Raw genomic sequence first — 230,686 nt, forward strand, 5'->3', positions numbered from 1 at the left:
TGTTATGACAGAATTCCTATCAATCAGCTGCTCTCTTGTTGTGTGAAAGTAATCGGCACGTTTAAATGATTGAAAGAAAGCATGTCCAAGTGCCGTTGCTGTTTCGGCAAAGCCGATAATGACAGGGTTATAGTCTTCATGAATAAAAGGGCTGCTGTTTATGATGCCTAAGCCATTTTTAAAAGCAGATAGAAGCTCAGCGGTCTTTCCTGGTTCCACCTTCTTTTCCTTTTCCATATAACGGCTGGCAAGCAGTTCCCCTGTCAGGAGTCCGATTTGCGGATTAATCGGAATATGTTTTCCGAGTACTTTGCTGACAAATAAAAAGGATCTTTTTTTATTTATTCTTGCGGCCATGACAAACAAATCTTCAGGCGCCAGCTCATAAGGGTTATCGGTTATCTGAATATCAACGGTTAACGAGTTGAGTATCTGAATTGAATGTTTCGTTTTTGAGTAGGTCAATGTATGTGATCTCATCCTGCAGCACCCCGTATACTTCTGATTTTAATAATATTTTTTTAGCCCAATATAAATGGGGTTTAATTTCATTCATTTTGTTTTGGTAATCGCTTTTCATAACCCCTATTTTTCCGCCGGCCTGACCGGCAATGCTCTGTGCATCCAAATACTCTTCAAGGGTTACAGTATTCAATGCCTGTACAGGTTTGATATGTGTGGGATGGATAATGGTTTTTCCAGTTAAGCCATTTGAAATATCCATCGCGATTTCTCTTATTAATCCGTCCATATGCCGATCAATCAAGTCCGTCCTCATTTTGAGCCCATCCTGCCCAAGACGTTCCCTGAATGGCGTCTGCCTGATTTGAGGCTTCAGAAGACGCTCCTTTGAGGAGAAGTATTCCCATACCGGGCCTGAGATGACGTATGGCTGGTCCGCACGCAGGAAAATATTAATGATATCTGATATACAATCTCTTATTACAGCAATGTCGTAAACTGTTGTATCTGAATTTCTCCGTATCCCATACAAGCCGCTAAAATCCGTTGCTCCAATTCTCACATTCAGAATCAGATCAGAATATTGGTCCAGCACCTTCTTAATGCCGATTAATTCATCAAGCCTTGTTTCTTTTTGAATGATTTCTTTAGTTTCCAGAATCGGCATGGCATATAAACAATAACCATAAGAATTAAGCCTTTCAATTTCAGTTAGAATTTTGCATCCTTCAGCCGGAGAGAACTTTGGCAGGACAAAACCAGTAAGAAGATGCATGCCATTGGGAATTCTGCTTTTGAGTCTAATAAGCTGATCATAGCTTCTGATCCGGACGAAAAGCAAAGGGAGATCTTCTTCTTCACAAAGCCCCTTCGCAAGGTCCGAGCTCAAATTTTCCAATTCCAAAGACAGCAGGTCTTCTGCCTGTTCCACTTCATCATCACCAATTGCATCTTCAAGGCATATGACCATGGATGTAAGGCCTGCATGCTTTTTTGAGAGCAGATTCTGATGAATACGAGGCCTTGTAGCCGGCATATATAAAGTTGCTCCAAGTGCATATGCTAAAAGCTCCCTGCCAGACCTCTTGTTAAAATGGCCCGGCTTTTTGTAAAACACCTGATTTATTTTTTCATCCGGAAGATCGGAAAATAGTCTCATTTTTGCAGCTCCATTCCTTCACTTAAATACTACTTTCTTCCTTTTTCATCCAAAAAAGATAAAAATAAAAGGGAGCGGACATTTGTCTGTTCCCTTCTTAACTCAATGCAGTTATATTATTTAAATTCAGCCCTGATCTGCAGCTTCCTTTTTGGCATTCCTTGCATGGATGACAAAAGTAACGGCAAACACGATAATCAATACAATAAAGAAGTAAATATGGTCTATATGAATTCCAGCGGCGCTGGCAATCATCTTAGCAGAAATAAGAAGGATCAAAATATATGAGCTTGTTTCCAGTTCAGGAACCCTGTCAATCAGCTTTAAGAATACTCCCGCTACACCACGCATCATGATTATTCCAAGCATGCCTCCTATTAACAGTACCCAGATCTCTTGACTCACTCCTAGCGCAGCCAATATACTGTCTATTGAAAAAGCAATATCCATTAATTCAACTGCAATGACTGTTCCCCAGAAAGTACCAAAAAGGCGAATTAATAAGCCTTTCTGATTAATCCCTTCTATTGCCTCTTCATCACCATCTTGCTCGGCTTTCCGCTTATCAATAAAATACTTGATTGCAAGCCAGGCTAAATAGGCTGCACCCAATACCTTAATATACCAGAATTCAATTAAGAATACACCGATTCCAATGGCAATAAACCTGAAGAAATAAGCACCTAACAGACCATAAAAAAGTGCTTTCTTGCGCTGTTTTTCCGGCAGATGTTTTACCATTACAGCAAGTACGAGTGCATTATCAGCAGACAATAAGCCTTCTAAAATGACAAGTGTCCCTATCAGTGCCCAGCTTTCCGGCTTTGATAAAGCTTCAACCCACATTTCCCAGTTAAAAAACTGGGAATATGTATGCATTATAGATTCTAAGATTTCCATTTTAAATTTATTCCCCCCGGATGATGACTATTTTATTCATATAAAAGACCCGGCATTGCCGAGCCTTATTTAAAAAATATACCTCTTATTTATCCAACCTGTAAACCAAAATCTTTTGCCAGTGCAGCCAATCCGCCCTGATATCCGCTTCCGATTGCACTGAACTTCCATTCTCCGTTATGTCTGTATAGTTCTCCGACTACAAGTGCAGTTTCAATAGAGAAATCTTCACCTAAGTCATAGCGGATCAATTCTTCGCCTGTATCTTCATTCAGGATCCTCACATAAGAATTCGATACCTGTCCAAAGTTCTGACTGCGTGCTTCTCCGTCATGAATCGTGATTGTGAACGTTATACGCTGAATGCTTGCAGGTACATTAGCCAGGTCAATTTTCACCTGCTCGTCATCGCCATCCCCTTCACCAGTACGGTTATCTCCAGTGTGTACAACGGAACCATTAGCACCTGTTGTATTGTTATAGAAAACAAAGTCGCTTTCAGAAGTTACCTTCCCAGTGTCTCCAAGAAGGAATACGGAAGAATCCAAATCGAAGTCATTTCCGCCATCGTATTTATTTGTGTCCCATCCAAGTCCAACTATTACCTTGGTCATACCTGGGTTTGTTTTTGTTAAGTCAACTTTTTGTCCTTTTGATAAGCTTACTGCCATTTCAACTCAAACCTCCATTATGTAGAATAAATGTATTTACGCTATAAATCATGAAAAGTTTCATAATCCATAAAAATATTTTTTCATATTCCAGGATTTATTTCAATCTTTAACTCATCCATTTCGGCGGAGTGTTTTTATCCCAGTAAATTGATCCAAGTTCATGGTGGGCCTGAAAATTATCATGATGTGTGTGATAATGAAAATTAAACCAGTATCCCTGCTGTGGAGGATGGTCCCTTCTTACATGGAAGCGAATGACGTCTTCATTCGCCTTGCTATTGGTGATATGGAAGATTTTTTCCGACAATCCGCCCCCCGGAGTTTCTGTAACCTTTAATTGAGCAAGGCTTTCTTCGGGAAATTGCACCGCCACCTCCTGGATGGCTTTCTCAATATTTGGAAGTATTACATCGTTAAACTCATCTTCAATAACAGGGCCAATCTTTGCACCAAACTTCTCATACGATTGTACCTCAGCTTCTATAAGCATTTGCCTAATGAAGTCATCTTTATCAAAATTAGTGTCTTCCTCTTCAGCAAGTTCTGCACTGTTTTCCGAATTTTCCACATCGGAAGCTCTAGAGGCTTTTAACTGGCTGGTATTTTCATATAGAAATGCCTGAGAAGGTGTGACGAGGCCAAAGGTTAAAATGGTAACCAGTACGACAAAGGATTTTCTCAGCCAATTCGGCATGTTTTTTCGCCTTCCTTTCTGCTAAGCAAGGATTTTCTTCAATATACCGCTTTTTTCAATATTTGCGGCAGCTTGCCTTAATACATCTTCGGGCTGAACAAGTGCAATCCGAACATATCCCTCACCCCATTGGCCAAAAGCACTTCCAGGGGTTACGACTACGCCGGCGCGGTTAATCAAGTCAACCGCAAAATCCCTGGATGTGCTGTATCCACATGGAACCTCTGCCCACAAGAACATTGACCCCGCTGGCTTGCTGATATCCCAACCGATATTTTTCAGCTCTTTTAATAATACATCTCTTCTTTTTTTATATGTTTCTCTCAAGTCCTGCAAAAAAGAGGATTGATCATTCAATGCTTTCACTGCAGCTGACTGCACCGGCAAGAATACCCCATAATCCAAATTGGATTTGAAGTTGGACAGCAGCGCAATAAGCTGCTGATTACCGGCAGCATATGCCACCCTGCATCCTGCCATATTAAAGCTTTTCGATAGTGAATTCATTTCAATCCCTACATCCATGGCCCCTGTAACAGACAAAAAGCTTATAGGCTTCTTCTCATAATAAAGTTCTGAATAAGCAAAATCATGCAATACAGCAAAGCTGTACTTCTTTGCCAGATGGATCACCTGAAGAAAAAACTCTTCTGTCGCCATTGCAGGAACGGGATTGCCGGGGAAATTCAGGATCATTAATTTCGTGTTTATGAGTATTTCTTCAGGGATTTCATCCAAATCCGGAAGGAAGCTATTCTCCTTTTTTAAGGGCAAGCCGTACATCTGGGCCCCGGCCAATGCTGCACCTGCAGCATAAGCAGTATATCCTGGGTCCGGGACAAGGATATACTCTCCAGGGTCACATAGAACCATTGGCAAATGAACCAGCCCGTCCTGGGAGCCCATTAAAAGCTGCACCTCTGAAGATTCAAGATCCACTTCAAAATTTCGTTTATAATAGCTGCATACTGCGGAATGAAATTCATTTGTACCTGTTAACGAGTACCCATATAATTCTGGTTCCCGGGTTCCTCTTGCTAACTCCTCCATAACAAAAGCGGGAGGGGGCAAATCAGGGCTGCCAATGCTCAAATCAATCACCGGAAATCCGTCTGAAAGTTTCGAATTCTTGATTTGGGACAATTCAGCAAACACACTTTCCGGAAAAGAAGCCATTCTTTTTGAAATAGGAAATTCCATAGTATCCTTCCTCGCTATGTATCTCAATTCTATTTTTCTATTATACTTCTTTTCGAACCAAATTTAAATTGATTTCATGTATCGTTAAAAAGAACAATAGATATATAGTGAATAATATATTTGCCGGATTATAAAGCAGCAAAGCGGGAATAATAAGAACAAATCCTTTCTTCAAGCCGAGGAGAATAAAAAGGGGGAAATTCAGATGGATTGGTCTGTATTCTTTGTTATTGCCAGCCTTTTGCTGATGGCTTACTTTGTTTATCTGGCCATCGCAGATTAAAGAAGAAGGTGCCTGGTATTCAGGCACCTTTTCTTATTTTTCAATTACCCCAAAATGAAATTTCGATGACTTTCTTTCAATTACTTTGAAGCCATATCGGTCAAACCTGGAACTTTTAAAGTGATCCTTCAGAACCACTCTCTTTCTGGCTGCTCTTTTTGCATGAAAAATAACTTCCTCTGACAGGTCCTCATAAACAGCAAAGTTCCTTAGTGCTTTAATCCCCTCTGACTCAAGGATTTTTTCTTCAAACATGGGATCAAAATAGACAACGTCATAACTGTCCGGGGGCAATTTTTTCAAATAAGGAAGGGCCATTGACGATTCCACCATTATTCTTTTCATTGCCTGATTCATACTATCAAGCCCGGAGTCCCATTGTCTAAGGCCATTCGCCACCAGGAAGGAAAGATATTTATTTCCTTCCAGTCCTGTAACTTTGCCTTTACTCCCTGCAGCATAACTGGCTGTTATGCTGTCCGAGGCAAGTCCAAGGGTACAATCGAGAATACTGCTGCCTTCTTTTAGCACCGCAGCCTGAAGAAAAGGATCCCCCTCTCCTTTTAGGAGACGTTTTACTCTGAACATCGCTGAACTGGGATGAAAGAAGAATGGCTTGCTTTCACCTATCGGAAAAAGCTCCAAACGTTCTTTTCCAACTACTATGCAGTCTTCAGGAACTTGTTTTTGGATCATTCCTACAGACCTTTTATTCCTGCTGATATATTCTGCTCCCAATTGTTCGGCAATTTTTTTTGCTTTTTCTTTCATTGCTTCATTGGTTCGTCCGGCAGTTGTAATAATCATTGTGTTCACCTGAATTTCTTAATTTTGCTATAAGAAAAGGGTGCCAGCAGACACCCCGTTTTGTTTAATCCTTATATTCTCAGCAATTCGCCTCAAAAGCAGCAAGAAGATTTTCCATGATCGCTTCCATGGAATGGTCTTCAATATCATGGCGGTGAATGAAGTGTACAACTTCCTTCCCTTTTAAGAGCGCCATAGAAGGAGATGAAGGCTCATATCCATCAAAGTACTCGCGCATTTTAGCTGTTGCCTCTTTATCCTGTCCTGCAAACACCGTCACTAAATGCTCAGGTTTCTTTTCACTGCGCAAAACGGCCTGTGTTGCTGCCGGCCGAGCCAGTCCAGCAGCACATCCGCAAACTGAATTGACAACAACAAGTGCTGTTCCTTCAAGACCTTCCATAAATCGCTCTACCTCTTCTGAAGCTGTCAGCTCTTTAAAACCGGCCTGTACAAGCTCCTCACGCATCGGCTTTACCATTTGTTTCATATATTCCTCATATGCCATAGACATAAGATTTGCCTCCTCCTTAAGCTGCAGTTTGTAAAGTAAGCATACTATACCGTATGATCTTTATGCAATTTTTCTATGCCGGGAATTTCTCTGCAGTCCTTTTTATCGTCCAATTATGATATGCTATTGCCCTAAATCAAATATATATCGGCCAAAGTCTCTTATAAGCAAGAAAGCCAGTCATAAATGACCGGCTTTCTTAACCTTATTAAATTTTCATAACGCCGCCTGTGCTGGCATTGGTTACAAGCTTCGAATAACGGGCAAGATACCCTTTTTTGACCTTTGGCTCGAAGCCTTGCCAATTGGCTTTGCGTTTTTCAAAATCTTCATCTGAGATTTCCAGGTTGATTGTACGGTTATTCAAATCCAATTCAATGATATCCCCATTTTCCACGAATGCAATAGGCCCGCCTTCAGCAGCCTCTGGAGAGATGTGCCCAATGCTGATTCCCCGGGAAGCCCCTGAGAAACGGCCATCTGTAATCAGGCCGACTTTTGCCCCAAGTCCACGGCCGACAATCTGGGAAGTAGGTGCAAGCATCTCCGGCATTCCAGGTCCTCCTTTAGGACCTTCATATCGAATGACTACAACATGGCCTTCCTGCACTTTGCCGGTAATGATTCCGGATAATGCCTCTTCCTGCGAATCAAAGCAGATGGCTGGTCCTCTATGGTATCCGCCTACTGACTCATCAACAGCACCGACTTTTATAATTGAGCCTTCAGGAGCAAGATTTCCAAATAGAACTGCCAGCCCTCCGCGTTCAGAATGCGGATTCTCGAGGTTTCGGATTACATTTCCATCCAGAATTTCACTGCCTGCTACATTCTCTCTTAGCGGCTTTCCGGTAACTGTGAGACAATCTCCATTCAGGGCATCCGGCTTTTTAAGCAATTCATTGATGATAGCACTGACTCCACCCGCATTATGCACATCTTCAATATGATAATCTGAAGCAGGAGCAATTTTTGCTAAATGCGGTACCCGGTTGGCAATCTCATTAATTCGTTCAATCGGATATTCAATTTCGGCTTCGTGCGCAAGTGCCAATGTGTGAAGAACTGTATTGGTTGACCCGCCCATTGCCATATCCAGGGCAAATGCATTGTCAATTGCATCAATTGTAACGATATCGCGCGGCTTGATGTCTTTTTTTATTAATTCCATCAGCTGCTTGGCTGAACGTTTAACAAATTCTTTTCTCTCTTCTGATACTGCCAGAATTGTGCCATTGCCAGGAAGTGCAAGACCCAGTCCTTCTGCCAGACAGTTCATGGAATTTGCAGTGAACATTCCGGAACATGATCCGCAAGTCGGACATGCAACCTGTTCGATTTCCTGAAGCTTTTGTTCATCAATTTGTCCTGATTCAAAGGCACCTACACCCTCAAAGACAGAGCTTAAAGATAAAGGTTTTCCACTTGAATCAACACCAGCTTTCATGGGGCCTCCACTGACAAAAACAGTTGGAATATTAACCCTTAAGGCCCCCATCATCATTCCAGGCGTAATTTTATCGCAGTTCGGGATACAGACCATTCCGTCAAACCAGTGTGCAGAAACAACTGTTTCAAGTGAGTCTGCAATGATTTCGCGGCTTGGCAGAGAATAGCGCATGCCAATATGGCCCATGGCAATACCATCATCTACTCCGATGGTATTAAATTCAAATGGAACTCCTCCTGCTTCACGGATTGCTTCTTTAACAATTTTACCGAATTCCTGCAAATGCACATGGCCTGGTACGATATCAATATAGGAATTGCACACAGCAATAAATGGTTTTCCGAAATCCTCTTCCTTTACCCCGGCAGCACGCAGCAAACTGCGGTGCGGAGCCCGGTCTGTTCCTTTTTTGATCATATCACTTCTCATCTGTGAGCCAGTCATAGTATGTAATACCTCCGTTTACCCTAGATTCATAATCTCTTATTCTATGGGGAATAATTTGTTAAGCCTCCTGCCCCCAAATATTTTCTTTCCAATATAGACCCTTTTTCGGATAATTTCAATAATTTTTACAAATTTATTATAATTTTTCGCTTTAAATGGGTGAAACAGCAGTGTGTGCAAGTTGTGAAATTCAATAATTGGGGACATTCTATAAAAATCCGGGCGCATAATTTTACTTCAGTCGTTACCTTACTGCTGCCATCTTTCCTAAGTCGCCGGGAACGATTCCTTATATGTCCAACAAAAAAACCGCTCCAGATTTTTATTCTGTGAGCGGTTTTTTCCCAGAAACTTATTCCTTGCCCTGTTTCCGGGATTCAGTCATCTGTTTCCAAACTGACCCTTTTGCTTCTTCCCCATGTTCAATTCTTTCAATAGCCAATTTGATTTGCATGCTGACTTCGAATTCCGGATCGTCTTCTGCTGCTTTTAAAGCAGGAAGCACACTTTCATCACCCACTTCATATAGGAACATGGCCGCACGCCAGCGCACAAGTTTACTGTCGTCCTGCAGCGCTTCCTTCATGGCGTCCATTGCTTCTTCAAATCCCAGGTCAGACAAACAGTCCCCTGCTGTACGTCTTACAGTGACCGTTTTATCCTTCAATGCTCTGTACAGGAGAGGAAGGACACTCTTATCCTCAATCATCCCAAGATAAACTGTCGCAAGTCTTCTGATTGACGCCTTCTCATCATTAAGCGCTTTTTCAAGAACAGACAGGTCCTCCAGTTCAGGATCATTCATCTGTTCGAGTTTTTGATAGCGCTCACGCCAATCCGGGGAATCCAGATCTTCTACAGACAGTTTAAGAAGGGAACGTGTGTGTTTTCCGTCCGTTTTATCCGGGCTTTTTGCCGTTTTAACAAGTATCTGGAGTCTTCCTTCTGGATAGGCAGCCATTAGTTCTTCTACAATATCATGGCCAACCTGGTCAAAGTCTCCATATCGGACACCAAATTCTTTCCACTTGCGGACCATGACAACATTATCAGCAGGATCCTGCGCCTCTGAAACAGCTTTAATAAAGTTTTCAGGAAGTCCAAAGCGCTTTTCCTCCGTGCCGTCAGTCAGTTTAACCTGCATGGGAATTCCTTTATACATTTGGACTAACACTTGGACTTCACCATAATGTTCATCGATGCCATTGTCTTCTGTGCCCTCATTTTCCACATCCTCGCCAAATGCGGATCTTACTTGCGGGAGAAGCTCTTTCCAGTCATATTTCGCATTTCTTTCGACAGCAAGGAAATCGGCAACATGGTAAACCCCTTTGATTCCATCAATTTCAAGTATATCCAGAATAATCTTTGGAGCTCCTTCTTTTTTATCCTTTTTATAATTATTGGCCTTCCCCATCGGAAGCTCTTCATCAAGAATAACCTTCATAGTGTTTGGACTTGGTGTTGGTTCGATTGCTTTGATTCTCAAAAGTATCACCCTTTTTTATATATTCACGATGGTAACTGGTATTATTTTAACATAAGGAGATTTTCGAGGCATTTTAGTTGTTTCTGAATATGCAAAGAAACCCGGGAGAAATTCCCCGGGTATGAATTATTCATTTTCAGCTGCTTCTGAAAGGTAGCTCCATCTCTCAATCAAGTATTCAAGCTCTTCATTCAGCTTTGTTTCTTCTTCTACTAAGGCCTGACCCTTTTCAAAGTCACTGCCGATACTGGCCATTTCTGAGGAAATCGCTTCAAGACGGGTTTCAGCCGCTTCAATTTTTCCCTCGATTTCTTCCCATTCCTTTTTTTCTTTGTAGCTCATTCTCTTCTTTTTTGGCTTAGTTTCCCTCGCTTTTTTTGGGGCAGCATCAACTTCCTGAACAGGCTTGGCATTCTCGCTTTCAAGAAATTCACTGTAACTTCCATAGTAGGATTCGATTTTGCCCTCGCCTTTTAATACAAGAAGCTGCTCAGCCACTTTATCCAGGAAGTAGCGGTCATGTGAAACTGTAATGACTACACCGGGAAAATCTTCAAGATAATCTTCGAGAACCGTCAGGGTTTGGGTATCAAGGTTATTGGTCGGCTCATCAAGCAGAAGAACATTAGGCTCTGACATTAAGATTTTCAATAAATACAGTCTGCGTTTTTCCCCGCCGGAAAGCTTGCGGATAGGAGTGCCGTGAGAATACGCCGGAAATAGGAAGCGCTCCAGCATTTGAGCTGCAGAAATCGTTTTGCCATCGGAAGTTTCAACTACTTCTGCTGTTTCTTTGAGGTATTCGATCATGCGCTTGTTCTCATCCATATCTTCGCTTTCCTGTGTATAGTAAGCGATTTTTACCGTCTGCCCAATAATTCGCTTACCCGAGTCAAGCGGAATCCTGCCTGCCAGTATGTTAAGCAGAGTAGATTTCCCCGTTCCATTTCTTCCGATAATCCCTATTCTATCCCCTGGTTTTACAAGAAGATCAAAATGATCCAGAACCGTTTGAGTGCCATACTTTTTTGAAGCAGCTTCGAGTTCAAATACCTGTTTTCCGAGGCGGCTGCCACTTAGGGACATATCCAATTTTTCCGAGGATTTAACTGAAGCAAGCTGGCTATCAAGGGTTTCGAACCGCTGAATTCTGGCTTTTTGCTTGGTGGTACGGGCTTTTGCACCTCGTCTGATCCATTCCAGTTCCCTTCTGAACAGATTTTTCTGCTTATCAATGGCAGCTGCCTCATTTTCCTCTCTTACCGCCTTTGCTTCAAGGAATGCAGCATAATTCCCTTTATAGCTGTATAGATTTCCGCCTTCAAGTTCAAACATTCTATTTGTAATCCGGTCAAGGAAATAACGATCATGTGTTACAAGGAGCAGCGCCCCCCTGTATCTGCCCAGATATTCTTCCAGCCATTTCACCGATTCAAAATCAAGATGATTTGTCGGCTCGTCAAGAATCAGCAAGTCAGGTGACTGGATCAGTACTTGCGCCAGGGCAACCCGTTTTTTCTGCCCGCCAGAAAGCTCTCCAATCTTTTTGCTGAACTCCTCGATACCCAGCTTAGTGAGTATCGTTTTGGCATCTGTGTTCACTTCCCAGGCATCAAGGGTATCCATTCTTTTTTGAAGTTCGAAAAGATTTTGCTGAATGTCTGAATCTTCAGGGTGCATGCTAAGCTCCAGCAGGGCTTGTTCATATTCTCTCTGCAGTACAAGAACTGGTGCATCTCCTGCAAAAACCTGCTCGAGAACTGTTAATTCATAGTTGAGTTCAGGCTGCTGTGCTGAATATGAAATGGTGTAATCTCTAGGAGTGACTATTTCTCCAGAGTCTGGCAGGTCAACACCGGCAATCACTTTAAGCAGGGAAGATTTCCCCGTACCGTTTACTCCGATCAGTCCTGCTCTTTCTTTTTCAGCGATTGTAAAAGATATATCATTAAAAAGTTCTTTCTCTCCATATGATTTTGTAACATTCTCCAAAGAAATCATCTTCATGCTTGACCATTCCATTCTATAAAAAATTGATGCAGATATTGCTCCATAATTTCATGCCGCGCTTCTGCCATTTCCCTGGCAGTGTCAGTATTTAGCAGATCTCTCAGCTTCAATAGCTTTTCGTAGAAATGATTGATGGATGATGACTTTCCATTCCGGTATTCATCTTCAGTCATTACTTTTCTGATTTCAAGGCCGGGATCATAAATAGGCTGCCCTTTTTTGCCGCCATAGGCAAATGCTCGTGCAATCCCCATAGCACCAATTGCATCCAATCGGTCCGCATCCTGGACTATTTTAGCTTCCACGCTTAACACCTTTTTGTTATTGCCGCCTTTAAAAGAAACTGACTCAATTATTGTCTTAATGCTGCTGGAAGCTTCTTCTGCAATCTCAATTTCCTGCAGAAAATCAGATAGCTTCCTTTCTCCCGCTTCCTTTGAAGTGTTCAGCTTAGCATCGGGTATATCATGAAGCAGCGCTGCCATTTCAATTAAAAAAGGATCTCCTGCTTGTTCCTTTTTGGCTATGTAAAGGGCATTTTTTCTCACCCGCTCAATATGATGCCAGTCATGCCCGGTTGAATCTTCTCCGAGTGTATTCCGGACGAATTTTTCTGTTAAATGTATATTTTTTTCCTTCATTATTTCACCCGCTTTCAAACTCCACACTCCATTTTAACATTAGTCTCAAAAAGAAACGATGGCAAGGTAATGCCATATCTATAGAACTATTAAATGGATTCATTATTACAGACGGCACTGATAAAAAAATGGTGCAGAAAACCAGTATTTGATTTCCTGCACCAGGTCCCTAAGCTATTTTATTCAAGGCCATTCAGCCAGCTGATGCCAAGTGTATTTTCTCCTGCATGGACTCCAATCGTAGCCCCCAAAGAATAGCATCCAAATTTAACTCCATTAAATTCTTCCTGGAGTTCCCTCTTCCATTCCTCCGCTTCTTCCGGATGCAAACCGTATAGGATGAATACTTCCTTCAGCAGTTTTCTCTCATGTGCACCCCTTAGCAGATTCACAATTTTGTCTTTTGCCTTTCTTTCGCTTCTGGCTTTCTCTTTTACGCTTAATTCCCCATCACGAACTGAAATGATCGGCTTTACATTTAGCATGCTGCCCAGAAAAAACTGAACTCCGGACATCCTGCCGCTTCTATGAAGCTGTTCAAGACTCCCAATGAGGACATATGTTTCACCCGTATCACGAAGTGCCTCAAGCCTCCGGATAATTTCTTTTATATCCAGTCCGGCTTCTGCCAATTCCATCCCCTTAAGGACTAACCTGGTTAAAGGGTATGATAATATCTTGGAGTCTATGCTGTATACTGGTATATCAACCAGCTGGGCGGCCTGTTCACTGGAAGAAACGGTCCCGCTGAGTTTTGCCGATACCAGCACTGCGATGATACAGTCATAGTCCTTCTGCAGATTTTCATATAACTCCCGAAAAGCGCCAATGGATGGCTGGGAAGTTTTTGGAGGAGTATCCAGGGTTTTTAAGCTCGCATAAAGTTCTTCCGGTGTTAAATCAACCCCATCAGTATATTCTTTGCCATCCATAATGATGGTCATCGGAATCTGGTATATGTGAGGATGGTTTCTTAACTCGTTATTTAAAAAAGCAGTGCTGTCTGTTACCCATGCAATTTTATCCACTGTAGCCGCCCCCTTTTAAGATATTTATACGTGTATGTATGTAAATAAGACTATTTGAAAGGCTGGAAGTGAAAGATTTCTCTCCCAGCCGCAGGTTCTATGGCAGAAAAGGCTTGATTTTAGGAAAAACCTTTATCGCGGTATTGTAAAATACATCTTCATGATGCTCTTCAGGTATGAGTTCTTTTATAAATTCAATATAAGGACCCACTGGAGCAAGAGGCCAATCGGTTCCAAACAGCAATTTATCGTAAGAATCCGCAAACACTAAAGCATGCCTCAGATGATCCAAAAATCTTCCTTTGCTGCGTTTCTTCAATTCTTTTTCTGTACCTACAATCAAGCCTGAAAGATCGGCATAAACATTAGGATTCTTATATATTATTTCAGCTCCTGTCAATGTCCATGGGTCTCCAAAATGAGCAATCACGAAATTGACATTCCGGTGTTTAACAGCCACCTCATCAATAGCCAGGGGGTGAGAATACTTAAGCAATCCCCTTTCTGAATAGGTATCCCCTGTATGAAATACAACAGGAACTCCGTATTTTGCAGCGAGTTCATACACAGGTTCATAAACATCATCATAGGCATAGAAAGGATAATACCCCAGGTAAATCTTGATCCCTGCCACGTTTGGTTTTTGCAGATCATCCTCCAGCCTTTGAAGAGCTCTATCATTGAGATCATATGGATTGATGCCAGCACAGTAAACAACATCAGCCGGTATCTTATCATCCAGGTCAAGCCCCATAGGCGTTCTTGCTTCATAATCCGGAAAGCCCATATTTTCGGTTTCTGTAAGCCCCATTGCAATGCTCAAGACTACATTAGCTTTTTGGAACTCCTGCTGATGCCCAGGATATGAATAATCTACAAAGGAGAGTTCATTGGCAGTACGATGAAATGATTTAATATCTGAAAAATGAATATGTGCATCTATGACTTTCATAATTTCTCCTTTAGCGGAATTCCAGGTTGTGGAGTCTATTAAGCAGTCTGCCCTCGATGCTTCTTTCATCAAATGCAATAAAGCCCGGTTTGGCCAATAGGCCTGCATTTCTTTCCGAAATAACTTCGAATGCTTCTTTATTCATATATGCTCCAAGGAATTCATTATCTTTGCTTCTCACTACATACATATTTTCAGGAGACCGGCAGCTGGAAATACGGGATCCATCAATAAGTACAAATGACTGCTCCTCAACTCCGGCCTGATATGCTGATTCTGCTCCTTTGTCACTTACTGTAAGAGTAAGATCCTTTAATGAGCCTCCGGATATAAATATATCTGTAATCCATTTTTCATTTAACAGATATTTCCCGCCTGCATTTTCCGCTTTTACCCAATGAGCAAGGAGCGGGACCCCCGGCAATAACGCGAAATACTGTGTATATTCAAGGCCTTTCCATATGGAGTGATGGACAACTTTCGTATGGATGGCCAATGCAGACCATTCGTTTCCATACGAATCTTTAACACTGGTAAATTCAGCAGAAGATGTCTCCTTTAATAGCGAGAACACACTCATTTGCGATGGCACAGTTTTCATGCCGCCAGTCCATGGATTCCACCATCCTTTGGCCACCGGCTCGGGAAAGGATGAATCAAGCCACTCCCTCTTTTTATAGGTTAATGAGAATAAGCCAGGATAAAAATCCGGTGCTCCTTTTAAGCTAATAATGCCATTATCCATGATATAAACAGTCTTGCCGCCATGCTCTTCCGTAAACATACGGACATTACCCCTTTGCACAAGCAGAAGTTCTCTTACTTGCTTCTTTTCACTGTCAAGGGTAATTTCAGCATTTATAATAGATAAAGGCTCCGTATCCTTAATAGGAAAACTGGATTTAAATACTCTTAATTCCTGTTCTTGACTAAAATTTGAGGTTTGATTTTTATCTGTATTTAAATAAAAATCAATAGTGCCATTAAGATAACTTGAACGATATGTTTTAATAGTGAATTCTGCTGTATCCTGTTCTTTTGCAACTGGATTTCCCCTATTGATAATTAGTGCTTTTTCATGTTGAACATTTTTTTCATACCCTGACTCCACACCTGCAAAATGCCGCATTTCTTCCCATGTCCGGAAAGCTCCTATTGATAAATAGCCAGGTGCCAATATTATCTGATCTCCCGATTCAAAGAAGCCAGTTTCCTGCTGATAGTAAAATTGCCACCCATCCGGATTGGACTTCGCATTTTTCGGCCAGCAGAATCCAACCGGCTCGCCATTATGATCGGCGAAGAACCAATTTTCGGTTATACCTGATAACTCCATGAACCCCAATTCTTTTATGTCAGAAAACTCGATTACTTCATTATCCAGCGGAAAATATGGCTGCTGCATGTCATAATATAACGGCTGGCTGAAAAACAGATTCTCATATCTTTCAGCCCCTTCGTTTATCAATTCAGCCCATACTTTTACTAAGCCTTCACCATATAGGGACGTATACAATGATACAAGAATTCCTGTAAATGCTTCAGATTTGAATACCAATTTGAAGGTGATCGCAGTGTCATCTGCGAACCACTCTGCTGCCGCCGGCTTTGCCTTTGAAAATTCAGTTGAAAAGGGTTTCCCAAGTTTAGGAGCAAAAAACGCGAAAGGCTGGTTAACACTTTCGTTTCTGCCAGCCGTTATTTTATAATCCAATTTCCGGATATTCACCTGGCAGATTCCATTGCAGATATGCCAATAATCCTTTGACTCTCCTCCAAACTTTTGACCGAAGCTTTTAAGTGGGATGCCCATCGAGCTGCATGTAAAAGCGAGTTGGTCTCCATTTTCCTTTGTAGCCAATACCGCCATTTCCGGCTGATAGAAGCCATATTTTTTAACAATGAAAGGCACCTTCAGCAGCTTACGCCCTTTTTTGTGAAGATTTATTCGAAACTCCCGCTCTTCTAATTCAACAAGATCACTTACGGGAAAAGAAAGGTGAAATACTGCGTCTTCTTCCAGGTTGTTCTCTACCTCAATTTCCAATTCATTTTCCTGATTTATAAATCTGAGATTCCCCTTTGAACCGCCTGTAATCCTGGCTGGCTGCTTAGGCAGCAGACCAAGGCGCAATTCACACTCCTCACCATTAACCCATACCTTAACGCCTAATGAAGGATGCGTTTTCCAAATACTAGGCTCTTCCCCTTCATGCACTATGAATTGTCCGGTTATTGCCTCGTCACTCTCGGCCATCAGGTCATGCTCGAAAACAGCTTCGACTCTTCCCTGGTTATTTCCTTCAGCCTTAAAAGAAACAGGACTTCCCGTCTTATTTATGAGTTTGAGCTGGAAATTTTGGATTTCATTTTCGATTACTTCATGATGATCCATGGATAGTTCCAGAAGGTAATCATTCGTTTCTATTAAACTGATTCCTCTGCCGGATCTTTCAAATCTGACTCTTGCAGACACTTCCCCGCTTTCCCAAATATACTCGTAAAATGTAAAGCCGTTTTCTTTGATTCCATCTGGCTTTACGTCAATTTCTCTCATGCTGCTGCTATACCAATCAAGCTTTTCAAAGGCAGGTTTCAAGAGCTGTGTATGGTGAACAGCCGGAATAAAATTCATTAAGTGTGTTGTATCATCTCTGTCTTCCCAGAAGAATCCGCATTTTTTGTAAAGCGGGACAGCTTTCACATTTCCTGGCCATGTATACAAGTCAAGGCGCGGCCAGCCCAATTCAATTGTTTTTTGAAGCGCTCTCATAACAAGCATCTTTCCTATTTTCCGTCCATGGTAATCCGGCCTTACATTTAGAAGAGGAATATATAGGGAACCCGTATCTTCTTTATATTCCGATAACCCGCAATAGCCTACGACCTCTTCACCATCCAGCGCTAAGTATAAAGTAATATTGCCATTATTCGCTTCCTTCGTTTTTACTTGTTCCTCAGTCATTACACTGGTATCTCCGCCCCAGCTGTCTCTGCTCAAGTTCCACATTTTTGCTATTCCTGCCGCAAAGCTCTCATGATACTCTGCAATGACTATTTTGTCTGTACTTTGAATCATACCTTTGTCCTCCTGACTAGGTTACGTCTTGTCTACCCTTCTCAATTCCTTTTCCTTCAATAATCATAACCATTTGCCTCTCCTCCTTTTGGATTTGTCCGGAATGTTTTTCCATTCCTTCTTAATCGTATTATCAGAGTAAGTGATTGTAAATATAATTTTGAATCTTCCGTATAAATTTCATACAAAAAAAGCGCCTTGCTATTTCGGCAAGACGCATTCATATTAAAAATGGATTTTTCTTAAAGCTTTCATCGAAGAGGTCATATAAATGATCATTTCATTCAGATCATCTATCTGTTCTTCATGAATAAGCCGGTTAAAAGAAATGACGGTTTCTGTTTCGGCCATGGCCTTCATATTTTCAGGATTGTATTTCACAGTCTGTTCGACCTTCCGTCCGCTGCCCCAGATATGACGCAGAACTTTACAGATTTGCAGAGATGCATTGGAAGCTTTTAAATGCTTAATTGTAAATTTCACATAAATCCGGCAGCCTGCCAGCTTCTCAGATTTCCCTTGAGGCAATAGCTCAGCTGCAAGATTATCAAGTCCCGCTTCCATTGTAAAGGTACAGAAAATCTCCGCCAAGCCTTCTGCATTGTCTGTAAAAGTAATGTCATACCTTCGGCTCATTTTAGCTGAGTTTAAAATATCATTTCGATCAACAATTCTTATTTCACCGTCAAGATCCCGGTCATAAAATCCGCCTTCCATAACAACCTTCATATTTTCAAAGGCCGTTGGATCAAACATGTGCTAATCCCCCTTAAAATAGGCCGACTGCATTTCCATCATCATCTACATCCATGTTCATGGCTGCAGGTGCTTTAGGCAAACCAGGCATAGTCATCACATCTCCGGTAAGTGCTACAATGAACCCTGCACCAATGGATGGCTTCAGCTCACGTATAGTAATGGTAAAATCTGATGGCCTTCCAAGTTTTGCAGGATCATCAGATAATGAATATTGTGTTTTAGCCATACAAACCGGCAGTACGCCCCAGCCAAAGCTTTCAAAGTCTCTTATCTGCTTTTTGGCTTTGGTTGAGTATTCCACTTTACTTGCGCCATAAACCGTCTGGGCTACTGTTAGAATTTTCTCCTCAAGAGGCAAAGATAAATCATATAGGTGGCTGAACTTCGCTGCTCTTTCATCCAAAATTCCCAGGAGCTTCTCAGCCAGCTCAATTCCTCCCTGCCCGCCTTTTTCCCAAACCTCTGTCAGCGCCACTGGCATGCCGGCCTCACTGCAAAGTTCTGTAAGGACCTCTATCTCATTCTCGCTATCGGAAATAAACCGGTTAATGGCCACTACATACGGAAGTCCAAAGCTTTCAATTGTTTCAATATGCTTTTTTAAATTAGCAAAGCCTTTAGTGAGTGCTTCTGTATCTTCCTTGCCCAATTCAGCTTTTGACAAGCCGCCATGCATTTTCAGAGCACGGATTGTAGCTACAATCACCACTGCTTCAGGGTCAATGCCTTCGGTTCTGGCTTTAATATTTAAAAACTTTTCAGCACCAAGATCCGCGCCAAAACCGGCTTCTGTCACTACATAGTCAGCCAGCTTGGAGGCTGCGGCAGTTGCAATCACACTGTTGCAGCCATGAGCAATATTGGCAAACGGGCCGCCATGGACCAATGCCGGTGTATGTTCAATTGTCTGCACCAGATTAGGTTTGACTGCTTCTTTAAGAAGCAAGGTGAGAGCTCCTTCCACTCCAAGATCAGCCACTGTTACTGGCTGTTTATCATAATTGTATGCAATCACCATTTTCCCCAGTCTTTCCTTCAAGTTCTGAAGGTCGGATGCAAGGCATAGAACGGCCATAATTTCTGAAGCCACAGTGATATCAAATCCATCTTCTCTCGGAACACCTTGTACAGGCCCTCCAAGGCCAATAACGATTTTTCTTAATGCACGGTCGTTCAAATCCAGGGCACGCTTCCATACAATCCTTCTCTGGTCAATATTTAACAGGTTCCCCTGCTGGAGGTGATTATCAATCAGGGCAGCCAATGCATTATTGGCTGTAGTGATTGCGTGAAGATCACCGGTAAAATGCAGATTGATGTCTTCCATCGGCAGGACCTGCGAATAACCTCCGCCGGTTGCTCCGCCCTTGATTCCCATTGTTGGCCCGAGCGAAGGTTCCCTCATCGCGACCATAGCTTTTTTGCCAAGTCTGTTAAAAGCATCGGCCAGGCCAACTGTTACTGTGGATTTTCCTTCTCCTGCAGGTGTCGGATTAATGGAAGTGACAAGAATTATTTTCCCGCTTACTTTCGTACTTAATCTCTTTAAGGTTTCTGCGGATAATTTTGCTTTATACTTGCCGAAAAGCTCCAGATCATCCTCTGAGAGCCCGATTTTTTCAGCTATTTCCGCAATGGGCTTCATTGCAGATGCCTGGGCAATTTCAATGTCTGATTTCACAATCGGTTTCACATTCATTTTTATCCCCCTAGAATCCAATATGTATAGGTTCCTTACAGCTTTATTGTACCATCCCTGAATCGAAATATTGTCATTTACTTTTGATATTTTCGCATTTTCACACAGTAAAGCATTGATACAATTTCGAATCGTCTTTATAATAAGTTTAATTGAATTTTTGCACAGGGAGATGATCACTTGCCAATAAAAATTCCTAAGCTGCTTCCTGCAAGGGAGATCTTAGAGGAAGAAAATATTTTTATCATGGATGAGGACCGTGCCAAACAGCAGGATATTCGCCCACTAAATATCCTCATCCTGAATTTGATGCCTGAAAAAGAAAAAACCGAAGCACACCTTTTAAGACTCCTTGGAAATACACCTTTACAGGTGAATATCTCGTTTTTAAAAACGGCCACACATCAATCAAAAAATACCAGTCCTATGCATCTCGAACAATTCTATACTACATTTGAGCAAGTTCGAAACCGTAAATTTGACGGGATGATCATAACTGGAGCACCTGTAGAGCTTCTCGACTTTAAGGAAGTGGACTATTGGGAGGAACTAACCGTAATCATGGAGTGGACGAAAACCAATGTTACTTCCACCCTGCATATATGCTGGGGGGCACAGGCAGCGTTATTTTATCACTTTGGGATCGGAAAATATGAGCTGCCTGAAAAATGCTCTGGTGTTTATCTTCATGAAGTCCATGACCGAAGCGAAAAATTATTGAGAGGATTCGATGACATCTACTTTGCTCCGCATTCGCGCAATACGGATGTTTATAAAGATCAATTGATTGAACACCCGGAAGTCAAGCTCCTGTCATCATCTGAGGAAGCGGGTCCTTTCATTATGAGTGCGAACCGCGGAAGACAAATCATGGTAACAGGACACCTGGAATATGAAGCAGGCACACTTGCGGAAGAATACTCTAGAGACAGAAACAGAGGCCTGCAGGTTCCCGTGCCAAAACACTATTTCCCGAATGATGATCCCGACAGAAACCCGCATAATAAATGGCGGTCACATGCCCATTTAATGTTTTCCAACTGGCTGAACTACTATGTTTACCAGGAAACACCTTATGATTGGGATTAATAGTGCAGTGAACGGATAACTTAATTTGCAGCAAAAAGCATGAAAAAAGCCCGGTCTTTGAGAGGAGTTCCCCACTCAAAAACCGGCTTATCCTTAAAATAAGAAAGTATAAAATTTTGAACTTCGATTACTGTCTAACTTCGGCCCCTACCCCCTCGAGGTCAGGGGTGGGCAAGGCGCTTCCGCTTTTCCTTATGATTGCTGAGCATAATACACTTCTTCAAATGGCTGAACTACTACAAAACCGTTACCTGAAAACTTCATTTGGATTGACTCTCCGCTTCCTCTTCCAAGGAACGTTTTAAATGAGATATCTGTCACAAATTCGGGCTGCAGTGTACCTGACCATGCAACTGTCGCATTCGGATCGGTATATACCGGATTATCAGGAGTAACCAAGAGTGTCAGCGGCTCATAGTGAGAAGTGATAGCCACCATTCCTGTTCCTTCTAAACGGACGTTGAACAAACCTCCTGCGAGCATGCCCGCCATCCTCTTCATTAACTTAATGTCCCAGCTGATGGAAGGCTCAAATGCAAGCAGATCATTCCCATTTACAAAGATGGCATCTCCATCTAGATTCAGGATTGAAATTTTCTTTCCCTGGTCTGCAAGGTACAGCTTTCCGTTGCCCGTAGCTTTCATTAAAGCTGCCCCTTCTCCAGTAAGTGCCTTTTTGAACATTTTTCCTAAGCCATGCTCGAGTATCCCTTCGCGTTCAAACTTAATTTGGCCGCGGTAGGAGACCATCCCGCCAGCTTTAGCCCAAACCTGGCTGGTTAAATTAATTTCGAGCATCCTTGGTGTTTCAAGTTCAAATAACCCTTCTCCTTTATCCTGCTGTTTTGTCTGATTTACAAACTCTTCAATTGAATATCTGCTCATTCTTTTCCCATCCCTTCATTTTTCTTGTTTTCAAGCATAAAGATCCACATAAAAGATAATGATTGCTTTAGCTCATCCGTGAGCGAGCCTTTTGAAAGCTGGTCTGATGCTTTTTTATAAACGCCAAGTTCATCAATCTTTAACCATCCGTTTTCTTTTGCAAGCCGTTCAAATTCCCACGGCATCATGGTATTACATATAACTTTTTCCTTATATAGTCTGCGGTAGCTGTTAGCCCGGGGTGCAGCTGTTGGACCAAGAATGCCTATACACGCCCTTCCGCCCGGTTTAACAGTTCTCCGAATTTCTTTTAAAACATCCAGCGGGCTCTCTGTCCATTCCAGTGAATTGATGGCAAGGACCGCATCAAGTGCATTCTCTTCAAGGGTAAGATCTGATATGTCTTCTTTCTTAAATACCACACCTGTTTTTTCGTTCAATTTTTCTGCTTTATGTATCATTTCTTCAGAGACATCAATCCCGATAACCCTATATCCAGCCAAAGCAAGTTTGTATGAACCATACCCATCTCCGCATCCAAGGTCACATACGGCAGATCCCTTTTTGACATGCTTTTCGAAGAAGGAGATGATATCCTTCCGGCTCCCTTCCTCCCACATTGCTGCGCTCTTTGCATTCCATGATTCCGAATTTTCATCCCAAAGCTTCTCTGCTTCTGCAGACCAGTTAAAAGTGCTCATCATATCCCCCCTGTTATGCATACGATTGTTCATTAAAAAAAGTTCCCAATATTTTAAATTCGCTAAGATTATCATAAATACCTCTGATTATAAAATGTTAAAAAAGTCAACAATATTGATAGAAAATGAATAAGGAGAGTTTATATGAACGGCGAACAGCTGACAGCAGTCTACCGAAACAACAATGATGAGATTATTTCATTCCAGACTTCCGGTGGAAGAATCATTTCTTATCGGAAAGCACTATTGGAGGCTGAAGAGGGCTTGATTGAGGGTATTCAAATTTATGAAAACGAAGATGGTTCTATGTATCTGAATCCTTCCTTTGCGCCATCTTTTGATGATTTTCCCAGCTTCTATTAAAATAGTGCCAGTACATGAAAAAAACCTGACGCAAAGCGGTCAGGTTTTTACTGTTCTTCTTCATTTTTACGCTGGATTTCCCTCAGCACTCCAATGCGGCTTTCATCTTCTTCAAAAAACTGAACCAAGTCGCCAACCCTGTCAATGGCATCCCAGCTCAGGTGATGTTCAATGCCTTCCACGTCTTCATAAATATTTTCTTCTTTAACTCCAATAATACGCAGGAGCTGTTCTAAAAGTTCATGCCGATATACAAGCCTCTTGCCGATTTTTTTCCCTTTTGGCGTTAAAATAAGCCCTCGATACTTTTCATAAACCAGATACTCATCCTTATCAAGCTTCTGAACCATTTTTGTCACTGAAGAGGGATGAACAGAGAGAGCCTCGGCAATATCAGAAACTCTGGCATATCCCTTGTCTTCAATTAACATATATATTTGTTCAATGTAATCTTCCATACTTGGTGTTGGCATTACGCAACCTCCTGCCAATTATAAAAGCGCAGAGCGCCATGTCCACTTTATATCATTTATAAATAATTATAAGACTTTAACGATTTTACTACAGTTGGAAAATGGAGACAAGGAAATACGCTGCAGCAAGCAAATTCAGGTCTTTTGCGGGAAGAGAAATTTGACTCTATTCTCCTGTCGGTCCCAGGTTAATTTAGCTGAAAATGTTTTATCCTTTCCTTTGCTTGTAAAACCTTCAACTAATTCTGTTTCCCCATCCTTTAATAGCTGTTTGATCAGTTTCTGAGTCATCGTCCTGCCCATAATGCTTTTGGAAATAGTAAAGGTGCATTTTGTTTTATTATAATTGGAGCAGCCATAAAAGCTCCCCTTATCAACAACTTTACCATCACACAGCATGCATTTGCCCAGATTGGCTGCTCTTTTTTGCTTGAATTTCCCCGGCGTGAATCCCTCTTTATCTTCTTCAGAAAATGTCCACTTTCCCGCATGTTCAATGGAGGCGGAAATCAAATGGCCAACCATTTTATTGGTTTGCTCCATGAATTGTTTGGGGGATGCCTGACCATCCGAAATATCCTTCAGCCGCTGTTCCCATTTGGCCGTCATTTCTGGAGAAGCCAGTATTTCTGTGCCTATTGCCTCTATCAGGATTTTTGCTTTTGAGTTTGCATATACAAGATTCTTCTTTATATCAATGTATTTGCGCTCCTTCAGCATTGTGATGATTCCCGCCCTTGTGGCTTCCGTTCCAAGGCCTTCCGTCTTCATCAGGACCTTCTCAAGTTCCTTATCTTCGATTTGCTTCCCGGCCGTTTTCATCAGTGTAATCAGCTGGCCTTCAGTATACCTTTTGGGCGGCTGGGTTTTGCTTTCTTTTACATCCGCCTTTATCACTGTACCTTGATCACCCGCCTGCAATAAAGGCAGAATCGGTTCTTTTTCCTTCTCCTGCTGCGGAATCACTTTTCTCCAGCCTTCTTCAAGCTGTACTTTTCCCTTGGATAAAAACAAAGCTCTTCCATCTGCAAGGGTCTTAATAGTTGTATATTCTGTTACAGCTTTTCCATAATGTGCAGCTATTAAGCTCCTTACGATCAGGTCATAGAGAATTTTTTCATCCGAAGATAATCTTACCAGGTCGGGCACCTGTTCGGTCGGAATAATGGCATAGTGATCAGTTACCTTTTTATCATTCACATACCGTTTATTCTTCAAAATCGAGCTTGAAGGCAGAGGGAAAAATTCCTTATACTCATCTTTTGTTTCTATTTTTCTGAGAATCTCCGGAAACATTTCCGCTTCTCCTTCTGTTACATGCCTGGAATCTGAACGAGGATATGATACGATTCCTTTTTGATAAAGCTTCTGCATTACATCAAGTGTTTTTTTTGGCGGAAATTTGAATCTGCGGTTGGCTTCTGCCTGCAGTGCAGAAAGGTTATAAAGCATGGGCGGCAGGAATTCTTTTTTTTCGGCCTGCACTTCTTCTAGATGTGCATCTTTGTCCCTGCAGAATGCCGCAATCTTTTCGGCAAGCTCTTTCGTCTTAATTCTTGATTCCCCATCTTTTTCCCACTTGCCGGTATATTTTTTCCCGTTTACTTTAAACTGTGCAGTTACCTCCCAGAAAGGTTCGGAAACAAAATTCTGGATCTCCTGTTCTCTTTTTACGATTAAAGCTAAAGTGGGAGTCTGAACCCTTCCTACTGAAAAAACATCCGAGAAGCCTTTCTGCTGCAGAAGAAGACTGTACAATCGGGAAGCATTCATGCCAACGATCCAGTCGGCACATGCTCTCGTATAGGCTTCATAATATAAGTTCCTTGTGTCACTTTCATCCAGCAGGGCAAGAAACCCTTCCTTTATAGCTTTAGGAGTCAAGGAAGAGATCCAGAGCCTTTTCATGGGCACTACTGTACCGGTAAGCCTCAGAATATTCCGGATGATAAGCTCGCCTTCTCTCCCTGCATCACCAGCATGGATAATTTCTGTTAATTTTGGATTAGAAGCAAGCTGTTTGATTATATTAAATTGTTTTGCTTTATCCTTTGTCACTTCATATTGAAATTGCTCGGGAATTATGGGCAATGTATCCAATGACCATTTTTTCCAATCCTTATTGTATTGTTCAGGGGCAGACAGCTGGCATAGGTGGCCTATAGCCCAAGTAACATGAGCCCCTTGGGGAAATATATCGTTCGGAAGGATCTCAATATATCCCTGGTGTTTCTTCATTTTAAAAATAGAAGCCAGCGTCATACCCTGATCGGGTTTTTCCGCGATTATCAGTTTCATACTTTAGCTCCCTTTGCATTTAGAACAAATTGTAGACATCTATTTTAATATTAACCTAAAAATTTAGCAAAGGGAGTTAAAATACCTATATAGTTATGAAATTTTTAAAACAATCGTGTTCCGCAAGCAAAACAAAAGAAGAACCCCCTGACAGGATTCTCCTCCGTTACTTATCTTTTAAGAATAAAGCTTGTTTGGGCGGGTACTTCAATTGTTTTTGACTGATATATCTTTAGGGTTCTTATCCCTGCCTGTTTTCCGTCTGCAAGCAAATGCCAAGGTCCCCTGGCTGGAAGGGTTATTTTTGCTGATTCTGTATTTGCATTATGGATTACAACAATCTCTTTCGCTCTATCTTTTAGGCCTTTTGCATCCAGTCTATAAGCCACCGTATTATCTGGGGCATTCATAAATTCAAGCTTTGATTGAATATCCTCAGCTGTTGTCATTCTAAACGATTTATAATGCTTTCTGAGCTTAATCAGACCTTTAAAATAGTCTACTTCCCCGCTGAATTCAGTTCGGCGGTTCCAGTCTAACTGATTTACACTGTCAGGGGATTTATAGCTGTTGTGATCCCCGTATTTTGTCCGCATGAATTCCTGGCCTGCGTGAACAAAACTGATTCCTTGGGATGTGAGTATAAGGGAAGAAGCCAATTTATGCATTTTTTTTCTTGCTTCCTCCGTTGCATCTGGATTGGTCAGTTCAAGCTTATCCCAAAGAGTGTGGTTATCATGTGCCTCGGCATATGTAACCGCCTGTTCAGGATCTTTGTATGTGGCCATTGTGCCCGGATAATCCAATCCTGCTGCAATTCCTTGCTGAACAAAGTTTTCCATGCCTTGTTTGCCATTTACAAAACCTTTATCCAGTTCATCAAACACACTGCCTTTTAAACCATCCCGGATGCCATCGTTGAAATGGCCAATGCCAGGCATATCTTCTGCATTTTTCTGATTGGCCTTTCTTTCAGCTGCCAGTGGTGTGTTTAAATCCCATCCCTCCCCAATGATAATGATAGCAGGATCAATTTTATCTAATGCCTTTCTTACTTTATTCATTGTTTCAGTGTCATGAATGCCCATCAGATCAAAGCGGAATCCATCAAGATTATATTCCTCAGCCCAATATGCAACAGAGTCGACAATAAATTTCTGCATCATTTTTCTTTCCGAAGCTGTATCATTGCCGACTCCTGTGCCATTGGCAAGTGTTCCATCTTCGTTATAGCGGAAATAGTAGCCTGGAACAAGCTTATGGAAACTGGATTCATTTACTGCAAACACATGATTATACACAACATCCATTACAACCCGCAGCTGCTCATTATGGTATTCCTGAATCATTGTCTTCAATTCTGTAATTCTTGCAGCTGGATCATAAGGATCAGTAGAATACGAGCCTTCCGGCACATTATAGTTTTTAGGATCATAGCCCCAGTTATATTGTGGTTCGTCCAGTTTTGTTTCGTCAACTGTCCGGTAGTCATAAATCGGAAGGAACTGAACATGTGTGACTCCAAGATCTTTTATATGGTTTAAACCTGTTTTTTCACCTTTTGAATTTAAAGTGCTTTTCTCAGCAGCCCCAATGAACTTCCCCTTATGCTTAATGCCGCTGTCCTCATGAATCGAAAGGTCCCGTATATGAACTTCATAAATGATGGAGTCCTCTGGATTCTTTAACTTCGGCTTCTGTTTATTCCACTTTTCAGGGTCGGTTGAATCCAGATCCATCACAACGCCCCTGTCGCCATTCACTGTTACAGCCCGTACATAGGGATCAGTCGCTTCTGTCCATTTCCCTCCGATTTTAACTTTATAATTGTAAATCAGCCCATTTTGATTACCTTTTAGAACAGTTGTCCAGGTTCCTTTTTCACCTCTTTTAAGCGGAAGTTCTTCAGCGGTCTGATCATCCCAGCTGTCATAAAGCACTATCGATGCTTCACTTGCTGTAGGGGCCCAGAGTCTGAAGGAGGTTTGATTTTTCGTATACTGGTTTCCCAGCCTCCCATCATAATAGAAAGCATCATCAAATTCCTTTGATCTGATAATATTCCCAATCTTCACCTCTGCCTCTCCGAATGAAACTGCAGAGATTTTATATGATTGCCTGAAATCCAGTTTATCTTCAGTTATCACTCTTACTTTATTTATAAAATCCTTTTCCTCGTCCCCGTCATAAGGAACAACTTCTTTAATATCTGCATTGTCAATTTCAATTATGGATTCCCAATCCCTCCACTGGAAAGGAAAATTGGTTTCGAGCGTAATCTGATTAAAAGTATCCATAGAAGCATTCACTATTTTTGGATCTTTTTCAATATAGGCTGGATTGTAATAAATTCTTTCTGTTCCCTGAACAATCCATACTTCTGCATTCCCATTTTCATCGAACCTTGTAATAAAGCGATCACCAAATTCCTTGCCGGCCCAATCATTTCCTTCCGTGCTCTTCCTGACTATGAAACCGGCCTTTTTCATACTTTCCGGATTTTCAAGCTCAAATTCAGCAACTTTCCCAAAATCATCTTCTGCTGTAAAATCAACTCTTTTTCCATCCTTGCCTTCTGGCCAAGTCCATAAATTCCAGCCTTCATAATTACCGTCATATCGAAAGTAGTGGAGTTTTACCTTCACCCTTTCAAATGCCGGAAAGTCCCTGTACTCACCATCAGGCGGTGATGTATATGTATGTTCATCGCCAGCTTTCACCCATACTTCATCATTGCCGCTCTGTACATTGATGAATCGGTCTCCCCCATCCTTCTCCCAGCTGTCAGTGCGGACAATGAAGCCAACTTCATCATGGATTCCCGGGAGTACAACCTCTGCAGTAAGTCCAAATTCATCTTCACCAGTGAATTCAAAAGCCTGCCCTTCGCCATCTTTAGGCCATACCCATAAATTCCAATCCTTCGTATTGCCCTCTGCAGGCTGATAATGGATAGTGACCGCTGTAGTCTGATCGATCCTTGTTGTCATTTTTTCGGCCGATGCAATCGTTTGCATAAATGGGGATAAAAAATTGGATGCCGCCAATATTATGGCAGCGGCCAGAAAAATATACTGTTTATACTGTTTATACCGTTTCAACCTAAGTCCTCCTTCGTAAATTATTTAAAGATTCCTGCAATTATATATTAATCCATAAAGGAAAGCGTTTGCATAAGGCGGAAGACCCTGTGAATTTTTACCTATCATACCTGCTTGCAATAAGAAAAGCGCAAGGGCCTTGCCCTCAAAGGAAGCAGACTAATATGCCACGTCCTCCCAAAAGCTGCCGCTTTCGGTCGTGCGATGTTAATGCTGATCAAGCCTTCCTTGTCCTGTGGGCCTCAAGCATAAGACGGTCGCACAGAAAGGTGTTCTTTGCCTTTTTGGCAGGGTTGCCCCCAATGTGGAGGCGACTTCACAGGGACGACAAGTATAAGACGAGCCCTGCAATATGGTGTACACTTTCCTTCTTGCAGGGATTGGCTAGTATTTCTTCCCTAGGAGCCGCAGCTAGACAGGCTTGTGACCTCGAGGTGGCAGGCCATATAAGCTAACGCTATTAAGTCGTGCGATGATAAAGCTGTCGTGGCATTCCTTGTGGAGCTTGACAGTTATCAATGTTCATAATTTTATACTTTTTTATCCTTCAAAAAAAAAATCGGCTTTTGCCGATCATTCTTTAAGATAGCGCTTTATTGTAAGGTTTTTTTGGATGTACCATTTATTTTCTGTGACAATGTTAGAGACCGTTAAAATCATGGATGGAATTTTCTCAACATTAAATACAATGATGCCTAATTGGTCATTCATAATAAGAAATGACTCTCCATGTGAGTATAGAGGGAGGTCCTTGCCAAGCTGCAGGATCGAGCTGATGATGGCCTGCTTCTCTTCTGCTTCTATTTGGATGTTGGGTGAAAACCTCAAGATCCAATCTTGATTCTCAATGGAAAACCGATACATTTTCCTCACCCTTTGGCAACAAGATAATTAATAATTAATATGAGAAAATCTATAATTTATGTTATCAATTCACTCGAAAACATTGTATTACGCCTTCAAATAAACAAAAGTTAAAATATTTAAAATATTTTATTGTTTTTTGTAAAAAAGCGTTTCAATTCCTTGACGGAAAGTGCCCATTCGTGTATATTATAATCATCATTTAACAGAATATATTTCCGTTATTAGATAAAAATATCTGCTCTATGTTTTGTTAGGTGGTAATATTCATCTAAGGCACAAGATGTGTCTTGACAGGCTTAGGAGGAAAAGTAAACATGCAAAACGGTAAAGTAAAATGGTTCAACAATGAAAAAGGTTTCGGTTTCATCGAAGTTGAAGGCGGAGACGATGTATTCGTTCACTTCACTGCTATCCAAGGTGAAGGTTTCAAATCTTTAGAAGAAGGCCAGGAAGTTTCTTTTGAAATCGTTGAAGGAAACCGCGGACCTCAAGCTGCAAACGTTGTAAAACTATAATTCAAATATAACGATAAAAAGGCTGGCACCTGCCAGCCTTTTATTTTTGTCCTGAATTTATGAAAGCTTGCTGCCGATTGATTTAATTTTCTCCCCTACAGTGCACTCTGTAATGCAAAATCGATGGGCATATCTGCGCCCTCTTTCCTCTTTATGATGCTTATGAAGGAAGCAGTCTTTGCAGTAACTGATCATCAGCTCCTCCACTTCATTAATAATTTCCTTTCTGCTCAAACGATTCACGCCTCCTTATATCCGATTATATGATCTGCATTTTGCTGTTAATAAACTTCCCCTGCAGTGCCTGGCCGGCCAATTTATCTGCTTCTTTATTTTCATTGCGCGGAATGGGTTTATATCTTGGAAGAATGCCAAGCTTTTTAATTTTTTCTTCAATTCGGTCAAGCCAGCGGTTTAAATTTTCTTCATAACATGGCCATTCACCTTCAAGCTGTTTCAATACTACCTGGGAATCACCTTTGAATTCACAGGTCATATGATGAACGCCCATTTCTTCGAGCAGGTTGAGAGTGTAATAAATGGCCGCATATTCTGCCTCATTATTATTATCCATCTCATCAAAGAGCTCATTTGCCCGAACACGATACTTTTTTTTGCCCTGTTTAAAATATATTACCGCTCCGAGCCCTGCCTGACTGGTTTCTTTATTAAATCCCCCATCAAAAAATACGGTAATATCGTGGGGATCCTCTTCAACTTCCATTAGAAGTTTTCTCATTTCCTTTGTGCTCCATGAAGTGCCAGCTTCATCATAGTAAATTACTTCTTTGCCCTTCCCTGATTTTTCAATATCTTCACCAGCCTGCATGGCCGATTCACCGTCAATCCAGTCTGAAGAAAATAATATATCCTCATTACCTTTAAGTTTATATTTCCATTCCAATTTATATTTCATCAAGGTCAGCCTTTCTGTACTTTATTAGCTGGTCATCATTATTAGAACTGTTTGCAATAGTTGAACTTATTATACTTTACTTAGTTTATTACTAACTGAGTATATTTCAAGGTATAATGGTCAATGACAATTTTATATCTCCTGCGGTTCGCAAACTCCCGCATTAACAAAACTAGGAGGAATATGATGTTTAATGAATGGTTTGGATTGCTCTTTGCAATTATTAATTTCACATTAGTATTGGCTATGTACCGCATGTTCGGAAAGACTGGTTTATTCGTGTGGATTGGCTTCTCCACTGTCATGGCCAATCTTCAAGTCGTAAAAACCATTGAAATGTTCGGCCTGACGGCTACTTTAGGAAACGCTATGTACGGTACCGCTTTTCTCGTTACGGATATCCTAAATGAAAAGTACGGAAAAGAAGAAGCAAAAAAAGCTGTATGGCTTGGTTTCTTTACTCTTCTATCCATGACTCTCATCATGCAGATGGTCCTATTATTTAAACCGCATGAAACAGATTTTGCACAGGAGCCCCTCAGCACTCTTTTTTCGATTCTTCCGCGGATTGCTGCCGGAAGCCTTGCTGCCTATTTAGTCAGCCAATTTACCGATGTTTATATCTTTACCTATTTAAAAAAGAAATTCCCAAAAGATGGCCATTTTTGGATCAGAAATAATGGCAGCACCATGATCAGCCAGCTATTGGATACCCTTGTTTTTACAAGCATTGCTTTCCTCGGTGTATTTCCAATGGAAGAATGGATTCAGATATTCATCACGACTTATTTGCTGAAATTTATAGTAGCTATACTTGATACCCCGTTTGGCTATATCGCTAAACGTTTTCCAGTAAAAGATTAGGATGCCGTTTTGGTATCCTTTTCTGCTTTATCACAGTCTAACGGGCAGTAAGTCCTCCCAATTCAAGACTCAGAGGTATCAATGGAGGATAAGTGGGGATCCAACTGCCCGAAAAGGCCCGATTGGTTCAACTAACAATTAGTGGGGGAAAGCGCCCCCACTGATTGAAGTTTCACTTTATCGAATATTTTTATGATAAACTACACTTAGTTTACCCTATTATGCGGTTAAAAACAGGAGGCAGTTTAATTGATTGAAGTATATATCGATGGAGCAAGTGCCGGAAACCCGGGTCCCAGCGGTGCAGGCATATTCATTAAAAATAATGGCCAAGTTGAACGCTATTCCATTCCTTTAGGGAATATGGAAAATCACGAAGCCGAATACCGTGCATTTATTCATGCTCTGGAAATATGTATAGAAAAGGGATACAAAACAGTTTCCTTTCGAACGGATTCACAGCTGGTTAACCGGGCCGTTGAAAAGGAATTCGTTAAAAATAAAAAGTTTGCTCCCTTGCTTGAAAATGCTTTGGAGCTTACAAGTCAATTTGATTTGTTTTTTATGAAATGGGTGCCCAGCTCGGAAAACAAAGGCGCTGATGAATTAGCCAGAGCTGCCATTCGCAAAAATAGAACGAAAGGTCAATGAGATAATGAATAGATCGGTTATATTTGCAGATGTAAGCCTTTTGCTGGTAGCCTTTGTATGGGGAACCACCTTTGTGCTTGTCCAAAACGCCATCGCTTTTCTTGAGCCATTTTCTTTTAATGGCGTACGCTTTTTCATGGCCGCTTTCTTACTGGGAGGCTGGCTTGTTATTTTTGAAAGAGAACAGTTAAAGAAAATTAACAAAAAGCTTTTGATTTCTGGAGTCATTTTGGGCCTGTTTCTATTTTTAGGATATGCTCTCCAGACAATCGGACTGCTTTATACAACTTCTTCAAAAGCTGGCTTTATTACGGGGTTAAGTGTAGTAATGGTCCCGGTCCTATCTTTTATGCTTTTAAAAATTAAGCCGGGATTCAATGCTATTATAGGTGTATCAATTGCAACAGCGGGATTGTACTTTCTTACAATGACCGATAAAGTCTCGCTGAATATCGGTGATGCATATGTATTAATCTGTGCAGTCGGTTTTGCCCTTCATATTATTTTCACAGGGAAATACAGCAGCAAATATCCGGCCCTGCTATTAACGATTATTCAAGTAGGTACCGTGGCATTACTATCAGGCATTTTTGCGTTTTTTACAGAAAATTGGCAGCAGGCATTTGAAACTGGAGTATTATTTAAGACCAATGTGGTGACTGCTCTTATTGTAACTTCACTATTTGCGACCGCGCTCGCATTTTTTGCACAGACGGCTTTTCAAAAATACACAACACCAACAAGAGTGGCCCTCATATTTGCCATGGAACCTGTGTTTGCAGCTGCTGCAGGATTTATGTGGGCGAATGAGAGACTTTCCTTTAGTGCTCTGACTGGCTGTCTGCTTATTTTTGCAGGTATGATCTTTGCAGAAATACCTGCTAAGAAAACATTGTCGATCTTTAGGAAAAAAACAGCTTAATAATTAGAAAAAGGCGTGTTCTCTAAAAAGACACGCCTTTTAAATGAGTTCTTTTTCTTTTACAAATTTTATTGCTTCCCGCCTGCTGGTAATATTCTTTGAAACCAATGTTTCAAGCAATGATACGTAAAAACTGCCGTCAAATGATTTCTGAGCTTTTAATGTGAGTTCTATTGCTGCATTGGCAAGCTCGTCAGAAGCATTGGTATAATTTTTGCCAAAGTAAATGAAGCCAATCGCGTCTTCCCGAAATTGAAAACCTTTACTTTGCAAAAAGTGCAAATACTCTTCAACTGTCTTCATTTCACTTACCCTCTTCCCCTGCTCCCTCCTGCGTTCTCCTAAATCTTACCTGATTTTTCGACAATTATCTACCTTTTTCTGCATGAAACAGGGGAGTTGTAAGCTCAATTACATCAATTATTTCTTCTTAGTTAGAAGGTAGCCAATTGTTCCGGTTAATACACCGAGGATAGCTCCGCCCAGTACTTCAGCAGGCTGGTGGCCGAGCATTTCCTTCAGCTTCTTTGGGCCTTCCTCCTCAAACTTTACTGTCTCATCTTTGTGAATTTTATCTACCAGCTCCCCAAGGCTGTTTACCTTTAAGGTAAGCTCACCGGTCTGGCGCCTAATTCCCTGAGCATCATACATAACAATCAGGCCATAGACCAGCGATAGTGCAAAGTCGACCGTCGGAACTCCGCGCTTTAAAGCTATAAAAGTAGTTAAAGACGAAACACCTGCCGAATGAGAACTCGGCATACCCCCTGTCTGGAAAAACAAATCCGGACGAAGTTCTCCCTTTTTCACATAATGGATGGGGATTTTCAGGCCCTGTGCCAGCCCTATACTTAAAAGAGCGATATAAACTCCCTTATTCATAACAACTCACCTCTTCTTTATTGTGAAGTATGCAGACTCTTATTATTCCTCCTTCAAATGCCAATTAGGCTTGTCTAAATGGAGTAATTAAACCCAAAACAGAAGAAAAATTCACCGCATCAGTTGCTAAATTGTACCCTCGATGGACATGATTAAAACCCAAAGACTTTAACAATAATAAGGTTATCAACGGAGAAATTGCTGACTGGGGAGGTGAATCACATGGGCAAAAATGGACATACAAGCAGAGGAAAAAAAGCACCTGGCGTAAACCCTCAAGGATACGGGCAGGATGCTGAATTTTCAGAAGAGCCTAAAAGCAAACTGGAGAATGCAGCGAAGAAGACGAATACTAAATAAATTGGATGCCGCCTATAGGGCGGCTTTAATGATTTGTTTAGGGGAAAGCTCGGGATGCTTCATTTCACTTCGTTTATGCGTGCATAAACCTTCTGGGCTTGGGTTTTTCTTATTTGCGCTTGCATACTTTCCTTTTCTGTGCGGTATGACGAGGATATGCGCGGGGTTTTCTTGCTCGTGCGCGCAGTCTTTCCTTTTCAGCGGGGGATTGGCGAAGATATGCGCGGGGTTTCTTCGGTTTTGCGTGAGTGTTCTTTGTGTGCGCGGGTTTCTCTTGTTCGTGCGCGCAGTCTTTCCTTTTCTGCGCGGGATTTGCGAGGATGTGCGTGGGTTTTCTTCGGTTTTGCGTGAGTGTTCTTTGTGTGCGCGGGTTTCTCTTGTTCGTGCGCGCAGTCTTTCCTTTTCTGCGCGGGATTGGCGAGGATGTGCGCGGGTTTTCTTCGGTTTTGCGCGCGTGTTCTTTGTGTGCGCGGGTTTCTCTTGTTCGTGCGCGCAGTCTTTCCTTTTCTGCGCGGGATGGCGAGGATGTGCGCGGGTTTTCTTCGGTTTTGCGCGCGTGTTCCGTGTGTGTGCGATTTGATTTCTCTTGTTTGTGTGCTCATTCTTTCTGCGCGGGATTGACGAGGATGTGCGCGCTTGTTCCTTGTGCGCGCGGGTTTCTCTCTCTTATGCACGCAGGGATTGTATATGGTCGCACCAAAACTTTTTTCGTGCGGCTTTCTCGTTTTATGCGCTCAGTCTTTTTTTCACCCGCGGGTCAGACGGGGTTGTTTAATCATGAAAACAATAAAAAAACCCCAGGCAGCCGCCTGGAGCTTCTATTATGCATATTCCTTTTTAAAATCAAGAAATCTGTGAAGGCCGCGGAATTCAATTTCAGTGAATTTCTCCATGACCTTTTCACGGTTCATTGTGAATTGCGCCAGGTCTAGAGGGCATTCAACAGGTACATCGCATTTTATTTCAGCGAGCTGTCTGCTCAAGTGCAGCATTTCAAGATCCTGTTCGATTTTAGTACGCTGTCCTTTTGTGAGCTGTTCCAGGTTTTTTAATACACCTTCAATATGCTCAAATTGCTGCAGGAGCTTAAGAGCTGTTTTTTCGCCAATCCCTTTTACTCCAGGATAATTATCACTTGTATCCCCCATGAAGGCTTTCAAATCAATCATCTGCTTTGGTGTTATTCCCTTTTCTTCATAAAAGGTTTCTGTCGTATGCACAAGATAATTGCCGTAGCCTTTTTGTAGCAAAATGACAGAAATATTGTCATCCAGAAGCTGCAGAATATCCTGATCGCCAGTAAGGATCAGGACTTCCGCTTCCTGGCTTGCTTTTCTTGCAATGGTGCCAATGCAGTCATCAGCTTCATATCCTTCAAGGCCAATATTTGGAACATCAAAGGCTTCAACGACTTCTTTTACCAGATCGAATTGAGGCACAAGTTCAATCGGAGCTTCAGGACGATTTGCTTTATAAGCATCAAACATTTCCGTACGGAAGGTTTTGCTTCCCATATCCCAGCATACGGCAACATGTGTCGGGTTAAAGGAAGAAACAGCCGTTAAGAAGTGTTTTACAAATCCGTAAACTCCATTTGTAGGTATTCCTTTTGAATTTATCATAAATTGACCGGACATGGCTGTTGCAAAATACGCCCTGAACAGCAGAGCCATTCCGTCAACCAGCAGCAGTGAGGGTTTATTCTCGTTCATTTTTTCGCCTCCTGATTATAATCATAACTACTATTATAACATGGGAAACTCTCCGTTTCTCTTGAAAAGATTTACAGCCTTATTCTGTTTCCCTTATTAATTCAACTCCATGTTCTTCCAGTTCATAGTAAGTAGCGATTCGCGCATTACGGATATTAGTATTTAATGGATACGCATATGTACTTCCATCTTTAAAGGTGAAGATTAATTCACCATCAGACATAACACCCATTTTGTTTATGACTGTTTGCCTGGCTTGTTTGATTTCCGGCCAATCATAATGCTTCTCCTTCAAACTGAATAATGTATTAAAATGGACTCCATTCTTATCAATATAGTGGTAATAATCAAAACTGAGAATCACTGCAGCTAGTGAAAAAAAGAAACATGCTCCTGTAATAAACTTCGCAATCCTTCCGAATTTTTCAGCACTGTGCAGCCAAACTCCAGCTAAGATAAAAATCCCCATCGATGCCAGCGCTATGCTAAATGTAACATAAGCATCTTTAGGAGCTTCAAAAACCCAGGTCCCTTCAGGTCTGTAAAATTGTGCCTGAAATGGCGAAAGTAAAAATATAGGAATAAAAATTGCTGACAATATTAGAATGATTGCAGTCGTTACCAATATTTGTTTTGTATCAGTTCTTTGTTTTTTTGTTATCGTGTAGCCCGAAGTATTCATTTAACCCCTCCATTTTCAAAATCTATCAAACCTTTTAAATTATATAATAATTTAAACAGTAAAAAAATCCCTTTTTTGAAAAGGGATTTCTCTATTTTTCGACAGTTTCTATTTTATTCCCGTCATAAGAGATCCAATCACTGAAGCTTCCAGCATATAATTTAACATTAGGGAAGCCAGCTTCCTTTAATGCCAGGAAATTAGGTGCTGCTGTTACCCCAGATCCGCAGTAAACAATTACAGGTTTATTCTTATCGATGTCTGCAAACCGTTTTTCCTGTTCCTCTGCTTCTTTAAATCTGCCGTTTTTATACGCCTCAAGCCAAACTCTATTGATTGCTCCCGGGATATGGCCGGCTTTTTTATCAATTGGCTCCTCCAGTCCCAGGTATCTCTTTGCCTCTCTCGAATCAATTATTACAGCAGTATCCTGATGATCTGTAAATTCTTTAACTTCTTCGTATGAAGCAAGGATGTCAGGCTGCAGTTCGATTTTAAATTCAGCTGGCCCGAAGCTTTGAACCTTATTATTCAAAGGATAGCCGCTTTCAGCCCATTCTTTATATCCGCCGTTCAATACATAAACTTTTTCATGTCCCAAATACCTGAGCAGCCACCAGAACCTTGCAGCAAAAGCCCCTTCTCCTCCATCATAGGCAATTACTGTGGTATCTCTGCTGATACCAGCTTTCTTAAGTACTTCACTAAATTGAGAGGGATCTGGAAGCGGGTGCCTGCCCCCATGTTCTCTCACAGGGCCTGACAGATCCTTCTCTAAATCAAAATACACGGCATTGGGAATATGGCTGAGATTAAATAAGCTGCGCCCTTCTTCCGGTGACCCAAGTTTAAAACGGCAGTCGGCAATTCGGATATTGGGATCATCCAGTTTGGTTAATACCCATTCCTTTTCTACTTGATACTTCATTTAAGGTTCTCCCCTTTTCTCTTTTCCATCAGGCGTTTTATATGTTCCTTTGGTGTCCAGCAGTTAAATTGATAGTCAGGTTTTGTTTCATAGCCCAGTCTGCTGCAAAAATAAACCATTCCTTCTTTACGCCTTTCAGGCTGGAAGTTTACGCAGGTTGCACATGCATGAAAAGAATTTTTTCCCATAGCTCTCCCTTTTCTTCTCAGAATGATTTTAAACTTTCAGCAGTTCCCAAAGCCATTCATTCAGTCCGGATACTTTACCTTTTCCTTTAGGCATTGATTCACCGGCTTTATAAAGGACTTCCCTTTCTGACTCCAGTGTCTCAGCTATTTGATTTGCTGAATGCTCCTGAATAAGATCCCCGCTTTGTTTTGCATGAGCCAGGGTCTGATAAAAGCGGGCAATTTCATCCTCTTCCTTCAAGCAAAAGAGACCTGTATACAAAAAGTCTCCGTTTATACTGCTTTGCTGAAGCAGCTGCCTTGAAATGAGGCAGGCTCTTAACGCTTGAATTAGCAGCTTCTGTTTCTTAATTGTAATTCCCTCTTTTTTAGCCGCTTCCCCAAGATTGCGGGAAAATAGCTGGGTGTAATGCTGGAATAACTTATATCGTGAGAACTCTTTTTCTGCGATACTCCTTAGCCTATTTGAAAAGCCATCCTTATCCTTGTAGATAATGGGTGAATATGCCCATTCGAAAATACTTGGATTGGATTTTTGCATAAGGTCAAATGCTTTAAAAATATCCCAGCCGTGAACATCATAAGGGGTATCTGCATCAATAACCTCTTTTGCACGTTCAAGGGAAAGATATGCTTTCAGATCCTTATGTTTAAAGATAAAGCGGATATCATAATCTGATTCCGCATCATCTGTCCCCCAGGCCCTGCTTCCTGCTTCACATGCAAAAAGGATGTCAATATTGTATTTTTCTTCAGCAGCGGAAAGCCATTTTTCCATAAGAAAAGCAGCAACCTTTCAATACCTATTATTCGTACTGTGCAATGTTCCTCTCAATCTCTTTCAGCTCTTCAATTGGGAAATCATCTTTTAAAGCAGCCGTAATTCCTTCATAATATTCATTGTTCTGTTCATTCAATGAATTGAGCAGCCGCTCAAATTCAGCCTTCAGCAGGCTGCTGTAATGGAATTTTAGCCTGGTGCTTTCGGCTTGCAGGTAACGGTCTGCAGGCTCCTGCAGGTTCCTCTCCAGTTCATCCGCTAAATGCTTGCGTTCATTCTTTTCAAAAAACGTTTTTGGATTTTTGAAGTAGGATAGAGCTTTTTTAAATTGATTCGGGTCTGCATTGGAAAAGGCTGAATCAAATTCAATACTTTCCATTTTTAGCGGCTCATATGAGCTAAAAGACAAATCACTATTCACATTGGCAGCTCTTTTCGAAATAGCCTCCTGCTGCTGACCGATCAGCTTGGATATATAGGATTCAAGCCTTAGCGTTGTTGCACGAAGCTCCTGGGCAAAATCAAATCCAAAGCTGGCAAGGAATTCTTCAATAGCAATTTTAAGCATTTTCTTTAAATTCCGGCCATCATCCTTCAGGACTGAAGGGTTGAAAGCCTCCTTGACAAAGTCAAAGAAACGCAGAAATACTCTTTGCTTGATGTAAAAGACAAGCTCATCCGTTTCCTGTTCAAGCCTTTGGGACAGCAGTTCGGATTTTTGTCCACGGATAATCTCAGCAACCATTTGATGCTCTTCCTCAAGCTGTTTCAGCTTTTCAAACCTGACCTCTTTATTTTCCTGTGAGGAAGAAATGTAAGACCTCAGCTGGGCTAATAGGCGCCTCCACTCTGTTTCTGCTGACGAAATGGAAATATTTAGCAATTCTTGATTTATAAAGGAGTAAAAGCTTTTTTCAAATGAGCTGATATTGGAAACTTCCTCTTTGCTGTTATCCAGCTTCTCAGCCAGAGCCTGAAGGCTTGAAATGCCAGACAGATGCGGCCGGCGGATTCCGTATTGCACGAGCTGCTCTTCAACGTACTCTAATACCGAATCCTTTTCTTCTTCATTGTTGGCAAGGTCAATGGCATTGACGATAAAGAACATTTTATCAAGGGAGAAGGTATCCTTGACCCTTCCAAGCTGAATAAGAAACTCTCTATCGGCTTTCGAAAAGGCGTGATTATAATAAGTGACAAAAAGGATTGCATCCGAATTTTTTATATATTCAAATGCGACCCCGGTATGCCTTGCATTAATCGAATCTGCCCCAGGTGTGTCAACCAGGGTAATTCCCTGCCTTGTCAGTTCACAATCAAAGTAAACCTCTATCGTCTCAACGAAGCATGATTTTTCCTCATTGGCAACATAATCCCGAAACTCTTCCAAATCAGCTTTTATGACTTTCCCAAGCTGATCTGTGAAGAAATCAAAACCTCTCATAAATGCTTTAAGAAATGCAAAGTGTGTCTTCTCATTCGCATCGAAATCCTGGTTTTCCCCAGTGATCTTCTTAATCGCTGCAGCAGCATCGCTGAAGTTTCCTGCAGAATAATCAAAGACCTTCAATGAATGATTGATATCATTTAAGAGAGTCTGTGAATCCTTTACTTTTACAAGAACGGTTCCATGCACATTTTCTGCCGTAACAGGTTTAATTTTGTTGATTGCAGCTGTCGTCGGATTTGGTGAAACCGGAAGCAGTTTATTCCCGATTAAAGCATTGGCAAAAGAGGACTTCCCTGCACTGAATGCACCAAAAAGGGCAACTGTGAATTCTTTGCTCTCAAGCCTTGAAGCTTTATCTGCCAAATCAGCTGCAAGCTTTCTGAAACCTGGGATATCTTTTACTGCATTAGCGGTGAATTGAAGCTTTTCAATAACAGGCTGAACGGAAACCGCAGGAACAGTTTCCCCTGTCTGCTCTTCCTCAGCAGATTTTTCAGATTTCTTGATCACCTTTTCCTTCTCAATTTTATCTTCATGCAGGAAAACAACTTCAGCTTCATCGGCATCTTCCGCTGCAAGCATTTTGGCTTGCTCCTGAAACTCATCATAAGCAAAGTTACCTGTCAGATAGACTTTCATCTCGGCAGATGCCTTAATTAATTTTTCACTGAGAGCTTTAATTGCATTAAGGGCTTCAGCATAGGCAGTAAGCTTGCGAATTTCATTTTCCAATACCGTTTGATCCTGGCTGTTAGTTTCTTCAAGCGCTTCCAGAAGTGCATCTTTCAGGAAAGCTGCGTTCTTTTTGGCAATTCTCTTTACAGCCTCTGCGGTATCGTTCGTATACTGAAGTACATAATCTCCTGAAAACATGGCGCCGGGCTTTACTGTTTCGGCTAAAACGGCTGGTTCAAAGGAAAGCTTGAAGCTCTGAACTTGTGCCAGAATTTCTGAGTCATGGATATTATGCTGCTTGAACTGCTGTAAAAACAGCTCTTTTATATGCCATTCCAGCTGAGACTTAACCTTTTCGGAAAAATCCTGATAAAAGCGGTCAAGCCGCACGGACCTTTCCTGCTCCGTTTTCTGCTTGCTGAAAAATAGGCCAATTTTAAACGAAGGCTGGCACGACTCAAGATAAGATTCAGCCAGTTCCCTCGTCTGGAAAGGCATTAAATAAGCGTTTTTTAAAATCTCATCAATCTTTCCGGTTAACTCAATATCTGCTTCATGTATGGAAGACTTTAGCTTATTCAACTGCTTCTCTAACTCTTGCAGCCTGTTTCCGAGCTGATCCCGTTCATCCTGATCTAAATCAGCCAGTTTTTCTTCCCATTTATCTTTTTCAGCTGCATGTGCGTCTCCTAAAAAGGCCAGATGATCCTCTGTTAATTTCTTTAAAGAGTTAAAAACAGATTGTGGCAGAAGCTCTTCACGGTTATCAATGCTGCTGTTTATAAAATCCTGAAGTGCCTTAAAATCGTTTGCCTGGTGATTTTCGTCTTTTAAGGTGGTGTAAAAAATCCGCGCAGGCTTTACTCCCCAGGATGCAAATGATTCCTTTACGCTTTCTTTAAATTGTTCAAAGCTGAGCTCTTCATCCCGATGTTTATCAATTTGATTGATAACAAGATAAACTTCTTTTCCTGCAGCCGCCAGTTCTTTTGTAAAAAGAAAATTTAATTCCGACTGGACATGATTATAATCCATAACATAAAAAATGAGGTCAGCCAAATGAAGAGCAGACTCCGTAGCAATTCTATGCGCATCATCTGTAGAATCGATTCCAGGTGTATCCATAATTACTGCCTTCCTGGGCAAACTGGTGGCGGAATGGCTTATTTCAATGGAATGAATTGAATCGCCATCCTTGCAATAGGATTTTACCTGTCCGTAATCATAAGGAGCAGGATAAAGCCTTGGCTTTCCTTCCTTAAAAATTACTTTTGCATAATCTTCCTCACCTGATTTGACTTTTACCAGGTTGGCACTTGTTGGAATCGGCGAGGATGGGAGAAGGTCCTCTCCTGCAAGCTTGTTAATCATGCTCGATTTCCCAGCAGAAAAATGTCCGCAAAAAGCAATGGCAAATTCCTGGTCTCTTAGCTTAATTAAGAGATCTTTAGCTCTTTTAGCTGTCTGGCTATCCCCATTTCTCTGGGCGAATGTATATATAGCAGTTATTCTGTTCATTAATTCAGTTTGCTGCAATCCTGGTTGCAAAATCGTGTCAGCCATTTCCAATAATCCCCTTGTAACTTTAATTTACTTCCTATTTTAAATGATTTTCGTTTATTTTCCTATATAAGATGGTTTATTCTTTGATTTTTCTAATATTTCTCAAAGGAAATTAATCTATTTAGGTTTTAGCTTACTAATATTTTAGGATTAATTGATTTGTTCTCACCTCAATTTTTTTAATTCATAATATTTCCCGCAGTTACAATCAGCTCAGTGCATAAATTTTTTTAGCCTCTAAGAAACAATCCTTCTTTAAAAAGTCGTTAATAAAACAAAAACCAGGCATCCCGCGCCTGGTTTCAAAAATGACTATTATCTTGTATGTGGTTTAGCTACGTTATTTAATACATGTTTCATAACAAGCGAGTAGGCAGCAATTGTACCTGCAACAAATAGAATTGTCATATGTAGCAACACCTTCCTGTTGGAATGATATTGAGAATAATTTTCAAATTCAATTAGAAGTTTATCACGAACGATAATCATTTTCAATAGGGATATAAATATTGTCAAACTTTTTTAATATCTCTATTCAGACCAGGTCTTATTCGTAAAAAAGCTTCTTCGTATTCTGTCAATTCTTTCAGTGCTTTTTCTTCGGCTGGTATCCTGACCGAAAGTACCATTATGTTTAGCAGGGTATATACAGCGGCTGTGATGTAAGCCTGAAACATTAAAGGTATCACGAGAAATTCAGCAGCTACAATTACATAATTAGGATGCTTTATAAAGCGGTATGGCCCCCTTCTGACGACCTTGGCCCCCGGCAAGACGATAATTTTGGTATTCCAGTATTTCCCTAAAGAGAACAGTGCCCATACTCTTCCTGTCTGGGTAAGAATGAAAAGAATCAGAAGAATGGGCCAAATAGGGGACGGGCCTTTTTCAAAGATGGATACTTCAAGCAGATAGCAAATAAAAAAGGAAGCGTGAACTGCAACGATCCAGGGATAGTGCCGCTGGCCAAATTCCAGTGCGCCCCGGCCTTTCATCCACTTTTCATTATTTCGAGCTATAGCAAGCTCTGCTGCCCTCTGCAAAATAATGATGGAAATAAATAGTTTGAACAGCATATTTTCACTCCCATTCCAGCAGCAGTAATTCGGAGCTAAATCCAGGGCCGAGGGCTGTTGCAAGCCCGGTATCTCCCTTTCTGCCGATCTCCATAAACCTTTTCAGCACGTAAAGAATGGTTGCTGATGACATATTCCCGAACTCCTTTAATACATCAAGTGAAATTTTTGTCATATCAGGATCGAATTGCAATGCTTTCTGATAAGCATCAATGACTTTTTTCCCGCCAGGATGGGCAACAAAATGGCTTATTTTTTCCATTTCCATGCCCTTTCCCCTTAGAAATTCCGTTACATTCGGCTTCAGCCAGCCCTCTATTATGGATGGTATATCCTTTGAGAAAACCACATATAAACCCTCATTCTTCACTTCCCATCCCATTACATCCAATGAATTGCGCATCGTTGTTGATTGGGTTCCCAAAATTCTTGGAATGGATGACACCTTTTGAAAATCCCTTTGGACTTCATCACCCGTTATCAGCGCACATGCTGCACCGTCAGCAAAAAGTGAGGTCCCGATAAGATTGCTCTTTGACCTGTCATTGCGCTGAAAGGTCAAACTGCATAATTCTATGGTTAAAACCAGTACTTTAGCTTCTGGGAAAGCCAGGCAATATTCATAGGCTCTTGAAAGGCCTGATGCGCCGCCTGCACAACCCAGTCCCCACATCGGTATTCGCTTCGTATGTTCTGAAAATGGAAGATTATTCATGATTCTTGCTTCAAGGCTCGGTGTGGCGATTCCTGAGCTTGAGATAGTAAAGATGGCATCGATTTCTTCGCATTGGAGATTCTTGCTCAGGAAAATGTCATTCTCCAGACAGCATTTTATTGCCTTTGTTCCCAGTTCAATAGCCTGTTCAATGTAAGCATTGTTTCGATCTTCAAATGATTTATCTGTTTTAAACCATTCAAGTCCCTTTGCGAAGTGGCGCTTCTCAATTTGGCCGTTGTGGAAAGCTTTCAATAGGCGTTCAATATCCTTAAAGGATTCTGAGAATAAATCTCTGGCAAAATCCATTACCTGATCCTGTGTCAGAACATGTTCAGGTATTGCTTCTGCAACTGATACAATTGCTGGCATACATGACTCTCCTCCGCTTGCTTTCTTTTATTTTTTCCAAATAAAAGCAATTTATGTTTCAAAATTGGATAATCAGGCAAAAAAAAGCTTCCCCCATTAGGAGGAAGCAATGTGTTTTGAAGGAGTTGTTGTGCCTCTTTATTATAAAGGAATAGCTAAATGAATAGCATTACTAAATCTTTTCCAATTAGCTCTAGGGCCCTTTTAAAAAAAGGGCTGGCCCATGGCATAGTTATTCTGATGCATCCAATCCAATATTGGTTTTGTGATGCTTTTGTACTTCTATATATATTTTTTTCGTAACCAGGATACCGCAAGCAGTACAAACCTCTTCTTCATTATATAAAAGCCGGCAGTTATCACAATAATATTTCTCCATCACATTCCACTCTCTTTCTTGCGAGAAACAATCGCTTCGGAAATGTAAAATACCGATAGAATATTATATTGATTGCCTGAATTATTGTGATTGCCGCAAGAAGAATTATGAAGCCTTCTGCTCCGCAAAAGATGCAGGATGTACTGCTTTTTTTCCTTTAGCAACATTAAATACGATATTTAAAAGAATTGCCGTCACACTGCCAGCCACTATACCGTTATCAGTCAGGATGCGTACACTGGAAGGCATTTGCGCGAATAGTTCAGGAACCGCTGTTACTCCCAATCCCATCCCGACAGAGCAGGCAATGATTAATAAATTTTCCTGAGATGAGAACTCTACTTTGCTGAGCATTTTTATTCCATAGGCGACTACCATACCGAACATGGCTACCATTGCGCCTCCTAAAACGGGAGTTGGAATAATGGTTGTCAATGCACCGATTTTCGGAACCAGCCCAAGCAGTACAAGAAAAGCTCCTGCTGTATATATGACATTTTTTGTTTTAACACCTGACATCTGAAGAAGTCCGACGTTTTGCGAATATGTTGTATATGGAAAAGCATTAAAAACAGCACCAAGGATGATTGCAATTCCTTCGGCACGATAACCATTTGACAGATCTTTTTCTTCCAATTTTTCTTCACAGATGTCACCAAGGGCAAAATAGACGCCTGTAGATTCAACTAAACTGACCATTGCTACGAGAATCATAGTAAGGATCGCTGTCACCTCAAATGTCGGCATGCCAAAATAGAAAGGGGATGGCATATGAAACCAGGAAGCTTCCCCAACAGCAGAGAAATCTACCATGCCCATGAAAAACGCCGTAATGGTGCCGGCAGCCAGCCCCAGCAAAATGGCAATCGCTCGAACAAAGCCTTTAAAGAATCGGAATAGTACTATGATGAACAGCAAAGTTCCAAAAGCCAATGCTATGTTCGTCAGGGAACCAAAGTCAGGGCTTCCCTCACCTCCAGCCATATTATTCATTGCAACAGGAATTAACGTAATCCCTATAATGGTAACTACAGATCCTGTTACAACAGGCGGAAAAAATTTAACTAGTTTTCCAAAATACTTTGAAACAGCTACAACGAAAATACCAGAAACCAGAATAGACCCATAGATAGCAGGTATTCCATACTGACCTCCGATCGCAATCATCGGTCCAACGGCCGTAAATGTGCAGCCCAGAACAACAGGAAGGCCAATCCCAAAAAATTTGCTGCGCCATACTTGAAGAAGTGTTGCAATTCCGCACATGAATATATCTATGGAGACTAGATAAGTAAGCTGTTCACCTGTTAAGCCAAGTGCACCTCCTACAATCAACGGTACAATTACCGCACCTGCATACATGGCAAGGACATGCTGAATTCCCAAAGATGCAATTTTAAGCGGATTCTGATTCATCGTATCAATTCCTCCATATTCTTTGCTGTTTTATCAAAGCTGATGGTGCCTTTTTCAAGTGAGTCAATAATAGCTAAGGACTCGACCCGGAATCCCCTTTCCCTTAACAGCTGACCGCCATTTTGAAAGCCTTTTTCGATAACGATTCCAATCCCTGCAATTCCTGATCCCGCTTTTTTTGCTATATCTGCAAGACCTATTGCAGCCTGTCCATTCGCGAGAAAATCATCGATTATAAGAACATTATCTTTTTCTGATAGATATTTCTTTGAAACAGAGATTTCACTTGTTTCTTCCTTAGTAAAAGAATAGACAGAGGCTGTAATCAGATCATTTACCAGAGTGAGAGATTTTCTTTTTCTCGCAAACACAACTGGAACATTCAGATGGAGCCCCGCCATTACAGCTGGCGCAATCCCCGAAGATTCCAGAGTCAATATTTTTGTAATTCCGCTGCTGGAGAATCTATCTGCAAATTCTTTGCCGACTTCATGCATTAGCTGAGGATCTATTTGGTGGTTCAAAAAAGAATCCACTTTTAAAACTGTCGGCGATAAAACAACCCCTTCGCTCTTTATTTTTTCTATAAGCATATCCATTTTGCATCCTCCTCTATGATAGATAGCCTTCAATTACTCATTCCAGCCATATAAAAAGCCTGAAGCCCATCGCATTCACAACATAAAAATGAGTGAAGCAATGGCCTTCAGGCTAATGATCTAAGCTGCAGGCAAACAAGGATGACTAAAATCGTCCTGTACATTGCTCACTCATAGTCGGATCATTTACGGTAACCCGGTAGAAACTTGCGAGCCATATCCTCGCGATTATATGAGTGAATGTTATTAATTTATTAACATTATAACATCATTTACTAATACTTCAATCAAAACTTTAACTAAATACGAACTAAACAATATATTATCAGAAAATTGTTCGCTAATCTGATAATTCACCCTCTTCCGTATGTTTCATGCAAATAATTAGCCTTTCTTCTGAGGCTCAATTAAACCTTCACAGTTTTTTCACAATTTACAGGAGTTTTTTGTGACATAAATCACTTAAATATCAATTTTTCACTATTATCATAGTGTTTAAGTTACGAATGAACAATTTGTGAATTCACTGAAAGCATCTAGAATCTTCCTAAATGTTTTGTATTATGAAAGTGTAATCATTTACTTTTTCCAAATATTCGAAAGGAGTGAAGGACAATGGCGAAAACGGAACTCAGCCGAAAAACAAAAACTGAAATAGAGGATAGCTCTTCCTTAAAGGGAACGCTAGCTTCCGTTTTCTTATTAGGATTCTTCCTGATCATTACATGGGTAGGTGTTTATTCATTATTTATCAGCCGCTTTTAGAGTTAGAAAGGGGAAATAGCCATGCATATGCATAAATTTGAAAAGGCCTGGCTCACTTTTGGAATCGGATCGCTGCTTGTTTTTTTAACAGTCTTGGGAGTCAGCGCATTTTACCTGGGCAATCAGCCCCCAAGCTGTTTGGCAACAATCGACCCTGAAAAGGTCGATACTACCGCTCCATTTAATGAGCCGGGACTGAAAAAAGTAGAAGGGAAAGATTGGGATTACGAATTGGTATACGTAGCATCTGCGTTTTCCTATAGCCCAGCTGAAGTGGAGGTTCCATATGGTGCTAAAGTGAAAATTATCGCAACAACCAAAGACGTTGTCCACGGTTTCGAAGTTGCAGGATCAAATATTAACATGATGCTTGAACCCGGATATATCAGTGAACATGTTACAACATTTGATAAAACAGGCGAATACTTAATTGTATGTAATGAATATTGCGGTGTTGGTCACCACATGATGTCGTCTAAAATTAAGGTGGTGGAATAATGTTTAATCCTTCAGCAAAATTAAAAGTTGACCGCCGTGACGGAAAATTGGCAATGGCTCACTTTTTCGTAGCATTTACAGCTTTAGCAATAGGCGGCCTTGCTGGTTTATTGCAGACTTTGGTCCGCTCCGGTAAATTTGAGCTTCCAGCAGGCATCGGGTATTACCAAATTCTCACGGTTCACGGTGTTGTACTGGGACTTGTACTAACTACCTTTTTTATAATGGGCTTCCAAATAGCAGCAACAAGCAAAACATCAGGAACTCTTACCAATAAACAGCGAATTGCCGGCTGGACCGGTTTTTGGCTGATGACAGCAGGAACTGTTCTTGCAGCTGTCATGATCCTGTTGAATGAAGCTACTGTTCTTTATACTTTCTATGCCCCTCTTCAGGCACATGCATTGTACTATATTGGTTTAACACTTGTTATAGTGGGAAGCTGGATTGACGGGGCAGCCATCATTATGAAGTATGCAGAATGGAGAAGAAAAAATCCGGGGCAGCCAAGTCCGCTATTAACCTTTATGTCATTGGTCAACACGATGATGTGGATTGTGGCAACAATTGGTGTAGCGTCTACTGTTCTTTTCCAGCTTCTTCCTTGGTCATTGGGGTTTGTAGAAACAGTAAATATCGGAGTCAGCCGTACTCTATTCTGGTATTTCGGACATCCGCTTGTTTACTTTTGGCTATTGCCCGCTTACATGGCCTGGTACGTTGTAATTCCTAAAGTCATCGGCGGAAAGATTTTTTCTGATTCATTGGCACGAATGTCTTTCATTTTATTCCTGCTGTTCTCAATCCCTGTCGGATTTCACCATCAATTAATGGAGCCGGGAATTGACCCAGCATGGAAATTCTTACAGGTTATCCTAACATTCCTGGTGGTCATTCCATCTCTTATGACTGCATTTTCTCTTTTTGCCACTTTTGAAAGCTTTGGACGTTCCAAAGGAGCCACAGGATTATTCGGCTGGGTAAAAAAACTGCCTTGGGGAGATGCGCGATTTACTGTTCCTTTCATCGGGATGGTTGCCTTTATCCCAGCGGGTGCAGGCGGTATCGTTAATGCGTCCCACCAGATGAACCAGGTTGTTCATAATACGATTTGGGTAACCGGCCACTTTCACTTAACAGTGGCAACATCTGTAGTACTTACATTCTTTGGAGTTTCTTACTGGCTGATCCCTCATCTTACAGGAAGAATATTAACAAAAGCGATGAATAAATTAGGGATCATCCAAGCAGTTATCTGGGCAATCGGAATGACATTCATGTCTGGTGCCATGCATGCTGCCGGTCTTCTGGGAGCTCCGCGCCGTTCATCATACTCTGAATATGGCGGAGCAGCACAAGCAGCAGAATGGATTCCATACCAGGTTGCACAGGCAATCGGCGGTACTATCCTATTTATAGGCATCATCTTAATGCTTTATATCTTCATAAACCTTGCCTTTTTCGCACCAAAGGGAGAGCAGGAATTCCCTGTCGGAGAAGCTGCTGATGAAGCCGAAAAAGCTCCAATGGTATTTGAAAATTGGAAGCTTTGGCTTGGAATTACGGTTGTTCTTATTCTATTTGCCTACACCATTCCATTTATAGATTTAATTCAAAATGCACCTCCCGGGGCTAAAGGATATAAGCTTTGGTAGAAAGGAAAATCGGAAGCGCCTTGCCCATGAAGGAGCACAGACTGAGAACGCCACCTCCTGTGGCAACGTCTGCATGACCCACATCCTCCCAAAAGCTGTCGCTTTCGGTCGTGTGATGTTTATGCTGACGAAGCCTTCCTTGTCCTCTGGCCTCAAGCACAAGACGGGCCTTTCCGAAAAGCGTTCTTTGCCTTTTTGGGAGGCGATTGCCCAGGGACGACAAGCATAAGATGAGCCCTGCAAGAAGGTGCACTTTCCTTCTGGAAGATATCGCCTTATGTCTCGAGTCCCTGGGAGCCTCAACTAGTCAAGCTTGTGACCTCGAGGGGGTAGGCGCTGGACTTATTTTAAGAAAATAACACTCCGTTACGAGAAGGACGGAGTGTTTTAGTGTTCAAGCTTGCTTGAGTCATCAACCATTCCCGCATTTTTCCTTCTTGCAGGCAAATTCACAATAATTACCGAACTGAGTATCAGCAAAGCACCAGCAATCTGGACTGCACCGAGACTTTCCCCATAGAGTGTTACTCCCAGAAGCATGGCCACGACTGGTTCAACTGTAGCGATAACAGCCGCTTTACTTCCATCCGTTTTTTCTAGTCCCCATGTATATACAAAATAGGCGAGAACCGTAGGCACAAATCCAAGACCTATACTAAGAAGCAAAACCTCAGTGTTTAAAAAGATTTCAGCTTTTGTCCATAGTCTGGTTACCGGGATTAGAAATACCGATGCAATCAGGAATGTATAAAGCGTAACTGTAAACGGATGATATTTTCTTAATGCAAATTTTCCGAATACCGTATAAAGCGCATAGCCAAACCCAGAACCCAATCCCGTCAGAATTCCAAACAAAGTGATATCACTACTGCCTGCTGTTACTCCGGCAATTAGAATGCAGCCTAAAATTGTGCCTGCCACAGCTGCAATCTTTCCCAGATTTATTCCTTCCTTTAAAAACAAGTAAGATAATATAGTAACAAATGCTGGAGCTGTGTAAAGCAAAACGACAGCCATTGATATGCTGATTTGGTTCATTGCTGTGAAATAACAATAATTAAAAAAGACAATGCTTAGTATTCCGGTTCCGGCAAAAAGTCTGATGTCAGAGGCAGATTCCAATTTAAAGCAGTTCCGGAAACGCATAATTCCTATAAGGACAAGAAATATTGCTGCAAAGAAAACTCTCGCGGCCACAATTTCCATAGCCGTCAATCCATATTCTCCGAGCCCTTTAACAAATACAGCAATAATTCCCCATAGACTTGCTCCTAAAGCAATCATTATGAATGGAAGTATTTTCTTCATTATTTCTCTCCAAGAAGTAAGAGGATGGCTGAGGCCACCCTCTTACTCAAATTATTAAAAACTATCTATTTCAGCTGATACACCTTACCGTACTTATCATACAGATAGTCAATTAAATGCTGGGCATTCAATCCTTCCCCAGTTACGTCATTTAAGATTTCAAGCGGTTTTTTCATTTTGCCGAACTGGTGCACATTTTGGGTAAACCACTCTTTGATTGGAAGCAAATTGCCCTCTTCAAGTAATTCATCATAGTTTGGCAAATCCCTTAACATGGTGTTTTTAAGCTGTGCTGCGTACATATACCCTAAAGCGTAGGAAGGGAAATAACCGAAGCTTCCTCCAGCCCAATGAACATCCTGCAGAATTCCTGCTCCGTCATTTTCAGGCTTTAATCCCAGGTATTGTTCATATTTTTCATTCCAGATTGCAGGAAGGTCTTTAACTTCAATTTCATCATTGAACAAGCCCTTTTCAATTTCATATCGGATGATGATATGAAGAGGATATGTTAATTCATCTGCTTCAATACGGATTAAAGAAGGCTTTGATTCATTAATGGCACGATAAAAGGTATCTATTGGCACATCATCAAATTGACCGCTGGCATATTCTTTAAGAAGGTCATAATTCCTTTTCCAGAAAGAAAAATGTCTTCCAACAAAGTTTTCATAAAATAATGACTGTGATTCATGAATTCCCATGGATGTTCCAGAGCATAGCGGGGTTCCCACCAGGTCGGGAGAAATATTTTGTTCATACAAAGCATGCCCGCCTTCATGAATCGTGCCAAATACAGCAGTTCGGAAATCTGTTTCATCATATTTGGTTGTCACCCGGACATCACCAGGATTTAAACCGGTTGCAAAAGGATGAACAGTCTCATCCAGGCGTCCTGCTTTAAAGTTATAGCCCATTTGTTCAAGTACTTTAAGGCTGAAATCCCGCTGTTTGTCCTTGGCAAAGTGTTCAAATAAAAAGCTGGTGTCCGGTTTATTTTGTGATTCGGAAATTTGGTGAACCAGAGGGACAATTTTTTCCCTCAGCTGCCCAAAAACCTGATCAAGTGTTTCAACAGTAACACCAGGTTCATACATATCCAGCAGAGTATTATATTTGTTACCTCCATATCCCCAATAAGAAATGAATCGTTTATTCATTTCAACAAGCTTTTCCAAATATGGCTGGAACATCTCGAAATCCGATCTTGACTTTGCATCTTCCCAAATGCTTTCAGATTTGGATTGCAGGATGACATATTCCGTATATTCCTCTGCAGGAATTTTTTTATTCCGATCATAATCCTTTTTGCATTCTTCAAGAGTTTTCAATGTCACTTCTGTAAGATTTTCCTGGCCTGAAAGTTTCGCTATGTATGCAGCCATTTCCTCAGAAGTAGACATTTTGAATACTTCTGAAGAGATCATTCCAATCACTTCGGAACGCTGTTCCAGACCCTGCTTGGGTGCCCCTGTCCGCATATCCCAATACATCAGCCCGATGGCTTCATTATATGCCGTCATTTTTTTGACATAATCAAGGAATTGCTGTTCTGTCTGTTTAAATGATTCTGCCACAATTTTACCCCCCTATATAAATCTTTTACATTATCATTTTATCATATTTTTCTGAAAAGGCAGTCAACATAATCCTTTTCCCTTTGCTGTTTTTCTTTTTAACCTGCCGGCCAAAGAGTTATAATGGTGGAAAGTGAACTAACCATAAAGTGAAACTTCAATTAGCGGGGCGCTTTACCCCGCTGATTGTTAGTTGAACTTATCGGGCCCTTACGGGCAGTTGGCCCCCACTTATCCTCTTTTGATTCCTCTGAGTCATAAAGTGAAGGTCTTACTGCCCGTTGGACGCGAGAAAGTGAGATAGCATGAAATATTTGATTTACTTCATCATAATTGCAGCATTTATTGATACCTTTTCCCAGCTTCCTATAATGAGCCCTTTTGCCAAAACCTTTGACTCTTCACCAGCCTTTGTGGGATTAGTTGTTGGGATGTATTCCTTCTCGAATATGATAGGCAATATTTTAGCCGGCTATTGGATTGATAAAAACGGAGCAAAAAAAGTTTTGGTCTCGGGCCTTTCCTTAACTGGCACCATTTTAGTCCTGTATGTATTTGCTGAGACACCTTTGCATTTAATTACAGTAAGATTTTTTCATGGGTTATTTGGCGGCTTTCTGGTACCTGCAGCTTTTACAGTCATCGCAGACCGCGGAAAATCAGACAAACAAGGCAAGAAAATGGCTGTATCAGGCGCTGCTGTTGGCTGTTCTGCCATTATCGGGCCTGCTTTTGGCGCTGTGGTTGCTTCCAATTACAGCATTAACTGGGTCTTTTTAATTATAGCAGCAACGATGATCAGCAGTGCAGTCCTCGCCTTTGTGTTTTTGCCCTCAGGGAATCTGAAAAAAGTTAAAGAAGAAAGCTCTCATTCTGAAAAAATGCTTCCATTATTAAAGAGTCCTATGCTCGCAGCAAGCTATTTAGGAGCTTTTTCACTCATGTTTGCCCAGGGAGCACTTGCTTATCTTCTTCCCCTTCAGGTAGAAGCTCTGCAATTTGATTCGATGTACAGCGGGATCTTATTAAGCACATTTGGAATAACTGCAATCCTTATTTTTCTGCTGCCCATTAATAAAATTTTTGATACATATAAACATCACAATAGCATGCTTTCAGGAATGCTGATTATTGGAATTGCTCTCATTCTGCTGAGCTCAGCTTATTCTCTTGCATTCATGTTTTTATGCATGGTTCTATACGGCACCGGGTTTGCTCTTTTATTCCCTTCCATTAATGCCCTTATAGCCAGCCATACAACTGAAAAAACAAGAGGAAAGGCGTTTGGCCTCTTCTATGCCTTTTTTTCGTTAGGCGTTGTAGCTGGCTCCACCCTATTAGGTTTATTGGGAGTAACTTTCAATATAGGTTTCTTGATCGCCGCAGCACTTTTACTGCTAACGGTATGCGGGATGTTCATATACTTTAAAAAGCGAAGTTCCCAATTATTAAAGAGCCAGGAGTGACCGAAAATGAAAGAATTTGTTGGCAGCTGCTCTGTTTGCGGCAAAGACCTATTCTGTCTTGATGGATTCTTCAACGGAGTCCAAAACGAAAAAAATGAAACAATCTGTTTTAAATGTATTGAAGAACAGGAAGAATCCGCAGAGTAAGCATCTGCGGATTTTTTTGTTCCAATGAATTTTTTATAACTTTATAATGCCTTATGAAAAATGTTCTTCCAAATATGATATATATCACTTATTTGAAAAGATGCCGCTGTTAAACTTAAAGCAATTAATAACTATTCTCACTGCAATTGATTCACTGTTATTGGCAACTAATTTAATCTATCAGCCAATTAAAGGAGAGATCAAAATGGAAAACAAAGTCGTTGAACTTGATGTAAGAGAAGATATAAAAAACAAATTGGAGCCGTTTCAGAAAATCATGTCTGCGGTATCGGGACTGGATGCCGAAGATGTTTTTATTCTGCATGCCCCATTTAAGCCCATCCCTCTTTTTGGAATATTAACGGCAAAAGGGTTTGAATATAAAGCTGAAGAAATTGACAAGAAGCATTGGAAAGTGATCTTTACTAAGAGAGGGGCGTCAAAATGAAGCTGGATAACCGGGGGCTGGAGCCGCCGCAGCCGATGCTGAGAACACTTGCAGCTCTTGAAAGCCTTCCAGAAGGAGAAACCTTATCAATCATTAATGACAGGCGGCCCATGTTTCTTTATGAACAGCTGGATGAAATGGGTTGCAGGCATATAACTGCCGAACAGGAAAATGGAAGCTTTTTAATAGAAATTAAGAAATAAGCAGGTGATCCCAATGCTCGGCAATACAAAAAATGAGACCAATATCAAACTTCCATTTTCATTTATACTTTTCAGCCTGCCCTGTTTAATAGGTTCTATGGCCCTCATTCTTTTTCAAGGGGATTCCATCATTAACAGCCAATTTCGTGTACCCGCAATTTGGTCAGCCGCTCATCTGTTTATATTGGGATGGGCGCTGATGACAGCAATGGGAGCCATGTATCAGCTCGTTCCAGTGGCCTTTCTAACACCAATATGGAATGAAAGGTTTGGCTTTATCCAATTTGCAGTTACTGCCTTTGGAATATTATTTTTTGCTCATAGTTTATTTCATAATCCAGAGAGCGCACTGGTGCCTGGGCTTATTACTTTAACAGGGATCTTAATGTTTCTGCTGCAAATGTTCATGACTTTAAGGAAACAGGCGAAGCCCAATGTATTGACTCTTTTCGTGGGAACTGCACTATTTAGCCTGTTAACTGCAATTCTATTGGGAATCATTATGGTCTTCAGCATGAAAACCGGATTTATTTCTGATTATTATCAAGCAGTCTTTAAAAGCCACATACTGCTCGGAACAGCGGGCTGGTTTACCCTCTTGATTTTTGGATTTTCCTATAAAATGGTTCCCATGTTTTCCTTGTCTCATGGCTACAGCATGAAGCCGGCCAAATACGTCTTTACGTTTTATGCAGCAGGGCTGTCTGCGGCAGTTATTTCTTTTTTCACAGAAAAAAACTCGCTTCTTACCATTGCATTAATGTTTCTGGCAGGCGGATTTGCATTCTTCACCTGGCACATGCTGCAAATCCTGAAGAGAAGAGTAAAGAAAAAGCTTGATTATTCATTCCGCTTTGCTCTCCTCGCAATACCTGCAGGACTGGCCATCCACCTGGGAGCTTTCTTATGCTCTCTTACCGGCAGCTTTGAAAGTACTATTGGATATCTGGCATTTGCATACCTCCTGCTTTGGGTAGCATTGAGCATTATGGGTTATTTATTTAAAATTATTCCATTCTTATGGTGGACTTGGAAATACAGCAAAGAGATCGGCAAACGCAATGTACCTTCGCTCAAGGAAATGATGAATGACAAGGCATCCATTCCGGTTCTTTCCGCTTTCATTCTCGGTATACTCAGTATGACAGTCTCCATTGCAAATGAACACATGGTCATGTTCCTATCCGGCCAGATTTTAACGGTTGGCGCAAGCCTTGTTTTCTGTTATTTAATTATTTCTGTTATAAAAAAATAGGAGGAATGAACATGAATCCAGAAGAATTAGTTCTCAGCAATCTAAAAAGAGTTATGGATCCTGAATTAAATATAAACGTGGTTGATTTAGGACTTATTTACGATATTGATTTTTCCGGAGATGGCAAGGCAGTTATTACCATGACCCTGACAACACCCGGATGTCCGCTCCATGACAGTATCATCAGCGGAGTGAAATATTGCATTGAAGATCTGAAGCAATTTTCTGCTGTTGAGGTTAACCTTGTCTGGGAGCCTGCATGGACCCCTGCACGTATGACACCTGAAGCAAACCAGCTTTTGAGAGGTTAACACAAAGGCAGTGCCCGCTTGGAGCACTGCCTTTGTTTAACTTTTTATGGATGGCTCTGCCGGCAGAACTTTTTTTATCGTTTCGCGCACTTCTTGGTTTTCATTTTTATTCATCAGAATGTGAACTGCACCCTTATCTTCATGTGTCCTAATTAATCTCCCAATGCCCTGCCTTAACCGCAGAATCATATATGGCAGATCAACCTCTCTGAAAGGATCAGATGAACCTTCCCTTTTTGCTGTAAAGACCGGATCGTGAGGAGGAAATGGCAAACCAAAAATAAGCACATTTTCCAGAGATCTTCCCGGTATATCTAGACCTTCCCATAAATGGACAGAACAGAGGACTGAATGCTCATCATTTTGGAAATTTGACACGAGGGTACTTATTTCTGCATCCCCTTCAAAAAAGACTGGCACACTCCATTTTCCTGAAGCAAAGGCTTTAAATTCTGCCAATTCAGAAGCGCTATTGAATAATACTAAAGCCCTGCCTTCTGTCAGAATAATTTGTTCAAGAATATATTCCATCTTCGCTGTGGCTGATTCCTCTTCAAATTCCGGCATGCGAATAACCATATTTTCTTCATAGTCGAACGGAGAATCTACGTTAAAAGATAAATAATTATCTACTCCAAGGCTCTTTGCCATATAATCAAAGGATTTATTCTCTGACAATGTTGCTGAAGAGAATACAAACGGCTTCTTCTGGGAAAATACTTCTTCCCGCATAATATCTTCCACCATTCTTGGCATGATGACCAGGGTTCTTTCACCATTCGTTTCTTCAAACCAGGTAATCCCTTTTAAATCCTTTAGGAACAGCGAAAGTGAGTATGCGATTTGCTCAAGATATTCCTCGACAATTTTTAAGTCATATTCATTAATAACGTACATTTCGCTATCAAACACCAATTCTTCCTCAAGTGTATTGATTAAGCTCTGCAGTTTACGGCCTTCTCTCATTACATCAGCAGTTTTTTCAATCGTTTTCTTGTCAGAGCCTGCGTCACCAGAGGCAGACATGGCAAGCGTTAAAAAGAAATGCTCATTCTGGTAAATAGCATCCTCAATTATATTTAACGTTTTTTCACGAACATCATTAGCCATGAGCCTTGTTAAAATGGATTCCAGTATCTGCTCAGTAAAACGATAAGTCAGAGCCTTTTGGGATGCATATTCCAACAAATGGCCTTCATCAAAAACCACACAGGAGCTCTCAGGAAGCAAAGGCAGCTGCCCTTCACGTTTTCTTGATTCCTTTGTCCAGATATGTTCCATATAAAAATCATGCGAACAAATAATCAAATCTTTTGCGCTTCGGTAGTATTCCCTATGGAGGGTTTGACCGCAGCGATGGCGCTTCTCACAAGTAAAACAATCCTGGATTGAATCCCACGAGACATTCTTCCAATGCTCATCCGGCAAATCAGGATAATCTTTCCGGTCACCATATCTCTCAAACTTTTGCATGGAAGAGCCTGTTTGAACAAAATCCGGAAGATCATCAAAAATACGGTTATAATGATCATGAACATCATTCGCTACGAGCTTATCCAGCTTATTTAAGCATAGGTACTGATCACGTGATTTTGCCAGCCTGACATCAATATTCAACCCTAATGCTTTCTCCAGTTTGGCAATATCTCCTTCCTTTTTCACAAGCTGCTCGATTAATGTCTCATCCGCACAGGCGATAATAGCAGGTTTGTTTATGTACCTTGCATAGCTAATTGCATATAAAAGGTAAACAATCGTTTTCCCCGTCCCTACACCAGCCTCAGCAAAAATAACACTTCTGTCTTTAAATGCCTTCTCAAGCTGAAAGGCCATAAATATTTGCTCATCCCGAATTTCAAATCCTGCTTCAGGCAATATATCGTAAAAAACATCTCCGATCCACTCGCTCAGCTTTTCGTAAAAAGATTCGCTCTTGGATACGGCAAAAGGCATTCGGTTAGACATGCTACCCCTCCGTAATTAAAAAGTTAAAGCGCCTTTTTAGCCAGACGCTTTGATTTCAGTTATATCATTATTTCATATTTAGATTGTTAATAATCAAATGAACATCATATAATTTTATCTCAAATACTGCAACTGTCAAGATTTATAAAAAATCAAATATAAAAAAACAGGGGTGCTATTAAAGGCAGCCCCTGCTCAATATTGACGTTTAGTTGACACGTGACATAGAAAATGACAATGCCTGCTGCAATTCGTCCTGTGCATTTTTTAGACTCTCCAGTGCTTCTGCTGATGGATCACCATCTCCCTGTATTGCTTCAAGTGTTCCATTAAGCGCCTGGGAAATTTTATTAAAATCGATGCTGGAATGTTTCATTGCCACCCCTCCTGAAAAAAGAATCAGATAGAAATATTCTATACAGTTTCAGGAGGAATTATGCTTTTGTTTTTAAATACTAATTATTTCTTGGAGATCTTTTGCCCCAGTACTGGTAATAATCTGTGCGAATAAAACCATTGAAGAGCTTGCGTTTTTTAGTTGCTTTTTTTCCAAAGTGAGTTTCAAATTCTTCGTCTGAAGTCAGAATATAAATGGACCACGTGTCAAGGGGGGCCAAAGCCCTCCCCATTTCAGAGTACATTCGCTGTACCGCAGCTTTCTCACCAAGTCTCTCCCCATATGGAGGATTTCCGACAATGACACCATATTCCTTAGCAGTCGTAAAATCGCGCACTTGCATTTGTTTGAAGTTTATTAAATCTCCCAATCCAGCTTCAAAAGCATTTTCTTCAGCTATTTTCACCATCCTGTGATCAATGTCAGCACCTGTGATATCCAGAGGCTGATCATAGTTCGCCAGATCTTCAGCTTCATTTCTTGCATCTTCCCAGACTTTTTCAGGAATCCATGACCATCCTTCTGAAACGAATTCACGATTAAAACCTGGTGCAATATTCTGGCCGATTAACGCTGCTTCTATCGGAATAGTGCCAGATCCACAGAAAGGATCTGCAAATGGCTTATCCGGGTTCCAATTAGTCAGCATAACCAGGGCAGCTGCAAGGGTTTCCTTTAGGGGTGCTTCCCCCTGCCCTGCACGATATCCCCGTTTATGGAGTCCGCTTCCGCTGGCATCTATGGTCAAAAGGGCTACATCTTTATGAAGAGCAACTTCAATTTTAAATAACGGCCCATTTTCTTCGAGCCAGCCAGTCTTATGATACTTTGTTCTCATGCGTTCCACTATTGCTTTCTTGACAATAGCCTGACAATCAGAAACTGAAAAAAGTTTGGACTTCACAGACTTTCCTGAAACAGGAAATTCAGCATTTTCAGGCATATACTTTTCCCAGGGCAGCGATTTAGTTTTCTCAAAAAGCTCATCAAAACTTGTTGCTTTAAATTCTCCCACTTTTATGCGAATTCTGTCTGCAGTTCTCAGCCATAAATTCGACCGGACAATCGCAGCTTCATCGCCTTTAAATGTTATTCTGCCGTTTTCAACTTCACATTCATATCCGAGATCGCGCACTTCTTTGGCAGCGAGTGCTTCAAGCCCCATGGCCGTAGTGGCGATTAAATCGTATTTAGACATATTTTCACCCTAACCTAATTCTTATTTCTTTTATGTATTCCCCTATCTCTGCTTGGCAACAACACATAAAGTATATCTGTTTATATGCTTAGCCGCAACGAAGGCATGTTAGGTTCCTTATTTTGTACCAGCATGCAGCAAAGTAAAAAAGCTCTCCCAAAAAGGAGAGCTTGAATTTATAACACTCATACTGTCTCACTAATAACGTTCTGTAAGCCATGTTTTGTACCGTAGTACTGCAAGCGACAAATGTCTCGTACTCAGGTGGTAATCATCTATCTACAGGCATATGCCTGTCCTTCCCGTTGTTCATTTCCTCAGGGAAAGTGCCCCTACCATCATTTGGGTTTCTCGCTCGCGGGGTTTACCTCGTTCCACCCTTTTCATTTCTGAAAAGGCTACGTCACTGTGGCACTTTCAAGGTATTCATGCCATATCCAGAAGGACTTAGGCATTTTCCCTGCCGTCAGCCCGAGCTAGCTCAGACTGCCCTAGCTTATGAATTCGCTAGGCACGAACACTACAGGCATCTCAGCCTGTGCGAGCATGGACTTTCCTCTACAATATAAAAGATATTGCAGCGATTACCCGAACGCTATTAATGATCACAAAGAATATTATATGTAATCTGTGATGGAATAGCAATGGTTTTAAACAGGAAAAAGTGATAATTCCTGTCAATCATACAATTTACTGCCAAAAACGTGTTTTTCAAGATTTGATAATCTTTTTAGAATATCAAAATTGGTTGTACCTGCAGTTTGTGCTGCGGGTCTTCGTGACGCTTCGTCAACCTGTTTTTTCAATCTCATATTTTCCTGCTGAAGATCTTCAATTTCCTGATGGAACGCTTCATAATCTTTAATGACCAAATCTAAGAACTTATCAACATCTTCAGGCTTATAGCCTCTCATAGCTGTCTTAAACTCTTTTTCCAAAATATCTTTTGCAGTTAATTTAATTTTATCGGATAGCATGATACTCACCTCAGTATATCGCCAATCATAATTAATACTATTTTTCCAGAGATATGTACATTTGTCAATTTATCTGAGCATTATTCAAATATGTCTCTCTGAGAGAATTGTTCTTCTTCTACAATCAATTGTAAATCATAAAAGGTGATTAGTCTAATGTCATATTCATTTTCTTCCTGATATTTTTTTGCGGTTTCATACAAATATTTAGGGCTTCCCTCTTTTTCCAAATCATAAAAAAGAAGCAGCACATCACTTTTGCTTACAAAAAAGTGATTTTTCACCCTGAATTGCTGAGGACTTTCATAAGGTTTTTTTGATACTGAATCAACAAAATCAGCCTGAAGCAGTATGGATTCATACCACTCTTTGTTCACATCCTTCCAGGACGCTTCCTGCTCCAGAAAAGGAGTTATGAATGCAAGCTTCAGGTCTTCGTAACCTTCCTGCTTAAGGTCAGATACAACTTCAGCAGCCCAAAGCTCGGCACCCAGCTGCCCGCTGATGATTACCCATTCGAGCCCATCATCCATCAGCGAAAGCAGGCTTTTTCTTATGGCGGTTTTTATATAGCCAGCTGCCGGGTCATCATTTTTAAAAATCCCTACTTCAAAAGGCTTATACCCTGAAATAACTGCTACTTTTGTCAATTGCAAAAACTCCTTAAAGAAATCTGGCCGGGACTCATTTAAGTTTCCATTTGATATTTATATAAATAAAACAAGGGCATAAAGCCCTTGTTGATTATCTGCCGGAGAAACTCGGCCCTTGTTTTGGACCCATCCCGGTTGATGCTCCTGCTACGCCAGTACCTGGTCCGCCATATCCAGGACCCATTCCCATTCCTGGTCCCATTCCCATTCCTGGTCCCATTCCCATTCCTGGTCCCATTCCTGGGCTATATGCACCTGCCACGCCCGGTCTTGGCCCCATATTAACATTCGATTGTGTCACCTGGTTCACATTTGACTGCGTTTGCGGGAAAGAATGCTGATTCTCATAGTTAATGTGGTTTACATGAGTATGATGTGTAGGATGAATGTGTGGAACCACAATGTTCTGGAACGAATGAGTTACACAGCATTTTGTCGGATGAACAACAGCAGGCATCACCTGCGAAGGTCTTGGTCTGCAATACATGTAAAGATCCCCTTTCTAAATTGTTTTTACATTAACAACCTATGTGAGAAAGAGTAATCTTGTACTAATGAAAATACCTATTTTTTAGGTACTAGCCTTAGAGCATGCTGTAGAAACTGTCTTTTAAATTGGAGAAAACGATTGCTGTAGTGAAAATCACAAGGAAGAATAAAAATAAGATTGCTTTATACATTTTACCAGCCTCACTATATAAAATTCCTAAAAAAGTACCACACAAGTTATAATTTTACCTGTTAGAAGAAGTACATACAACTAGGAAATAGTGGATTTTTTTGTCTGGTATATTAAAATTATGTTACAGGGGAATTTAATTTCGATTAAACTTTCGTTCAAGCCGTACAATCCGCCGATGCAATTCTTCCTGTTTTATTTTTAGCTTTTCTGTTTCGCCACCTGAGTTATCTTTCATCATGTTAGAAGCTTTTTTCGCATACATAATAGCCTGGCCTATATCCTTTAACCGATGCTCATAGATCTTGGCCAGTTCAATGCATGATATTAACTTCATATTCATCAAGCCTTTTTCAGCTATATCCTTCCATAATTTTGCCGCCTCATCCCAGTTTTTATGTTTCTTATGCTCAAAAGCCAGTGCAAACCTGGCATCCAGAGCTTCAGAAGACTCTCCTTCTGATATTTTATTAAAGGCTGTCTTCGCTTGTGAAGATTCTCCCAGTGTTGATAGCCACCTTCCTACTTCATAGACCTCACGGGGAGTCTGTTTTTTATCCAGCTGCATTATTTGGAAAGAAAGGTGTGTATACAGACTGATCAGGGATAAAATATCTATTTCATTATGTTTAATGATTCCCAGCATTCCTTCAGGATTTTTTCTTTCCACAAAATCAAAATAGATCATCGGTGCCAGAAAACCTGGAATATCATCCTTTCTTTCAATCCCTAAAACATCTTTTTCTACTGCAGCAAGTTTTATCCTCTCGAGTTTGTGCTTCCACATTCTCCTTGCTGCATGATACAAATCAAAATGGCCAAATGGAGGAAGTTTTGGGACATGCTCCCTCAGAAGAGTATGCCTCGTTTTTACCTGCGGCCAGTCGAAAGCCTTACCGTTGTATGTCACCATTGTTGAATAATCAATGCTTTCAAGAAAGCTTTTATACAATGGAACCTCGGCTCCAGGATGAGGAAGGATATGCTGCTTCAGCTTTATTTTATTTCCGTGCAGACTGGCTTGGCCAAGCAGGAAAATAGTGTTTCCAGTCCCTCCGCCCAAGCCTGTTGTTTCTGTATCAAAGAAGAAAAGATTTTCCGGCCGATGCCCGGCAGCAGACAGCGGATGCTTGATGTCTGAAGAATTCCAGGCCTCCACCGCCGCTGTAAACTGTCCAAAAGAGTAGATTCCATGCATTTGATCAAGGCTATATTCCTTTTCCCTTACAAGGCAATAGGAGTCTTCAAAATAATATGGATAGACACTTTCGGCTTCCCATACTTCTTTGAATGGCACATTGATATTATTCTTTGACACCTTAGCGGGTGTTGGCTGTTTATCCTTCTCTGTACCGAGATGGCCCTTTAGCCTGTTCAGCTTGTTTTTAATGGACAAATTTATCACCTGCTTGATTAACTCCATTTTTAAAAGAGCCGAGAATCCTGAGTACGTCTTTTTTCCCCGTTTCTGAAGAGGTATCAGTTCCAATGCAGGAAGGACACCCATGCTCACATGAACATCTGCTGACCATTTCCATCGTTTCGTGCATGATATGTTCTATTCCCCCAAAAATTTTCTCGCTTAGCCCTACCCCGCCGGGATACCTGTCATAAAAAAAGATCGTCGGCTTTTCATTATGGGCCGCTTTTACCTGAGGGACAACATGAACATCCTGGGGATCACACATAACAAATAGCGGTACAATATGTTTAAGCGCATGTGCGGTTCCGATTAGTCCCTGCTCAAGCCGGTCTTGCTTATAATTTAAGGATTCCTTGTTAAACGAAAGCCAGGTTGAGCTTGTATGAAGTTCTTCTTCCGGAAGTGTTATTGGACCGGATCCGATATTTTCATGTGTTTCAAACTTAATTTTCTTAAAGATCGTAGCCATTGCCACCACACTTACATCACCAAACCCTACTTCCCCAATGGTAGATGTTCTGAGTTTATCCTGTTCCAGCACCTTCAGCTCAACTGCCAGGTTAGCATCTGTAAAATAGTCTACGTCCACTTCGCGGACAAAGGCTTTTTTCTCTTCCCAATCAAGCATCTCCACCTGAAACTGGGTTCCCTGGTGGAGATAGATTGCTTCTTCATGCAGAAGAGTCATAGCTGAAAAGCGGTCCATTTCGCCAATAACTTTCACATTCGCGGTATCTGATTGATCGATTATAACGACATTTTCCTGTGATGCTGAACGGAGGCTGATGTTGTGGGCAGGAAATGAGTCTTTCATCCAATAAAATTTATCTCCATTTTGATGCAGGACCCTTTCTTCTGCCAGGTATTCCAATACCTCTTCAGTTTCAAAGGTGCCAAAACGCTCCCCGGCATTAAAAGGAAGCTCATAGGCTGCACACTTGATATGATCCACCAGAATAATAAGATTATCTGGATTAATTCTGGCTGTTTCAGGACTTTTATTAAAAAAGTAGTCAAGGTTTTGAATAACATATTGGTCGAGCGGACTGGAGCTTGCCACCATGATGACAAGCGATTCACCATGCCTTCTGCCTGCACGTCCAGCCTGCTGCCATGAGCTGGCAATTGTACCAGGGTATCCGGTCATGATACAAACCTGCAGCTGTCCGATGTCCACTCCGAGCTCAAGCGCATTTGTGCTGACAACTCCATAAATCTCCCCTGAACGAAGTCCTTTTTCAATTTCCCGCCTCTGGGTTGGCAGATAACCGCCTCTATAACCCCGAATGGCTTTAGGTCCCAATTTATGCTTTACAAGCTCCTGGAGGTAGGTCAGCAGAATCTCGACTCTGACTCTGCTTCTTGCAAACACAATGGTCTGGATTTTATTTTTCAGAAGTTCACCTGCGAGTTTTCTCGCTTCTAGAGTAGCGCTTCTTCTAATATTCAGCGGTTTATTGACAATAGGTGGATTGTAAAATACAAAATGTTTTTTCCCGCTCGGGGCTCCATTATTATCTACGAGTTTCATCGGCTTTTCTGTAAGCTTTTCTGCGAGCTCCAATGGATTTGCAATTGTTGCAGAAGTACATATAAAAATGGGGTCACTCCCGTAAAAACGGCAAATGCGTCTAAGGCGGCGTATGACATTGGCTACATGGCTTCCAAATACCCCTCTGTAAATATGAAGTTCATCTATGACCACATACTTCAAATTTTCAAACAAAGACACCCATTTTGTATGATGGGGCAATATTGCAGAATGAAGCATATCCGGGTTTGTTATAACCACATGCCCAGCCCTGCGTACCTTTTGCCGAATGTTTGCTGGTGTATCCCCATCGTATGTATAGGAATTGATATCCAATCCCGACTCCTGGATGATTTCATTGATTTCGCTTTTTTGGTCCTGAGCCAAGGCTTTTGTCGGAAACATATAAAGCGCCCTTGCATCTGGATCATTGACAATCGTCTGCAGGACTGGAAGGTTGTAGCAAAGTGTTTTTCCAGAGGCTGTTGGAGTAACTGCTACAAGACTGTCCCCATTCATGGCTGTCCGATAGGATGTTTTTTGATGTGTATAAAGCCTTGTAATGCCCCTCTTTTGAAATGCCTCTATTAAAGATGGATGTATGTCTTCCGGAAGGCCGGCAGTCTTAGCCTCTTTTTCTTCTATTGTATGCCAATGGACAATATTATCTTTATATTTCTGTTCAGATATAAGTTCTTTCATGATTTCAGGCAGATTTTTGCGCACTTTCATCTATTTCACCTCATACACCTATTCTAGCGAATAAACGTTCGTTCTAACAGAGCAAACTCTTAAATCTCATTAACTTTTTATGGAAATATTCTATTAAACTTTAAGATCCTTCGACCGCAATTCCACTTAACCAGACTTCATGGGAAAAATTGACTGAAAGTTCTAAATATAGGACAATATTATATATATTTTTCATTTATTATAAAAAGAGGTGAAGCCATGCTGCACAGCATTTTAAAATCTGCAGCAGTGTTTTTGTTAATTCTAGTCGGATTTGTCCTGATTCTTCTTCTTCCCCGGGAACAGAAAATAACTGTTTTTTCGGCGTTTCATGTTGAAGCTGATTATCCCTTTAGCTTTGAATTATATAAAAAGAGAATACGAGATTTCACTAATTATATATTAACTGAAAAAGGTTTGGGTGATGCAAGGAGCGGACGCACAGTCAGGGAGGAATCAGCGATATTTGTTTTGCGCAGCATTAAGATAATTTTACCAGCCTTCATGGTAAGTATGCTGCTCGGCACACTGATGGGTGCACTCCAATTTTACAGGAGAAAAAAGTTTACCGGGAAGCTGCAGAACTTTCTTTCCTGGCTGTTCTCTTCCATACCAGATTTTTTTCTTTTTATTGCCATTCAATATCTTCTGATTCTGTTGATGCAGCAAGGGCTTCCGCACTTTAAACTATATGGGCATGAAAATTGGTATAGCTTTTTACTGCCTCTCTTGTCTTTATCCGTGTTTCCATTTCTTCACATGTCTCGTTTTACCTCGGCTGCACTTGAAAATGAAATGGGCGAAGAGTATGTGCGCACAACCTATGCAAAAGGGCTTGGAGACCTTAAAGCACTCCTGCATATGCTCTGGAATTGCTGGTCCCCCATTTTGAATCAGGCGCAGCTGGTGATGCTCTATATCTTATCCAGTCTGCCAATTATTGAAAAGCTGGCTGGCTATAATGGGGCAGGCAAAGAGCTTCTATTCAGCATTACATCTAATGATGAAATTAAGGCACTGTCCCTGATGCTCCCTTTCCTCTTTATCATGTTTATCACTATTATCCTTTCACAGATAGCAAAATTCTGGCTGATGCCAAAAGGAAGGCCGTGATGGAGTATGCGCTTTTTTATATGGTTTAGGAGACATGCCTTATTCTGCACAGGAACATTTTTTCTAATGATATTATTGGCAATAACGTTTGCCGGACCTTATCTACCTTTTGTAGACCGCGAGTTATCAAAGATTACTTACATCCTTAATGAGGATAAAAGGCCCGTTATACCGCCTTATCCGCCATCAGAGGATTACATATTCGGCACTGACAAAAGCGGAAGGGATTTACTCAGCCTGATTATATTGGGAGCAAAAGAAACCATTATGCTGGTCGCCTGTATAACTGTCCTGCGATATGCACTAGCCATTCCGCTCTCCTTTCTTGCGCACAAAAAATGGATGGGTACTCACCTCTTCCTTAAATGGCTTAATGGAATGCTGTCATATATTCCAACCCTCATCATTGTCATGCTTTTTTCCATGCTTCCGCCATTTTTGTTAACTGAACACCGTCCCATATTCCTGCTCCTAATTATAAGTCTGGCAGAAATGCCTCGTGCTGCAGAAATGGTAAAGCTGGAATTTGATCAGATTTCTTCTAAGGAATATATATATGGAGGGATTGCTGCCGGAGCCTCACCTTACAGGCTTTTCAGAACATACTATCTGCCTTTTCTATTTAGTAAGCTTCTTGTATATATGGTTACAGACCTTGGAAAAGTCATGTTTTTACTTGGTCAATTAGGGTTTGTCGGCATTTTTATTTCCCAGGGTTTGGTTCAATCCATGGGAGGAGATTGGCAATTGGTCAATAATTCGATTTCTTGGCCTATGATGCTAATGAAAGCCTTTGAGGATATAAGAGGCCCAATTTGGATTCCATTCTTTCCAGCATTCGCAATGACCTGCGCCATCTTAACTTTTAATATATTCGCTCAGGGATTAAAGACATTTTTCACCAAGAAGGTCCGATATATTTAGCTGTTCCAGCCCGCCTCTTTAAGTGCCTGATTTCAAAATAAGCTTTTCTTAATCTAAACGTTATGAATGTTTTTTGTTACAATAAGCTTAATAGGACAGACGCAAGAGGTGGATTATGAGAGCAGAAGAAATTAAGGGAGTTCTTTGCCAGTTCTCTCTTTTTAAAGAACTGAACAATGAAGAGCTGGATAAAGTGGTAGAGATATCAATTTCACGGGAATGGAAAAAAGGAAGTCATGTCTTTCTTCAGGACGACCCGCTGGATAATGTTTATTTCATTAACAACGGCAGAGTTAAGATATACAGAAGTGATATTAATGGTAAAGAGCAGATTGTTGCCATCTTAACAAAAGGCGAGATGTTCCCTCATGTAGGATTTTTCAGAAAAGGGGGGTATCCGGCTTTTTCGGAGGTGCTTGAAAATGCTCAGCTCGTCGTTGTGCCAATTTCGCAATTTGAAAAGGTACTAATTGAGAATCCCGAGCTATGCATTAAGGTGTTTAAAGTTCTGGGCGAGAAGATTGTCGATCTGCAGGAACGGCTGGAAGCGCAAATTTTAAACAATACTTATGAACAAATTATCAAATTGCTTGTCCGTCTAGCCAAAATGCATGGAAAAACGCTTGAAAACGGCAGCTTTCTTTTAAAAGGGGACTTCACCAATAAAGACCTTGCCAATATGATTGGCACTACAAGGGAAACAGTCAGCAGGACTTTAACAAAAATGAAAAAAGAAAAGTTAATTGAAACAGATCAGGATGGACATTTAATCATAAACCCTGATCAGCTCTTAGAGACAATCTTTTAAAAACCGCCTATGCGGTTTTTTCTTTGTCTAGCTCCAGCGCCTGTTCCCTCGATGTGTCGGTCGTGAGCACCAAGGAAAGCTTCCTTGCAGGTTTTTCACAGGAACAAGTCCCGAAGGAGCTTCTGTTTTCTGTGACCTTATTTGCTCAAAAGGAACATCCACCCAATGGGCAGCATAGGATATGTTGAAAAATCCTGTTTGAGAGGGGATGGATGTATATATGGAGGATCCAAAGAAAAAAAACCGAAATGAGCCTTTTGGTGATTTAATGAAATCGATGAATCAGCTTTTTCATGAAAAACCCGTTAGAGGATTTCTGCAGACCATGGATGATTTCTTTAAGAATCCCTTCCCAATTTCTTCTTCCTTTCATGTCGATGTTGCGGAAACCGAAAAAGAACATATCATTAGTGCAGAACTTCCAGGAATAAATAGAGAGCAAATACAAATTGACATCCTGGACAATTATATAACCATTTCTGTCAAGTCCTCTGAGATAGTGACAGAAGAGGATGAGAAAAATAAAATTTTTGGAAGACAGCAAAGCATGCAGCGTTCCAGCCGGACCGTTCCTCTTCCCCAGCCAGTTAATGAAAAGAAAGTAAAGGCAGTTTACCAAAATGGCCTTCTGCAAATCACAGTGCCAAAGCAGCAGGGAAAAAGAATCGTAATCGATGAAAGCTGATCCTGCCTGCAAGCCGGGGAAAATTAACTCACTAATACGGTCTGGTTAAACAAAAACAAGCAGTATCAATGGCTGCTTGTTTTTGTTTGAATGAAAACAAGGTGCTTATTAGCTGTTTAGTTTAGATGTATCAATCCAATTATTGAAATAGCCGGTCGGAACACTGAAGTAATCTTTTGTGTAGGATATAAACTCCTTGGTATCGACCTCTTTATAACGGAAATTTTGATAATAATCTGACAGGAACTGCATCCCCACTTCTTTAGGGGATTCCCCTTTTAGGGTATATTTTTCCTGAATCATCTTTAAAATCTCCAGAGCAGGCTGCCCATAGATATAGCCTGAATGTTTTACCTCATTAACCGGCACATTTGAATAATGCCTGCCAAGGCCAGCTTCTTCAATCGCCTCCATTCGAAAATGGGAAAGGCCAAATGCCTGTCTTTCAGCCTGATTTTGACCTGCATAGAAATACATAGAGGTGGCAAATTCAGTAATTCCTTCATCAATCCACGCATTATTGTAAGGGTCATTTGCCACTACTCCATAAAAATACTGATGAGCAATTTCATGAACAATAGATATATCATAAAACCTCTTATCATCACCATAAGGATTAATCGTTACAATACCGGGGTATTCCATAAATTGTCCATCATCCAAAACGATGTCAAGCTGCTCATGCGGGTAGTCTCCAATATGATCCTGATAGAATGTTAATGCATTTTTGGCCAGTGTCAATGAAGCTTCAGGGTCTTTGTCATGATTGCTTTTTGAGAATAATCTGATCTTCACGCCGTCTCTGGCTTCCGTTTCATGAACTTCCATATCCTTCATGACAGCAATGAAGAAGTCCCTGACCTTCTTGGCTTTAATATTCCCTTCATTCTTCCCTTCTGCAGGATCTTTGTCAGCTGTAGAAGCCAAGGTATATCCTTTCGGAAGCTTATAGGAAACTTTGAAATTTGAGAAGCCTGTATGAAATGTTTCCAGTCCTTCCATATAAGGCTCTTTATTCCATTTGCCTTTTTGATAAACTGCAGCCATAGGGTACCATTGAGCAAGATAATAGTTTGTGTCTACTTTTGAAAAACGGCTGCCTTTGTCAGGGACTGTAAATCCATATTCGATCTTTACATTATGTCTGCTTTTATCTTTCATTTCAGGTTTTAACTTTATGGTTAACGTATCACCCTTTAGCTTAAAGGACGCTTTTTGCCCGTTCACTGTCACCTTCCCGATAACTGCCTCAGATGTGCCCTCGACGGAATCAAATGTATGTCCCTCTGCAAAAACGTTTGGAATGAAATAAAATACAAGCTCTTCCCATTCTTTATTTGATTGGTTTTTTACTTGGATATTAGCATTGGCAGTGAAATAGCCATCGCCATTCATTTTCAGATCAATGTTGTAATCCGCGCGGCTGCCGCTTTTAACGCCAATATTGGCATCTTTTGCTGCAATTACATAGATTCCAGCACCAGCAAAAGCAATAACTAATGCAGAAAAGGCTGCTTTTTGGGCAGAAAATGACCAAAATTTCTTTTTTCGGCCATATTGTTTTCTGGAAGGCTGAATAAATGGTTCATGCCCTGTCCTGATCCATGGTGTACGCTGATAATTTGACTGAAATCGATTCTTCAATCCATTTGCCAGCAGGCTGAAGGATACTGTTGTATATAAAAGGACCGCAAGTGGCGCAACTAATATATGAGTGTTCCCATAGATATTCAATCTTGCCTGCCCAACAAGACCTGAGAGCTCTTTTGTTGCTGATAGGTATATGATGGGGTCAAATCTCATAATGGTTCCGCCGACAAAAATATTCAAAAGCGCCAGCTGGCCCATAAGAGCGATCACATACACAATTTCAAGTATAAACATAACAAGGAAAGTTTCCTTTAACTGAGGGAATATATGCTTCCAAATCACACGGTGTTTTCCAGCTCCCAGGGCTTTGGCCGCTTCAACATAAACGGACTTATATAATTCAGCGGTTTTAAGCCTTACAGATGACACGATGCTAGGAATACTGATGATTGACGCAATAACTATAAAGTAGGCTATTAATACATTTTGCTTAAGGCTGCTGTTGAAGCTTATTGGCGCCAGAAAAAAATACAGGATCAGAAACAGCGGAACATAGCTCCATGCATTTTCAAAAGCAATCAGCCAGCCTGGTGTCCGTTTCAATGTGCCAGCATACAAACCGATGATTGCTCCGAAAGCCATTTTAATCATCGTAACAGCAGCTGCAATAAAAACAGTGTACCTTAATCCATTTAAAATCATGGAAAAAAGGTCGTAGCCCCATTTGTCTGTACCCAGCGGATAGGAGGTTGATTCAAAGGGCTCCAATGGAGGGGCCAAAACCTTCCCGTTTGTATATTGTGTTTCCAGTGCTGAAGTCAATGAATGCGGTGCAAGATAAGGCCCAAATATGCTGAAAAAAAGCAAGCCTGCAACCATAAGAATTCCGATAATCAAGGAGTAATTTATTTTTAGCAGCTTATTCATAGATAAAACCCCGTTTAAACAGATAGAATATGAGTCTGTTAGAAATATAGACAATTAGAGAAATCAAAAGCATGGCAAACAAGCCAATTGCGATCGGCTGGACCTCAGTGCTCTGAAAAATAAATTTTGTTATACCGGAGACATTCATAATATGTTCAATAATGAAGAGATTGCCAATAGCCAGGGAAATCACTTTGATTAGCTCAGATTTAATAAATGGCTCCAAATTTTTAAATACATGCTGAAAATTTATGTAATTCAAGCTCATTCCTTTAGCAACTGCAGTCTTAATATAGTCCTCCCCGCTTGTTTGATAATATTTTACCGAAACAAGCTTAAATAGATATAGAGTTGGAGCTAAGCTTGCGAGCACTGTTGGAAACCAGATGTTAAGTGCTCCACCATCCGGCCTTAGTGAAATCACTCGGATTCCCGTCATTTTATATATTTTAACGGCGAGAATCATAGACATTACAATGATAATAAAATCGGGAATGGACGCAAGGATATTCAAGAATGCCCCAAAAAGCTTAGTAAGCTTGAAACGGCTGATAAATAACCCGAAAATAAGACTTATAACTAAGGAAGCATTCACAGCAATCAATACAATTAGCAGACTGGTAGTAAAGTTATCAGCAATATCCCCGGCTATAGGACGAGTTTGCCGGCCGAGCTGATAGGTACCCAGGCTGCCTCCGCTTAATTCTTTAATAAAATCTCCATAAATCTGCGGTAAACTTTCAAAGCTCCAATCAAGACTCCCGCTTGATGGATCAACAGAAATAATTTTTGGCACTGCCGCAAGAAGCAAAATTAATATAAATATGATAAATATTTGCTGAAGAGCACGAACCATACAAATCCCCCTTTAATGACCATGAGTCATTTTTCTATTTTTTCACTTTTATCTAAATTTTGTCAATCGTACGTTTAAATTTTCCTGGATAATAATGCCTATACAAAGGGAGTCGCCAAAAAATAGACTGGCTATTTTATTTTCGAATATATTTAATTTTTTTTCAAGTCTGATTTTTAAAAACGTTTCATGCCATTAAAATAAGAGACAAAAAAAAGGCCTATTCGGCCATGAGCAATTAAGCTTTAAATATTCCGCCAATCCCTTTTACCATTGATGACACTTGCGTTACAGCTGACATCATCTGACCTGCGGTGTCCACCATTTTATTAAGATCGAACGAACCATCCTGGGCTTTAAAGGAATTCATAATGCTTTGCACTCCGGAAGGCTGTTTAGGAATGAATGATTGTTTAGGATACGGATTCATATACGGCATCTGCTGCGCCGCGGAGTTGCTGGCCTGAGTTCCGTAATAATCTTCAGATTCTAATGGATTTTGAAAAACACCAGCATTTTTCGAACCGGTCTTTGCGTAATATCCTTGGTCATAGTTATGCTGCGGATAAGGATGTGGTGAATAATTTTGCTGCTGCAATCCTGTCATCTGAGGCGGCTGATGATACCCCATATTATAAGGCAAATAATAAGGGCTGTACTGTCCGGCAGAATTAGTATAATTCTGCATTGGCTGCTGCCTCATATAAAATTGGCCATTCGCCCCCATATAAAATGGATCCATGTATATACTTTGATTTAAATGGCCGTATGGCTGCAGATGGCTCGCTCTATTCATTAATCGGCCAAACATGGGCAAACATCCTCCCCATTCAAAAAATATAAGTATATTAGCAATAATTCCAGGCAAGAGCCTTCTAATTATCACCAATATAATATATGAAAGATTTGCCCAGAATGTGAAAGAATCAATTAATTTTAAAAATGGAAGCGGTTTCCGTTTTTGTCTAACTATGAAGAATGGTGTCGGAAGTTTGATTTTTTTAAAAACGATGAAAAACAGATTTTCATGTTAGGATATAAAAAACAAAACAGTTTCTTGTCCCCCTTTTCATTTACCGGGCTGCGGGGAAAGAATTTCTCCGCGAATCTATATTCAGAGGAGGCAATATCATGAATGTTCACGAACTAAAAATGAAGTTTCATCAGCTGAGGGAGTATACTCCTGAAAATGTTAATGAATTATTGGATTTTGCTAAAAAGGCTTATATCCATAATGAAATTTCCAGTACAGATTATCGAAATCTCGTTCGTGAGCTTGAAGCTCAAGGAGCGGCCGTTCCTGAAAGCTACAAAGATAACACCCTCCAGGATTCAGTAAATGCATAAGAATTTTTTAAAAAAGGGACCCTATTCAGGTTCCCTTTTTTTCTTCACCTACTAATTTTATCAATTGCTTTAGGACATACACGGCGGAATTAACATAATTAATGAATCTGGTTTTGCTTGTTTCAGGGAAAAATGCCTGAATGGAAACCATTTCAATATGTTCAGCAGCAGATTCAATCTGATGAGGATAAAGATTTCGGGGTTTATGAATGCCAATCCACTCAAGGGCTTCTTCTTTCCATTTATCATTTATGGATTTAACATCATCAGCAAAAGGTTTAACTTCATTATAAAAATCACCCTTTTCACCTGATTCCTTAACCTTTTTAAACCTGCTGTCTGAGATTTCCACCCATTCAAGCAGCTGTTCTGTCATTTGCAGCAGGGAATTTTCATGAACCATTCAACATCAACTCCAATTAGAAAAGCGGAAGGCGCCCGCTTAATGAAGGCACGCAGACTAAAAACGCCACGTCCTGTGGGCCTCAAGCATAAGACGAGCCGGCGGAAAGGTTGTTCTTTAACCTTTTGGACGGATTGGCTTAGACCCGAGAGCCGATGGCGCCTGGAGCTAGACAGTTATCTAACTTCAGATTATACGCTTTATTTAAAATAAAAGTAGCTAGTCAACATTAGCTACTGAAGGATACTGCTATTCTATGCCACTTAGAAGCCAAGTTCAAGCTTCATTCCCGCTGACCTTTTTGCGTCTTCTATATTGTCTGCCTCAGACTTGATTACCGTCATATCCTCTTCAATCGCTTCCAGCCTGCTCTCGCAAACCTCCAGTTTTTCTGACTGTTCATAATACCAATCCTGGCGAAGTCCCGACAAATTAGACTCCAGTACATTTTCAAGCTCTTCCAGCTGATCATATATTTCTGTAAGCATGGCCAGCAATTCATCTTTTTCTACCATTTTTCCCTGCATACAAAAAACCTCCCGATTTTTTTTCTTGCTTCCTGCAATAAATACGACGAAGGATACAGTGAAAATTTTGCTTTGTGCCTACATAATTCTATTTCGCTTGTAGGTTTCCTCCATGCATGACAAAACTAGAAGTGTTTCGTCAAAGAAAGTACTTATTTGCATGGGAACAACATGGTTTCGACAGCCCCTGGAAGAATGAAAATAGCGTCATTGAACAAACTAATTAACGGAGGTGTAGAGTAATGGCAAAAAAAGAAAAACAAAATAAAGCACAGCCAAAAAAGCTGGAAGAAACAAAAACAGGCTATGGCAATAAGAAGCTTGAAGGTCCTGACCGCCCTTCAACTTAAAATGTAAAAAGCAAGGGGCTCCTTGCTTTTTTTCACTGTTTTGCTAACAAAGCAAGCGAATTAACTTTCCCAGCTTCGCAGCAGTATTAAGCTGTTTCTGCTTATGCAAATACCATGTTGTAATATGGACAGGGTGTTTTAGGACAATAGATTCTGATGCCCATTTACTCTTAATGCGTTTTTTTGAAGACCAATCATTAAAATGATGAATGTGATGTGTGATTATCGGGTATGTACAGCGTAAGAAAGGGGTCGTTCTCCGTTGTCTTCCCTTAAAGTATTTCTCATAATCATGCCTTGAACCAGTATGAATTGTGCCTGAAGCAAATTCATACACGTCCCCATAATAGCTGGTGTCAAATAAGATTTCTGCCAGCCGTTTTCCAAGATCAATTCTTTTGGACACCGAGCGGAAACCATTTACACTTGCCCCGTATAATTCCCCTTTACAAGTAGGGAAGATTACAGAACTAAAATGAAGATAGTCCTGAAAGGAAAAAAGCAATGTCTGAAAAACTTTATTCTTATAAATTTCATGTTCCATTACAGGTTCTTGGATAACATTTTGTTCATTAATAATCAGGGAAATCATTAACCTCTTTTCATTTCTATTTTTCCAGAAAGAATACCATTCCTGTTCCATAAATGCTGATACACGAAAAATCTTTAATAAATGAAACATTGGCCTATTTATTTTCGTCGAATAATGATAGAGGAGCAATTGTGGAAATGCATCCTGAAAAATCAGCCAATTGGCCCTTTCATATGTAATATAAAGCATGTCCCGTAATTTCTTTCCTATCAATTTAGGAAAACAGCTTCCTTCAAGATCACACATATTCCAGCCGGCATTTCGAGACACCATGGAGGCAAGAAACGCCCAGCGTATCTCAGGATGCTTTTTATAAAACCGGAAATATGCTTCCGTTCTTGAAATATTGTCCAGGTTATATTTTGCTGTCATCTTCATAATATGATTCATTATTGCCTGTTCCTTTTTCTCATGGCTGTTCAAGAATTTCCCAGGAAGAAACATCGCATTTCACCTCAGAAAATGAATGGTCTGTTTTTGGCCAGCAGGCAGACACGCCAAATGACTCTGTAAAACGAATAAAACCGGAAAGTATCGCTCGAATGAAGTTACCTATATACTTTGTTATTTAGAACTTTTTATTCAACCAAATCATGCTTACTTTTGTTATTATAGGGAGTAGTTTAAAACGAGGTGAATGCATGAATTTCCATTATCCTAATGGCAGGAGATATACTCCACCTGCTAATAGCGCCAAAAAATTAACACCAGAGAAGAAATGGACCTACAGCAATCGCGGAATGACACTGGAGGAAGATATAAACGAAACCAATGAATTCTATCTGGAACATGGAATAGCCACTATTCATAAAAAGCCAACGCCTGTTCAAATCGTCCAGGTCGATTATCCAAAGAGAAGTGCGGCCGTTATTAAAGAAGCATATTTCAAACAAGCATCAACAACCGATTATAATGGTGTGTATAAAGGGAGATATATTGATTTTGAAGCAAAAGAAACTCAGAATACTACCTCCTTCCCTCTAAAGAATTTTCATGAACACCAGGTGAAGCACATGGAGAAGGTATTAGCCCAGCAAGGGATATGTTTTGTTCTTCTCCGCTTTTCTGCCACCGAAGAAGTTTTTCTTTTTGAGGCACATTATTTGCTCTCATACTGGGAGAGAATGAAGGCCGGGGGAAGAAAATCAATTACCAAGGGGGAAATCGAAATGCATGGCCACCACATTCCGCTTGGATTTCAGCCCAGAATTGACTATATTAAGATAATAGATTATCTTTATACCCTTAAATAAGTTTTTTACAGTTCCATTGTCAAGAAAGGATGAACATAGATATGACTGAAAAATATCAATCAAGAGAGGAGCGCCGCAAACAGCAATCCAAGCCTAAAAAGAAGGGCAGAAAAAAAGGCACAGGCACTTTTAAACGTATTTTCCTTATTTTAATTGCCCTCGGAATTGCTGGAATGCTTATAGGAGCAGGCGCTTTTGCTTTTATGGTGAAAGACGCGCCAAAACTTGATGAAAAATTGCTGAAGGATCCAATTTCTTCACAGATTTACGATATGGAGGGCGAATTCATTACAGATGTAGGCTCCGAAAACCGTGATTATGTCGCCTATGAAGACATACCCAAACTAGTGGAAGATGCTTTTTTGGCAACTGAGGATGTTCGCTTTTACAAACATAATGGCATGGACTTAATACGATTAGGCGGTGCAGTAATAGCCAACGTAACTCGCGGATTTGGTTCTGAAGGGGCGAGTACGATTACCCAGCAGGTGGTAAAGAACTCCTTCTTAAATAATGAAAAAACGCTAAGCAGAAAGGCCCAGGAAGCCTGGCTCGCATTCCAGCTTGAACGCAAGTATACAAAACAGGAAATCTTTGAGATGTATGTGAACAAGATTTACATGTCAGAGGGGCATGGAGTTTTAACGGCATCGAAAATCTTTTTCGATAAAGAACTGGATGAGCTGGAGCTGCATGAAGCCGCCCTTTTAGCCGGCATGCCGCAAAGTCCGAACAATTATAATCCTTTTGATCATCCTGACAAGGCAGAGAAAAGAAGAAATATTGTCCTTTCACTGATGAATCAGCATGGTTTCATTACAAAAGAACAAATGGAAGCGGCCCAAAAAGTTCCTGTGGAATCTACACTTGTGGCTGAAGAGAAAAGAGAAACAAACGAATCAAAATATGATTCTTTCATCGATGTTGTCTTGGATGAAGTAGAGAAGAAATACCCGGATCTTAACCCATATTCTGATGGACTAAAAATTTATACGACCCTGGATCCGGATGCACAGAAGCACGTAGAAGACATCTTAAACACTGATGCAGCGGTAGCGTATCCAGATGACGAATTCCAGGCAGGAATCACTCTGCTGGATACAAAAACTGGCGAAATAAGAGCAATTGGCGGCGGTCGCAACCAGGAAGTAAAACGCGGCTTTAACTATGCTGTAGATCAAAAAAGACATGCTGGTTCAACTTTTAAACCAATTGTCGATTATGGACCAGCAATCGAGTATCTTAAATGGGGAACCTACCATACTATTGTTGATGAACCCCACACATACTCCGGAGGAACAAAAATCAATAACTGGGACGGAAAACATATGGGCCCTATGTCCATGCGTGAAGCCCTCGCCCGTTCACGTAATATCCCGGCCCTGAAAACACTTCAGGAAGTAGGAACTGATAAAGCTTTGGAATTTACCAATAAATTAGGCATCCCAATGGAAGAAATGTATGAGTCGTATTCTATCGGCGCATATGAGGTTTCCTCTCTGCAGGTAGCCGGCGCATACAGTGCATTTGGAAATAATGGCTTTTACACTGAGCCTCATGCCATCAAGCAAATTGAAATGCGTGACGGCACGAAGCTTGACTTGAAACCAGAGTCTGAAGTAGTGATGAAAGATTATACAGCATTTATGATTAGTGACATGCTGAAAAGTGTAGTCAAATCTTCATATGGAACTGGCCGACAGGCAGATGTTCAAGGATTGCCTGTAGCAGGAAAAACAGGAACTACAAACTACACTGATGAACAGGAACAGGAATGGGGAATTCCTGGTGGTGCTGTGCCTGATGCATGGTTTGCAGGTTATACGACGAACTATACAGCAGCTGTCTGGACCGGTTATCAGGATAGAAAGAACTATATCCCTGCAGGCGATGAGCAAAAAATTGCGCAAAGACTATTCAGCAGCCTAATGGCACATGTTTCAGAAGGAAAAGAAACTGAAGACTTCAAGGTCCCTAACTCTGTGGAGGAGGTTGCCATTGAAAAAGGAAGCAACCCTGCCAAACGGGCAAGCCAATATACACCTAAAGACCAAATCATTTATGAGTATGCTGTAAAAGGTAATGCTCCGACACAGGTGTCTGAGAAGTTTGATAAACTCGACTCCCCTTCTGGCCTGTCAGCGAACTTTGACCAGGAGACAAATGAAATTACATTATCATGGGAATATCCAGAAGATGCAAAAGGCACCCAATTTGAAGTCACTGTATCCGTAAATGAAGGCGGAGATCAGCAGCTTAGCGTCACTTCTGAAAAAGGCTTAAAAATTGCCAACCCTCAGCCAGGAGCTGTTTATACCTTTAAAGTAACAGCATTTAATGGTGATCAGCAAAGTGATCCTGCTTCTGTAAAAGTAGAAATCCCTGATCCAAGCGTCATCGAAGAAGATGAAACTGAAGGTGACGGACAAGATGGAACTGGCGGAGAAGAACAGGAAGGTCAAGAAGGACAAAATGGTGAAGACGGCCAGGACGGAAACCAAGATGGCGACGGTTCTGGAAATGGTGAAGGTGAAGGTGAAGGTGAAGGTTCCGGAGACGGCACCGGAAATGGTGAAGGAGCCGGAAACGGTGAAGGTAATGGTGAAGGTTCCGGTGATGGCGATACCGGTACCGGAGAAGGAAATGGAACAGGTACTGGAGATACTGGAGATACTGGAGGTACTGGAGGCACTGGCAGTGGCACTCCAGGCTCGAGCGGTTCCGGAAATGAATCTGGCACATAACTAAATAGAAATGAAGAGCTGGCTCAGGGTTGAGTCAGCTCTTTTTTGTCTTTGTCCTGCGTGAGCTTTTACGGAATCAGCGGTACTAGTTCATTTGTGTCGGGTTATTCGTGATTGCAGGCATACTTTCTCCTTTTACGCTTGGATTCTTTGGAGTTGTGCGCGATCCTTTTGGGTTTGCGCTGGACTTTGGATGCGCGGGTCTCGGTCTTTTGCGCGGGACTTGTAGTACGTGCGGCCCTATTGAGTCCGATGAACTTTTTCTCTAGCCATAGAAAAAAGCGCCTATCATTTAAAGGCGCTTTCTCTTCATTTTTTCCAATGCAAGCAGCTTCCTATATTGTTTTTCCATTTCAGCCATTAGTTCAGATAGCTGTATGTAAGAATGATAAAAAGCAGGTCGTGCAAAAATGAAATTAAGCCGTTCTTTAAGATTCACTGGCTTAACCGGCAATTCTCCAGGATTTGACTGAAGGTTTACCGGCTTGCTGTTTGCCCAATACAACAGCTGTAAAAATACTGCCAAAGATACTTTCATCGGATCTAAGGCTGCCTTCTGGTCCCGATTTGAAAAGTGGATACCCAGAAGATGTTTCTGCCCTGCCCACTCATTCATTAAGACCGGAATATATTTATCGCTGGTTTCCCAAGGCCTTACAGCATGAATCCCCGCATAAAAAGCCGCTTCATATAAAAATGGCGGGAGAGGCTGATAAGCGGAAAGGGATCCTTCTTTTACAGCCAATGAATCATTCATTTTGTAAAACAGGGAATGGCATAATTGTTCTGAAACAGGTATGGCTATCTCCCCGGTCATTTTGCTTGCTTCACCTTCATTCGTTTTTTGCCTTCACGGCATAAATCCAGCAGAGGGCAAACCTCACATTGAGGATTCTGTGCCTTACAGTGATATCTTCCAAAAAAGATCATACGATGATGGGTAATTGACCATTCATCCATCGGCACTTTCTTCATTAATGTCTTTTCAACTTCCAGTACAGAGTCCTTCCAGCGGCAGAAGCCAAGCCTTTTGCTTACTCGTTCAACATGAGTATCGACTGCAATAGCAGGCACTCCGTAAGCCACTGAGACAACGACATTGGCAGTTTTGCGTCCTACCCCAGGAAGCTTTGTCAGCTCATCTCTGTCGCGCGGCACTACACCCTCATATTCATCCAGAAGCAATCTGCACAGATTTTGGATATTTTTAGCTTTGTTGCGAAAAAGACCAATTGAGCGGATATCCTCCTGCAGTTCCTCAAGGGAAACATCGAGGTAATCCTGGGGTGTTTTATACTTCTGGAACAGGTTTTTTGTCACTTTGTTTACCAGTGCATCAGTACATTGTGCCGATAGTGCTACAGCTACGACTAATTCAAATGGATTGGAATGATTTAATTCACAATGTGCTTCCGGGAACATCTCCCCCATTGCATCAAGGCAGTATCTTATTTGTGTTTTATTTAACAAAGAAATCACCAACTTACTGTCTTCTATATTTTAAGTGCTGTTTTAGCCTTCTTATTGTTCAAGCCAATTATAAAAGGGAACAGATTTCGTCGTCTGTGACGGAGTGTCTTCCCTTTTTGTCCTTTGCTGTGCCTGGTTCTGCCTGAATTTTTTTCCATAGCTTTTAGCCTGTTCAATCGTCTTTATGCCATTCTTTTTCCATTCAAAAAGAATCCTGTCTATATATCTGAAATTCAGTTTGCCGGACAGGACAGATTCTCTTAATGCGGCTTTTATAATATGGGGATCATGGTGATCATCATCCATCCAGAGCGCAAGTGTTTCGCATTCAAAAGGTGAAAGCGGCCTGCCAAATTCCCTTTCAAAGCAAGTATAAAGATCTGTTTCCTCCTGCTGTATCTTAATAGCTTCCTCTTTCTTGCCGCTGAGCAGAAACTGGTCAATAAGCTTCTCCCAAAGCGGATCAAGATGGTATTTTTCATATCTAATGCCATCAGCAGAGTAGCTATCTTTAATATCAAAAAATCCTTTTTGGATTAGTTTTCTTAGCATATCCGTACATTCAGCCACAGAAATGGTCATGCGGGAAGATAATTCTACAGGGGTGGGAAATTCATTCCCATTTTCAATATAGGAAATTACATGAAGAATTAAGACGAGTTCATGCTCATTCAAATTCATTTCTTTATATTGTGAAAGCAGGACTCCAGGTATTGAAATATTTCCTTCCTGAAGCCATTTTAATAAACTATTTTTAGACATTCGGGACACCTCCTTCTCAGTATATCATGAACATAGTGGCCAAAGTGAGATGAATAACCGGTAACTTTTCCATAAAGATTCAGCTTGACTGCTCTCCTCTGGAAGATGTTGCGGAGATCGGAAGAAGCAAAAAATCCGCGGAAGGCGGATTTTTGCTTTATCTATCAATTCTTTTTTAAATTATGGATATAGACGGTTTAATAAACGAGGAAACGGAATTGTTTTACGTACATGCTCGACGCCGCTTATCCAGGCAACTGTTCTTTCAAGCCCAAGACCAAATCCGGAATGCGGTACTGACCCATATTGGCGAAGCTCCAGGTACCATTTGTAAGCATCCATATCTAACTTATGTTCATCAAGGCGCTGCTTGAGAAGGTCAAAGTCGTGAATACGCTCAGAGCCTCCGATGATCTCTCCATATCCTTCAGGTGCAATCAAGTCGGCACATAATACAACGTCTTCTCTTGATGGATCAGGCTGCATATAGAATGGCTTCAGTGAAGTTGGATAGTGTGTGATAAAGACTGGCTTATCATAGCTTTCTGCAATTGCTGTCTCATGCGGTGCACCAAAGTCGTCTCCCCACTGGATATCATCAAAGCCTTTTTCCTGAAGAAACTTAATTGCTTCATCATACGTGATGCGCGGGAATGGTGCTGTGATTTTTTCAAGCTTCTCCGTATCACGGCCAAGTGTTTTAAGTTCAATTGGACAGTTCTTAAGAACAGATTGTACAATATGAGCGACATATTCTTCCTGTACTTTTAAGTTTTCATCGAACTCACAGAAAGCCATTTCAGGTTCAATCATCCAAAATTCGATTAAATGACGGCGAGTTTTGGATTTTTCAGCACGGAAGGTCGGCCCGAATGAAAATACTTTTCCAAGTGCCATAGCAGCTGCTTCCATATAAAGCTGGCCGCTTTGTGATAAATAAGCATCTTCATCAAAATACTTTGTCGCAAAAAGTTCCGAAGTACCTTCTGGGGCACTTCCCGTCAGAATTGGCGGGTCAACCTTGGAAAAACCTTGTTCATTGAAAAACTCATAAGTTGCCCGGATAATTTCATTTCTGATTTTCATGACTGCATGCTGCCGGCGGGAACGCAGCCATAAGTGACGATTGTCCATCAGGAATTCAGTTCCATGCTCTTTAGGTGTAATCGGATAATCAACAGCCTGATGAATAACTTCCAGGCCTGTAACCAGCATTTCAAATCCGAATGGAGAACGCTCATCCTTTTGAATCTTACCAGTAACATAAACGGAAGATTCCTGAGTAACCGATTTTGCACCCTGGAAAATCTCTTCCGGCACTTCCGCTTTCACTACAACACCTTGAATAAAACCAGTTCCATCGCGCAGCTGCAAAAATGCAATCTTTCCGCTTGAGCGCTTGTTGGCTATCCAAGCTCCAATCGTAACTTCCTGATCAACATATTTATGAACTTGAGAAATTGTTGTTTTTATCAATTTATGGTCCCTCCAAAAAAATCTAAGCACTCACTTCTTATGTATCGCTATATATTATACCTTCAAGCACATTGACAAGCAATATTAGTAATATTTTAAGCGCTCTTATATAGATAATAAATACAGAAGGAGGCCGGATATAATCCAGCGCTCCTGTTTCACAAAATACGAAAGTTCAAAATTTTGAACGTCGATAACTGAATAGTGCAAGCAGCCTACCCCCTCGAGGTGTCGGGGGTGGGCAAGGCGTTTCCGCTTTTCTTTACTTCATGTTCTTTTCTACAAAACCATGCATCCGTTCCACAGCCTTTTCTAATAATTCAAGAGAAGTTGCATATGATAAACGGATGTTATCCGGAGAGCCAAAACCAGAACCTGGAATTACTGCAACCATCGCTTCCTCAAGAAGCGCCTTCACAAATTCATCGACACTTTCAAATCCAGTCAATTCTGCTGCCTTTTTCACATTAGGAAACAGGTAAAATGCTCCTTGTGGTTTTACACAAGTAAAGCCTGGAATGCTGATTAATTTATCATAGATAACATTTAGCCGATGTTCGAATGCTTCTCTCATTTCCTCCAGTGTATCCTGTGGTCCGGCATATGCAGCGATTGAACCATATTGTGCTGTTGTTGTCGGGTTGGATGTACTATGGCTGGCAAGGTTGGTCATGGCCTTAATAATATTCTTATTACCTGCGGCATATCCAATTCTCCACCCTGTCATGGAATGAGACTTGGATACCCCATTAATGATAATGGTTTGTTCCTTAAGTTCAGGTGAAATTTCGGCAATCGAAGTATGCTTATGGCCGCCATATACCAGTTTTTCATAGATCTCATCAGAAATGATAAGGACATTATGCTTTAAACAAACCTCCCCAAGCTCCTTTAATTCGTCCGCAGAATAAAGCATGCCCGTCGGGTTGCTTGGTGAGTTAATGATCACTGCCTTGGTTTTGTCAGTTATGCTTTTAGCCAGCTGTTCTGGTGTGATCTTAAAATCATTCTCTTCTCTTCCCTCTGCATAAACAGGAATACCCTCTGCCAGTTTAACCTGTTCAGGATAGCTGACCCAATATGGAGTCGGGATAATGACTTCATCCCCTTCATTGAGCAAAACCTGGAACAGTGTATATAAGCCATGCTTTGCACCATTGGTAACGATGATTTCTGAAGCGTCATAATCAAGTCCCTGGTCTTTTTTAAACTTGTTTGCGATTTCTTTCTTTAATGCTGGAAGACCTGCTGAAGGAGTATATTTTGTATGTCCCTCATTCATTGATTTCACTGCTGCATCGATAATATGCTGCGGCGTATTAAAATCCGGCTCGCCTGCTCCCAATCCTATAACATCATGTCCCTGAGCTTTTAGCTCTTTTGCTTTTGCTGTGATTGCCAGAGTTGTTGAAGGTGTCAACGCTTTTACTCTTTGTGCCAGTTGAATCTCCATTTGCTTGCTTCCTCCCGATTTTCCCGCACTAAGGCGCTGTAATGCCTCAGGCTATAGATTCTCAATTTTTTTTAGCCATTCTCCTGTTTTAAAATCTATATAATAATAATTTATTAAATCACTGCCGGAACGGTAATGAATTTCCCATAATGGAATATTTTTTTCCATTCCAAGCCGCACAGACATGATTTCAGCAGCATTTTTCTCCTGCTTAAGTCTGGAAATGGCTTCATTTCTGGTAATTCCATCAGATTGGTTCAGTGTAACGATTTTCCCTTTCTTTTCTGGAACCCACACATATATGCCTGTCCCCTCTTGATCTTTACCCTCGATAACATAGTAGGTCTCAGTGCCATGATATAAATAGAAATCTTCAGTTTCAGCAAGATCTGTTTCCTTTTTCGCAAGCTCTACAGCCTTTGATTCTGCCGCTCTAACGGGCTTCATGCTGTTGAAATAAATTAAAGAGCCTGCTCCAATGCATATGACAAGCAGAATAATGATACCCCATATTGCTTTTTTCATGTCTCACTCACTCTTTTATGTACGATAAATTGTAAAAATCGCTTTATTTTGGTCTTCCTGATCAAGCGCCAAACCGAACATCAAATCTTTTTCTTTTAAAGTTCTGTTCAGTGCATCAACAATTTTATACAGATCCGGGCTTTGCTGGATCTTCACGGTAGATAAAACCTCAATTTTGCTTTCCATTCTGGAATTCCTCCTCAGCCTCTACAATATTTGTTACTTATATACCCGACCGTTAAGGTTAAACTAATTTTACAAAGAAATAAATCACAGTAACAGTATAACAGCAGAATTGATTAACTGGTATTAAAACAACTACAAATTTTCTTCTGGTCCAACACGTCAAGCTGCGCCGCAAGCGCAGCTTTTTTCATTAGGCATTTAAATTTTGAATATTTATTTGCCTATTATTTGGCCCATTGAAAGTGATAAACTTCCCCTCAAATATTAATTACTTTCACAAAATATTTCCCTTTGAAATTATGGTGAAGGTGTATGTTTATTTGAACTCCTCGCCCTGGAAAATTGTGAATAATTCATAGTTAATGTCTGTAAATTTAATGGTAACGGTTCCGTGCTTTCTTGTATAATATACATCAACCCAGGCATCATTTAACAGCCCGAACAGATTCGAATCATGTTTTATGGATGGTTTATAAAAAAGAATGGCGATCTGAGGATCCAAATGTTTGATCATCTCTTCGGATATGGAATCGTGCCTGCCAAACGCAGGAAGCTTTACAATATTAACATTGGATAACTTTTTTTCCATGAGAAAATCTTTAGATTTTGGACTTGTCGAGTTCATAAATAATACTCGATGCCTTGCAAATGTAAAGGAAATATCCATTCCTTCCCCCGATTCTTTACCTGCGTAAAGAACTTCTGCAAGCAACCCCGGAAAAAGCTGCTGCTTAAAATCTTGGTTCCAGGCATGCAGATTAAGATCGATTCCGTTCTCACCCTTCAACTCAGAAACTGCAGAATCATTCGCTATAATTTCTTTAACCCCAAAATCTTCTATCAGCCATTTAAGACTGGCCATGTTATATAATTCCTCATCTGTCAGGATAATTGCTGAAATCCGGTTAACGCCATATAATTCAAGAAGCTTCTTTAACTCTTCCTCTGTTCCTGGTCCGCCGGTGTTAATAAGGACTTTTTCGTCATTTCCATGATGAATCAAGGAAGCCTCGCCATCAGATAAGGAAAAAAACGTAAAAGCCAGCTCATCACTTTTTAGTTTTAGGTCAATGCTTTCCACTTTGACAGGAACAGCTGGTGAATCCTTAGGTATGTAATACCAATTTGTGAACAGTAGCATAAAGGCGAACAGCACGTTCATCTTCCCATTCCTCCTACATATGAACAAAAGCAGACTGAGGATTTATAATAAAAAACCCAACAAATTTATAATGCGTTAATCATCTAAATTTATCCTATAAAAACCAGATGCCTTGTTCATCATAGAAGGATTCCGGTGTAAATCCCCGGATTTTTTACAGCCAAGTATAAATTAATTCGACAATTTCATCAATATTACTTTTCTGGACAGGAATAGGCGGAATGGAATCCAGAAATGCCTTTCCATACCTTGCGGTGATAATTCTCCGGTCAAATATTACGATGACTCCTCTATCCGAACTTGTTCTGATTAATCTCCCGACACCTTGCTTAAAGCGGATAACTGCTTCGGGCAATGAATACTCGGAAAACGGGTTTTTCCCTTCATTTGCAATTTGCTCATTTTTCGCCTGTGCCATCGGTTCATCTGGCGGTGAAAATGGCAGCCTGACAATTACAAGACAGGAAAGATCCTCACCTGGTATATCCACACCTTCCCAAAAGCTGCTTGTCCCTAAAAGAATGGCTTTATCAAATCGCTGAAAATTCCTCGTAAGTCTTGATCGGCTTCCACTTGTAACGCCCTGGGCAATGAGAGCATAGTCCTCCAGGAACCCTGACTCCTTTATAAGCTCATAGGTCCTTCTTAACATTTCATGCGAAGTAAAAAGAATCAGCATTCTTCCTTTCGCTGCTTCCGCAATTGAAATTATATGCTCGGTAATAGATGCCACATACTCCTCGAGCGGTACTGCATTAACTTCAGGCAAATCATCAGAAACCACGAGCTTAACCTGCCTCTTATAATCAAAAGGAGATTGAATTTGCTTCAAAGTGCATTGCTGTTCCTCAAGGCCTAGTTCCTTTAGGATAAAACTGAAAGAATTTTTTACAGATAAAGTGGCAGATGTAATGACCGCACTTTCCTTTTGGCTGAAGAATTGTTCATTAAGATATTCAGAAACTGATACAGGCTGTGCATAAACAGTTGTGGCATTTTGTGCAGAGCGCGTATCCATTTCAATCCAGACAACGAATTCCCGGGATGGCAAGTGAAAGATATGGTTTACATCCTCACACATTCCCCTCAAATCATCCAGAATGGAAGCCACTTCCTCCATTAATGCCTTCTCGTCAAGCGATAGAGCTGATTTAATATTTGAAACTGCGTCTATACGGCTGTCCAGGCCCTGAATCAATTCCTTAAGCATGAATCCAAAACGTTCGGCACTCGCTAATACAGCATTCGTTTCCTTGTTGGCAGCAATCTTATTAAATCGGACCGTAATTCGATTTACGCTTTTTTTTGCTTTTGTATATTTCTTAGCATAAATCGCTATAACCCTAAACAACTCATCCATTTCATGAATAATGTCAGCTATTATTTGGTTGATTTCAAAAGAATGCATGAAATCCTCCGGAGTCGCTGCTTTCTCTTCCACCAGCTTTTCAAGCTTATAATATAGCTGCTTCTGCTCAAATAATCCGATTTGCCCAAGCATCAGCCGCACTGATAGATAATCAAGCTTATTGCCAAAATGTTTCCCGGAGGCCTTAACAAAATGATGTCCCTCATCGATAACCACGTGGCTGAATTCAGGCAAAATAACATTATCAGCTGTTAGATCCGTTAAAAGCAGGGAGTGATTCGTAATAATGATATCTGCCTTTTGAGCAGCCTTTCTTGCCCTCAGATAAAAATCTCTGGAAATCCAGGACTTATCCTGCAAAAAAGCTGTTTCATCATTCTTTATCCTGCTCCAGTAAATCATTCCGCCGCTTGATAGGTTCAACTCATCAATATCACCAGTGTCAGTCTCCAGCAGCCAGACAAGAATCTGCATTTTACTGAGGGTTGTATCATAATTATCTTCATCATCGCTTAACGTTTGAACGAACTTCGCAAGGCTGATATAGTGGCTTCTTCCCTTCAGCAATACAGCTTTAAGCGGGAATGGAAGCATTTTTTGAAGAAGAGGAACATCCTTCCTGAGCAGCTGCTCCTGAAGCTGTGTTGTATATGTACTGATAATGACAGTTCTTCCTCTTTCCTTTGCATAAACAGCTGATGGAACAAGATATGCCAAGGACTTCCCAACACCCGTGCCTGCCTCTATTAATGCATGCTGTTTATTTTTGAACGCTCCATAAACCGAATCCATCATGATAAACTGGCCTTCCCTTTTTTCATAAGAAGGGAAGGCTTTAATGAACATTTCCTGCTTTTCCTCTTCACGGAAAGGAAAGCCCTGAAATTCGGCCCCTTCAAATTCCCGTGGTTTCATTTCTTTTTTCAGGGCAATCCCTCTATGTACTTCAATACCATCAGCTAGCAAACCAATTTTACTTTCATTAACCGCAATAAGCTCGTCCAATAATAAATCAAGATCACTCTTTAAGCCTCCAGACAGCTTATGCAACAGCTCAATGGTGTTATGGGGCAGGTTTTTAAGCTTGTTTAATAATATTAACAGGAGCTCAGCGGTCACATACGCATCACTGTCTGCCTGATGGGGACGTTCATGATTAAGTCCTTCACGGAGTGCAAGATCAGATAATTTGAAGCTATCTGCAGTCGGAAAAAGAATACGGGCCATCTCAACTGTATCAAGAACAGGACCGTAAAACCCGTTATATCCTGCCTCAATCAATTCTTCCTGTAAAAAAGATAAATCAAATAAAACATTATGAGCCACAAAATAAGCACCCTCAAGCAAAGTCAAGACTTTAGGGGCAATTTCCGAAAAGAGCGGGGCATTCTCGACCATTTCATCTGACAATCCTGTCAGTTCTTCTATGAAAGGGGGGATGGATTGCTCCGGGTTTACAAGGGAGGAGTATTCCTCTGTGATTTTTCCGTTTTCAATCACCACAGCAGCAAACTGTATCATTTTATCGCCTTTTTTCGGGGCGTTCCCGGTTGTTTCCAAATCCACTACAACATATTTATTACCCATGGCTAACACCTCTATATTCAGTCATTCAAACGGTATCATAAAAACGGAAAAAGAAAAAGGCAAATAGCTTTTCCCCTTATTATTTTTCTTCCACTTGAACCATGCCGTTATTCAGGCTGTTTATAAAAAAGAGCCGAATCTCCAAAGGAGTTCAGCACTTTATAAAACTCTATTTATAATACTGTACTTTCCGGCTCTGCATGTATCATGTCAGCGATCCGATTGCTGCTGTCCATTATCGCTACCTTTGGTTCATGATAAGGCACCTTTTCATCAGGAACGAGAGCATATGAAATGATAATGACAATATCCCCTTCCTGTACAAGGCGTGCAGCTGCACCATTAACGCAGATAACGCCGCTCCCTCTTTCACCGGGTATAATATAGGTTTCAAATCTTGCCCCATTGTTATTATTAACGATTTGCACTTTCTCATTGGGAGCCATTCCTACTGCTTCAATAATGTCTGTATCGATAGTGATGCTGCCAACATAATTAAGATTGGCTTCTGTTACTGTTGCACGATGGATCTTACCATTCATCATGGTGCGGAACATGCTGCCTTCCTCCCTTAGCTTTCTTTTTTTACGGATATTATAGCGTTATCTATTAAACGGGCCTTTGAGAATTTAACGGCCATTGCGATGATGATTTTACCTTCCAGGCGGGAAATCTGTTTAAGATTGGGATAAGATAGAATTTCAATATAATCTATTTCTCCGCTTGTATTTTTTTTAATGAATTCCTTCATGCGGGCTAGAATCTTCTGAGGATCCTGTTCCCCTTCATCTATAGCGGACTCCGCCATCTTGAGACTTTGATGGAGAGCTGTTGCCTGGTCGCGTTCTGCAGGAAGAAGGTGCACGTTCCTTGAGCTCTTAGCCAGACCATCTTCTTCCCTGACCGTCTGAACAGGAACAATTTCCACTGGAATATTGAAATCTCTTACTAGCCCATCAACAACGGCCACCTGCTGAGCATCCTTCATCCCAAAATATACTTTATCAGGCTGTACAATGTTAAAAAGTTTTATAAGGACCGTTGCAACACCATCGAAATGTCCCGGTCTGGATTTTCCGCATAACACATCCGTACGGTCCTGCACTTTGGCTGTTACAGACGGAGTTACAGGATACATTTCGTCTGCTGAAGGAAAGAAGATGTAGTCATTCCCCTCTTTCTCTGCAAGGCTGCTGTCACGCTCGAAATCCCTGGGATATGTCGCTAAATCTTCTTTAGGACCGAATTGAAGCGGATTGACAAAGATGCTTACCACTGTCACATCATTTTCTTTTCTGGCGGCACTTAATAAGGAGAGATGGCCTTCGTGCAAATAACCCATAGTCGGGACGAAGCCGATTGTCTTTCCTTCCCTCTTAAGCTGTATAGCAATACTTTGCATTTCTCTTATATCAGTAATTGTTCTCATGCTTTTCCTCCATACAAGCTCTGCAGCTCTTCCTCTTTCATCTTGAAAGAATGGGAATCATCAGGAAACGATCCGTTCTTCACTTCTGCAGAATAAGCAGCAAGACTATCGCCGATAATAGGGTTCAGGTTTTCATACTGTTTCACAAACTTGGGAACACGCTCTACACCGTATCCCAATACATCATGGTAAACAAGAACCTGTCCATCTGTATCCTTGCCGGCACCGATCCCAATGACAGGAATCGTCAATTCCTCAGTGATCTGCTTTGCCAGCTGTTTTGGAACACACTCAAGGACAAGAGCGAAAGCTCCAGCCCTCTCACAATCCCTGGCATCATCAATCAGCTTTCTGGCTGCTTCAGCGTTTTTCCCCTGAACTTTATATCCGCCCAGGACCCCCACAGATTGTGGTGTCAGGCCCAGGTGGGCAACAACAGGAATGCCTGCTTTTGTTAACGCTCCAATTTGTTGTGCGACTTCATCACCGCCTTCAAGCTTAACAGCATGTGCCCCTGTTTCCTGAATGAGCCTTGCTCCATTTATAAGTGTATCTTTTGCGGACAAGTGATAGCTCATAAACGGCATATCAATCACAATGAATGTATTTTTTGCTCCTCGTTTAACAGCTTTTCCATGATGAATCATGTCCTCCATTGTAACTGGAACAGTTGAATCATAGCCCAGCACTACCATCCCAAGTGAGTCCCCCACAAGAATCATGTCCACATTGGCCATTTCAGCCTGTTTGGCAGCAGGGAAATCATAAGCTGTCAGCATTACAATTTTCTCTTCACTTTCCTTCATTTTTAGAAAATCAGTTGTTTGCTTCATCATTCGTCCTCCTTATGCAGGAAGAGGCAATAAAACTTCCAAATGAGTTAAAAAACAGAACATCAAAAAAATCCTTCTGAAGGCAGAAGGATTTTGCAATAGCTCATATATCAGTTCATCCCTCTGTCCCGGTCCATTTTTTTGGATCTAGGCAGATATCTATTTATTTTATGGTTCTTTCAAAAAAGGTGCAGTTCTTTTAAGGATACTGCCCATAAAAAGTATATCAAAAAGGCGAAAGAATTGGCTATAAAAATTTTAGGCGGGCAATTTAGACATCCAGCTCAATATCCGCAGAATAGACGTGATGGACCTTTCCGCTGCTGTCTTCAATCATCAGGACTCCATCTTCTGTAATTCCAAGAGCCTTGCCATATATACTGCCGGTAATAGTTCTTGCAGTAAGGTTTTTACCAATGCTGACAGCATAACTTTCCCAAAGAAGCTTAATCGGATAGAAGCCTTTATCTAAATATAGTTTATAAAGGTTTTCCAGTTTGCCCAGCAATACTCTAATCAGCTCCGCTCTTGAAAGCTTTTCGCCTTTTTCAATGGATATAGAAGTGGCAATGTCTTTAAGTTCATCTGGGTAATCATCAAGCTCCTGGTTAACATTGATTCCGATGCCGATGATTATTGAAATAATGCGGTCTGCATCAGCCTGCAGTTCAGTCAGGATTCCCGTAACTTTCTTCCCATTCATTAGTATATCATTCGGCCATTTAATTTGCGGTGTTAAATCTGTCAGAACTTCAATCGCCTGTACAACAGCCACTGCTGTAATGAGCGTTAGCTGCGGTGCTTTGGGAGGTGGAATATTCGGCCTTAGGATTACACTCATCCATACGCCTGTTGATTTTGGAGAATGCCATCTCCTGTCCATTCTTCCCCTGCCTGACAGCTGTTCCTCCGCGATTACAACCGTTCCTTCCTGCGCACCTTCGTACGCAAGGCGGTGGGCAATCTTCTGTGTTGAGTCAACACTTTCTTCATGATGAATTTGACGGCCAAGTGTTTCAGTCTGCAGACCCAGCCTGATTTCATCAGGAGTAACCTTTTCAGGTGTTTTCGTAATCCGATATCCCTTTCTTCTGACCGCTTCCAGTTCAAAACCTTCTTTCCTCAGCTCTTCAATATGCTTCCATACAGCCGTTCTTGAACAGCCAATCAGGTCGGCTAAATACTGGCCTGAAAGATATTCCCCCTTGCTTTTCGTAAAAGCATCAATCAATTTTTTCCTAATTTCTGATTGCAATTTATGAGCCACTCCCTTATGGATTCATTGCTATTATTCAATTCGCCGCCCAAGACAGCCTTCTCCGTTTTTTCAAGCTCTGCTTTGATCCAGGGGCCAGGAGGTTTGCCAAACCAATTCATCAGGTTATCTCCTGTAAGCTGAAGATCGCTTCTCTCTTTAATGGGCAGGGAATTATATTGACTCACCAGGATATCGATCCCCCTGCTTGAGTCCTCGTGCACGATTACGTTGAGGACCCGCTCGGCGTTTAATGAAATGCATCCTGCATGGTAAAGGGAATAGGCATCCCACTTGTTTTTGGCTCTATACCGAATCCATTTATTAATTGCCAATAACTTTTTTATTTTCTTTACAGGCAGTTTCCAGCTTTTAAAAAAGGCTCCCGCCTTCGACTCGTCCAAATCAAAGATGCATGCAAGAAAGGCCCACATTTCATCCACCGTCAGTTCAGCTGCATTATAATCTTCTGCCTTCATTAATTCCTTTTGGAAGCCAGACATATTTGGCAGATACTTAGACAAGCCGGTTTCCCCAATGACCTTAAGGGCTTTCATCCGGCTGGTTCCTGCTAATAGTTTTTCGAATTCTGCCAGCTTTCTTTCTACTGCAATATTTTCAAGTAAATGAGCCAAAGATGCTAAAGCATTATAAGTTTTTTTTTCAATTTCAAATGCAAGCTGACTAAAAAAACGGACTGCTCTCATCATTCGAAGTGCATCTTCAGTAAATCTTTCAGCAGGCTGTCCAACGGTGCAGATTCTTTTCTCTTCTATTGCTCCCCTGCCGTTAAAAGGATCAATAAGATGCCCTTCCTTATCCATGGCAATCGCGTTCATTGTAAAATCTCTTCTTTTCAAATCCTCTTCCAGAGATCTGATAAATTGAACTTTTGAAGGCCTCCTAAAATCCAGATATTCAGCCTCTGACCTGAATGTTGTAATTTCATAGGGTATGCCATTATGCAGAACAACCACAGTACCATGCTCGATGCCCACATCAAGTGTTCTTGGGAATATGGTTTTGACTTCCTCAGGGGCAGCGGAAGTGGCTATATCGACGTCCGCAATTTCCTTGCCAAGGATATAATCCCTGACAGAGCCTCCTACAAAATAAGCCTCATAACCTGCCGCTTCTATATTCTCGAGGACAGGAACTGCCTTTAAAAAAGCTTCATTCATCGAAGGTCACCTTTTTCCAAAAGTTCATAATAAAACTCTTCATATTGAATGACAATCTGACTGGCACTGAATCTTCCTTTTGCGAGTGAAATGGATTGGGAAGCAAACCTTTCAAGCAGGGGCTCATCATTAAGCAGTTTAATTGCTTTTTTTGAGATATCAGTTATATCCCCCAGATTACAAATATAACCTGTCTCACCGTCGCTGATTACTTCTGGAATTCCCCCAGTATTAGTGCCGATGCATGGAACTCCGCATGCCATTGCCTCGAGAGCAACAAGTCCAAAGCTTTCCTTTTCGGATAATAAGAGCATTAAATCACTGATGCTGTATAGCTCCTCCAGATTATCCTGTTTTCCCAGAAACAAGACCTTTTCTTTAAGCTGCAGATCATTCACCAGCCTGCATATAACGGTCATTTCGGGTCCGTCTCCTACTAATAGCAGCTTTGAAGGAACTTCTTCCGTGATTTTTGCAAAAGCCATAACAACATCAGGCACCCGCTTTACACCGCGGAAATTGGAAACATGGATGATAACCTTCTCATCCGGTTTTATGCCATATTCTTCTTTAAGATACGCAGAGTCGGTTTTCTTGTATATTCTTTCATCTATAAAGTTATAAACTGCTTTTATTGATTTATCAGGTTTTATCAGGTCATAAGTTTGCGAAATGAGCGCATTGGATACCGCTGTCACGCCATCAGACTTTTCGATTCCAAAACGGATCGCATCTGTCAGGGATGGATCATACCCGAGAACTGTAATATCTGTTCCATGAAGGGTGGTAACAATCTTAATATCCGTGCCGCTCATCTGCTTAGCCAGAATCGCACAAACTGCATGCGGGATTGCATAATGCACATGAAGAAGGTCAAGTCCTTCGCGTTTTATCACTTCTGCCATTTTACTTGCGAGCGCGATATCGTAAGGAGCATATTGGAACACGGAGTATTGATTTACATCTACCTGGTGATAAAAAATATTTGGGTACATCCTTTTCAGTCTAAAAGGGAGGCTTGATGAAATAAAATGTATTTCATGGCCTTTTTCAGCCAGCATTTTACCCAGTTCTGTTGCAACAACACCTGATCCTCCCACCGTGGGATAGCAGGTGATACCTATTTTTAATTTTTTTCTCATAATTCTCCACCGAATATATCCAGATTTACCATTAAGGGTTTATTGACTTTAAAGCCCTCTGCATATTCCACCCCTGCCTGTTTCCCAAATAGGCCTTCCCTCGCTGCAACAGTTTCAATATAACCGTTGACAAGCGGAGTATCAAATGAACCAGGTTTTTTTGCAAATTGACTTTGATAAGACTGCAGTCCTTCAGCTTTTTTATCCATAAAAGATGAGATATCGATTAGGAAGTCAGGCTTATGGAAACCATTTATCATGTAAAAGTGAAGGCTTTTCACCTTATGCGGAGCAAAATTACCCCCTGTTTCATATTTCCTGATTCCGGCCGAAAAGACGGCTTCTTCCACCAGCCGGGCACAATGTCCATGGTCAGGATGCCTGTCCTCCATGTAAGGTGCAAACACAAGAACAGGCTTGTATTTACGGATCATTTCCGCAATCTTTTTTATGTATTCTTGATTATAATATAAACCCCTGTCAGGCAGACTAAGAGTCTCCCGCACACTAACCCCCAGTATATCAGCTGCTTTCAATGATTCCTCTTTACGGATTTCAACCGTCCCATTAGAAGAAAGCTCGGCCCGGGTCAAGTCGCATATTCCAATTTTTTTTCCGATAGAGGCAAATTTGGCAATTGTGCCTCCCATGCCGATTTCAACATCATCAGCATGCGCACCAAATGCCAAAATATCAAGATTTTCCAGGTTCATTTATGTCACCTTTTTCACTTACAATATTCCTCCATGATAAATCATTGCGTTCCAGGCCTTTTATAATAATTTCAGCAGTGCCCATATTAGTGGCCAATGGGACGGCATATACATCACAGAGGCGCACCAAAGCGGAAACATCAGGCTCATGAGGCTGAACAGTCAGAGGATCTCTGAAGAAAAATACAACATCCATTTTATTGTTGGCAATTAAAGCACCAATTTCCTGGTCCCCGCCAAGTGGTCCAGACTGAAAGCGATGCATGGAAAGGCCAGTTTCTTTCATGATACGTGAACCAGTCGTTCCGGTAGCGTAAAGGGTATGTTCAGCAAGAATTGATTTATAGGCGATTGCAAATCTTACAATATCATCCTTTTTCTTATCATGGGCAATTAAGGCAATATTCATGTTGGCACCCCTTTCTAATCAATAATATTTTCGAGGCCGTAGACGAGAGTATCAATTTTTAAAACTGTATCGACAGCAAGCTTTACTCCAGACATAAAGGAAGCCCTGTTAAAAGAGTCATGACGGATGGTCAATGTTTGTCCCTCCGAACCGAACATAACCTGCTGATGAGCAATCAGGCCTGGAAGCCGTACAGAGTGTATATGCATGCCATCAAAATTCGCGCCTCTTGCACCAGGAATCGTTTCCTTCTCCTGTGAGTGGCCCTGCTCTTTTTTCGCTCTTACATCAGCAATCATTTCTGCTGTTTTCACTGCAGTTCCAGATGGAGCATCCAATTTTTGGTCATGGTGCAGCTCTATAATTTCCACATCATTAAAATATCTTCCTGCTAATTGTGAGAATTTCATCATTAATACAGCACCAAGTGCAAAGTTTGGGGCAATAATGCAGCCGATTCCTTTTTCCTGGCAAAGTTCTTCAAGCTCTTTTAAATTTTCCTTCGAAAAGCCTGTTGTTCCAACGACTGGCCTTACACCATACTCCAAGGCTGTTTTTGTGTGGAACATTCCTACTTCCGGAGTGGTCAAATCGATAAGCACATCCGGTTTTAGTTCCTGAAAGCATAAGGCAAGATCTGTGTAAACCGGAATTTGGCCAAACTGTGAGAATCCTTCAAAATCACCAAGAAAGCCTCCCCCATTTTTATGGTCGATCACAGCAGCTATTTCAAAGTTTTCTGTACGATTAACAAGCTGGACGGCTTCACTTCCCATTCGTCCCCTCGGTCCCGCTATAACAATTTTAACTTTATCCATTGTCTTCTCTCCTTCTATTCTTCAATTCTTGTCCATCTGTCTTTATCTCGTGTGCTGAATTTTTTCATAACACGATCGTGCGCTTCTTCCAGGTCAATATTTAAGGAATTAGCAAAGCATATTAGAACAAAAAGCATATCTCCAAGCTCTTCTTCAATCGCCTTTTCTTCCTCAGTGGATTTTTTGGGTTTTTCACCATAGTAATGGTTCACTTCCCTGGATAGTTCTCCAAGTTCTTCAGTCATTCTTGCAAGCATGGCCAATGGACTGAAATAGCCTTCTTTAAATTGGCTTATGTATGTGTCTACTTCTGTTTGCATATCTTTCATTGATTTTGCTGTTTGCATTTATTTCACCTCTTTTTTTAATAGGTGCATCTATATACGGAGATTATCACTTTTCATGTTAAGCTAAAGATCGGCTATTTTACAAATATTTTTTATCATCGAGCCTAATTGATTCACCTGTGCCTTCCTGTCCTTGGAAAGGTCATTGCTCTTATATTCTGTATCTTATATAATTAGATACGCTTTGGTATTGTGATATTCAGGCAGTGGAGGGATAATATGCATTTTGGATTAAAGTTTAAGAATATTTTTTTCATTTTGCTTGGTGCGGCCATTTTTTCGTGGGGCCTTGTTCATTTTAATATGCAGAATAATTTGGCTGAAGGCGGATTCACCGGGATAACGCTGCTCTTATATTTCCTGTTCAAGTGGGACCCTTCTTATACAAACTTGCTGCTGAATATACCCCTTTTCTTTATAGGGTGGAAACTTCTTGGCAGGAATGTTTTTGTTTACACGATCATCGGAACTGTCGGTGTATCCATTTTCTTATGGATTTTTCAGCGGTACCAGATTGAAATGCCTTTAAAAGAGGATTTAACTCTTGCTTCTCTTTTCGCCGGAGTCTTTATCGGGATTGGCCTTGGGACCATTTTCAGGTATGGGGGCACAACAGGCGGAGTGGATATCATCGCGAGGCTTACCCATAAGTACGCAGGCGTCAGCATGGGAAAAACGATGTTCATTTTTGACTTTTTTGTTATAGCACTTTCTTTAATTACATATTTGGATTACAGGGAGGCAATGTATACTCTTGTTGCTGTTTTTGTCGGTGCCAAAGTGATTGATTTTATGCAAGAGGGCGCCTATGCAGCAAGGGGAGCGATGATCATTTCAGAACAAAACGAAGCGATCGCCGATAAAATCATGAAAGAAATGGACCGGGGTGTCACTGTGTTAAAAGGCCACGGCTCCTTCACCAAGTTAGAGCGGGAAGTGCTCTATTGTGTTGTAGGCCGTAATGAAATTGTGCGTTTAAAAAATGTCATCATAGCTGTTGATCCGCATGCATTTGTATCGGTGACAGCTGTCCATGATGTACTGGGGGAAGGCTTTACTTTAGATGAAAATAAAAAGCCGGTTGAACGCTAAAGAATAGATCCAGGAGGTGTCATAAAAGACATCTCTTTTTTTCAGCAAAAAAAGCCAGCTAGCCGGCTTTTTTTAAATAACTATCTGGCTTCACGCGTTAAAGGCTTTTCTTACTCCGATCTTGTCATACCTGTGTAAATAAGGATTAAACGCAGCAATTCCAGCACAGCAACAGCAGCTGCCGCGACATATGTCAATGCAGCTGCATTTAAAACTTTTTTTGTTTCCCGTTCTTCATCGTTTCTGATAATTCCGAGGGACACTACCTGATCCATCGCACGATTAGAAGCATTGAACTCCACCGGTAAAGTGATGACCTGGAATACCACTGCAGCTGCCATAAAGATAATTCCCAGCAGCACCATTCCGCTCAACCCTGCAAAAAAACCGATCATGATCAGAATCCAGGAGAAGTTTGAACCAAGATTCGCAACAGGCACCAGCGCATGGCGAAAACGCAGAAAAGCGTAATCCTGATTATCCTGAATTGCATGGCCAACCTCATGGGCCGCAATGGCAGCTGCTGCCACTGAATGGCCTTGATAATTTGCTGCTGAAAGCCTGACCGTCTTAGAACGCGGATCATAATGATCCGTTAAATGTCCCCTGGTTTCCTCCACGCCAACGTTAAATAATCCATTTTCATCCAGAATTCTTCTGGCTACTTCAGCACCTCTCATCTGCGTAGATGAAGGAATTTTTGAATATTTGCTGTAAGCTCCCTTTACTTTCATTTGCGCCCAGAGCGGAACAAGAATAATTATTGCAAAATAAATGAGATATCCTCCCATTTTATTACCTCCCATCAAGCTGATCATGTTGAATTTTAACCGCTGTCTTTCTTATCTCCAGCATACGAGTAGTTCTAGCTATCTTGTTCCCGCTTTCCTTTATTGCAAAACGGGAAAGACGCTCAATTATTCTTTTTGTTCAATAAAGGTGTAGAATTTTTTGAACTTCGAGGACTGCCTAGCTCCAGCACCTACCCCCTCGAGGTCACAAGGATGGGGGTTCTTGCAGACGTTGCCGCAGGACTTGGCGTTCTTAGTCTGCGTTCCTTCGTAGGCAAGGTGCTTCCGCTTTCTTATCACGATCTGTTTTTTTGTCTTGCCCTGTCGCCCTTATATTTTCTCCAGCCTACGTAAGATAATGTAATGATGATAATACTCCCTGTTGAAATGATTACCCACCATAGGGACGGGTCCGTTTCATCTTCTGTCATTTCATCAAAGATTGTCTGCAGATCATTTTCCAATGCAGCAAGTTCCTGCTGGCTTGCCTGCTGAGAAAGCACCTGCGGCCGATAATGATCGATAAAATTAATGCGTGCGTTCAGTTTTTGTACCTTTTCGGCATCAACATCAATTTTTAAACTGGGATAAATAATCTCATATAAAGACAAAAAGGAATTCAAATGTGAATGAAAGTTCTCGTTATTGCCTCTGTATGCGGCTTCCTTAACTTCTCCAAATACCGTCATAATCGGCTTCTCCATTTCAGTCCATAAAGGCTGATATTTTGAAGAGATTGCATCCATAACCAGGCGGAATTTAGTTGCATGATTCAGCCGTTCTTCATGGCTCATTGATGTATTGACAGCAGCTTGTACAGCATCATCATGAGAGACTGTAATTATCCGGAGTTCGTCCATTGTAAATGGCCTTTCCTTGCCATTCACAGCAACAAACTGCTCGGAAAAATACTCCAAAAGCTTCTTGGCATCCTCATACCTATGGAGCTTAACCATCTGTAAGGCTTCATTAGATAATTGATCTAATTTATCTATTTGTGTTGTCTTATCTGCAGACACCATTCCAGGCAATAACATAATAATGAATAAGAATGCGATTACTTTTCGCCTCATTAACCTTGTCCCCCCTCAAATTACTATTAGATAAATATGAAAAGAGGGACAAGGTTAGACCAGAAAATAATTCAGCCAGCCAGGTTATTTCTTTCAAATCAAAACACTTAACGGTTTGAATTAAGATATTCGGAGCACTAACTCACTATATCCAAACTGAACCGATTCTTTCTTAAGACGAAGTAATAAGCGGTTCCTAATGAAAAAATACTGAGCCAAAATGTAAAATAGCCAATTTGCGGTGTGTAAAGATCTAAAATAGGATAGCGCGGCAGCATGAAAAAGACATAATCAATTACATCATTATGAAGAGTCCAAATCCCTGTTAAAACCAGATGCCATAGTTTAAAACGGTAGAATGGCGCATACAGAGCACCCTGGACTGCCATGGCACCATGCGAGAAGATCAGCATGAGAGCTACAGGATCCAATTCACCTGTCACCTGAAAAACAAGCAAATTCATAACCACAGCCCAAATTCCGTATTTAATAAGGGTTACAATAGCTAATGCTTCAAACAGCGGCCAATTTTTGCCCAATAGGAAGGCGATTAGCACAAACATAAAAAACAGGCTCGCTGTAGGACTGTCCGGTACGAAAGGCAAAAAAATCAGCGGTGTATCGACAAGCTGCCACTTATACCATATATACCCATAAATTGTACCTGCCGTGTTAATAATCAGAAGCAGTATCAGCATAGCTTTGCTGCCTAGTAAAGGATAGATCCATTTCATATTTTGTTCTCCTTCTCTATGTACAGGATTATTTCATTATTTTACCACACCACATGCCTGTAAAAAAAACGAATAATTTATGTACATAAAAAAGAAGCTGGCAATGCCAGCTTCTTTACAAATTATTTGCTTTCAAGGCCAGAAATAAACTCAGCAAGCTTTTGAAGTTCTTCATCAGTGCCTTTGAACATTCCTGCAGGCATAGCGCCTCTACCATTTTTAGCAATTTCAGCAACTTCTTCAGGTGTTAACCCAGTGTCAACAAGCGCAGGAGAACCTGCACCACCCTGAAGGTCGCCTCCGTGGCAGGAAATACAGCCATTCGCTTCAAAAATCTTGTAGCCTTCGTCCTCTTTATCAAACTCTACTTCAGCAACAATCTTACCTTGCTGTGCCGCAGCTTCCCAGTCATGGTGTGCAACAGATTCCCAAGTTAGGAAAGTAATGCCGGCTAAAGCCAATAACATGAAGCCAGTCGCTAAAGGACGCTTAGACGGACGGCGTTCAGGTCCGCGGTCAATGAATGGTGCAAGCAGCAAAGCTCCGAATGCAAGACCCGGAATAATGAAAGCACCGATAGCATTATAAGGTCCAGAAGCATAGCTGTATTTCAGAAGCTGGTACAAGAACAGGAAGTACCAGTCTGGCAGCGGGATATAAGCTGTATCACTAGGATCAGCAATTTTTTCTAATGGCGGCTCATGCGCAATTGTCAAGCATAGGAAACCGATAAGGAATACAGCCCCTACCATCCATTCCTTTAACAGGAAGTTTGGCCAGAATGCTTCTGTTTTTCCTGGATATTCCGAATAATCTTTCGGGATATTCGGTTTACGTTCTGCAGGAACACGAGAGTCACCTACGAATTTCATACCTTTACCACGATGCATTGGGCGATTTCCCCTCCTTTTGCAATGATCAAAAAATTATTTCTTACAACGGTCCTGAAATACCCTGTTTACGAATCATAATAAAGTGAGCAGCCATTAATCCGAATAGTGCAGCCGGCAAGAAGAAAACATGGATTGCAAAGAATCGGGCAATGGTTTGGGCACCAACAATATCAGAAGAACCGGCAATCAGTATTTTCAAATAATCGCCAATTAACGGTGTAGATTCAATAATCTGCATTGTAACTTTAGTTGCAAATAGGGCTTTCATATCCCATGGCAATAAGTAACCTGTTAGTCCAAGTGCTAGCATGATGAAGAAAATAAGCACTCCGACAATCCAGTTAAGTTCACGTGGCTTCTTATAAGCTCCCTGGAAGAAAACACGTAACGTATGTAGGAACATCATTACGATTACCAAACTTGCTCCCCAGTGGTGCATTCCGCGGACAATCTGTCCGAATGCTACGTGGTTTTGAAGATAATACACAGATTCCCATGCATTTTTAATATCCGGAACGTAGTACATTGTCAGGAACATACCGGATAAAATTTGAATTACTGTAACGAAGAACGTCAAACCGCCAAAACAGTAAACAAACGCAGAAAAATGATGCGCAGGGTTTACATGCTCAGGCACTTCATGGTCAGCAATATCCCGCCAGATTGGCGTAATATCTAAACGCTCATCTACCCAATCATAAATTTTGTTTAACAATTATTACGCCTCCTTTCGCGGTTCAGCTTTACCTAAATACAAAAAGCCGTCTTTTTCAGTGTAAGGATACACATCCAATGGTGCAGCAGGCGGTGTACCTGGAACGTTTGTCCCATCCTTTGTATAAAGGCCGCCATGACAAGGACAATAGAAATGATCAGGGTTTGATTTGTCAGTATTCCAGTCAACTACGCACCCTAAATGCTTACATACTGGAGACAACGCTACAATTTCACCTTTTTCATCCTTATAAACCCAAGCAGTGCCGGTAACTTCGGATGTGTACCAAGCATCCTGCTGTTCAAATGTGTAATCAACCCTTGTTGGCGTTTCAGTAACTTCAGCCACTTTTTGCTTTGTTGGGATAAAATCACTCTCACCAGCTGCCTGCAATACAGGATCGACCGCAAAACGAACCATCGGCATCAGCATGCCAGCTGCCATGAAACCGCCTACACCAGTAAGTGTATAGTTTAGGAATTGACGTCTAGAAACTCGATTTTTGCTCATACTTTTCCCCCCTCTATTATGAAGTTAAGTCCAACGGACAAAATTCAACACAATATAAAACTAGGACATAACAATGATATATCAATCTTTATGTAAGGTCAATATAATCCTTTGGCGAAACATGTAAATAGAGCGACTCAACATTCACACTATTCACCATTTTGCCACTTTTGCACGAATAAATTCAACAGCTGCTTCACCTGGTCATCCAGAATGGAATTTCGATAGTTTTCATCCATATGCTCAAGAGGCAGGGATGGCAGCCAAATCAAACCTCCTTCCAAGCGGTCTTCAAGGGATTTCCACATGCTATCTGAAGTTAGAAGGAATATGTGCTTAAATCCCTGTGCCTTCAATTCTGTTTCCCATTTGCCCAAGCCGCTGAGCAGACTGTCTTCCCCTGCTGATCTCAGATAGGCAAAGCCAGGAAGCATGATCAGACGGCCTCTGAATTGCCGTTCAAGCTGGACACTTAGAAGCGATATAAATTCAGTCATTGCTACAGACTGTTTGATGTCATCGCCAAATGATACTGGAAGGAGCGGCAGAACTGCAGTGTCTACATATTGCTTTTCTTTAAGGAACATTTCGATATCCTGTGATACCCATTTCATATCATTCACTCCATTACATATATTTGCCTCCTTAATATATCATTAATGATTAGAGTGCTTCAAATCAGATTAAGCTATAAGGGCGCAGACAAAATAAGAGCCCTGCTTTTATAAAAGCAAGGCTTAGGTTGTTTCTAATTTATTCAGCTGCTGAGTCAATATGTTGAAAGCTTTTTTATCCTGCTTATCCAGTGCCTCATCAATCAGCTCAAGCAGTTTTTCTCTTCTGAACTTCTCCAGGCTTTCTGTCAGGAACCTTTCCGCGATCAGCCGGTCCTTCTCATTAATCTGAAGTGTTTTAGGCATAAACGGATTTTCCTCCATGACAGCTGCATACTGATGGGCCTTGTTGGAAGCATGGAAATTAAGCTGAATGTAAATCTCTTCATCCCTGTTTAATCGGATATCATGGAAGGACTTCTCCGCATCTGTGGTCATTACATTCTCTTTATAAAAACGGAAAGGAACTTCATCCACACAGTGGGCGGACATGATCAGGCCTCTTGGACAATACTGAGCCTGCTCCACAAAATGCACTTTCTCCATAAGCTGGTCATGGCTCATTAAATAATTGAGAATCCATACGCATTCTCTTCTTTTGAGCTGATAATGGTTTAAAAACCAGCGGATAAAATCTTTCTTCTCGTTGACAGATACAGGGGTCGCCATTTTTGATTCCCTCCTCTGCTTACAAACAAATTTGGCCTAACTGAAATTACAATAAGGGCACCATATGCTTATTAAAAACGGCTTCCTTATTTAAGCAAGAAAATCATCAGTGAGTCTTTCCAGAACATCGAGGTACTCTTCATTGCCTGGCTCCAGTTTGATTAATGTATTAAAAATTTCGGCAGCCTCTTCCCTTTTTCCTTCCTCTGCTAAAAAATATCCGTAATCTGAAAGAAAATCAGGCTGCTGTTTAAAGAAAGTATATGCAAGCTGGTATTTGTTTAATGCCTCTGAATATTCTTCAGTATGCTGAAATGCGACAGCTGAATCCCATATAAGCTGCGGCTCTTCAAGCTCGTTCAAAATATCAGTGATCTCGAGTACATCTTCATATCTTTCCTGCTGGAGAAGCAGTCTATTTATATAAATGGCAGCCTGTACATATTCGGGATCAAGTGCAAGAGCCTGTCTAAACATATCTTCAGCCTCTTTCTCATTGCCATTTTTCAGGGCAAGCTTACCGCCATAGAAGAACAGTTCTTTGTTAAATTCGTCCTGTTTTATGCCTTCCTTTACCGCTTCAAGTCCTTTTCCTGCCTCTTCCTCCCTCTCGTATGCCTGGGCAAGATATAAATACAATGAATGATACTCGGGGTCCAATTCCTTCAGTTCTGTCAACTTATCAATTGCTGTACGGTTAAAGCCCGCTTGCAGCGCTGTAAAAGCATAGCTGAAAAGGGTATTAATCTCCAGTTTATCATCAAGGGCTTTTTCATAATATGGAAGGGCTTCTTCAAATGCTCCTCCTGCGCTGAGAACATCCGCCATTCTCTGATTTACATTTATCCCCGCAATGACTTCCTCTTTCCCGAGAACATTTTCATAAATCCGTTTTGCTTCCAGGAATCTTCCCTGCTCTGCGTAAAGTTCTCCCAAAGCAAAATCTACAATTACTTCATCAGGCAATATTTCTTTTGCTTTCAGCAGCTTTTGTTCGCTGACCTCAAATAGACCATCCATTTGATAAAGGTCTGCTAATAGGAGAAGTGACTGCGGAAAGCTTGGATCATGCTCATTTATTCTTTCAAGGACGAGGATGGCTTCCTCTTCATTTCCCAGATCAATATGTGTTTCAGCTAACAGAACGAGCAGTTCCCCTTCTTCCGGATATGCTTCCAGAAGACGTTCATATAATGCTTTTGATTCCTCAAGGAACCCATACTGGAACAGTTCTTCTGCCAGCAGGAATCTTTCTTCATGTGAACCATCCAGCAGTATTAGCTGATAGCTCTCTAATGCTTCTTCGTGATGACCGTTTTCTAAAAGAGTAATGATTTTATTTACTTTATCCATACTAAATTCCTTTCGAATGCTAATCAGCTATTTTAAAGTAAGCTGGTGTACTGATTTTAACATGTTCGCCGGACCCTGAACGAAAAACCACTTCTTGCCCGGCACGTATCACTTTCCCTCTCAGTACAGAGACAGCAAGTTTATCTCTATGATAATGAAACAGCTGTGATTCTTCAACGGTAAGACCTTCACCAGGTTTTTCATATAAATTATAGCTGATTTCACCACCCTGATGGATATTTCCTTTTAATGGGTAAATTCCTGCTTTGGATAGGACTGACCGGGATAGCGGTTCGTGTTCGATCAGCTCATTTGGCATGGAAGGGATTTTCTGCTCCTGCATCAATTTTTTCCACAATGTATTAATTCTGCTTTTCTCCTTTTCATTCCTGCTTGCAAAGATAGGGGCAAGCGGGCAATTATAAGGAAACATGGCTTCCCGCAGCCATCCCCAAGGTACAGCTTCAAGCTCCATTGCATCCTGAATTTCAACAAAGACAACAGGAACCCTTTCCCTCTTGCATCTTCTTATAAAAGAAGGTGTGAGGAGGCGGACAGGAATCTTAACACCAATAATATAATCGATTGGGCTGCTTAACAAACTTGCCTTAAAGCATTTCAGGTCACTCTTCATGGAATATTCATGTTTTACAGGTGCGGCTGTCAGGAAGGCTGTACAGCCTTTTAATAGGAACTCCCTTATATAATACTTTTTAAGTTCAAAAAAAGGCTTTCCCAGCGGTATAGATGTATCCAGAACCACAAATCCTGCAGCCATAATAAATGCATCAGCATCCATTCTGGCATATTGAAACCTTTTCATTTCTGCCTGCATCAGTGAAATCTCATTATTCTTGATCAGCAGTGATGTTTTTTTCAGCTTGTCTTCCTTTAAAATATTTGCATTCTCAATAATATAAGTCATAAAACCACCCTCTAAAACGGTCTTATGACAAGCTATGAATTTTTCACACAAATATGACTGATTGAATAGAAAAAGAGCTGCAGGAAAGCAGCTCTTTTTTTAAATGTACAACTTTTAAAGTTAGATAACTGCCTGACGCATGAAGCCTACCTCCCCGAGGTGAGGCCCCCAGGATGGGGGTCATGCAGACGCTGCCACAGGACGCGGCGTTCTTAGTCTGCGTTCCTTCGCAGGCAAGGCGCTTGTGCTTTTCTTACGACTCTGAAATCAGGCTTTCAAAATGCTCAAAAAACGACGGATAGGATACAGAAATAGCTTCTTTCTGATGAAGCTGAACTTCCCCCTTTGAGATGGCAGCGGCAACTGCAAGCATCATGCCGATTCGATGGTCCCCATGGCTTGAAACAGTACCTCCTGAAAGGGATGACCTCCCTTTGATTACCATTCCATCCTCCGTAGCCGTAATATCGGCTCCAAGCTTTGACAGTTCCTTGACAACCGTATCAATGCGGTTCGTTTCCTTGACTTTAAGTTCTTCTGCATCCTTGATTACTGTTTCTCCCTCTGCCTGTGTTGCGAGCAGGGCTATAATCGGAATTTCATCGATAAGCCGGGGAATGAGCGCCCCTTCGATAACGGTTCCTTTAAGGGCGGATGTTCTAATCGTAATATCTCCCGCGGGCTCGGCTGAGCCATTTTCATATGGCTCAATGCTAATATTTGCACCCATCTGCTGCAATACTTCAATGATTCCGGTTCTTGTAGGATTGAGCCCAACGTTTTTCAACTTAATCTCACTGTTAGGTACAATGGCTCCTGCAGCCAGGAAGAAGGCAGCAGAAGATATATCGCCTGGTACATGAATTTCCGTCCCTGTTAGCGTTTGTCCACCTTTAATCCGAATCGTATGCCCATCTGACATAACTTCCCCGCCAAATTGCTTAATCATCCTTTCGGTATGATCACGCGTCTTCATAGGTTCAATAATGACTGTTTCCCCACTGGCCTGCAGGCCGGCAAAGAGCAGCGATGATTTTACCTGTGCGCTCGCTACGGGAAGCTCATACGCTGCCCCGGCCAATGGTCCGCCAATTACTGATAAAGGGGTAAATTCTCCATTCCTCCTGCCATTAATCTTCGCTCCAAATAAACTAAGCGGTGCGGTAACTCTTGTCATTGGCCTTTTTGCAATTGATTCATCCCCGACAAGGACTGAATGGAATGGACGGCCAGCCAGGATCCCCATCATAAGGCGTATGGTGGTACCGGAATTGCCAACATCCAGAATATCTTCGGGTTCCTGTAATCCATCCATCCCCTGCCCCATAATTGTAACTTTATTGCCTTCCTGTTCAATAGATACTCCCAGCTTTCGAAAGCAGGCTATCGTACTTAAGCAGTCCTCACCAAGCAGAAAATTGGTTACAACAGTCTTTCCCTTTGCAATTGATCCAAACATTACAGATCGATGAGATATGGATTTATCACCTGGTACCGCAATTTCTCCGCTTAATCCTTTAAGATTCGTCTTCAAATTTGCCGGAATCATATTAATCATCCTTTGCTGGTTTATAAAGGTCTTTCCTCCTGACTATAGACCGATGGTTGTTTCATAGCTTGTATATCGTTCTAAGCAATTAATGGCCCGTTCCCGGTCCTCTTCAGTTTGAAAGCTGATAACCAGAACTCCATAAATTTCTTCTCTTGTTTCCAGAATTCTGATATTCGTAATGCTGATTTCTTCCTTGGCTAAATATCCAGTGATTTCTGAAATGACACCAGGGTAATCCGGCACATCCACGAAGAGATCATAAAATGCCGGGATTGCGCCTTTTTCTTTTTGGGGCAGTTCATCCCTGAACAATTTCGCACGGAAAAAATACTCAAAAATGCCCTCGCTGTTTTCTTGCCTGAGGATTGATTTAACATTCTCCATTTCCTCCTGCCAATCCTCCATTAACTTAAGAAGCACTTCTTTATTCTGAAGCAGGATATCTCTCCACATTGCAGGGCTGCTCGAGGCAATCCTGGTAATATCCCTGAATCCGCCAGCTGCCAGTCTTGGAATCAGCTTTTGTGAACGGCTTGTTTTTTCTGCCTGATGCACCAGAGAAGCAGCCACCATGTGCGGGAAATGACTCACAACACCAGTTATATAATCATGTTCTTCAGGCGATAAGGTTAGAAATTTTGCTTTCGTCCCTGTGAGCCATTCTTTTAAGCTTTCAACCTCTGCCGGGGAAATGTGCTCTTCGGGAGTGAGCAGATAAAAGGCATTTTCAAAAAGCAATTCTTTTGCTGCAGTAACACCACTCTTATGAGAGCCAGCCATCGGGTGGCCTCCGATAAACGTAATTCCTTTTTCCTTCAGTACCTTAGCGCAGCTGACAATTTCCTTTTTAGTGCTTCCTGCATCCGAGATGATGACCGTGCTTTTTAATTCACACTCTTTTAATATATGTATAATTTTTTGAGTTTCCTGCACAGGTGCAGCTATTAAAATTAAATCGGCGTCCCTTGCCCCATCCTCAATTGTAGCAGAAACTCCATCTGCGACCCCAAGCATTTCAGCAAGGCGTCCCTGCTCTTTATTTACATCAAAGCCGATGACCATGCTTTCACTATGGCTTCTTTTTATCGATAATGCCAAAGAACCGCCGATCAAGCCAAGACCGATAATAAAGATTTTCCCTCTCATCCTCTCACCGCCTTATTAAAAATAATTCAGAGGCATCTATATGCCTCTGAATGGATATCAAAAAGTATTAATACTAAGAACCCATATTGCCTACAATGCTGCAGCCTGCTTTGCAAGGTATTGATCCATGGCGGCAAGCACTCCATCATTCTGTTCCTTGGAACCTACTGTGACACGGACATACCCCTGGAAGCCAAGTGCTTTGCCGGAACGGACGATATACCCTTTTTCAAGCAAAAATTGAAACACTTCATTTGAATCGGCATTAAAGTTGATTAAAATGAAATTTCCCTGTGAAGGATAGTATTCCAGTCCATGTGCTTCACAGAAAGCATAGAATTGTTCCAGACCTTTCCGATTTTTCTGTCTGCACTCTTCGATAAAGTTCTGATCCTCTATGGCTGCAGCAGCTGCAGCCTGAGCAAACTTGTTTACATTGAATGGCTCCCTAACCGGCTCAAGAGCTTTGATAGTTTGAGGGTTTGCAATTCCATAGCCTACCCGAAGGCTTGCTAAGCCATAAATTTTCGAAAATGTCCGCAGGACAATCAAATTTTCGAATTTCCGGATCAAATCCAATGCATTGTAGTAATCCTCAGCAATAACATATTCATAATAAGCTTCATCAAGGACAATCAATACATCACGAGGCACCTTTTGCAGGAAGGAAAGCAATGAAGATTCATTAACATAGTTGCCTGTCGGATTGTTTGGACTGCAAACCCATACTACAGCTGTATTTTCATCAATAGCGGCCAGCATTCCATCAAGATCATGTCCCCCATCAACTAATGGAATTTCCCTGATCTCTGCCCCTTCTACTACAGCATTATGCCTATATTGAGGGAATGTTGGCGCAGCCATAACAGTATTTGTTTCTGGACTTAATAAAGCTCTGGATATCATTTGAATAATTTCATCCGAGCCGTTGCCAAAAATCAGCTGATCTTCCTGTATACTTAGGTGTCCAGCCAGAGCCGTCCGCAGTTCAGAAGCATAGCCATCGGGATACAGCGCAAAAAATGATGGTGACTGATTCATAGTAAAAAGAACTTTTTCAGAGCACCCAAACGGATTTTCATTTGAAGCAAGCTTAACTATTTTATCCAGACCGTATTCCTTTTTTACTTGATCAATTGACTTTCCCGGCTGGTAAGGAGTTAAATTCAACAGCTGTTCCTTCCATTTCATTAAAATCCACCTCTTCGTCATCACTTTTACTTATTATCGTATTAAAGTATTATTTGATCTGCTCCTATATTATCACAAAACTCTCCATTAAGGAGAGTCTGTGGTCTTTAGATCTGGCCGGAGCTGGATGGCTTCACGCAAATAAATATGGCAGATATTCTGCTGAGGGACATCTATATTCACATGCATCATTACCCTAATACAATTACGAAGTGACCCTTCAACAGGTATTTCCCTCATGCACATGACAGGAACATAAGTCCAGCCCTCTATTGAACGCATTGCCTTTGCGGGAAAGGCTGCTGTTAATTCTTCCGTAACGGATATGAATACAGAAGCAACATCCTCAGAATTAATCTTATTCTCCAAAATCATTTGTCTGATCAGCAGCTCAGTTGCCTCTAATATCTCAGATTCACTATTCTTATCTACGGTGACGGCTCCCCTCACCCCTCGAATCACTTGCAGCACCTCCCAAAGCTGATTCACCAGCCTTTTTATCTCTTGGTAATAAAGTGTTCCTTGTTTATTTTAATAATATTTCGAGCTCCTGCAGAATAAAATCATCAGAAACCTGGTGTATAACGGGCTTGCCCACTTCTTTTAAAAGAACAAAGCGGACATTCTGGCCTTCTGATTTTTTATCCTGCTTCATCCGTTCCAGCAGTTTTGAATGTGATAAATCTTCCGGGAGATCCGTTTTGTAGCCAAGCTGATCAAGCCAGCACCGGAATTCATTAACATCAAATCGCAGATCAAGCAATTTTTTACTTAAATGGAGTGCGAATAGCATCCCTACTGCAACAGATTCTCCATGTGTCCATACTCCATAGCCTTTTTCTGCTTCGATTGCATGACCCAATGTATGGCCCAAATTCAAGAATGCACGAACACCAGCTTCCTTTTCGTCCTCAGCAACGATCATGCCTTTGATTTCTATCCCCTTTGTAAGCATCCCGCTTAATTCATCAGAAGGAAGCCCATCAAGCGAGCGGATGTTGTCTTTAAGACTCAAATAAAAGCTCATATCATGTATCAAGCTATGCTTTATTACTTCTGCAAATCCTGAGCGCACCTCTTTTGGAGGAAGGGACTCAAGAAAATTCAAGTCATAAAATACAGCTTGAGGCTGATAAAAAGATCCCACCATATTTTTTCCTGAAGGATGGTTGATGGCCACTTTCCCCCCAACGGCGCTATCATGCGCCAATATGGTAGTAGGAATCTGAATGAAAGGTATCCCCCTCATAAATGTGGCCGCTACAAAACCTCCCAAATCTCCAACCGCTCCCCCGCCAAACGCCAGAATAAGAGATTTTCGATCAAGCTTATGTTCCAAAGCAAATGACAAGCATTGATAGTAAACTTCAAATGTCTTGGCTTTCTCCCCGCTTGGCACTGTGCAGACTTTTGCATCTATCCCCTTAAGTGCTGCTTCCAGCGCAGGCAGATGTATGGCCCGGACCGTTTCATCTGTGATTATCATTATATTGGTCATGACCGGAAAAGTATCTTTAATATATGATCCCAATCCCTCAATTGCTCCTGATCCTATATAAACTGGATAGGTCCTCCCGGGGGTTTTGATTGAAATACTATTCATTAAAACTCCCTCGCAAATTTTCTTTGCTGTTCAACCGAAGCTTTTAATGCTTCAAACCGGTCAGAATAAAATTGATCCACAATGGCTGAAGCCAGTTCCCAGGCAATTACATTTTCTGCAACGACTGCAGCTGCAGGCACTGCACAGCTGTCAGAACGCTCTATGCTTGCTGAGAAGGGTTCCTTTGTTTCAATATCGACACTTTGAAGGGGCTTATAGAGGGTAGGAATTGGTTTCATTACTCCTCTGACGACAATAGGCATACCCGTTGTCATGCCCCCTTCCAAGCCGCCAAGCCGGTTCGTTTTCCGATAATAGCCTTTATCAGGATCCCATGTGATTTCATCATGAACTTCACTTCCAGGCTTCCTTGCAGCTTCAAAGCCAATGCCAAACTCAACACCTTTAAACGCATTAATGCTCACCATTGCCCCCGCAAGCTTTGAATCGAGCTTGCGGTCATAGTGTACATAACTTCCTACTCCCGGAGGCATACCTTCAACAATAACCTCCACTACTCCGCCAATGGAATCGCCATTTTCTTTCGCGGAATCAATGGCATCCATCATTTTTTGGCCGGCATCCTGATCAAGACAGCGAACAGGTGATTCTTCTGTGACTTCCTTTAACTCTTTTAGTGAAGAATAATCTCTTTTCCCTGAAACAACCCCGCCAATTTCAATAACATGGGCTGCAACTTCAATCCCCAATTCAGAGAGCAGTTTTTTGGCAGCTGCACCGGCTGCCACCCTCACTGTGGTTTCCCTGGCTGAAGATCGCTCCAACACATTCCTCATATCCCTGTGCCCATATTTAAGTGCTCCATTTAAGTCAGCATGGCCTGGACGGGGACGGGATATTTTTCTCTTCACTTCACCCTCATCCTCAGGACTAAGAGGGTCCTGGCCCATAATCTTTGTCCAATGCTTCCAATCATTATTCTCAACAACAAGTGCCACCGGCGATCCTAATGTATATCCATGCCTGATCCCCGCGGTTATTTGAACAGTATCCTTTTCAATTTGCATCCTTCTGCCTCTGCCATAGCCTTTCTGGCGTCTGGCAAGCTCTTCATTTATATCTGAATCAATCAGCGGCATTCCTGCAGGCAGCCCTTCAATTATAGTGGTCAGCTGCGGTCCGTGAGATTCACCAGATGTAAGATATCTCAAAACTCTTTCCCCCTTCAACTCATTAAAGGATTATGTATCAATATAACATAATGATAAATATAAGAATAGATAAAATTGAAAATTCCTATAATATTTTATTTCTTCTTATGAATGGAGCCATTTTAACACGAATAGATATTTACTACAAAACGGAGAAAAACAAAAGAAAAGAGGATGTCAGAAAATCATCCCCTATTCTGCAGCTATTTTTATTCTTTTCTATAGAAAAAGGTTTCAGCAGATTCCAAGTGATAGCGGCTAGAGTTAAAAATCTGTTCAGTACTCCCAACAAAGAATATGCCATCTTTTCTTAATGCGCTGCTGAATTTATGATATAGCTGATCCTTTGCTTCCTCTGTAAAATAAATGAGAACGTTCCTGCATACAATTAAATCGAACGGCCCGCCAAAATCGTCTGCAAGGAGATTTTGCTTTTTAAAATTTACCGTCCTTTTTATATCCCCGGATATTTTATAGAAACTTCCTTCACGGCCAAAGAACTTCTGTCTCATCGTTTCAGGTACCTCATTAAGCGATCGCTCAGGGTATACTCCCATCCTGGCCCTCGCAAGGGCATTTTCATCAATATCTGTTGCAGTAATCTTTATTTGGGATAGCGGCAGCATTTTTGATAATATCATGGCAATTGTATAGGGCTCTTCACCAGTGGAGCATGCTGCGCTCCAGATTTTCAGATTCCTGTTCTGCTCTAATAACCCCGGCAGGATTTTTTTTTCGAGCACCTCCCATCTCTGCGCGTTACGGTAAAATTCGGAAACATTTATCGTCATCCTGTCCAAAAAATCATTCAGAAGTTCCCTATCCTTGACTATGCCATTAAAAAAATCACCAAATGAATTAAAGCCTTTTTTCTCATACAATGATATGAGCCTTCTTTTCATTTGTGCTTCTTTGTACAGAGAAAGATCGATTCCTGTTTTTCTTTTAATATTTAGTATAAAATCCTGATAGTCGTTAGCCATTCCTTTTCCCCTCTGATAATAATTGGTGAGCTTTTTGTCTTCTATCTATGCCCGCCCGTAAAAATGAATTCGGTTACAAAAAAAGCACTTGTCAGGGACAAGTACTTTTTTGAATATTAGTTAATCCATTCATTCATTAGTTTATTGTATTCCACTTTTTCTTCCTCTTTGAAGAACAGGCCGATCTCACGTTCTGCACTTGCAGGTGAATCTGATCCATGGATTACATTTTTTCCAACTGTAATGCCGAAATCTCCTCTGATTGTTCCAGGAGCAGCATCTTTAGGATTTGTTGAACCCATCATCTGACGAGCTGTAGCAATAACATTTTCACCTTCCCAAACCATCGCGAATACTGGTCCGGACGTAATAAAATCAACAAGTTCTCCGAAGAATGGACGCTCTTTATGCTCTCCATAATGCTCTTCTGCAAGTTCCTTGCTAATGCTCATCAGCTTACCGCCAACAAGCTGAAAGCCTTTCTTTTCGAAACGGGAAACGATTTCCCCGATTAGATTGCGCTGTACTCCGTCTGGTTTAACCATTAAAAATGTTCTTTCCATTGATTCCACTCCTAAAACTTTATGTATAGTGATTTATGTTAATCCACGAAAATATTAACATTGTTTTGAAAATTTAGCAACTGAAATCTGAAAGCGCTTTTACTAAATAATTTCTTCATAAACAAAATTGCCGGCACCTGTAAAAGTGCTGGCAATTAATGGCGGATTAAAATTTTCTTTTTCCTATAAATTTTGCAATATCCCGCAAAGCTTTCTTTGACCTGGAAGGAGGCATCTCTTCGAGAACCCCCAAGGCTTTCTGCAGATATTTATCACTAATTTGCAGAGATTTTTCAATTGCACCGGATTCTTTGACCAAGGCAATTATCTTCTCTATATCACTTCGTTCAGAACCTTCGTGGACTCTGCTGATTTGGTCGCAGATGATGCTGTCCTCCATTGCAAATAAAGCAGGGAGCGTAATGTTACCCTGATGGAGATCTCCTCCTGCCGGCTTGCCAAGTTCTTTTTCTGTACCGACAAAATCCAGGACATCGTCAATAATTTGATAGGACATTCCCACAAAATAGCCGAATTTAAAGAGTTTTTTATGTATATCTTCCTCTACATTAGCTGCAATGCCGCCAAGCTGACAGCTCACCGCAATAAGCATGGCTGTTTTCCTTTTAATTCTCCGGAAATATGTTCTTATATTCTGATCATAGTTATACTTATCTTTAATTTGCTCAATTTCTCCTATGCATAGTTCCACAAGGGTATGAGAAAGAATTTTGTGAGCATGCGGATTTTCTACATTGGTTATTAATTCCAAAGCGCGCGCGAAAATATAATCACCTGTATACATGGCAATCTTATTATCCCACTTTGCTTTAATGGTAGGCTGTCCCCGGCGCAGTTCTGCATCATCAATAACATCATCATGGACAAGCGACGCCATATGGATAAGCTCCAGTGATACCGCTACGTTTTTTATTTTATCAATATCGTAGTCACCGAACTTTGCAGCAAGCAAAACAAAAACTGGCCGGATTCTCTTCCCCCCGGCCTGCAGCAGATGCAGGGAAGCCTGATGCAATAGAGGAGACTCAGCTTTAATCGTCTCCTCAAGCTCGTTCTCTATAACAGTTAAATCTGAATTTAAAAATGAATACATCATTTTCAATTTCATTTGCTTACTCACCCAGCTTATCGATCCCGTCTGATCTCTTCTCTATCGTTCAATGAGAAACATACAGAACAAGTTATTATTTTTATTTCGTTCCAATGTGTACTGCAGCCACACCGCCGCTATAAGGCTTGAATGTGACGTTCTTAAAGCCTGCTTCCTCGAACATTCCCGCAAGTTCTTTCATCCCAGGAAAGTCTCTGGCTGATTCCTGCAGCCAGGAATATTCATTAAAACTTTTGGCAAAAAGCTTGCCAACCATAGGCATGATAAAACGGAAGTAGAAATAATAAGCCTGCTTATATCCGAACAGCGTTGGCTGAGAAGTCTCAAGACACACTGCTATACCGCCAGGCTTTGCAACACGGTGCATTTCCTTCAATACCTGCAGATAATCCGGAACATTGCGAAGACCGAAACCGATTGTAACATAATCGAAGGAATTATCCGCAAAAGGAAGCTCCATTGCATTTCCATGCACAAGCTCCACTTGCTTCAGTTTCCGATCCTTAATTTTTTCCTCACCGATTTTCAGCATATTTTTACTGAAATCCAAACCTACTACTTTACCGCTTTCACCCACGGCTTCAGCAAGCGCAATGGACCAATCGGCAGTACCGCAGCAAACATCAAGCGCCTTTGAACCCTTTTGAACATTCATCTTTTTCATTGTATCTTTGCGCCATCTTAAATGCTGCTGAAAGCTGATAACTGAATTCATTTTATCGTAGCTGCCATAAATCTTTTCAAATACGCTATGAACGCGTTCTTCTTTTGATTGCTGCATATTTTATCCTTCTTCCACAAAAGTTTTAGCCACAGACTGACTTTTATTAAAAATGCAGTGAATGCGCTGCTCTAATAATTCATTTGCAAGAGGGAATTTCCTCATGGATTGATCAACTATATTCCTTGAAAAATCAATATATCTGTCACAAATGAGAATCAGATATCTCCGCTGCTCCGCAGACATGTCTTTCACTTTTGGGAAAGTCAGCTTTTTCAGGGCTTCAAAAACAACTGAGGTGCCTTCCTTCATGAACTCCTGCTTCTCTGTTATCAATCGCTTGATGAATAAAAGATTGGATATTACCTCTTTCCAAGCTGCCTTGCTGAATGCATCAGCCAGTTTTTCAAAAAGGGACGCCTCAATTTTTTTGACTGAATTCATCAGGCTGTCAACTGCATCAGGTGACTTCTGATATAGCGATATTTTATGCTCATTTACATCTTTAATCCCATCTGCGAAGGCCCTGATCATTTTGATATCATCAAAAGCTGCAAGAATCTTGTAATATAAACCGCTGTAATAAACACCTGCAAGGACAGTGAGCTGTCTATGCTTAAGACCTTTGTCTTCAGATTCATCGTTCTTAACAAGTTCATGGGTATCAAGGGCGATTTGGATAAGCATTGCAGTTACTGCATATTTTTCTGCTTTTGTGTCAGGTATTTCCACATCATCCAGGAAAGAGATCAGAAGCAGAAGCTTGTCTTCATCAATAACAGGAGAATCAATATACCTGAGCAGATAAGGGTGGTTAACTTTTTTCTCAATCTGTTCTTTTACATCTGCTAATTTAATCTTCACATCATGCATGCCATCACCCTTGTTTCCCCTTAGTTTTCTATTTCCACAGCCGCGCTTTCTCCATGTACATACTGCGACAAAGAGAACGGGCACATATTGCCTTACACATCTTATTATTTTAGCCAATTCATTGGTTACTATTAAAGTAAAACGGGCAAAAAAAAGCCTTTTCCCGGTATCTTGTATTCAAGAGAAATAATCAAGCAGAGACAATTATATCATAAATTACAGGAACATGTCAGGACATTCTCTTGTGAAAATATCCTATCCTTCTGCTCAAAGGGAAGGTCATTTCTTAGCTTCACTTTCAAGTTCCCCGCAGCTTGTCATTATTCTTGCATTCCCCCGGATCTTAATCGCAGACGTATGCTCGGTAAATTGTGCAATCATTACCTCTCCCTGATCAAGTTTTTCTGAATGGTGGAATCTTGTATCAGAGCCTCTTGTTAACCCTATGACATTAACACCGTCTTCTTTGGCTTTTATCACAATATAATCATTCGCTGATGGACTTTTCTTTTCCATTTAAACCATCCTTTGCTTCATATTGTTCATGATAATTACTTACAAAAAAAGGCTAAAAGTTTTATCTTTCAGCCTTTGACCTATTTATAGCCTGAACTCCATCATTACAGAGTTCTCATTTTTATTGTTTAATAAGCGAAAGCACTTCAGCCCGTGCTCTTGCATCCTCTGCAAACACACCTCTTACTGCTGATGTCACCGTTTTTGAACCAGGCTTTTTAACTCCGCGCATTGTCATGCACATATGTTCCGCTTCCACAACGACCATTACACCATGGGGTTCAAGCTTTTCCAGGATGGAATTTGCTACAGTAGATGTAATGCGTTCCTGAAGCTGAGGACGCTTGGCAACTGCCTCTACTGCTCTGGCGAGTTTGCTTAAACCTGTTACTCTGCCGCCCCTCGGGATGTAAGCTACATGAGCCACACCAAAGAAAGGTACAAGATGATGTTCACACATAGAATAAAAAGGAATATCTTTAACTAAAACAAGTTCCTCGTGATCTTCGCCAAATACTGTTTCAAAGTATTCTTTAGGATCCTGGTTAAGCCCCATAAAAACTTCTTCATACATTTTTGCGACTCGCTTTGGCGTATCAAGAAGGCCTTCACGATTCGGGTCTTCTCCGATTGCTTCTAATATTAAACGCACCGCATCTTCTATCTGGGCACGATTCACTTCTGCCATAATTATGCCTCCTATGTATTAACACTATGGTAATAATATGTTCATATTAGCATAACCCTTTCATTCAGGCAAAACTGAAACTTCCGTGTCTCTCTCTAATATAAGTATACGGCTCTTTCCCCTGTAGGCAGCGTGATTTCAGAACGGATAAAAAAGAAAAAACCGCGATTATTCGCGGTTTTTAGCTCAAGCATAAGCTTTAAGCACTTGTATGTAGATTATTTAACTGCATCTTTAAGCGCTTTACCTGGTTATCATCCCTTTTTTTATTAATTTTAATCAACATCCCTTTTTATAAGTAAATAATCAAATATTTACTACAGTAATTTAAAGGTTATTCACTGTAGACCTAGAATATTAGTAAGAAAGAAATATTTGGAATTATAGTTATGGGTATTAAGGGACGTAGCCCACAGCGGGAGGCGTATCCACAGGTCGTCGGACCGAGGACCTTTTTTCTTTGTTTTAAAATTTGGTTATAAGAGGATGGTGAGTATATGACATATGCTACCTTTAAAACAATAAATAAAATTATGGATAATAAGGTAAGAATAAATCATTTATCTGACTACTTATATAATAAGGAAATTAATGGACTACACTACTTAGACTTTATACCGGATGGTAATATATTTTGTTTGGTGCAACCTAATCAGAGAACAGACCATCTTTCAACAACATATTTAATTGAGTTAAAGAATAATGCTAAATCCCCCAATACAATAAGAGCTATAGGAGATGATATTAAAAGATTCCTAGACTATCTAATGATATTTGAAATACCTTTAGAAACAGTAGATGATTTATTACAATTAATTATTGGATTCATTGATTACCTATCGGTAATTGCTGTTAAAAGAATAAAGGTCAAAAGGAGTATTGAGTGGTCATTACTTGACTTTATACCATTGAATACAATAAATGGAGGAATGTATAAAATTGAACCTAACGAGTTTGGCAAAAAGGATGTATCAACATACGGTAGAATGAGTGATAACTTGATGTATCGAATTGTTGCCAATGTAATAGGGTATCTCCAATTTTTGAAAGATAGAACGGATAAATATAGCGAATTGAAGCTGAACACAATCCCTATTAAATACATAGACCAAGGCAACGTAAATTCCTCAACAGTTAAGAAAAAGAAAAAGGTAACTATATATGATATAGATTATTTGTTTGAAAAAGCAGGTATAAAATTAAATAAAGAAGTAGGGAAAAGGTCAGTTAAACCATTTACAGGACCCATTCCAACAGTTGAGGAGATGCAAAGCATTATAACATATACAAATAATATTTCGGCGATAAACAAGCTGTTAGTCTATACATTGCGGGGGTTTGGGATAAGAGCAGCAGAATTATCAAATATTAGAATAATAGATTACCATATTCCTGACAAATTATTATCCATGAATTATCATGATGCTATGTTGCAAATTAAAGAAGTGCGGCTTGGTGATTTGTATTTCAATCGTTCGATAAATAAATGGGTATGTGAATTAGTAGAAAACAATTCAGAGGATACTCATTTTAAATCCCGGATTAAAACTGGAAGTAGACAAATTCCATATGCATTCGAACAGGAGGAGCTTACGGCAATCATATACGAAGCTATAAGAGAACGGATACTCTTAATGAGAGCTAATCAAACCAAGGAACATGGATACCTATTTATTTCAAAAATGAATAAATGTAGACCAATGAATAATGGTACTGTGTATAAAATAATAAAAAATTTAACGGAACAACTTTTCAAAAAATCAAGTATCAACTTAACCTGGATTCATCCACATACATTTAGGCACTATTTTGCCACCTATTCTCTTAGAATAAAAAAAACAAGCCTAGACGACGTTTCAAGGATGTTAGGTCACTCAGATACAGAAACAACAAGAATCACTTATATACATTACCTGGATAACAACAAACCAGAATCTACATCAGAACATATGAAAAACACATTTAACAATACACAGTCAGGAGATTCTTGTTGATGAAATTACAGTGGTTACCTATTGATGTATACAAAAAAACAGTTCATGATGCAGAATATCTTTTTGGACCACTTTTCTTCAGAGAATCAATTCTAATGGCAAAAAAACTGATTAAAGAGTGTCCTGAGCCGATAGAATGGCTTGATAACCCAATTAGATTTAAATCAGCAAATACTGGTCAAAAAGAAACTAACTATATTATTAATTGGGCTATTCATTATCGACTCTTTCAAGATGACTTCATTAGACCAAAATTATTAAAATATTTTGCATCTATTCAAATCAACAAAGTGTTAATTAATTGGGCTATCTTCCACAACATTCTAAATGAAATGGAATTAGCTAAAATCAGTGAATACTCTAAGGCAACCAGACATCCATTACAAAAATATTTACCCATACATTTACTTTGGAGGAACATGAAATTAGAAGAGTTGGTTAATGCTGATATTGAAAAGGATTGTGCCTATTTTCAATCAATTCATAAATCCAAATATAGTCCTAAATTAATCCAACAGTTACTTTTTGACTTAGATTATTCGGATAAAAAAAGTGTTGCAAAACGTACTAAAAGGAAAAACATAGAATTTCTAAAACAACACCCAGTCTATGGAAGAGTAATGGATGATTATGAATCGTTTTTAAAAGCAAACGGCACAAAATCAGTCACAATCAACAATATATTTAAATGTATAAAAAAATTCATAGATTATGTAGATACGCAGGGTTTTAAAGATATCTCTTATTTTGAAGCTATTGATTTAGAACGATATATTGAATATTTAGAATCGGATGGTTTGAAAGCTAGTAGCATAAATGCTGCCATTCCCAGTTTGCTTTCATTCTTGGAGTGGGCTGCTGGTGCCTATGAAATGTTCCCTAATCAAATTGAGTTCCCCAAACAAACATTAAAACGAATAAGAAAGCAAGCTGAACGAATCCGTGAAGAAGAAGATGGTTTAGCTTTTGAGAATGAAGACACACCAAAAGCTATCGTTTCATTTCTATTGAATTTCGAGCCTAGAAATGAGCTTGAGTTTCTTTGCAAGTATTTTTGGATACTAACATCCAGTTGTCCCGTCAGACAAAAATTCACTTTGTCACTAGAAGCTAATAACTGTATTTATCCTATGTTAAATGAAAAGAGTTTATTTGGTTTATATTCTCAAGATGCTGATAAAGCAGGAAATACAAATGGTCAATTCCCTATTATTGATGAAAATGGTGTTTCTACGGTCCGAATTCTTGAAAACCGTATCAACAACGGCAACTTTAAGCCGGTTTATAACGAAAATTTTAATCGTTCCTTTATTCATTTATTTCAATTTGAGAATTCAAGCAAGGTCTTGACAAAGACAAATATTGTGGATTTTTTATATCAAGTTATCAAACCAGCAATAAGTGTTACTTTAGGAGTTCCAAGCGAAGAAATTAAAGCAGGAACACATAGTTTTCGTCATTATTTACTAACTCACATCATTAGAAAAACAGGAAGTGAAGAAGCTGCTCAAGCAGCTGCAGGACATCACGATAAAAAAATGCTTAGAAAAGCTTATATCGTAAGTAAACACGGTAAAAATGCTCTTTTACTTCGAGCCTTAGATAAATATGAAACAGGAGAAATTACTGGCAAATTTTATTTGCGTTTGATTGAACTTTTAACCTCAAACAATCCTGATACAGATATGATGAGGGATTTGACATCTAATATGGAATTGCATGAATTTATATCCAGACATGGAAGAAGCACTGAAATGGGGTATTGTTTTGATGAGAACCAAACCTGTAATCACTATCTTAAGTGTTGGAACTGCCCTTCATTCATGTTATGTAAAGAAGACATATCAGGAGCAATTGATTTGCTAAGACGCTTGATTCTTGAATTTCATGAAATGGTAGAAAACAGTAAAAATTTCTCGCTCGACAATACAATTTCTCGAAATAAATTAACAGCTATCTCAATGATAAAAGAACGACTAGGTGATTTAAAGTACACGGACAAGCAAATTGAAGAAATGGTTTTCAGTCCTAATTAACTGGAGGATACAATGGCGCTATTAGCAATTCCCCAAAAGCTAATCGAAGTAAATGGTGGTCATTATCGATTTAATATTAATGAGCATTTTAATAAGGATGAAATTGATATTTTAGGAATAAGAGTCCCGAAAACCTTTTTAGAAAAGCCATTAGCATACTTTCAACAATATAATCAACTAAATAAGAACGAAAGGTTATATGCTTATAGATTGGCTTTTTATGGTCGGATTATGTTGGATGAATCAATCTATTCAGTACCTATCAATATAAGTTCTTTCCCATTAGATTTTGTAGATAATTTTATTTTTCTAAGGAAGCTACTTGAAGAACAGATTGATAAGTTCAACCCGGAGCAAACCATCAATCGTGAAAGCTTCAAAAAGGAAGTTACAAAAGAAATTTTCAGCATGTGGATGCAAGGTTACGGTCTTTTGAATACTTTCAATAGAAATACGATTGGAAATGAACAAATTCAAAAGATTTTCAATCGAAAAGGCAAGATGAGAATTGCCGAATTTCTTGCTTTTTCATTAATTAATCACCCCGAATCATATATAAGCGAAATGCCTGAAAGACAAAGATTACTTAAATCAGAGGAATCGGAGCAAACCAAATGGGATAGACTCTTAGAAACTAATAATACTGAACTAACCCTTGAAATAAAGGAATTTGTATTTGGATATTTAATGGACCGTATTGGCAGCAAAGCTGTTATAGAGATTGAAGAATCTAATGGTGAAAAAAGCATACAAACCTTTAATTCAATTACTTGGGGAACCTGGAATGTTAAATCTAGTTCATTGATTACGGCAGCTAATATTTTTTCTAATTTAAGAATAACCCATGTGCAAGAACTTATCTATAAAGCAGGGATAATTAAACTACTGGGTTCCACAGCGTTCAAAGAACTTGGAACAACTCTTCAAGATAATATCCGAGAAAACTTACGTGAATTCGTCAATATTTATATTAAGAAGAACAATTTAAAAGACGTAAACATTAGTCGAATAGCACCGAACAAAACATTCAATAAAGGAACTACTTACGGTGAACATATTGATTTTGGTGATACGTTCTCCCTTATTTCTACTTTGCTTGATAATGACAGTATTTTTATTGATGATAGAAATATTAATGATGCTCGCTGTCGAAGAGCGATATTACTTGAACTTACAACAGGTGCTAGAATTCACGAGGTCTTATTACTTAAAAGAGATTGTCTTTCAACAAATCATGAAGGTGCTACCTTTATTCATTTTCATAAAACAAAGGTAGGTACTGAATACTTTGTAAAAGCGACGCCTGATATGGTGCAATGGATTAAAGAACTTCAAAATCTATCAGGAAACACTAAGATATCGGTCTCAAGTGCGAACGTGTCCACAACATTTGGCGATGACCTCGAAGAATATAGACTTTTTCCAAACACAATGAATACAAATATAATCCTTGAAAGTCAAATAAATAGATTCTTAAAAAAATTAGAAAAACAGTTAAAGCTCAAATCACACTTCTCTTCTCATGACTTAAGAAAAATGCATGCCCTATATTTAAAAATGATTGGTAAAGATAAAATTGATATACAACTTGCACTTAATCAAAAAGATATCAATTCCCAACTGCCCTACTTGGCAACCCATGCAAAAGAAACGATAGATAAAATTAAACTGGTAGCAACTGAGGGCGTTTGGGATGAGGTTCTTGTTTACGAAGAATTGGAGAATTCCATACCACTAGAGCAAGTGATGAAACGTGCAAGGACTTTAACATCAAAAAATGAAGCTAAAAATGATGCACTTACCTTTATAGAAAAGATTATAACAAAAGTTAAAATTGAAAACAAAGAGCTCCCTACTCTTAACATAAATAACCCGAAAGGTATGCCCATGTACACACATTATTGTACAGCGTCAGTATCAGTAAACTGTGGTCATACTGAATTAGATTGTTTTGGATGCCACCTGTATAAGCCGGACCAAGACAAGCTGTTTGAGCACAAAGCAGAAGTTTTGCGATACTTAGTGCAGATTATGTATTCCGAAGATTCAGCTAAAAAAAATAAGCTAGAAAGAGCTTTTATCGATTTAAATGTGGATGATTTAAAAAAGAAGGCATCAAAAACCTTCAGTTCCCTCTTTAAGAAATTTGATTTTTTACCCGAAAAGGAAGGAAAAAAAATCGAAAAAGAACTAAATGCCATTGCAAACAATTATTATAAGAAAAATAAGGCTACTAAACCTGTTTTAAGCCACTCAGAAGCGATGAAGCTAATAAAGGAGGGGTTAATATAATATATGGCAAAAACCAGTAGAGAGCAATTATACACAATTACAAAGGGAATTAAACGGAAATACATGAATTTAGCCAAAAAAGGCGATATCAATGCTCGGAAAAAGAAAACGGAATTATACAAAATTATTGCAAGTAAGCTTGGGCTAACAAGTGAGAGGACCCTTTGGTCTGGTTCACATGCTGAATACCTAGAAAGTTGGTTTTTAAGTTTTCAAGCTGATATTGAAGAAGCATTGAGGAATTCAACAATAACGCCCTCAGAATCGACTTTAACAGAGGAAGAGGCAACTAACTATAAAGAAATCATAAGAGCCTTAGAAAAGCGCGTGAAGGAGCTTACAATTGAAAATAATGAACTACGCAGCTTAACAATTGATAGGTTCGAAAGGATTAAATAAAATGAAAAAAAGACAGCCTTAACTCATTTCAAAGTAAACTCGTTCCACTTAAATGAGGGCTGTCTTCAAATTATTTAGCTATGTTAAAGAATAGTGTTGGTTTATTAAAAATTAGAGGGGCACTCCTTTTTGGAGTCCCCTCGGCTTTTTTAAAATTATATGTATTGTAATATCCAGTATCTGATGAGAATTTTAAAATGTTGCCATCAGTAGGTATTCCTTCAAAATATGCACCAATGCACCCTATTGTACATCGGTGTCCTGATATCAAAATGTTAAGTTCTTTTTTACTATAATTATTTTCAAGTTCGTTCATAAAACCAAAAACTCTTTTAACAAAACTATTTGGGTCTTCAACCCCTTTTATATACATTTGTATCAGGTAATGGTCCAGACATCTTCAGTTCGTTGATGGGTACTCTATCAGTTTCACCCAAATCATAAACATCGAGCCTTTCATCTACGGTATCTTTAAGTCCAGTAATTATTTAGGCTGTTTGGATAGCTCTCTCTTGCGGGGATGAAAATACAAAATTAAAATTTATATCTCTTAATCTCTGTGCTTGTTCTAATCCGTATTCATTTAACGGTATTTCCTTTCTCCCTTGCATTTTCCGCTCTTTATTTAAGTCGGTTTGACCGTGCCTAAATACATAAATCATATTAGCTCCCCCAATATCAAGGCTTAAAAACCCTTTTTGCAAACAATTTGCCATTATCAAATCTTTTAATTCTAGGGTGAATGATATACTGTTCTTCGGAGCAGTGAATATACATAACTCCTAGAAAAATTAATTACTATTATTTATCACCAAAGGATTAAACGAATGCGTTTTTAATGTAAGAAATGGATAAAAATGTTATAATTTTACTATCTTAACAGGAGGAGTGGAGAGTTTGTCAAACCAATTATTTCAGGGAAAAGAACAAATATTTAAGGATGTCATACGTTTAGCACAAACCTGGAAAAATACTTATGAATCTTCGGGTTTTGAAGGAGGGGGTTTCCAGGAAATTCAAGAATTCAATGAATCTCCCATTGGTCAGAAGGTAAAGGCTGAGAAAGAAGCTTTAGAATCATATATGGCAAGTTTAAGTTTTGATGATATCAAAATGCTGCAAACTATCATGTACCTAGGTAGAGACCGAGATTATGATAACGATATGACACCGGAGGAAATTTATAATGACTATTTGGAGTCATTTAACCAAAGAGGTTGGAAAACCAAAAATATAGAAACTAGACAAATGACTCAAAAATTGCCTTTATCAGATTATCTAAATACAGGCTTAGAAATACTAAACGTAAAATACTAATACTGTAAAGTAAAGAAGTTCTAGAATTAAATTTAACTCAAAGAAATCTTATTTTACGTTTATATGTTGATTGAATTGTAATATTAAAGGTCCCTCGAGCTTTTGTGCTGTTTTCATACAGCAAGGTCACGAGAGGAAATTCTACTCTTGCTTTTGAGTGGAATTAATCCACTCTTTTTTTTATTAGCTATGTTAAAGAATATTGTTGATTTTTTATATAAGGGAAGGGCACTTCATAATTGTTAGAGTGCCCTTGTAAGAAATTTTTTAATTGCATTATGCACCTGTCATATTGCATTCCATAAAGTTAAGTTCATTACTAATTTCTTTAGTATTCTTAAAACCACATTTCTTGTAGCTTTTAAATGCCCTAATATTATTTTTTTTCACCTCTAAAACAACCTTTGAGGCACCTTTGCTTCTAAGATAATTTAACATTAATAGTATCATTGATGTACCTATCCCTTTTCCCCATAATTTAGTTTCTCCTATAAATTGGTCTATTCCATAGATATTTTGATTTGAAGTAAAGCCGTACTTATTCAAATCATCTTCCTGAATTTCATAATATTGTATATAGCCTAATGGTTGATTTTTATATTCTACAATACAAGGAATAACATAATGCTTTCCTTCAATCCTTGGACCGTATTTTTCTTTTACCTTATCAAGGTTTGAAGGTGTCTCCTCGTAAAATTCCAATACTCTTTGGTCATTTAGCCATTTAACCATTACATCAAAGTCATTATGGTTCATAAGTCTAATTAGCAGGTCGTCCTTCTCAATCATACTTATCTTCACCTTTATTCTTTACTATTTAGAATTTTTCCTTCTGGAACTACTCAATGAAGTAATTTCCCTCACTTAACCATTTGGAAAATTTTGATATTCTGAGTTTATCATAGGTCGCATCGGTTGAGAACAGGCAACTTTCAACTATCATTTTAGCTACTGTCATATCATCATAACGATGTTTGGTTTGGTCAGAAATTGAAACCAACTCAAATAATGGTCGAGGTATTTTATCACCACTCCATTAAATCGATTTATCCAGCCCTTCAAGCGACTGTGATAACTATTCACGTTTTGAATATGATACACACCTCGGACACGTTCCTTACCATCTGATTTAAATCTATAATGCTCAAGTCCCCTTTTCTTTTGCGTAAGTCATAAATGCCCGCCAAGCATCCGTACAAAGCACATTTGAAGGAGACAGTTTAGAGCCGATAGCTTCCTCCAATCGAATTTTTACAATTTCGCCCCTGACCAACCACTTTTGAGTAAGTTGATTTCTGGCAGTCCCTTGCAACGAGGACACATACTTGCTCTTTGTTTTTGCCTCGCTGCGAAGAAAAGCCTCCTCGTTTACAAACTTTTCGACCTTCCACATTGCGTATCCCTTTTTCTTGAACAGAAAATAAGTCTCGTCCATTTCCACGATACCTTCGAATTGTTCAAATTCATTTCTTTAAGGGCTGAAAGGAGCTTATGTCTTCAATAAAACAAAGTTACATAGTGAACTTCTAAAAGCTATGCCGACTTGCGAAGTGAATAACCTTCAATCATACACTGAACAAACTCCAACCATTTATGAGGAAGGTGAGTACGAAGAAGAGGGGTATTCGTCACATCTGTAAACGTCTTCCCACAGTATTTGCAGCAGTATCGTTGACGTTCAAGTGTGCGACTACCCGTTTTTACATTATATTTGCCTAAACGAATGGCGTTATTGGAATGGCAATGAGAACAAGTAAATCCATCTTTGTGCTTCCTCTCTGAAACCTCTTTAATTACAGGTTCGCTTGCAGGATATGAAGCCAATGATTTAGCGAAAAACTCTTTTAGACGGTATTGGTCTGCTGTACTCAACTTTCTACTTTCTTGGATGATGTCCTTCAATGCCATTCTTAACAACTCGCTCTCGTCATATATTATATCCATTACAGAACAAGAGTTCGTTTCGTTCAAATATGAACTGAGTTATTTAACATAGCTAATTATTTAAAACGATTTATTGTTATCTCAATTCATACAATTTTTTCTAACTTGGAAAATGCTATAGTACATTCTGATTGGCGCTCCAGCCCAAAGAGGCGTTAAATGTCCTGAAACAATAATATAATGCCAAGTACCTCTCTATTTGATGGTGCAATAACCCCGATAATGGTATAAATTAAAGGGGTGCTTGCAGCAACTGACCATCCAACTAAAATACGACTAATGATTAACCAGGTAAAAGAAGATGAAAAAGCAGTTAATGCGCTAGAGAAGATAACAATAACCCTAATGTAATAAAAATTCCTCCCATTCTTATCAGAAGCCCGACCAAAGAAAGGTGCTGTAATAGCATATGTTACAGCAAAAACAGTTACCAACCATCCAGTCATTGTTGAACTAACACTTTACGCTTTCAAAATGAACGGTAGTAACTGAAATATTACAAATAAATCTGTACCCATTAGAATCAAAGTTATCCAACCAACAATTAAACTTACTCTCCCTCTCAACCCCATTACATCCCCCACTTTGAATTTAATTATATGTATATTTTTTAGAGTCGTAATAGTTCAAGGAAAAACTGCTTCGATAGCTTAGGTTTTACTAGATTATTTCATCTCAACATAAACATCCAGTTGAATTTGGCATAATACCCAGTTAATTCATTATAATTCTATTTCAACAACAATAGTTGCAAGCTTAAAGTTTGCTAAATGCAAAAACCCGTCAATTAATGGACGGGTCAATAATTTTTACTATGTCATTTCTTTTGTCAATATAATTCTCTTCTGGGCTGAATCCTTTAACAAATTGTTTCCTTCTTTATAATTTTATGGAATTAGTAGGAGTCCTACCGGTTTTAAATAACCAAGCCAAACAATTATTAAGCCCCCTTTCGAAGGTAACTCAGAGTCTTACCATCTATTGGATGCCGTTAGTCTTAATTGATTGCCTTAATTCTCTTCGTAATTCATTTAGCATCTTTTCCCTGTTGTGTCTGTTCTTCACTTTGGAAATTTGTGTATACCTTGATTTGAAAGGTTCATTTTCCAAAAGGTTATTTATCCTCACTTGCTTTTCATGGTAGTCGTTTAATTTTTGTTGAACTTCTTTTCTTAATTGCTTCTTCTCATCTTCATTTAACTGCCTCATAAAACTCTGTATACGTTTTGTACCGTACCTTCCACGATATTTCCAATGATAACGCTGGTCTATAGAATTAGAACGATAACTCTTTTTTCTATAAGACCAAGAGTATACATAAGGAAACCCCCGTATTATCTTAACCGAAAAGTTTCTTAGCTTATTTTTCAATTTATTCACCTCAAAATTTTTAAAATTTTAATCGAAATTTCCCTATTATGTTAAAAAAAGGTGAATTTTTTAATAACTTAACTTTAAGGTAAAAGTGACAGTTAATTGAAGACAGTTAACTTAAAAATATTTTGTCAACAGAGAACCTTATAAACATTGAATTTGTCTAATGTTTATTCCGAAGCTAAATCAATAATGCGAATGGGTAAATTTGTAAATTATTATTTACTCTGATACCATTCTTTTTAAATTAGTAAGGGAGATGTATTAAATGAATGTTAACTTTAACCTTTTAAAATTCTCACATGATATGGAATTTCCGAGGACAGCAGGAGTTTACATCCTCGAAAATAAAAAGAACGATAAAGTATATATTGGTAGTACACGAAATGTTAGAGCGAGAATCGCCTCACATAGAAGTTTGCTATTAAGCGGGAGACATTATAGTAAGGAGCTCCAGCAGGCTTTCGATAGCAACCACTTGTCTGTAGCTGTAATCGCTGTACTTCCCCATGCAAGTAGCCAATTATTAAGGGAATCTGAGCGCCTGCTTATTCAAGCATCGCCATATCTATTTCCTGCCGGAATTCTAAATAAGAGGCTTATTAATTATTCAAAATAGTTGGAAGAAAGAATACCTACCCCAGTTTTCTATATTAAAAAACTGGAGTGGAATCTGTAACTTAAAAAGGGAGACAATTCAGTTTTAAACTTTTTAGCAAGGTGGAATAAGTTATGGGTGGTTGATTACACTGATATTTAATTACGGGTTAACAATCGAAATTGTGGATTAGTTGACTAAAATATCCTCCAAATAATGGATAGGCAGTTTAATTGATGGAGACCGTGCTGATGAAGGTTTGTTAATGCACTTTCAGTGCAATTTAGCATGTTAATTCATAGCTGATGGATTAAGGAAATTCACTTAATAGAATTAACTAATATTAAAAGTCGCCGATATTTATAATAACTTTTTATATTAGGAAGAATACCTATATACAATTATGAGTTTTTTAAACAGTTATTCATGCAATTACAAGATATTTATTGTCAAAAAACTTAAAAACAAGTTCTATCTGAGAAATCAGACATCGAGATAAACCTTTATGGAGGCTGGAGCAATGTTAGGAAAATTATTTAAAGATGTGTTTATAAAAGAATCTACCATTAAAGAAATTAAAGTGAATGTAAGACTTCCGCTAGAAACTTTACCTTTTGGAGAGATGGAAAAAGATATCTTTATAACCTCTGCTGAAAATAAAAATGAAACAATTGGTGAGCTCCGTTTTGTGAATTATATTCGAGCTGGTAATGATGATTATATAGAACATGGGTATATATATAGTGAAAAAAGTTGGGATGACCATGATAAAGAATTGGGCTTTTATAAAGGGGAAATCAGAAACTTTCTCCCTCATGGAAAAGGGATTCTTAAAGGAGATGCAAAACTTCTATGGTGGAATCATTACTTTAGACAACAATCTTTGAGGTATGAGGGAACCTTTAACAATGGTAAGTATCATGGTCAAGGGAAATTCCTAGTGGATGATGAATTGGTTTATGAAGGGGATTTTTATGAAGGGCGTATTCAGGGGGAAGGAACATTTTATAACATAAATGGTGATTATTATCAAGGTTTTTGGATGAATAACAAAATGGAAGGCGAAGGCACCTTTTACAATAAAAACAAAAATGTGATTTATGAAGGTTTCTGGAAAAATGGACAAGCAAATGGGGACGGAATACTCTATATTAATGAGGATTCCCATGTAGAGACATTGCAAAGGGTTTATAAAGGACAGTTCCAGAATGGTTATATACAAACTGATAGAGAAGAGGTATTATTTAAGGTTTCTCTAAGTGATTTATCTTCAATCTGGACGAATACCACAAGGTTATATGAAGGGGAAATACAAAATAATGTTAGAATCGGCTTTGGAAGGGAGTTTGATGAGCATGGCAGAATAGTATATGAAGGAAAATTTAAAGATAATTTAAGGCATGGTAGGGGGAAATGGTACATTGACCATCATAGTGAAAGATTCTATGAAGGAGAATTTAGAGGGAATTTAAGAGACGGATTTGGTATAGAGTTTTATGATGGCAAAATTGAGTATGAGGGTTCATGGAAGAGTGATAAGTATAACGGATTTGGTATTTTACATAAAAGATTTTCAAAGTATGAGTTATACGAAGGAGAATGGATTAATGGGAAAAGGGATGGATATGGCAAACAACTCATTAATAACAAAATAACTTATTCAGGTCAGTGGGTAGACAATAACCCTTCCGGAGAAGGTCTATATTATTACTATCCATATAAGTCTTATTTACCAGAAGATGTCCCTTTTGCTATTTTTAAGAATGACAAACAAGGAACGAGTTTTCCATACAAAGTAATCGCTACTATTACAAACTATAATTTCGAGAAAAAATACGGCTTTTTCAAACCAATGGAAGGGCAATATCATAGCAATAAGATTTTTTTCCATGTTAATGACATAAAAATTAAAATGCCCACAAATTCTTACAACGGTTATTCAACATCAAAGTTATACTTGGTTGAAGTAGTTCATACAGAAAAAGGATTAAAAGCAATTAGAGCAATTGAATTTGATAGTCATCAACAAAAAAGTTTCATGTCTTAGTGAATGTTCCATTTTTATTGAATACTCCAAGATATAATCAGAAATTTTCCGTTGCAGCAATACTCTTTGTGTCACTAGGATTTTCTGTTTTTAAACTATTTGGGTATTTATTTAGTAGTGATTGCTAAGTATACTTGGGGCATATGACTCCAAGTATTTTTTATTAAAAAACCTTTTAAAATACTTACTTAATAATGTCCAGATATATATGTGAAAAGTAGTATTTTATCGAACCCTGTGCTTCTAAGACAAATATCATATTTTGTAAAAAGCTCTTAAACAACACTTATTTACAAGATTTTAAATTCAAATCTTTTATCCATTGACATTATAACAAATTCATCAGGTAAGGGGCTATCCTCATAAAATTCAGGCTCAACATAGTACACAAGTGAATGAAAATCAAATCCTGTAATCTTATAAATTTCACCTGCTTTAAAAATTACTATATCATCTTCTAAAATATCTATTTTACATTCAACATGGGTATATTTTTTCATATTACTACCTTCTTCTAAAATAAGCTAGTTTCTCTATAAATATTCTATGAAATAGAAAATAAGAACATTAGGAATGTTAGTAGTTTTTCATATTTACTACTCGAAAATTCTATTCTGATACAACACTTCAAGTACTTTTTTTAATTGTTCCCTTGAAAACCCAGTTTTTTTTATTACCTCGTCACTGCACCCTTCAAGGTTTGTTTCCCATTTGGGTTTATCATATGAGAACCAAGAGCCAATTTTATATTCATCCATTAATTTCTCTCCTTATATCACATTACTTTTTTTCAGCAGCCCATATTTGTTTGTTTCTTTTTTAATTTCCCTGTAGGTACTAGTAATATCTATACATCTAAATAGCTCATACCGTCACTCATTCCTAATTTTATCATACACTTATCTGAGATTTATTAAACTAATTAGAATGATGATTTTTAGTTTTGTGAAATTTAACGTATGCTCATCTTTAACAAAATTAAAAATCTACATAAAGGAATGCTATTTTATTGCAGGAGTAAGATGGATAAAGAGAAAATAACATAAAAGTACCAGGGTTTCCCTTTTTCAAAGAAAACCGACTAACTAAAAGCAAAAACTCACCAGAATTGGCGAGCTTTTCATTAAATATTTAGTTCAAATTCTAGTTGCGCCATTAACTCAGCCTGCTTTACCACCGTCTCTACAGCTTCCTTCTGTAAATCAGGTGGATATCCATATTTCTTTAAGAGTCTCTTCACGGTTACTCTCATTTTTGCTCTTGCAGATTCACGTAGGTTCCAATCGATGCTCATATTTGCTTTAATTGACTTCGATAACTCGTGCGCGATGAGTTTAAGTGTATCATCGCCTAATACTTGCTCTGCAGTTTCATGTGATGCTAATGCATCATAGAAGGCAATTTCTTCTTTAACAAGTCCTGTTTGCTCTCCTCGTTTATATGCCCCATCTATCTCCTTAGCCAATGCAATCAATTCTTCAATAACCTTCGACGTTTCAATCGCTCGCTTATTATATTTATTGAGAGCTCCTTCTAGCATATCGGAAAATTTACGAGCCTTTATTAAGTTTGTTCTTTGCACACTTTTCACTTTCCCGTTTAACAAACGATTTAGTAACTCTACAGCTAAGTTTTTATGAGGCATTGCCTTCACATCTTCTAAGAACTTATCCGATAGAATCGAAATATCCGGGTTCTCTAAGCCCAGTGATTCATAAATATCGACCACTTCTTCTGAAATGACTGACCTCGATATTAACTGATTAATTCTAGCTTCCATTTGGGCGTTCGTTTTCTTCTTACTACAATCGCCAATGCTCTTAACAAGACTAGCTTTAACAGCTTTAAAGAAACCAATTTCTGCATTAAGTTCCTGTGCCTCTAAAGTAGTAGCACATAAAGCAAACGCTTTCGAAAGTTCTGTTACAGTTGTTAAAAAGCGTTTCTTTTCTTCTTCACCTAGACCAAGAACAAAGTCCATTGTTGAGATAATTGCATTCATTCTGACCGTTGCCTTATCAGATAAATAGCCACTATAATCATGCCCATACAAAATTTCAATGAGCACTTCATACTTTTCTAGCAAGATATTTACCACAACAGATGAATCTACACCAGCAGTATTTTTGTCACTTTCCGTGTATTGATGCAAGGCTTCTTTTAAGCTTTCTGCTATACCAATGTAATCGACAATTAATCCACCAGGCTTGTCCTTGAACACACGATTTACACGAGCAATGGCTTGCATCAAATTATGCCCTTTCATAGGCTTGTCGATATACATCGTGTTCATTGCCGGAACATCAAAACCTGTCAGCCACATATCTCGTACAATGACGATTTGTAATGGGTCTTCATTATCTTTCATGCGCTTTGCTAAATACTCACGTCTCTTTTTATTTCCAATAAACTTTTGCCATTCTACAGGGTCACTTGAAGCTCCTGTCATAACAATTTTAATCACGCCTTTATCATCGTCATCAGAATGCCATTCTGGACGCAATGCTGTAATTTCTTTATACAAATCAATCGCAATACGACGAGACATCACGACTACCATCGACTTTCCGAACATAGCCTGTTGTCGTTCTTCATAATGATTCACAACATCCTCAGCTAGACGTTTTATTCGTGATTCAGCTCCGGCTAATGCCTCAAGTCTTGACCATTTAGATTTCAATCGTTCTTTCACTGATTGTTCCTGGTCTTCTGTGATTTCTTCATATTCATCATCGAGTCGAAGGTCACTCGGTAAATCCAATGGAATAATACGACTCTCATAAAAAATTTTAACTGTCGAACCATCTTCCACAGCCTGTGTCATATCATAAATATCAATGTATTCACCGAAAACAGCAGGTGTATTTTTATCTGTTGCTTCCACGGGAGTTCCAGTGAAACCCGCAAACGAAGCATTCGGAAGAGCATCACGTACATATTTCGCAAACCCATACTTGGTTTCAGCATCATTTCCCCGAATTGTTGCTCCGAATCCATATTGGGAACGGTGGGCTTCATCCGCCATGACAATGACGTTCGAACGGTCCGTTAAACATGGCATGATGCCTGTATCTTCATCTGGGGAAAACTTCTGTAGCGTCGTAAAAATAATACCTCCAGATTCAACCGATAATAATTGTCGAAGTTCATCACGACTATTTGCTTGGCTCGGTGTTTGACGTAATATGCTTTTCGAAATCGAGAACGTATTAAACAGTTGGTCATCTAAATCATTTCGGTCCGTCAATACCACAATGGTTGGATTGTTCATTGCTTGAATTAGTTTTCCAGCAAAGAATACCATCGATAAACTCTTCCCGGAGCCCTGAGTATGCCACACAACCCCAATTTTATGGTCTCCTTGTACAGCTACTTTCGCTTTCTCTACAGCTTTATTCACAGCATGAAATTGATGATAAGCAGCTAAAATTTTGTATGTATTCTCTCCGTCTGTTTGGAACAAAATAAAGTTACGCAAGATATCCATTAAACGACTTGGCTCGAGCATTCCTTTTAACAACACCTCTAATTGTGATAGAGAGGTGGGAGCAAGTTCTAGCCCCTCAATCGTCCGCCATTTCATAAAACGTTCTTCATTTGCTGTTAATGAACCGACACGAGCATTTACCCCGTCACTTGTTACTAAAAAAGCATTGTAACGAAATAATGAAGGTATGGCTTGCTTATAGGTTTGAAGCTGATTATAGCCTTCTGAAATGCCTGTTGCTTCATTTGTAGCGTTTTTTAACTCAATTACAACTAAAGGTAAGCCATTTACGAAAATAAGCACATCAGGGCGTTTATTTTGACTTCCTTCAGTAATAGTGAACTGATTAACTGCCACAAAATCGTTATTTTCAGGATGTTCAAAATCAAACAACCAAACTTTTTCAGTAGGATTGTATCCATCTGAACCCTGCAACTCAATATCCAAGCCTTCTGTCACCATACGATGAAACTTTTCATTGTTCAAAATCAAGCTGGATGATTCATTCGCCGCAATTTTCTGAATAGCCAACTCAATCGCATTCATTGGCATATTCGGATTAATCCTCTTGAGTGCATCCTTTAAACGTTCATCTAACACCACATCTTGATAACTGTCCCGTTCAGGATACTCACCTTCATGGGCAATATCCGGACCAGCCAAAATGGAATAATCCATCTCAGCCAGCCATTCCAATGTCGCTTCCTCTAAATCCGACTCTAAATATCTGAACATCTAAACGACCACACTTTCGTCTGGTATTTCAATCCCTCCCGAGAGGAGTTTTGGAAGTAGTGTATCTCTTACTTTTTCTAATTGATGATTTTCTTTAGACAATATTTTCACTTTTTCCATCAAATCTTTAACAACGAGTCCGTATTTATCAATTAATTCACCATTTAACGCTATTTTAAACAACATTGCATTATCCGGAGTAATACGCTGCCTACTATTAGTTGAGCCCGTTGCACCGGCTATTAAATACTCAGTAAAAGGTTCAGACTTACATAAATTATAGATAAACGCTGCTTTACTATCATTTTCACTTTTCAAAACAACAAATTCACTTGAGCAAACATTTAGCCTACTTTTGTCTAAAATTGGTAGCCATACTCTTGGCGTCGAAGGATTCATTTTTGAAAAAAGAACACAGTTTTCATTTACTATCCACTTATTACTTTTAATAGTTTTTACTTCATCGAGAATAGGATAACATTTTGAGTCATATGCAGGTAAACTAAAATGAGCTACCACCTTAGCATCAGTTTTTTGGGGATTAAATGTCTTCTTACTTATTTGAGTAATCTCTGATAAAACATAGAGATTCCATCCCTCTGGTATATCCCCTAATTGACTATCCACCATCTTCCCACCACTTGATTTATAAGGTAGACCTTCCTCATTCGGAAACTCAAAATCATAAAACCAGCTTTTGAAAAGTGCCTGAGAAATTTTTTCTAAGAGCTGTATCACATTTTGATTTGTCTCTATTTTTGTATTTATAAAACGTAATACATCCCCTATATATCTTTGCTTCTTCATACCTACAATATCGATTTCAAGTTTCTCTAACATTCCTTTTGTCAAAGCAGCTCTAGTTCCACCAACTTGGGCTAAAGATAGTAAATGTCTTTGCATCTCCTTAGATGTTAATACGGATAGTAAATAATGAGGATATATTTTTTCGTTATTACATCTAATAATTGATACATGTTGATTTACTCTAGCTGGTAACATTTTTTCAGTCACAATAGTTGCTCTTGCAACTGAATCTCCAGTAATATTTATCAAAATGTCATCTTTCATTAGTTCAACGTTATTTAGTTTATGAGCTTGTTCTTCTGAAATATATGCTAGTCCGTCTTCAGAAAAATAATGATTATAGATATTTTGACTACGAATTAACTTGTACAAACCATTTGCTAAATACGACTTTTTTCCGCCTCTGGGAGTAGAACCACTCCCAATTTTAGTTGTTAATTCAACAAGTTGAACTCTAGAGCTCATACCCAACCCCCCTTAAAGCTTGGCGAATTTGGTCTTCTAGCTGTTTCGATTTTGCGAATTGTTCTGATAGCTCACTTGTTAAACGCGCCATCTTTTCTTCAAATGGTACACCGTCATTTTCGACTTCTTCTAAACCCACATAACGACCAGGTGTTAATATGTAATCGTTTTTTCGTACTTCTTCAATTTTTGCAGCTTTACAAAGACCTTGGATATCTTCATATGCTTCATTTATAGTTCCACGCCAAGTATGAAAGGCTTTTGTAATCTTTTTAATATCATCATCCATAAACTCTTTATGCGTGCGGTCTGTCATCCTACCTAATTTTCTTGCATCAATAAAAAGAATCTCTCCATTTCGTGTTCGATTACCAGTTTTTGATTTATTTTTCGATACAAACCAAATACAAACAGGAATTGGAGTTGAGTAAAATAGTTGCCCCGGCAGGGTAACTATACATTCGACTAAATCAGCTTCAATTAAGTTTTTACGAATTTCACCTTCACCAGAAGTATTACTAGACATCGAGCCATTTGCTAAAACAAAACCCGCTGTTCCTGCTGGTGCTAACTTAGAAATCATATGTTGAATCCATGCATAGTTCGCATTGCCAGTTGGTGGTGTACCGTATTGCCAACGAACATCTTCACGTAGTCTATCCCCACCCCAATCTTTAATGTTGAATGGGGGGTTGGCTAAGATATAATCTGCTTTTAACCCCTTATGTAAATCATTATGGAAAGTATCAGCATTGTGTGTACCAATATTGCCATCGATACCGCGAATAGCCAAGTTCATTTTACAAAGCTTCCAAGTCGTAGGATTTGATTCTTGACCGTAAACTGAAATATCTCCTAGCTTACCTTGATGTTCTTCAACGAACTTTTCACTTTGGACAAACATTCCGCCCGAACCGCAGCAAGGGTCATAAATTCGTCCTTTATATGGTTCTAACATTTCAACAAGCAAACGAACAACCGAGGATGGAGTGTAGAACTCGCCCCCATTCTTACCCTCTGCACTAGCAAACTTACTCAAGAAATATTCGTACACTCGTCCTAGCACATCTTTTGAGCGACTTTCCTCATCGCCGACTTTAAAGGAAAACAAATCAATAGTTTCCCCCAGACGAACTTTATCAAGAGCAGGACGTGCATATTCTTTTGGAAGAACACCTTGTAATGATGGATTTTCTTTCTCGATTGCAATCATCGCTTTATCAATAATCTGCCCAATCTCGGGCTTCTTTGCATTTTCCTTAATGAATGACCAGCGCGCTTCCTTCGGAACCCAAAAGATATTATCCATGACATATTCATCACGGTCTTCTGCATCAGCAAACTCATCTGCTTCAAGTTCCGCATGTCGTTCTTCAAATGCATCTGATACATATTTCAAAAATAATAATCCTAATACAACATTTTTATATTCACCTGAATCCATTGAACCACGTAACTTATCCGCCATACTCCATAACTGTTCTTCAAAACCAATATGCGGTGTTGCCATATGTATAACCTCCTAGTAACTCCTAACTACATCATGTCAATTTTTTTTAGGATTGTAAAGTATATAAATTATTAGGATAATTTATTTCTGAATTAAAAATGTAATCAAAAAACCCCTCAAAATATGAGGGGTCCTTTGAACATTAGGGATTTACTGTAGTTTGAAATAGGTCAATCCCTTGCCTATGTAAGACTCAAGGCGTTATTTCACCGCGTCTTTGAGTGCTTTACCCGGTTTGAAAGCAGGAACTTTGCTTGCAGCGATTTCGATTTCTTCGCCAGTTTGCGGGTTGCGTCCTTTACGGGCTGCACGCTCGCGAACTTCAAAGTTTCCGAAACCGATTAGTTGTACCTTATCACCATTTTTCAAAGCATCAAGGATTGTATCGAAAACAGCATCAACTGCTTTAGTCGCGTCTTTTTTAGAAAGTTCGCCAGCTTCAGCAACTGCGTTAATTAGTTCTGTTTTGTTCATGCCTTTCACCTCCTCCCAAATATGGATAAAACCCAGTAAAATAAGATTCCTTACATACATTTGTAAACAAAATTACTGAATTCTATACGTTATGGCGTTTTTTTGTTTAACAAGCCCTATAATAAATGATAAATTGAAATTTTTCAATCCAAAAATCATTATAAACCCTTTAAATATAAGGGTTTCGGCCGCCATAACGGTAATTCTGTTAAAAGATTATCACAATCAAATGCGGTTATCAAGAATATTTCATGATTTAATGGGAATCTTTTCTTCTTTGCAACATATTTGTAATAAGTTGACCTGTTTTTATTACCCTAACGGCGCTTTTTAAAACACTATTATAGCAAATCAATTGCAAATTAAGCAGGGGATATTTCAATCGTTTCCTTTAAATTAGGATAAACGAAAAAAAGACTCCAAAAGGAGCCTTCATTAAAGAATGATCGCAATTAATCCGCCAGAGCCTTCATTGATGATTCTTTCTAATGTTTCTTTCAGTTTGTATCTTGCATTTTCAGGCATCAGGGAGAGTTTGGCCTGAATTCCTTCTCTAACGATGGAGCTTAGGCTGCGTCCAAAGATGTCGGAATTCCAGATTGAAAGCGGATCGTCTTCAAAATCCTGCATCAGGTAGCGGACTAGCTCTTCACTTTGCTTTTCTGTTCCGATGATAGGTGAGAATTCAGATTCTACATCCACTTTAATCATATGAATAGATGGGGCAACGGCTTTTAGCCTTACACCAAAGCGGGAACCATGGCGTGTAATCTCCGGTTCATCGAGGCTCATATCAGCCAGCGAAGGAGCAGCAATGCCGTAGCCGGTTTGCTTCACCATTCTCAATGCATCGGAAATTTGGTCATACTCTGCTTTAGCATGAGCAAATTCCTGCATCAGCTCAAGCAAGTGGTCTTTTCCGCGGATTTCAACCCCCACTATCTCTTTAAGTACCTCATCATAAAGATCATCTGGAGCATATAGGTCAATTTCGGCTACACCCTGCCCCATTTCAATACCTGCAAGGCCAGCCCGATCAATGAATTCAAAGTCGCTGAATTGATGGACAACACGGTCTACATCTCTTAGCCTCTTTATATCCTTAACCGTTTCTTTAACAGCTTCCTGATAGCTTTCACGAAGCCAGTGATCTTCATGGAGCACCATTACCCAGCTCGGAAGATTTACATTGACCTCCAGTACCGGGAACTCATAAAGAGCTTCACGCATAACGTTTAGTACATCTGATTCCCTCATGCCCTCAACACTCATGGCCAGGACAGGGATATCGTATTTTTCAGCCAGATCATTTCTAAGGGCATCCGTATTTGGGTGATGGGGCTGGACACTGTTAATGATCATGATAAATGGCTTGCCAACTTCCTTTAACTCTTCAATAACCCTTTCTTCGGCTTCCAGGTAATTCGCACGCGGGATCTCTCCAATTGTTCCGTCGGTTGTAATCACCACTCCGATAGTCGAATGCTCCTGAATTACCTTTCTTGTTCCTATTTCAGCTGCTTCATGAAAAGGAATCGGCTCTTCATACCAAGGTGTATTGATCATTCTCGGGCCGTTTTCGTCTTCATAGCCCTTCGCCCCCGGTACTGTATATCCCACACAGTCCACAAGCCTGATATTTACATTCAGCCCTTCTGCAACATGCACTGTAGCTGCCTGGTTAGGGACAAATTTCGGTTCTGTTGTCATAATTGTCTTGCCGGCAGCACTTTGAGGAAGCTCATCCTGTGTGCGGGCACGTTCTGCTTCATTCTCCATATTTGGCAGTACAACCAGTTCCATAAACTTTTTTATAAATGTAGATTTGCCGGTGCGAACTGCGCCAACTACTCCAAAATATATATCGCCGCCAGTTCTTTCGGCAATATCTTTAAAAATATCAACCTTTTCCAAGTGATCCCCTCCTGAAATCTTGAGTTAATGGGATAATATTATCCTATCTATTATGTTTGGACATTATATGTGTATGATGTTGTCCTACATTGTTATGACAGTTTTTTAAAATTTTTACCCCCTATCAGGAATGTGCACTGCACCTGCCAGGCCAGCTGGAAATCTCCAAACCAATGACAGTCTGAAATGGACAGCTTACCATTCCAAATTTCCTTTTTTATTTTCAAACTCCCCTTACTTCTTTATTTCTTCACCTTTATGCTTATAGTCAATAGTTGAAGAGTGGTTATAAAAGTATATAAAAAAATAACCCTTCTCCTACAATATATTTTGCAGGAGAAGGGTTATGACTATTTCACCAAAAAGATTGGATCATTCGTGGCGGAATCGATTGTGTAAGGCAGAGAATAGGCGGGAACAAAGTCAGAATCCTTCACAAGAAGATCTCTAATATCTTCTCCTGGTTTAGGCTTGTTCTCCTTATTCTCCAATGCCTGATATAAATCAACCCGATAATCCACGTATACCTCTGCATTGCCGGTAACAACATACGGGAGGGTCTTGCCGCTGTATGGACTGAGGGCTTTAGGTTCTTCCTTAAACCCTAATTTTTTGAAATCCATCGTAAAGACATTTTCTGCAATCTGCTCTTTATATGGAGGGAACCCATGCGCCTTAACCCTCAGGTTAATATCCCTGATGGTTTCAGCAATTCTTAAATCAAAAATCTTCACTTTTGGATCTGTTTCCGCATCAACGATCACATATTGAAAAACTCCGCCGGATTCAAAGGCATTCCCAGGCGGCTCTGCCATAAATTTGGGGGCAATTTTCTTAAAATCAATTGGATACTTTTGATAAATAGGGGTTGTCTGATCCTTGGTTTTGATCGGCAGAAGGCCTCCATTTGCTTCCCGATATTGGTCCACTGCCGACTGGACAGACTGGAGCTGATCCTTATAGGCTATCTGATTTTGAGATAACTTCTCTTCAGGATACATACAGCCCGTCAGAATCAAAGCACCGCTCAACAAAAGCAAAAATATGTTAAAAGCTTTTTTCATTTAATCAACCCTTTATGTAAAAGTGCTAGCTGCTTGTCGGACCGCTGAACACGACAAGCACTATAATAATCCCGCTTATTATCATTAAAAGATAGGCAACAATGGCTGTTATAATCTTAAAAACCCCAGCTTTCAGCTTGTAGCGGCTAAGATAAATTAATATTATAGATAAAAACATAAATCCCATAGAAGCAAGGGATATCCACATTTTCATTAAAGCCGGCGACATACAAATCAACTCCCTTTTCCGAAATGTATTATAACATATTAAATGAATAAATCTAACAGCTTTTCATTACGAATAAAATTAAACACAAAAAAACTGAGGCAAAGAAGGGGCAATTCTTTACCTCAGCCATTTGACTAAATAACCCAGCACCCTGTTCATTACACTAGTTTGCTTCGTTGCATTGTATGCAGGAACCTGCTGTCTCGCATCATCTAATGCCTATATTTTTCAATTAATAAACATTTCAGTTCTTTTTATTCCCGCTTTGATCTTCCAAAACGTTCGCAAGATCTTCCATCTCATGTGTTTTTCCTCTTGCCATCAGAAGATCAACAGCATCCTTCGCATTTACATTATTAAAAAGAACGTCATACAGGACAGTAGTAATCGGCATTTTCACGTCATATTTTTGAGCCAGCTGGTGTGCTGCCTTTGTTGTCCTGACTCCCTCTACGACCATGCCCATATTATCAAGGACTTCCTGCAGATTATGTCCCTTTCCAAGAAGATTTCCAGCTCGCCAATTGCGTGAATGGACAGAAGTGCATGTAACGATCAAATCACCGATTCCCGCTAATCCGGAGAAAGTAAGCGGGCTTGCCCCCATCTTCATACCGAGACGGGCAATTTCAGCAAGACCTCTGGTTATCAGGGCTGCCTTTGCATTGTCTCCATAGCCTAAGCCATCTGTAATTCCAGCTGCAAGGGCTATAATATTTTTTAAAGCTCCGCCAATTTCCACTCCAATGATATCCGGGTTTGTATATACTCTGAAATTGTTATTGATAAACAAATCCTGAATTTTTTCGGCAGCATCCATATTTTTTGATGATACCGTAACAGTAGTGGGATGCCGCAGACTAACTTCTTCTGCATGGCTTGGTCCAGAGAGTACCACTACACTATCCAGAAGATTCCCAGTCATTTCTTCTTCAATCATTTCAGAAATCCGGAGAAGTGAATCAGGTTCAATGCCTTTACTTACATGCACTATGGTTAAAGGCTCTTTTCTAATTCCTTTGATCTTGCCGATTACTTCACGAATGGCCTTTGTCGGCACTGCCAAAATCAAAGTGTCTGTTCCGTTTAAAGCCTCTTCAAGCGACGTATATCCTCTTATTTCTACAGGCAGATGTACCCCTGATAAATATTTTTGATTAGTATGGTGCTTATTAATTTCCTCTATCAGATCAGGATTATGGCCCCACATTCTGACGTCATGCCCATTATCCGCAAGCACCATCGCCAGGGCAGTACCCCAGCTCCCAGCACCTGCTACAGCTACACTTTCTTTTTCCCGCTCCATTTGATCACTGCCTTTTAACGTATTTGGATGCATCAAAAATTCATCCGATTCTGCCTGCCAGACAATAATAATGCTTTCTGGCTGGCATCATCGCATTATTTTCTTTCCCTTGCAAATATCTTAATAGGTGTGCCTTCAAAACCGAAAGCGTCTCTGATTCTGTTTTCAAGGAAACGTTCATATGAAAAATGAAGAAGTTCAGGATCATTAACAAACACAACAAATGTCGGCGGCTTTACAGCAACCTGTGTTGTATAATAAATTCTTAGGCGTCTTCCTTTATCTGTAGGTGTCGGATTCATCGCAACAGCATCCATGACGACATCATTGAGGACGCTTGTTTCAACACGTAAAGCATGGTTTTCACTGGCTGTGTTAATCATTGGGATTAAGGTATGAATACGCTTTTTCGTTTTAGCTGAAAGGAAAACAATTGGTGCATAATCAAGGAATTGAAAATGCTCACGGATATTTTGTTCAAATTCCTTCATTGTTCTCTCATCTTTTTCAACTGCATCCCACTTATTGACTACAATAACAACAGCTCTGCCTGCTTCATGAGCATAACCGGCAATGCGCTTGTCCTGCTCGATGATTCCTTCTTCCCCATCGATGACCACTAAGACAACATCAGAACGTTCGATTGCCCGCAAAGCTCTCAGAACACTGTATTTTTCTGTTGTTTCATAGACTTTCCCTTTTTTTCGCATACCTGCAGTATCGATGATGACATATTCCTGTCCGTCAACTTTCACCTTCGAGTCGATAGCATCTCTTGTGGTGCCTGCGATATTGCTGACAATGACCCGTTCTTCACCAAGCATTGCGTTTACAAGAGAGGATTTCCCGACATTCGGGCGCCCAATTAATGAAAACTTAATGACCTCTTCTCCATATTCAGCTTGGCCATGTTTAGGGAAATGCTTGGCTGCTTCATCAAGCAAGTCTCCAAGACCAAGCCCATGAGAACCTGAAATAGGAAATGGTTCACCAAAGCCAAGTGCATAAAAGTCATAAATTAAATCCCGCATCTCAGGGTTATCGATTTTATTTACCCCAAGAACTACAGGCTTTTTGGCTTTATATAAAATTTTGGCAACTTCCTCGTCTGCAGAGGTAACACCCTCTCGCCCGTTTACAAGAAAAATAATGACATCTGCTTCATCTATCGCAATTTCTGCCTGAAGCCGAATTTGCTCTAAAAATGGCTCGTCACCAATATCAATTCCGCCTGTGTCAATAATATTAAAATCATGAGTCAGCCATTCTGCCGAACTATAAATCCTGTCCCTTGTCACTCCCGGAATATCTTCGACAATGGATATCCGTTCTCCTACAATTCTGTTAAATATCGTTGATTTTCCAACGTTAGGACGCCCGACAATAGCCACCACTGGTTTTGCCATGAACATCACCCTTTCAATTCTTTATTTAAATTGTTTAAACATCCCATCTATGTTCCAGAAATGCCTTTACCTTGAGTAAGCATACAGATGGCTGTCCACAATAACACTACATTGATGTTAAAACCATCCAAACAGCTGTACATTTATAAAATAAACCCTTCTCAAAGATAGAAGGGTCTAACTTAGATATTTTAACAAAGAGAAACCTTCCTAGCAATAGGAAAAGCGGAAGGCGACCGTTTAATGAAGGCACGCAGACTAAAAACACCACTTCCTGCGGCAACTTCTGCATGACCCGCATCCTCCCAGAAGCTGCCGCTTTCGGTCGTGCGATTTTTTGCTGTCGAAGCCTTCCTTGTCCTATGGGCCTCAAGCATAAGACGAGCATGCTGAAAGGCTGTTCTTTAACCTTTTGGACGGATTGGCTTAGACCCGAGAGCCGATAGCGCCTGGAGCTAGACAGTTATCGTAGTTCAAAGATATAATTTCTGATTTTATAAAAACTTGGCAGCCTCATTAATGCTTAACAATTACATATAGTTCTTCTGTTAAAGCATGGGCAATACCGTCAAGAATAGCTTCAAGATTGGCTGCGATGATTTCCATTTCTTTTTTATCTTCACAATGAAATACGGCGGTTCCTGATGGTATCTTGGATGGATTTGTTGTAATTGCAGCCAGTATGAATTTTTCAAGCACCATTCCCTAACTTCCTTTCCCATTCGTTTGCCGTTCAGTAGGCATCCTAATCGCGTTTTCAAGTGTTGGAACCGCTTCGATGATTTTTATGGCTTTATTGATATTTTTTTCCTGCGGCAATACAAAAACCCCTATACGCCCATCATCAAGGTCCCTTTTCGCTAGCGGAACAAGCGCAGGAGTTCCGGAATCCCGGTAAACACCCAAAGCAGTGGAGACATCATGCAATATAGCCTGCCTCTGCCCAAGATTGGCAATAGTGGAGCGGGCATTGAAATTTTTAGGTTTTAAAATAAATCCCATCCCATATCGCAGCACTTCCTCTTGTCTTTCGGGCAAACCAATATTCATGATATAAATATTGTCAACATACAAGCCTGCTCCATCAAATCGCGGCTCTACAAACTCAACTTCAACGATTTCCTTCAGCCTTCCCCCTGACATTAATTTCTTTGAAATAAACACGGCCAGAATGGCTGCCGCAAGCCCTCCCCATATATTAAATACCAGATAGCCAAGCGTACTTAATAAAGATGTGAAAATCACAAGGTAATTTCTGCTTTCGAAGGCTATCGCCACGCCTTCTATATACGTTTTGCCTCTGGGAACCATTTCGTAGCTGTCCAGTTCAGTAAGCGTGTTTCTCTCCATGTTTCTGACTTCCCTAAACTGCGATGCAGCAAGGGTCAGGAAGGTAACGGCTGTGAATTCTTCCTCCATTATTGAAGGGATGGCCACCGTTCCCAGTCCGGCAGCAATGAATCCCAATGCAACGTGTATAATCTTTCCATGTAAGTATGTAGGGTATTGCCGGTAATCGGTCCGCAGCATATAAATACGGGTCAAAGTTCCAGCTGCCAGACCAAAAAGTATCGGGTAGGTATATTCGCTCATGATAATTTTTGTTTCTCCCTTTCAAAATGTTTAAAGTTGGCTTCAATATATTTGACGGCCCATTGCACTGCAATCCATACAGCAGATATAGAAATAGAGGTTGCCATGATATCCAGAAAGGCCAATGATCCAATAGTGTACGGAAAGGAAAATTGATTAAGAATGAGCGCATATAGAACCTCTCCCTGGATGCCCCCGAGCAATATTAACGGCAGTCTGAGCATTCTGTTTTTTTGCAGGAGGACAGCCAAATAAACAAGAAGGACTGACAGCATCCAATTCCGTGAGAATATAACCCAAACCGGATCAAACAGTTCAAACAGATGAAATGTGACATATGCCATCATCAGGATGAAAGCACAAAAAAGGAAATAAAGTTTACCCAGTTTTTTTAATCTCCCAGCAAAAATATATAAAGAAACAAGCAGATAAAGGCCACCAATACCAGTTTCAACATTGAAGATTTTAAGTGTCCAGGGTGACAGCATAATAAAAAATAAAATCCAGGCAGACAATAGAAACCTGTATTTATTATTTCGATCCATAAAAAAAGTCGCCATAATCCAAACCATCCAGGAAATCCAATAGAAAATTAATCCTTCCATCCTCTACCTCCTATCATTTCCATTATGGCTTTTTCGTATGTAAAATAACCCTGTCAATTCAAAAGGATAATTCCTTTTGAATCAACTTTTTGCATAATTCTTTTGCACTCATTTCATCTTAATAACATGGAGGTGTTTAATATGGGCAAAGACAGACAGGAAAAAAAGCTTAAAAATAGCGGAAAAGTGGAATCCGATCGCGACCAGGCACTTCATTATCCTGGAGCTGCCAAGATGCAGAGCCCCGAAGAAGCCAGATCTTTGAATGATTCAAAATACAGTTAAAAAAGAAAGCGGAAGCGCCTTGCTCCCAAAGAAACGCAGACTAAGAACGCCACGCCCTGTGGCAATGTCTGCCTGACCCCCATCCTCTCAAAAGCTGCCGCTTTTGGTCGTGCGATAAATTATGCTGAAGAAGCCTTACCTTGTCCTGTAGGCCTTAAGCACAAGACGAGCCTCCCGGAAAGGCGTTTTTGCTTTTTTGGGAGGCTTGCCCGAAATGTGGAGGCGGCTGGGAGCCGAAACTGGACAAGCTGGTGACCTCGAGGGGGTTAGGCGCTCCTCTTAAAAGCTAACGCTATTAATCGTGCGCTGATCATCCTGTCGAAGCGTTATTTGTGAAGCAGGACAGTTATCGAAGGTCAAATATCTAATATACACGCCTCTGAAGGCAAAAATAAAACTCTCGTCATTTGACAAGAGTTTTATTTTTGTATTATCCGCTGAGAATATGCCTTTGTATCAATGCCACGTTCATTCAACCAATGATGGGTCCTTTCAGTTATGATAATTGGAGACTGCTGAAGCTGGGCGATGTTTGCTGCCCCCAAGGCAGTCATGATCACTTTCAATTCGGTATTCATATTGTTAATCTCTTCAATGAGTGCTTCAAGTCCTTCTTTCATGAGAACTTTCAAAAAGTATCCCGCCATCCCTGCAGCTCCTGCCCCAAGAGCAATTGCCTTAGCTATCTCATGGCTTGTCTGGATGCCCCCCGAAGCTATGACAGCAATATCTTTTCCCAAAGATGCAGCTTCTGCAATGGAGACAGCCGTCGGGATTCCCCACTCATTGAAAAACGTTAACAGTCTATCTCTTCTTGCATTTTCTATGCGGGAGAAATTCGTTCCGCCAAATCCGCCAATATCGATTGCTGTAACACCGGCTGATGCAAGCATTGAAACTGTTTCTTTATTTATGCCAAATCCCACTTCTTTTACAACTACTGGAACTTCAGAATGGGAGACGATATTTTCAATTCTTTTTAGGGCACCCCGGAAATCACGGTCACCTTCAGGCATGGTCAATTCCTGGACTACATTTAAATGAATTTGCAATGCATCTGCTTCAATCATATCCACCGCTGCTTTTGCCTGATCGATTGTAGCTTCACTGCCTAAGTTGCCAAAAATAATTCCACTGGGGTTTTCTCTCCTGGCAACCCTATAGGATTCTGCTTCACCGGGATCCTTCAGTGCAGACATTTGAGACCCCACTGCCATAGCAAGGCCTGTGGATCTGGCAGCAAGGGCGAGATCCCGGTTAATTTGAACCGTTCTTTCTCCTCCGCCCCCTGTCATGGCATTTATAAAAATTGGCGAACTTAATGAAAGTTCGCCAATTGAAGTGCCTAAATCAGCCTGATCAAGAAACGCATCAGGAAGACTTTGATGAATAAATGCAATATCCTCTAAACCGGTATTGCTGTTTTGGCCCGTTGCCAAAGCATGCTGGATATGATCCCATTTACGTTTTGATCTAGACAAAATTTATCACCATTACTTTTTTAAATTCTTTAGCTGGTCGCCTATCATATCACCAAGCGAGAAGCCTTTGTTTTCTTCAGGAAGTTCGTAGTCAGTCACTTCTTCCTGTTCTTTTTCAAGAAGATCTTTGATGCTCAATGACAGGCGCTGGTCCTGTTCGTTCACATCAAGAACCTTTACTTTTACTTCTTGTCCTTCGCTTAATACTTCATGAGGAGTTCCAATATGCTTATGCGCAATTTGTGAAATATGGACAAGGCCTTCCACACCTGGGAAAACTTCAACAAATGCTCCATAAGACACAAGTCTTTTTACTGTTCCTTCAAGAGTGCTTCCTTTAGGAGCCTTTTCACTGATGTTATCCCACGGCCCTGGCAAAGTCTCCTTAATGGAAAGTGAGATGCGTTCATTGTCCCGGTCTACACTTAATACTTTAACCTTCACTTTTTGGCCTTCTTCCACAACATCTGAAGGCTTCTCTACATGCTCATAAGAAAGCTGGGAAATATGGACAAGACCATCAATCCCGCCAATATCAACAAATGCTCCAAAGTCAGTAATTCTTTGAACTGTTCCATCCAAAACCTGACCTGCCTGAAGGGATTCAAGCACTTGATGCTTCTGTTTTCCTTTTTCTTCCTCTATTACAGCACGGTGAGAAAGAATCAGGCGATTTTTATCTTTATCAAGCTCTACAATTTTAAATGTCATCGTTTTGCCTTTATAATCAGTAAAGTCCTCAACAAAGTGAGCTTCAACCAGGGAAGCAGGAACAAATCCGCGCACACCCAAGTCTACTACTAAGCCGCCTTTAACAACATCTTTTATTTCTGCTTCAAAAACTTCGCCCTCATTAAATTTCTTCTCAAGGGTTTCCCATGATTTACCAGCATCAACTTTTCGTTTAGAAAGAATAAGGGCTTCTTCCTCCACTTTTAAAACCTCAAGCTCGAGCTCATCTCCTTCTGAGACCGCATCGCCTGCTTTTTCAATATGAAGGCTTGAAAGCTCGCTGATTGGGATAATCCCATCCAATTTGCTGTCAGTAAGGTCAACAATGACTTGCTTTTCTTCCACTTTGGTAACTTGGCCTTTTACCTTGTCACCCACCTCAAAATTTTTAACTTCTACTTGATTCATTTCCTCTGACATATGTATTCCTCCTTAATCCAATGGCTGCTTTTAAATTTTTAATCTGTATTCAACTGCCTGCCATCCAGGCAAGAACCCTGTGTCAGCAGCAGAAATACTCGAATAGCTATTTATTTTGCAGGCTATTTTTCAACTGTAGTTGAATGTCTCTTCCTGCCCTCATAAGAAAAGCGCAAGCGCCTTGCCCACCCCCGACAAGCACAGACGGCCTCACGGAAAGATTGCCTTTTTGGGAGGACCGCCCGAAACAAGCCAAGCCTGTGACCTCAAGGGGTTAGGCTGCTTGCGCTAGATAATTCTTGAAGTTCAAAGTAAAGGACAGCCTTATTTTTCGAATATTTTCGCCTTTTTAAAAAATGCCTTTTTACTAACTTCTTACAAAAGAAGTTTTTTGTCAAGCAAGAAGGTCTATGAATAATCTTCAATTAATTTACGTATTTCTGACATAATCATTTCGGTGGTTTCCTCCGCCGAAACCTTTTTTTCCCTTAGCTCTTTCATATCAATTGGTTTACCATAAACAACTTTCAATTTAGAAAAAGCTTTATAGGGGCCAATAATGGCGCAGGGAACGACATGCGCTTCTGACCTGAGAGCAAAAAAACCTGCACCCGCCAGCCCTTTACCCAGCTGCCCCGTTTTACTTCTAGTACCCTCTGGAAACAGCCCTAAAACATTTCCTTCTTTTAAGATTCCAAGCCCTTTTCTTAATGCCTCCCTGTCACTCATTCCTCTCTTGACAGGAAATGCATTTAAATCGGGAAGAATTTTCCCCAGGACGGGTACCTTAAAGAGCTCTTCTTTGGCCATAAAATAAACTGGCCTTGGAGCATTAATGCCGACTACCGGAGGATCGAGATTATCTATATGATTGGAGCATAAAAGGACGCCCCCTTCAGCAGGAAAGTTCTCTCTCCCAATTACTTCAAATCTGTAAATGGGTTTTAGAACTCCATAGACTGCTGCTTTGGCAAAAGAATAGAGATTCACTTTGAACCAATCCTTTCAATAGCCAGATCCATTATCTTATCGACTACCTGTCCAATTGACAAAGAAGTTGTATCAATCTCTTTTGCATCATCTGCTTTCTTTAAGGGAGCTATTTCACGCTCAGAGTCCAGTTTGTCCCTTAAGGAAATTTCTTCCTTTAGCTTTTCAAGATCAGATGGATATCCCTTCTGGATATTTTCGTTATGACGCCTAACAGCTCTTTCATCAACTGAGGCTAAAAGAAAAATCTTTACTTCTGCATGGGGCAGGACATGGGTTCCGATATCCCGGCCATCCATTACCACTCCTCCATCTAAAGCAAAGCTTTGCTGGCGCAATACCATTTCTTCTCTAACAAGCTTATGCATGGAGACTATAGAAACAGAATTTGTCACTTCAGAAGTCCTGATTTCATTTGTCACTTCCAGCCCGTCCAGATAAATTAATTGCCCTTTTTCGCCTGGCTGCAGTTCAATAACTGTATTGTTTAGAATCTCCATAAGAGAAGCTTCATCTTCAAGACTTGCATTCTTCTGAATAGCTTTATAAGTCAAGGCGCGATACATGGCACCAGTATCAATATATATGTAAGATAATTTTTCTGCCACAATCTTCGCTACTGTACTTTTCCCTGCAGCAGCTGGGCCGTCAATTGCAATTGATATACGTTTGCTCATAGTTCCTCCTGTACCCCTGGCCGCTTCTTCCCCAGGTTCGTTCAGCTTTATTTTAACATAACAAGTCTGCATCAGTGCATAATTAAACTGTTTTTTAAGTCTTGCAAATTTTTAAAAATAGCCCCTGAAAGGCTTATAAATCGATATATCTGACGCCAGAACAAAAAATTAGCAGGCGCCTGCCTGCTAATAATCTTTCCTGAACGTTTCAAGCAGCTCAGTGAAATTCTGATCTGTAACACCCTCATACTGAGTCAGCTGCTTTAATTCCGGAAAAGCTTCCATACGATGAAAGAAAAATTGTGTGAAAAGCAAGAAAACAAATTGCAGAATAATTAACTTTAGAATAATCCTCTCCACCGTTTTCATCAATGCCATCTCTCCAACTGATAAAATAAGAATAAGCCAATAGACTTCACCATCTATTATGAGAGATGATTATAAAAAATATTCCTTTATTTATATTTCCAGGCCTTTTTTCTTCATTGCCAGCTGCCTATCGAAACAAAATCGCAGGAGCAATTGTCTATCCCGGGGGCTTACCTCCAAAAACTGAACAGAAATAAACGATTTTCCATTTTGGGGTTCAGAAACTCTGATTACCTTACTTTTAAGCCGTAAATAATAATTGTCGCCGTTCTGCATAGCTAATACGAGATAAGTTTGTATTTGCATACTCGCTTTTAAAGAGCTGCTCGTTTGTGCGATGATTGCAGCACCGCCCGCACTAATATCATCCGTAATTGATACAAAAGGAGTAAACTCATTACTTTCCGGGTGGATAGCAACATCAACTGGTGTTTCAACCCTGACAAACTGACGCCGCTGGATTTTCACCAAATGTTCGTCCCCCGGATATGATAAAACCATCATCGGGATCTTCAGCTTAACTCTTCCCATAACCTCGCTTTCGAAAAGATATACCGTCCCATCTTCAGCCAAAAAGGTTGCCTTCAGCTGGGTTCCATCGAGCAGGAATGCAGTTTTATTCGTTTCCTGTTTTATCGGATAATCAATATATAAATTATTTCCTTCTCTTTCAACAAGCTTGCATTTATATTTCTCGGATTTTTCAGAGTATGTTAATTCGAGCAGCATTGTCTCTCCAATATTTATCACACTGACTCACTTCCCCTTATTAAAAGGATAATCTTGTCATTTCATTATGACCGGTATAAAAGAATCCTGCAATAGCATTTTTAAAAGATTTGGGTAAAAAGGCCCAAATGCTTTTTAAGGCAAAAAAAGAAAGCCTATCCGGCTTTCTCTACAGTACATCTTCAAATACTGGTTCAGCATTTTTTAGCTTTTCTACTTTTTCTTCTTGTCCTGTTTCTGCGTTTATATAGATTCTGTAGGTATCTTCACCCAATGTGCCTAGAATTTCATAACAGGAAACTTCCTGATTTAAATCATTAATGATGATTGCCCGTCTATCTTCCATGACTTTCAGCTGGGGATTCACCTTGGCTCTCGCCTCTTCTGCAGTGATTAAAGGCTCAGGAATTTCTCTCTGGTGATGAGCCTTTAAATAATCCTCAGCAGAAAAGGCTGACATTCTGCCATTATCAAGCGCAACTTTCACACGAATGGAGTCCGGATAAATCCTTACGCCATCCTGATTGGACACGAAGGTAAATACGCCTAAATTGTCATACTGGGCACTCTCGAATAAATCAAGGTCCTTAAAGCCATTGTCTTTCAGAAATTTAACCGCATTATTGCTTGCTTCATTAAGGCTTACCTTTTGTTTCGCTACTTCCCGATCCAGTATAAACCAGATAGGATAGCCGCCTTTCTTAGTAATATCCATGTTTGCTTCTTCTTTTGTTTTCTTATTTTGAATACTGACACTATAAAACCCGTAATCAGACCCTTTGCCGTTTTCAGTCACTCTAATATTTACATTATTCCCCAACTTTGCATACTGCTGACCTATTCGTGCAGCTTCTTCTTCTGTTATTTCTTTACCCTTAAGATATTTGTAATTTTCATCCTTCCTCTGCATATTTACAAATGCAGGTCCAAAGTCTGTCTCTCCATAGCCTTCAACCGTTTTTTCCACTGTCTTAAATCCATCTATGATTGTATTATCTGCAGCTTCCTCATTGGAGGCGAGCGCCATTTCTACATCCATCCACCGTAAGTTCTTTTCAAGCACCATATGCTGAACTTTGCGCAAATCCTGCTGAACATCAGCCGACTGTTTATAGAGCTGCTTTAGTGTTTGATATTCTTTATCCGATAAAGGTTCTTTCTCCAAATCCCTTACTGCTGTCCTATAACTGAAATCTCCGATATTGGATAGAAACTCTTCTGTTTTATTGAAAGGAAGAAGCGAGAGAGGCAGCTGGCCAACATCTGAGTGCGCTCCTGAAGTTAATCTCCATACTTCTGCCAATTCAGGTGATAGTGAAGCTCTCGAATTCATTGCTAAGGTTGTTCCGATTTTGTCATGCAATAGGTCAATTTGGTAAGTTAAATCATGAAATGCCCTTTGATAATTATTTTCGGCATTAATTAGGATTGCATTTTTCTCCCGGTGTTCCTGATAACCCCAAAACGCTGTACCGGCAACACCCAGTGCAAGTACGCCTATGAGAATTCCTCTAAGCATGATCATTCACCCCTCTATTTACAGAATATATGTTTTCCAATCTGCTTGATTTGCGGCCGTGTCCAAATCCATCCGCTTGTAGCTGTATCCGGGTTAAAGTAATACAGTGCCTCGCCTGTTGGGTCCCATCCATTAATGGCATCAAGGACGGCTTTTTTTGCTGTTTCATTCGGCGTTAACCATATCTGGCCATCGGCAACGGCCGTAAAAGCACGCGGCTCAAAAATAACGCCAGAAACAGTGTTCGGAAATGATGCACTGTCTACACGGTTTAAGATGACTGCGGCAACTGCCACCTGACCTGTATACGGCTCCCCTCTTGATTCTCCATAAACCGCATTGGCCATTAACTGTATATCATTTTCTGAGAATCCGTTAGGCACATTTGCAGCAGTCGGCTGTTTAGGAGCTTCCTGCTGTGCCGTTCCCCCGGAAGATCCCCCTTGCTGAGGCTTAGTCTGCTTTTCAGTGTCCACCCCGCCGTAATGGGTGAATTTATTGCCCTTATTAATTTGTTCTTTCACATACTGTTCATTATACTTGGATGCTTTTACAAGCTTGTTTTTTGTTTCCTGGCCAGCAAGCCCGTCTATCGGAAGGCCGAATTCATATTGAAAATTCCTGAGTGCCCAATAGGTTCCCCACCCAAACACTCCATCGATTTTCCCATTGTAGAATCCTAAATACTGCAGGCGGGACTGAAGCTCGATTACATCATCTCCCACTGCTCCGTGCTGGATAACCTGGTTGGAAAAGGCATTAGCTTTGTCCATATTCCCGCTCAAAGGAATTCCTAGAACACAAAGGGAGATTATGAGTAAAACCTTTCCTGCCAAAAAATTCTTTTTCATGGATTTTAACCTCCAAAAGTCAATCTTTTTTCATTGACCCTATTTTTTGTAGTCCTTGGCTTTTTATTCAATAACTTGAGTCTTTTTGCTTTTGGTTTATTTTCGCAAAATAAAAAACCCTCCATCAGGAATGGAGAGTTTTCTGTAAATCAAATTGGTTATCCATGTGGTTTACACTATGTGCCCTTGCTTTTTTGACTTTTCTTAAGCCCAGCCACCAAAGGAAGATCATAAATGGAAACATGATAAAAATCCAATGTTTTAGAGAGATCAGGATGTAGTCGTAAATACCGTGAAGGAGAAAAGGTATAAATAGCGAAAAGGCTATCCATTTTTTTGTAGAGGTTGCCGAGAATTTTCCTTTTCCTATATAATAGCCCATGATAACACCAAAAAGAGCATGGCTGGAAACCGGAAGCAAGGCCCTTCCAAGAGCGTGTTCCACACCGAGAGCGACGAGATAGAAGATATTTTCTGCAGTAGCAAAGCCAAGTGATACAGATGCACCATACACAATTCCATCATATGGTTCATCAAATGTTATATGCTGATAGATAGTATAAAATAATATAAACCATTTAAAGAATTCTTCCAGCAGGCTTGATGACAGAAATGCATCCATCAAACTAGACTGCAGCACCCCTTCAGTCTCTAAAACATACTGGATGAACATAATGGGGAACACGAGCAAAGCACCAAACAAAAAAGTTTTAAAAACCATTGATATGGGTTCAGACTCATATTGATCTTTTAAATAAAAATAGCTTAATAATGCCAACCCCGGCGCGATGCCAGCGGATAATATTCCCAGCATGAGCTGCCCTCTTTTCAATCTGTTTCCTTAATCGTATCATGATATAGAAAGAATTAAAATGATTATTCAAATATTGGAAAACAAATATTTCGCATCATATTTTGAGTCAAAGCTAGAATTGGGGGATTAACATGGAGAAAAAAAAGATACTTGTTATACACACTGGAGGCACCATTTCAATGAGTGAGGATGCAGCAACTGGTGCTGTTAAGCCAACAGATAATAATCCATTAACTGAAAAAACAAAGGAACTGCTTTCCCTTGCAGAATTACTGGTTGAAGAGCCTTTTCATCTCCCTTCACCGCACATAACACCTAGAGAAATGCTTAAATTGAAGGAAATCATTGAAACAAAACTGGCAAAGGAAAAAATTAGCGGCGTAGTCATTACCCATGGGACAGATACACTAGAAGAGACAGCCTATTTCTTGGACCTGACTGTTAAAACATCCCTTCCCATCGTTGTTACTGGTGCAATGAGATCAAGTAATGAAATTGGCTCTGACGGACTTTACAACCTAATTTCCTCCATTCGCGTAGCTTCATGTGAAGAAGCAAAAGACAAAGGGGTTCTAGTTGTTCTAAATGATGAAATTCATACTGCGGAAAATGTGACAAAGACACACACAAGCAATGTATCTACTTTTCAAAGCCCGCAATATGGACCAATCGGAATAGTCACAAAGAGAGGTGTATTATTCCATAATACTCCCACAAATAGAGAATATTACCCTTTGGATGCAATTGTAAAAAAAGTCACACTTATTAAAGCATTTGCCGGAATGGATTCTTCTCTGCTTTATGCGATAGGTGATTTAGATTTTGACGGAGTTGTGATTGAAGCACTTGGACAAGGTAATTTGCCTCCAGCCACAATTGAAGGCATTAAGGCTCTAACAGAAAAGAACATTCCGATTGTACTGGTTTCCCGATGTTTCAATGGAATTGCACAAGATGTATATGGCTATGACGGAGGGGGAAAGCATCTAAAGGATATGGGTGTTATTTTCTCAAATGGACTAAACGGGCAAAAAGCAAGAATTAAACTGCTAATCGGACTGGAAACCCAGCAAAATATCGAAAGGATTTTCCAAATATAAAAAGGCAATAACAAAGGCTGATCACATGTGATCAGCCTTTGTTATTGCCTTTATCAATTATAGTTTTTGCTATTTGTCCGCCATGAAATCTGCCATTTTCAATAAAAATTTCGTTGGCATTATTTCCGGCAGCTATTACACCCGCAATAAATATTCCAGGGACATTCGTTTCCATCGTTTCATGATTAAATTGAGGGCGGCCTGTTTCTTCATTTATTTGAATTCCCATACTCCTTAAAAATTCATGGTCAGGATGGTAGCCGGTCATGGCAAATACAAAGTCGTTCTTAATATCAAATTGCTGGCCATCCGCCATGTAGGTCAGCTTATTTTCACTGATCTCTTTCACATGGGCATTAAATTCCATCTTGATGACTCCATTTCTGACTAAGGACTCAAACTCAGGGAGAATCCATGGCTTTATGCTGGGTGAATATTCTGTTCCACGATAGATCACCGTAACTCTGGCTCCTGCTTTAACCAGTTCGATGGCAGCATCCACGCTTGAGTTTTTCCCGCCAATTACCGTTACGTCTTTATCAAAATAAGGATGGGCTTCTTTGAAATAGTGAAAAACCTTTGGCAGATCCTCTCCTGGAACTCCCATGTAATTTGGATGGTCGTAATAGCCTGTAGCAATTACTACGTTATTGGCGGTATAAGTCGCCTTATCTGTTTCTACTTCAAATAGCTTAGATGGATTTTTAATTACTTTGAGAACTTTTTCAAAGGCATTTATCTTAATGCCTTTTCTCTTCACAACTTCCCGGTAATAAGTTAGCGCCTGGTTTCTCTTAGGCTTATAATTTTCCGTTATGAAGGGTACCCCGCCGATTTCAAGCTTTTCGCTCGTGCTGAAGAAGGTTTGGTGTGTTGGATAGTTGTAAATTGCGTTTACAATATTGCCTTTTTCGATAACAAGCGGGTTTCTCCCAGCTTCCTGAAGGGCTATGGCAGCTGCCAATCCGCATGGTCCTCCGCCAACAATAATAACGTCTATATTCAAGGTTCTCACTCCTTAATCAATACCAAGGAAAAAAATTCCATGTTTAAGTTTATAAAAAATCTCCCATCAGTTTATGATAGGAGATTTTTTATAATTATTCAAATGTCTTACTTTCACCAATGGAGATTTATAATTAAATCCATCCGCGGAATCTTGAAGCTTCCGCCATTTTTCTCACACCAACCATATAAGCAGCCAGGCGCATATCCACTCGGCGGGTTTGGGAGGTCTGATAAATATTATCAAATGACTTAACCATTACCTTCTCAAGCTTTTCTTCTACTTCTTCTTCGGTCCAGTAATATCCCTGGTTGTTTTGCACCCATTCGAAATATGATACCGTTACTCCTCCGGCCGAAGCCAGCACGTCAGGCACTAGCAGAATTCCGCGCTCGGTAAGAATTCGTGTTGCTTCCAAAGTAGTTGGGCCGTTAGCCGCCTCCACTACAATGCTCGCTCTTATATTATGTGCATTTTCTTCTGTTATCTGATTTTCGATGGCCGCAGGAACCAGAATATCGCAATCAAGTTCAAGCAGCTCTTTATTTGTAATTGTATCATTAAACAATTTTGTCACAGTTCCAAAGCTATCACGGCGATCCAAGAGGTAATCGATATCAAGGCCATCTGAATCATATAAACCGCCATAAGCATCTGAAATGCCAACAACCTTTGCACCAGCATCATGCATAAACTTTGAGAGGAAACTTCCAGCATTACCGAATCCCTGAACAACAACTCTTGCACCTTCAAGGTTAATGCCTTTTTTCTTTGCAGCTTCGCGGATGCAAATTGTAACCCCTTTAGCTGTTGCTGATTCCCTTCCATGTGAGCCGCCTAGTACAAGTGGTTTACCAGTAATAAAGCCTGGAGAGTTAAATTCATCAATCCGGCTGTATTCATCCATCATCCATGCCATGATCTGCGAATTGGTAAATACATCAGGTGCAGGAATATCCTTTGTCGGTCCCACAATTTGACTGATTGCCCGTACATACCCGCGGCTTAGCCGCTCTAACTCACCGAAGGACATATCGCGAGGGTCACAAACGATTCCGCCTTTTCCTCCGCCATATGGAAGATCCACAATTCCGCATTTTAAGCTCATCCAGATTGACAGTGCCTTTACTTCCTTTTCAGTGACATTCGGGTGAAAACGAATACCGCCTTTAGTAGGACCAACTGCATCATTATGCTGGGCCCGGTAGCCAGTAAAGACTTTTACTGTTCCGTCATCCATCCGTACAGGAATTTTCACTGTCATCATGCGAATTGGCTCTTTTAGAAGCTCATAGACCTCATCAGAATATCCCAGCTTCCCTAAAGCCTTATGTATGACAGTTTGAGTCGACCTTAAGACGTCCAATTTTTCAGCTTTATTTGAATCAGTACCTTTCTCGGCTACCATTTGTAAACCTCCTAGAAAAATCACTTTCATTAGTTGTCCGCTTCCATGGATTAGTATACACCTTTGCCTAATTTATGCAAGAAGAATAATGTACTTTTCCTCATTTTTTAATATTTTCATGAAACCGCTCTCAGCCTTGGTATTAAAGGGAATTTTCTGTTTACTCCTAGTACCCGTTTTCCCGGTTTAGCCTAAAAGAAACATCCCATTTCCCTCTTTACTGTTTATTTAAAGACTTTTCCATTTTTATGCTATTACTGCAGACAATTGACTATACTTGTTTTACCCAATTTTTATATAGTTCATGACCATTTAATCCAAATCACTGCATTTCCCTGCACTCATCCTCCCTGCTAATCTCTGTGGAAACCTGCAAAAACGAGGTTGCTTTTGTTCAAAAAAAAAAGAGGATTTCCCCCTTTTCAATCTTATGAAAAGTATTTCACCAGCTCTTTTACTGCTTTGGACTCGATAAGTGCTTTCCCATATTCCTGAATTATATATATGCTGGTAAAGGCTGAATCACCGTACTCGGCTAATATGGCAATTACTCTGGGAATGTCTTCTCCCGCTATGTCAATAACATGATAATAATACTTCTCTTTATAACAATATAGGCTTCCCTCCTCAATCTGCACACGATTCAGCTCTTTAGCCATTTGAACTACATCTTCAAAATCCTGGAACTCGAATAATATATCTTCACTGCCCTCAACAGTTACTTGCATTTCAATAAAACCATCCTCAAGGAGCTCTTCATCATCCATCTGCTCCTCCATTGTAACGATCATAACCATTCCTTGAGCCTGCATGGAGAATATCTCCACAGCAACTGAACCCTGAATGTCTACACCGAATTCTTCACTTGCTTCTTCCAGCATCTCATGAAAAAGCTGATGCCATTTAAGTGAATCCTTCCAGACATCTTCCTTAGTCAGTCCTCTATCATTTAAATCATCTAATGTGAGAAAGATTTTGATTTTATTATAATTCAAACGTTCTAAGCGCATAATAAGCCCCCTGCCCTGAACCAACTCTTTGATTTAGTGTATGAAACATTGCGAAGTTTGTGAGTCGTCTTAATTTGTATGGTTAAAAAGAAAAGACCCGGCAATTTACCGCCAGATCTTATGTTATTGGAGCCGTTCTCTAATCCATTCTTCCCATTCATTTGTGGAACTGCCGGGAATAAACTGTTCATACTTCGTCTTATCTTCATTACTAAGGGTATCAATGCCGAATCCCCCAATGCCTACATTCAATTTTCCATAAGTTTCTGCAAGTCTCTCTGACAGTTTAAGGGTTTCTGGTACGTTGGACTTCATCGTACAGGATAAAAATACAAATTTAGGTTTAACAATCTCAATCACAGTATCGATATCTTCCTCAGCGATGCTTGTCCCAAGGTAAACGACTTCAAATCCCCTTCTGCGCAGAAATAAAGTAAAAATTAAAAGCCCTAATTCGTGAGCTTCACCTGGTCCGCAGACTGCTATCACCTTTGGCAGGACTCCGTTATGGGGAAAAGAATGCAGAATCATCCCAATTCTGGATCTTAATATGGAAGAGGCAAAATGCTCATGGGCACTTGTTATTTTCCCCTCTTCCCATTGATGTCCGATTTTCACAAGAAGAGAGCCTAATATATCAATAAGGACTTTATCTATTGTATAAAAACTGAAAGCCTGATTAATTAAATCATGTGCTTTTGTTTCATTAAACTGAAGAAGAGCTTCAAGCAGCTCATTGGCCAGGGCACCAGACCGATCACCTTCCTTATTCATCTGAAGCGGCTCGGCATTCAGTTCCTTATTTTCCAGAAGGGAAACAGCCTGGCTTATGGAAAAACCCTGATCCACTTTCCTGATCAGCCATTTTAACACTTTGATATGTTCCTCTGTATATAGCCTGTGGCCAGATTCATTTCTCTTTGGAGCAACAATTTGATACCGTCTCTCCCATGCTCTTAACGTTCCTGGCTGAATGCCGAGCATCTTAGATACAGCCTTAATATTATATTTTCCTTCTTCAGTTGCCATACCCAGCCCTCCATTCATTACTAATTATAAAAAACCGCCGTTGGAACTGTAAAATCTGGGTGTATTTTATTTTCAGCTTTTATTAAGAGTAATGAAATGAGTTTCCGGCTTTGCCCCGAGCCGCAATGGCACACCGGTCGTACCATAGCCGTTGCTGATCAGAATGGTTGTTTGCGGCAGCGCTTTTATCCGACCCTTCTCATAAGGACCAAACCCGAAAATACGAATTTGCCCGCCATGAGTGTGGCCGCTTAAGACCAGGTGAATATTTTGTTCTTTTGTTATACTGTTAATGATTCTTGGATCATGGCTTACCAGCACCCGAAACCCTCCTGAACCCGCATCCTTAAGTGCCAGGTCGAGCCGATCCCTGTCCTTGCTGAGATCATCCGTTCCCATCAAAATAAAACGTTCTCCTTCAATTGATTCAAATGAAAGGGCAGTATTATCAAGAATTTTTACTCCACATTCTAGAAGCAGAGCATCGAGCTGGTGGTAATCCGCTTCATAGTCATTATTCCCCCAAACGAAATAGACGGGCCCGCATGTCTTTAAACCCATAAGGTTTTTCTTTACTCTTTCAAAAGGGACTCCTTTTTCCAAGAGATCGCCGCCGATGATGACCAGGTCAGGCTTCTTTTCTTTAATCTCCCCGATTACCGTTTCTGACACCGTCCTCTTATGAATATCCGAAATAAAAAAAAGCTTTATTTCACCGAAGCTTTCAGGAAATTCAGGAAAAGAAAGCTCTTTATATACAACTCTATCTGCAAATGCCTCCCTAAGCATATACATTAGTAAACACGCACCGCCCATTAGGGCCAAAGCTATTAGGTATATCATAAATCCTCCTGCAATCAATCGCCTTCAATCAGTCTTCGGCAAGATTGATTTTCTTGAAATCTAAAGAAATAATACCATAAATTACTGAAAAACAGAAAAGGGCAAATGCTTCCCATGGCGAAAGGACTAACAAAACAAAAAAGCCTCCAATAAGCAATAAACTCAGCAAAGGCCCAAATAAAGCATCAATATGTTTTAATGACCTCATATTTTTTAAAAGCCTGGCAGTCCACTCGATGATACTTCTGATGATCTCTGCGTTGGCTATAAAGGAGATAAGGAAAAAAGTCATTCCCATGACGAAGCCAGCCGGCTCCAGTACAAAAATGACAATCATATCCGAGATGCCCATTGGAATAGACACCGGAAAAAATTTAATAAATAATATGCCGCTAATAAACCCTGTAAATAGCTTCAGCAAAATAAAAAACAAGATAAATCCCTCCCATACAAAGTGTATGAGAAGGATTTATTTTGTTGACTATATTTACATTAATCCTCAGTTATGTCCAGAACACGGAAACCGGATTTTTCTAGCCGGCTGATGAACTTATCCATATTATTATTTTTTTCAACCTTCATCACAATGCGGCGGACCAGTTTGTCTGTTTCATCAAAGGTAACAAGGGAGATGATGTGTTCATGGAAATAATGGGCGATTTCGGCTAAACGTGCAATTCGCCCTTCCGCTTCTACAGAAGTAAACGCAATCCTGACACCGGATTTATTGGTTCCGAAGGCCGATTGGAATTGAGCGAGAACATCAAAGCGTGTAACAATGCCCAGAAATTTACGATTATCGCCCAAAACTGCAAGTAAAGGGAAATCCTTTAAATCCAAAAGCGTTTTTTCAAAAATCTCATTTCCTTTTAAATATTGCTCCTGATGAATCGCAATATCCTTGACAAGTGTTCCTTCCAGGAAATCTTCCTTTGATTTACCTGACAAAAAGAAGTTTTCATATATTCCATATCTCGTAATTATGCCGGCATATTGGTCGCCATCCAATACAGGAAGCCCGTCAATCTGATGGTCCTCCAGCAGAGCCAGAGCTTCTTTCAATGGTGCATCCTGTCCGATTGTATAACAGGTATGTTTGGGGATCATGATACTTTTCACAAACATTGCCATCACCTCAGAGTAATATTAATTAGACCTAACATTTAATTTCGCCATCACCTGAACTTTCCCTTCTTTTTATTAGAGTAAACAATCATAAAAAGACTGCACTTTTCATAAGTTTCAATGACGCATAAAAAGGAGGGATTATGATGAATACACTCCGTAAAACCTGGCATCCTTATATAAGTCCGTTTGACCCTTGCACTCCTATAAAGGTCAAAACTTATTCCACTCCTCCAAATCTATATATGGGATTTCAGCCGCCAGGACTTGAACAATTTACACCAATGGAGGCTTTAAGAGCAGGAACGCTTTGGAAGGCTTTCTATGATCCATGGTACAGTCCCTATGAAAAAGCCAGGGAGGGACAATAGCCATGAAACAATTGCCGGCAGATTACTATCAGCTTCTTGAACAGCTCCAGGCTGTGGATTTTGTCCTTGTTGAACTTACTCTATACCTTGACACTCATAACAAAGATACTGAAGCCATTAAGCAATTCAATCACTATGCAAAGGAACGAAAAAAACTGAGAAATGCCATTGAGAGCAAATATGGTCCATTAATGCAATTTGGACACAGCTATTCCGGTCAGCCTTGGAATTGGGATGATGCCCCGTGGCCTTGGCAAGTATAAACTTTTTTCCCGGCGCCTTCTTGTATGAAGGCGCTAAATAGGAATATATCCGGACATTTGAAAGGGGCTGAGAAAGAATGTGGGTTTATGAAAAGAAGCTGCAATACCCAGTAAGGGTAAGCACATGCAACCCCAAACTGGCAAAGTTTCTAATTGAACAATATGGGGGGGCTGACGGCGAACTTGCTGCTGCCCTAAGATATTTGAACCAGCGCTATTCTATACCTGATAAGGTAATCGGGCTCCTTACAGATATTGGAACAGAGGAGTTTGCCCACCTGGAAATGATTGCAACAATGGTATACAAATTAACGAAGGACGCTACACCTGATCAAATGAAAGCCGCCGGTCTCGGTGACCATTATGCTAACCATGATAACGCACTGTTTTACCATAATGCTGCAGGTGTCCCTTGGACAGCTACTTATATCCAGGCAAAGGGGGACCCAATTGCAGATTTATACGAAGATATCGCAGCAGAAGAGAAAGCCAGAGCAACCTATCAGTGGATCATAAATATGAGTGATGACACGGATTTAAATGACGGACTCCGGTTTTTAAGAGAAAGAGAGATTATTCATTCCCAGCGCTTTAGAGAAGCCGTGGAAATTCTTAAGGAAGAACGGGATAAGAAGAAATTCTTTTAAAATGATACTTAACAAAAAAGAAGCAGAGGGCTGCTTCTTTTTCCATTTACTGTGGTGTCATTTATTCTCATGATAAAGATTTATATCATAATTTTTTTTCATCATTTCGAAAACGGTATGGCGGTTTTTCCATTCATCTTCTTTTTTCCATAGGTCTTTGCTCTTATCTATTATTTCACACCTTAGAGCATGAAATTCTTTTTCCGCTTTTTCTCTTTTTTCCCTCAGAAGATTCATAAGCCCGTATAGGCCTACCGTAAAAACGAGCAAATAAAAATTAGATGACTTACTGACAAAAGCCGAAAACATGGAAGCAAACGAGTAAGAGTAGGGCTGCATGACACTTTTGTAAATATAAAAAAAGAATAAAAAAGAAATAAAAACAGTTGCCCACATGGCAATTAAATGCCATGACTTGAATCGATTAAATTTTTGCTTTCTCTCTACCACTTTCTCAAGCATTTTCCTTGTAGCCTGATCTGTACGATCGTCAAGCATTCTAATCGGCGATTCCAAAAGTCTCCCTCCCTTTCTCAATAATGTATGAGCTTGTACATTATTATATGACTAAGAAAGAGAGAGCGCAGCCTCATCTGTTTCCGCTCCTTCTATTGCTCAAGCGGAATCTTTAATACCTGGCCAGTTTGTATTTCATTCGACGGCAAATTGTTGGCTTGCTTTATTTTTTCAATTCCTGATTGGGATTTATAATAGGTCATGGCAATTCTAAAGATTGTTTCCTTTGGTTTGACGGTATGGTAAACAACTTTGCCTTCCGTTTTTAATTCTTCCTGTTCCTGTGTCCCGGCAGTTTTGGAAGAGTCTGTACTTTCTGGAGCGGTTTGCTGGGCTTGCTTATTGGAATTGGGTTCAGATCCTTTATCTTCTGTATCAGTCGTTTGAGGGGCCTGTTTTTCCTGCTGGACTTTGGCATCTTCTTTTTCCTGAACGCCCTCAGCTTTTTCAGGTTTTGCAGGTTCCTCGGATTCCGGCTCTTCTCTTACTTCTATAGTTGTCCCTTTACCTTCATCATTTGTGGCAAAAACGACCGTTTCAGAACCGGTTTCTTCAATTTCTGCATTTAACCCGGCATTGATGCTTTTATCACTACTTACATATTGATATATACTGAAAATGGTGATGGGCAGAAGGATAAAAAATAAAGCAAGCAGGCGAATAACAGGGTATTTAACCTTCCATTTACTCTTTTTTCTTTTTTCATGATGAACACGGCTCCGTGGCGGCAAAGCGGATTTTTGCCCGCTGTAATCCGTTTCCTGTTTTCGCTCGATCTTCTTACGGAGTCTTTCAGCTTGATCTCTATATGGGTCTTCTTTATTCATGTTTCATCCCTTCCTGTAATAAAAAAATCATAAGAAGTATATTTGGGTGCTGCTGTTAATGATCGTTAAATGCATTCTCCTCTTCCGCTTTCCTTTTAGTTTTTTTCAGGTAGCGTTTTCGAATAAGAATACCAAGAAGAAAGTCAATCAGAAAATGCATAACAATCGTAACAAGCAAATTATTGGTTATATGATAAATATAACCTATTAAAAAGCTTAATGTAATAATATTTACAAACAAAAACCAATTAAAAAGATATCGATAATGAACAAGCGCAAAAATAAGGCTGGAAACGGCAATGCCGAAATGGGTCTGAATGACTCCCCTGAATAGAAGTTCTTCACTAAACGCAACCACAGCAGCAATAAAAGCAATTTGAATAAAACCGCGTCTCTGGAAGATTTTCTCATTTAATCCTCCATCATCATATAACACTTCAGGAATAACCTTCATTAAGACGATATCAATCAGGACAACTGCCGTTCCTGCTGTCGCTCCAATTACAAGAATGTTTATATCATTGAATTCAAAAAGAGCTTGGAACTCCTCAAAACTATTAAAAAATATTATACTCAGAATCAAAGAAATGGATAAAATAAGCACCTGAGTAAGATAAAGATGGAATAATAGTTCCTTGTCCGTCAATTCCTTAATGATGTCCGCGTATCTTTTCCTCATTTTGGTTCACTCACTTGGAATCAGGAGGTATTCCAGATGATTTTTCCAATCATACAGCGGGCTTTCCTGATTATCTGAATTTGTATTTCTTGTGAAATTTCCCAATTGTAAACCGCAAATATCGCAGCAGGATGGGACTGAGGCATTTTTTCCCTCATCAAAGTAGGAAAGTATATTCTCTCTCCGACATGTCTTCTTGTGGATCCACTTATATACTTCCTCAATGCTATCCCTTTTTAATTTGATCCTGCCTTCATAATACCCCTTCATATCCTGCAGAATCCTTCTGTAATCGAGTCCAGATTTGCTTTTCCTATCAAAAAAATCATTAAAAATTCTCCACTGAACATCGGTCAAACCCGAACGCTGCTTAATTTGCTCTTCAAATAGACCGATATTCGGGATCGCATTTGGGTTTTCTTCTACCCATTCCATAATCCAATCAATTTGTGCTTTGTCAGGCAATTCACTTTCTGCAAGCTGTATGGGAAGCTGCTCATCACCCGGTGAATAGAGCATAATGGCTATACTTTGCTTCCCATCTCTCCCTGCCCGGCCAATTTCCTGCAAATAGGATTCAATTTGAAGAGGCATATGAAAGTGTATTACATACCTGATATTATCTTTATTAATCCCCATGCCAAAGGCGCTTGTAGCACAAATAAGATCGAGCTGTCCATGAATAAATTGCTGCTGCACAAGGATACGGCTTTCTTGGTCCATTCCCCCATGGTAAGCCATCACTCTTTTTGCTCCTTTGTCCCTAAGCAGCTCAGCTGATTGTTCCGCCTTTTTTTTGCTGGAAAAATAAATAATTCCTGGCCCCTTAAGGATTTCAGCAAGCTCCACAAGCCTCTCTGTTTTTTCACGGAAATTGTCTAACCTTTCTACAGATAATGCAATATTAGGACGGTCAACGGAGTATATAAATTCACTGCAATCATCCAGTATGCCAAGTGATTTTTTTATATCGCCTTTAACTTCAGAGGTAGCTGTAGCAGTTAATGCCAGTGTAACCGGGTTCCCTATAATTTTTCTGACTTCCCCCAGCTTTAAATAATCGGGCCTGAAATCATATCCCCATTGGGAAATACAATGAGCTTCATCCACAACAAATAAAGCAATGCGCAATTTTTTCAACTGTGATAGTACTGACTCATAATAAAGCATTTCTGGTGAAATAAAGATAAACTTATATTGATTCAGATGAATCAATGCCTGTTTCTTTTCTGCGCTGGTTAAAAAGGAATTGAATGCAATCACCTTTTTTTCTCCATTCATCATAAGCTGTTCAGCCTGATCCTGCATCAGGGACAGCAAAGGAGATATAATAATCACCTGACCTTCAATCACATATCCCGGCAGCTGATAACAAAGGGATTTACCAGTTCCTGTAGGCAGCATGGCAACAGTATTCCTCCCTGAAAGCACAGATTCTATGATCTCCTTTTGTCCAGGCCTGAAGGCAGGATATCCAAATTTGCTCTGCAATACCGCTTCTAATCTCATTGTCCCTCTCCAAGCTTTGCCATGACTAATCTGATTTCAAAATAATCGGATTCCGGCACCATTTGACGTATTTGCTTTAATTGCAATGAATCAGCACTGTTCGCTGCTTGAAGAATCAATTTCTGCTTCTTTTCTGAAACATAACTTGTGATATTAAAGCCGCTGTCATTTAACGCTATCTCCACAACATGATCCTCAATTGTGCTTTTTTTCAAATTTCTCGTTTTTGCTATAACATCCAAGTTCAGTCCCTGTTTTAGAAGTGTGTATGTTTTTTGGGCAGACAACGTTAACTGAACTTCATTTCCTGTCCCGCTCACTAATTTATCGATAAGCGGATATTCGGCAGGATTTTCTTTTACGCTTGCAAGGATATGATGAATGGCTCCAAGGAACTGATGGTGATAATAATCATGACTGATTCCCAGCTGTTCTGAAGTCTGAACAGCAGTAAGGCCAATACGGTTATAGCCTGTCAGCCTCAATGTCAGTACAGCAGGATTAATATCACTTAGTCTTTCAAGGCACTGGCAAAGTTCCCTGTTTAGCACAACTCCTACTTCATTGCGGGCGAATCCAGATGTTCTCAAAAAATATTTCAGCCATTCATGAACATCTCTTTTTCTTTGAATCGGAAGGTATTTTACATTGTTATTATTTAAATGTGATATAACCTGAATTAAAAGAGTAATCCTCTCCCAAAACAGGTCGCCTGCACTATGATACAGCCATCCGTTTAATGAAGACGGTATTGGACATTCTAAAAGAGACCTTCCCAGCTCTTCCTGACCCTCTGAAGTCAAAATGAAATGCTTTTCATCAGTTGGAGCCATCCAGCAGCTGCTTACAAGTTCTTGTGCAAGTTGATCCAGAACATCCCGGCTTAAACTTCCAAATGTTCTAAAAAGCGGGGTTAGCTGAAATAAATGAGCATCTTGAATGGTTTGGGAAGATTTTTTCCCATTGAGCAAATGTAAAATAGAATATATAGTTCTTTGTCCCTGTAACTCTTTAACACAGTACATGATTACAGTTTTCAAATAAGATCTTTCCATTTTTTTCACCTAACGGCCAAAGATTTTTTTCTTGTTTTAATAAGCTTGTTGTCCTTCTTCCATTTTATCATGAAAGAAATCTGCAGGCCGTTTTAATTATTTTTCCACAGGGTAAATTATGCCTAAACCCTTGTGTGATAAGCATTCTCAATACATTTTCTATTGAAAAGTTGAACATTCAGTTTTACAATAGATGTGAGGAATGTGTTACCATCATCTTGATGGACGATTAATTGTTTAAATCTTGGGAGGTTTTTTTCATGGCAAAGTATACAATTGTTGACAAAGAAACATGTATTGCATGTGGAGCTTGCGGCGCAGCTGCACCGGACATTTATGATTATGATGATGAAGGCATCGCTTTCGTTACCCTTGATGATAACCAGGGTATCGTTGAAATTCCTGATGTATTAGTTGATGATATGATGGATGCATTTGAAGGCTGCCCAACCGATTCAATCAAAGTAGCTGATGATGCTTTTGATGGCGATCCGCTTAAATACGAATAATCCTTCAACCATACTTTACCCTATGTTAAGCTGCTGCTCCCTTTCATCATGAAAGGGAGTTTTTTATATTTACATTTAACAAGCATGCTTGGAGTGAACAGAAAAAGCAGCGGCACATTTGCCGCTGCTTTAAACTTATATATTATTAAGCTGCGCTTTTTATAACAGCCTGCTTCTCCACCCAAGTTCTCATGCGTGTAAAAATAAGCATGAAAACAAAAGAAATGATTACACCTTTTATAATATTGAATGGCAAGATCCCTGTCACAATCATTGTTCTCATTTCAGGTGCTGACATTGCAGGGAAATTAAGAAAGAATGTATATGCCGGCAGAATTACAAGGTAATTAAGTACACTCATTATGACAGCCATAACCATTGTGCCGATTACAAGTCCAAACGTCATGCCTTTTTTTGTTTTCAGCTTACTGTACACATAATAAGTTGGCAGGACGAACAAGATGCCAGCGGCAAAGTTTGCAATATGTCCTACAGGTACTCCTGTTGCACTCCCTGTCATGAAGTAATCAAGAATATTCTTAATAAGTTCCACTAAAATCCCTGCTGCTGGACCAAAGATTAACGCTGCGATTAATGCAGGAATATCGCTGAAGTCAATCATCAGAAATTGCGGAAACGGCGGGATTGGAAAATTGAGCAGCATTAATACGTAAGAGATGCTGCTTAGCATTCCGATGGCAACCATAGTTTTGATATTAAGTTTTTTCAAGTTCCTCTCTCCTTTTTAGGACTATCTCTCCTAAAGAAGAAAGGTTCAGCTAAGCAAATATCTTTGCAATAAATAACCCTCAAGCTAATATAGCTTGAGGGAGAGTTGCAAAGGCATGCTTAATAACGTTCAAAACCTGCATTTTTGAACGTTTGCAGAACCTCCATCTTCTCCCATCCAGACTGTACTGTCGGCTTTGGAATCGCACCAAATCCTGCCCAAATTAACCGCAAAGCTTTTAATTTAAAAACTCTGCTTTCAGGCTCGCGGGCTTAGAGTCAAGAATAACCCATCACCGCCGGTCGGGAATTTCACCCTGCCCCGAAGATAGACCGTATTTATTTATACAGATTAATTATACTGAAAAAAAGTTATTCTGTGAAGGGATATGTTTACCTGTCAGGTTTAGAGAATCTTTCTATCCAAGAACCTTTACAGATTTTTATTGATATAACAAAAAAAGACGGCGATATGCCATCTTTTTTATTTTATCCAAGCGGAAATTCTTTTCTTTCTCCTTTTGAGAAAGTCATGATGGACTGATACCCCACTTCTCTTGCAAGATCAATTGCTTTTTCAAAATCTGCACCTACATGTTCAGGAAAGTGCGCATCAGACGATAGAACAATCGGTATATTTTTTTCATAGCATTTCTGAAGAAGTCGTTTGTCCGGGTATAGTTCCCCCACTGGTTTTCGCAGACCAGCTGTACTGATTTCAACACATGTCTTGGATTCTGCCAGCGCGTTGGCTGCACGATCATATTGCTCCAGCAAAAATTCTTCGTCCCGGGGAACATACTTAAAAATTTTCACGAGGTCTAAATGGCCAACAATATCGAATAAATTTGACTGTGCCAGAGTGACTACCTGATCAAAGTACTTTCGATATACTTCGTATAGATCCCGTTTATCCCATTCTTTCCTAAATTCAGCCAGGTCTATGCCGAAATCTCCAACCCAATGAATGGATCCGATAACATAGTCAAAAGAATAACTATTGATAAACTTCGCCATTTCATCGTGTTTGCCGGGCGTGTAGTCCATTTCAATTGACATCTTCACATCTATGTCATTGCTCCAAGCTTCATGAAAAACATTCACATAGTCTTTCATATCATAAAAACGCCTTTCGTTTACCCATGGATTCTGCAGGATGTCTGCTGTCTGATAGAAATGATAGGCATGCTCTGAGATTCCAAAAGATTCAATCCCTTTCCGGGCTGCCGCATCTGTGAATTTTTTTAAATAATCCAGGCTTAACGTGCCATTTTCGAGATGATTATGATAGTCTGTAAGCATTTCTTAACTCCCCCAGTTTTTTACCCATTATACTTTAAGGGAGTAAAGCGGTGCAATCATTTCTATTCTATTTTTTGCGAATGATTAGAATTTGTCCAATTTTTATAGTATCTGAATCAGCATTATTTAAGTCTTTGATTGTTTCTGCAGTTGTATCATGCATTTTTGCTATAGAAGTTAGAGTATCTCCCTGTTTAACAGTGTATTCTATAGAGTTCTCGGATTTTATCAATAGCTTTTGACCTGAAATAATGTGATCAGGATTAATATTATTTAAATCCGCAATATCCCCGGCCCGCAAATTATAGTGTGCAGCAATAGACCATAATGTTTCCCCTGTTTTAACTATATGGTAAGTTTCCACGGAATCATTTTTTATTTTCCCTGACTCAAGATTAGACGGCGGTGCTGAAACTTCACGCGCATTTTCATCTTTCATCACTGCAATTACAGCTTGTCCAACTTCTCCCGTCCCAAATGCAACAGAGGGATCAATTGCATTTATTTTATCAGCTGTCCATGCCTGCGTATGTATTTCAAAATGGAGATGCACTCCTGAGGAGTCACCCGTGCTTCCCATCAGTCCGATTTTCTGTCCCTGCACAACTTTTTCGCCTTCAGAAGAAAAGCGTTTATCCAGATGGGCGTATACTGTTTCAGTTTGGTTGTTATGTTTAATGAATATCACATTTCCATATGTTTGGGAATAATAAGACCTGGACACAATTCCTGCGTCAACAGCATAAACTGGAGACCCGGAATCTCCAGCTATATCGATGCCTTTATGCTGTCCTTCTCTTGTCCCAAACGTGTCTGTAATTACACCATCTGCAGGCCATACCCAATGCTCTGTCAGTTCCGGAATTATTGGCTCGGCAGCTTTAGAATGCTTCCCACCCAGAAATAACAGACTCACACAAAGAGCCATTATTCCTGCGATAAAGAAACGCCTTATGTAATCCTTCATTCTTTTCCTCCTATGTTGTAAGCTGAAATATCTGTACGAATGCCTGGTCATTGACCGCACTCTCTTCCACCCTATGACAGCTTGTACTCTTTTAGAACAATTAACAATAAAGCTCTTAAAAGCACAGTTATTAGTATACTTCCAGCAGTATAGTTTTTATGCAGACCTGAGGGATTTTTATCCATAAAAAAAAGACAGCCATATGGCCGCCTCCCTAATTTGGCAAATCTCGTTTATTAGCTGCTATTGGTACCTTTAATTCTTCAGTAAGGTCAAACTTGCCGATTTTATCAACATCTGCATTTTCCAATTTAACCGTGTCAAAATCAAAGTCTTTTGCCGTCAGAAGTATTGCTTCAATCGCATGAAGTGTTGATTCATCATTAATTATTTCTGATTCATTATTAAAACGGATTAAGAGTTTGCCATCCTGTATTTCTTCTGTTTCAAAATCAATGTCTTCCGGTATGGATGCCTGTAGATTATTTTCAGTCCGGTTTTTCTTCATGGCTAGTAGAGCATCTTTTATAGAATTGAGCTCTTCTCTTAGCGGGACCAGGAATGGTGTTGAATCTGCGCCATTTGGATATAAGAAATAATAAATTAAGTTACCATTGCTATTTTCCGGGATAAATTCCTTCCTATATCCGTAATGGCTAAATTCAATGCCGATTTCCCCTTCAGTCATGAAGTTAATCTTTTCTATATCAAGATTATTCATTATATTGGACAAGACCTTCTCTAAAAGTATTTCTGTCGTGGAAGACATGCTATATGGATGATCCGCTGGCACATCAACAGTTAACATCTTATTTCCCCGATCATAGGTGAAATTTGCTTTTAGAGGATAGTAATCCTCTAAACCCCATTTATCTTCGGTTAGCCTGCTCATCGTGTCTTCAAATAATTCAAATTTCGTCCTGGCAGGATTTTCATCAACTAAAACACTGACGGGTACAATATTTTGTGCTGCCTTATCTGGAATCGCATAAGTCAGTACCTCTTTCCCTGCCAAATCTTCTTCATAAACGGCAGTAGGACTTGATTCTGATTCAACTGTCTTCTTGCTTATCTCATCATTTATTTCCGCTTCCGGCTCAGTAAACAGCTGTGCCTGGTCCTGTTCTTCTGAGCCTTTATCTTGAGCAATTAATTCGGAGTCTTCCTCTTTCGCTTCCAGAATAGTGTTATTTTCACTTGCTATTTGTTCAGATGAGGTTGAACGGTCCGCTTTCAATTCGACCTGCTTATCGGCAGACTCCTGCCAGCTCATAAGGTTTGGGACGAGAATAAAAAGCAGGAGCAAGGCAGCAGCCGCTGCGATAGATGGCAGGATCCATGTTCTGTTTTTTTGCTTTCCCATCTTAATTTCGATAGCTTGATAAATGTCTCTCGGATCACGATCATCTTTAATTTTAGGCAGCTGGTTCAGCAATTCCTGAAGCTGCTCATCGCTCCACTTTGATTCCTTCATTATCCATTCCCTCCTTTACCTTAAAATCTTCCATATGTTTTTTAAGCACCTTTAAAGCACGATGCTGGGTTGTTTTAACCTTGCTTTCGGTCCAGCCAAGTGAATCAGCTGTTTCATTAATGCTGAGTTCATGTATATATCTCATAATTATGACAAGCCTCTGGTCAATGGTGCATAAATCCAGACAGCGATAGATCAGCTGAATTTCTTCTCTTTGCACGGCAATTTCTTCCGGCAAGGGCAGAACATCCTTTACCTCCTGAGTTGACCAGTCAAATTTCTCCATAATCCTTTGCTTCCAGCCCTTTTGCTTGCGAAAAGAATCTATGGCAACATTCCGCGCAATTGAAAAGAGCCATGTTTTTTCGCTGCTTTTCCCTTCAAACTTTTCATATGATTTTAATACTCTTATATAGACTTCCTGGACTAAATCCTCAGCCAGTTCCTTGTTTTTGACCATATAAAAAAGAAATTGAAAAACGTCCTGATGGTATTTTTTATAAAGTTCATCAAAAACGGAGTCCATGGATTCCCCTCCCCGTTCAATAAAATAGTCGTTCTCTCTTTAAAAAAAGTTACAGTTTAACTATATTATTATTTTGCAGAAAAGCGCAAGAGGCTGTTTGGGTGAGGGATTACTCCCTGCCTTCAAAAACGCCCGGCCCATTGCTTAGAACTATATTTCAAAAAAAAAGGGAAGGAAACATTATGCATCTCCTTCCCTAAGCCTATAATAAATTGTTTCCCGTGTATCAAGAACAATCGCCACATTTCTCGTCTTTATCCTTCATTTCGAGGGATAAAGATTGAAAATGTCGTACCGTGTCCGGTCTTGCTTTGAACGGTAATATGGCCTTTATGAGCTTCAATTATATTTTTTGCAATTGCAAGGCCAAGGCCAGTTCCAGATCGGCCCCTCGTTCTTGCTTTGTCCGCTTTGTAAAAGCGTTCAAATACAAATGGCAGGTCCTCTTCGGGAATCCCTGAGCCAGAATCTTTCACTTCTATAAACAGTCCCCGTTCATCACTTCTTTCGAGCACTTTTACCTCACCATTGTGAGGGGTATGCCGGATGGCATTATCAATCAGATTAGTCATGACCTGTTCAATTCTGTCCGGATCAATTTGAATAGGGACACCCTTGCTTTGCAGATCATGTTCCAGACTAATTTCCTTCTCTTTTGCCAGCCCCTGAAACTTCCTGATAATTCTTTGCAGATAGGAATTCACTTCAGTTTCTTCCATTGTCAGCTGAATATGTCCGGCTTCCATTCTGGCAAGATCCAGCAATTCATTCACAAGCCGGCCCATTCTTAGAGACTCATCATAAATGACACTTGCCATCTCTTTTTTCTCTTCGTCCGTTCCGGCAATATCATCGACAATCGCTTCACTATACCCCTGCATCATAGAAATCGGCGTCCTTAATTCATGAGAAACATTCGCTATAAAATCGTTCCGGAGCTTATCAAGCTTACGCTCTTCCGTCATGTCCCTGATAACCGCAACCGCTCCTCTTATATATTTATTATTATAAAGAGGGCTGACGATTATCACCCAGGAACGTCCTTGTATAGAGATTTCGCCAATCTGCTCTTTCTCGGTATTTACAGCAAGCTGGAAAAGCTCCATGACTTTGGATGGCACTTCCTCTGTATTATTCTCAATGTCATCCAGTTCATAAAACCAGCTTTGCAAAAACCGCTCTGCAGGAGGATTTGTGATGAGGATCGTGCCATCGCGGTTGAAGGTGATTACCCCATCAGCCATCCCGCTTAGAATGCTTGCCAGCTGTTCCTTTTCCTGGCTTAGAGCATTCATATTGAATTTCAGCTGTCTGCCCATCTGATTAAAAGCCATGGCTAATTCGCCAACTTCATCATTAGTCAGAATCGGAACCTTTGTATCGAATTTACCTCTTGCTACCTCAAAGGCAGCTTCTTTCATTTTTCTGAGCGGAGCATTAATTCTTGTCGATAAGAAAAATGCAAAGATGGTTGTTAAAATAATGGCAACTCCTGCAGCCAGCAAAATAAACTTAGTCGTAGAACGCAGTGTTTCATGCATAACTTCAATGGATTGATAAATAAAGACGGCCCCATTGCTGCTGTCACCTTCGAGAGGGACCCCAATTATAAGAATATTGCTGTCATCATCTGCGGCTACATCTGTATACTCAGGATTAACGGATGTTACTTTTTTTACAGTCTTACCTTCCGTTAGGACTTCTTTTAAATCATCTTCCTCGGTGAGGTAAGAGATGGGGAGTTTTAATGAACCTGTATGATTTGGAGAATAGTAGTACTCTTTCGGCGAATTAATAATGACTACTTTTGTTACATCGTCGACAAGTTCCCAGGAAATCTCCAAACCGACTTCACGATTATGCTCTTTTAAAATTCTGGTTATTTTATGGGCCGTATTCGATAATCCTTTTTCTGTTTCATTTATATGGTAATTTTCAAAAAACTCAAGCAGCATGACTGTTAAAATCAGCAGTACAAAGGAAACTAATAAAAGAATTGTGCCCCATAGTTTACCTGCAACACTCCGAAAGAGCATCATTCATTAATAACCTCGAACTTGTAGCCCACTCCCCAAACAGTGACAATCATTCTGGCAGCCTGCTCAGAAACTTTATTTAATTTTTCACGCAAGCGCTTCACATGTGTATCAACTGTTCTTAAATCTCCGAAAAATTCATAGTGCCAAACTTCCTTAAGCAGCTGTTCCCTGTCAAAAACCTTTTCCGGTGCCTTTGCCAGGAAATAGAGAAGTTCATATTCCTTTGGCGTTAAACTGACTTCTTTCCCATCAGCCAACACTTTGTGAGCATCATTATCGATCGTTAGATGAGGAAAAACAATTACATCTTTTGCTGTTGTTTCTGTTTGAAGGTAGGTAGTTTTAGAAGACCTGCGCAATAATGCCTTCACTCTCAGTACTACTTCCCTTGGGCTGAAGGGCTTTACAATGTAATCATCTGTGCCCACTTCAAACCCCTGTACGCGGTTAACTTCTTCCCCTTTGGCTGTCAGCATGATCACAGGAGTAGCTTTTTTCTCTCTCAGCTCTCTGCAGACTTCAATGCCGTCTTTGCCTGGCATCATTAAATCCAAAAGGATGACATCGTAATCATTTGCCAGAGCTTTTGACAAAGCCTGGTTTCCATTTTCCGCTTCATCAATCGAATAATTTTCACGCTCAAGGTACATCTTTAATAAACGGCGGATTCTTTCTTCATCATCCACTAGTAAAATTTTTACTTGGTTTTCCATTTTTCAAATCCCCCTAACGTTCAATAGAAATGGCTCTTCTCAAAATTTATTATAGCTAAAGAATTCTCCGCTGCAGCTCAGCAAACCCACAGGGCTGCCGGGAGCCTCTTTGACGTTCTGCGCCTGCGGGGTCATTCCTGGTGCGCTACTCCCGTAGGACGTTGATTGAATGAGCATCGCACGAAAAAAAATCCGAATGCATTTTCGAGGATCTCGCACCTTCCGCCCCAATCAGCTCAGCGGTGAAACATAGTATATATAGAGCAGAAAATCATAGAAAGAATTATAGCTTTAATTAAAGCCTTCACTGTTGTGAAGTGAAGGCTTGTATGTGTTCGTTATGATCCGGCGTAGGAGTGCAATCCTGCAATGACCAGGTTTACCGCAACCAGGTTAAACATGATAATGATAAATCCGATTACTGCAAGCCACGCAGACTTTTCACCATGCCAGCCCTTTGAAAGGCGAAGGTGAAGATAGGCAGCATAAAAAAGAAAGGTAATAAGTGCCCATACTTCCTTTGGATCCCATCCCCAGAAACGAGTCCAGGCTATTTGTGCCCATATCATGGCAAATATCAACGCTCCGAGCGTAAATACCGGAAATCCGATTAATACAGAACGGTAGCCGATCTCATCAACCAAATCCAGATTAATATTTTTTGCAAGCGGCTGAAGCGCAGCTCCAACTCTTTTTCGGAGAATCAATCTTAAAGCAAGATATAGAATGATACCTGAAGCCAATGACCATATAACTGTATTTAATTTTTTTGCATTAATAATTGCAGGCATTTCCGCCAGCGGTTCAAATTTCCCTTCCGTAATCAGCTTTGCTTCGTTAGGACCAGTTAAAGCAGGCATATGATACTCAAGGACATCTTCCTGTCCGTTCTTATCAACCCAGTTAAATTCTGCCTTGTAGCCGGAAACTGAAAAGCTTGAGCTTATAATAATAAAGCCAAGCGTACAAACTAAGCCAAACATAACGGCTTCTAGCCAGAATCTCTGTTTGCTTTGCTTAGACTGATCGACTGATTTAACCAAATAGATAATTCCTGCAGCAAAGCTTACAGCTAATATAGCCTGTCCAACTGCTGCAGTTGTAACGTGAATATGAAGCCAATCACTCTGCAAAGCCGGGATCAGTGGTGAAACTTCACGCGGAAACATACTTGCATAAGCGATCATTAGCAAAGCAACAGGAAGCGTAAAGACTCCTAAGATAGGTGTTTTATAAATTAAGTAAATCACTATAAAAGCACCTACAAGCGACATTCCAAAGAATGTTGTAAATTCAAATAAATTGCTGACAGGCGCATGCCCGGCTGCAATCCATCTTGTAATAAAGTAGCCCAACTGTGCGGCAAACCCGATAATGGTAATCCATAATCCGATTGCCGCCCACTTGTTTGGCCCTTTGTTTGTATTTTTCTTATCCTTTATGGAGCCAGCAAAAAAGACAGTAGCAATTAAATAGAGGATAAAAGCTGTGTATAGTAAATTGCTGCTTATTGTAACCACTCAGATTCCTCCTTAGCCTTTCTTTTCACTTTGATTTTGCAGCTGGTCTTCCGGCACCTTAATTCCGGTTCCGTCCAATGCTGCCTCTATTTCCCTTTTAAGACCATGCCAGTTTTTGTTAGTGTGTCCGGCTACCCATACTTCTCCATTGACACGGCGAAGCCAGATTCTTCGATGGTTCCAATAAGACCCCTGTGCAACACCTATCATGAAAATAACACCGCCCAAAGCGATAATCCATAGGGTCAAATCTTTTCGGACAGTCAGAGCCGATACATTTTTAGTATCTATGCCTTTAAATGCCATCTTATATTCATTATCACCAAAAGGTTCAATTGTCTGTCTGATTGCAACGAAACTAATTTCGCCATCCGGCTTATCCGGAGTAAACATTTTGAAAACGAAGGCAGGATTATTAGGAACTCTGGACTTTGTTATCGGCTCCCCATTTTCATCAAATTCAAAATCGGGAAAATAACTGACAACTTCAGCTTTATAGCCATTTCCAAGATCATATACATCCTGAGGATCGTTCAGGTCGACTGTTAAATCACCATATTCTTCACCCGTTTTTTTATTTGTCAGGGCAAAGGACATTTTGTTAAGCTCATTAAGCTTATAATCTACTTGGTATAATGCAAATTTTTCAAACTTCAGAGGTTTATTTACCTTAATTTCAAAGTCCTTAACTTTCTCGAGATCAGCCTCTTCCCCCGCAACTGTATCTCCCTGTTTTTTATAAAGAGTTACATTGGACTGATAATTCTTTGCTACCATCCCTGCTTTATCAATCGCTTCTTCAAACACTTCTTTATCTTTCTCTTTATCGTACATTTCAAGGATGAAGCCATCATTTTTAAGGTAGTATTCTCCATTGGTTTCAGGAATGACCTTTGTCTCGCCTTCCCGGATCCAAAGTATTTTGTCAACGTACATGCCTGGTACAAAACGCAGCATTCCGCCGATTAAAAATATGATAAGCCCTACATGGTTAACGTATGGGCCCCACCTTGAAAAACGTCCCTTCTCGGCAAGGATGTTTCCATTCTCTTCTCTGATGCTGTATTTTTTGGATTTTAACTTTTCTTTTGCCATAGTAAATGCCTGATCAGTGGCTTCTGGCTGTGAAACCCCAAAAACCCGCTGGCGCTGGAGATAGCTTTCATGACGGCTTACCCTCTGTTTTTTTAGAGCCCTGTACAAAGGAATAACCCTATCCAGACTGCATATCACAAGCGATATGCCGATTGAGGCAATCAAAATCAAATACCACCATGAGCTGTAAAGGTTATGAAACCCTAAATCATAGTATAATTTACCTATCCAGCCATACTGATCTTCGTAATATTCTTCAGCAGGCATGATCGGCGGAATATACATTTCCTGAGGAAGAATTGTTCCAAGGGCAGAAGCAATCAGCGTTATGACAATCAGCCAGACTCCAACCTTTACAGATGAAAAGAAATTCCATATTTTATCAATTATCGTTTTGTTATAGGTTTGCGAACGGCGTGCACTTCCTTCATACCGCATATCCAGAAGTTTCTTATCTTTTTCTTTTTCTTCCAATACCTTGCCGCATGACTCACATAAAATCGTACCGATGGGGTTTACATGGCCGCAGTCGCATTTTACTTCTTTCATATATAAAACTCCCCGTAACTTATGGTTTAATCTGTTCCATATAGTTCTTGATCGTATCTTCAGTCATCTCTCCTGTAATATACTTGACTACCTTCCCGTCTTTATCGATAAGGAAAGTTGCAGGAAGAGGATTAATCCCGTAAGCTGATTGGACCTGGGTATTCTTATCAATGACAATCGGGAACGATAAATCGTAACGCTCAGAAAATTTATTTACTGCCAAATCTGTTTCTCCTACATTGACAGCCAAAACCTGAACACCCTCATCTTTAAATTGCTTGTATTGGTTGTTCATATATGGCATTTCTTTCTCACAGGGCTTGCACCATGTCCCCCAAAAGTTCAGGAAAACACCCTGCCCTTCATAATCTGATAACCGGTGTTTATTTCCATCCATGTCTGTCAAAACGAAATCAGGTGCCTTTTCTCCTACGGCAACCTTTTGAATTTTGTCTTTCGTAAAATTAGCGTATAGCGTATATGCCACGGCAGCACCAAGGACAAGCAATATGATTGTTCTCATTACCAGACGCTGCTTCTTCATAAAAAACTTCCCTCCTAAGGCATCCTTTTCAGATAAAAATCGTACCTTGAACAAGTTAATATGTAACATATGGAAAATGAATTGAGCCTCATAGCTGTTTTCTATTATAGCATTTTTCATCATACCTATATTGTTAACAAATTATCGTAACTGTGACACTTCTATGAATTTTTTAGTGCTCACCTCATTATTTCTTCTTCATAGCAAGTGCCCGCAGCTGTTTAACTTCATGGGCCGTAAGTTCTCTCGCATCTCCCGCTGACAAACCCTGCAAAGTAAGATAGCCGTATCTCTCCCTCTTCAGTTTCAGAACGGGATGTCCAATGGCTTCAAACATCCTTCTAACCTGGCGATTGCGTCCTTCATGGATGCTGATTTCCACAATGGCTGTCTGTTTTTTCTTATCCATTGATAAAAGTTTGGTTTTTGCAGGCGCTGTTTTTCCATCTTCGAGGACCACACCTCTTTGAAGGCTTCTCATGCTTTCTTTCGAAGGGATGCCTTTGACCTTGGCAACGTAGACTTTTTCAATCTCATTGCTTGGGTGCATTAAAAGATTTGCAAACTCCCCGTCATTGGTAAGAATGAGAATTCCGGATGTATCGTAATCCAGTCTTCCAACAGGGTAAATTCTTTGTTTGATTCCCATAAAGAAATCCGTGACGACTTTTCTGCCTTTATCATCCGAAACGGCAGAAATTACGCCTCTTGGCTTATAGAGAAGGAAATAAACGGGCTCCTCTCTCTCAACTGGAATTCCATCCACTTCAATCCGATCTGAAGGAGAGACCTTAACTCCCAGCTCCTTCACTGTTTTTCCATTAACCTTTACACGGCCTTCAGCCATTAGCTCTTCCGCTTTTCTTCTCGAAGCAAACCCAGCATGGGCAATAACCTTCTGCAATCTTTCCATATATGTCACCTCAAAGTTTTATTAACAGTATTTCATACTTTTTCACTCCTACTGAATTATGACATAATTCGTCAAGTTTTCAAAGCAAACCATAGTTAAAACAGCTTGCATCAGAAATAGTCTGTAATTACTGAATGTTGGAATTTAGATAAAAATAAAAAAAGACACCTAATTAGGTGTCTTTTTTTAATAGAATGTTTTGTTTTTAAACCGATGTCCGTTGATTTCCGCTGCGGGCACTCAGCGAACCCGCAGGGAGGAACGAAAGCCTCCTCCACTGGACATTGAATTTGCTTCTGTGAATACACCGTACGAAGAATGCGTATGCATTTCGAGGATCAAGTGCTCTCCGCTCCAATCAGCTCAGTGATTAAACTTCGATTGCAGCTAAATAGCAGAAACCTGAATCGTCGTTAAGCCCCTATTTAAAATGCCTTTTATTTTCCATTCTGTTTTACATATTTCCAAAAACAATTGTCACGATCACTATGGAGGCAATGATGCCTGCCAAGTCGGCTAAGAGTCCGACTTTGAGGGCATCTCCCATTTTTTTGATTCCTACCGCCCCAAAGTAGACCGTCAGTACATAAAAAGTTGTATCTGTACTGCCCTGAAGTACTGAGGCAAGTCTGCCTATGAACGAGTCGGGCCCATGGACTGCAATTAAGTCACTGGTCATTCCCAGCGCTGCAGTTCCAGAAATAGGGCGAATGATAGCCAGGGGTACGATATCAGGAGGTACTCCAATGGCATTTAGTCCAGGCCTGATCAGATCCATAAAATACTCCAGAGCGCCGGAAGCCCTGAAGACCGATATGGCTACAAGCATGCCGACAAGAAACGGAATGATGGATACAGCAATTTTTATGCCTTCTTTTCCGCCTTCAGTAAAACTTTCATAGGTAGGAACTTTCTTAAAAGTTCCATATATTAATATAAAGCCTATTAAAATAGGAATTAACCAAAGGGAAACAGCTGACACAATCTCCATCCTAACCTCATCCTTTACGCGTTCTTCGGTAATAGAAATAACGATCAATCATTATTGCGGCCAATGTTGAGCAGAATGTAGCCACTAAAGTGGGACCTACAATATCGGTCGGCGAGGCGGAATTATAATTCATCCGTATTGCAATCACGGTTGTAGGGATTAAAGTAAGACTTGATGTATTGATGGCTAAAAAGGTAATCATAGAGCGGCTCGCTTCATTTTTGCCCCCATTCAATTGTTTCAGCTCTTCCATAGCTTTTATGCCAAGCGGGGTAGCTGCGTTTCCAAGACCGAACATATTGGCCATCATGTTTGACAGAATATATCCCATCGCCGGGTGATCACCGGGCACCTCTGGAAAAAGCCTTTTCACAACAGGCCTGAATAAGGAAGCAAGTTTTTTCAGCAATCCGGCATCCTCTGCGATTCTCATCATTCCCAGCCAAAAAACGAGTATGCTGATTAGACCGATGCATAACGTGACCGCTTCTTTTGCACCATTGAAAATGGCTTCGTTCACTTCGCTCATGGTGCCGTTTATCATGGCAAAGACAATGCCTATAGCGGTAAGCATCACCCAAATGATGTTAACCATTGATCTTCACTCCCGCAATGGAGGTAAAAAGGCCCTTAAAGTATTCTAAAAGCGATTTATCTTCTTTTGCTTTATCATGCCTGTAATATAAAGGAAGTTTTCTAACAGGCTTATCTTCAAAATACACTGTTGCCTGTCCTATGACTTCAGGCATTTTTCGGCTGTCTTCCCATTCTGTTTCAGGTTTCTGCAGCTTTATATTAATCTTAAACTTGTCTTTTTCCTCTTTTAAAACAGGGTAATGGTAGGAATGCTTTAAATAAACTTTGCCTTTATAATACTCTTCATCAATATCTTCTATAATTCCCTCGGGCAAGACTTCCACAATATCATAGGTTTTAAAAGCGGTCTCATACATATTAATATGGTCATTCCAGTCATCGGGTCCGTTTAAGGTTACTGCAATCAGATTTAGGCTGCCTTTGGATGCTGTGGTAACAAGGGTTCTCTTTGCCCTTTTGGTATATCCTGTTTTTCCCCCGGTGCAATACTCATATAATTCAGTAAGGAGCCTATTTTTATTTTTCCACACCCTGTCCCAGCTTTCATTCGGGTTTGGCGCTCTGTGCACCTTTGTACCAGCAATCTTTTGGTAGGTCTCATTATTCATTGCATACCTGGTCAGCAAAGCCATATCATACGCGGTCGAATAATGATTTTCATGATCATCCAGACCATGAGGATTTGCGAAATGTGTGTTCTTCATGCCAATCTCTTCCGCCTTCTTATTCATTAAAAAGCCGAATCCTTCAAGACTTCCGCCAACATGCTCTGCGATTGCAACAGCAGAGTCATTGCCTGAACGAAGCATGAGTCCATAGACCAGATCTTCAAGCTTAATTTTTTCTCCTGCCTTTAGATAAATCGAGGAGCCTTCCGCTCTGACAGCACGATCACTAACTTTAACCATGTCGCCCATTTTCCCGGACTCTATAGCCAGAATTGCAGTCATGATTTTTGTAATGCTTGCTATTCTCCTCACTTCATTTGCATCTTTCTGGTAAAGGATTCGGCCAGAATCCTGCTCCATTAATATGGCACTCCGGGCACTTACTGAAACAGACGCTTCTGCCTTCTGAGAAATATTCATCATCATCAACGCGGTGGCCAAAACCATGGCCATCAGCCTTCTAAACCATTTCATTGCACAAAACCCCGTCTCCTTTGTGGAATGTCAAATTGAGCGAAATACAGGATCTCCCCGCAGGGAGGAGTTCCATGTTTTTCATTTATTTGTACAAGTTTATGCAGGACAAGTAGTGATATGACTATTAAGTTTACTTGTCTGGCGGCTTTGGAGAAGGCTCGTCCATCAAAAATGAAGGGAATACTCTTGGTACTCCCCTCCTACTTATTTCTGCTCCATTTAGAATGGCTTCCATTTTAACTCAGATGCTTTTAAATACCTGTCTTCTACATCCTTCCAGTTGACAACATTCCACCAATTTTTCACATAATCTCCGCGATTATTTTTATATTGCAGATAATAAGCATGTTCCCATACATCTAAAACCAGCAATGGTATCGTATCCCACTGGGTTAAAAGCATATGTCTTTCCGACTGAAGTATTTCGAGTCTGCGTGCTCTTGGCGACCAGACCAGGATTGCCCAGCCTACGCCTTCTACCTGTTTGGCTGCTTCAGTGAAATGGCTTTTGAACCTCTCAAAGCTCCCAAAGTATTTGTTAATTTCTTTGAGGAGTGCCCCAGAAGGTTTTCCTCCGCCCTCAGGGCTCATATTATTCCAGAATATCGTATGCAAATAATGGCCCGACCCATGAAAGGCGAGTTCACGGGACCAGTGTTTTACGAGACTGTAGTCATTATTGTCTCTCGCATTTTGAAGCATCACCTCTGCTTTATTCAATCCATCCACATAAGATTGATGATGCTTATCATGATGCAGTCTCATAATTTCACCAGAGATATGCGGTTCCAATGCACTGTAATCATAAGGGAGCGGAGGCAAAAAATGCTTACCAGCAGGGATGTACGGTTCATTGATATAGATATTTCCAAGCTGCTGTCTATTAGTAAAATAATTCTCCATATCGGAATGAAGAGTATCCACGTGTTCCTGCAGCTTTTCCAGGGCTTCTATATCGAGGGGGCCGTTTACTCCATCCATAATTTCGGTAAAATGGTCCAGCCTTTGCCATAGTTCATTGTTTTGTTCAACATCCTCCGAGTCTAAAAAATCTCTTAGCTCTTTGTTCCATTTTGTAACTTCCTTGATGTAATCTTCCATTTTACTCATAGAATCCCTCACTCACTTCTTTTTATAGCTCACTTTCTATTTGTATGAGAGGAAGTTTGTACGTTTTCCAAAGAAAATTGGAAACCAGCATATAAAGTGAAACTTCAATTAATGGGATTTTACTGCCCGCTAGACCTGCGGTAAACCTGCCCACAAAAAAAGAACAGCTGCCAGCTGTTCTTCAACATTCCTATTTTGATTGAATCATTTTTGTCCGGTAATCAGTTTCGTAATATTCAAGTTCCTCCCGAATCCGCTGGAACTCTCCTTCCAGCTGCCTGAACATTGTTTTTAGGCTGTCAGGAACTTCCTCATGGAATTGGATTGAGTTTTTTCCAGTATATGCTGAACGGCTATTCTCAAACCAGGCATCATTTTTCGGAGAGAAAAACTCTTCAATGCATTGATGGTAAATCCGATATAACGTCTTTTCGGCAGCCCCCTTTTGGAAGGGGTCACTTTTTAAAATGATCGTGCAGGTATCAAGTCCTTCTTCACAATAAACAAGCAGTTTTCTGACATGTGAAAGAATGCTTTTATAATAATTCACATTTCCCTGCTTTTCTGTTTCAAGATCTTTAATCGTTGTATTATTTAAGAAATCTTCAAAAGCGGCAACGCTATTACCGAGGAAATTTTTCACATCTTCCATTTGTGATTTAACGATTGAATTCCCCATCCATTACACCCCCGTATTTGTACACTGGCTATTACTGCGGTTGAACAATAAAATCTAAAGGTGATCGCAGGTCAAAGGATTCTTTATTCTCCAGCGCTTCAAAAATGGAGGGAAGCTTGGAAAAGTCCAGATCCTGAAAATAGGATGCAAAATCAGCCTTTGAGTTAAGATAAATTCGTTTGCGATGCCTAAAACCCGGGTTCTTTAATAAACATGAAAGAGCAACAAGATCCTTGAACTGCACCTCTCTCGAACCAGCAATGAAGACTGGGTCCTGTTCATAGGGTGTGAACTCATTCATGGATTCATCAAAGAAACGGACATATAAAACGTGAAAAGTTTTCTCCTGCCCATCTTCTTCGAACACAATCTCGCTTCTGTTAAAAAAGTCTTCCGAAGTGTTCGGCTTTTCTTTTTCAAGCTCGTATCCTCTGCAATGTTTAATCAGCAAGCAAAACCCTCCTATTTCCCCCGATGGTTTTAAGGTGATATGTATGACAGCTGTTTTAAGGAAAGGGAAAAATATAAATCTATTTTACCACACTTCCTATGTAATGTGTCAGAAAACTCAAGAATCTAGCTCCTGGAACTTCTCAAAGAATAAATCTGCCTCTTCCTGGAATGAATCCTCTTCTTCACTAATCTTATCCGGCAGCGGCGGAAGCTCTTCTATGCTTTTAAGACCAAAATAATCAAGGAATTCTTTAGTCGTTCCATACAGGTAGGCCCGCCCTGTTCCTTCTGCCCGTCCAACTTCTTTAATCAGTGCTTTTGCCGATAATGTCTGAAGAGGCCTCTCTGTCTTGACTCCCCTTATCTCTTCAATCTCTGTCCTTGTAATAGGCTGCCTGTAAGCAATGACTGCTAATGTCTCGAGTGCCGCCTGAGATAAGGAGGCGGAAGATGGAGATTCTACCAGCTTTTTTAAATACGAAGAAAACTCTTTTTTCGTAACCAGCTGAAAAGTCCCCGCCAGTTCAACCACCATAATTCCCCGGCTGCTATTGCCGTAGTCTTCAATAAGGCTGTCCATGATTTCACGGGCCTGAAGTTCTTCCACCTCCAGAACATGGGCAATTTGCTTTAAGGATAAGCCCTCATCACCGGCTGCAAACAGAAGGCTTTCAGCAATTCCTTTCCAATTAATAATCTCCATACTATTTGTCTCCTTCCATGGAAGCTACAAAGATATCCGAAAAGTTTCTGTCCTGCTCGACCAGTATTTCTTTACGCTTGATTAACTCCAGCACCGCCAGGAAAGTGACCACTATATGTTCTCTGTCTGATATTGGAAAAAGGTCGGTAAATTTTTTCCTCCCCTTAAAATTCCTTAACTGGTCCACAATTTCAGCCATCCGCTTCTCTATGGGAATCTCCTGACGTGCGACTTTCGCGGAAAGCGGCCTTTGCAGTTTCTTCCTTCTTAATAACTTTTGCAGAGCACCAAGCATATCATAAAGACTTACATTCAAATCAGCTTTTTCCTGCCGTGAATCATTCACATATTCTGAAAGGTCTGCAGGCGGCTTTGTATACATTAAACTTCTATCCTGCTCGCGCTCCTTAAGCTCTTCCGCAGCTTCCTTATACTTACGGTATTCAATCAGCCGTTCTACGAGTTCATCTCTTGGATCTTCCTCCATTTCCATTCCAAATTCATCCTCCAGCTCTTCCTCTTCATGCTTTGGCAGCAGCATTTTGCTTTTAATAGCCAGCAGTGTAGCTGCCATCACAAGATATTCGCTTGCTACGTCAAGCTGAAGCTCCTTCATTGTATGTATATAAATGAGGTATTGCTCAGTGATTTCTGATACAGGAATGTCATAGATATCGATTTCCAGCCGATTTATAAGATGAAGAAGAAGATCCAGCGGCCCCTCGAATGCATCTATTTTTACGTTATAATGATCATATTGCATAAATACCCACCAAATTTTCCTAATATAAATTCCCTTAAACTCCAAAAGACTATATCTAGTATAGATTATTCATTAATGTTATCCAATAGAAAAATAACCCTGATGTCCGGAATACCCCAATTTCATTTTCATATTTTTTTGATGCGCCCAATCAATCAGGCAATTGCCTACATACGATGTATGGAAATAAAGATACAGGAGGTATTTTATATGTCTAATGCTGGATTTGGAGATTGCGGAACCGGGTTTGCTTTAATTGTAGTGTTGTTCATCCTATTAATTATTGTAGGAGCTTCCTGGTGCTTCTAAATTGTTGCGTTTATACAGCAAAGCTTTGCTGGCTGACCTTTAAAAGAATGGCCTAGCAGGGACCAGCCAAAAAGCGCCAAAATATATGAATTTAAATTCATCCCCTGTAAGCCCGGCTAAATCGCCGGGTTTTTATTTTTCTGATTACCGCTTCTGCTATGTTAAAATTAAGAAAAACACAATCGCCTTCTCGGGAATAGGGACTAAAGCTTGACAGTAATCGACGCTCAAAATCTTATAGTTTCCTATTTGTTTAAAACAAGAATTGTCAAGGAGTGAAAGTATGTATCCTGATGAATATATCGAGTTCATGGTCCATTTTCATGGTGACCGTGATTATTTTGAATGTCACGAAATACTGGAGGAATACTGGAAGAATACCGATCGAAACAATAAAAATTCTATATGGGTTGGGTTAATTCTCATGGCAGTTTCTTTTTATCATCATCGCAGAGAAAATTATAATGGAGCAGAACGTACTCTCCGCAAAGGAATCGCCATATTGGAGTGCAGTCCTGCAGATTTGACGGCACTGGGAATTAATGCAGATCAATTGATGAAAGACCTTAAGGAAAGGCTCGATCTAATACAAAAAGGCGGAAAGTACACGAGCGTTAATTTGCCAATTACAGACCGCCTGCTTAAGGAGAAATGCATGAATATGTGTTCCTCCAAGGGATTTGCCTGGTGCTCTGACAGCATTCTGCTGGATAAAGAAATTGTTCACCGCCATAAAAGAAGAGATAGAACAATGGTCATTAAAGAGAGACTGGATGCCCTAAATCAAAAAAAAAGGCAGGAATAATAATTATTCGCTGCCTTTTCCAATGTAAGAAAGTATATTATGTTGAGTCTCGAGAACTGTCCAGCGCAAGCAGCCTGCCCCCTCGATGTCACAAGCTGACCCACCCCAAAAGGCAAAAAACGCCATTCCGTGATTGTTGAGGTTGACAAGGTGCTTCCGCTTTTCCTAATTAACATCACATTTGTTTAAAAAAGATTCCGTTTCATCAGTTGCAGTTAACGTTTTGCCAGGGTATAGTTCATCCAATGCTTTTATCATTGTTTTGCCTATCCCTTGATGGCGGTGTGACGGGTTAACAGAGATATGCTGAATCTCCATGGTCTGATCACTTGATGTAACACCAACCAGCCCAATTATATCTTCGCCTTCCTTCCACAAAAACAGCTGCCAATTTTCTTCTGTTTCATATTGCTTCATCGTCTGCTGCAGCCTTTTCAGGTCTTTTTCATTAGGCATGAAAGATAAAAGACCCATTGCAATTTTTTCAAATGATTTTTTATATCGAATTAGCATATTAATCCCTCATTATTTGAATAAAAACATCATAACTATTTTTCCCATTTTTTAATATTTGTAAACTTACTATAACAGTATATGTATTCATGCTGAATGTTGCTATTTTCGAATAAAAACCGTATAATAGCGCCTTTATTGATACAAGACGGCTCTAAACTATAAAAAACCAGTAAACCAGTCCCCATCCGATACTTAAGACAAGCAATAAAATAAAAAGAAGCCAATTGCTTTTTTTCATGATTCCTTACTGCCCCCATTTATATATAAATCCTATGACTCACAAACTATCATTCATTTTACACTATTCTTTTTGATAATTCCATTCTGCCTGCTGAAATAGGCATTTTGAGCTAATGTTTCAGTTATACAAGAATTGAAACTTTTTCGCATAAGAATCGTCTATTTACAGGAAGCCATTATAATTAAGGGAGACTAGTCATACATGGCTTACCTATTATTGCTCCGGGAGGAAACCGCATGAAATGGAATAAAATGCTTGCGCTATTCATTATTTCGCTATTATTTATTATGCCGATACAGGCATTTGCCGATATGGCAGAAGGTGACGTAATTGTCACCCTGGGAGAGAATCTATCAGAAGAACAAAAAAATATGCTGCTGGCTGAAATGAAAGCTCCGAAAGATGCGACCATCATTACTGTTTCAAATGAAGAAGAACATAAATATCTTGGCAATTATATCTCTAAAGCTTTAATAGGCACGAGAGCGATATCTTCTTCCGCCGTCACAATAGCAAAACAAGGCTCCGGACTTGAAGTTGAGACAAAGAATATCAACTGGGTTACTGATGAAATGTATATTAATGCCTTGATTACTGCAGGTGTAAAAGATGCGAAAATCTATATAACAGCTCCTGCGAATGTTTCCGGTACAGCTGCCTTAACAGGCATCATCAAAGCATATGAAATCTCGGCCGAAAAGACAATCCCTGAAGAAGTAAAGCAGGCGGCTAATGAAGAAATGGTTGAAACAGCTAAGCTTGGCGATTCGGTCGGAAACGAGAATGCTGCTGCTTTAATTGCCAAAATTAAAGAGGAAATTGCCAAAAATTCACCTGAAACCGATGCAGAACTTAGAACTATTATCGAAAATGCCGCAAAGGAACTTGGCATCACTTTGACTGAACAGGAGATTTTAAGTTTAATAGATTTGTTCAACAAACTGAAAGAGCTAGATATAGACTGGAATCAGGTCGGCGAGCAGCTTAACCAGGCAAAAGACAAAATCTCCAAGTACCTTGAAAGTGAAGAAGGCCAAGGTTTTTTAGAAAGCTTAAAGCGTTTTTTTGTGAGTGTAATAGACGCTGTTAAAGCCTTCTTTTCTTAATAAATTAAGCTGCCTTGGCGGGCAGCTTAATTTTTTATTTTTTCATTGATCGGCAGATCTAATCTTAAAATGTCCTCGTATGTTTCTCTTTTAACAACTAGCTTAGCCTCTCCATTTTCAACAAAAACGACAGGCGGCCTTGGGATTCGGTTATAGTTGTTTGCCATGGAATAGCCGTATGCGCCGGTGCAGAAAACGGCCAGGAGGTCTTGATCCCCTGCTTTTGGAAGAGGCAAATCCCAAATAAGCATATCGCCTGATTCACAGCATTTACCGGCAATTGATACTGTCTCTTCGGGTTTATCCAATACCCGGTTTGCCAATACCGCTTCATACTTAGCCTGATAAAGAGCCGGTCTGATATTGTCACTCATGCCGCCGTCCACAGCCAGATAATTTCTAACATTTGGAACCTCTTTGCGTGATCCCGTCTGGTATAAAGTTGTCCCTGCGTCTCCCACAAGGGACCGCCCAGGCTCAATCCAAATTTCCGGCATCTTCATTGAATAATGTTCAGCCTGTTTCTTAACTTCCCCAATGATTTCTTCAACATATTGAGATGCATGAATCGGATCATCTTCTTCAGTGTAGCGGATTCCAAAACCACCGCCTAAGTTAAGAACTATAGGTTCATAAGCATGCTTTTCTTTCCATTCTGCCATCTTTTCAAAAATTTTCTTGGCAGCCAAAATGAATCCTGTTGTATCGAAAATCTGAGAACCGATATGACAATGCAGTCCAAGTGTTTCGATCCAGCTTGAATTCAGCGCTTTTTGTAAAGCCGATTCCGCCTGTCCATTCTGAAGGTCAAACCCAAATTTTGAATCTTCCTGGCCAGTTAAGATATAGTCATGGGTATGGGCTTCAATTCCAGGTGTAACCCTGAGTAAAATTTTTGTCCTGGCTGCATGAGATTCACAAATCTCTTCTAATAATTCCAGCTCATAAAAATTATCGACAACAATACAGCCGACCTGATTCTTAAGAGCCATTTCCAATTCTTCTCTGCTCTTATTGTTCCCGTGAAAATGGATTCTTTCAGATGGAAAATCTGCAGTAAGAGCTGTGTATAACTCACCGCCTGAAACTACATCCAAAGAAAGACCTTCTTCATCAACAAGCTGAACCATGGCCACTGTAGAAAAAGCTTTGCTTGCATATGCCACTTGTGCTTTTATTCCAAGCTTATCGAAAGTCTGCTTAAATCCCCTTGCCCGTTCTCTTATTAATGCCACATCATATACGTATAAAGGTGTTCCAAATTGACCGGCAAGATCGACTGTGTCCATTCCGCCAATTTCAAGATGCCCTTTTTCATTTACCTTCATCGTGCCGTGAAAAAACATGGTTCCCCCTCTTCCTTTTCCACAGGAGCTAGGCCAGGTGCCCTTGCCCCCGAGATTAATCAGTTTATGAAAGAAATAGACAGCTGCATAAGAGACTGTCTATTCTGTTTCCTTTAATCCTTTATTTAATTAAAAAAACTTTACCATATTTCTTGTATTTCCGCAATCGGCATTACGCGTATTTCTTATTTAACAGGCTGCTTATAGCGATTTTTAGTCTGGACAATACTCGGCCTGATCTTTGAACCGGGCATGGAACGGCGAATCAGGATTTGGGTTAAAGCCACCGGGCTGAATGGAATGAACGGCCATAGATATGGTGTATTCAAAGACTTAATGCTTGCCAGCAGGAGAATGACTAGTGTAAGCCCAACGACTAATCCTGGTGTATGGAAAATGGCAACTGCCACAAGCAAACACAATCGTAGAATTTTATTGGCAATGCTCAGTTCATAGCTTGGTGTCGTATATGTTCCAATTGCCGAAAGTGATACATATAAAATGACCTCAGGAACAAATAGGCCAACATCTATGGCAATTTGACCTATAAGTACAGCTGCTATTAAGCCCATGGCAGTTGAAAGCGGTGTAGGTGTGTGGATGGCTGCAATCCTTAGAAATTCAATTCCGACGTCTGCAAGAAACAGCTGGGCTATGACAGGAACATTCGTTTCTTCGTTTGGTCCGATAAACGCAATCCTTTCTGGCAGAAGCGAAGGCTCCAAAACAAACAGGAACCATAACGGCAAAAGCACAACGGAAGCCAAGAGACCTAAAAAGCGAATCCAGCGGACAAATGTGCCAACAGCTGGCGATTGCCTGTATTCTTCCACATGCTGTAAATGATGAAAATAAGTAGTAGGTGTTATAATGACACTTGGTGAAGTATCTACAAAAACAATAACATGCCCTTCAAGCAAATGGGCGGCTGCCACATCCGCCCTTTCCGTATACCGTACCAGCGGGAAAGGATTGTAGCCCTGTTTTAGTAAAAATTCCTCAACTGTTTTATCAGCCATGGTAATGCCATCTATTTCAATGGCTTTTATTTCTTTTCTAATTAAATCAACTAGATCCTTATTGGCCACATCTTTAATGAAACCAATGGCAACATCCGTTTTAGACCTTTCACCTACTCGCATTATCTCAAATCGCAGTCTCTCATCCCTAATTCTTCTGCGGGTTAAGGCAGTGTTTACTATAATATTTTCTACATAGCCATCTCTTGATCCACGGACAACCTTTTCAGTATCCGGCTCCTGAGGGGTTCTGCCGGGATAGCTTCTGACATCGATGACAAGCCCTTCTCCCTCTCCCTCGCCTACAACCACAATTAGGCCTGAGAGCACCTGATCGACCAGCTCATCCATTGTTTTAATGTGTTCAATTGATTGATGCCTCAGCCTGTTTTCAATGATTTTAAAAAGGTTAGCGGAAAGTTTTTCACTGTCATTGATTCCAACAAGTCCCTCAATGATAGCAATGATATAATTCGTATCCGTTAATCCATTAATATAATAGAAATGTACATCCTTCCTTAAGATCGTTAGCTTTCTGACACCCAGATCGAAGCTTTCTCCCAGGCCGACTCTATTTTTCATATATTTTTCAATTTCATGTACGGATTCAAAAATGGGTGTCTTATCTTCTTTCGTCTTCCTTTGTGCCATAATAGCCGCTCCTTTCCAATACAAGTTCTACTGCCTTTCTTGTAATTGGTGATCCTGCATTGTAATGATCTTTTTTGGACATCTTCCCGATATCGCCAATTCCTACGATTATCGGCACATCCAGCTTATCCAGACAATAGACGGTATCACCATTGATTCTGCCTATTTCCATCTCGGGAACTCCAAACTTATCAACTCCGTAGGGGGTTAATTCGCCATTATTATCAATACACACATCTACTTTTGTCCATTCGGCCTGCCTTGTTTTTGAGGCAACTGCTATGATTCCCAGAACATCGATATCCTTATGGCCCGCAACATATTTCAGCGCATTCTCTCCAGTTCCCTCCCCGATAAAGCCGCTGTCATCGAACATAACCAGCACAGGATCATGCGAGACTTTTTTTATTAGCTTGACGATTTGCTGACCGGTTAAGATTGAAGGGTTTCCATGCGACAGGGACAAGCATCTTCCACCGATTTCCTTAGCAACAAGCTCAACTGTCTTCCTTGCAAAATCGTCTCCATCTGTTATAAGAATGACGTGCCTCCGTTCATCCATAGCGGTTTTTCCTTTCCGATTCCTCATTTTTCTTTAAATATGCCCAACCGATTGCTTATTTATTTACAAAATAAATCCATTGAAACAGTGATCCGAACACCTTCCCAAATACAAATGCCATTAATAAAATCGCAATTTTCCCATCCACTCCGATTCTTTTCGCAAGGATTGGAAATACATTCAAAACTTCGGTTAAAGCTGCTGCCAGCATTCCAATAAATATTCCCGAAGCCAGTCCGAGTGGGATTAAAAGCAGCGGTGTTAACTGGAGCACAGGATCCCATAAAGTTGCCAGTGCACCTGCCAATGCACCCATAACAACTGCAGCTTCATAATGATGGATCATTTTCATCGTTTTGGTCAGCTGAGTCAGCCTCGGGATAATGCCTAAAACTGCCAGAAAGGCAACAAACCCTGAACCAACAGCGAGCCCTCCCGCAAATCCAATGATCATTACCAGAACAACATTAATGGTCATCAAGATACTTCATACTCTCCTTGTTTTCTTTCAATGCAACATAATTATCAAGGTCCAGCTGATAATTGAACATTTCCACTTCCAATGGGCTAGGTTCTTCATTAAGCCGCTTTTTAAAAACATGATTAAAGAATATGATCATGCCAAGCCCCAGGCCTATGGAATAGGGAATTTGAAAAATGAGGGGCTTTCTGTCCACTTCCCCAGTTATGAGAGTGTAAATTCTAAGCTGTACAGCCTGCATACTTACATCTTCATGAAAATTCATAATTGCCAGGGCGGCACCAATAAACAGAAGCAGCCAAACCAGCAGGAAAAGAGGGAATGAGACTTTTTGCTTTTTTGTAACCACCTCAACTATCGATTGAGCCGGCCCGATCGACTGGACCTCCAGGTTTGAGTTTGAAAATATTTGGGTAATAGCACGAATTACCTTCATAACGTCAATTATCACAATATTCCTGTCATGCTCGGTTACTTTATATAGTGGAAGTGCACAAAGCTTTTCATAAATATCATCATCAGCAATGACCTGTGCGATATCTTTAAGCAGTATTTTCTCATTGGGCCGTATTTGCAGACGGTGCCGCAAGCGAATATAAACTGTTTTCTCCAAAACGCTCACTTCCCACAAAGTGATTTCTTTTTTATCAAACTTGGTTCGCATATTTAGAGCGTTTCCGCTTTTGTGTCTATATTTAGTATGAGTTACATATATTAGCTTCATGAACTCCAATAATTGGCTGTTTAGAAAAGCAGCAAATGCGGGGGATCTAGACAGTTATCGATGTTCAAAGCTTTATGCTTTGCTATTTTGAAAATAAAAAAAGAAAGACCGGATGGATTTATATATCCATTCGATCTTTCATTTGCTGGAGTATCTTTTTTTCAAGACGCGATACCTGAACCTGGGAAATACCTAGCCTTGCTGCCACTTCAGATTGAGTCTGATCTTTATAATAGCGCAAATAGACTATCAGTCTTTCCCGCTCATCCAATTCGCGGATCGCTTCTTTTAGAGCTATTTTATCAAACCATTTCCCTTCATTGCCATCATCTATCTGATCGAGCAGCGTTATGGGATCTCCATCATTTTCATAAACGGTTTCATGTATTGATGAAGGTATCCGGCTTGCTTCCTGGGCGAGGATAATATCTTCCGGAGAGATTTCCAGAAACTCGGAAAGCTCAGTAACTGTCGGGATGCGGCCAAGCGTTTTTGATAGCTCATCTTTGGCCTTCCTGATTTTATTGCCCATTTCCTTCAATGAACGGCTTACCTTTACCGTTCCATCATCGCGGATGAATCTTTGGATCTCCCCGATAATCATTGGAACCGCATAGGTTGAAAACTTCACATCATAACTGAGATCAAATTTATCAACTGATTTCAACAAGCCGATACAGCCAATTTGGAAGAGGTCATCCGGTTCATATCCTCTATTCAAGAATCTCTGAACGACAGACCAGACAAGACGCATATTTTTTTGAACAATTTTGTCTCTTGCACCCTGATCTCCGCTTTGGCTTTGCTTTATAAGCTCCTTGACTTCATTGTCCTTTAAATAGGTTTGGCCCTTCTCTGCTTTAACCTCCACATCCATAGCAAGACTCCCTTAATTGCATAGCATTTTACTATTTGATAAATGCTTCCTTAATCGGATCTCTGTGCCTATCCCCGGCTGCGATTTGATTTCGATTTCGTCCATGAAATTTTCCATGATGGTAAAGCCCATACCTGATCTTTCCAGTTCAGGTTTTGTTGTAAATAACGGCTGCCTGGCTTCCTCCACATCCATAATTCCAAGACCTTGATCCTTAATGGTCAAATCAATGAATCCATCTTCAATCAGGACAGAAATATAGACAGTCCCATTAGGATCATTTTCATAGCCGTGAATAATGGAGTTGGTTACAGCTTCGGAAACGACAGTTTTAATTTCTGTCAGTTCATCCATCGTCGGATCAAGCTGAGCAATAAAGGCAGCAACAGTGACACGAGCAAATGATTCATTTTGGCTAAGTGCGCTGAACTCGAGGTTCATCACATTTTTCATTTTCAGGCAACCCCCAATCTTTGCAGTGCGTTTTCTTCTGTCAGTTCTAAACGGATAATCTTAAATAAACCCGACATATCAAATAGTCTCTGCACTGCTGGAGAAATCGCACAAACAACCATTTCACCATGCTTTTGTTTGATTTGTTTGTATCTGCCCAAAATAACTCCCAACCCTGAACTATCCATAAAAGAAAGCTGCTCAAGGTTTAGAATAATGTGATGGATGTCATGATCTTCAATCGCCCTTGTTGCCTGTTCACGCAGCTCATCTGCCGAATGATGGTCCAGCTCCCCGCTTAAACGAATACATAAGACATCATGCTTTACTTCCAAATTAATGTTAAGACTCACTATCTTAGCCTCCTTATCTGGTATCCGCAACTGAAAAAGCCGCTAATGCTCCATGCTCTTTCTCCGGATAGGATAAGCCGGAATCTCAAAAGTTCCGGTATCCGCCCTTATAGTGAGTCAATTTCGATGCATGATGTTTCATTTCCTTCCTGGAGACAAAACTAGTGCATTTTCGCTAAAAATAATTAACATAAAGATTCTTTTCGACAAAAATGAATGGTCATTTATTCAGCTTTTGAAAATAATCCCATGGATCTCTTAAACAAGGTCCACCATGATGCTTCCCTACTATCTTCTTTAGCAACCAGAGGGCTTTCAACTAAAACTTTTCCATCCTTTTTCAAGGTTAGTGTCCCGATTTGATCGCCCTTTTGGACAGGTGCTTTAATATTTTTATTTAATGTGACTTTTTGTTCAATTTCCTCAATGCTTTCACCTTTTTTAGTTAATAGGGAAATTGGTTCGCTTGTCAGGGCTTCAACCATTTTCTTCTCCCCTTTGCTTACTGCCGCTTTGCCAAGGACGTGATTTCTTTCATACATTGGATGTGTCTTGTATTGGCTGAATGCATAATCGAGCATTTTAGTCACTTGGGCATTGCGTTCTTTGGAAGTCGGTGCGCCAAATACAACTGCTATTACCCGCATGCCATCTTTCTCGGCCGTTGCTGTCAAACAGTATTTTGCTTCAGAAGTGAAACCTGTTTTAAGCCCATCAACTCCTGGATAAAATCGCACAAGGCGATTTGTATTGACAAGCCAGAATTTTTTATCTGTATCTTCACGAAGATAAGCTTCATATGTGCCAGTAAAATCTGTTATATTTTCATATTTAAGAAGCTCTTTTGCCATTATTGCCATATCATGTGCAGTACTGTAATGTTCCTTAGCTGACAAGCCTGTAGGGTTTTGGAAATTAGTATCTTTCAGGCCTAATTCCTTTGCCTTATTATTCATCATTTCAACGAAGGCTTCTTCTGAACCGGCAATTCTCTCAGCCATTGCTACAGACGCATCATTTCCTGAACCAATCGCGATTCCCTGCAGCATTTGCTTTGTGGTCATTTCTTCACCCGGCTCTAGGAAAATTTGCGAGCCGCCCATTGATGCTGCATACTCACTTGTCCGGATTTTCTCATCCCATGACAGCTTTCCTTCATCTATAGCTTCCATGATTAGAAGCATTGTCATTACTTTAGTCATACTCGCAGGCGGAAGCTGTTCACCGCTATTTTTTTCATACAATATCGATCCGGTATCACGTTCGATAAGAATTGCGGATTTTACATTATCCGCTAAATCTGCACTGCTTTCTCTTGCAAATCCTGAAGGAACAAAGATTGTTGCCATTAATAATGTTATTAACATCAATGAGACGAGTCGTTTCATCACACAATACCTCCATTCTTTATAGCCTCCATTTTTTCCATTCAAAGAAAATTTATACAGTACTGGCTGGCTAAAAAGAAAATAAGAGAAACAGCACCACAGCAAAAAGCCGCCAGACATAAAGTCCTGGCGGCTTTTTGCTGCTATATTATTCAGTTATTTCTTCATGAATCAATACTGGAGCCGATACTTTTTCAGTCGATATAGCAATGTTTTCATAAAGCATATTTTTTACTTCTTCTACATTTTCGAAATTGCTGTAGATGGTTACTAGAGATTCACCCTTCTGTACCTGGTCGCCGATTTTCTTTCTTAACATAAGGCCGACAGCAAGATCGATTTCGGATTCCTTGGTTGCTCTTCCTGCTCCTAAAAGCATGGCTGCTGTTCCGATTTCATCTGCTGCAATCTCAGAAACATAGCCATCCTGCTTAGCTTCTAATTCAAATGTATAATTTGCCTGAGGCAATTTTTGCGGATCATCAACAACGGAAGCATCTCCGCCTTGAGAGCTTAAGAATACTTTGAATGTGTCTAAAGCAGAACCGTCTTTAATAACATTCTCAAGCTTTTCACGCGCTTCCTTCAGTGAATCCGCTTTTTTCGCCAAGAAAACCATATGGCTGCCCAAGGTCAGGCAAAGTTCTGTCAAATCCTCAGGACCTTCGCCTTTTAAGGTATCGATCGCTTCTTTTACTTCAAGGGCATTTCCAATTGCATAACCCAGCGGCTGGCTCATATCCGAAATAACTGCCATTGTGTTTCTGCCAACATTATTTCCGATTCGAACCATCGCTTTCGCTAATTCCCGTGAATCTTCAAGCGTTTTCATAAATGCGCCAGCGCCTGTTTTAACATCAAGGACAATGGCATCAGCACCTGCAGCGATTTTCTTGCTCATAATCGAACTTGCAATTAGAGGGATGCTGTCGACTGTAGCTGTAACATCGCGAAGTGCATACAACTTTTTGTCTGCTGGTGTTAAGTTGCCGCTCTGTCCAATTACTGCAATTTTATTTTGATTAACAAGCTTAATAAATTCATCATTTTCAATTTCCACATGGAAACCTTCTACAGACTCAAGTTTGTCGATTGTTCCGCCTGTATGTCCGAGTCCCCTGCCTGACATCTTCGCAACCGGAACACCTACTGCCGCTACAAGCGGTCCCAGGACCAGTGTTGTTGTATCGCCAACACCGCCAGTTGAATGTTTATCTACTTTAATGCCTTCTATTTTTGATAAGTCGATTTGATCACCGGATTCTACCATCGCCATAGTCAAGTCGGCTCTTTCGTTCTCTGTCATTCCCTGGAAAAAGATAGCCATTGTTAACGCACTTACCTGATAATCCGGGATTGAACCATCTGTATATCCTTTAATGACAAACTGAATTTCTTCAGTTGCTAACTCAAGGCCATCCCTTTTCTTTTCAATAAGATCAACCATTCTCATCTCAAACACCACTGCTTTCATTTATTCTTTTCATATGGCTCTTTCCTAACCGATTGTTGTTTTTGCACAATAAGTAAACCCGTTGATTTCAGCACGGGACACTTGTTTTTCCACGGGGAGGAACCAAAGCCTCTTCGGCTTCGCTTGGGGGGTCTCACGCTCCCTCTCCTCCCGCAGGACATTGAATAACCCTCCTTGACGAAGAAAATGCGAATCCATTTTCCAGGATCAAGTGCCCACCGCGAAGAATCAACTCAGTAATTAAACTAAGTTAGCTGCATGCCTCCAAAATTACCATAAGAAATCTTATGCACCAAGTTCTTTAACGATTGCTTTCACATAACGAAGGAAATCGGCTTTGACTTTCTCAGTCGTTTCGATAACTTCCTCGTGGTTCAGCGGCTGATCCAGGATACCCGCAGCCATATTTGAGATACAGGAGATTCCAAGCACATTCATTCCTGAATGCTGTGCCACAATGACTTCTGGGACAGTTGACATACCGACTGCATCTCCCCCCATCGTTCTCAGCATGCGAATTTCTGCAGGAGTTTCATAAGTTGGCCCTGTATTGCCGACATAAACTCCTTCCTGAACCTTCAGGTTTAGCTTATCCGCTATACCTCTGGCAAGCTTTCTCAACTCTTTGGAATATGCTTCTGACATATCCGGAAAACGCGGACCCATACGGGAATCATTAGGACCAATAAGCGGATTGCTGCCCATATTGTTGATATGGTCTGAAATAAGCATGAGATCACCAGGTGAATAGGTTTCATTCACACCGCCTGCTGCATTCGTAACAATAAGCTTCTCAACACCCATTTCGTTCATAACTCTTACAGGAAAGGTTACCTTATCAAATGAGTATCCTTCGTAATAATGGAAACGGCCTTGCATAGCAACCACTTCAATGCCGTTCAAACGTCCGAATACCAATTGTCCAGCATGGCCCTCTACTGTTGATACAGGAAAATCCGGGATTTCGTTATATGGGATTTTAACCGGTTCTTCAATTTCGTCTGCCAGTACTCCAAGTCCTGACCCCAATATCAGCCCAATCTTTGGCTGCCCTGTATATTTATTTTTAAGAAATTCAGCCGCATTTTGAATTTTGCTATAATTCATCGTCATTCTCCTCATCTGCTGTTTTATTGCATTATTTCAATTGATTTAAAAAGCTTTTGCCAAAAGCCGGCATCTTTACATTAAAGTTATCGGCAATTGTTGCCCCAATATCTGCAAAGGTCTCGCTAATTGGAAGCTCTTGCCCCTCCTCCATGTCTTTTGAGTAAACAAGAAGTGGAACATATTCACGTGTATGATCTGTACCATGATGGACAGGGTCATTGCCATGGTCGGCAGTGATCATTAATAGGTCGCCGTCCTGCATTTTTTCAAATACTTCAGGCAGGCGCTCATCAAATTCTTCAAGAGCTTTTCCATAGCCTTCTGGATCCCGTCTATGCCCAAACAATGCATCAAAGTCAACAAGATTCAAAAAGCTCAGGCCCGTAAACTCTTTTTCAAATGTTTCAATCAGCTTATCCATTCCGTCCATATTTGAAGTAGTGCGAATGGCTTCAGTTACCCCTTCGCCATCAAAAATGTCAGAAATTTTGCCGATTGCCAATACATCAAGGCCGCTGTCTGCCATTTCGTTCATTACCGTGCGGTCAAATGGCTTTAACGCATAATCATGTCTATTTGATGTTCTTTGGAAATTTCCCGGCTCGCCAATGAATGGTCTGGCAATCACTCTGCCCACCATATATTTTTCATCCAGCGTCAGCTCGCGTGCTATCTTACAGATTTTATACTGTTCTTCGATTGGTATTATATCTTCATGTGCCGCAATCTGCAGTACTGAATCCGCTGATGTATAAACAATCAAAGCGCCGGTTTTCATATGCTCTTCCCCGAGTTCAACCAGAATTTCCGTTCCGCTCGCCGGTTTATTGCCGATTATTTTTCTTCCGGTACGGGCTTCAAGTTCAGAAATCAATTCCTGCGGGAACCCGTTTGGAAATACCCGGAAAGGAGTTTGGATATTCAAGCCCATGATCTCCCAATGTCCAGTCATTGTGTCTTTTCCGTTGGAAGCTTCCTGCATTTTTGTGTAAAACGCCATCGGCTTCTCTGCTTTTTCGATTCCTTTGATTTCACTGATATTACTAAGCCCGAGTTTGCCCATGTTGGGCATCTTCAGGCCATTCATTTTTTCTGCGATGTGGCCGATCGTATCAGCGCCTTTATCACCGAACTTATCGGCATCAGGTGCTTCGCCAATTCCTACTGAGTCCATGACGATTAAAAAAACGCGATTATATGTATATGCAGACATATGAAAACCTCCTAATTATTTGAATACGGTTACAAAAATCATATTCGTATAGTACCCTTTTTAGGTTTATTTAACACTGATTCTCTTGCTGAAAGAAAAGCGGAACGCTTGCCCGCCCACGACATCAGAAGGAGGCAGGCGGTGGAGCTAGACAGTAAAAACGGAAATTCTTTCAGTTAAATAAATATTTAGATAGCCCTTTCATTTGTCAGAAGTCTGACATCTATATTTTACATAATAAACAGGTAAAAAGACAAGAAAAAGCTGCCTACTTTTCATGGCAGCTTTATGACATTTATTTAATTAATGGTTTAAGCACGCGGATGATATTGGCTGTACACATCTTTAAGGCGAGTTTTGGTAACATGCGTATAAATTTGTGTGGTGGAAATATCGGCATGTCCAAGCATTTCCTGGACTGCCCGCAAATCAGCACCATTTTCAAGCAGATGAGTAGCAAATGAATGCCTCAGCGTATGCGGAGTAAGTTCCTTGTCGATCCCTGCCTCCTGAGCAAGCCGCTTCAATATTTTCCAAAATCCCTGTCTTGAAAGACGTTTGCCGTGATGATTTAAAAATAACGCTTCATCTTTATACTTTTTTGAAGCAAACTTTCCTCTTCCTTCACTTAAATACTTTTCAAGAGCTTCGGAGGCTGTTTTGCCAATAGGCACAATCCGTTCCTTGTTTCCTTTGCCTATACATCTTACAAAGCCCATCGTTAAATGGACATCACCCATGTTCAGGCCTATCAGCTCACTCACGCGAATACCTGTAGCATATAAAAGTTCAAGCATGGCTTTATCACGCAACCCAAAGTGATCCTTTTTCTCTGGAAAATCCAATAAAGTTTCCACTTCCTGCATGTTTAATACTTTTGGAAGCGAACGTTCCATTTTCGGTGTTTCTATATGGACAGATGGGTCATGGCCAACTGCTTTTTCGCGGAGCAGAAATTGGTGAAAGGCCCTTAAGGAGGCTATATGCCGGGCCAAGGTTTTTGAGGATTTGCCCTGTTTTTTTAAAAAGCCGAGAAATTGGACAATCTGCGTACGCTGCACACTCTCAAGGTTTGAAATCTTCTCTTCAGACTTGAGATATTTCAGATAACTTTTCAAATCTCTTTCATAAGATACAATTGTATTTTTAGCGAGGCCTTTTTCTACAAGTAAATAATGAATAAAGTCTCTTAACTGATCATCCATATAATTGCATTACTCCCCATTTAAGTAGAAAAGAATTAACCGGTCCAGCAAGCTCCTATCTTCATCTGTTCCGCTCGCTGACACCTTAACAGCCGCTCCCTGTGGTTCGTCATAGCGGTGATAATCCTGGTATTCTTCATTTAACCACATAATACCATAATAAAAAAGGATTGTGCATCCAGTAAAAATGACAAACACTTTAATGGTCTGAAAAGCCATACTCAGCCAGGATTTCATTGTTTGGTCCTCCATCACTTTTAATAAGCAAAGATTCAAATGCTTTCTATTATTAAAAGGTATGCCATTTTGGACAAGAATTATACCTGAATCTGCATAATTGGCGTTTCTTCAGGGCACTTTCCTTTTTAGTTGGATTTCTCTTTTATAACCAGGCTATTCTAGAATATTGTTTTTCAGAAAGTAGCCCGTTGATTTCGGCACGGGGACTTGCTTTCCGCGGGGAGGAGTGAGAACCTCCTCCCGCAGGACATTGAATAAACTTCCTTGAATGAACACCGCACGAAGGAAATACAATAGCATTTTCGTGGATCAAGTGCCCACAGCGAGGTTCAACTCAGCGGTAAAATATTTTTACCCATTTGAACGCAGCAAACTTTGTGAAAATAGCTCAAAATAAAAAGCCCATTCTCATGTAAGAATAAGCTTTGTCAGTGAATATTAGTTTTCTTCTGCTTCGGTTTCGTTGTCTGTCTGTTTATCCTGGCAGCGGTAGCAGATGCCATGAAACGTAAGGCGGTGATCCTTTATTTTAAAGTTCCAGCGGCGTTCAACCACTTCCTCTACGTCTTCAAGCAAATCTTCCTGAATTTCATCAACAGCTCCGCACTCAATACAGACTAAATGGTGGTGAAAATGGGCTGCCCCTTCCTGACGCAGGTCATAACGGGAAACTCCATCACCAAAGTTAATTTTATCGACAATTTTTAGTTCAGTCAGCAATTCAAGTGTTCTATATACAGTTGCCAAGCCTATCTCAGGCGATTTCTCTTTTACTAGGAGGTAGACATCTTCCGCACTTAAATGATCCTCTTCGTGTTCTAACAGGACGCGAACTGTTGCCTCTCGCTGTGGTGTTAGTTTATAGCTGGATGAATGCAACTGTTTTTTTATTCTTTCAATTCTGCTTTCCATACCGAAAGTCCCTCCCTCGCCACTAACATTCTCATTATAACAGAAATAAGATCACATTCAAAATAAAATAATTATAAATAACAGATAAAAATCACTTTTATATAATAATTATTATAATATTTTTTAAAACATATTTAAACCTCTTTATATGTACCCTATCTTTTTTGTTTCTATCCCTTTTTCTGTACAAACAAAAGACAGAGCCGCCAGCTCTGCCTTTTGCAGTCATTCACATATTAGGATTGGATTGAGTTGACAACAGACTTCATTAAGACAGGAGAGATAAACGCCTCCACTCCAGCTGCTGCAATTAGAAACAGAATGGCTACTGCAAAAGCAATCATATATCTTCCGAAAAGCGGCATCATGGGCTGACCGACTTTTTTCATAAATTGTCTTCTTATCATTTTTAAAGAGAAAGAAACAGCCAGTGCTGCAGCGAGAATAAATATAGGTATAATGATCAGATTCTGGGGAAGGACCGATACAAAGGAAAGCAAAAACCCCTCCCATCCCATTTGGTTAACGAGAAAACCAACTGTAAAGCCAACCACCATCCCTTTCATAAATAGAAGAATCAGAATGACAGGCAGTCCAATTATAGAGATTCCCAAAATCCACATCAGCCCTATAAATTTCGTATTATGGAAAAAGCTCTGTTTGAATAATTCATCTGCTGCTGCAACATGTCCATCTGATACCTGGCCAAAAAACTGCGACAGATAATAAAATAAATCTTCCTTTTGTGTAAAGCTTAAGCTATTTACAACGATAGCCCCAAAAATGACACCCATCAGAAATAACACAACAACAAATAAATAGATTGAGGAATGTTCGCGAAAGTGGGCTGCTGCAGCGTTCTGGTACATTTTTTTCTTCATTGCTCTTCCTCCTAAAACAAAACAGATTGGATATTAAATTGTATGCCTGTCCCAGATTTGTATGACAAAGAATTGGATTATTCCCCAATGGAAAAAAGTCTTGAATAATCCAGTTATTTCCGTTATAATTTTCAAAATTATTTAAATAGTCATTGGAGGAATAAATAAATGGATCCGATTTTAAATGAGTTTCCAGAGAGGATTGAAACCGAAAGACTATATATGAGACCTGCCATGCCCGGAGATGGGAAAGCCGTTCATGAAGCTGTAACAGCTTCGGCTGCTGAGCTAAAAAAATGGCTTCCTTTTGCACAGAATGATCAATCAGAGGAAGAAGCTGAAGCGGGTATCCGCAGATCTTATGCAAAGTTTATCCTTAGGGAAGATTTCCGCATCCATATTTACCGGAAAGAAGACGATGCTTTTGTCGGTTCCACTGGCCTGCACCGAATCGATTGGGATGTCCGCAAATTTGAAATAGGTTATTGGGGAGACACAAGGTTTCAGAAAAACGGCTATATAACTGAAGCTGCTGAAGGGTTGACCAAATTTGCTTTTGAGCATTTTGAAGCGAATAGAGTGGAAATTAGATGTGACCCGAAAAACATAAACAGCCGAAGGATTCCCGAAAGGCTGGGATACACACTTGAAGGAGTATTGCTCAATGACAGCCTCAGCGCAGATGGAACAGAGCTTAGGGATACATGCGTTTATGCTAAAGCACCTAAAAAACATAGAGCCTGATGGGCTCTATGTTTTTTAGATATCCATAATTTTGCCGTACTTGCCTCCGCCCCCTGCCTTGAGGTTTAATGTTCCTTCACGCGCTTTCCCAATAAGCTTGGCTATTTTCTCAGGGATTACTTTGTTTATTTCTGATAATGGAACATCGTGAAGAATGGCCATTTCAGTGCCGAAATAATTCAGCAGCTTTTCCAGCATTTTCGGGCCTAGCCCTGGAATGAATTCAAGCGGCACCTGATGAATATAAGGAGGCCGTTCAACGAGCAATTCTCCAGATGATTTTAGTTCAGAGATCCGGTCAGCCACGCCTTTGATAAATTTGTGGTGACTGCAATTTCTGCATTTACCCTTTGCTTCATCAAAGGGTCCAAAACATTCAGAGCAAACTGTCTGATGGTATTTGCCAAGCAGCGGATCAAGCCCGAAATTGGCTTTTACCTTGCATTTTTCTTTTCCAGTCAAAGCCTTCTTCAGTTCGGCAAATGTAGGTGACTCCATCTCAAGGATTTGATATTCTCTCGCTATTTTTTTTAGTGAATGGGCATCTGAGTTTGTTAAAAAGGTATAATTGTGAAGTTCAGCTATTTGATCTGCCATCTTAGTATCTGCACTGAGCCCCAGCTCTATTGCATCGATTAAGTCAGGATCAAATACCTCTGTCAGCGACCGCTCTACCCCTTTCCCGAATAAACTTTTAAATGGGGTAAAAACATGGGCAGGAATAAAAAGCCCATCCAGTTCCTTCACTTTTTCCTGAAGCATTCTGCCTGAGGCATAAATTCTCTGTGAACTTAACGTTATGTTCTTTAAATGTCCCGATAACCAGGCTGAGAAAACCTTCATGGCTGAAAGAGTCGGAAGGAAGCAAAGAACATGAATGGGGCCTTTACAGGAATCATCATATATTTCAAGTTCCGACCCGGGTATAATTGTTAAATCTCCATATTGAAGTCCCCCATCCCTATGTTCAGTTACAATGCCTTTTTGGGCCAAATCTTCGATTTCAAGTATGACTTCAGGAGAATGACAATCAATAATGCCGATGATATCAAGCCCTTTTTCATTGCGGGCATGCCTGATGATATTTGTGAAGGTAAGGGATTTAGCGCCTGTTATTTTAACCGGCTTTCCCGTAAAGGTGCGTCCAATATGGATATGGAAATCTGCAAAATAGCGTTTCATTTTATTTTTTCATCGCCTCTTGCAGCTGGAGATATTGGATTGCATAAGCGGTTTTCGCGTCATGAATCTTCTGCTCCTTCAGCAGGGATATTGCTTCATCAAGCGTTACTTCCATAAGATTCACAAATTCATCTTCATCAGGAGATGCGGCATTTTCCTTTATCATAAGACCCTTTGCTATATATAGATGTACCAGCTCGTCAGCAAATCCGGGAGAAGTGTAGAATGAGATCAGCCATTCCATTTCCCCGCAGCCGTATCCCGTTTCTTCTTCCAGCTCCCTCTCTGCACAAACTCTGGGATCTTCCCCTGCTTCAAGCTTACCGGCCGGTATTTCGGCAATAATCTTATCCAGCGCCTTTCTATATTGTTCAACCATCACGATTTTATTTTCATCCGTAACTGCCAATACAGCTACTGCCCCGGGATGTTTAATAATTTCCCGCTTTGATGTTTTGCCATTGGGCAGCTCAACATCTTCCACCTGCAGACTAATAACTTTTCCAGTGAAGATTTTTTCTGTTTGAATCGTTTTTTCTTCTAGGCGGCTCATTGATTACGTCACTCCTGTTCTATTCCGTTACTGATTGCTCATACATTTTATCATACTTGATGAGGGGGAGTATGGCATGAAGGTGTATGTGCACAGCAGGGGGATTATTCTGACCGGCAAAGCCTGGGAAGTCCGTGAGAAACTAAAACAATACAGCAGGCAGTATGTCCTTGTAAAAGACTGGGTTGAATCTCAGAACAATATAAAATGATAAGCCTCTAAATTTGAGTATGCCTCATTTGTTTATGTACAATTATAGAAAGCACTTAAATGAGGTGGGTACTTGAAAAAGAGAAGACTTGGAAACTCAGACTTGTACGTAAGCGAGCTTGGGCTGGGCTGCATGTCAATTGGCACCAACCCTTCCCAGGCTCAGGAGATTATTGAAGCTGCCCTTGAAGAAGGAATCAATTATTTTGATACAGCTAATTTATATGACTTTGGCGAAAATGAAAAGCTTGTCGGACAATCCTTAAAGAGTGTCCGCGAACAGGTGATCATTGCTACCAAAGCCGGCAACCGCTGGAATAAAAATAAAGATGGCTGGAGCTGGGATCCCTCAAAAAGTCACATCAAAGAAGCTGTAAAGGACAGTTTAAAAAGGCTGGGCACAGACTATATTGATTTATATCAGCTTCATGGCGGCACGATTGAAGATCCTATTGATGACACCATTGAAGCATTTGAGGAACTGAAGGAAGAAGGATACATTCGACAGTATGGCATATCCTCCATCCGTCCAAATGTGATCCGTGAATATGCTGCGAAATCCTCCATTGTCTCTGTCATGATGCAATACAGCATTTTAGATCGGCGTCCGGAAGAAGAAGCTCTGCCTCTTTTAAATCAAAAAGGCATCAGCGCAATTACAAGAGGTCCCCTTGCTAAAGGAATGCTTAGCAACAAAATGCTTGATAAAGCATCTGAATCGGTAAAAGCGAAAGGGTATTTGGATTACAGCTACTCTGAATTGGAAAAATCAATCAGCAGTATAAGAGAGATAATTTCAGACGAGCGCTCCATGACCGAGATAGCATTTCAGTATAATCTCGCGGATCATGCTGTTGCTTCTGTTGCGGCAGGTGCAAGCCGAGCTGAGCAAGTAAGGGAAAATGCAAAAGCAGCAAGAGCCCATCCACTGAATAAAGACGAATTGGCTCTGATAAAATCCATTGCAAAGTTAAACAAGTATGAACAGCATAGATAACTTAACCGATGAGGGCTGACGCAATGGTCAGCTCTTAAATCATTATTAAGATTATTGTATATCCTGCCACTCCCCCAATAAAAGCAGCAAAATTGCTTTCTCTTTCCTCAGGCAGCTCCTCTTTAAGCACATTTAATATCACTCCTCCTGCTAGAGCTGCAAATAAGAAAGCAATTACCATCTCACTTACTTCTGTTAACACTCCAACTGCCCATCCTATTAATATGGAAAATGTCAGTACCCATTGCCCATATTTATCGTATATCCTTTTATGTGATTGCCTTAAGCCATGATCATTAGAAATAAAGTGGACTGAAAGGGCAAAAAAATAAATAAGCCATTCTTTTAGACTGTCAAACTCCCCATGTACAAGCAGATAGCCAATTAGCATATTGTAAATAAAAAAACTGGATATATGAAGCCCAAAAAGTTTTGCTGCATTCCTCTCATCCTTATTTTTTTGAGAATATTTAACTGCTTTCTCAATTCCATAAAAGGCGCAAAGACCCATCATGGCAAATATGTAAACATGGCTATCCAGGTATTTGAAAATCTCAGATCTTTCCATCCCTTCAAGACTTTCCTGATGTTTTTTAAGCTCTGGAAGGACATGTACAAATATATAAGCTACAGAGATTCCGCTTGCGGCTGACAGAAGCCTGCTTCTTGGGATATAGGTTAAAAATTTCATGTACTTTGAAGAGAAGTGCACAAATGAAAAACCGAGAGCAAATATAAAACTTAATAAAGAAAACATGGAACGACCCCCGTCTTTTTTATTAATCTTTGCCCTCGGTTATTTTAAATGAAACTTTTTTATTTGAACTCTTTCCAGTTAAGATCGCTTTCTCCAAGCAATTCTTCAAAACTTTTATTTTTTTCGCGGAGTCTTCTTTCCTCTCTTTTTCTGCGCTCTTCTTCTTCCTTCTGTTTATCTTCAGCAGCTTTTAATTCCTGCTTCTTCCCTTTTAATTGCTCCATCAAGTCCTGATTTAGCATGTCGCCAAGTGTGACTGGCTTATCGTCTTTCTTAGGCTGGGAATGATGTTTTTTCTTTTTCATAGTATCCCCTCATCAACTAATTTTGCCATTTATTATAACATATTTTTTTATTGATGAAGGAACAGGCTGAATCGTTATTATGGCAAATACTCCAGAAACTCAATTCTGTTTCCGAATGGGTCATCAACAAAGAATCGCTTTCTTCCTTCTATAGGCGGTTCTTCCTTTATAGCTATCTTCTGCTTTTGAAGAGTGCTTCTCAAGTCCTCGAGGTTTTCCACAATAAATCCAGGGTGCGCTTTTTTTGCCGGCAAGAAGCCTTCCTGCACCCCGATATGGATTTCCTGATCTCCGCATATAAACCAGCAGCCGCCGCGCTTCTGAAGATTTTCAGGCTTGGGAATTTCCTTCAGCCCAAGCTGTTCACCGTAAAATTTCCTGGCATTATCCTCGCAGCCTTTTGGAGCTGCCAGCTGGATATGGTCGATCCCTTTAAATGAAAATCTCATTTTTTCTCCTCTTTTCTGTAGGATAAAACCGAGTGAAAAATAATGAAAAGCACAGCATTTTCAGCTGTACTTTTCAAAAGGTATTAATAAGCTTCTGTGACAACGTTTTCGTCAATTTGCAATTCAGGTTCTGTTGAATTGATTATGTCCTCGATTGTGAAGCCTTTAGCGACTTCAACAAGCTTCAAACCAGAATCGGTTACATCGATGACTGCCCGCTCAGTTATAATGCGGTCAACGACGTTTTTTCCTGTTAAAGGCAGGCTGCAGTCTTTAAGAATCTTCGAATCGCCATTTTTATTAGTGTGATCCATAATGACGATGATTTTATTGGCCCCATGAACCAGATCCATTGCACCGCCCATTCCCTTGATCATCTTCCCTGGAATCATCCAGTTGGCCAGATCACCTTTTTCGGAAACCTCCATTCCGCCGAGAATGGCAATATTCACATGGCCTCCCCTGATCATCGCAAATGATTCAGCACTATCAAAATACGAGGCCCCCGAAATTGCGGTAACTGTTTCTTTTCCTGCATTAATTAAATCCGGATCAACTTCGCTTTCAGCAGGATATGGTCCAATTCCCAGCAATCCATTTTCAGATTGAAGGACTACTTCTTTATTATCAGAAATATAGTTTGCAACCAATGTCGGCATGCCAATTCCCAAATTCACGTAAAAACCATTTTCAATTTCTTTCTCAGCACGTCTGGCGATTTTCTCGCGGACTGCTGCTTTATCGTTACTCATGAGTCCCTCTCCTTCCGTCAGTATCTATTTCTTTACAGTCAGTCTTTCAATGCGCTTTTCCTGTTTTCCCTTAATCAGCGACTGAACATAGATGCTCGGCGTATGAATATAGTTCGGATCCAATTCACCAATTTCATAAAGTGTCTCCACTTCTGCAATTGTCACTTTGCCTGCTGCTGCAATCATCGGATTGAAGTTCCGGGCAGTTTTGTGATATACAAGATTGCCCATTTTATCGCCCTTCCATGCCCTTACAAGGCTGAAGTCTGCTTTCAGTGCCTCTTCAAGGAGATATTCCTTGCCGTCAAAAACCTTGGCCTCTTTCCCCTCTGCAATCGGTGTACCTACTCCTGCCGGCGTATAAAAAGCAGGAATGCCGGCACCGCCTGCACGGATTTTTTCCGCCAGCGTTCCTTGAGGGAGCAGCTCTACTTCAATTTCGCCTGAAAGAACCTGTCTCTCAAACTCTTTGTTTTCGCCGACATAAGAACCGACCATTTTCTTAATCTGTTTATTTTTTAAAAGCAGTCCAAGCCCCCAATCATCAACACCGCAGTTATTTGAAATGACAGTTAGGTCCTTGACCCCTTTATCAACTAAAGCAAGAATAAGGTTTTCAGGGATTCCGCACAGACCGAAGCCGCCAACCATTAGGACAGCGCCATCATGAATTTCCTGAACCGCTTCACTGAAGGAAGTACAAATTTTCTTCACTTCAATCACTCCTTTCATTTGAAATACTCAATTTTTTTGCTATTCATTTACTTTCGAATTTCCTAAGCAAGCTCCACCACTGTGGCTACCCCCTGGCCACCGCCGATGCATAGAGTTGCAAGGCCTTTTTTCGCCTGTCTTTTTTGCATCTCATGAATAAGAGTTACAAGAATTCTTGCACCGCTTGCGCCGATTGGATGTCCGAGCGCAATGGCCCCGCCATTGACATTCAGAATCTCCTTGTTAAAACGAAGCTCCCTGTCAACTGCGAGCGACTGGGCTGCAAATGCTTCGTTTGCTTCAATAAGCTCCAGTTCATCCATGGAAACAGATGCCTTTTCAAGCGCTTTTTTTACCGCAGCAACAGGGCCAATGCCCATTATGCTTGGATCCACACCTGCACTTGCATTTCCTTTAATCGTTACTAACGGCTTAAGACCGAGTGCATCTGCTTTCTTTTTGCTCATAACAAGCAATACTGCAGCCCCGTCATTAATCCCGGAAGCATTACCGGCTGTTACACTGCCGTCTTTCTTAAACGCCGGGCGCAGGCCTGCGAGCTTTTCAGCAGTCGTCCCTTTCTTTGGATACTCGTCTGCATCAAAAACAACCGGATCCCCTTTTCGCTGAGGAATTTCCACAGGAACGATTTCATTATTGAATTTTCCTTCTTCAATTGCCTTTGCTGCCTTTTCCTGGCTGGCTGCTGCGAATTCGTCCTGTTCTTCCCGGCTCAGCTCGTATTTCGAGCAGAGATTCTCAGCAGTAACTCCCATATGGTAATCATTAAAGGCACACCAGAGCCCGTCTGATATCATCGAATCTATAAGCTTTTGATCTCCCATTTTAAAGCCATTTCTTGCATTTTTCAGTATGTAAGGAGCCTGACTCATATTCTCCATGCCGCCAGCTATCACCGCTTCTGCATCACCAGCTAAAATGGCCTGTGCAGCTAAATGAACTGCTTTAAGCCCGGAACCGCAAACCTTATTAATCGTCATCGCGGAAACGCTTTCAGGAAGTCCCGCTTTAAGAGCTGCCTGCCTTGCCGGATTCTGGCCCAGACCTGCCTGCAGGACATTCCCCAGGATTACTTCATCTATCTGATCCGGTGTTACGCCTGCTTTTTCAAGTGCGCCTTTTATCGCAATCGCCCCAAGCTCTGGTGCTGATACATCTTTAAGGCTTCCATTAAAACTGCCTATTGCTGTCCGGACCGCGCTGACTATTACGACTTCTGTTTGTGCCATCTCTCTCATCCTTTCAAAACATCTCTCTGCTTATATTCGTGCCAAGATCTCAAAATTCCTTTTATTTTGTCAAAATTTTTATTATTCTTGCAATCGAAAATACTTTCCTACTACAATAAATTCAAGCGATTTAACATTTTAAAGAAAGCGCTTACCAGGCACAATCTAAAATATGAAACGGGAGAGGAAAACATGACGCTTGCATTTCCAGATAAAGTAACAATCATTGAAGTGGGCCCGCGGGATGGACTGCAAAATGAAAAGGCCTTTGTACCCACCGAAGTCAAGAAAGACTTTATTAGAAGTTTAAAAAATGCAGGATTAACAGAATTGGAGCTTACTTCATTTGTGTCTCCCAAGTGGGTCCCGCAGATGGGGGATGCAGCTGAAATTACGGCAGATTGCCTTGATGCAAATACAAGGGATATCGTGCTGGCCCCAAACCGTAAAGGCATTGACAGGGTATATATGACTGAATGCCGGGCCGTTGCCGTTTTCGTCGGTGTAAGCAATACATTTAATAAGAAAAATATCAATAAATCCACTCAGGAAAGCATGGATGAACTAAAGCCGATTATCGGAGAACTGAAGGAGAAAGGTTACTTTGTCCGCGCATGCATCTCCACGGCATTTCATTGCCCGTATGAAGGAGCAATTAACCCTGAAGATACAGTTGGACTATGCCGTCAATTTGTTGACGCAGGGGCTGATGAATTAAGCGTGGCAGATACAATCGGGATGGCTGCTCCCCATGAATCGCATGGGCTTTTTTCCCGTTTAAAAGAAGAGTTTCCAACTACCCTGCTGACTGCCCATTTCCATGACACAAGAAAAATGGCCCTTACTAATATTTTTGCAGCCTTACAGGCAGGTGTCGACCGATTTGATACTTCCGCCGGAGGACTTGGCGGATGCCCATTTGCCCCGGGCGCTGCAGGCAATGCGGCAACTGAAGATGTTGTTTATATGCTAGAGCGTATGGGAATTGAAACCAATGTTAACCTTGATCAATTAATGGAAGCGGTAAAAATTGTTCAGCCTCATCTTTCCAGGCCGATTGAAAGCACCTATTTCAGGCTGAACGCTCAAACTGTTCAATAGCAGTTTCTTAAGATGAATAATGCGCCCTTTCTTATAGCATCTTATTAGATGAAAGCAACTGCTATAGCAGCTGACGAACTGAAATCAGCTGAAGCCTATTAGAAGGGGGATAATCCGATGAGCCAAAAACGCGATAAAGGATATAGCCAGAAGGGAAAGCCGAATTCCGATACAGTAAACCAGACGATTGCTGCCGAGGATTTAGAAAAGGCGATTCATCCAACTAAAAGACAAAACGCGAAGCAATAAGCCGCCGCAAAGCGGCTTTTTTCATGCCGGGATTCCCTTCTGAAATTCCAGCATGTCCCGGCTCACATCTCTGTTTTAATTTTATCCATAATGGTAAAATAAAGTAAAAAAGATGGAGGGATGGGTTTGAGAAGGTTTTTACGTTATTTATTTTCCATCGTACTCTTTCTTTCATCACTCGGCGTCTATTTTACCAATAGGCTTATGTTTATGAAAAAGAAGGAAGATGACTTTATTTTAGAAAGGGAGAAAGAGTCCGGCAGACTTGATCTTATCAAGTATGACAGCCTGCCAAAAAGAGAAGTGCTTATTCCCTCCCCATTTGGCTATAACTTAAAAGCCGTAGCTGTCGAACCGCATAAAAATAGTCGCTATATTGTTATTTCCCACGGGGTTACGGAAAATAAAATGAACTCGATTAAATATATGAACCTGTTTTTGGACCGGGGATTTAATGCGGTTATCTATGATCATCGCCGCCACGGAGAATCCGGAGGAAGAACGACAAGTTACGGGCATTATGAAAAGTTTGATTTAAAAGCAATTATTGATTGGCTTAAAGCAGAAAAAGGGCCAAATATTCAGATTGGCATTCATGGCGAAAGCATGGGAGCTGCTACAATGATCCTCTATGCGGGAATGCTCGAAGACGGTGCCGACTTTTACATCGCCGATTGTCCTTTTTCAGACTTTAAAGCGCAGCTGGCTTACCGTCTGAAAGCAGAAATGAAGCTTTCGCCAAAGCTTTTTTTGCCTGTTGCCGATCTATTTCTGCGGATGCGTGAGAAATACTCCATCGCAGATGTATCGCCTATTTCTGTTATTGAAAATATAAAGAAACCGATCCTGTTCATACACAGTGAAAAAGACGATTTTATTTTGCCGACCATGTCGGAAGCTTTATATGAGAAGAAAAAAGGTCCTAAACAACTTTACCTTGCTGCCAATGGAATCCATGCTCAATCCTTCAATGAAAACAGAGAAGATTATGAAAAAGTCATCGACGAGTTTTTGGATCAGTATGTCAACAGCAAAGATACTTTATCACAATAGAAACAGCTGGCTTCAATTTAAGCCAGCTGCTTCCTATAGGATCCTCTAATTTTTCTTTTTCTTTATGATTTCCTTGCCCTCTGCCGACAGCCCTCTTGCAATATGAAAATCTCCCATTTTAAAATAATAGCGTTTGTTTTCCTTTTTAATAATAGCCGCTTCTTCAAATTTCTCTTCCTTGCCGGCTACCTCTACTTTTTTTATATCCCCGCTCTGAATCTCACCAAAAATAATCGGTAATCTGTTTTCTAATTTACCTTCCTTATCGTAATCATAAAAAGTATCTGTATAAACGGTCATATGTTCATTCTCATAATGTTCCCAATGGTTATGGCCTTCATTTTTCCAGCCTTTTTTGTCACTGCCCTTCAAATAGGCAGCCGCCATGGCCTCGACCTCTTTTTGTCCATCATTCTGCTGCGTTAAATACAGCAGTACGACTCCATCTTTTACTTTTTCTTTATGTAAGACTTCTTTTACATTGAATGGAATTCCGTTATCAATCGCCTGGCCCATTGTTGCTGTACTGCACCCTGACAACATCAGGAAAGCTGCCGCCAGCAAAAATAACTTCTGCTTCATTCGAATCTCCTCCAATCAGCACTTTCTTCACCAATAATGACAATCATCCTTGTTATTGTTATTCTATTTAGCCTGTAACCTTTTACTAATATATTAAAACCTTATTTTCCAGAATTTTGGAAGGGTATTTTTACCTATGTAAACAATTAAAAAAGACCGCCTTCCACAGCGGCCGCCTGCTACATCATTATTTTGTTTTATCAATAAAGCTCATCCTAGGGTTTAAATACTGATTCGGGCTTTTTAACTGAAAGCAATTTGCTTTCACTGAAAAGTCTATTGTTAAATCGTCATCCAAAAATACTTCCTTTGATTTTTCCACATATATGCTGCCAGCGTTCGTTTTAATTTCCCTGTCATCTTCATCCAGGTCATTAACAAGCCAAAGAGCCGTTACCCCGCTTACTACGCAGCCGCAGCCATCTATATCATACTTTAGCTTTATGAATCCATCTTTGCCGGCAATCCGTTCGGATAATTTTTCTGCCGCCAATTCAGTTAATGCAATTTCCATGTTTAAAACTACCTCCCCTTTGCATATGCTGTATTTTAACACAGATAGTAATAACATGCTTCTGAAAGAGACAGCTGCTTATTCAGCCACCAAAGTTGTGAAAGGATGATTGGATATGTCAAAGGCGCAGATTAAAGTAATGGATAATGGATCGCTGCGTGTAACAGGTGATGTAGAGTTAATTGATATGGATGGCAATAAATTCGAAACAAAACAAACCTTCTCCCTTTGCCGCTGCGGAAGATCCTCAAAAATTCCATTTTGTGATGGCACTCATAAAGGAACTTTCCAATCCTGTGTCCGTGCGGAGAAAGCTCTCGATGACAAGCAATAAGGGTGGAAAACGGGGACAGTCATCCCCGTTTTTTTTCATTTTTTATTCTTGCGGGTGTTGCTCTTTCACCCTGTACAATCCCCTGAAGCAGTTCCCGGTCCCTGTCCGTACTGTCTTCCCCGGCCCCTGGTGCGATATTAGCCATCGGCAGCTGTTCCAGTTCTTTTCCTCTAGGCATATTACATACACCTCCCTGCTGTTAAGGTGCTTCCCGCGCCCAAAAACTACCCGTTTTAAATTCATCCAGTTCCAGACAGCTCTATTCTTCCGTGAACCGCGCATCCGCTATAGCGTTAATGGAAATACGGTGAATTTCCCCAAAGCGATCAACAATATGAAGCTTTTGGCCAAGTTCATCCCAGTAATGGATGCTCCCGATGACCAGTTCATAATTTCTGCCCCTGTAATGAGTAAGTGTAACGCTTTTTTGAAATTCCATTGCCTCCGAAAGAATTTCATTCATATATTCAAATTTCTGCTCATCCAATTCCCGCTTTTGCTCGTACGTATCTTCCTCTGCCCAGTCTCTTAAGAGCTTTACATGTTCCGGCAGCATCATAGAAGTCCATTTTATTCTGCCCCGATCGCGAATCATAAGCTGACCCCCTTTTACATTTTATGGCCGCCAACCAATGTCGCACGGTGCTTGGCGGTTCCTGCGCTTGTATAAGAGACGGCTCTTAGCAGAGCTCCGCCTCCAAACTTCGAGCGGATCCGGTCCACTGTATAGCCGAGCTCCCTTTTTTTCCAGCCATCCAAATCGAACAGATTCAGCTGCATTTCACAGTCATCCGTAATATTGCCGAGGGAAATGGAAATCTGACGCACTGTTTTTCCCTCATAACTCTCGTTAAAAAGCTCGAGGCAAACGCGATAAAGATCCATCGTAATATTGGTTGGCTGGTCAACTGTCCTTGAGCGGTAAAAGCCTCCTCCGAATTCATCCTGGCTGTAGCCAAGGCCAAAGCTGATGGTCCTGCCGGCTTTACGGTGGCTGCGGGCCCTTCTTGCCACTTCCTCACACATCTCAAGGACCACATGCTTAATTTCCTTTTCCTCTTTGTAATCTCTCAATAAAACCTGGCTTTTCCCAAAGCTGATCTGTCCTTCCATGATCGGTGCCCCTATTTCCGACAGATCAATACCCCATGCATGATGATAGAGCTGATTGCCCATAATCCCAAACTTTCTTTCAAGCTTAGCCAGATCATAGCGGGCAAGCTGTCCGACTGTAAAAATCCCCATTCCATTCAATGTTTTTTCAACACGGCGGCCGATGCCCCACATTTCCCTTAAAGGGGATACATTCCACAGCTTTGTTTTCACATCTTCATACGTCCATTCAGCAACTCCCTTTTTTTTCGCCTCAAGATCCAGGCAGAGCTTTGACATAAGCAAATTAGGTCCTATTCCTATGGCACAGGGGAGCTGAAATTCCCGTTCAATATCATCTTTTATTTTCCAGGCAATTGTCTGGGCATCACCCCAGAGATGCACTGCGCCGTCCACTTTTATAAAACTTTCATCGACACTGTACGTATGGATGGCTTCCTTGGGGACATAACGGTTAAACACCCTGGTGATTTCAGTGGAGATTCTTAAATAAGTCGCCATTTTCGGCTCCTCAATCCTAATGCGCGGGTCATTAGGAACCTCAAAAAGGCGGGCTCCTGTCTTTATCCCAAACTCTTTTTTCATTCGCGGAGAGGCAGCCAGAACAACACTGCCCTTCCGTTCCACATTCCCGGCAATCACAAGATAGCAGTCAAGAGGATCCAGACCAAGCATGACAGCAGAACAGCTTGCATAAAAGCTCTTCATATCAACACACAAAATTTGATTATTCGGCATTGCGCTGTAATCAACCATGACTTCGACATCCTCCTTCAGAAAAGCGCAAGGCGCCGTACCTGCTTATGCTGGCCGGCAGCTCTTGAATCCAATAGATAATCAACAAGAACATCTGTTCTGTATATGTATACCCATTATATTAAGCGAATATGCGTTCGGTTTCAATGGAAATTTTACGCGTTTTTTCTTAAAACAGGTTCTTTTGCCAGGTGCCGATATGACCAGAAACCAGTATAATCAGTTTGAGGTGCAAAAAAAAAATGAACAAAAGACTGATATATAAAATGGTTCAAAACTGTTTAAAGCAATATAACGAGGAGTGCCATTCCATTTTGTTTGAGAGCAGGGAATTTGCAGAAATATTCAATAAAGTAATAGAGGAGAAAAATAAAGAAGCAGACAGCGAGCTGCATGAAATAGTAAATGATGTGATATACGGGTATATTACGGGCTCACCTTATTTTTAAAGAATAAAAAAAAGCTGCAGGTTTTTGGCTGCAGCTTCTTTTTCATAAGGCAATAAAGTTTTGAACGTCAATAACTGTCCAGCGCAAGCAGCCTCCCCCTCGAGGTGAGGCTCCCTGGCTGGGGGTCATGCAGACGTTGCCAAAGGACAAGGAAAGCTGCGGCAGGAATACATCGCACGACCTAAAGCGGCAGCTTTTGGGAGGACGCGGCGTTCTTAGTCTGCGTTCCTTCGTGGGCAAGGTGCTTCCGCTTGTCTTATTTCTGATTGAATGCACGTTTTCCAATTTTTTCGAAAAGTCCTGGAAAAAGTGTATAGACGATGCTACCCGCATTCATCCAACGAGGAAGATTGATTTCCCTGACCGGCCGGAGCATTGCATTAACTACCTTGAGCGCCACATATTCGGGCTTAAGCATAAATTTGCTGACATTTTTCACGTATGTGCCCTTTTCATCTGCAATATTGAAAAAATTGGTTTCAATCGGTCCAGGATTAACTGCGGTCACAAACACATTGCTGTCGCCAAGCTCCATGCGAAGGCTGTTTGTATAGCCAAGAACGGCATGCTTGGTTGCGGAATAGACACTGGATTTCGGTGTGGCAATTTTGCCCGCCTGTGAGGCGATATTAATAATGTGGCCGCTCCTCTGTTTCCTCATCACCGGAAGCACCATGCCGGTGCAAGCCATTAAACCAACTACATTTACATCAAACATTCCCTTTATTTCTTCAACGTTTGCTTCATGCGCTTCACGGAAAACTCCGAACCCGGCATTATTCACAAGAACATCTATGTGACCAAACCGGGCAAGTACCTCGGAAAAAACAGCCGAGATTTCGTCAGTGTCCGAAACATCAAGTTTATGTATGAAAACATCCACTGAAAAACGCCTCAGCAAATCTGCCTGCAATTCCTGCAATTTGTCAAGGCTGCGGGCAAGAAGGACAAGGTTTGCTCCCCTCTCGGCACAAAGGATAGCCATTTGGGCCCCGATCCCTCCAGATGCACCTGTGATAATCACATTTTTATTCTTTAATCTGTCTGACAAATCAAACCACCTCTTTTGATGTGGAATACAAGAATGCTTCCTCCTCTTTATTTATATAAATCTCTCCTATTGAATGCAAATAGTCAAGCTGAGCGACCGTTTCAGAAATCGTCAGGGAAAGCTCCTTCTCATAAACTTTCGGAAAAAGGCGGCGGCACACTTCAAAAACAGTGAGCGATTCGGACTCAAGCCATGCCTTTACTTTCATTGCCCGCTCATGCTGCCGGCCAAGCCTTTCGTTTATTAACTCATTCACATTTGTAATATCCTCTCCATGTCCAGAGTAAAAAAGGGATATTGGCAGCTGCCGCAGCTTTTTCAGCGACTCGTTATACTGAAGCTGCGGCTTTGGCCGTTCCGTATTGCCGGGAAGCGGCGGCTCCAGGATGGGATTAGGAGAAATGTGTGCAAGCAAATGGTCTCCTCCAAGGAATACACCATCTTTCTCTCTGAACAAACCTATATGGCTCTGTGCATGCCCAGGTGTCTCCATTACCGTCCAATCGACCAGCCCTTCAGGCTGCCTGCCTTCCTCCAGTTCCCCCGTCAGGGTACGATTGCAGGAATAGCGCAGAGTCTTTTTCATCTTATTTATAAAGGAAAAATAACTTTCAGGAATCCCAAATTCGTTGAACAGTTTTAAGTAAAATTCATCATGAAATTTTAGAAATTGGTCCGTCCGGGACAGCCACCTTTGGTTAATCCGGTGCCCGAACACTTCGAGATTGTCAGGGAAAAAGTCAAGCAGCCCGGCATGATCGGGATGATGATGTGTGAGGACAACCTGTTCAAAATCATCGGGAGTTAAATTCAGCTCTTTAAGCTGGGATTTTAAGGCTTCCCATGCTTCATCCGTTTTAGGGCCGGCATCCACAAGAGTCAGCTTTTCCCCTTTTACTGCATATACATTAACGTCACCGACAGGAAAAGGTGTCGGGATAACAAGCTTTGCAATTCCATCCTTCCAATTTGCCATTTCAACAATCCCCCTAAAATCACTATATTTAAATAAAATAAAGCTATTTTTTTTATACTTCCGCAGGCCATCCAAGTCATACAGTCCATATGCCCTTTAGATAAACCCACTTGTTTCACCCTTAAAATATCAGCATTTTACATGCGTACAAATTACCGAAATTCCATAACATAATTCAGAAATCTTCATATATAAAAATAAGTGTACCGTTCTTTTTATCAATTGTCATTATTTTCACATAACTTTTGCGCATTGTTAATATTTTTTTAGAAAATACTGCTTGACAAATAAGCGTGTCTTCTTGCATAATCACAATTAAAATTTGATTTTCACAGATCAAAGCTGCACTACTGGACAGCAGAAAAATAGCGATGAATAAGATTAGTAAATGGAAAACGGCGAAAGAGAGTGAAGCTCAGCGGCTGAAAGGCTTCACAGTCCACTTGACCATTGAACCTGCCTTATGAGCTGTTAGGAAAACCTAAACGCACCCCGGCGTTATCGGGATCGAGATGCCTTTTCAAAGACAGCAGATGCAGCAGGCAGGCATGCTGCACTAAGAATGAAAAGGCAATGAAGGTGGTACCGCGGAAGCATAGTCTTTTCGTCCTTTACTGGATGGAAAGGCTTTTTTTATTTTAGTCAGCCGGCATTTAAAACAATAAAGGAGGAATAACAGCAAATGAAAAAATTAGCTATTGTTGGAGCAGGATCAATGGCAGAAGCATTAATATCAGGAATGATTGATAGCCGGCTCATTACCGGAAGCAATATTTGGGTCACAAACAAGTGCAGCAGGGAAAGGCTGCAATCCATGCAAAAAGCCTATGGCGTTCAGGCAACTTATGATCACAGTGAACTGTTCAGGGGGGCTGAAACGGTTATTTTAGCGATGAAGCCAAAAGATGCAGCGGATGCCATTACTCTAATAAAACCTTATTTACAGGAAGATATGCTGATCATTTCCGTTCTGGCTGGCGTTTCAATCGAAAGCATTGAACTATTGGCGGGAAAAAAGCTGCCAGTCGTGAGAGCCATGCCGAATACATCGGCAGCCGTCGGAAAGTCAGCGAGCGCCTTATCGGCTAATGAAAGAGTGACCCAAAAACAGATGGAAGCAGTAAGAGGCATTTTTAATACAGTGGGAAAGTCGGCGTTTGTTGAGGAAAAACAGCTCGATGCTGTGACAGGCCTATCAGGCAGCGGACCGGCGTATATTTACTATCTTGCAGAAGCCATGGAAAAAAGCGCAGAAGAAATCGGGCTCGAAAAGGAGATGGCGAAAGAATTCATCATCCAGACCCTCATCGGGGCAGCCGAAATGCTGGCCAGGTCGGCCAAGGATCCTCAGCAGCTTAGGAAGGAAGTAACAAGCCCCGGCGGCACCACTGAAGCAGGTGTAAAAGTGCTTGAAGCAAACGGGGTGCAAAGAGCCTTTATTGAATGCATCAAGGAAGCGGCAGCCCAATCCAAACGGCTTGGCCAAAGCTTCAGCAGCACAGTGAAAATTTAGTGGGGGCATCTCCCCTGTAAATACGCCTTCTTATTGCAAACTATGAAAAAAGGATGAGAAACCTGCAAATGCTCATTATTCTATTAAGCGCAAGCCTCCTTGTATGGATTGCCGTACTAATTGATGCTGCTCTGGGATTAAAAAGCCTGGACCGCCTTGAAGATAGCGATACGATGACTGAAGGCCCTCTTCTTTCTGTCATAACAGCGGCAAGGAATGAAGAAGCCAGGATTGAGGAGAGCTTAAAAACACAGCTGCAGCAAAGCTACAAACGCATTGAATGGATATTGGTCAATGATCGTTCAACCGACAGCACAGGAAGCATCATGGACCGCCTCCAGAAGAGTGATTCAAGGATTAAGTGTATCGATATCAAGACTCTCCCCAGTGGGTGGCTTGGAAAAAACCATGCCCTTTACAAGGGATATTTGGAGTCATCCGGGGAATTAATCTTGTTCACAGATGCTGATGTGTTATTTAAAAAGGAGGCCCTCAGCAAGGCGGTTCATTATTTTAGCAAGAATGACCTTGACCATTTAACGGCGGCACCGAGCTTGATGGGAAGGGGTTTCTGGCTCAACACATTCATTGCTTTTTTTCTTTTTGGTTTTTCCTATTATAAACGCCCTTGGCTGGCGAACAATCAACGTTCCAAAACCGGCATTGGCATTGGGGCATTTAACATGGTATCCAGGCGCTCCTATGAAGCAATCGGAACACATAAAGCAATTAAAATGCGGCCTGATGATGATTTAATGCTTGGAATGAGAATAAAACAAAATGGCCTCAAACAGAAATTTGCAACAGCGATGGACCTGATTGAAGTTGAATGGTATGAAAGCTTAAAAGAAGCCTTCAAAGGATTGGAGAAAAATACTTTTGCAGGCCTTCATTACCGGGTTAGCATGGTTCTATTTGCAATTGCCGGCACATTCATTTCTCAGATGCTTCCCTTTATCACCATTTTTTCAGCCGAAAAAGTTATTTTCAGCTTAAGTCTTGCAAACATCATTATTTTAACAGGTGTTTATACAGTCATTACAAAAAGAATGTCTAAATTTTCTCCGCTTCTGTTTGTTGTATTTCCAATTACAGCTCTCCTGTTTATTTATTCCATACTCCGTGCCAGCATTCTGACATTTGTAAGGGGCGGCATAGTCTGGAGAGGTACATTATATAAATTAAGCGAATTGAGGAATAAACGCTGAAGTATGCAAACCCTTCCTAAGTACATGTTCTTTTTCATTTGCGGAATCGCCTGATATACTTAATATTTAGGATAGCGAAATAAGGAGGCATTGATTATGGAAACAAAGCTTTTTTCCCCTTTAACGATTAAAGGAATCACCTTTAAGAACAGAATTGTTATGGCACCGATGTGCATGTACTCAAGCCATAATGAAGATGGCATGGTTGAAAACTGGCACCGGACACATTATACGAGCCGGGCTGTTGGCCAAGTGGGATTAATCATCCTGGAGGCAACTGCTGTAACTCCGCAGGGACGTATTTCTCCGCAGGATTTGGGAATATGGAGCGATGACCATATCGCAGGCCTGAAAGAATTAACCGGGCTAATGAAAGAACACGGGGCATCAGCAGGGATACAGCTTGCACATGCCGGCAGAAAACCGACTGTCGAAGGGGAAATTCTCGCCCCATCAGCGGTTGCTTTTAATGAAAAAATGAAAACACCTAAAGAAATGACAAAAGAAGAAGTGTCCGAAACTGTGGAGGCATTCAAACAAGGGGCTGAAAGGGCGAAAAAAGCCGGCTTTGAAGTAATTGAAATTCACGCGGCACACGGCTACTTGATCAATGAGTTTCTTTCACCGCTGAGCAATAAACGAAGTGATGAGTATGGGGGATCAGCCGAAAACCGCTACCGTTTCCTCCGTGAAGTCATTGAAGCAGTTAAAACCGTTTGGGATGGGCCTTTGTTTGTTAGAGTATCCGCACATGATTATCATGATGAAGGATTAACTGCAGAGGATTATGCGGAAATGGGAAAATGGATGAAGGAGCAGGGTGTGGATCTTATTGACGTAAGTTCCGGAGCAGTAGTGCCGGCTAGAATACATAGCTACCCGGGCTACCAGGTCAAATTCTCTGAAACCATTAAAGAAGGTGCCAATATTCAGACTGGTGCAGTCGGGCTAATTACATCAGGCCTGCAGGCAGAAGAAATTCTGCAAAACGGACGGGCAGATTTAATCTTCATTGCGAGGGAATTGCTGAGGGATCCTTATTGGCCGCGCACAGCAGCAAAGGAACTTGGTGCAGCAATTGAACCGCCTAAGCAATATGAACGCGGCTGGATTTAACGAAAAGCGGTAGAGCCCCTGCCCACGAAGGGAACGCAGACTAAGAACGCCACATCCTCCCAAATGCTGCCGCTTTCGGTCGTACGATGTATCGCTGCGGCAGCGTCTGCATGACCCCATCCTGAGGGCCTCAACTCGAGAGGGTAGGCTGCTTGCACTAGACAGCTCTCGAGATACAAAGTTATAAATTCTGATTTTAAAATAAAAAAAAGGGATGGCGGTTCGCCATCCCTTTTTTCTTTATTAAATAATCTGCAGTGAATCAAGGAATACAATGATGATAACCAAAGGCACCACATAACGAAGAAGGAAATACCAGGCGGAAAAGATCCCATTCAGCGATTTTGAACCTTGAATTAATTCATTTCTCAGCAGGTCTTTCTTCATTTTGTATGAAACAAAAATAGAAATGAAGAGCGCCCCTACCGGCATTAATACATTGCTGACAAGAAAATCAGCACTGTCAAATATCGTTTTGCCGAAAATTGAAATATCTGATAGGCTGCTGAAGGAAAGTGCAGATGGGACTCCCACGATAAAGATTGCCAATCCTGTCAGCCATGCTGCACGGTTTCTGCCCCTTCCCTTCTTATTCGTCAGAGCAGCCACCACAATCTCGAGCATTGAAAAAGCGGAAGTTAAGGTTGCAAATAGAAACAGTGCAAGGAATAAGAGCAAGAATACTCGTCCGAACAGAATCTGATCAAAAACAGATGGCAAAACAATGAACAATAAACCAGGACCTGCAGCAGGCTCAAATCCCAGTGAGAAAACGGCCGGGAAAATAGCCAATCCAGCTAAAATTGAAATAAATAAATTCATTCCGACAACGGAAAAAGCCGGCTGCATCAGATTTTCATTTTTAGATAAATAAGAGCTGTATGTTACCATAACCGATACCCCGACACTTAGAGAGAAAAACGATTGACCCATGGCAAAAAGGACGGTTTCAGACGTAAGATTTGAAAAATCAGGCTTTAAAAAGAATGAGACGCCTTCCATGGCATTTTCCAGTGTCAGAGATCGTGCAATCAAGATAATAAATAAAAGGAACAAAGCCGGCATCATAATTTTGCTGACCTGCTCGATACCCTTCTGGATGCCTTTAGCAACCACT

The 230,686-nt window shown here is 40.5% G+C and carries 239 protein-coding genes, 1 other RNA gene, 1 pseudogene, 2 riboswitches and 1 other annotated feature (2 of these 244 running past the window's edge); of the genes and pseudogenes, 51 read left to right on the forward strand and 190 right to left on the reverse strand.

Features of this window, described 5'->3' with window-relative positions; translation table 11 throughout:
• The 17 genes from DFO72_RS00610 to DFO72_RS00690 form a co-directional block, all read right to left on the reverse strand.
• Positions 1-480 carry the beginning of a phosphoribosyltransferase family protein gene (locus DFO72_RS00610; RefSeq protein WP_243856036.1) on the reverse strand. It extends 894 nt beyond the left edge of the window, so the window shows 480 of its 1,374 coding nt (coding positions 1-480); its start codon is at positions 478-480; the stop codon falls past the left edge of the window.
• Positions 410-1,621: an HpcH/HpaI aldolase/citrate lyase family protein gene (locus DFO72_RS00615; RefSeq protein WP_113884657.1), complete on the reverse strand. Its 1,212-nt coding sequence runs from the start codon at positions 1,619-1,621 to the stop codon at positions 410-412. Before DFO72_RS00615 ends, DFO72_RS00610 begins: the two co-directional genes overlap by 71 nt.
• A 126-nt stretch (positions 1,622-1,747) precedes the next feature.
• Positions 1,748-2,521 (reverse strand): TerC family protein, encoded by a 774-nt coding sequence (locus tag DFO72_RS00620; protein WP_113884656.1) that lies wholly within the window; start codon positions 2,519-2,521, stop codon positions 1,748-1,750.
• A gap of 89 nt (positions 2,522-2,610) precedes the next feature.
• Complete coding sequence (locus tag DFO72_RS00625) at positions 2,611-3,192, reverse strand: TerD family protein (RefSeq protein ID WP_113884655.1); 582 nt, start codon at positions 3,190-3,192, stop codon at positions 2,611-2,613.
• Positions 3,193-3,301: 109 nt separating this feature from the next.
• The gene (locus DFO72_RS00630; protein ID WP_113884654.1) at positions 3,302-3,889 is read right to left on the reverse strand and encodes a YpjP family protein; all 588 of its coding nucleotides are present in this window, start codon (positions 3,887-3,889) and stop codon (positions 3,302-3,304) included.
• A 21-nt stretch (positions 3,890-3,910) separates the two neighbouring features.
• Positions 3,911-5,089 carry an LL-diaminopimelate aminotransferase gene (locus tag DFO72_RS00635; protein ID WP_113884653.1) on the reverse strand — a complete coding sequence of 393 codons (1,179 nt, stop codon included), beginning with the start codon at positions 5,087-5,089 and terminating at the stop codon, positions 3,911-3,913.
• Positions 5,090-5,405: 316 nt separating this feature from the next.
• On the reverse strand, positions 5,406-6,179 hold the full coding sequence (locus DFO72_RS00640) for a class I SAM-dependent methyltransferase (protein ID WP_113884651.1): 774 nt from the start codon (positions 6,177-6,179) through the stop codon (positions 5,406-5,408).
• Between the two features lie 79 nt (positions 6,180-6,258).
• Positions 6,259-6,693 carry a BrxA/BrxB family bacilliredoxin gene (locus DFO72_RS00645; protein WP_113884650.1) on the reverse strand — a complete coding sequence of 145 codons (435 nt, stop codon included), beginning with the start codon at positions 6,691-6,693 and terminating at the stop codon, positions 6,259-6,261.
• A 208-nt stretch (positions 6,694-6,901) separates the two neighbouring features.
• A complete protein-coding gene (gene ilvD / locus DFO72_RS00650) occupies positions 6,902-8,572 on the reverse strand; it encodes a dihydroxy-acid dehydratase (protein ID WP_113884714.1) in 1,671 nt (556 codons plus the stop codon).
• 370 nt (positions 8,573-8,942) lie between these two features.
• Complete coding sequence (locus DFO72_RS00655; protein WP_113884648.1) at positions 8,943-10,079, reverse strand: conserved virulence factor C family protein; 1,137 nt, start codon at positions 10,077-10,079, stop codon at positions 8,943-8,945.
• A 126-nt stretch (positions 10,080-10,205) separates the two neighbouring features.
• The gene (locus DFO72_RS00660) at positions 10,206-12,086 is read right to left on the reverse strand and encodes an ABC-F family ATP-binding cassette domain-containing protein (RefSeq protein WP_113884647.1); all 1,881 of its coding nucleotides are present in this window, start codon (positions 12,084-12,086) and stop codon (positions 10,206-10,208) included.
• Positions 12,083-12,733, reverse strand: coding sequence for an HD domain-containing protein (locus tag DFO72_RS00665; protein WP_181782393.1), 651 nt, complete (start codon positions 12,731-12,733; stop codon positions 12,083-12,085). The genes DFO72_RS00660 and DFO72_RS00665 overlap by 4 nt, the downstream gene beginning before the upstream one ends.
• A 176-nt stretch (positions 12,734-12,909) precedes the next feature.
• Positions 12,910-13,758, reverse strand: a complete 849-nt coding sequence (locus DFO72_RS00670; RefSeq protein ID WP_113884646.1) for a DegV family protein — start codon at positions 13,756-13,758, stop codon at positions 12,910-12,912.
• 97 nt (positions 13,759-13,855) lie between these two features.
• The gene (locus tag DFO72_RS00675; protein WP_113884645.1) at positions 13,856-14,710 is read right to left on the reverse strand and encodes an amidohydrolase family protein; all 855 of its coding nucleotides are present in this window, start codon (positions 14,708-14,710) and stop codon (positions 13,856-13,858) included.
• Between the two features lie 10 nt (positions 14,711-14,720).
• Complete coding sequence (locus DFO72_RS00680; RefSeq protein ID WP_113884644.1) at positions 14,721-17,789, reverse strand: GNAT family N-acetyltransferase; 3,069 nt, start codon at positions 17,787-17,789, stop codon at positions 14,721-14,723.
• 225 nt (positions 17,790-18,014) lie between these two features.
• Positions 18,015-18,545, reverse strand: coding sequence for a hypothetical protein (locus tag DFO72_RS00685; RefSeq protein WP_113884643.1), 531 nt, complete (start codon positions 18,543-18,545; stop codon positions 18,015-18,017).
• A 13-nt stretch (positions 18,546-18,558) separates the two neighbouring features.
• Complete coding sequence (locus tag DFO72_RS00690; RefSeq protein WP_113884642.1) at positions 18,559-20,247, reverse strand: formate--tetrahydrofolate ligase; 1,689 nt, start codon at positions 20,245-20,247, stop codon at positions 18,559-18,561.
• A 180-nt stretch (positions 20,248-20,427) separates the two neighbouring features.
• Between DFO72_RS00690 and metA the strand changes: the two genes are divergently transcribed.
• Complete coding sequence (gene metA / locus DFO72_RS00695) at positions 20,428-21,336, forward strand: homoserine O-acetyltransferase MetA (protein ID WP_113884641.1); 909 nt, start codon at positions 20,428-20,430, stop codon at positions 21,334-21,336.
• A 192-nt stretch (positions 21,337-21,528) separates the two neighbouring features.
• Here metA and DFO72_RS00700 read toward each other — a convergent pair whose 3' ends face one another.
• Positions 21,529-22,221, reverse strand: a complete 693-nt coding sequence (locus tag DFO72_RS00700) for an AIM24 family protein (RefSeq protein ID WP_113884640.1) — start codon at positions 22,219-22,221, stop codon at positions 21,529-21,531.
• A complete protein-coding gene (locus DFO72_RS00705; RefSeq protein WP_113884639.1) occupies positions 22,218-22,922 on the reverse strand; it encodes a class I SAM-dependent methyltransferase in 705 nt (234 codons plus the stop codon). Before DFO72_RS00705 ends, DFO72_RS00700 begins: the two co-directional genes overlap by 4 nt.
• 144 nt (positions 22,923-23,066) lie before the next feature.
• Here DFO72_RS00705 and DFO72_RS00710 point away from each other — a divergent pair, with 144 nt between their 5' ends.
• Positions 23,067-23,285, forward strand: coding sequence for a DUF3892 domain-containing protein (locus DFO72_RS00710; protein WP_113884638.1), 219 nt, complete (start codon positions 23,067-23,069; stop codon positions 23,283-23,285).
• Positions 23,286-23,332: 47 nt separating this feature from the next.
• Here DFO72_RS00710 and mntR read toward each other — a convergent pair whose 3' ends face one another.
• The 4 genes from mntR to DFO72_RS00730 all read right to left on the reverse strand — a co-directional run bounded on the left by mntR (position 23,333) and on the right by DFO72_RS00730 (position 30,021).
• The gene (gene mntR / locus DFO72_RS00715) at positions 23,333-23,758 is read right to left on the reverse strand and encodes a transcriptional regulator MntR (protein ID WP_113884637.1); all 426 of its coding nucleotides are present in this window, start codon (positions 23,756-23,758) and stop codon (positions 23,333-23,335) included.
• A 135-nt stretch (positions 23,759-23,893) separates the two neighbouring features.
• Positions 23,894-26,056: a DNA topoisomerase III gene (locus DFO72_RS00720; protein WP_113884636.1), complete on the reverse strand. Its 2,163-nt coding sequence runs from the start codon at positions 26,054-26,056 to the stop codon at positions 23,894-23,896.
• 170 nt (positions 26,057-26,226) lie between these two features.
• On the reverse strand, positions 26,227-29,157 hold the full coding sequence (pulA, locus tag DFO72_RS00725) for a type I pullulanase (RefSeq protein WP_432207039.1): 2,931 nt from the start codon (positions 29,155-29,157) through the stop codon (positions 26,227-26,229).
• 573 nt (positions 29,158-29,730) lie between these two features.
• Positions 29,731-30,021 carry a hypothetical protein gene (locus DFO72_RS00730; RefSeq protein WP_113884634.1) on the reverse strand — a complete coding sequence of 97 codons (291 nt, stop codon included), beginning with the start codon at positions 30,019-30,021 and terminating at the stop codon, positions 29,731-29,733.
• A gap of 317 nt (positions 30,022-30,338) precedes the next feature.
• Between DFO72_RS00730 and cspD the strand changes: the two genes are divergently transcribed.
• A complete protein-coding gene (gene cspD, locus DFO72_RS00735) occupies positions 30,339-30,539 on the forward strand; it encodes a cold-shock protein CspD (protein ID WP_009332654.1) in 201 nt (66 codons plus the stop codon).
• Between the two features lie 57 nt (positions 30,540-30,596).
• Here the strand turns inward: cspD and DFO72_RS00740 are convergent, their stop codons facing one another.
• Positions 30,597-30,773 carry a zinc-finger domain-containing protein gene (locus tag DFO72_RS00740; RefSeq protein ID WP_113884633.1) on the reverse strand — a complete coding sequence of 59 codons (177 nt, stop codon included), beginning with the start codon at positions 30,771-30,773 and terminating at the stop codon, positions 30,597-30,599.
• A gap of 25 nt (positions 30,774-30,798) precedes the next feature.
• Positions 30,799-31,455: a reverse transcriptase-like protein gene (locus DFO72_RS00745; RefSeq protein ID WP_113884632.1), complete on the reverse strand. Its 657-nt coding sequence runs from the start codon at positions 31,453-31,455 to the stop codon at positions 30,799-30,801.
• A gap of 186 nt (positions 31,456-31,641) precedes the next feature.
• Here DFO72_RS00745 and DFO72_RS00750 point away from each other — a divergent pair, with 186 nt between their 5' ends.
• From DFO72_RS00750 to DFO72_RS00760, 3 genes are all read left to right on the forward strand, one after another.
• Positions 31,642-32,319 carry a queuosine precursor transporter gene (locus tag DFO72_RS00750; protein WP_113884631.1) on the forward strand — a complete coding sequence of 226 codons (678 nt, stop codon included), beginning with the start codon at positions 31,642-31,644 and terminating at the stop codon, positions 32,317-32,319.
• A 249-nt stretch (positions 32,320-32,568) separates the two neighbouring features.
• Positions 32,569-32,970 (forward strand): reverse transcriptase-like protein, encoded by a 402-nt coding sequence (locus DFO72_RS00755; protein ID WP_113884630.1) that lies wholly within the window; start codon positions 32,569-32,571, stop codon positions 32,968-32,970.
• A gap of 4 nt (positions 32,971-32,974) precedes the next feature.
• On the forward strand, positions 32,975-33,892 hold the full coding sequence (locus DFO72_RS00760) for a DMT family transporter (protein ID WP_113884629.1): 918 nt from the start codon (positions 32,975-32,977) through the stop codon (positions 33,890-33,892).
• A gap of 39 nt (positions 33,893-33,931) precedes the next feature.
• Here DFO72_RS00760 and DFO72_RS00765 read toward each other — a convergent pair whose 3' ends face one another.
• Complete coding sequence (locus DFO72_RS00765) at positions 33,932-34,195, reverse strand: DUF6123 family protein (protein ID WP_113884628.1); 264 nt, start codon at positions 34,193-34,195, stop codon at positions 33,932-33,934.
• 117 nt (positions 34,196-34,312) lie between these two features.
• Positions 34,313-34,774, reverse strand: coding sequence for a divergent PAP2 family protein (locus DFO72_RS00770; protein ID WP_113884627.1), 462 nt, complete (start codon positions 34,772-34,774; stop codon positions 34,313-34,315).
• Between the two features lie 222 nt (positions 34,775-34,996).
• Here DFO72_RS00770 and sspL point away from each other — a divergent pair, with 222 nt between their 5' ends.
• The gene (gene sspL, locus DFO72_RS00775) at positions 34,997-35,134 is read left to right on the forward strand and encodes a small, acid-soluble spore protein L (RefSeq protein WP_113884626.1); all 138 of its coding nucleotides are present in this window, start codon (positions 34,997-34,999) and stop codon (positions 35,132-35,134) included.
• A gap of 821 nt (positions 35,135-35,955) precedes the next feature.
• On the opposite strand, the gene DFO72_RS00780 is transcribed toward sspL, so the two are convergent.
• From DFO72_RS00780 to DFO72_RS00825, 11 genes are all read right to left on the reverse strand, one after another.
• Positions 35,956-36,846: a 5'-3' exonuclease gene (locus DFO72_RS00780; protein WP_113884625.1), complete on the reverse strand. Its 891-nt coding sequence runs from the start codon at positions 36,844-36,846 to the stop codon at positions 35,956-35,958.
• 79 nt (positions 36,847-36,925) lie between these two features.
• Entirely contained in the window at positions 36,926-37,528 is a 603-nt protein-coding gene (locus DFO72_RS00785) for a hypothetical protein (RefSeq protein WP_113884624.1), read from the reverse strand.
• A gap of 91 nt (positions 37,529-37,619) precedes the next feature.
• On the reverse strand, positions 37,620-38,456 hold the full coding sequence (locus tag DFO72_RS00790; protein WP_113884623.1) for a sulfurtransferase: 837 nt from the start codon (positions 38,454-38,456) through the stop codon (positions 37,620-37,622).
• A complete protein-coding gene (locus tag DFO72_RS00795) occupies positions 38,453-38,644 on the reverse strand; it encodes a hypothetical protein (RefSeq protein WP_113884622.1) in 192 nt (63 codons plus the stop codon). The genes DFO72_RS00790 and DFO72_RS00795 overlap by 4 nt, the downstream gene beginning before the upstream one ends.
• Positions 38,645-38,672: 28 nt before the next feature.
• Positions 38,673-39,422 (reverse strand): nucleotidyltransferase domain-containing protein, encoded by a 750-nt coding sequence (locus DFO72_RS00800; protein ID WP_113884621.1) that lies wholly within the window; start codon positions 39,420-39,422, stop codon positions 38,673-38,675.
• A 28-nt stretch (positions 39,423-39,450) separates the two neighbouring features.
• Positions 39,451-43,113, reverse strand: coding sequence for a dynamin family protein (locus DFO72_RS00805; RefSeq protein WP_113884620.1), 3,663 nt, complete (start codon positions 43,111-43,113; stop codon positions 39,451-39,453).
• A gap of 512 nt (positions 43,114-43,625) precedes the next feature.
• Positions 43,626-44,189: an isoprenylcysteine carboxyl methyltransferase family protein gene (locus tag DFO72_RS00810; RefSeq protein ID WP_113884619.1), complete on the reverse strand. Its 564-nt coding sequence runs from the start codon at positions 44,187-44,189 to the stop codon at positions 43,626-43,628.
• A 4-nt stretch (positions 44,190-44,193) separates the two neighbouring features.
• Positions 44,194-45,276: a type III polyketide synthase gene (locus DFO72_RS00815; RefSeq protein ID WP_113884618.1), complete on the reverse strand. Its 1,083-nt coding sequence runs from the start codon at positions 45,274-45,276 to the stop codon at positions 44,194-44,196.
• Positions 45,277-45,508: 232 nt separating this feature from the next.
• Complete coding sequence (locus DFO72_RS29210; protein WP_166672399.1) at positions 45,509-45,655, reverse strand: hypothetical protein; 147 nt, start codon at positions 45,653-45,655, stop codon at positions 45,509-45,511.
• A 105-nt stretch (positions 45,656-45,760) separates the two neighbouring features.
• Positions 45,761-47,071, reverse strand: a complete 1,311-nt coding sequence (locus DFO72_RS00820; RefSeq protein ID WP_113884617.1) for a nucleobase:cation symporter-2 family protein — start codon at positions 47,069-47,071, stop codon at positions 45,761-45,763.
• Positions 47,068-47,670 (reverse strand): xanthine phosphoribosyltransferase, encoded by a 603-nt coding sequence (locus DFO72_RS00825; protein ID WP_113884616.1) that lies wholly within the window; start codon positions 47,668-47,670, stop codon positions 47,068-47,070. The genes DFO72_RS00820 and DFO72_RS00825 overlap by 4 nt, the downstream gene beginning before the upstream one ends.
• A 154-nt stretch (positions 47,671-47,824) precedes the next feature.
• A riboswitch (purine riboswitch) is annotated at positions 47,825-47,926 on the reverse strand.
• A gap of 359 nt (positions 47,927-48,285) precedes the next feature.
• Between DFO72_RS00825 and DFO72_RS00830 the strand changes: the two genes are divergently transcribed.
• Genes DFO72_RS00830 through DFO72_RS00840 form a run of 3 tightly spaced genes read left to right on the forward strand, consistent with a single transcriptional unit; the run spans position 48,286 to position 50,588 of the window.
• Positions 48,286-48,435, forward strand: coding sequence for a cytochrome c oxidase subunit 2A (locus tag DFO72_RS00830; RefSeq protein WP_113884615.1), 150 nt, complete (start codon positions 48,286-48,288; stop codon positions 48,433-48,435).
• Between the two features lie 21 nt (positions 48,436-48,456).
• The gene (locus tag DFO72_RS00835) at positions 48,457-48,933 is read left to right on the forward strand and encodes a cytochrome c oxidase subunit II (RefSeq protein ID WP_113884614.1); all 477 of its coding nucleotides are present in this window, start codon (positions 48,457-48,459) and stop codon (positions 48,931-48,933) included.
• Positions 48,933-50,588, forward strand: coding sequence for a b(o/a)3-type cytochrome-c oxidase subunit 1 (locus tag DFO72_RS00840; protein WP_113884613.1), 1,656 nt, complete (start codon positions 48,933-48,935; stop codon positions 50,586-50,588). The genes DFO72_RS00835 and DFO72_RS00840 overlap by 1 nt, the downstream gene beginning before the upstream one ends.
• 387 nt (positions 50,589-50,975) lie before the next feature.
• Here the strand turns inward: DFO72_RS00840 and DFO72_RS00845 are convergent, their stop codons facing one another.
• The gene (locus tag DFO72_RS00845) at positions 50,976-51,896 is read right to left on the reverse strand and encodes a DMT family transporter (RefSeq protein WP_113884611.1); all 921 of its coding nucleotides are present in this window, start codon (positions 51,894-51,896) and stop codon (positions 50,976-50,978) included.
• Positions 51,897-51,961: 65 nt separating this feature from the next.
• On the reverse strand, positions 51,962-53,473 hold the full coding sequence (locus DFO72_RS00850) for a carboxypeptidase M32 (RefSeq protein ID WP_113884610.1): 1,512 nt from the start codon (positions 53,471-53,473) through the stop codon (positions 51,962-51,964).
• 305 nt (positions 53,474-53,778) lie between these two features.
• Here DFO72_RS00850 and DFO72_RS00855 point away from each other — a divergent pair, with 305 nt between their 5' ends.
• The 6 genes from DFO72_RS00855 to DFO72_RS00875 all read left to right on the forward strand — a co-directional run bounded on the left by DFO72_RS00855 (position 53,779) and on the right by DFO72_RS00875 (position 57,303).
• Complete coding sequence (locus tag DFO72_RS00855; RefSeq protein WP_113884609.1) at positions 53,779-54,939, forward strand: MFS transporter; 1,161 nt, start codon at positions 53,779-53,781, stop codon at positions 54,937-54,939.
• Positions 54,940-54,945: 6 nt separating this feature from the next.
• Positions 54,946-55,086, forward strand: coding sequence for a hypothetical protein (locus DFO72_RS29215; protein WP_166672400.1), 141 nt, complete (start codon positions 54,946-54,948; stop codon positions 55,084-55,086).
• A gap of 205 nt (positions 55,087-55,291) precedes the next feature.
• On the forward strand, positions 55,292-55,534 hold the full coding sequence (locus DFO72_RS29815) for a DUF2249 domain-containing protein (protein WP_243856037.1): 243 nt from the start codon (positions 55,292-55,294) through the stop codon (positions 55,532-55,534).
• Entirely contained in the window at positions 55,531-55,737 is a 207-nt protein-coding gene (locus DFO72_RS00865) for a DUF2249 domain-containing protein (protein WP_113884607.1), read from the forward strand. The genes DFO72_RS29815 and DFO72_RS00865 overlap by 4 nt, the downstream gene beginning before the upstream one ends.
• 13 nt (positions 55,738-55,750) lie before the next feature.
• Complete coding sequence (locus tag DFO72_RS00870) at positions 55,751-56,992, forward strand: hypothetical protein (RefSeq protein WP_113884606.1); 1,242 nt, start codon at positions 55,751-55,753, stop codon at positions 56,990-56,992.
• 11 nt (positions 56,993-57,003) lie between these two features.
• The gene (locus tag DFO72_RS00875; protein ID WP_113884605.1) at positions 57,004-57,303 is read left to right on the forward strand and encodes a metal-sulfur cluster assembly factor; all 300 of its coding nucleotides are present in this window, start codon (positions 57,004-57,006) and stop codon (positions 57,301-57,303) included.
• Between the two features lie 36 nt (positions 57,304-57,339).
• Here DFO72_RS00875 and DFO72_RS00880 read toward each other — a convergent pair whose 3' ends face one another.
• From DFO72_RS00880 to DFO72_RS00915, 9 genes are all read right to left on the reverse strand, one after another.
• Complete coding sequence (locus DFO72_RS00880; RefSeq protein WP_113884604.1) at positions 57,340-59,268, reverse strand: ATP-dependent DNA helicase; 1,929 nt, start codon at positions 59,266-59,268, stop codon at positions 57,340-57,342.
• Between the two features lie 208 nt (positions 59,269-59,476).
• Positions 59,477-59,644 (reverse strand): hypothetical protein, encoded by a 168-nt coding sequence (locus DFO72_RS29220; RefSeq protein WP_166672401.1) that lies wholly within the window; start codon positions 59,642-59,644, stop codon positions 59,477-59,479.
• Between the two features lie 79 nt (positions 59,645-59,723).
• Entirely contained in the window at positions 59,724-60,863 is a 1,140-nt protein-coding gene (locus DFO72_RS00885) for a THUMP domain-containing class I SAM-dependent RNA methyltransferase (protein ID WP_113884603.1), read from the reverse strand.
• Between the two features lie 207 nt (positions 60,864-61,070).
• Positions 61,071-61,459: RNase P RNA component class B (rnpB, locus tag DFO72_RS00890), an RNA gene on the reverse strand.
• An 81-nt stretch (positions 61,460-61,540) separates the two neighbouring features.
• The gene (gpsB, locus tag DFO72_RS00895; RefSeq protein ID WP_113884602.1) at positions 61,541-61,840 is read right to left on the reverse strand and encodes a cell division regulator GpsB; all 300 of its coding nucleotides are present in this window, start codon (positions 61,838-61,840) and stop codon (positions 61,541-61,543) included.
• Between the two features lie 80 nt (positions 61,841-61,920).
• Complete coding sequence (locus tag DFO72_RS00900; RefSeq protein WP_113884601.1) at positions 61,921-62,490, reverse strand: DUF1273 domain-containing protein; 570 nt, start codon at positions 62,488-62,490, stop codon at positions 61,921-61,923.
• A 94-nt stretch (positions 62,491-62,584) separates the two neighbouring features.
• A complete protein-coding gene (locus DFO72_RS00905) occupies positions 62,585-62,980 on the reverse strand; it encodes a CotD family spore coat protein (protein WP_113884600.1) in 396 nt (131 codons plus the stop codon).
• A gap of 328 nt (positions 62,981-63,308) precedes the next feature.
• Positions 63,309-64,568, reverse strand: coding sequence for a ribonuclease H-like domain-containing protein (locus DFO72_RS00910; protein WP_113884599.1), 1,260 nt, complete (start codon positions 64,566-64,568; stop codon positions 63,309-63,311).
• On the reverse strand, positions 64,558-66,858 hold the full coding sequence (locus DFO72_RS00915) for a DEAD/DEAH box helicase (RefSeq protein WP_113884598.1): 2,301 nt from the start codon (positions 66,856-66,858) through the stop codon (positions 64,558-64,560). Before DFO72_RS00915 ends, DFO72_RS00910 begins: the two co-directional genes overlap by 11 nt.
• A 219-nt stretch (positions 66,859-67,077) precedes the next feature.
• Here DFO72_RS00915 and DFO72_RS00920 point away from each other — a divergent pair, with 219 nt between their 5' ends.
• From DFO72_RS00920 to DFO72_RS00935, 4 genes are all read left to right on the forward strand, one after another.
• The gene (locus DFO72_RS00920; protein ID WP_113884597.1) at positions 67,078-67,971 is read left to right on the forward strand and encodes an ABC transporter permease subunit; all 894 of its coding nucleotides are present in this window, start codon (positions 67,078-67,080) and stop codon (positions 67,969-67,971) included.
• 66 nt (positions 67,972-68,037) lie between these two features.
• A complete protein-coding gene (locus DFO72_RS00925; protein ID WP_243856038.1) occupies positions 68,038-68,895 on the forward strand; it encodes an ABC transporter permease subunit in 858 nt (285 codons plus the stop codon).
• A 115-nt stretch (positions 68,896-69,010) separates the two neighbouring features.
• Positions 69,011-69,703 carry a Crp/Fnr family transcriptional regulator gene (locus tag DFO72_RS00930; RefSeq protein WP_113884595.1) on the forward strand — a complete coding sequence of 231 codons (693 nt, stop codon included), beginning with the start codon at positions 69,011-69,013 and terminating at the stop codon, positions 69,701-69,703.
• A gap of 220 nt (positions 69,704-69,923) precedes the next feature.
• On the forward strand, positions 69,924-70,388 hold the full coding sequence (locus DFO72_RS00935) for an Hsp20 family protein (RefSeq protein ID WP_113884594.1): 465 nt from the start codon (positions 69,924-69,926) through the stop codon (positions 70,386-70,388).
• A 108-nt stretch (positions 70,389-70,496) separates the two neighbouring features.
• Here DFO72_RS00935 and DFO72_RS00940 read toward each other — a convergent pair whose 3' ends face one another.
• From DFO72_RS00940 to DFO72_RS00950, 3 genes are all read right to left on the reverse strand, one after another.
• Entirely contained in the window at positions 70,497-72,905 is a 2,409-nt protein-coding gene (locus tag DFO72_RS00940) for an ABC transporter permease subunit (RefSeq protein WP_113884593.1), read from the reverse strand.
• Positions 72,898-73,761, reverse strand: a complete 864-nt coding sequence (locus DFO72_RS00945) for an ABC transporter permease subunit (protein ID WP_113884592.1) — start codon at positions 73,759-73,761, stop codon at positions 72,898-72,900. The genes DFO72_RS00940 and DFO72_RS00945 overlap by 8 nt, the downstream gene beginning before the upstream one ends.
• Before the next feature lie 238 nt (positions 73,762-73,999).
• On the reverse strand, positions 74,000-74,572 hold the full coding sequence (locus tag DFO72_RS00950) for a YppG family protein (RefSeq protein ID WP_113884591.1): 573 nt from the start codon (positions 74,570-74,572) through the stop codon (positions 74,000-74,002).
• Positions 74,573-74,892: 320 nt separating this feature from the next.
• Between DFO72_RS00950 and DFO72_RS00955 the strand changes: the two genes are divergently transcribed.
• Positions 74,893-75,108 carry a YppF family protein gene (locus DFO72_RS00955; RefSeq protein ID WP_009332703.1) on the forward strand — a complete coding sequence of 72 codons (216 nt, stop codon included), beginning with the start codon at positions 74,893-74,895 and terminating at the stop codon, positions 75,106-75,108.
• Positions 75,109-75,133: 25 nt separating this feature from the next.
• On the opposite strand, the gene DFO72_RS00960 is transcribed toward DFO72_RS00955, so the two are convergent.
• The 3 genes from DFO72_RS00960 to DFO72_RS00970 all read right to left on the reverse strand — a co-directional run bounded on the left by DFO72_RS00960 (position 75,134) and on the right by DFO72_RS00970 (position 77,424).
• Positions 75,134-75,511, reverse strand: a complete 378-nt coding sequence (locus DFO72_RS00960) for a YppE family protein (protein WP_113884589.1) — start codon at positions 75,509-75,511, stop codon at positions 75,134-75,136.
• A 263-nt stretch (positions 75,512-75,774) separates the two neighbouring features.
• The gene (locus DFO72_RS00965; protein WP_113884588.1) at positions 75,775-76,038 is read right to left on the reverse strand and encodes a hypothetical protein; all 264 of its coding nucleotides are present in this window, start codon (positions 76,036-76,038) and stop codon (positions 75,775-75,777) included.
• Positions 76,039-76,431: 393 nt separating this feature from the next.
• Complete coding sequence (locus DFO72_RS00970) at positions 76,432-77,424, reverse strand: DUF2515 domain-containing protein (RefSeq protein WP_113884587.1); 993 nt, start codon at positions 77,422-77,424, stop codon at positions 76,432-76,434.
• A 197-nt stretch (positions 77,425-77,621) separates the two neighbouring features.
• Between DFO72_RS00970 and recU the strand changes: the two genes are divergently transcribed.
• Positions 77,622-78,233: a Holliday junction resolvase RecU gene (recU, locus tag DFO72_RS00975; RefSeq protein WP_113884586.1), complete on the forward strand. Its 612-nt coding sequence runs from the start codon at positions 77,622-77,624 to the stop codon at positions 78,231-78,233.
• Positions 78,234-78,274: 41 nt separating this feature from the next.
• The gene (locus DFO72_RS00980) at positions 78,275-80,977 is read left to right on the forward strand and encodes a penicillin-binding protein 1A (RefSeq protein WP_113884585.1); all 2,703 of its coding nucleotides are present in this window, start codon (positions 78,275-78,277) and stop codon (positions 80,975-80,977) included.
• 292 nt (positions 80,978-81,269) lie between these two features.
• On the opposite strand, the gene DFO72_RS00985 is transcribed toward DFO72_RS00980, so the two are convergent.
• The 19 genes from DFO72_RS00985 to DFO72_RS01075 all read right to left on the reverse strand — a co-directional run bounded on the left by DFO72_RS00985 (position 81,270) and on the right by DFO72_RS01075 (position 99,094).
• Positions 81,270-81,794: a YpoC family protein gene (locus DFO72_RS00985; RefSeq protein WP_113884584.1), complete on the reverse strand. Its 525-nt coding sequence runs from the start codon at positions 81,792-81,794 to the stop codon at positions 81,270-81,272.
• On the reverse strand, positions 81,791-82,447 hold the full coding sequence (nth, locus tag DFO72_RS00990; protein ID WP_113884712.1) for an endonuclease III: 657 nt from the start codon (positions 82,445-82,447) through the stop codon (positions 81,791-81,793). The genes DFO72_RS00985 and nth overlap by 4 nt, the downstream gene beginning before the upstream one ends.
• 51 nt (positions 82,448-82,498) lie before the next feature.
• Entirely contained in the window at positions 82,499-83,209 is a 711-nt protein-coding gene (locus tag DFO72_RS00995) for a DnaD domain-containing protein (protein WP_113884583.1), read from the reverse strand.
• Positions 83,210-83,389: 180 nt separating this feature from the next.
• A complete protein-coding gene (asnS, locus tag DFO72_RS01000) occupies positions 83,390-84,682 on the reverse strand; it encodes an asparagine--tRNA ligase (RefSeq protein WP_142724942.1) in 1,293 nt (430 codons plus the stop codon).
• Between the two features lie 265 nt (positions 84,683-84,947).
• The gene (locus tag DFO72_RS01005; RefSeq protein ID WP_166672416.1) at positions 84,948-86,132 is read right to left on the reverse strand and encodes a pyridoxal phosphate-dependent aminotransferase; all 1,185 of its coding nucleotides are present in this window, start codon (positions 86,130-86,132) and stop codon (positions 84,948-84,950) included.
• 57 nt (positions 86,133-86,189) lie between these two features.
• Positions 86,190-86,663: a DUF5590 domain-containing protein gene (locus tag DFO72_RS01010; protein ID WP_113884580.1), complete on the reverse strand. Its 474-nt coding sequence runs from the start codon at positions 86,661-86,663 to the stop codon at positions 86,190-86,192.
• Positions 86,664-86,678: 15 nt separating this feature from the next.
• Complete coding sequence (locus DFO72_RS01015; RefSeq protein ID WP_009332715.1) at positions 86,679-86,849, reverse strand: YpmA family protein; 171 nt, start codon at positions 86,847-86,849, stop codon at positions 86,679-86,681.
• Positions 86,850-87,165: 316 nt separating this feature from the next.
• Positions 87,166-88,011 (reverse strand): ATP-dependent DNA helicase, encoded by an 846-nt coding sequence (locus DFO72_RS01020; RefSeq protein ID WP_113884579.1) that lies wholly within the window; start codon positions 88,009-88,011, stop codon positions 87,166-87,168.
• Between the two features lie 154 nt (positions 88,012-88,165).
• Entirely contained in the window at positions 88,166-90,967 is a 2,802-nt protein-coding gene (dinG, locus tag DFO72_RS01025) for an ATP-dependent DNA helicase DinG (RefSeq protein ID WP_113884578.1), read from the reverse strand.
• A gap of 173 nt (positions 90,968-91,140) precedes the next feature.
• Positions 91,141-91,524, reverse strand: a complete 384-nt coding sequence (gene panD / locus DFO72_RS01030) for an aspartate 1-decarboxylase (RefSeq protein ID WP_113884577.1) — start codon at positions 91,522-91,524, stop codon at positions 91,141-91,143.
• Between the two features lie 14 nt (positions 91,525-91,538).
• A complete protein-coding gene (panC, locus tag DFO72_RS01035; RefSeq protein WP_113884576.1) occupies positions 91,539-92,396 on the reverse strand; it encodes a pantoate--beta-alanine ligase in 858 nt (285 codons plus the stop codon).
• A complete protein-coding gene (gene panB, locus DFO72_RS01040) occupies positions 92,393-93,229 on the reverse strand; it encodes a 3-methyl-2-oxobutanoate hydroxymethyltransferase (RefSeq protein ID WP_113884575.1) in 837 nt (278 codons plus the stop codon). Before panB ends, panC begins: the two co-directional genes overlap by 4 nt.
• Before the next feature lie 271 nt (positions 93,230-93,500).
• Positions 93,501-94,484, reverse strand: a complete 984-nt coding sequence (locus tag DFO72_RS01045) for a biotin--[acetyl-CoA-carboxylase] ligase (protein WP_113884574.1) — start codon at positions 94,482-94,484, stop codon at positions 93,501-93,503.
• On the reverse strand, positions 94,457-95,665 hold the full coding sequence (locus tag DFO72_RS01050) for a CCA tRNA nucleotidyltransferase (protein WP_113884573.1): 1,209 nt from the start codon (positions 95,663-95,665) through the stop codon (positions 94,457-94,459). The genes DFO72_RS01045 and DFO72_RS01050 overlap by 28 nt, the downstream gene beginning before the upstream one ends.
• The gene (gene bshA / locus DFO72_RS01055; protein ID WP_113884572.1) at positions 95,662-96,807 is read right to left on the reverse strand and encodes an N-acetyl-alpha-D-glucosaminyl L-malate synthase BshA; all 1,146 of its coding nucleotides are present in this window, start codon (positions 96,805-96,807) and stop codon (positions 95,662-95,664) included. Before bshA ends, DFO72_RS01050 begins: the two co-directional genes overlap by 4 nt.
• A complete protein-coding gene (gene bshB1, locus DFO72_RS01060) occupies positions 96,804-97,520 on the reverse strand; it encodes a bacillithiol biosynthesis deacetylase BshB1 (protein ID WP_113884571.1) in 717 nt (238 codons plus the stop codon). The genes bshA and bshB1 overlap by 4 nt, the downstream gene beginning before the upstream one ends.
• A complete protein-coding gene (gene mgsA, locus DFO72_RS01065) occupies positions 97,501-97,929 on the reverse strand; it encodes a methylglyoxal synthase (protein WP_113884570.1) in 429 nt (142 codons plus the stop codon). The genes bshB1 and mgsA overlap by 20 nt, the downstream gene beginning before the upstream one ends.
• A 14-nt stretch (positions 97,930-97,943) precedes the next feature.
• Positions 97,944-98,747, reverse strand: a complete 804-nt coding sequence (dapB, locus tag DFO72_RS01070) for a 4-hydroxy-tetrahydrodipicolinate reductase (protein ID WP_113884569.1) — start codon at positions 98,745-98,747, stop codon at positions 97,944-97,946.
• 14 nt (positions 98,748-98,761) lie between these two features.
• On the reverse strand, positions 98,762-99,094 hold the full coding sequence (locus DFO72_RS01075) for a nucleotide pyrophosphohydrolase (RefSeq protein ID WP_113884568.1): 333 nt from the start codon (positions 99,092-99,094) through the stop codon (positions 98,762-98,764).
• A 219-nt stretch (positions 99,095-99,313) separates the two neighbouring features.
• On the opposite strand from DFO72_RS01075, the gene DFO72_RS01080 reads away from it, so the two are divergent.
• Entirely contained in the window at positions 99,314-100,186 is an 873-nt protein-coding gene (locus DFO72_RS01080) for a YitT family protein (protein WP_113884567.1), read from the forward strand.
• A gap of 110 nt (positions 100,187-100,296) precedes the next feature.
• Here the strand turns inward: DFO72_RS01080 and DFO72_RS01085 are convergent, their stop codons facing one another.
• From DFO72_RS01085 to folE, 23 genes are all read right to left on the reverse strand, one after another.
• The gene (locus DFO72_RS01085) at positions 100,297-100,977 is read right to left on the reverse strand and encodes a zinc metallopeptidase (RefSeq protein WP_113884566.1); all 681 of its coding nucleotides are present in this window, start codon (positions 100,975-100,977) and stop codon (positions 100,297-100,299) included.
• 296 nt (positions 100,978-101,273) lie between these two features.
• The gene (gene ypjB / locus DFO72_RS01090; RefSeq protein ID WP_113884565.1) at positions 101,274-102,050 is read right to left on the reverse strand and encodes a sporulation protein YpjB; all 777 of its coding nucleotides are present in this window, start codon (positions 102,048-102,050) and stop codon (positions 101,274-101,276) included.
• Between the two features lie 137 nt (positions 102,051-102,187).
• Positions 102,188-102,784 (reverse strand): DUF1405 domain-containing protein, encoded by a 597-nt coding sequence (locus DFO72_RS01095; RefSeq protein WP_113884564.1) that lies wholly within the window; start codon positions 102,782-102,784, stop codon positions 102,188-102,190.
• 122 nt (positions 102,785-102,906) lie between these two features.
• Positions 102,907-103,674 carry a menaquinol-cytochrome c reductase cytochrome b/c subunit gene (locus tag DFO72_RS01100; RefSeq protein WP_113884563.1) on the reverse strand — a complete coding sequence of 256 codons (768 nt, stop codon included), beginning with the start codon at positions 103,672-103,674 and terminating at the stop codon, positions 102,907-102,909.
• A 43-nt stretch (positions 103,675-103,717) separates the two neighbouring features.
• On the reverse strand, positions 103,718-104,392 hold the full coding sequence (gene qcrB, locus DFO72_RS01105) for a menaquinol-cytochrome c reductase cytochrome b subunit (protein WP_113884562.1): 675 nt from the start codon (positions 104,390-104,392) through the stop codon (positions 103,718-103,720).
• A gap of 3 nt (positions 104,393-104,395) precedes the next feature.
• The gene (locus DFO72_RS01110) at positions 104,396-104,902 is read right to left on the reverse strand and encodes a ubiquinol-cytochrome c reductase iron-sulfur subunit (RefSeq protein ID WP_113884561.1); all 507 of its coding nucleotides are present in this window, start codon (positions 104,900-104,902) and stop codon (positions 104,396-104,398) included.
• A gap of 149 nt (positions 104,903-105,051) precedes the next feature.
• Positions 105,052-105,516 carry a YpiF family protein gene (locus tag DFO72_RS01115; RefSeq protein ID WP_113884560.1) on the reverse strand — a complete coding sequence of 155 codons (465 nt, stop codon included), beginning with the start codon at positions 105,514-105,516 and terminating at the stop codon, positions 105,052-105,054.
• A 123-nt stretch (positions 105,517-105,639) separates the two neighbouring features.
• On the reverse strand, positions 105,640-106,185 hold the full coding sequence (locus tag DFO72_RS01120; RefSeq protein WP_009332739.1) for a ReoY family proteolytic degradation factor: 546 nt from the start codon (positions 106,183-106,185) through the stop codon (positions 105,640-105,642).
• 90 nt (positions 106,186-106,275) lie between these two features.
• The gene (locus DFO72_RS01125) at positions 106,276-107,538 is read right to left on the reverse strand and encodes a tetratricopeptide repeat protein (protein WP_113884559.1); all 1,263 of its coding nucleotides are present in this window, start codon (positions 107,536-107,538) and stop codon (positions 106,276-106,278) included.
• Between the two features lie 19 nt (positions 107,539-107,557).
• Entirely contained in the window at positions 107,558-108,463 is a 906-nt protein-coding gene (locus DFO72_RS01130) for a hypothetical protein (protein WP_113884558.1), read from the reverse strand.
• 253 nt (positions 108,464-108,716) lie between these two features.
• Positions 108,717-110,012: a 3-phosphoshikimate 1-carboxyvinyltransferase gene (aroA, locus tag DFO72_RS01135; RefSeq protein ID WP_113884711.1), complete on the reverse strand. Its 1,296-nt coding sequence runs from the start codon at positions 110,010-110,012 to the stop codon at positions 108,717-108,719.
• A 42-nt stretch (positions 110,013-110,054) separates the two neighbouring features.
• Positions 110,055-111,161 carry a prephenate dehydrogenase gene (locus tag DFO72_RS01140; RefSeq protein ID WP_113884557.1) on the reverse strand — a complete coding sequence of 369 codons (1,107 nt, stop codon included), beginning with the start codon at positions 111,159-111,161 and terminating at the stop codon, positions 110,055-110,057.
• Positions 111,162-111,251: 90 nt separating this feature from the next.
• The gene (gene hisC / locus DFO72_RS01145; RefSeq protein ID WP_113884556.1) at positions 111,252-112,352 is read right to left on the reverse strand and encodes a histidinol-phosphate transaminase; all 1,101 of its coding nucleotides are present in this window, start codon (positions 112,350-112,352) and stop codon (positions 111,252-111,254) included.
• Between the two features lie 87 nt (positions 112,353-112,439).
• Entirely contained in the window at positions 112,440-112,814 is a 375-nt protein-coding gene (gene aroH, locus DFO72_RS01150; RefSeq protein ID WP_113884555.1) for a chorismate mutase, read from the reverse strand.
• A 64-nt stretch (positions 112,815-112,878) separates the two neighbouring features.
• On the reverse strand, positions 112,879-113,955 hold the full coding sequence (aroB, locus tag DFO72_RS01155; protein WP_113884554.1) for a 3-dehydroquinate synthase: 1,077 nt from the start codon (positions 113,953-113,955) through the stop codon (positions 112,879-112,881).
• On the reverse strand, positions 113,955-115,127 hold the full coding sequence (aroC, locus tag DFO72_RS01160) for a chorismate synthase (protein ID WP_113884553.1): 1,173 nt from the start codon (positions 115,125-115,127) through the stop codon (positions 113,955-113,957). The genes aroB and aroC overlap by 1 nt, the downstream gene beginning before the upstream one ends.
• Before the next feature lie 209 nt (positions 115,128-115,336).
• Positions 115,337-116,110: a CheR family methyltransferase gene (locus tag DFO72_RS01165; protein ID WP_113884552.1), complete on the reverse strand. Its 774-nt coding sequence runs from the start codon at positions 116,108-116,110 to the stop codon at positions 115,337-115,339.
• Between the two features lie 116 nt (positions 116,111-116,226).
• A complete protein-coding gene (ndk, locus tag DFO72_RS01170) occupies positions 116,227-116,673 on the reverse strand; it encodes a nucleoside-diphosphate kinase (RefSeq protein WP_113884551.1) in 447 nt (148 codons plus the stop codon).
• Positions 116,674-116,839: 166 nt separating this feature from the next.
• Positions 116,840-117,802: a heptaprenyl diphosphate synthase component II gene (gene hepT, locus DFO72_RS01175; protein ID WP_113884550.1), complete on the reverse strand. Its 963-nt coding sequence runs from the start codon at positions 117,800-117,802 to the stop codon at positions 116,840-116,842.
• A gap of 82 nt (positions 117,803-117,884) precedes the next feature.
• Positions 117,885-118,586, reverse strand: a complete 702-nt coding sequence (menG, locus tag DFO72_RS01180; RefSeq protein WP_113884549.1) for a demethylmenaquinone methyltransferase — start codon at positions 118,584-118,586, stop codon at positions 117,885-117,887.
• Between the two features lie 3 nt (positions 118,587-118,589).
• A complete protein-coding gene (locus tag DFO72_RS01185; RefSeq protein ID WP_113884548.1) occupies positions 118,590-119,399 on the reverse strand; it encodes a heptaprenyl diphosphate synthase component 1 in 810 nt (269 codons plus the stop codon).
• A gap of 279 nt (positions 119,400-119,678) precedes the next feature.
• Positions 119,679-119,915 carry a trp RNA-binding attenuation protein MtrB gene (mtrB, locus tag DFO72_RS01190; RefSeq protein WP_113884547.1) on the reverse strand — a complete coding sequence of 79 codons (237 nt, stop codon included), beginning with the start codon at positions 119,913-119,915 and terminating at the stop codon, positions 119,679-119,681.
• Positions 119,916-120,036: 121 nt separating this feature from the next.
• Positions 120,037-120,603: a GTP cyclohydrolase I FolE gene (folE, locus tag DFO72_RS01195; protein ID WP_009332754.1), complete on the reverse strand. Its 567-nt coding sequence runs from the start codon at positions 120,601-120,603 to the stop codon at positions 120,037-120,039.
• A 497-nt stretch (positions 120,604-121,100) separates the two neighbouring features.
• On the opposite strand from folE, the gene DFO72_RS01200 reads away from it, so the two are divergent.
• The 4 genes from DFO72_RS01200 to DFO72_RS01215 are packed head-to-tail and all read left to right on the forward strand — an operon-like array spanning position 121,101 to position 127,324.
• Complete coding sequence (locus DFO72_RS01200; RefSeq protein ID WP_113884546.1) at positions 121,101-122,597, forward strand: tyrosine-type recombinase/integrase; 1,497 nt, start codon at positions 121,101-121,103, stop codon at positions 122,595-122,597.
• On the forward strand, positions 122,597-124,633 hold the full coding sequence (locus DFO72_RS01205; protein WP_113884545.1) for a site-specific integrase: 2,037 nt from the start codon (positions 122,597-122,599) through the stop codon (positions 124,631-124,633). The genes DFO72_RS01200 and DFO72_RS01205 overlap by 1 nt, the downstream gene beginning before the upstream one ends.
• A 12-nt stretch (positions 124,634-124,645) precedes the next feature.
• Positions 124,646-126,925: a tyrosine-type recombinase/integrase gene (locus tag DFO72_RS01210; RefSeq protein WP_113884544.1), complete on the forward strand. Its 2,280-nt coding sequence runs from the start codon at positions 124,646-124,648 to the stop codon at positions 126,923-126,925.
• Positions 126,926-126,928: 3 nt separating this feature from the next.
• Positions 126,929-127,324 carry a hypothetical protein gene (locus DFO72_RS01215; RefSeq protein ID WP_113884543.1) on the forward strand — a complete coding sequence of 132 codons (396 nt, stop codon included), beginning with the start codon at positions 126,929-126,931 and terminating at the stop codon, positions 127,322-127,324.
• A 70-nt stretch (positions 127,325-127,394) separates the two neighbouring features.
• On the opposite strand, the gene DFO72_RS30535 is transcribed toward DFO72_RS01215, so the two are convergent.
• Positions 127,395-127,640 carry a hypothetical protein gene (locus DFO72_RS30535; RefSeq protein WP_309472973.1) on the reverse strand — a complete coding sequence of 82 codons (246 nt, stop codon included), beginning with the start codon at positions 127,638-127,640 and terminating at the stop codon, positions 127,395-127,397.
• Positions 127,641-127,812: 172 nt separating this feature from the next.
• The gene (locus DFO72_RS30540; RefSeq protein WP_309472972.1) at positions 127,813-127,986 is read right to left on the reverse strand and encodes a histidine phosphatase family protein; all 174 of its coding nucleotides are present in this window, start codon (positions 127,984-127,986) and stop codon (positions 127,813-127,815) included.
• 235 nt (positions 127,987-128,221) lie between these two features.
• On the opposite strand from DFO72_RS30540, the gene DFO72_RS01225 reads away from it, so the two are divergent.
• Positions 128,222-128,641, forward strand: a complete 420-nt coding sequence (locus DFO72_RS01225; protein WP_113884542.1) for a DUF3775 domain-containing protein — start codon at positions 128,222-128,224, stop codon at positions 128,639-128,641.
• Positions 128,642-128,917: 276 nt separating this feature from the next.
• Here the strand turns inward: DFO72_RS01225 and DFO72_RS01230 are convergent, their stop codons facing one another.
• The 4 genes and pseudogenes from DFO72_RS01230 to DFO72_RS01245 form a co-directional block, all read right to left on the reverse strand.
• Positions 128,918-129,430: a GNAT family N-acetyltransferase gene (locus DFO72_RS01230; RefSeq protein WP_113884541.1), complete on the reverse strand. Its 513-nt coding sequence runs from the start codon at positions 129,428-129,430 to the stop codon at positions 128,918-128,920.
• Between the two features lie 49 nt (positions 129,431-129,479).
• Positions 129,480-130,549 (reverse strand): annotated as a pseudogene (locus DFO72_RS01235) (IS1595 family transposase).
• Between the two features lie 191 nt (positions 130,550-130,740).
• On the reverse strand, positions 130,741-131,031 hold the full coding sequence (locus DFO72_RS29825) for an MFS transporter (protein WP_243856039.1): 291 nt from the start codon (positions 131,029-131,031) through the stop codon (positions 130,741-130,743).
• Between the two features lie 532 nt (positions 131,032-131,563).
• Positions 131,564-131,956: a hypothetical protein gene (locus DFO72_RS01245; protein ID WP_113884540.1), complete on the reverse strand. Its 393-nt coding sequence runs from the start codon at positions 131,954-131,956 to the stop codon at positions 131,564-131,566.
• A 271-nt stretch (positions 131,957-132,227) separates the two neighbouring features.
• Here DFO72_RS01245 and DFO72_RS01250 point away from each other — a divergent pair, with 271 nt between their 5' ends.
• Complete coding sequence (locus DFO72_RS01250) at positions 132,228-132,578, forward strand: GIY-YIG nuclease family protein (protein ID WP_113885931.1); 351 nt, start codon at positions 132,228-132,230, stop codon at positions 132,576-132,578.
• Positions 132,579-133,077: 499 nt separating this feature from the next.
• Positions 133,078-134,604, forward strand: coding sequence for a hypothetical protein (locus tag DFO72_RS01255; RefSeq protein WP_166672402.1), 1,527 nt, complete (start codon positions 133,078-133,080; stop codon positions 134,602-134,604).
• Between the two features lie 290 nt (positions 134,605-134,894).
• Here DFO72_RS01255 and DFO72_RS01260 read toward each other — a convergent pair whose 3' ends face one another.
• The 14 genes from DFO72_RS01260 to DFO72_RS01320 form a co-directional block, all read right to left on the reverse strand.
• The gene (locus DFO72_RS01260; RefSeq protein WP_134177203.1) at positions 134,895-135,104 is read right to left on the reverse strand and encodes a hypothetical protein; all 210 of its coding nucleotides are present in this window, start codon (positions 135,102-135,104) and stop codon (positions 134,895-134,897) included.
• Between the two features lie 96 nt (positions 135,105-135,200).
• Positions 135,201-135,362 carry a hypothetical protein gene (locus tag DFO72_RS29225; RefSeq protein WP_166672403.1) on the reverse strand — a complete coding sequence of 54 codons (162 nt, stop codon included), beginning with the start codon at positions 135,360-135,362 and terminating at the stop codon, positions 135,201-135,203.
• A 365-nt stretch (positions 135,363-135,727) separates the two neighbouring features.
• Complete coding sequence (locus DFO72_RS01265; protein WP_113884530.1) at positions 135,728-138,826, reverse strand: type I restriction endonuclease subunit R; 3,099 nt, start codon at positions 138,824-138,826, stop codon at positions 135,728-135,730.
• Positions 138,827-140,098, reverse strand: coding sequence for a restriction endonuclease subunit S (locus tag DFO72_RS01270; protein ID WP_113884529.1), 1,272 nt, complete (start codon positions 140,096-140,098; stop codon positions 138,827-138,829).
• Positions 140,088-141,608 carry a type I restriction-modification system subunit M gene (locus DFO72_RS01275; protein ID WP_113884528.1) on the reverse strand — a complete coding sequence of 507 codons (1,521 nt, stop codon included), beginning with the start codon at positions 141,606-141,608 and terminating at the stop codon, positions 140,088-140,090. The genes DFO72_RS01270 and DFO72_RS01275 overlap by 11 nt, the downstream gene beginning before the upstream one ends.
• Before the next feature lie 201 nt (positions 141,609-141,809).
• Positions 141,810-142,082, reverse strand: a complete 273-nt coding sequence (hbs, locus tag DFO72_RS01280) for a non-specific DNA-binding protein Hbs (RefSeq protein ID WP_009332755.1) — start codon at positions 142,080-142,082, stop codon at positions 141,810-141,812.
• A gap of 435 nt (positions 142,083-142,517) precedes the next feature.
• Positions 142,518-143,996 (reverse strand): stage IV sporulation protein A, encoded by a 1,479-nt coding sequence (spoIVA, locus tag DFO72_RS01285; RefSeq protein WP_113884527.1) that lies wholly within the window; start codon positions 143,994-143,996, stop codon positions 142,518-142,520.
• Between the two features lie 350 nt (positions 143,997-144,346).
• The gene (locus tag DFO72_RS01290; protein ID WP_113884526.1) at positions 144,347-145,060 is read right to left on the reverse strand and encodes a hypothetical protein; all 714 of its coding nucleotides are present in this window, start codon (positions 145,058-145,060) and stop codon (positions 144,347-144,349) included.
• 25 nt (positions 145,061-145,085) lie between these two features.
• Positions 145,086-145,289 (reverse strand): DUF2768 domain-containing protein, encoded by a 204-nt coding sequence (locus DFO72_RS01295; RefSeq protein ID WP_113884525.1) that lies wholly within the window; start codon positions 145,287-145,289, stop codon positions 145,086-145,088.
• A gap of 244 nt (positions 145,290-145,533) precedes the next feature.
• The gene (locus tag DFO72_RS01300; RefSeq protein WP_181782384.1) at positions 145,534-146,595 is read right to left on the reverse strand and encodes an NAD(P)H-dependent glycerol-3-phosphate dehydrogenase; all 1,062 of its coding nucleotides are present in this window, start codon (positions 146,593-146,595) and stop codon (positions 145,534-145,536) included.
• 95 nt (positions 146,596-146,690) lie between these two features.
• Positions 146,691-148,001 carry a ribosome biogenesis GTPase Der gene (gene der, locus DFO72_RS01305; protein ID WP_113884523.1) on the reverse strand — a complete coding sequence of 437 codons (1,311 nt, stop codon included), beginning with the start codon at positions 147,999-148,001 and terminating at the stop codon, positions 146,691-146,693.
• Between the two features lie 516 nt (positions 148,002-148,517).
• Positions 148,518-148,703 carry a capping complex subunit for YIEGIA gene (locus tag DFO72_RS01310; protein WP_113884521.1) on the reverse strand — a complete coding sequence of 62 codons (186 nt, stop codon included), beginning with the start codon at positions 148,701-148,703 and terminating at the stop codon, positions 148,518-148,520.
• A 3-nt stretch (positions 148,704-148,706) separates the two neighbouring features.
• A complete protein-coding gene (locus DFO72_RS01315) occupies positions 148,707-149,594 on the reverse strand; it encodes a YIEGIA family protein (RefSeq protein WP_113884520.1) in 888 nt (295 codons plus the stop codon).
• Positions 149,591-150,199 (reverse strand): YphA family membrane protein, encoded by a 609-nt coding sequence (locus DFO72_RS01320; RefSeq protein WP_113884519.1) that lies wholly within the window; start codon positions 150,197-150,199, stop codon positions 149,591-149,593. The genes DFO72_RS01315 and DFO72_RS01320 overlap by 4 nt, the downstream gene beginning before the upstream one ends.
• A gap of 141 nt (positions 150,200-150,340) precedes the next feature.
• Between DFO72_RS01320 and DFO72_RS01325 the strand changes: the two genes are divergently transcribed.
• The gene (locus DFO72_RS01325; protein WP_113884518.1) at positions 150,341-150,484 is read left to right on the forward strand and encodes a YpzI family protein; all 144 of its coding nucleotides are present in this window, start codon (positions 150,341-150,343) and stop codon (positions 150,482-150,484) included.
• Between the two features lie 419 nt (positions 150,485-150,903).
• Here DFO72_RS01325 and fni read toward each other — a convergent pair whose 3' ends face one another.
• The 9 genes from fni to prsW all read right to left on the reverse strand — a co-directional run bounded on the left by fni (position 150,904) and on the right by prsW (position 159,066).
• Positions 150,904-151,965 (reverse strand): type 2 isopentenyl-diphosphate Delta-isomerase, encoded by a 1,062-nt coding sequence (gene fni / locus DFO72_RS01330; RefSeq protein ID WP_113884517.1) that lies wholly within the window; start codon positions 151,963-151,965, stop codon positions 150,904-150,906.
• Between the two features lie 12 nt (positions 151,966-151,977).
• A complete protein-coding gene (gene rpsA, locus DFO72_RS01335) occupies positions 151,978-153,117 on the reverse strand; it encodes a 30S ribosomal protein S1 (protein WP_113884516.1) in 1,140 nt (379 codons plus the stop codon).
• A gap of 408 nt (positions 153,118-153,525) precedes the next feature.
• Positions 153,526-154,107: a lysophospholipid acyltransferase family protein gene (locus DFO72_RS01340; protein WP_113884515.1), complete on the reverse strand. Its 582-nt coding sequence runs from the start codon at positions 154,105-154,107 to the stop codon at positions 153,526-153,528.
• Positions 154,104-154,784, reverse strand: a complete 681-nt coding sequence (gene cmk, locus DFO72_RS01345) for a (d)CMP kinase (RefSeq protein WP_113884514.1) — start codon at positions 154,782-154,784, stop codon at positions 154,104-154,106. The genes DFO72_RS01340 and cmk overlap by 4 nt, the downstream gene beginning before the upstream one ends.
• A gap of 186 nt (positions 154,785-154,970) precedes the next feature.
• A complete protein-coding gene (locus DFO72_RS01350; protein WP_113884513.1) occupies positions 154,971-155,153 on the reverse strand; it encodes a YpfB family protein in 183 nt (60 codons plus the stop codon).
• A 90-nt stretch (positions 155,154-155,243) separates the two neighbouring features.
• Positions 155,244-155,903, reverse strand: a complete 660-nt coding sequence (locus DFO72_RS01355) for a flagellar brake protein (RefSeq protein WP_113884512.1) — start codon at positions 155,901-155,903, stop codon at positions 155,244-155,246.
• Between the two features lie 148 nt (positions 155,904-156,051).
• On the reverse strand, positions 156,052-157,401 hold the full coding sequence (gene ypeB / locus DFO72_RS01360; RefSeq protein WP_113884511.1) for a germination protein YpeB: 1,350 nt from the start codon (positions 157,399-157,401) through the stop codon (positions 156,052-156,054).
• A gap of 14 nt (positions 157,402-157,415) precedes the next feature.
• Entirely contained in the window at positions 157,416-158,252 is an 837-nt protein-coding gene (sleB, locus tag DFO72_RS01365; protein WP_113884510.1) for a spore cortex-lytic enzyme, read from the reverse strand.
• A gap of 124 nt (positions 158,253-158,376) precedes the next feature.
• Positions 158,377-159,066 (reverse strand): glutamic-type intramembrane protease PrsW, encoded by a 690-nt coding sequence (gene prsW / locus DFO72_RS01370; protein WP_113884509.1) that lies wholly within the window; start codon positions 159,064-159,066, stop codon positions 158,377-158,379.
• A 131-nt stretch (positions 159,067-159,197) separates the two neighbouring features.
• Between prsW and DFO72_RS01375 the strand changes: the two genes are divergently transcribed.
• Positions 159,198-160,166: an asparaginase gene (locus DFO72_RS01375; RefSeq protein WP_113884508.1), complete on the forward strand. Its 969-nt coding sequence runs from the start codon at positions 159,198-159,200 to the stop codon at positions 160,164-160,166.
• A 31-nt stretch (positions 160,167-160,197) separates the two neighbouring features.
• Here DFO72_RS01375 and DFO72_RS01380 read toward each other — a convergent pair whose 3' ends face one another.
• The 7 genes from DFO72_RS01380 to DFO72_RS01410 form a co-directional block, all read right to left on the reverse strand.
• A complete protein-coding gene (locus DFO72_RS01380; protein WP_113884507.1) occupies positions 160,198-161,172 on the reverse strand; it encodes a YpdA family putative bacillithiol disulfide reductase in 975 nt (324 codons plus the stop codon).
• Between the two features lie 133 nt (positions 161,173-161,305).
• Positions 161,306-162,580 (reverse strand): Glu/Leu/Phe/Val family dehydrogenase, encoded by a 1,275-nt coding sequence (locus tag DFO72_RS01385; protein ID WP_113884506.1) that lies wholly within the window; start codon positions 162,578-162,580, stop codon positions 161,306-161,308.
• Positions 162,581-163,008: 428 nt separating this feature from the next.
• The gene (locus tag DFO72_RS01390; RefSeq protein ID WP_113884505.1) at positions 163,009-163,590 is read right to left on the reverse strand and encodes a genetic competence negative regulator; all 582 of its coding nucleotides are present in this window, start codon (positions 163,588-163,590) and stop codon (positions 163,009-163,011) included.
• 123 nt (positions 163,591-163,713) lie between these two features.
• Entirely contained in the window at positions 163,714-164,619 is a 906-nt protein-coding gene (locus tag DFO72_RS01395; RefSeq protein WP_113884504.1) for a MerR family transcriptional regulator, read from the reverse strand.
• Between the two features lie 72 nt (positions 164,620-164,691).
• A complete protein-coding gene (locus tag DFO72_RS01400; RefSeq protein WP_113884503.1) occupies positions 164,692-165,462 on the reverse strand; it encodes a metallophosphoesterase in 771 nt (256 codons plus the stop codon).
• A 28-nt stretch (positions 165,463-165,490) separates the two neighbouring features.
• Positions 165,491-165,895, reverse strand: a complete 405-nt coding sequence (locus tag DFO72_RS01405) for a hypothetical protein (RefSeq protein ID WP_113884502.1) — start codon at positions 165,893-165,895, stop codon at positions 165,491-165,493.
• A gap of 59 nt (positions 165,896-165,954) precedes the next feature.
• A complete protein-coding gene (locus tag DFO72_RS01410) occupies positions 165,955-166,587 on the reverse strand; it encodes a CBS domain-containing protein (protein ID WP_113884501.1) in 633 nt (210 codons plus the stop codon).
• A gap of 146 nt (positions 166,588-166,733) precedes the next feature.
• On the opposite strand from DFO72_RS01410, the gene DFO72_RS01415 reads away from it, so the two are divergent.
• From DFO72_RS01415 to DFO72_RS01425, 3 genes are all read left to right on the forward strand, one after another.
• The gene (locus tag DFO72_RS01415) at positions 166,734-166,958 is read left to right on the forward strand and encodes a spore coat associated protein CotJA (RefSeq protein ID WP_113884500.1); all 225 of its coding nucleotides are present in this window, start codon (positions 166,734-166,736) and stop codon (positions 166,956-166,958) included.
• 2 nt (positions 166,959-166,960) lie between these two features.
• Positions 166,961-167,221, forward strand: coding sequence for a spore coat protein CotJB (locus DFO72_RS01420; RefSeq protein ID WP_113884499.1), 261 nt, complete (start codon positions 166,961-166,963; stop codon positions 167,219-167,221).
• 77 nt (positions 167,222-167,298) lie between these two features.
• On the forward strand, positions 167,299-167,868 hold the full coding sequence (locus DFO72_RS01425; RefSeq protein WP_113884498.1) for a manganese catalase family protein: 570 nt from the start codon (positions 167,299-167,301) through the stop codon (positions 167,866-167,868).
• A 57-nt stretch (positions 167,869-167,925) separates the two neighbouring features.
• Here DFO72_RS01425 and DFO72_RS01430 read toward each other — a convergent pair whose 3' ends face one another.
• The 5 genes from DFO72_RS01430 to DFO72_RS01450 all read right to left on the reverse strand — a co-directional run bounded on the left by DFO72_RS01430 (position 167,926) and on the right by DFO72_RS01450 (position 172,454).
• Positions 167,926-168,384 (reverse strand): YpbF family protein, encoded by a 459-nt coding sequence (locus DFO72_RS01430; RefSeq protein ID WP_113884497.1) that lies wholly within the window; start codon positions 168,382-168,384, stop codon positions 167,926-167,928.
• A gap of 92 nt (positions 168,385-168,476) precedes the next feature.
• Positions 168,477-169,211 (reverse strand): LysM peptidoglycan-binding domain-containing protein, encoded by a 735-nt coding sequence (locus DFO72_RS01435; protein WP_113884496.1) that lies wholly within the window; start codon positions 169,209-169,211, stop codon positions 168,477-168,479.
• A 55-nt stretch (positions 169,212-169,266) separates the two neighbouring features.
• Entirely contained in the window at positions 169,267-169,890 is a 624-nt protein-coding gene (locus DFO72_RS01440; protein ID WP_113884495.1) for a CPBP family intramembrane glutamic endopeptidase, read from the reverse strand.
• Between the two features lie 6 nt (positions 169,891-169,896).
• Positions 169,897-171,399 (reverse strand): RecQ family ATP-dependent DNA helicase, encoded by a 1,503-nt coding sequence (locus DFO72_RS01445; RefSeq protein WP_113884494.1) that lies wholly within the window; start codon positions 171,397-171,399, stop codon positions 169,897-169,899.
• Entirely contained in the window at positions 171,396-172,454 is a 1,059-nt protein-coding gene (locus DFO72_RS01450; protein ID WP_113884493.1) for a helix-turn-helix domain-containing protein, read from the reverse strand. Before DFO72_RS01450 ends, DFO72_RS01445 begins: the two co-directional genes overlap by 4 nt.
• Positions 172,455-172,714: 260 nt before the next feature.
• Here DFO72_RS01450 and DFO72_RS01455 point away from each other — a divergent pair, with 260 nt between their 5' ends.
• Positions 172,715-172,963: a ferredoxin gene (locus DFO72_RS01455; RefSeq protein ID WP_009332793.1), complete on the forward strand. Its 249-nt coding sequence runs from the start codon at positions 172,715-172,717 to the stop codon at positions 172,961-172,963.
• A 145-nt stretch (positions 172,964-173,108) separates the two neighbouring features.
• Here the strand turns inward: DFO72_RS01455 and DFO72_RS01460 are convergent, their stop codons facing one another.
• From DFO72_RS01460 to DFO72_RS01550, 19 genes are all read right to left on the reverse strand, one after another.
• On the reverse strand, positions 173,109-173,693 hold the full coding sequence (locus DFO72_RS01460; protein WP_113884492.1) for an ECF transporter S component: 585 nt from the start codon (positions 173,691-173,693) through the stop codon (positions 173,109-173,111).
• A gap of 161 nt (positions 173,694-173,854) precedes the next feature.
• A riboswitch (FMN riboswitch) is annotated at positions 173,855-174,026 on the reverse strand.
• Positions 174,027-174,181: 155 nt separating this feature from the next.
• Positions 174,182-174,994: a histidinol-phosphatase gene (locus DFO72_RS01465; protein WP_113884491.1), complete on the reverse strand. Its 813-nt coding sequence runs from the start codon at positions 174,992-174,994 to the stop codon at positions 174,182-174,184.
• Between the two features lie 67 nt (positions 174,995-175,061).
• Positions 175,062-175,961, reverse strand: coding sequence for a M23 family metallopeptidase (locus DFO72_RS01470; protein WP_113884490.1), 900 nt, complete (start codon positions 175,959-175,961; stop codon positions 175,062-175,064).
• Between the two features lie 214 nt (positions 175,962-176,175).
• A complete protein-coding gene (locus tag DFO72_RS01475) occupies positions 176,176-177,435 on the reverse strand; it encodes a hypothetical protein (protein ID WP_113884489.1) in 1,260 nt (419 codons plus the stop codon).
• Positions 177,410-177,961: an RNA polymerase sigma factor SigX gene (gene sigX, locus DFO72_RS01480; RefSeq protein ID WP_113884488.1), complete on the reverse strand. Its 552-nt coding sequence runs from the start codon at positions 177,959-177,961 to the stop codon at positions 177,410-177,412. The genes DFO72_RS01475 and sigX overlap by 26 nt, the downstream gene beginning before the upstream one ends.
• Positions 177,962-178,215: 254 nt before the next feature.
• Positions 178,216-180,000, reverse strand: coding sequence for an ATP-binding protein (locus tag DFO72_RS01485; protein WP_113884487.1), 1,785 nt, complete (start codon positions 179,998-180,000; stop codon positions 178,216-178,218).
• The gene (locus DFO72_RS01490; RefSeq protein WP_113884486.1) at positions 179,997-180,713 is read right to left on the reverse strand and encodes a response regulator transcription factor; all 717 of its coding nucleotides are present in this window, start codon (positions 180,711-180,713) and stop codon (positions 179,997-179,999) included. Before DFO72_RS01490 ends, DFO72_RS01485 begins: the two co-directional genes overlap by 4 nt.
• Before the next feature lie 338 nt (positions 180,714-181,051).
• Entirely contained in the window at positions 181,052-182,233 is a 1,182-nt protein-coding gene (gene ccsB, locus DFO72_RS01495; RefSeq protein WP_113884485.1) for a c-type cytochrome biogenesis protein CcsB, read from the reverse strand.
• A gap of 12 nt (positions 182,234-182,245) precedes the next feature.
• Positions 182,246-183,877 (reverse strand): cytochrome c biogenesis protein ResB, encoded by a 1,632-nt coding sequence (gene resB, locus DFO72_RS01500; protein ID WP_113884484.1) that lies wholly within the window; start codon positions 183,875-183,877, stop codon positions 182,246-182,248.
• Positions 183,878-183,896: 19 nt separating this feature from the next.
• Positions 183,897-184,421 carry a thiol-disulfide oxidoreductase ResA gene (gene resA, locus DFO72_RS01505; RefSeq protein WP_113884483.1) on the reverse strand — a complete coding sequence of 175 codons (525 nt, stop codon included), beginning with the start codon at positions 184,419-184,421 and terminating at the stop codon, positions 183,897-183,899.
• A 187-nt stretch (positions 184,422-184,608) separates the two neighbouring features.
• Positions 184,609-185,334 (reverse strand): 23S rRNA pseudouridine(2605) synthase RluB, encoded by a 726-nt coding sequence (gene rluB / locus DFO72_RS01510; RefSeq protein WP_113884482.1) that lies wholly within the window; start codon positions 185,332-185,334, stop codon positions 184,609-184,611.
• Between the two features lie 454 nt (positions 185,335-185,788).
• On the reverse strand, positions 185,789-186,325 hold the full coding sequence (locus DFO72_RS01515; protein ID WP_113884481.1) for a spore maturation protein: 537 nt from the start codon (positions 186,323-186,325) through the stop codon (positions 185,789-185,791).
• Between the two features lie 7 nt (positions 186,326-186,332).
• Positions 186,333-186,920 carry a nucleoside recognition domain-containing protein gene (locus tag DFO72_RS01520; RefSeq protein ID WP_113884480.1) on the reverse strand — a complete coding sequence of 196 codons (588 nt, stop codon included), beginning with the start codon at positions 186,918-186,920 and terminating at the stop codon, positions 186,333-186,335.
• On the reverse strand, positions 186,913-188,064 hold the full coding sequence (locus DFO72_RS01525) for a D-alanyl-D-alanine carboxypeptidase family protein (RefSeq protein ID WP_113884479.1): 1,152 nt from the start codon (positions 188,062-188,064) through the stop codon (positions 186,913-186,915). The genes DFO72_RS01520 and DFO72_RS01525 overlap by 8 nt, the downstream gene beginning before the upstream one ends.
• A gap of 222 nt (positions 188,065-188,286) precedes the next feature.
• On the reverse strand, positions 188,287-189,177 hold the full coding sequence (locus DFO72_RS01530; protein ID WP_113884478.1) for a superoxide dismutase: 891 nt from the start codon (positions 189,175-189,177) through the stop codon (positions 188,287-188,289).
• Positions 189,178-189,367: 190 nt separating this feature from the next.
• Positions 189,368-189,856, reverse strand: coding sequence for a YpuI family protein (locus DFO72_RS01535; RefSeq protein ID WP_113884477.1), 489 nt, complete (start codon positions 189,854-189,856; stop codon positions 189,368-189,370).
• Between the two features lie 31 nt (positions 189,857-189,887).
• Entirely contained in the window at positions 189,888-190,307 is a 420-nt protein-coding gene (locus DFO72_RS01540) for a hypothetical protein (RefSeq protein WP_113884476.1), read from the reverse strand.
• 117 nt (positions 190,308-190,424) lie between these two features.
• Positions 190,425-191,012 carry an SMC-Scp complex subunit ScpB gene (gene scpB, locus DFO72_RS01545; protein WP_113884475.1) on the reverse strand — a complete coding sequence of 196 codons (588 nt, stop codon included), beginning with the start codon at positions 191,010-191,012 and terminating at the stop codon, positions 190,425-190,427.
• 1 nt (position 191,013) lies between these two features.
• Positions 191,014-191,775, reverse strand: coding sequence for a segregation/condensation protein A (locus tag DFO72_RS01550; RefSeq protein ID WP_113884474.1), 762 nt, complete (start codon positions 191,773-191,775; stop codon positions 191,014-191,016).
• A gap of 210 nt (positions 191,776-191,985) precedes the next feature.
• Between DFO72_RS01550 and DFO72_RS01555 the strand changes: the two genes are divergently transcribed.
• On the forward strand, positions 191,986-192,084 hold the full coding sequence (locus tag DFO72_RS01555) for a YjcZ family sporulation protein (protein WP_113884473.1): 99 nt from the start codon (positions 191,986-191,988) through the stop codon (positions 192,082-192,084).
• A 283-nt stretch (positions 192,085-192,367) separates the two neighbouring features.
• On the forward strand, positions 192,368-192,889 hold the full coding sequence (locus DFO72_RS01560) for a DUF309 domain-containing protein (RefSeq protein WP_113884472.1): 522 nt from the start codon (positions 192,368-192,370) through the stop codon (positions 192,887-192,889).
• A 165-nt stretch (positions 192,890-193,054) separates the two neighbouring features.
• On the opposite strand, the gene DFO72_RS01565 is transcribed toward DFO72_RS01560, so the two are convergent.
• Positions 193,055-193,402, reverse strand: a complete 348-nt coding sequence (locus DFO72_RS01565) for a GNAT family N-acetyltransferase (protein ID WP_113884471.1) — start codon at positions 193,400-193,402, stop codon at positions 193,055-193,057.
• 480 nt (positions 193,403-193,882) lie between these two features.
• Here DFO72_RS01565 and DFO72_RS01570 point away from each other — a divergent pair, with 480 nt between their 5' ends.
• Complete coding sequence (locus DFO72_RS01570; RefSeq protein ID WP_113884470.1) at positions 193,883-194,752, forward strand: DUF1002 domain-containing protein; 870 nt, start codon at positions 193,883-193,885, stop codon at positions 194,750-194,752.
• 26 nt (positions 194,753-194,778) lie between these two features.
• On the opposite strand, the gene lysA is transcribed toward DFO72_RS01570, so the two are convergent.
• The 16 genes from lysA to spoIIM form a co-directional block, all read right to left on the reverse strand.
• The gene (gene lysA, locus DFO72_RS01575; RefSeq protein ID WP_113884469.1) at positions 194,779-196,098 is read right to left on the reverse strand and encodes a diaminopimelate decarboxylase; all 1,320 of its coding nucleotides are present in this window, start codon (positions 196,096-196,098) and stop codon (positions 194,779-194,781) included.
• Between the two features lie 185 nt (positions 196,099-196,283).
• Entirely contained in the window at positions 196,284-197,768 is a 1,485-nt protein-coding gene (locus tag DFO72_RS01580) for a spore germination protein (protein WP_113884468.1), read from the reverse strand.
• Positions 197,740-198,330 (reverse strand): stage V sporulation protein AE, encoded by a 591-nt coding sequence (locus DFO72_RS01585; RefSeq protein WP_113884467.1) that lies wholly within the window; start codon positions 198,328-198,330, stop codon positions 197,740-197,742. The genes DFO72_RS01580 and DFO72_RS01585 overlap by 29 nt, the downstream gene beginning before the upstream one ends.
• Before the next feature lie 55 nt (positions 198,331-198,385).
• Positions 198,386-198,808 (reverse strand): stage V sporulation protein AB, encoded by a 423-nt coding sequence (locus DFO72_RS01590; protein ID WP_113884466.1) that lies wholly within the window; start codon positions 198,806-198,808, stop codon positions 198,386-198,388.
• Complete coding sequence (locus DFO72_RS01595) at positions 198,798-199,424, reverse strand: stage V sporulation protein AA (RefSeq protein ID WP_113884539.1); 627 nt, start codon at positions 199,422-199,424, stop codon at positions 198,798-198,800. The genes DFO72_RS01590 and DFO72_RS01595 overlap by 11 nt, the downstream gene beginning before the upstream one ends.
• Positions 199,425-199,653: 229 nt before the next feature.
• Positions 199,654-200,412 carry an RNA polymerase sporulation sigma factor SigF gene (gene sigF / locus DFO72_RS01600; RefSeq protein WP_009332823.1) on the reverse strand — a complete coding sequence of 253 codons (759 nt, stop codon included), beginning with the start codon at positions 200,410-200,412 and terminating at the stop codon, positions 199,654-199,656.
• 12 nt (positions 200,413-200,424) lie between these two features.
• Positions 200,425-200,865: an anti-sigma F factor gene (gene spoIIAB / locus DFO72_RS01605; protein WP_113884465.1), complete on the reverse strand. Its 441-nt coding sequence runs from the start codon at positions 200,863-200,865 to the stop codon at positions 200,425-200,427.
• Between the two features lie 2 nt (positions 200,866-200,867).
• On the reverse strand, positions 200,868-201,218 hold the full coding sequence (spoIIAA, locus tag DFO72_RS01610; protein WP_113884464.1) for an anti-sigma F factor antagonist: 351 nt from the start codon (positions 201,216-201,218) through the stop codon (positions 200,868-200,870).
• Between the two features lie 224 nt (positions 201,219-201,442).
• Positions 201,443-202,606, reverse strand: a complete 1,164-nt coding sequence (locus tag DFO72_RS01615) for a D-alanyl-D-alanine carboxypeptidase family protein (RefSeq protein ID WP_113884463.1) — start codon at positions 202,604-202,606, stop codon at positions 201,443-201,445.
• 148 nt (positions 202,607-202,754) lie between these two features.
• The gene (locus DFO72_RS01620; RefSeq protein WP_113884538.1) at positions 202,755-204,059 is read right to left on the reverse strand and encodes a pyrimidine-nucleoside phosphorylase; all 1,305 of its coding nucleotides are present in this window, start codon (positions 204,057-204,059) and stop codon (positions 202,755-202,757) included.
• Between the two features lie 306 nt (positions 204,060-204,365).
• The gene (locus DFO72_RS01625; RefSeq protein ID WP_113884462.1) at positions 204,366-205,187 is read right to left on the reverse strand and encodes a purine-nucleoside phosphorylase; all 822 of its coding nucleotides are present in this window, start codon (positions 205,185-205,187) and stop codon (positions 204,366-204,368) included.
• A gap of 31 nt (positions 205,188-205,218) precedes the next feature.
• Positions 205,219-206,403 carry a phosphopentomutase gene (gene deoB / locus DFO72_RS01630; RefSeq protein ID WP_113884461.1) on the reverse strand — a complete coding sequence of 395 codons (1,185 nt, stop codon included), beginning with the start codon at positions 206,401-206,403 and terminating at the stop codon, positions 205,219-205,221.
• 311 nt (positions 206,404-206,714) lie between these two features.
• Positions 206,715-207,608, reverse strand: coding sequence for a site-specific tyrosine recombinase XerD (gene xerD / locus DFO72_RS01635; protein WP_113884460.1), 894 nt, complete (start codon positions 207,606-207,608; stop codon positions 206,715-206,717).
• A 9-nt stretch (positions 207,609-207,617) separates the two neighbouring features.
• Positions 207,618-207,845 (reverse strand): YqzK family protein, encoded by a 228-nt coding sequence (locus tag DFO72_RS01640; RefSeq protein WP_009332831.1) that lies wholly within the window; start codon positions 207,843-207,845, stop codon positions 207,618-207,620.
• A 441-nt stretch (positions 207,846-208,286) separates the two neighbouring features.
• Positions 208,287-208,760: a Fur family transcriptional regulator gene (locus DFO72_RS01645; protein ID WP_113884459.1), complete on the reverse strand. Its 474-nt coding sequence runs from the start codon at positions 208,758-208,760 to the stop codon at positions 208,287-208,289.
• A gap of 236 nt (positions 208,761-208,996) precedes the next feature.
• Positions 208,997-209,641 (reverse strand): stage II sporulation protein M, encoded by a 645-nt coding sequence (gene spoIIM / locus DFO72_RS01650; RefSeq protein ID WP_113884458.1) that lies wholly within the window; start codon positions 209,639-209,641, stop codon positions 208,997-208,999.
• A 168-nt stretch (positions 209,642-209,809) separates the two neighbouring features.
• Between spoIIM and DFO72_RS01655 the strand changes: the two genes are divergently transcribed.
• On the forward strand, positions 209,810-210,385 hold the full coding sequence (locus DFO72_RS01655; RefSeq protein WP_113884457.1) for a GNAT family N-acetyltransferase: 576 nt from the start codon (positions 209,810-209,812) through the stop codon (positions 210,383-210,385).
• Between the two features lie 15 nt (positions 210,386-210,400).
• Here DFO72_RS01655 and DFO72_RS01660 read toward each other — a convergent pair whose 3' ends face one another.
• Together DFO72_RS01660 and DFO72_RS01665 are read right to left on the reverse strand one after the other, a co-directional pair.
• A complete protein-coding gene (locus tag DFO72_RS01660) occupies positions 210,401-211,567 on the reverse strand; it encodes an endonuclease Q family protein (RefSeq protein WP_113884456.1) in 1,167 nt (388 codons plus the stop codon).
• Position 211,568: 1 nt separating this feature from the next.
• Complete coding sequence (locus DFO72_RS01665; protein WP_113884455.1) at positions 211,569-212,120, reverse strand: NUDIX hydrolase; 552 nt, start codon at positions 212,118-212,120, stop codon at positions 211,569-211,571.
• Between the two features lie 76 nt (positions 212,121-212,196).
• Here DFO72_RS01665 and mciZ point away from each other — a divergent pair, with 76 nt between their 5' ends.
• Both mciZ and DFO72_RS01675 read left to right on the forward strand, forming a co-directional pair.
• Positions 212,197-212,331 (forward strand): Z-ring formation inhibitor MciZ, encoded by a 135-nt coding sequence (mciZ, locus tag DFO72_RS01670; RefSeq protein WP_113884454.1) that lies wholly within the window; start codon positions 212,197-212,199, stop codon positions 212,329-212,331.
• A 72-nt stretch (positions 212,332-212,403) separates the two neighbouring features.
• On the forward strand, positions 212,404-213,327 hold the full coding sequence (locus DFO72_RS01675; protein WP_113884453.1) for an aldo/keto reductase: 924 nt from the start codon (positions 212,404-212,406) through the stop codon (positions 213,325-213,327).
• 34 nt (positions 213,328-213,361) lie between these two features.
• Here the strand turns inward: DFO72_RS01675 and DFO72_RS01680 are convergent, their stop codons facing one another.
• The 6 genes from DFO72_RS01680 to DFO72_RS01705 all read right to left on the reverse strand — a co-directional run bounded on the left by DFO72_RS01680 (position 213,362) and on the right by DFO72_RS01705 (position 217,554).
• Complete coding sequence (locus DFO72_RS01680; protein WP_113884452.1) at positions 213,362-214,084, reverse strand: hypothetical protein; 723 nt, start codon at positions 214,082-214,084, stop codon at positions 213,362-213,364.
• Positions 214,085-214,143: 59 nt separating this feature from the next.
• Complete coding sequence (locus DFO72_RS01685; protein ID WP_035330060.1) at positions 214,144-214,389, reverse strand: YqkE family protein; 246 nt, start codon at positions 214,387-214,389, stop codon at positions 214,144-214,146.
• A 77-nt stretch (positions 214,390-214,466) separates the two neighbouring features.
• Positions 214,467-214,838, reverse strand: coding sequence for a VOC family protein (locus tag DFO72_RS01690; protein ID WP_113884451.1), 372 nt, complete (start codon positions 214,836-214,838; stop codon positions 214,467-214,469).
• 83 nt (positions 214,839-214,921) lie between these two features.
• On the reverse strand, positions 214,922-215,590 hold the full coding sequence (locus DFO72_RS01695; protein ID WP_113884450.1) for a 3-oxoacid CoA-transferase subunit B: 669 nt from the start codon (positions 215,588-215,590) through the stop codon (positions 214,922-214,924).
• A 24-nt stretch (positions 215,591-215,614) separates the two neighbouring features.
• Positions 215,615-216,304, reverse strand: a complete 690-nt coding sequence (locus DFO72_RS01700) for a CoA transferase subunit A (RefSeq protein WP_113884449.1) — start codon at positions 216,302-216,304, stop codon at positions 215,615-215,617.
• 62 nt (positions 216,305-216,366) lie between these two features.
• Positions 216,367-217,554, reverse strand: coding sequence for an acetyl-CoA C-acetyltransferase (locus DFO72_RS01705; protein ID WP_113884448.1), 1,188 nt, complete (start codon positions 217,552-217,554; stop codon positions 216,367-216,369).
• Between the two features lie 192 nt (positions 217,555-217,746).
• Here DFO72_RS01705 and DFO72_RS01710 point away from each other — a divergent pair, with 192 nt between their 5' ends.
• The 3 genes from DFO72_RS01710 to DFO72_RS01715 all read left to right on the forward strand — a co-directional run bounded on the left by DFO72_RS01710 (position 217,747) and on the right by DFO72_RS01715 (position 219,957).
• Positions 217,747-218,655 (forward strand): hydroxymethylglutaryl-CoA lyase, encoded by a 909-nt coding sequence (locus DFO72_RS01710; RefSeq protein ID WP_113884447.1) that lies wholly within the window; start codon positions 217,747-217,749, stop codon positions 218,653-218,655.
• Between the two features lie 117 nt (positions 218,656-218,772).
• Positions 218,773-218,904 (forward strand): hypothetical protein, encoded by a 132-nt coding sequence (locus DFO72_RS30325; protein WP_019380331.1) that lies wholly within the window; start codon positions 218,773-218,775, stop codon positions 218,902-218,904.
• 126 nt (positions 218,905-219,030) lie between these two features.
• Complete coding sequence (locus DFO72_RS01715) at positions 219,031-219,957, forward strand: alpha/beta hydrolase (protein ID WP_113884446.1); 927 nt, start codon at positions 219,031-219,033, stop codon at positions 219,955-219,957.
• A 45-nt stretch (positions 219,958-220,002) separates the two neighbouring features.
• Here the strand turns inward: DFO72_RS01715 and DFO72_RS01720 are convergent, their stop codons facing one another.
• Positions 220,003-220,539, reverse strand: a complete 537-nt coding sequence (locus DFO72_RS01720) for a hypothetical protein (RefSeq protein WP_113884445.1) — start codon at positions 220,537-220,539, stop codon at positions 220,003-220,005.
• Between the two features lie 187 nt (positions 220,540-220,726).
• Positions 220,727-221,053 (reverse strand): iron-sulfur cluster biosynthesis family protein, encoded by a 327-nt coding sequence (locus tag DFO72_RS01725; RefSeq protein WP_113884444.1) that lies wholly within the window; start codon positions 221,051-221,053, stop codon positions 220,727-220,729.
• Between the two features lie 115 nt (positions 221,054-221,168).
• Between DFO72_RS01725 and DFO72_RS01730 the strand changes: the two genes are divergently transcribed.
• Complete coding sequence (locus DFO72_RS01730; protein WP_113884443.1) at positions 221,169-221,387, forward strand: CDGSH iron-sulfur domain-containing protein; 219 nt, start codon at positions 221,169-221,171, stop codon at positions 221,385-221,387.
• A gap of 19 nt (positions 221,388-221,406) precedes the next feature.
• Here the strand turns inward: DFO72_RS01730 and DFO72_RS29230 are convergent, their stop codons facing one another.
• The 3 genes from DFO72_RS29230 to DFO72_RS01740 all read right to left on the reverse strand — a co-directional run bounded on the left by DFO72_RS29230 (position 221,407) and on the right by DFO72_RS01740 (position 223,256).
• Positions 221,407-221,565, reverse strand: a complete 159-nt coding sequence (locus DFO72_RS29230; RefSeq protein WP_166672404.1) for a hypothetical protein — start codon at positions 221,563-221,565, stop codon at positions 221,407-221,409.
• An 81-nt stretch (positions 221,566-221,646) separates the two neighbouring features.
• On the reverse strand, positions 221,647-221,982 hold the full coding sequence (locus DFO72_RS01735; RefSeq protein WP_009332849.1) for a YolD-like family protein: 336 nt from the start codon (positions 221,980-221,982) through the stop codon (positions 221,647-221,649).
• Positions 221,983-221,996: 14 nt separating this feature from the next.
• Positions 221,997-223,256 carry a DNA polymerase thumb domain-containing protein gene (locus DFO72_RS01740; RefSeq protein WP_113884442.1) on the reverse strand — a complete coding sequence of 420 codons (1,260 nt, stop codon included), beginning with the start codon at positions 223,254-223,256 and terminating at the stop codon, positions 221,997-221,999.
• 242 nt (positions 223,257-223,498) lie between these two features.
• Between DFO72_RS01740 and DFO72_RS01745 the strand changes: the two genes are divergently transcribed.
• On the forward strand, positions 223,499-223,705 hold the full coding sequence (locus DFO72_RS01745) for a YqzH family protein (RefSeq protein ID WP_113884440.1): 207 nt from the start codon (positions 223,499-223,501) through the stop codon (positions 223,703-223,705).
• A gap of 256 nt (positions 223,706-223,961) precedes the next feature.
• On the opposite strand, the gene DFO72_RS01750 is transcribed toward DFO72_RS01745, so the two are convergent.
• Together DFO72_RS01750 and DFO72_RS01755 are read right to left on the reverse strand one after the other, a co-directional pair.
• On the reverse strand, positions 223,962-224,756 hold the full coding sequence (locus tag DFO72_RS01750; RefSeq protein ID WP_113884439.1) for an SDR family NAD(P)-dependent oxidoreductase: 795 nt from the start codon (positions 224,754-224,756) through the stop codon (positions 223,962-223,964).
• A gap of 1 nt (position 224,757) precedes the next feature.
• Entirely contained in the window at positions 224,758-225,732 is a 975-nt protein-coding gene (locus DFO72_RS01755) for an MBL fold metallo-hydrolase (protein ID WP_113884438.1), read from the reverse strand.
• A 362-nt stretch (positions 225,733-226,094) separates the two neighbouring features.
• Positions 226,095-226,347, forward strand: a binding site (T-box leader).
• Between the two features lie 67 nt (positions 226,348-226,414).
• On the opposite strand from DFO72_RS01755, the gene proC reads away from it, so the two are divergent.
• The 3 genes from proC to namA all read left to right on the forward strand — a co-directional run bounded on the left by proC (position 226,415) and on the right by namA (position 229,569).
• Positions 226,415-227,245, forward strand: coding sequence for a pyrroline-5-carboxylate reductase (proC, locus tag DFO72_RS01760; RefSeq protein WP_113884437.1), 831 nt, complete (start codon positions 226,415-226,417; stop codon positions 227,243-227,245).
• Positions 227,246-227,313: 68 nt separating this feature from the next.
• Entirely contained in the window at positions 227,314-228,453 is a 1,140-nt protein-coding gene (locus DFO72_RS01765) for a glycosyltransferase (protein WP_113884436.1), read from the forward strand.
• Positions 228,454-228,549: 96 nt separating this feature from the next.
• Positions 228,550-229,569: an NADPH dehydrogenase NamA gene (gene namA, locus DFO72_RS01770; RefSeq protein ID WP_113884435.1), complete on the forward strand. Its 1,020-nt coding sequence runs from the start codon at positions 228,550-228,552 to the stop codon at positions 229,567-229,569.
• Positions 229,570-229,812: 243 nt separating this feature from the next.
• On the opposite strand, the gene DFO72_RS01775 is transcribed toward namA, so the two are convergent.
• Positions 229,813-230,686, reverse strand: the 3' portion of a protein-coding gene (locus tag DFO72_RS01775) for a sodium-dependent transporter (protein ID WP_113884537.1). Its footprint extends 464 nt past the window's final position; the window shows 874 of its 1,338 coding nt (coding positions 465-1,338); its start codon lies off the right edge, out of view; it ends in the stop codon at positions 229,813-229,815.

This window comes from Cytobacillus oceanisediminis (assembly GCF_004366035.1).
GTDB classification, from domain to species: Bacteria; Bacillota; Bacilli; order Bacillales; family Cytobacillaceae; genus Cytobacillus; species Cytobacillus oceanisediminis_C.

Coding starts and splice junctions, on each gene's coding strand:
- DFO72_RS00615 (WP_113884657.1), bottom strand. CDS start 1,621: ATGAGACTATTTTCCGATCTTCCGGATGAAAAAATAAATCAGGTGTTT.
- DFO72_RS00620 (WP_113884656.1), bottom strand. CDS start 2,521: ATGGAAATCTTAGAATCTATAATGCATACATATTCCCAGTTTTTTAAC.
- DFO72_RS00625 (WP_113884655.1), bottom strand. CDS start 3,192: ATGGCAGTAAGCTTATCAAAAGGACAAAAAGTTGACTTAACAAAAACA.
- DFO72_RS00630 (WP_113884654.1), bottom strand. CDS start 3,889: ATGCCGAATTGGCTGAGAAAATCCTTTGTCGTACTGGTTACCATTTTA.
- DFO72_RS00635 (WP_113884653.1), bottom strand. CDS start 5,089: ATGGAATTTCCTATTTCAAAAAGAATGGCTTCTTTTCCGGAAAGTGTG.
- DFO72_RS00640 (WP_113884651.1), bottom strand. CDS start 6,179: ATGATTATTACAACTGCCGGACGAACCAATGAAGCAATGAAAGAAAAA.
- DFO72_RS00645 (WP_113884650.1), bottom strand. CDS start 6,693: ATGTCTATGGCATATGAGGAATATATGAAACAAATGGTAAAGCCGATG.
- ilvD (WP_113884714.1), bottom strand. CDS start 8,572: ATGAGAAGTGATATGATCAAAAAAGGAACAGACCGGGCTCCGCACCGC.
- DFO72_RS00660 (WP_113884647.1), bottom strand. CDS start 12,086: ATGAAGATGATTTCTTTGGAGAATGTTACAAAATCATATGGAGAGAAA.
- DFO72_RS00675 (WP_113884645.1), bottom strand. CDS start 14,710: ATGAAAGTCATAGATGCACATATTCATTTTTCAGATATTAAATCATTT.
- DFO72_RS00680 (WP_113884644.1), bottom strand. CDS start 17,789: ATGATTCAAAGTACAGACAAAATAGTCATTGCAGAGTATCATGAGAGC.
- DFO72_RS00685 (WP_113884643.1), bottom strand. CDS start 18,545: ATGTTTGATCCAACGGCCTTTGAAAATATGAAGGTTGTTATGGAAGGC.
- DFO72_RS00690 (WP_113884642.1), bottom strand. CDS start 20,247: ATGAATGTGAAACCGATTGTGAAATCAGACATTGAAATTGCCCAGGCA.
- DFO72_RS00700 (WP_113884640.1), bottom strand. CDS start 22,221: ATGAGCAGATATTCAATTGAAGAGTTTGTAAATCAGACAAAACAGCAG.
- DFO72_RS00705 (WP_113884639.1), bottom strand. CDS start 22,922: ATGAGCACTTTTAACTGGTCTGCAGAAGCAGAGAAGCTTTGGGATGAA.
- DFO72_RS00710 (WP_113884638.1), top strand. CDS start 23,067: ATGAACGGCGAACAGCTGACAGCAGTCTACCGAAACAACAATGATGAG.
- mntR (WP_113884637.1), bottom strand. CDS start 23,758: ATGCCAACACCAAGTATGGAAGATTACATTGAACAAATATATATGTTA.
- DFO72_RS00720 (WP_113884636.1), bottom strand. CDS start 26,056: ATGAAACTGATAATCGCGGAAAAACCCGATCAGGGTATGACGCTGGCT.
- DFO72_RS00730 (WP_113884634.1), bottom strand. CDS start 30,021: ATGTATCGGTTTTCCATTGAGAATCAAGATTGGATCTTGAGGTTTTCA.
- cspD (WP_009332654.1), top strand. CDS start 30,339: ATGCAAAACGGTAAAGTAAAATGGTTCAACAATGAAAAAGGTTTCGGT.
- DFO72_RS00745 (WP_113884632.1), bottom strand. CDS start 31,455: ATGAAATATAAATTGGAATGGAAATATAAACTTAAAGGTAATGAGGAT.
- DFO72_RS00750 (WP_113884631.1), top strand. CDS start 31,642: ATGTTTAATGAATGGTTTGGATTGCTCTTTGCAATTATTAATTTCACA.
- DFO72_RS00760 (WP_113884629.1), top strand. CDS start 32,975: ATGAATAGATCGGTTATATTTGCAGATGTAAGCCTTTTGCTGGTAGCC.
- DFO72_RS00765 (WP_113884628.1), bottom strand. CDS start 34,195: ATGAAGACAGTTGAAGAGTATTTGCACTTTTTGCAAAGTAAAGGTTTT.
- DFO72_RS00770 (WP_113884627.1), bottom strand. CDS start 34,774: ATGAATAAGGGAGTTTATATCGCTCTTTTAAGTATAGGGCTGGCACAG.
- sspL (WP_113884626.1), top strand. CDS start 34,997: ATGGGCAAAAATGGACATACAAGCAGAGGAAAAAAAGCACCTGGCGTA.
- DFO72_RS00780 (WP_113884625.1), bottom strand. CDS start 36,846: ATGAACGAGAATAAACCCTCACTGCTGCTGGTTGACGGAATGGCTCTG.
- DFO72_RS00785 (WP_113884624.1), bottom strand. CDS start 37,528: ATGAATACTTCGGGCTACACGATAACAAAAAAACAAAGAACTGATACA.
- DFO72_RS00790 (WP_113884623.1), bottom strand. CDS start 38,456: ATGAAGTATCAAGTAGAAAAGGAATGGGTATTAACCAAACTGGATGAT.
- DFO72_RS00795 (WP_113884622.1), bottom strand. CDS start 38,644: ATGGGAAAAAATTCTTTTCATGCATGTGCAACCTGCGTAAACTTCCAG.
- DFO72_RS00800 (WP_113884621.1), bottom strand. CDS start 39,422: ATGGAAAAATGGCTTTCCGCTGCTGAAGAAAAATACAATATTGACATC.
- DFO72_RS00805 (WP_113884620.1), bottom strand. CDS start 43,113: ATGGCTGACACGATTTTGCAACCAGGATTGCAGCAAACTGAATTAATG.
- DFO72_RS00810 (WP_113884619.1), bottom strand. CDS start 44,189: ATGCTGTTCAAACTATTTATTTCCATCATTATTTTGCAGAGGGCAGCA.
- DFO72_RS00815 (WP_113884618.1), bottom strand. CDS start 45,276: ATGCCAGCAATTGTATCAGTTGCAGAAGCAATACCTGAACATGTTCTG.
- DFO72_RS29210 (WP_166672399.1), bottom strand. CDS start 45,655: ATGGAGAAATATTATTGTGATAACTGCCGGCTTTTATATAATGAAGAA.
- DFO72_RS00820 (WP_113884617.1), bottom strand. CDS start 47,071: ATGAATCAGAATCCGCTTAAAATTGCATCTTTGGGAATTCAGCATGTC.
- DFO72_RS00825 (WP_113884616.1), bottom strand. CDS start 47,670: ATGGATATGCTTATAGAAAAAATAAAGAGCGAAGGGGTTGTTTTATCG.
- DFO72_RS00830 (WP_113884615.1), top strand. CDS start 48,286: ATGGCGAAAACGGAACTCAGCCGAAAAACAAAAACTGAAATAGAGGAT.
- DFO72_RS00835 (WP_113884614.1), top strand. CDS start 48,457: ATGCATATGCATAAATTTGAAAAGGCCTGGCTCACTTTTGGAATCGGA.
- DFO72_RS00840 (WP_113884613.1), top strand. CDS start 48,933: ATGTTTAATCCTTCAGCAAAATTAAAAGTTGACCGCCGTGACGGAAAA.
- DFO72_RS00845 (WP_113884611.1), bottom strand. CDS start 51,896: ATGAAGAAAATACTTCCATTCATAATGATTGCTTTAGGAGCAAGTCTA.
- DFO72_RS00855 (WP_113884609.1), top strand. CDS start 53,779: ATGAAATATTTGATTTACTTCATCATAATTGCAGCATTTATTGATACC.
- DFO72_RS29215 (WP_166672400.1), top strand. CDS start 54,946: ATGAAAGAATTTGTTGGCAGCTGCTCTGTTTGCGGCAAAGACCTATTC.
- DFO72_RS29815 (WP_243856037.1), top strand. CDS start 55,292: ATGGAAAACAAAGTCGTTGAACTTGATGTAAGAGAAGATATAAAAAAC.
- DFO72_RS00865 (WP_113884607.1), top strand. CDS start 55,531: ATGAAGCTGGATAACCGGGGGCTGGAGCCGCCGCAGCCGATGCTGAGA.
- DFO72_RS00870 (WP_113884606.1), top strand. CDS start 55,751: ATGCTCGGCAATACAAAAAATGAGACCAATATCAAACTTCCATTTTCA.
- DFO72_RS00875 (WP_113884605.1), top strand. CDS start 57,004: ATGAATCCAGAAGAATTAGTTCTCAGCAATCTAAAAAGAGTTATGGAT.
- DFO72_RS00880 (WP_113884604.1), bottom strand. CDS start 59,268: ATGTCTAACCGAATGCCTTTTGCCGTATCCAAGAGCGAATCTTTTTAC.
- DFO72_RS29220 (WP_166672401.1), bottom strand. CDS start 59,644: ATGAAACATTCCAGCATCGATTTTAATAAAATTTCCCAGGCGCTTAAT.
- DFO72_RS00885 (WP_113884603.1), bottom strand. CDS start 60,863: ATGTCTAAATACGATTTAATCGCCACTACGGCCATGGGGCTTGAAGCA.
- gpsB (WP_113884602.1), bottom strand. CDS start 61,840: ATGCTATCCGATAAAATTAAATTAACTGCAAAAGATATTTTGGAAAAA.
- DFO72_RS00905 (WP_113884600.1), bottom strand. CDS start 62,980: ATGTATTGCAGACCAAGACCTTCGCAGGTGATGCCTGCTGTTGTTCAT.
- DFO72_RS00915 (WP_113884598.1), bottom strand. CDS start 66,858: ATGAAAGTGCGCAAAAATCTGCCTGAAATCATGAAAGAACTTATATCT.
- DFO72_RS00920 (WP_113884597.1), top strand. CDS start 67,078: ATGCTGCACAGCATTTTAAAATCTGCAGCAGTGTTTTTGTTAATTCTA.
- DFO72_RS00925 (WP_243856038.1), top strand. CDS start 68,038: ATGATATTATTGGCAATAACGTTTGCCGGACCTTATCTACCTTTTGTA.
- DFO72_RS00930 (WP_113884595.1), top strand. CDS start 69,011: ATGAGAGCAGAAGAAATTAAGGGAGTTCTTTGCCAGTTCTCTCTTTTT.
- DFO72_RS00935 (WP_113884594.1), top strand. CDS start 69,924: ATGGAGGATCCAAAGAAAAAAAACCGAAATGAGCCTTTTGGTGATTTA.
- DFO72_RS00940 (WP_113884593.1), bottom strand. CDS start 72,905: ATGAATAAGCTGCTAAAAATAAATTACTCCTTGATTATCGGAATTCTT.
- DFO72_RS00945 (WP_113884592.1), bottom strand. CDS start 73,761: ATGGTTCGTGCTCTTCAGCAAATATTTATCATATTTATATTAATTTTG.
- DFO72_RS00950 (WP_113884591.1), bottom strand. CDS start 74,572: ATGTTTGGCCGATTAATGAATAGAGCGAGCCATCTGCAGCCATACGGC.
- DFO72_RS00955 (WP_009332703.1), top strand. CDS start 74,893: ATGAATGTTCACGAACTAAAAATGAAGTTTCATCAGCTGAGGGAGTAT.
- DFO72_RS00960 (WP_113884589.1), bottom strand. CDS start 75,511: ATGGTTCATGAAAATTCCCTGCTGCAAATGACAGAACAGCTGCTTGAA.
- DFO72_RS00965 (WP_113884588.1), bottom strand. CDS start 76,038: ATGCAGGGAAAAATGGTAGAAAAAGATGAATTGCTGGCCATGCTTACA.
- DFO72_RS00970 (WP_113884587.1), bottom strand. CDS start 77,424: ATGTTTCTTCCTGGGAAATTCTTGAACAGCCATGAGAAAAAGGAACAG.
- recU (WP_113884586.1), top strand. CDS start 77,622: ATGAATTTCCATTATCCTAATGGCAGGAGATATACTCCACCTGCTAAT.
- DFO72_RS00980 (WP_113884585.1), top strand. CDS start 78,275: ATGACTGAAAAATATCAATCAAGAGAGGAGCGCCGCAAACAGCAATCC.
- DFO72_RS00985 (WP_113884584.1), bottom strand. CDS start 81,794: ATGACCGGGGAGATAGCCATACCTGTTTCAGAACAATTATGCCATTCC.
- DFO72_RS00995 (WP_113884583.1), bottom strand. CDS start 83,209: ATGTCTAAAAATAGTTTATTAAAATGGCTTCAGGAAGGAAATATTTCA.
- DFO72_RS01010 (WP_113884580.1), bottom strand. CDS start 86,663: ATGAAAAAAGCAATATGGGGTATCATTATTCTGCTTGTCATATGCATT.
- DFO72_RS01015 (WP_009332715.1), bottom strand. CDS start 86,849: ATGGAAAGCAAAATTGAGGTTTTATCTACCGTGAAGATCCAGCAAAGC.
- DFO72_RS01020 (WP_113884579.1), bottom strand. CDS start 88,011: ATGAACGTGCTGTTCGCCTTTATGCTACTGTTCACAAATTGGTATTAC.
- dinG (WP_113884578.1), bottom strand. CDS start 90,967: ATGGGTAATAAATATGTTGTAGTGGATTTGGAAACAACCGGGAACGCC.
- panD (WP_113884577.1), bottom strand. CDS start 91,524: ATGTTCCGCACCATGATGAATGGTAAGATCCATCGTGCAACAGTAACA.
- panC (WP_113884576.1), bottom strand. CDS start 92,396: ATGAGAACAATTACTGATATAAGAGAAATGCAAAGTATTGCTATACAG.
- panB (WP_113884575.1), bottom strand. CDS start 93,229: ATGAAGCAAACAACTGATTTTCTAAAAATGAAGGAAAGTGAAGAGAAA.
- DFO72_RS01050 (WP_113884573.1), bottom strand. CDS start 95,665: ATGAATGAAGCTTTTTTAAAGGCAGTTCCTGTCCTCGAGAATATAGAA.
- bshA (WP_113884572.1), bottom strand. CDS start 96,807: ATGAGAAAAAAATTAAAAATAGGTATCACCTGCTATCCCACGGTGGGA.
- bshB1 (WP_113884571.1), bottom strand. CDS start 97,520: ATGAACCTGGAAAATCTTGATATTTTGGCATTTGGTGCGCATGCTGAT.
- mgsA (WP_113884570.1), bottom strand. CDS start 97,929: ATGAATATTGCCTTAATTGCCCATGATAAGAAAAAGGATGATATTGTA.
- dapB (WP_113884569.1), bottom strand. CDS start 98,747: ATGGATAAAGTTAAAATTGTTATAGCGGGACCGAGGGGACGAATGGGA.
- DFO72_RS01075 (WP_113884568.1), bottom strand. CDS start 99,094: ATGCAAACAGCAAAATCAATGAAAGATATGCAAACAGAAGTAGACACA.
- DFO72_RS01080 (WP_113884567.1), top strand. CDS start 99,314: ATGCATTTTGGATTAAAGTTTAAGAATATTTTTTTCATTTTGCTTGGT.
- DFO72_RS01085 (WP_113884566.1), bottom strand. CDS start 100,977: ATGGGAGGATATCTCATTTATTTTGCAATAATTATTCTTGTTCCGCTC.
- ypjB (WP_113884565.1), bottom strand. CDS start 102,050: ATGAGGCGAAAAGTAATCGCATTCTTATTCATTATTATGTTATTGCCT.
- DFO72_RS01095 (WP_113884564.1), bottom strand. CDS start 102,784: ATGAAATGGATCTATCCTTTACTAGGCAGCAAAGCTATGCTGATACTG.
- DFO72_RS01100 (WP_113884563.1), bottom strand. CDS start 103,674: ATGCATCGTGGTAAAGGTATGAAATTCGTAGGTGACTCTCGTGTTCCT.
- DFO72_RS01110 (WP_113884561.1), bottom strand. CDS start 104,902: ATGAGCAAAAATCGAGTTTCTAGACGTCAATTCCTAAACTATACACTT.
- DFO72_RS01115 (WP_113884560.1), bottom strand. CDS start 105,516: ATGAAATGGGTATCACAGGATATCGAAATGTTCCTTAAAGAAAAGCAA.
- DFO72_RS01120 (WP_009332739.1), bottom strand. CDS start 106,185: ATGGCGACCCCTGTATCTGTCAACGAGAAGAAAGATTTTATCCGCTGG.
- DFO72_RS01125 (WP_113884559.1), bottom strand. CDS start 107,538: ATGGATAAAGTAAATAAAATCATTACTCTTTTAGAAAACGGTCATCAC.
- DFO72_RS01130 (WP_113884558.1), bottom strand. CDS start 108,463: ATGACTTATATTATTGAGAATGCAAATATTTTAAAGGAAGACAAGCTG.
- aroA (WP_113884711.1), bottom strand. CDS start 110,012: ATGATTCCGGCAAATTTGAAGACGAATCTTAAAGGATTAAGCGGAGAA.
- DFO72_RS01140 (WP_113884557.1), bottom strand. CDS start 111,161: ATGAGAGGGAAAATCTTTATTATCGGTCTTGGCTTGATCGGCGGTTCT.
- hisC (WP_113884556.1), bottom strand. CDS start 112,352: ATGAAATGGAAGGAACAGCTGTTGAATTTAACTCCTTACCAGCCGGGA.
- aroB (WP_113884554.1), bottom strand. CDS start 113,955: ATGAATAGTATTTCAATCAAAACCCCCGGGAGGACCTATCCAGTTTAT.
- DFO72_RS01165 (WP_113884552.1), bottom strand. CDS start 116,110: ATGGCTAACGACTATCAGGATTTTATACTAAATATTAAAAGAAAAACA.
- ndk (WP_113884551.1), bottom strand. CDS start 116,673: ATGGAAAGAACATTTTTAATGGTTAAACCAGACGGAGTACAGCGCAAT.
- hepT (WP_113884550.1), bottom strand. CDS start 117,802: ATGAAATTGAAAATGATGTATTCATTTTTAAATTCAGATTTAACTGTT.
- menG (WP_113884549.1), bottom strand. CDS start 118,586: ATGCAGCAATCAAAAGAAGAACGCGTTCATAGCGTATTTGAAAAGATT.
- DFO72_RS01185 (WP_113884548.1), bottom strand. CDS start 119,399: ATGCATGATGTGAAGATTAAATTAGCAGATGTAAAAGAACAGATTGAG.
- mtrB (WP_113884547.1), bottom strand. CDS start 119,915: ATGGAAAAGAAAAGTCCATCAGCGAATGATTATATTGTGATAAAAGCC.
- folE (WP_009332754.1), bottom strand. CDS start 120,603: ATGGCAGAAGTGAATCGTGCCCAGATAGAAGATGCGGTGCGTTTAATA.
- DFO72_RS01200 (WP_113884546.1), top strand. CDS start 121,101: ATGACATATGCTACCTTTAAAACAATAAATAAAATTATGGATAATAAG.
- DFO72_RS01205 (WP_113884545.1), top strand. CDS start 122,597: ATGAAATTACAGTGGTTACCTATTGATGTATACAAAAAAACAGTTCAT.
- DFO72_RS01210 (WP_113884544.1), top strand. CDS start 124,646: ATGGCGCTATTAGCAATTCCCCAAAAGCTAATCGAAGTAAATGGTGGT.
- DFO72_RS01215 (WP_113884543.1), top strand. CDS start 126,929: ATGGCAAAAACCAGTAGAGAGCAATTATACACAATTACAAAGGGAATT.
- DFO72_RS30535 (WP_309472973.1), bottom strand. CDS start 127,640: ATGAACGAACTTGAAAATAATTATAGTAAAAAAGAACTTAACATTTTG.
- DFO72_RS30540 (WP_309472972.1), bottom strand. CDS start 127,986: ATGATTTATGTATTTAGGCACGGTCAAACCGACTTAAATAAAGAGCGG.
- DFO72_RS01230 (WP_113884541.1), bottom strand. CDS start 129,430: ATGATTGAGAAGGACGACCTGCTAATTAGACTTATGAACCATAATGAC.
- DFO72_RS29825 (WP_243856039.1), bottom strand. CDS start 131,031: ATGACTGGATGGTTGGTAACTGTTTTTGCTGTAACATATGCTATTACA.
- DFO72_RS01250 (WP_113885931.1), top strand. CDS start 132,228: ATGAATGTTAACTTTAACCTTTTAAAATTCTCACATGATATGGAATTT.
- DFO72_RS01255 (WP_166672402.1), top strand. CDS start 133,078: ATGTTAGGAAAATTATTTAAAGATGTGTTTATAAAAGAATCTACCATT.
- DFO72_RS01260 (WP_134177203.1), bottom strand. CDS start 135,104: ATGAAAAAATATACCCATGTTGAATGTAAAATAGATATTTTAGAAGAT.
- DFO72_RS29225 (WP_166672403.1), bottom strand. CDS start 135,362: ATGGATGAATATAAAATTGGCTCTTGGTTCTCATATGATAAACCCAAA.
- DFO72_RS01265 (WP_113884530.1), bottom strand. CDS start 138,826: ATGTTCAGATATTTAGAGTCGGATTTAGAGGAAGCGACATTGGAATGG.
- DFO72_RS01270 (WP_113884529.1), bottom strand. CDS start 140,098: ATGAGCTCTAGAGTTCAACTTGTTGAATTAACAACTAAAATTGGGAGT.
- DFO72_RS01275 (WP_113884528.1), bottom strand. CDS start 141,608: ATGGCAACACCGCATATTGGTTTTGAAGAACAGTTATGGAGTATGGCG.
- hbs (WP_009332755.1), bottom strand. CDS start 142,082: ATGAACAAAACAGAACTAATTAACGCAGTTGCTGAAGCTGGCGAACTT.
- DFO72_RS01290 (WP_113884526.1), bottom strand. CDS start 145,060: ATGAAAAAAGCTTTTAACATATTTTTGCTTTTGTTGAGCGGTGCTTTG.
- DFO72_RS01295 (WP_113884525.1), bottom strand. CDS start 145,289: ATGTCGCCGGCTTTAATGAAAATGTGGATATCCCTTGCTTCTATGGGA.
- DFO72_RS01300 (WP_181782384.1), bottom strand. CDS start 146,595: ATGGAGCGGGAAAAAGAAAGTGTAGCTGTAGCAGGTGCTGGGAGCTGG.
- der (WP_113884523.1), bottom strand. CDS start 148,001: ATGGCAAAACCAGTGGTGGCTATTGTCGGGCGTCCTAACGTTGGAAAA.
- DFO72_RS01310 (WP_113884521.1), bottom strand. CDS start 148,703: ATGGTGCTTGAAAAATTCATACTGGCTGCAATTACAACAAATCCATCC.
- DFO72_RS01315 (WP_113884520.1), bottom strand. CDS start 149,594: ATGAGCGAATATACCTACCCGATACTTTTTGGTCTGGCAGCTGGAACT.
- DFO72_RS01320 (WP_113884519.1), bottom strand. CDS start 150,199: ATGGAAGGATTAATTTTCTATTGGATTTCCTGGATGGTTTGGATTATG.
- DFO72_RS01325 (WP_113884518.1), top strand. CDS start 150,341: ATGGGCAAAGACAGACAGGAAAAAAAGCTTAAAAATAGCGGAAAAGTG.
- rpsA (WP_113884516.1), bottom strand. CDS start 153,117: ATGTCAGAGGAAATGAATCAAGTAGAAGTTAAAAATTTTGAGGTGGGT.
- cmk (WP_113884514.1), bottom strand. CDS start 154,784: ATGAGCAAACGTATATCAATTGCAATTGACGGCCCAGCTGCTGCAGGG.
- DFO72_RS01350 (WP_113884513.1), bottom strand. CDS start 155,153: ATGAAAACGGTGGAGAGGATTATTCTAAAGTTAATTATTCTGCAATTT.
- ypeB (WP_113884511.1), bottom strand. CDS start 157,401: ATGCTTAGAGGAATTCTCATAGGCGTACTTGCACTGGGTGTTGCCGGT.
- sleB (WP_113884510.1), bottom strand. CDS start 158,252: ATGAAAAAGAATTTTTTGGCAGGAAAGGTTTTACTCATAATCTCCCTT.
- prsW (WP_113884509.1), bottom strand. CDS start 159,066: ATGCTGGGAATATTATCCGCTGGCATCGCGCCGGGGTTGGCATTATTA.
- DFO72_RS01375 (WP_113884508.1), top strand. CDS start 159,198: ATGGAGAAAAAAAAGATACTTGTTATACACACTGGAGGCACCATTTCA.
- DFO72_RS01385 (WP_113884506.1), bottom strand. CDS start 162,580: ATGGTAGCCGAGAAAGGTACTGATTCAAATAAAGCTGAAAAATTGGAC.
- DFO72_RS01390 (WP_113884505.1), bottom strand. CDS start 163,590: ATGCGCTTAGAACGTTTGAATTATAATAAAATCAAAATCTTTCTCACA.
- DFO72_RS01395 (WP_113884504.1), bottom strand. CDS start 164,619: ATGGCAACTGAAGAAGGAAAATATAATATTAAGGCTGTATCTAAGATG.
- DFO72_RS01400 (WP_113884503.1), bottom strand. CDS start 165,462: ATGATATACCTAATAGCTTTGGCCCTAATGGGCGGTGCGTGTTTACTA.
- DFO72_RS01410 (WP_113884501.1), bottom strand. CDS start 166,587: ATGTTTGTGAAAAGTATCATGATCCCCAAACATACCTGTTATACAATC.
- DFO72_RS01415 (WP_113884500.1), top strand. CDS start 166,734: ATGAATACACTCCGTAAAACCTGGCATCCTTATATAAGTCCGTTTGAC.
- DFO72_RS01420 (WP_113884499.1), top strand. CDS start 166,961: ATGAAACAATTGCCGGCAGATTACTATCAGCTTCTTGAACAGCTCCAG.
- DFO72_RS01425 (WP_113884498.1), top strand. CDS start 167,299: ATGTGGGTTTATGAAAAGAAGCTGCAATACCCAGTAAGGGTAAGCACA.
- DFO72_RS01435 (WP_113884496.1), bottom strand. CDS start 169,211: ATGAATAAAGAAGACCCATATAGAGATCAAGCTGAAAGACTCCGTAAG.
- DFO72_RS01440 (WP_113884495.1), bottom strand. CDS start 169,890: ATGAGGAAAAGATACGCGGACATCATTAAGGAATTGACGGACAAGGAA.
- DFO72_RS01445 (WP_113884494.1), bottom strand. CDS start 171,399: ATGAGATTAGAAGCGGTATTGCAGAGCAAATTTGGATATCCTGCCTTC.
- DFO72_RS01450 (WP_113884493.1), bottom strand. CDS start 172,454: ATGGAAAGATCTTATTTGAAAACTGTAATCATGTACTGTGTTAAAGAG.
- DFO72_RS01455 (WP_009332793.1), top strand. CDS start 172,715: ATGGCAAAGTATACAATTGTTGACAAAGAAACATGTATTGCATGTGGA.
- DFO72_RS01465 (WP_113884491.1), bottom strand. CDS start 174,994: ATGCTTACAGACTATCATAATCATCTCGAAAATGGCACGTTAAGCCTG.
- DFO72_RS01470 (WP_113884490.1), bottom strand. CDS start 175,961: ATGAAGGATTACATAAGGCGTTTCTTTATCGCAGGAATAATGGCTCTT.
- DFO72_RS01475 (WP_113884489.1), bottom strand. CDS start 177,435: ATGAAGGAATCAAAGTGGAGCGATGAGCAGCTTCAGGAATTGCTGAAC.
- sigX (WP_113884488.1), bottom strand. CDS start 177,961: ATGGACTCCGTTTTTGATGAACTTTATAAAAAATACCATCAGGACGTT.
- DFO72_RS01485 (WP_113884487.1), bottom strand. CDS start 180,000: ATGATGCTCTTTCGGAGTGTTGCAGGTAAACTATGGGGCACAATTCTT.
- DFO72_RS01490 (WP_113884486.1), bottom strand. CDS start 180,713: ATGGAAAACCAAGTAAAAATTTTACTAGTGGATGATGAAGAAAGAATC.
- resB (WP_113884484.1), bottom strand. CDS start 183,877: ATGAAAGAAGTAAAATGCGACTGCGGCCATGTAAACCCCATCGGTACG.
- resA (WP_113884483.1), bottom strand. CDS start 184,421: ATGAAGAAGCAGCGTCTGGTAATGAGAACAATCATATTGCTTGTCCTT.
- rluB (WP_113884482.1), bottom strand. CDS start 185,334: ATGGAAAGATTGCAGAAGGTTATTGCCCATGCTGGGTTTGCTTCGAGA.
- DFO72_RS01515 (WP_113884481.1), bottom strand. CDS start 186,325: ATGGAGATTGTGTCAGCTGTTTCCCTTTGGTTAATTCCTATTTTAATA.
- DFO72_RS01520 (WP_113884480.1), bottom strand. CDS start 186,920: ATGGTTAACATCATTTGGGTGATGCTTACCGCTATAGGCATTGTCTTT.
- DFO72_RS01525 (WP_113884479.1), bottom strand. CDS start 188,064: ATGAAATGGTTTAGAAGGCTGATGGCCATGGTTTTGGCCACCGCGTTG.
- DFO72_RS01530 (WP_113884478.1), bottom strand. CDS start 189,177: ATGAGTAAAATGGAAGATTACATCAAGGAAGTTACAAAATGGAACAAA.
- DFO72_RS01535 (WP_113884477.1), bottom strand. CDS start 189,856: ATGGGGAATTCAATCGTTAAATCACAAATGGAAGATGTGAAAAATTTC.
- scpB (WP_113884475.1), bottom strand. CDS start 191,012: ATGGAGATTATTAATTGGAAAGGAATTGCTGAAAGCCTTCTGTTTGCA.
- DFO72_RS01550 (WP_113884474.1), bottom strand. CDS start 191,775: ATGCAATATGATCATTATAACGTAAAAATAGATGCATTCGAGGGGCCG.
- DFO72_RS01555 (WP_113884473.1), top strand. CDS start 191,986: ATGTCTAATGCTGGATTTGGAGATTGCGGAACCGGGTTTGCTTTAATT.
- DFO72_RS01560 (WP_113884472.1), top strand. CDS start 192,368: ATGTATCCTGATGAATATATCGAGTTCATGGTCCATTTTCATGGTGAC.
- DFO72_RS01565 (WP_113884471.1), bottom strand. CDS start 193,402: ATGCTAATTCGATATAAAAAATCATTTGAAAAAATTGCAATGGGTCTT.
- DFO72_RS01570 (WP_113884470.1), top strand. CDS start 193,883: ATGAAATGGAATAAAATGCTTGCGCTATTCATTATTTCGCTATTATTT.
- lysA (WP_113884469.1), bottom strand. CDS start 196,098: ATGTTTTTTCACGGCACGATGAAGGTAAATGAAAAAGGGCATCTTGAA.
- DFO72_RS01580 (WP_113884468.1), bottom strand. CDS start 197,768: ATGGCACAAAGGAAGACGAAAGAAGATAAGACACCCATTTTTGAATCC.
- DFO72_RS01585 (WP_113884467.1), bottom strand. CDS start 198,330: ATGGATGAACGGAGGCACGTCATTCTTATAACAGATGGAGACGATTTT.
- DFO72_RS01590 (WP_113884466.1), bottom strand. CDS start 198,808: ATGACCATTAATGTTGTTCTGGTAATGATCATTGGATTTGCGGGAGGG.
- sigF (WP_009332823.1), bottom strand. CDS start 200,412: ATGGATGTGGAGGTTAAAGCAGAGAAGGGCCAAACCTATTTAAAGGAC.
- spoIIAB (WP_113884465.1), bottom strand. CDS start 200,865: ATGAAAAATGTGATGAACCTCGAGTTCAGCGCACTTAGCCAAAATGAA.
- DFO72_RS01615 (WP_113884463.1), bottom strand. CDS start 202,606: ATGAAACGACTCGTCTCATTGATGTTAATAACATTATTAATGGCAACA.
- DFO72_RS01620 (WP_113884538.1), bottom strand. CDS start 204,059: ATGAGAATGGTTGATCTTATTGAAAAGAAAAGGGATGGCCTTGAGTTA.
- DFO72_RS01625 (WP_113884462.1), bottom strand. CDS start 205,187: ATGAATTATAGCAAAATTCAAAATGCGGCTGAATTTCTTAAAAATAAA.
- deoB (WP_113884461.1), bottom strand. CDS start 206,403: ATGTCTGCATATACATATAATCGCGTTTTTTTAATCGTCATGGACTCA.
- xerD (WP_113884460.1), bottom strand. CDS start 207,608: ATGGATGATCAGTTAAGAGACTTTATTCATTATTTACTTGTAGAAAAA.
- DFO72_RS01640 (WP_009332831.1), bottom strand. CDS start 207,845: ATGAAATCCTGGCTGAGTATGGCTTTTCAGACCATTAAAGTGTTTGTC.
- DFO72_RS01645 (WP_113884459.1), bottom strand. CDS start 208,760: ATGGAAAGCAGAATTGAAAGAATAAAAAAACAGTTGCATTCATCCAGC.
- spoIIM (WP_113884458.1), bottom strand. CDS start 209,641: ATGAAGAAAAAAATGTACCAGAACGCTGCAGCAGCCCACTTTCGCGAA.
- DFO72_RS01655 (WP_113884457.1), top strand. CDS start 209,810: ATGGATCCGATTTTAAATGAGTTTCCAGAGAGGATTGAAACCGAAAGA.
- DFO72_RS01660 (WP_113884456.1), bottom strand. CDS start 211,567: ATGAAACGCTATTTTGCAGATTTCCATATCCATATTGGACGCACCTTT.
- DFO72_RS01665 (WP_113884455.1), bottom strand. CDS start 212,120: ATGAGCCGCCTAGAAGAAAAAACGATTCAAACAGAAAAAATCTTCACT.
- mciZ (WP_113884454.1), top strand. CDS start 212,197: ATGAAGGTGTATGTGCACAGCAGGGGGATTATTCTGACCGGCAAAGCC.
- DFO72_RS01680 (WP_113884452.1), bottom strand. CDS start 214,084: ATGTTTTCTTTATTAAGTTTTATATTTGCTCTCGGTTTTTCATTTGTG.
- DFO72_RS01685 (WP_035330060.1), bottom strand. CDS start 214,389: ATGAAAAAGAAAAAACATCATTCCCAGCCTAAGAAAGACGATAAGCCA.
- DFO72_RS01690 (WP_113884451.1), bottom strand. CDS start 214,838: ATGAGATTTTCATTTAAAGGGATCGACCATATCCAGCTGGCAGCTCCA.
- DFO72_RS01695 (WP_113884450.1), bottom strand. CDS start 215,590: ATGAGTAACGATAAAGCAGCAGTCCGCGAGAAAATCGCCAGACGTGCT.
- DFO72_RS01705 (WP_113884448.1), bottom strand. CDS start 217,554: ATGGCACAAACAGAAGTCGTAATAGTCAGCGCGGTCCGGACAGCAATA.
- DFO72_RS01710 (WP_113884447.1), top strand. CDS start 217,747: ATGACGCTTGCATTTCCAGATAAAGTAACAATCATTGAAGTGGGCCCG.
- DFO72_RS30325 (WP_019380331.1), top strand. CDS start 218,773: ATGAGCCAAAAACGCGATAAAGGATATAGCCAGAAGGGAAAGCCGAAT.
- DFO72_RS01720 (WP_113884445.1), bottom strand. CDS start 220,539: ATGAAGCAGAAGTTATTTTTGCTGGCGGCAGCTTTCCTGATGTTGTCA.
- DFO72_RS01725 (WP_113884444.1), bottom strand. CDS start 221,053: ATGGAAATTGCATTAACTGAATTGGCGGCAGAAAAATTATCCGAACGG.
- DFO72_RS01730 (WP_113884443.1), top strand. CDS start 221,169: ATGTCAAAGGCGCAGATTAAAGTAATGGATAATGGATCGCTGCGTGTA.
- DFO72_RS29230 (WP_166672404.1), bottom strand. CDS start 221,565: ATGCCTAGAGGAAAAGAACTGGAACAGCTGCCGATGGCTAATATCGCA.
- DFO72_RS01735 (WP_009332849.1), bottom strand. CDS start 221,982: ATGATTCGCGATCGGGGCAGAATAAAATGGACTTCTATGATGCTGCCG.
- DFO72_RS01740 (WP_113884442.1), bottom strand. CDS start 223,256: ATGGTTGATTACAGCGCAATGCCGAATAATCAAATTTTGTGTGTTGAT.
- DFO72_RS01745 (WP_113884440.1), top strand. CDS start 223,499: ATGAACAAAAGACTGATATATAAAATGGTTCAAAACTGTTTAAAGCAA.
- DFO72_RS01755 (WP_113884438.1), bottom strand. CDS start 225,732: ATGGCAAATTGGAAGGATGGAATTGCAAAGCTTGTTATCCCGACACCT.
- proC (WP_113884437.1), top strand. CDS start 226,415: ATGAAAAAATTAGCTATTGTTGGAGCAGGATCAATGGCAGAAGCATTA.
- DFO72_RS01765 (WP_113884436.1), top strand. CDS start 227,314: ATGCTCATTATTCTATTAAGCGCAAGCCTCCTTGTATGGATTGCCGTA.
- namA (WP_113884435.1), top strand. CDS start 228,550: ATGGAAACAAAGCTTTTTTCCCCTTTAACGATTAAAGGAATCACCTTT.